The sequence below is a fragment of the Clostridium tetani genome (assembly GCF_900167265.1).
GTDB classification, from domain to species: Bacteria; Bacillota; Clostridia; order Clostridiales; family Clostridiaceae; genus Clostridium_G; species Clostridium_G tetani.
Genome location: NZ_FUWT01000004.1, coordinates 1 through 230,686, shown reverse-complemented (window position 1 = coordinate 230,686; position 230,686 = coordinate 1). Strand labels below are relative to the sequence as shown.

The window sequence follows — 230,686 nt, the reverse complement described above, 5'->3', positions numbered from 1 at the left end:
GTATTTCTACCTCTACAAAAGCTGCTTTTAAAAGTACATCACTTGTTTCTATGCCCTTTGATATACTATTAAATTCTAATAATCCTAAAGCTTTTTTCATAATTTTACTCTCCATATATTACTTTATTTTTCAAATTCTAATGAGTCTATAATTCCTACTATGGTTGCATCAATTGGAGCTTTATTTTCTCTAGTTGCATATCTTGCTGAACTTCCAGAAACTACTAAAACTTGATCTCCTATTCCAGCCCCTACTGAATCTACTGCAACTAACATCTCATCAGTAAGCTCACCTTTATAATCCAATTTTCTTACAAGTAAGAATTTAAATCCGCTGAGGTTTTCATCTTTTTTAGTTGACCATAGATTTCCTGTTACTTGTCCAATAATCATATTTAGCTCTCCTCTTCTCCTATAAAATTTTCTTAACTTTCTATTTTAATATTAATGTTATTTACTTTAGCAAAATCTTTTGCCAGTGGAGTAACTATAGATTTTTTAGATATTGTAATTTCCTTTATTCCTTCTTTTTCTATGTTTTTTATATCAATTTCTGAAATCAATTTTTTATCTATTGTTTTTTTTATACATTTATTATTCTGTGATTTATCTTCTAATTTATCCTCTAATTTTTCTATAGGGCAAGTTCCTTTTAAATCTTTATTGCCTTTAATATTTGTTATAAGAGCTCTTAATGAAGTAAATGTTATTCCAAAGGATGTTAAATTATTTTTATAACTCTTAAAAACTTCTAATAATGCTCTTGGTGATGTATTTTCATAGTTTTTATATTCTAGTCCTTTTTCTAAGGCATATATATTTTTACCCTTTAAAAGAATATTTATAATTATTTTCTCTTTATCATAGTTTGCATATCCTTTTGATATATTGATAAGTTCATTATTTGAAAGATTTTGTATTAATATAAATTCATAAGTTTCTATGTCCTTCATATCGTCTATAGAATCTACGGATATTTCATTTTCACTTAAATTCTTTTTAACTATTGGACATAAATCCTTACTATTTTCCAATATTAATATGGTTTTATTACTTTTACTGTTTTCTTCTTTTCTATTGCTTTGTTCCATTGTAAGCTTTATTCTTTTCATAACTTCTTTAGTTATAAGCTCAATTAGTTTGTCCTTATCCACCATTTCAACTCCTTTCATTATCAACACAATTCATTGAAATTCCTAAAGGTGTAACCAAGAATGGATTTAATGGTTTAATGGTTTCTATTCCTGTTTCTTTTTGTATTACATCTTCAAATTCTTTTAGACAACAAGTACCACCAACTAAATATATTTTTTCTACATCAAATCCTTTTATATGTGTTTTGATAATAGAGGCTATCTTTTGAATTACAGGTTTTACAACATGAAAGATTTCTTCTTGATTCTTACTATGCTTTTTTTTCTCCTCTGCTTCTTCAAAGGGAATTTTGTATGCTCCTGCCACTACTAGGGATAGTTGAGTTCCCCCTGTGGCTTCATCTGCTGTGTATATAACCTTTCCATTTTTAAATATAGAAAGACCAGTAGTTCCTCCACCTACATCAACAACTACTCCATTTTCAATTTGTAATACGGCGTTGGCAGCTGTTGGTTCATCTTCAACAGATACAACTTCTATACCAGCACCTTCCACTACATAAACATGAGTTTTTATATCTCTTTCTCCAGTTCCTGGTGGTACTGCTATAGAAGCTTTTGTAAGTTCTACTCCAAGTTTATCCTCTATTTTTCTTTTAAGTTCTTTTACTATATTAGTAGCTCCTAGAAAATCTACAACTAAACCATCTCTAACTACTTGTGCAAATTGCATTTCACAGGCTACAGGTCTTTTTTCACTATCTAAAACCACTACTACTATGTAGGCTGTACCTAAATCTACACCTACATAAAGCTTTTCATCTTTAGATACTTTTCTAGGATTTTTTATTGAGTTTTCAACCCCTTTTATCAACTTATCAACTCTGCTTAAATTTGTCATAATTAACCTCTTTATTTTAATATTTCTCCTCGGGTATTTTTAACAAATCCACATGCGTTTGCTTCATCGTAGTCTATGTGAACTACTGTATTAAACTTGTCACTTACTCTAACTATAACTTCATCAAAAATTAAGCTTCTTTCTCCCTTTACTTTAACTTTCACCTTTTCTTTATCAGTTACTCCATATTTTAAAGCATCCTCTGGAGTCATATGGATATGCCTTTTAGCAACTATTCCACCTTCTTCTAATCTAACTACGGAAGTTTTACTAGCTAAAATTATAGGAGAGGTTCCCTTTATATCTCCAGACATTCTAATTGGAGCATTAATCCCTAGTGAAACTGCATCACTTTTAGATACTTCCACCTGTGTATTTCCTCTTGTAGGTCCTAGTACAGATACGTTTTGCATAACTCCCTTTGGGCCTATAAGCATAACTTTTTCTTCACAAAGATATTGTCCTGGTTGGGACAGGTCTCTTTTTTTTGTAAGTTCATATCCCTCTCCAAATAATTTTTCAACGTGTTCTTTTGAAAGGTGAACATGTTTTCCTGATGCCTCTATTAATATTCCTAAATCTTCTTTTTTCTCTTTTAATCTTTTTGTTACTTCATCTACTATATAATTAATTTCTTCATTAGATATCTTCATTTTCTTCACCTCTTATTTGTACTTTCCTGAAACATACTTACACATCATTACATAAAAGCAACTACTTAATCTATTCATAGCTTGTGCTATATCATTTCTTGAAAGCTCACCATCTTCACTTTTAAAAGCAGTAAAGGCCACTATTTCCACTTCTCTTGTATTTGCTCTTAAAGAATTTAATTCTACAACTATATCTCCCATTTCATAGCTTGGAAATATTATATGTTCAGTGTTCAAATACTTTTTAGGATTATGAGAATATGCCCTTAATTCCTTTTCATTTAGTCCCAAAAGATTAATCTCTGCCAAGGGTTCTTCTGTTACCTCGCAGGCTAAAATTTTTCTTACATAGGCTAGAATTTCTTCTAAATCCGTTAAAACTTTTTCTTCTTTTAAATTCTTACATAGAATTTCTGCTTTTAATATTTTAGCTTGAAGTAAATCCAGCTTTCCTCTTAAGATTATTCTTTTATGATCTTTAGTTACTAATTTATTTCCATTAAGTTGAGTCATATGCTCTGGTTTATTTTCAAAAAATCCACCATTTATATGCTCATACCTTGGAATAAATCTTTTTTCTTTACTTTCTATATTTTTTACATCTTTTTTATTATCAATAGCTTTTATATTTTCTTCATAAATGAGTTTTATCTTCTTATCCTGTAAATATTGCTTTGCTGAAGGCGTTACTATTACTCCCTTTTCAACAACATATTCACTAATATTCTGATTTTTAAGTGCACTTCTTAGTGTACTTTCTGTTAAAACAGCCATATTTTCACATCCTTTATAAGATGTATTTTTATTTACCTTAATCATGCCCATGAGCAATTATGTAAGTGTTCATGAGCATGATAGGTAAAATTTATTTTAGACTATAGTATTTCTTTTGGAAGTATTACTTCAACTTCACTATGTGGTCTTGGAATTACGTGAACGGATATTAATTCTCCAACTCTTTCAGCAGCAGCAGCTCCTGCATCTGTAGCAGCTTTAACAGCTCCAACATCTCCTCTTACCATTACAGTTACAAGTCCTGCACCTATTTGTTCTTTACCTATTAAAGTTACATTTGCAGCTTTAACCATTGCGTCTGCAGCTTCTATTGCTCCTACTAATCCTTTTGTTTCTATCATTCCTAATGCATTCATACTTGCCATTTTGAAATCCTCCTTAAATTTAATCTTTATTATAGTTTGTTTTTAATTTATATTTTTAAGAAAGTATTGATAATTGTTCAACAACTTTCTTTATTACCAACTCTAATTGTTCTTTAGACATTGTATTTAAAGTTTCGTTGCTTGCTGTATTTTCATTGCCTCTAAGATCTTCTAATTCTTTAACTCCAAGGGCAACTCTTCTAATGTTTAATAAATTCATAGGTCCTATATTATCAGAGGTTGAACTTCCACCAACGGCTCCACAACCTAATGTAAGTGCTGGAGTAAGGTTAGTTGCAGCTCCTAATCCTCCAAGGGCTCCTGGAACATTAACAAGAAGTCTGGATACTGGAATTCTTAGCCCAAAGTTTTTTATAACTTCATTATCTTCTGAGTGAAGCACTAAAGTATGTCCTTTTCCTTCATTCATTAATATTTCTGTGCAAAGTTTAATTCCCTCTTCTACATCATTTACTGTATAGAAAGCTAGTATAGGTGTAAGTTTTTCTCTTGAATAAGGATTGTTCTTACCAACTGTTGTCTGTTCAGAGATTAATACTTTACTACCTTTTTTAACATTCAAGCCAGACATTTCTGATAGCTTTTCTACACTTTTTCCAACTATCATAGGGTTCATAGTTCCATTAGATCTTAATATGAATTTTCCAAGCTTTTCTGATTCTTCTTCATTTAAGAAATAAGCACCTTGCTTTATTAGCTCTTCTTTAACAATTTCTTTCATACTATTTTCTACAACTATTGATTGCTCTGATGCACAAATTACTCCGTTGTCAAAGGTCTTACTATCTAAAATTCTTTTAACTGCTAACTTTACATTTGCTGATTTATCTATAAATGCTGGTCCATTTCCAGGTCCAACTCCTATAGCTGGTGTTCCTGAGCTGTATGCAGCTTTTACCATAGCTTCTCCGCCTGTTGCTAATATAAGAGCAGTATCTTTATGCTTCATAAGCTCACTTGTTCCTTGAATGGATGGAACTGTAATGCATCCAATTAATCCTTCTGGTGCTCCAGCTTTAATTGCTGCCTCATTTAATATTTTGCTTGTTTCAACAATACATTTTACAGCATTTGGATGAGGAGAAATTACTATAGCATTTCCTGATTTTAATGAAATAAGTGTTTTATATATAGTTGTTGATGTTGGATTAGTTGAAGGTATTAAACCTGCTACAACTCCTACTGGTACTCCAACTTCAAAGTATTTTTTTTCTTTATTTTCATTGATTATGCCAACAGTTTTTAAGTCTTTTATACTTTCATAAACCCCTCTGCTTGCAAAGGTATTTTTTATTATTTTGTCTTCCCATTTTCCAAATCCCGTTTCTTCATGAGCCATTTTAGCAAGTTTTACAGCTTCCTTTTCTATGGCTTCAGTTATAGCTTTAACTATTGAGTTAACTTTTTCTTGAGAAAATGTTTTATATATTTCTTGAGCCTTTTTAGCTTTAGCTATAAGGTTTCTAGTTTCTTGTAATGATCTTAAATCTTTATCTAAAAGTTCCATATGTCACTCTCCTTTTATAATGAATTAAGTATAGCTTCTATAAGTTGTTCTTTTTTACTAAACTTAATCTGTTTCGATGTTAGAGAAATTTTATGTTGTTCTTTTAAAGCTCTAGCCATAGTCCTAAGTTCCTGAACTTTTAATGATTTTAATTCTTCTTCTGATATACTCTCATTCTTTTCAACTTCTAGACTATTATCTAGATTTTCTTTCTCTAAATCTTTTTTCACTTGTTTAACTTCTTCTACTTTTGAATCTATATTATCTATTACAGTTTTTTTCTGAAATATTTTCCAAACTTCATCATAAGCTCTGGATATTACATGGGCATTTCTTAGGGTTCCTATCCTCTCTATTGCCACACATGCAGCTTCTATGGAAGCTTTTACAGAAGCTACATCTCCTGTAATTACAATTGTAACGATTCCATTTGTTACAAATTCACAGCTAACAAATTTTACATCAGCAGATTTTAAAGCTACGTCAAGCCCTTCTATTGCAGCAATAAATCCATAAGTTTCTAAAAATCCTAAGGTAGATTCTTTCATCTTTTTAAAGACCTTTAATATTCTTTAGGATTTTCTGCTACAAATTTAACTGCTGCTGCAAAGGCTTCACAAGCTGCCTTACAAGCTGATTGGCTTCCTGTTAATAATCCTCCACCAAAATTTGTTTCTGATGGTGGTCCAAAGAAGGCCTTTAGTTCAACTGAAGCGGCTTTCATAGCTGCATCTAATGCATACATTGCCTCTAGCGGTGGTGCTATTAAGTAAGCTAATGCTTCCCCTTCTTTTATTCCTGCTGTTTTAGAAAGGTATGACCCTGTTCTTGATATACATTGTGCATAGTATGGAATGGAGTCATCATCATTAGCACTGTAGAATGTTGCCACTCCACTTTCTATAAAGTCAACCATTACATTCAGTCCACTTTTAACTTCTGCAGGGCTTGGTCCTGCAATTATTCCTATAACTTCCCCTGCAAGTTTAGTGCTAGCATTAGCCGCTCCACCATAAAATGATTTTGCATAGACTACTTCAACGTCTACAGCTTTAGTAGCTTCATCTAAAGCTGTATAAGTAACATCATCACAATCTGCGGTTATTATTCCTATACTTTTATGCTCCGGTTTTAAGTTGAATTCTTTAGCCATATCCTCATTGACATTGGCTATTAATTTAACACTTAATACCGATGGACGAAGTGCATCGTTTTTCATAAAACATCCTCCCTAAATTATAATTTAAGATCTAATCCACTTGCTTTCTTCTCTAGCATTAGCTTTATAATATCTGCTATATAAGCTCCTGCTTCAACTGCTGGAGTTCCACCTTTATGGATATTAGATACAACAGTTCTTCTTGATTCAGGCATTCCAACTGTTCCTTTATAAGCTATATAAGCACTCATACTTTCAGCTGTTACAAGTCCTGGTCTTTCTCCTATTAAAACACAAGTTACATCTGCTCCAAACTCTTCAGATATAACATCCATAGCTCCAACTCTTCCAAGTTTTACGAAGAATGGTTTTCCAACGGATATTCCATATCCTTCAAGTCCTTGTATTAATGCTGGTAATATATTTTTTACGTTTGCTTCTACTGCCTTTGAGCTTAGCCCGTCTGATACATATATTTGAACTTGTGCATTTTTCTTATATGAACTCAATTTAGATAATTCTTCTTTAGAAATTTTTCTTCCAAGGTCTGGTCTAGTTATAAATTCATCCTTAGATGAACACATAGTTTGAATTGTTTCTAAGTTCATCTCTTCTAATATTTTTTCATCTACATCTGTAAATACTGCATCCTGTGCTGCTGCATGATCCGCTCTAAATCTAAGTATTGTTTCTGTTTTATATCTTGTACCTGCTTTTCCTACACCAATTCTTGCAGGAGTATGCTTTTTCATTTTTAGATACTCCTCTGCATTTTCTGGGTTATCTACTAAAAGATTTGTTCTAATATCAACCTCAGTAATGTCAGGAATTATTCCATCTTCATCTACAACTGTAGGAGTAGGTTGAGATACAGGTGTATCTTTAATGTTTGCTCCTTCTTTTGTAGTCATTTCCACCAATACTTCTTCTACTAATCTTTTTAAATCACTTTCTGAAAACATGGTTTTTACCTCCTCTACTTTTTAAGAAACACAGAAGCATCTCCTGCTTTTGATGTTAATTTTCCATCTTTCATGAATCCCCACTTTTCTAACCAACCTTCAAATTCAACTATTGGTCTTTTATTTAATAACTCTCTTAAACTTGCTGTTTCATGATATCCTGTAGTTTGATAGTTAAGCATTACGTCATCTCCATGAGGTATTCCCATAAAGTAATTGCATCCTGCTGTTGAAAGTAATACTGCTAAATTTTCTGCATCATTTTGGTCTGCTTTCATATGATTTGTATAGCAAACATCGCATCCCATTGATATACCAGTTAATTTACCCATAAAGTGATCTTCAAGTCCTGCTCTTATAACTTCTTTGCTATCATATAGGTACTCAGGTCCTATAAATCCAACTACTGTATTAACTACAAAAGGTTCATATTTTTTAGCAAATCCATAACATCTAGCTTCCATTGTTACCTGGTCAGCACCAAAATGTGCCTCTGCTGATAGCTCTGAACCTTGTCCTGTTTCAAAGTACATAACATTTGGACCAGCTGCTGTACCTTCGGTTAATGCTAATTGTCTAGCTTCCTCAATTAAATCTGCTGTAATTCCAAAAGCTGCATTTCCTTTTTCTGAACCCGCTATGCTTTGGAATATTAAATCTGTGGGAGCTCCCTTTTTTATAGCTTCCATTTGAGTTGTTACATGAGCTAATACACAGTTTTGTGTTGGTATTTCATATTTTTGTTTTATCTCTTCAAATTTCTTTAATACTCTTACTACACTTCCAGTAGTATCATCAACTGGATTTAATCCTATAAGTGCATCCCCTATACCAAAGCTTAATCCTTCTAATAAAGATGCTACTATTCCATCAACATCATCTGTTGGATGGTTAGGTTGTAATCTTGCAGATAACCTTCCATTTTCTCCTATAGTAGTATTACAATGAGCTGTTATTTTTATTTTGTTCGCTCCATATATTAAGTCTAGGTTGGACATAAGTTTTGCAACACCTGCAATAACTTCACTTGTTAATCCTCTAGATATTCTTTTTATTTGAGCTCCTGTTGTATTTTCATTTAGTATCCATTCTCTTAGCTCTGAAATAGTCCAATTTTTAACTTCTCCATATATCTTTTCATTTACAGAGTCTTGTATAATTCTTGTAATTTCATCAGTTTCATAGGGAACAACTGGATTGTTTCTTAAATCTGCAACAGTTAGATTACTTAATACAACCTTTGCTGCAATTCTTTCTTGAGCTGAATTAGCAGCTACCCCCGCTAGTTTGTCTCCTGACTTTTCTTCATTGGCTTTTGCTAATACTTCTTTAACATCTTTAAACTGATATATCTTTCCAAATAACTTAGTTTTAAGTATCACTTTTCTCAACCTCCTAGATAAATTTATAAATTAAACACTTATGAATTAAATACTAATGTTTTTATTACTACTGGTACGACCTTACCATTTACAAGTGGTTTTCCAATGTCTATATAATCTCCATTTTCAACCTTTATACTGTCAATACATATTACATTAACTTTTTTACCTAATTTAGAGTAAATAGTTTGTCCTAATACCTTTGCTATATCATTTTCAACAATTACAAATAGTGGATAATTACTTCTTATTAAGGATTCCATTCCATTTATAATTGAAGTTGCTAAATTTTGTATATCTATAAAAGAAGGATTTTTACGTCCCTTTAGGGCTACTGCCACTATTTGACTTTCATTTTCTATATCAAACCAATTTATTTTCTCTTTTATTGTCCTTTCTATGGAGTCAAATCCTTGTTCCTCATCAATATCTGATAATTTTAAAATTGGAAGATTTTTAATGGGGAAGACATCTTTTGTATAGGTAATTGTGCTTCCACTAATATCTGTTGTATGGGATCCTGCTCCAACTACTGTTGCCCTTATTGTTTCAATGGCTGATTTTAATTTTAGTTTTAATAGTAAATTAGATTTTTTTATTTCCTCTGCTAAAATTATTCCCATGTCTCCAAATTTAAAGTAATCACTAAAATCTTCATTGTATATATAGTCAGCTACTCCACCAGAAAAAGTTACATATTCTATGCTGTAACCATCTTTTATTCCTTTGTTAGTTTGAAGATATTGATATATTTCGCTTCTATCTTTTATGCATACAGATTCCTCTAAAATTTCTGTCATTTTCTTTGCTATTTTTCTAATTTTATTTATATCTGCAATATCTCCAACATTTATTTCTACGTCTATGGATTCTGCTAATTCCTTGATTTTAGGGTATATATAATATATTTTCTTAGTATCTACATCTATTTTTATAAGTCGTCCACCTATATCCATACATCCTGTATCTACAAGCTCTCCATTTTTAAATAAGGCTATATTAGATGTACCTCCACCTATGTCAATGTTGGCAACATATGCATTTTCATCGTAGGATACCTTGTCTGCTCCAGCACCTCGTCCTGCAATTATTGATTCTAAATCAGGTCCTGCTGTAGCAACTACAAAGTCTCCTGCAAAACCACTTAAGGTTTGTAAAACATCATTTGCATTTTCTTTTCTTGCAGTTTCCCCTGTTATTATTACTGCACCGGTTTTCACATCACTTATACTTACTCCAGCTTTTTCATATTCATCCTTTATTATTTCTTTTACTTTTTCTTTGTCTATTTTGTTTTGAGTACTAAGGGGTGTAAAATAAATTGAACTTCTGTATATAATTTTTTTATTTACAATGTTTACTCTTGGTACAGAAAAATTTCCTGCTGTATTCTCAATTGTAATCTTACTAAATACAAGTTGAGTAGTAGAGGTTCCTATATCAATACCTACACTTAAAATTTCTTCTCTCATATATTTTCCTATTATCCCCCTTCCCTATTTGATAAAATAAAGCCCAGAATATTTATTAATGCACTTAAAAATATTTTTAAATGCTATCTAATAAATTTTCTGGGCTTCGTTGCCTTTTCTAGCCAAAAACTTCTTTGTTTTTGGCTCTAATCTATTTAATTTTCAAAATCAAAGTTAACAGTTGTTCCATTTGATGTAGACTGTATTTCCAAATTTCCCTTTAATTTATCTGAAACTAAACTATTAATTATCATAAGACCTAAACTACTTTGTGATGCAGAGTTTACATCAAATCCTATTCCATCATCTATAACTGATATTTCTGAATAGGCATTTCCTTTTTCCACCTTTATGGTTATTTTCCCTTTTTCTCTACCTTTAAAGGCATGCTTTAGGCAATTTTGTATAGCTTCATTTACAACTAATGCTATGGCTGTAGATTTGTCTGAACTAATAGCTAAATCATCACCTATAATTTCAATTGTTAAATCTAATTTTTCATTTTTTTCAAAACTAACTATATAGGATTTAATTTTATTTATAACCTCTTTTATGTTAACATCATCAATGCCTTCTTTGGCAAGCATCTCGTGAGTAATTGCTATACTTAAAATTCTATTTATGCTTTCATTTATAGCAACTCTAAACTCTTTTCCCTTTATCCTTCTTGATTGAAGTCTTAAAAGACTTGCTATAGTTTGAAGATTATTTTTTACTCTATGATGTATTTCTTTTATAGCTACTGATTTTAAAATTAACTCTTTTTCTTTTTCTTTCATATCTGTAATATCTCTTATAAGCATTGCTAGTTTTAAAACTTTATTACTTTGTACTATATATTTTATTTGAAAATACATTTCTCCAATGTTTATTTCTTCTACTTCTATAGATTCACCTTTAATTAGTTCTTCTATGGAAACATTGGACAAAGCTAAATTTGAAAAACTCATACCTACTAGTTCTTGATCATATCCTAGCTTTTCATATAATTCTTCAGCTACTGGATTTTTAAATCTTAAAATTCCACTTTCATCGAATATAAGTATGGCATCGTCAATATGATAGGTTATGTTTCTATCTTCATATTTAATTTTTTTACCTTCTAACTGGCACATCAATTCTTCATTAGTTTCTGCTAATATTTTTAATTTTTTGCTTTCTCTTAAGTCTTCAGTAATATCTTGTTCTGAAATGATAACTGCAATAACTTCGTCCTTTTCATTTTTTATTGGTTCAACATTTTGTTTAACTATAATATTTTCTTGTGTTATAGCTTTTATATCTCTAGAGGGTATACCTGTTTGTAGTGTCCTTAAAACAGCAGGTTCATTTTTCCTTATAGCAAGTTTACCTACTACATCTTCCTTATAAAAGGATTTTGCATCTCTAGTTTTTGCACTTGCCACTACTACTGCTGCACATTTTTGATTTTTTGTCATACAATCTATAAAAACATCAGCTTTTGAGGAATCCGCTACAAATTGAAGTGTTTTAGATATATTTTGTATAATTTTAATATCACTTTCACTTAAAGAAGTATTCTTTAAACATATATCTCTTATTTTTTCCATATATTCTTCACTCTTTTCAAATTTCTCCTTCACTCATTATTATTATTTGAGCTACTGCTTCCATGGATACTCTTTTTTTCATGCTAATATTTCGTATATGTGTGTAAGCATCCTCTTCAGAGATATTTAATTTTTGCATGATTTTCCCTTTAGCTTTTTCTATAATTTTTCGGGATTCTAATTTTTTTTCTAAAACTTTAACATTTTTTTTAACTTCTTTAAACTCTTTGCACCTAGACAAAGAAACTTCTATAGTTGTAATTAAGGATTTATTGTCTATAGGTTTTACTAAATATCCTATAACTCCAGCCTCCTTAGCCTTTTCTATAAAAGTTTTATCATTATAAGCACTTAAAAGTATTACTTCCCCTGCAAGTTCTTCTTTTAAAATTATTTTTGCTGCACTTAGTCCATCTAAAAGGGGCATTTTTATGTCCATTATTATTAAGTCCGGAGAATGTTTTTTAGCAAGCTCTATTGCATCAAAGCCATCTGAGGCTTCAGCTACTACGTTGTAACCTTCTTCCTCTAACATTTCTCTCATATCCATTCTTGTAATAGGTTCATCGTCGGCTATTACAATCTTTTTTATCATAATCTTCCACCTCTTTTGGATAACAATATTAATACATAGATTATTTATTTAAAACTATTTTATCATAAAAAACTTAATTTAACTCTAAATATTCTTTTAATTCCTCAATTCCTATATTATTTGCAGCACTTATACAAAATATGTTATGGGCTCCTGCTGAGGATAAATATTCTTTGCTTATTTTTAAGTTTTCTTCTTTTTGGCATAAATCAGTTTTAGTACAAATACCTATAACTTCTTTGTTAAACATGTTTCCAAATCCCGGTGGGAAACTATTATTCTCCTTAGTAGAATCATGAACTAATGCAATTACATCTGCGTCTACTGCTGTTGATATTAGCGCATTATAATATACTTTATTTTCAATATACTCTCCTGGAGTATCTATTATATAATCGTCAAATTCTATTGACTGTGTTTTTTTATATTCTATAAGCTCATTTTTTAGAGCTTGAGCTAATGTGGTTTTCCCTGCTCCAATAGTTCCTATCAACATTATTTTTTTCATGCTTTTTCTCCTAGGATCTTGTTATCTCTGTAATAGAGAAAAGTAGAACATTTTTAAGTACATTGCAAACTTCTTTTAGAGAAGCTTCCACACTTGAAACATCTCCTATTACTACTAGAGAACCACTAAATCTATCTATAAAACCTATTTCAACTCCTGCAGCTTTTGTAGCAACATCTGCCGCTATTATAGCCGCTTCACTTGGAGTTATTGTCAGTATTCCTATTGCTTCTGAATTTTCTTCATTAAGTCCTAATTTTTTATATAATGATTTATTAGGATGTGCAATTAAGTGAGCTAGTGTAACCTGTTTTCCAGGTACATATTCTTGTATAACCCTTTGTTTTTCTTCCAAAACTGCCACCTCACTTCTATTTTAAAACATAAAAGCCCCTCAAATTACACTTAGTGTATTTTAAGGAGCTCCATTGCTCTTACCGATAATTATACGCCTTTGTATAATTATTAATATTTATTTTATAGTAAAATTATATATCTTTATTCTTTAATTGTCAAAGGATTTTTAAAACCTTTTAGTTTCATTTTCTTAATTATTTTCCTTCATATACAATTCTAAACAATGTCTTTAATTCTTCTACATTAGGCTCTTTTGGATTAGTTTTTGTACAACTATCCTTTAATGCAATCTCTGAAAGGTCATCTATATTACATTCAAAGTCTTCCTTACTTATATTCATATCCTTAATATTACAAGGTATTCCTAAAGTTTTTCTTAGAGAATTTATAGCTCTTATTAAAGATTTAACTCCTTCTCTAACATTATTACTACTTGTAAGATTTAAAATTTGAGCAATTTGAGCATATCTTCTGGCAGTATCACTATATTCCAATCTATTATTAAAACTTAAATCTGCATTATATTCTATAACATAGGGTAATAATATTGCATTTGCTTTTCCATGAGGAATATGGAATTTACCGCCTAGTATATGTGCCATACTATGATTTATTCCAAGTGAAGCATTTGTAAATGCCATTCCTGCTATACAAGAAGCATTGTGCATCTTTTCTCTTGCTGTCAAATCATCACCATTTTTATAGGCTTTTTCTAAATAATCAAAGACTAATTTTATAGCTTTTTCTGCTAGAGCATCACTAAAATCAGAATGATCAGTGGATACATATGCCTCTATTGCATGAGTTAAAACATCCATACCAGTATCTGCTGTTATAAAATTTGGCACTGTTTTTACAAGGATTGGATCTAATATTGCTATATCTGGTACCATAATTTCTTCTACTAATGGATATTTAACATTATATTTTTTATCTGTTATAACGGAAAATGATGTAACTTCAGAACCTGTACCACTAGTTGTTGGTATAGCAATAAATAAAACTTTTTCATTTTCCATGTCTGGATTTAGTCCTTTATTTATAAGAGATCTAAAATAACTTATAGCCTTTGCTGCATCAATTGCTGATCCTCCTCCCAATGCAATTAATGCCTCTGGCTTAAATTCATCCATAGCCTTAATTCCTTTTGAGATTATTTCTAGAGGTGGATCTGGCACTATATCTGAAAAAATAGCATATTCAATATTGGATTTATCCAAATGTTCTGTAACTTTGCTTATTGTTCCAGAGGTTACCATAAATGGATCTGTAACAATAAATACTTTTTTACAATTAATTTCTTTAAGTTTTTCTAGACTTAAAGCTCCATGATAAACTTTAGGCCCTACTTTAAAATTATTCATCTCTTCACTTCCTTATAAAAAATTTTAACAAAAAAACGAAAAAAGCCCCTAAAAATCTTTAGGAGCTTCATTACTCTCTACTATTGCACATCATTGTGCAATTTCATTTTATAACTTTATAATATTCCTTGTCAAGGTGTTTTTATTTAATATGTAAGATACATCTTACTACAATTTTACCCAACAAATTCTTTTATTAAATTATTGAATTTTTCTGCCTCATCCCAAAATAACATATGACTACAATTTTCAAAAAACTCTGTTCTAGCTCCCTTTATTTTTTCTCCTACATAAGCGCTTCCTTGCCATGGGAATACCTGGCTTTTCCTTCCAACACATACTAAAGTAGGCATATTTATGTACGGTAAAAAATCTCTCCAATCAAGATTAGTATGATCTCTCATTATCTCTATTTTAACATTTGCAGGGCATTTCATAATTTCTTCTACTAAGAAATTTAATTCATCTTCTTTTGGCTCATGATTTAAGCAAGCTCTTACAGTACCTTCTGCTGCTTGTCTTTCAGCATAAGTTAAATCTCCACATAATCTTACAAAAGCTTCTACATCATAACAACCAGTTTGTCCCCATTTCCAATCTGGTCCTATATATTGAGCTGGTGATTGATCTACAGAAACTAATTTTGAAATTCTCTTGTTTCCAAACAGTTCAATATAGCTCCATAATATGGAGGCACCCATTGACCATCCTATAGCAGTTACATCCTCTACATCTAGGTATTCTAAAAGTTCTTCTATATCCTTGGCAAATCTTGAAATTCTATATCCATGATCAGGTTTTTCTGAATTACCATGACCTCTTAAATCCATAGCAACAACTTTATAGTCTTTACTTAATTCATTTATATTTCTATCAAAAAAATGTGTACTGCATGACCATCCTGAAATAAATAAAATAGGTTTTCCTTGCCCTTTAATCTCATAGTATATATTTACATTATCATTTGTTTTAAAAAAACTCATAACATCTCCTCCTATAAATTTTTACTCTTTTGGAAATATTATATCATGAAAAGTATTTTCACGCTTATTAAATTTTAGCTATACAGCTAAAATTGGTTCGAAATATAGGTAACTCCTACACGCCTTTTGGGGCGGTAGGACTAAGCGCCTCACGAAATTTTAGCTATACAGCTAAAATTGGTTCGCTGCTTATGTTATAATTATGTAGCGTTGAAGAAAATAATTTTAGAAGGAGCAACTTATAATGACAAATTTTAAAGAATTAGGACTTAGCAATGATTTAATACAAAATCTTAAAACTCAAGGGATAAATAGCCCTACTCCAATTCAAAGAGAAAGTATACTCCTTATAAAGGAGGGTAATGATGTTATAGCTGAGGCACAAACTGGTACTGGAAAAACTTTGGCATTTCTTTTACCCATGTTTGAAAATATGTCTCCTAATATAAATACAATTCAAGGTTTAATAGTAACTCCAACACGGGAACTTGCTATTCAAATAACTGAGGAAGCTATGAAATTAAATGAATCTAAGGACTTAAATATTTTATCTGCATATGGTGGTAAGGATATAGGAAGTCAGCTAAATAAATTAAAAGGCAATATTCATTTAGTTATTGCAACTCCAGGTAGGCTTTTAGATCATTTAGATAGAAATACAATAGATCTTAAAAATTTGAAAACATTAGTTTTAGATGAGGCAGATCAAATGCTTCTCATGGGATTTAAAAATGAAGTTGAGACCATTATAAAACATACATCTAAAAACCGTCAGACTTTATGTTTTTCAGCAACAATGAACTCTTCTGTTAAGAAACTTGCCTATAAATACATGGATGATCCCAAATTAATAACAATACAAAAAGAAGAAATAACTCTTAAAAATATTAAACAAGTTTTAATAGAAACAACGGATAGGAATAAGCTTGATGATTTATGTAAAGTTTTAAATGAAACTAATCCATTTATGGCAATCATCTTTTGTAGAACTAAAAGAAGAGTTGATAAACTTGAAATGGATCTTTATCAAAGGGGTTATAATTGTAAAAAGTTACATGGAGATTTAACTCAATCCAAACGTGAAAAAGTGATGAAAGACTTCAAAAATACAAAAATTCAATATTTAATAGCCACTGATGTAGCTGCTAGAGGACTCGATATAACAGGTGTTACTCATATATATAACTACGATATACCTGAAAATACTGAGAATTACATACATCGTATAGGTCGAACCGGAAGAGCTGGCGAAAAAGGATATGCTTACCTTTTTATAGATCTAAAAGATAAAGAAACTTTGAATATAATTGAAAAAGGAATAAAGACTAAAATTGAGAGAATAAAAAATCATAAATAATAATTCAAGTAATATTATCATTAATTCTTATACTCTTTAATTAATTTTGGATATTAAAAACCCCTCCAGTAGATTGGAGGGGTTTTCTATATAGATCTATCTCTCATTTCAATTTCAGTACCTTCTGGTGCTTTAATTTTAAATAGAAATCCATCTTCTACTTTATATATTTCCTGTCCATTTTTATTCTTAAAATTGGTATATCCTAATTTTTTTATTCTTTCAAACTCTTCTTGAACATTATCTACTAAAAAACACATATGAACTATCCCTTCATTTAATGAACTCCAGCTCTTTAATTTTTCCCTCTTCTTACTAGTTTGCAGTTCAATCATAAGTGTGTCCATTTCTAACCATGTATTAAAATCTCGATTATGAAAATTTGGTGTTTCTTTAATCAATTTAAATCCTAAAATTTTAGTATAAAATTCGAGGGACTCTTTATATTTTTCTGTTTGAATACACACATGATGCATCATTTTTATCGCCATAATATATCCTCCTTGAATGCTAAAATATTTTATCTAATTTCCCAATTTTGCTCGCAATAAATTTAATCCTAAGAAAATAAATATTCCTCCTGTTATTTTATTTAATGAATTAGCTAGTCCAAATTTTTTGCTTAGATTTCCTGTTATATATGATGAGAATATAGCTAATGTCATAGACCACATAGTTCCCATTATAACAAATGTAAATCCAAGTACTAAAAATGGGATTGCTCCATATGTATTATTAGGATTAATAAATTGAGGTAAAAATGCTAAGAAAAATAGGGCTACCTTAGGGTTTAATACATTAGTTATAATTCCTTGGAAATATATTTTTTTAAGACTATCTTTTTTATCGTTATCCTTTTTCATAAGCATAGAGGATTTTGATATTAATGAACGAATACCAAGATAAATTAAGTAACTTGCACCTAGGTATTTAATAATGTTAAAAGCATAGGCTGATTTTGCAAGTATTGCTGATAGACCTAATGCCGCTAGAATTGTATGTATGATACATCCAGTATTAATGCCTAAAGCTGACATTACCCCTACTTTCTTTCCTCTTGACATGCTGTTTCCCAATATGTACATAGTGTCTGCCCCTGGCGTTAAATTTAATGCCAGAACTGAAATTATGAAAACACCATAGTTTATGATTCCAAACATAATAATATTCCTCCTTTTTATTAAATTATAAATACACAAACTGCCAGAATATAAGTTAGTACAAGATTTTTCTTACATAATAAAAATCCTATTCCTACAATTAATGACGATATTATTGCAAAAGCACCTGTACTTATGTCTTGAATTAAAATATGCACTAGTCCCCAAGATAAACATAGCACAATACTACCATATGGAATTCTTATATTTTTAAATTTTAATTCCCCCCATCTTTGACCAAATACAATAATGAGAGTAATCAACATAGCTTCTAGTAGATAATAAATATTTTGCACAATATATATATGCACTCCATACTCTTTATATTTATATTTTAATTTAGTAAATTCTGATATAAACTGTGGTAAATTTCCACTTTTTATTATAAGATTTGTAGTTATTAATAAAAGAAAAATAACTGTAAACCATGCCATGATTTTTTTATTTAAATTTAGAGTAACAATATTTTTTATATTGTTACTACGAATATATTTATATGTAAGCACAATGGCTATAATCCATATAACTATTGTTGTAGAATTAGCGATTATTTTTTTATACCATATATTTAAGGGTATTAATTTATTAATACCTATTGACACAACTACATCTAATCCTAATGCTAAAAATACAAGCATTGCATTTGAAAAATAATCATTTATACTAATATTATTTTTTTCTTTATTATTCATCATTTCACCCACCATCATTAACTCTTAATTCATCATGTTCTACTATTTTGATGCAATCACCATATATGTTCTTTTATTAATCATGTTCCAATTAATATCTTTAAAATTAGCCCTTTGCAATAAATTACAAATTTCCTTTTGTGAGTATATTCTAACATCTCCATCCTTACTAAATGGAATAAATAAATTCATAAATTGCCTTTTAGGAAAGTATGTCCAATAGTCACATATAATCAATACACCCCTTTCTTTTAATGTTCTATGTATTTCTTTTAATACATTTAAAGGATTTGGATAATGATGAAAAGAATCAGTACATATAACTACATCAAAAAATTCATCTTTATAGGGCATATTTTCTGAATCACCTAGAGTTAGAATTGCCTTATCTTTAAGCTTTTCTTTAGCTACATTTAACATTTCTTCTGAGATATCTAACCCATATGCTTTTATATTTTCTTTTTCATATAGTAATAAAAATAAAATACTTCCTGTTCCACATCCAACATCTAATATTGTGTTGAAATTAAGGTTTTTTAATTTTTTTATTAATGGTTTATATAAGTTTCGTGCGTGTGCACCATTGGAGTCTACATCATAGTTCTTCGCTTGACTATTAAAACTACTAATTGATTTATCTTTATAATTTCTCATATCACACCTCACTTGCTATAAAATACAAATTAAACATTAGTTAAATTATAACAAAAAATTCTTTCAATAAACAGTAACAATTTATATATGTAATTAATACAATTATAATAGTGAGTAATTATATTAAAAGAGGTTAATTATGTTATCAAGAACTAACTTTATACGTCAATCCTTGGAATTGCATCTTTTTTTTGCACGTATTATGAAAGAACATTCCTTCTTTCTAGAATTAGGTTTTACACCTAAGAATAGAGATTTTACACTTAAGGCAGATGCCCTTAGAATGGAATTTGATAAACTTTTAGCAGAGACCATTTCTCTTTCTAATTGTGTTGTTAGACCTGATGTATTAGAATCTGGTGAAGTAGTAACACCTTTTACATTAAAAGCTGAGATAGCTTCCTCATATTTTACAGGAGTAAATATTCCAACTTCTTTAACAAAAGCTGAGGAAAGATTAAGGGGTAGTTGTTCACCTATATGCAATCCTATACTTGAACAAAGAGTATGTATGCTAAATGAAAAAGCCATAAAACTAATTAAAGATTTAATAAGATTTAAAACAACTATATTATCAGAAGTTTTATGTTGTAGAATGTTTACAGTTAATTATCCCTTACTTATAGATCATATTTTAAGGGAAGCAAAGCTTTATTTAATGTTAGTTCAAATGCTACAAAGTCGTAAAGTAATGAATTTACAAAGATATGCTTATGAGCAAGAGACTTTCTGGAATAGAATTATGGCTGAACACGCAAAATTTATCCGTGGACTTCTTGATCCTACTGAAGATGCACTTATAGATACAGCAAATAACTTTGGAAAAGAATTTGATGAATTGACAAGAGAAGCAAAGAGAGCTATGTATAAGACAATGCCAATTTCAAAGGTTACCAACCGAAGTCTTAGAGCAACTAGAAGAATAAGGAACTTTAAAAAACAAGGTACAGAAGGCATACTAGATTGTAAAATCAGATCCATAATAATACCATTATTAGCAGATCATACTTTACGTGAAGCAAATCATTTCTTACGTTTATTAAAAATTTTTAAAAAAAGTGAATGTGTTAGATCAGATGATTAAATAAAAAAGGACATTTGTCCTTTTTTATTTATTATCAATTTTGGAAGTCAATACTTATAATCATTCTATCCTTTCCAATCTGTGCCTTAGGAAAAATGTCTTTTGCAAAGTGTATAAACTCCTCTGGATCTTCAATAGCTGGACTAAAGTGAGTTAATATAAGTTCTTTCACCTCTCCACTTTTAGCTATTTGTGCAGCTTGCGAAAAAGTCATATGTTTATTTTTTATTGCTTTATCCACATCTGAATCCTGACCATAATTGCTTTCACATATTAAAAGGTCACTTTTTTTTACAAAGGGTATTAATTCAGGAATTGGCAATGTATCTGTTACAAATGAAAATTTTATACCCTTACGCTCTTCTCCTAAAACCATACTAGATTCATATAAATTCCCTTCAAACTCTACATTTCCTCCCCTTTGAAGAAGGTTCCAAATAACCTTAGGTACTTTGTTATCTAAAGCTTTTTCTAAATTAAATTTTGGTTTTCGTTTTACATCAAACCTATAGGCTATACAAGGACTGGAATGTTCAACTTCCAAAGTATTTATTATTATTTCCCCCTTAGAAGATAGTAAAAGATTTTCCTTATTAATAGTAAAACATAGGCTTTCTTTAGTCGCCTCAATTACATTTAACTCATAGGGAATATAAGGCACAATTACAGTAAGCCCTTTTATTATTTCCCCTATTCCTACTGGTCCTATTATGGTTAATGGCTCTTTTCTGCCGCTATTACCCATAGTTGCTAAAAGCCCTGGTAGTCCTACTATGTGATCTCCATGCCAATGAGTTATACATATAATATCTATATTTTTAAAGCCTGTTTTTGAAATTTTCATAGAAACCTGTGTACCTTCTCCGCAGTCTATTAAAATTTTACGACCTTTATAATTTAAAATAGCTGCTGATAAATTTCTTTCTGGTGTAGGCATACCCCCACCTGTTCCAAGTAATGTTATATCAATCATGTAAAAACCTCTTTTATTCTTATTCTTTATTAATATTAATTCCAATTATAATTAAAATATACTTGTTTATCATTTATTATATCATTCAAATAAATTTTCACAAAAATAAGAGAGGCATCTAACTCTAGATAGCTCTCTTATTTTTATCACTAATTAATTTATGTACCTTTTTTCTTGTTTATGTATATTATTACTTTTTATGTTTTTTGTAAACGTATCGTAAAATTTTAAAAACCCATGTTTTTTAACTCCATAGTTGTATTCTTCTAATAGAAAATCTTCAGTTTCTTCTAGTTCCATAAGTTCATCTAAATTCTCCATGTTTAAACTAGCCAAATATTTGTCTATTAATTCATTTACTTCTTCTTGTGTCATATCTTCTATGTCATATCCATCTTTTTTTATTAGGAATAAAATTTCTTCAGCAAGTTTTATTATCTCTTCTTTAAATTCTCCCATTAAATCTCCCCCATTCTTATGTAAATATATTCTACCTTTTAATAACAATTCCTCCTTATTTATAAATATATTCAAATAACTCATAAAAGTTCATGCTTTTTTTATAAAATTAATTTATTATTAATAATTCATTTTTTGTTTTGTCTGTGATATAATATAAGGAAAATTTAAATTAGAGAATAGGAGAAATTCACATGAAGAAAAGTACTAGAGACGCATTTGTTATCGGATTAGCACTATTTGCTATGTTTTTCGGTTCTGGAAATTTAATATTCCCCCCCTATCTTGGCAAGCTTGTAGGAAATAATTATCCTATAGCTATATTAGGTTTTCTTATAACTGGAGTTGGACTACCTCTACTTGGTATTCTTTCCTGTGCTAAAGTAAATGGCACATTTAGGGATATTGCAACTCCTGTTGGAAAAATTTTTGCAGTAGCTGTAACCACATCAATTATTTTAGCCATAGGCCCTATGATTGCTATTCCAAGGACAGCAGCTACAACTTATGAATTAAGTATACAACCTTTTTTTCCAAATATAAATATAACTACCGCTATTATAGTCTATTTTTTAATTAATTTAGCATTTGTACTCAGACCATCATCAATAATAGATACTATAGGTAAATTCTTGACACCAGCACTTCTTATTTTATTATTAACTATAATAATAAAGGGAATTTTAGTTCCAATTGCCCCTATTGAAAATATTTCTTTTACAAATGTATTTTCAAGTTCTCTTTTAGAAGGCTATCAAACAATGGATGCTACTGCTTCAGTAATTTTTGCATCCATAATAATAGCTGCTGTTAGACAAAAAGGATACAATGATGTTTCAGATATAATAAAAATAACTTCTTTATCTGGTATTATTGCAGTTATAGGACTTGGAACAATTTATGGTGGATTAATGTATCTTGGAAGTCAAACTGTAAATATATTCCCTGCAGATATAACTAAAACTGCCCTACTTACTCAAATAACCCAAATAATATTGGGTAGAACAGGTTCTCTATTCCTTGCTTTAGCTGTTGCATTAGCATGTATGACTACCTCCATAGGACTTACCTCTTCAGCGGCTAAGTATTTTGAAGATATAACCAATGGAAAATTAAAATATAAAGTGAATGCTATAGTGATTTCAATTATGAGTATATTAATTGCCTCTTTAGGCGTAGATGACATTGTAGCTTTTGCAGTTCCTGTACTACAAATATTATATCCTATAGTAATAGTTTTGGTTATATTAACTTTCTTAGGATTTAATCATAAGACTATTTTAACTATAACAGCTTATACTACATTATTTGTAGGTATTTTAGATAATCTAAAATCTGTAGGATTAAATATTGGATTTGTAAATAAATTCATTTCACTTATTCCTTTATCTAATATAGGTTTTAGTTGGTTAATACCTGCTGTAATAGCATTTTTATTTTCTCTAGTTTATGTAAAATTAAAAAGAAATACAGCAGTTAATGAATTTTAAACAAAGAATCAATATAAAAAATAGCCTGCTCCATTAAGGTACAGGCTATTTTTTTATTCAATTATTTACTTCTTTATTTTTATACCTAATTCATCTAATTGTACTTCATCTACTACATTGGGAGCTTCTGTCATTGGGCAGAATGCATTTTGATTCTTAGGAAAAGCTATTACATCTTTTATGTTTTCAGTTCCACTTAAGAACATTATCATTCTATCAAATCCAAAAGCTAATCCTCCATGTGGTGGTGGTCCAAATTTAAAGGCTTCTAGTAAAAATCCAAATCTTTCCCAAGCTTTTTCTTCAGTAAATCCTAAAACCTCAAACATTTTTTCTTGAAGCTTAGTATCGTGTATTCTAATACTTCCTCCACCTAGTTCTTCTCCATTTAATACTATGTCATAAGCTTTTGCTCTAACCTTCCCTGGATCTGTATCAAGATACTGTATATCTTCATCCATAGGTGCTGTAAATGGATGGTGTTCGGCTTCCCATCTATCTTCTTCTTCATTGTAGGATACCAATGGGAATTCTGTAACCCATACAAATCTTAGTTCATCATTATCTTTAAGTAGTCCTAGTTCTTTAGCTAAGTGAAGCCTTAATTGACCTAAGCTTTGTTGTACTACTTTTTCTTTAGCATCTGATACTATAAGTATTAAATCTCCTACTTTTGCATCCATTTTATCAATGATTGACTTTAATTCTTCCTCTGTTAAGAATTTAGCTATAGGTGATTTTATTTCATCTTCCTTGTAAGCTATCCATGCTAATCCTTTAGCTTTAAAAGTTTTTACAAAATCTCCTAATTTGTCTATTTGTTTTCTTCCCATACCTGCACAATTTTCAGCTTTTATAGCACTAACAGTTCCCCCATTGTCTATAACTTCCTTAAATACTTTAAAGCTAGTTTCTTTTAATACATCATCTAAGTTTTCTATTTCCATTCCAAATCTTAAATCTGGTTTATCTGATCCATACTTACTCATAGCTATTTTATATGGCATTCTTTCTATAGGTAATTTAATATCTTTACCCACTACATTTTTAAATACATATTGTATTAATCTTTCATTTAAATCTATTACATCATCCATTTCCACAAAAGACATTTCTAAGTCTATTTGTGTGAATTCTGGTTGTCTATTAGCTCTTAAATCTTCATCTCTAAAACATTTTACTATTTGGAAATACTTATCAAAGCCTGACACCATTAATAATTGTTTAAATAGCTGTGGTGATTGCGGTAATGCATAGAACATCCCTGGGTAATTTCTACTTGGAACAAGATAATCTCTTGCACCTTCTGGTGTACTTTTAGTAAGCATAGGAGTTTCTACTTCTAAAAATTCTTCCTTGTCTAAAAAGTCTCTAACAGCCTTTGCTGTCTTATGTCTTATTTTTAATATTTTTTGCATATCTGGTCTTCTTAAATCCAAGTATCTGTATTTAAGTCTTATATTTTCTGCTGCATCTAAATCTTCTTTTATGTATATAGGAGGCGTTTCTGATTCTGATAAAATCTTTATACTTTCCCCCTGTAATTCAACTATTCCCGTTGGTAAATTTTCATTTACTGCTTGCCTTTTTATTATTTTTCCTGTAACAGCTAAACAATATTCTGATCTAACTGTATCTGCTTTTTCAAAAGCTTCTTTATTTATTTCCTCTCCAAATACCACTTGAAGAATTCCATCTCTATCTCTTAAATCTATAAAAATTAATCCTCCAAGATTTCTTTTTCTTTGAACCCATCCCATTACTGTGTGTTGTTCATTTATATTTTCTTCTCTTAATTGTCCACACATAATGGTTCTTTTTAGTCCTTTTAATGCTTCTCCCATTTTTCTTCCTCCTCATATCAATAATGCTATTGGCTAAATAAAAATTATTATTTAATAAAGTTCTTCTAGTGCATGAACTTTTCTTTTAACCATTTCTTCTACTCTTTTATTATACTCTATTACATCCTTTACATTAGGCACTCTTTTGATTCTATTTTCATCTCTAAATACAATTTTCGATACTCCATCAGCTCCTAATGCAATTATTGTCTGTCTTTCCTCTATCATTTGTATATTATATATGCATTCCTTACCTTTTATGGAGTAACCTACATTTTCCGCATTTCCTAACATATTCTTTTGTCTGTACATATAATAGGGCTTCATATTTAATTCCTTTGCTAAATCAGAAGTTCTTTCAAATATTTCATTTAATTCATTTTGATCTGAATTTAGTACTTTTTCTAACCTGTGGTAGAGTGTAGATCCCCTTTTTATTGACATACCATGAACTGTTAAACTATCTGGTTTTAATTTTAATATCTTTTTATAGGTATTTTCAATATGAGATAACCCCTCTCCTGGAAGTCCTACAATTATATCCATATTTATATTATAAAAACCTAGTTCTCGTGCCTCATTAAAGCTTCTAATTACATCCTCCACTGTATGACTTCTTCCTATTACCTTTAAGGTATCATTATTCATACTTTGAGGATTTATACTTATCCTGGTAGTATCATACTTTTTCATAGTTTTAAACTTTTCTTTGTTTATACTATCTGGTCTACCACATTCCACTGTAAACTCTTTTACATTTCTATTGCATATAAAGTTATTATATATTTTTTCCATTATATATTCAAATTCATGATTATCAACAGAAGTAGGCGTACCACCACCAAAATAAACAGTTTCTATTGTTAAATCTTTTTTATCTATATATTTTTTAATTTCTTCTATTTCAAAACTTAGACACTTTATATATTCTTCTACTAATTTTTTATTTTTCCCAATAGGATTTGATGTAAATGAACAATATAAACATCTTGTAGGACAAAAGGGCATACCAATATATATACTTATAAATTTATCTGACTTATTCACAAAGGTTTCTTCTCTTCTAGCAACATCTATACACAGTTGAGCCTTTTTTTTAGATGTAAGATAATTTTTATAGTAATAATCTAATATATCTTCAAAAGATTTATTTTCGCTCAACAAAGAAAGAGCTATTTTACTAGGTCTTATTCCAATTAAGGTTCCCCAAGGAAAGCTCTTTCTAGTTTCATCTTTTAAATATAAATAAATTGACTTTTTTACATTATCTTTTTTAGGTATACTTTCATCTATTAGATATTTTTTATTATTGTTTATTCCCTTTATATTAATATAACTATCTTCTACAGATATAATATAATTAGCTTCTTCTCCATCTACAAAATTAATTTCTGTATTGGGAAAAAATATATTAAATAATTGATATATTCCGTATCTATATTTTGCATGATTTAATTTTATATCTAGTTTTATATTTATAATCATTATATCTCCTTATTTCTATAAAGTTTATAGGAAAGGATTAGATATTTTTTCTTTACCTACAGTAGTTTCCATTCCATGACCTGGTAATACTAAAGTATCTTCTGGAATAGTCAGTATTTTTTCTTTTATATTCTTTATTAATATTTCAAAATTCCCTCCATAGAAGTCTGTTCTTCCTATAGATCCTTCAAAAAGAGTATCTCCTGTAAATATTATATTTTCTATTAAAAAGCACATTCCACCTAGGGAATGGCCAGGTGTTTCTATACATTTTATTTCTTTATCTCCAATTTTAAAGGTATCTCCTTCTTTTATTTTGATATCAGCTGCTCCACAGGTTTGAGAATTGCCAAACAAATCCATACCTTTTAAAATTGATTCTTCATCTTTTTCATTTATACCTACTGGAGCTTTTAGTGAATCTTTTACTTCCTTAACTGCACTTACATGATCTACATGACCATGAGTTAATAATATATATTTTACCTTACAATCCATCTTATTTACTGTTTGTAAGATTAAATTAGCTTCATCACCTGGATCTACAATTATACCTTCCTTACTCTTTTTATCCATTAATATATAACAATTAGCTTGATACATCCCCACAGGGATTCTCTTTAATTCCACTTTATCACTCCTAAAAAACTTTTTTACTATCTATCATCAGGGTAACTGGACCATCATTCTCTATGGAAACTAACATATCTGCTCCAAATTCACCCATTTGTACTTCTCCTAAGACTTCTTTACACTTCTTTATAAATTCCTCATAGAGTTTTTTCGCTTCTTCCCCTCCAAGAGCTTCTATAAAGCTAGGTCTTTTCCCTTTTCTACAATCTCCATAAAGAGTAAATTGTGATATTACAAGTAATTCTCCTTTTACATCTAATAGAGATTTATTCATTTTACCACATTCATCTTCAAATATTCTAAGTCCTAATATTTTATCTACTAAATATTCTATATCTTTTTGAGTATCACCTTTACATATTCCTAATAAAACATTTAATCCACCTTTTATACTTCCTATAATTTTTCCATCAACTTCTACTTTTGAAGATTTGACCCTTTGTACTACCACTCTCACTTATATCACCTCTAATTTTTTGTCCTATATACATCAGTTATACCATTTAATTTTCTTATTTTCTTCATAAGATTTTCTAGTTGTTCTATATTTGATATTTTTAATTTTATATTTATTAATGCTTTCTTTTCTCTAGTAGTTTTAGCATTTATTGCGTATAAATTAGCTCTTTCAATATTAATTATATCCATAACTTGAGTTAATAAGCCATCTTTATCCTCGGATTCAACTTCTATCTCTGCTATATATTCTCCTGAGCTATATCCTATCCAATTTACTTCAATTATTTTGCTTATGTCCTCATCTATTAGGTTTTGCAGGTTTTTGCAATCCCTTCTATGAATAGATACTCCTCTACCTTTAGTAATATACCCTACTATTTCATCTCCTGGCACTGGATTACAACATTTTGAAAATCTAACTAATATATTATTCTGTCCTTTTACTTCTACCCCTAGTCCGTTTCCTTTTTTTCTTTTTGATTTTTTATTATTGATCTTATTGGCTTTAGTATTTTTATTAAAATCTTCTATTACCTCTTCATTTGAAATATTAGCCTTATGATTATGCTCATGTTGTTCCTTAAATTTTAAAACGATATTAGATGCTATTAATTCACCTATTCCAACTGCTGCATATAAATCCTCTATGGAGTTGAAACTGTATTTTTTTAATATTGTATTTAAAAATTCTCCCTTTGAAATTTCTCCAAAATTATACCCTTGTTTTTTAGCTTCTTTTTCTAAATATTCCTTACCCTTACTTGTATTCTCTTCTCTTTTAGCTTTTTTAAACCAAGATTTTATTTTACTTTTAGCTTGATTGCTTTTTACAATATTTAGCCAATCTATACTTGGTCCTTTAGAATTAGATGATGTTATTATTTCCACAATTTCACCAGTTTTTAAATTATAATCTAAGGGTACCATCCTATTATTTACTTTTGCCCCTACACATTTATTTCCTATATCTGTGTGTATTTTATATGCAAAATCTATAGGAGTAGATTTGCTTGGTAGATTAATAACTGAACCTTTTGGTGTAAATACAAAAACTTCATCAGAAAATAGATCTATTTTGAATCCTTCCATGAATTCAGTAGCATCTGATGTTTCTCTTTGCCACTCTAATATTTCTCTTAACCAAGTAAGTTTTAGCTCCATATTGTTTTCTTCAGTTATTCCTTCTTTATATTTCCAATGGGCTGCTATTCCATATTCTGCTGTTTTGTGCATTTCAAAAGTTCTTATTTGTATTTCAAAAGGTTTTCCCTGTGGCCCTATAACAGTTGAATGTAAGGATTGATACATATTAGGTTTAGGCATTGCAATATAATCTTTAAATCGTCCTGGAATAGGTTTATACATAGTGTGTACTATACCTAGTGCGGCATAGCAATCTTTAACTGTATCTACTAATATTCTTATGGCTGTTAAATCAAAAATTTGATCTAAAGTCTTATTTTTATTAATCATCTTTCTGTATATGCTATAAAAATGTTTAGGTCTTCCTTCTATATCGGATTTTATACCTGATCCTTCAAGACTTTTTGTTAATTCATTTACTATTAATTCTATATATGCTATTCTTTCAACTCTTCTTTCTGCTATTTCTTTGACAAAACTGTAGTATTCATTAGGATTTATATATCTAAAAGCTAAATCTTCTAATTCCCATTTTATTTTAGATATGCCCAATCTGTGAGCTAAAGGAGCATATATATCAAAAGTTTCTTTTGCCTTTTCTTTTTGTTTTTCTACAGGCATATATTTTAATGTTCTCATATTATGCAATCTATCTGCTAACTTTATGAGTATTACTCTAACATCTTGTGCCATAGCCAAAAGCATTTTTCTTACATTATCTGCTTGCTGCTCTTCTTTGCTTTTATACTTTATTTTGCCTAATTTAGTTACTCCTTCTACTAAATCAGCCACTTGTTTATTAAACTCTCTTTCTACATCTTCATAGGTATATTCAGTGTCTTCTATTACATCATGAAGAAGACCAGCTACTATTGTATCTGCGTCCATACCCATATCTGCTAAAATGCAAGCTACTTCTACAGGATGAACTATATATGGTTCTCCTGATTCTCTTTTTTGTTGTTTATGAGCTCCATTAGCAATTTCATATGCTTTTTTCACTAATTCTATTTCTTCATTGGAACAATTTTTTTCTATTTTTTTTATTAAATTTTCAAGCATACTTTACTCTCCTAAAATCAATGGCTGGTTAATAAAACCAGCCATTATTTTTTACTAATATTATATAATATTCTGTAGAAACTTGCAATTTAAAAGTGTAACCTAACTTTTTTATATATCATATTGCACAAGTGAAGATATATCATATTTTCCTAACTTTTCTCTACCCTTTAAATCTGTTAATTCAATTAAAAAATTAATAGATACTATTTCTCCACCTAAGGACTCTATCATTTCAATTACAGAGCATATAGTTCCTCCAGTTGCTAGTAAATCATCTGCTATAACTACTCTTTGTCCTGGCTTTATAGAATCCTTGTGCATTTCTAATTCATCACTACCATATTCTAATTCATATTTAGAGCTAATAGTAGTACTTGGAAGTTTTCCTTTTTTTCTAACTGGTACAAAACCTGCACCTAATGCATAGGCTAAAGGTGCACCAAATAAAAAACCTCTAGCTTCAGGTCCTACTACAACATCAACATTTTTATCTTTAAGTTCTTCAACCAAAGTGTCTATTGTATATTTAAAAGCTTCTTTTTCCTGTAATATAGTGGTTACATCTTTGAAGCTAATGCCTTCTTTAGGAAATCCTTGTATTACTCGAATTTTGTCCTTTAAATCCATTTATTATTCCTCCCACTCCTTAATTTTAAAAAACTGTGTTGCAGTTTTTTTATTTAATGCAAAGCTTGATTAACTTTTTTTCCTTCTTTAAATATTTAACTATTTGTTCTGCTCTATCTATATTTGATGTAGTAAATAATTCTACAGTTATTCTAGAATTATCTAATACTCTTGGACTATTAGAGCTTGGCATTAGATCTTCTAAAATCATATTTATATTTTTAAAAGTTATCTTTTTTTCTTTATTAACCTTAGCTAAAGCTTTCAATCCATAGTTATTAGTAAAATTTATATGATAAAGACCCTGTTCTACTATAAATTTATTTTCTCCAACATAAGGAGGTTTAGTAGAGGATACCCCAAGCATAATTAAATCTAAATATTTATGTACACATTTCATTTGATAATAACATGAAATAGCTTGCACTAATTTATATACAACTCCTGAACTTGTTAATTCTTTGAAAGGATATGTACAATCTTTTTGATTTGGATTTATCATTAAAGTATTTGGTACTTCATCTCTGCATTTATGATAATCAGTAATTATTACATCTATACCCAATTTTTTGCATAGTTCTATTTGGTCATAAGAATTACTCCCACATCCTGCAGTTATCATTAAATTTGTGCCCAAAAATTTTACATGGTTTTTTACTATATCCGAATTTATTTCAAAATTATCTTTACATCCATCAGATATAAAATATTCTACATCTGCATTTAAATATTTTAAAACGAGAAATAATACGGATACAGCCGCTATACCATCTAGGTCATAACAACCATATACAACGATTTTTTCTCTTTTATTTACTGCCTTTATTATTCTTTTTAAAGCTTCATCCATTCCTTTCATTAAAAAAGGATCATGCAGAGTATACTCATTAACCAATTGTACTACCTTCCTTTTGTATTATATTTATATATTGAAAAGCATATTATATTATAATTTAAAATGTTAGTTTTGACAAATTATTTTACTATTTTCTTTAAAATTAAAAAAACAGAGTTGAAAAAACTCTGTTTTTTTAGATTTATCTCAAAGCTTTACCTTTTTTTCTAAATATTGTCCATAAAGGACTTGCTATAAATATAGAAGAATATGCTCCACAAATAACTCCTATTAATAAAGGTAGGGCAAATTCCCTTACTGAAGGTACAAATATGTAAACTGCTGCTATAGTAAATAACGTTGTTAAACTTGTATTTATAGATCTTGTCATAGTTTGAGCTATACTTATATTTGCAATTTCAACTTCATTTGCTTTTCTATTTCTCTTACTATTTTCTCTTATTCTATCAAATACTACTATGGTATCATTTATTGAATATCCTACTATAGTAAGTACCGCAGCTATAAAGCTTGAATTTATAGGTATTTGGAATATAGCATATATGGATATAGTTATTAATATATCATGTACAAGAGCTAATATAGCTGATAAACCAAACTTAAATTCAAATCTAAATCCTACATATATGAGCATAGCAATATTTGCAATAACTAAAGATAATATAGCCTTTTGTCTTAATTCTTTACCTATTGAAGCTCCAATACTTTCTTGGGATAATAAATCTTCATCTTTTAACTTATATTTATTTTTTATTTCATTAAACATAGGTTTTATTTGTTCATCTTTTAAAGAGTTACTTCTTATTTCTAATTGTATATTATTATCTTTGTCACGAGCCTCATTAGTTGTGTAATCATTTGTGTATTTTTTTAATATTTTTTCTACTTCAATCTTATCAAATTCTTTGTTCATTTTTATTTGAACTAAAGTACCACCTTTAAAGTCTATACCGTAGTTCAATCCATCTTTTATAGCAAAAACTAATCCCAATAACATAATAGCTAAGGATATTCCAAACCATATTTTGGTTTTTTCTATAATCTTTAATGTTTTCATTTATTCTACCCTCCTCTTTGCACCAAAAGCTGCTAAGCTATTTAACAATCCAGCATTTACAGCCAATTTAAGTAATTGTCTTGTAACTATTACTGCTGTTAACATACTTAGCACAATACCTATCATAAGAGTTAGGGCAAATCCTTTTACTGCTCCTGTTCCTAAATTATATAGAACAATTGCAGCAATTATTGTAGTTATATTTGAATCCATTATGGAAGTTAATGCTCTATTAAATCCTGCATCCACAGAGGATCTTATGGATTTTCCTGTGCTTAATTCTTCTTTTATTCTTTCAAATATAAGTATATTAGCATCTACTGCCATACCTATTGTTAGTAAAAGTCCAGCTATTCCTGATAGAGTAATAATAGCATCTATGGAAACAAAAGTTCCAAGTACCATTACTATATATAACACTAATGCTATATTTGCAATAAGACCTGGTACTCTATAAAATAATATCATAAATAAAAATACAAGTCCTATACCTATTCCTCCTGCCTTTATACTTAAAGGTAGTGCATTAGATCCTAGGGTTGCTCCTACAGTTTTTACTTCTACAGGCTTTACAACTACTGGAAGTGCTCCTGATTTAATTATGTCAGCTTGTCTTTTAGCTTCTTCTAAGCTTTTACTTCCTTCAATTATTCCTTTACCATCTGGTATAACACTGTTAACTACAGGATTTGTTAATAATTCTTCGTCCATGTATATAGCAATTTGTTGACCTTTAAATTTATTTGTAGCCTCTGCAAATTTTTTTGTTCCTTCATTTGTTAATTCAAAGCTTATAATAGGTTGTTTTGTTTCTTGATGCTGCTGAGGTGATGCATCTTTTACATCTTTACCTGTTAATATAACTTTTTTATCTGGTCCTACAAATTTTAATTCTCCAGTTTTTCCTACAGTCTCTATAACTTCTTTAGTATCATATATTCCTGGTATTTCTATTCTTATTCTTTTTTGTCCTTCTTTAGTTACAGAAGTTTCACTTACACCTAATTTATTAACTCTCATAGATAAAAGTTCTATGGTTCTATCTATTGTAGCTGCATCTACTTTATCACTTTGTATTTCTTCTACTAAGGACACTCCCCCTTGAAGGTCCAATCCTTTTTTAATGGTTTCTCCAAAAGATTTTACTTTATAACCAAATATATTATTTATTCCAAAAGCACCCACATAAGCTAAAGATAATATTACTACAACACTTAGTGTTAATAGAAAAGCACTCTTGCCCTTGCTGGATTTCTTGTTTCTCATGTTTCTCCTCCTCACTTAAGTTAATATGGTAAACAGTTACTTAATTAACTATTATTCCATAACATTGTATTTTAGTGCTATTGCACATTCAATTCTTTTCTTTTGCATTTCACATCCTAATTTATATGGTTTTTTAATATCTTTATTAAAATTATAGTTGTTGGATTGACATCCTCCACTACAATAAAATCTAGCCCAACATTCTCTACATTCTGGTTTGAAATATATGTTACCTTCTTTGAAATACTTTTGTAGTTTTTCGTCTAGTACATTTTCTTCTACATTTCCCATTTTAAATTCTTCAATACCTACAAATTGATGACATGGATATATGTCTCCAGATGGAGTTATAGCCACATATTCATGCCCAGCTCCACATCCAGATATCCTTTTATATACACAAGGTCCTCCTTGTAGATCTATATTAAAGTGATAAAACTTAAAATTCTTTCCTTCTTTTTTAGCTTTAATCATTTCACTACATAATTTATCATATTCTTTAAATATCTTAGGTAAGTCCTCTTCTCTTAATGAAAGAGGATGTTCTTCTGGAAGGACTACAGGTTCTATGGATACTTCATCAAATCCTTCATTTACTAAGTGCATAATATCGTTAAAAAAATCTAAATTTTCTCTTGTAAAAGTCCCTCTCACATAGTACTGTTTATCCTTATCTCTCATTTTTACCATGGATTTTATTTTAGGAAGTATCTTATCGTAACTTCCTTTGTTATCTCTTGTAATTCTTACTCTATCATTAACTTCTTTTCTACCATCTATACTTAGTACAATATTCCCCATATTTTCATCTATATATTTCATTATTTCATCATTTAATAATGTACCATTGGTAGTCATAGTAAATCTTATTACTTTATTATGCTTTTTTTCTTCTTTTTTTGCATATTCTACTATTTCTTTTACAGTATCAAAAGCAATTAAAGGTTCCCCACCAAATAGGTCTACTTCTATGTGATTTCTTGGTCCTGAATTTTTTATAACAAAGTCTATTGCTTTTTTTCCTATATCCGCTGTCATAAGTTCTCTTTTTCCTTTATATTCTCCTTCGTCAGCAAAGCAATATTTACATCTTAAATTGCAGTCATGAGCTATATTTAAGCATAAAGCCTTTATATAGGATTCACCCTCTCCTGCTTTTAAACCTATATCTTCGTAAAGATCCTTTGAATATAAAAGTTCTTCTTTTATTAGTTCATTTACTTCTTCATATACTTCATTTATTTCTTCTTCTGTATATTTTTCCCTATATTTATCTAATATATACTTTTTGCTCATTAAAGAGTCTTGTCCTACAATATCATAAACTAATTCATCCACTACATGGATAGCACCTGAGTTCACATCTAAAATATAATAATCATTTTCTTGTTTAAATTTATGTATAGTGCTCAAAATTTTTTCCTCCTAAATTAATTAAAGTACTAATTTTTATAAAATTTAAAGCAGTAACTTGTTAAGTTACTGCCTCTTCACTCATTAGTTTTCACAAGCTAAATTCGCAACTGTACAGGAAGTTTTACATGCTGATTGACATGAGTTTGCACATTCCTTACATCCTGGCTTACTTAAGCTATTTTTTATATTTGATTTATTAATAGTTTTTATATGTTTCATTAAAATTCCTCCTACTTTATTGATAATATATCAATAAAATTATAACATGAAAATATTATAAAATAAAGTAATTTGATTCGTAAAATAAAAAACTACGAAATAGTTTTTTACTTTATGAATAATTAATAACTAATAATGAATAATGAACAATTATAGATTAACTATCTGTATTATCTTATAAAATTAGAGATTTTCTGACGCAAGGAAGAAAATCCTCCTAAATTATTCATTATTCATTGCTAGTTGTTCATTAAATATTAACTCCTATCATACCAGAAAGTATCCCTACCAATATTGCCATTACAAAACGTATAATTCTTACATAGTATATTCCTGGAGTATTTCCTGCTATTAGTGATAGTATATATATGATGATCATATATATAGCTGCTACTATTACTCCCACTAACCATCCTCTTTTTTCTATCTTTTTAACAGCATAAATAGTTCCATACATTATACTAAGTATAGAAACTATGGTATAAAAAATAGAATTAAATTTGTCACTTAAATCTGTAAAACTCATAATTATTGCATAAATAACCATTAGTGCCACTGTCAATATACTACTTCTTAATATCCCTTCCCCTATAGGTGCAAAGCTACTTTTTTCCAATTTAAAACACCCCCATCTACTATTATTTATGTAGAAAAGGAGTGTTTTATTCTAAGTTTTTTAGTTTTCTTTGTATCCTACTTCTTTATTTTCTTCATCTTTTTTATTCTCTTTTTCTATATTGTCCTCTTCTTTTGAAGTAGATTGTAATACTGATAATATTCCATTTTTATCTAATTTTATTCTAGCTCTATTAGGACCAGTTTCTAGTATTATAAATGTATCTTGTATGTTTACAACTTTTCCTAATATACCACCTTTAGTTATTATTTCATCATTTAAACTAAGTGAACTTAGCATATCACCATATTTTTTCTTTCTCTTTTTTTCTGGTATATACATCATAATGTAAAATAGAACTATCATTAATAGAAATGGCATAAAAACACCTAACATACCACCCTGTGGTGTAGCTGTAGCTAAAAATAAGTTTTCCATAAATTTCACCTCCCTATAATATTTAACTATACTATATAGTTTATAAATTCTTTATCCTTATGTAAAGCATAGATTTAAGTTTTTCTAAGCTTTTCCACTCCAATTGTGTAGTTTTTCTTCCTTAAATTCTTTAAAATAGTCACCTTCAATAGCTTTTCTTATATCTTCCATTAATTTATTATAAAAATACAAATTGTGTAGAACGCATAACCTCATTGCTAACATTTCCTTTGCTTTGAATAAATGTCTTATGTAAGCCCTTGAATAATGTTTACAAGCTGGACATTCACAACCTTCATCTATAGGATTTCCATCTAATTCAAATTTAGCATTCATTAGGTTTATTTTACCATACTTTGTAAATACATGCCCATGCCTACCATTTCTTGCTGGTAATACACAATCAAAAAAGTCTACTCCTCTATCAACAGCTTCTAATATATTGCTTGGAAGTCCCACTCCCATAAGATATAAAGGTTTATTATCTGGAAAAATTGGAGCTACTTCGTCTATAACTCTATACATTTCTTCATGGGTTTCTCCTACTGCTAAGCCTCCAATGGCATATCCATCTAAATCCATATCTACAATGGTTTTAGCATGAGCTTTTCTTATATCTTCATAGGTTCCACCTTGATTAATTCCAAATAACATTTGTTTTTTATTTATGGTATCTGGCAAGGAGTTTAATCTATCCATTTCTTTTTTACATCTTTCTAACCATCTAGTAGTTCTTGCTACAGAGTTTTCTACATATTCTCTAGTAGAAGGATTAGGAATACATTCATCAAAAGCCATAGCTATGGTAGAGGCTATATTACTTTGTATTCTCATACTTTCCTCAGGTCCCATAAAAATTCTTCTTCCGTCTATATGAGAATTAAAATAAACTCCTTCTTCCTGTATTTTTCTTATTTTAGCTAATGAGAATACTTGGAATCCACCAGAGTCTGTTAATATAGGTCTATCCCAATTCATAAATTTATGAAGTCCACCCATCTTTTTTATTACTTCATCTCCTGGTCTTAAATGAAGATGATATGTATTTGATAGTTCCACTTGACAACCTATTTCCTTTAAATCCATACTTGAAACTGCTCCCTTTATTACCCCTAGAGTTCCAACATTCATAAATACAGGCGTTTCTATAGTACCATGAGGTGTTTCAAACCTACCTCTCTTTGCATTTCCACATTTTTTTATTAAAGTATACATAAGTTCACTCCCTATTGTAATTTTTACTTTATATAATAACTAAGTTTTACTTTACAAACATAGCATCTCCAAAACTAAAGAACCTATATTTTTCCCTAACTGCTATTTCATAGGCATTTAAAACTCTTTCTCTTTCACTTAACGCACTTACAAGCATTATTAAAGTGGACTGTGGAAGGTGAAAATTAGTTATTAGCGCATCTGTAACTTTAAATTCATAGCCTGGATACATAAAAATATTAGTCCATCCTGAATCCTCTATAATTTTACCATGTTTACTTCCTAATGTTTCTAATGTTCTACAAGAAGTAGTTCCAACTGCTATAACTCTTCCCCCTGCTTCCTTTGTAGTATTAATTATATCCGCTGTTTCTTTACTTATACAGTAATATTCTGAGTGCATTATATGATTTTCTATTTCTCCTTCTTTTACTGGTCTAAAAGTTCCAAGTCCTACATGTAATGTTAAAAATACTATTTTAATTCCTTTTTCCTTTATCTTATTTAACAATTCTTCAGTAAAATGTAATCCAGCTGTAGGTGCCGCTGCTGATCCACTTTCCTTTGAATAAACAGTTTGATATTTTTCTTTATCCTCTAGCTTTTCTGTTATATATGGAGGTAGAGGCATTTGTCCAAGCCTATCTAAAACTTCTTCAAAAATCCCATCATATTCAAATTTAACTATTCTACTTCCTTCTTCTGCCATACCTATAACTTCAGCTTTTAATTCTCCCTGTCCAAAGATAAATCTACTGCCTATTTTAGCTCTCTTTCCTGGTTTTACTAAAGTCTCCCAAGTATCTTTATCTGTTCTTTTTAATAGCAAAAACTCCATCTTGCCTTTAGTTTCTTCTTTTTCTCCGATTAATCTTGCGGGCATTACTCTTGTGTCATTTAGTACAAGACAATCTCCTTTATTTAAATAATCTAATATATCTTTAAAAACTTTATGCTCTACATGTCCTGTCTCTTTATCTAATACCATTAATCTGCATTCATCTCTTTTTTCCAAAGGATGCTGTGCTATTAATTCTTCTGGTAAATAATAATCAAAATCTTTTGCTTTCATTATTTCCACTCCTTAGCTTTAAAAATTGCTATCTTTATATTTTAAATTTGTATTGATTTATATTTTCTTTTTTTATTTCTCTTTTAAAGTGTTTATAGGTTTTTTCTGTTGCCACTCTTCCCCTAGGAGTTCTCATAATAAATCCCTTTTGAAGTAAATAAGGTTCATATACATCTTCTATGGTGTCTAATTCTTCTCCAATAAAATAAGCAAGAGTTTCTAATCCCACAGGTCCTCCATTAAAATTATCCAATATTGCCTTTAATATTTTGGTATCTATACTATCAAAACCTTCTTTATCTATTTCCAAAAGATTTAATGCTTTGTTAGTCATATTTAAGTCTATTATTCCATCTCCCATAACTTCTGAATAGTCCCTTACCCTTTTTAATATCCTATTTGCAATTCTTGGTGTTCCACGAGATCGTCTTGCTAGTTCATAGGCTGCCTCTTCTTCTGTTTTTACATTTAAAATTTTAGAAGACCTTACTATAATATCCTTTAATTCTTCTTCATTATAAAATTCCATAGGACATAAAACGCCAAATCTATCCCTTAGAGGTGCTGTTAAAAGTCCTACTCTAGTAGTAGCTCCTATAAGAGTAAAATGTGGTAAGTCTAATCTTATAGATTTAGCCGCTGCGCCTTTTCCAATAACTATATCTAGAGCATAATCCTCCATAGCAGGATATAATATTTCTTCTACTGCCCTATTCAATCTGTGAATTTCATCTATAAAAAGCACATCATGTTCATTTAAAGTTGTTAAAATAGCTGCTAAATCTCCAGCTCTTTCTATGGCAGGACCAGAAGTTATCTTTAAATTCCCCTTCATTTCTTTAGCTATTATATTTGCCAAAGTAGTCTTTCCTAATCCTGGAGGACCATATAATAGTACATGATCTAAAGATTCACCTCTATTTTTAGCAGCTTTTATAAATATTCTAAGTTTTTCTCTTACCTTACTCTGACCTATATATTCTTCTAATTGGGTAGGTCTTAGGTTGTATTCTATATCTATATCTTCTTCAATACTTAAGGGGGTTACAAATCTATTATCCAATATAATCATCCTTTCATCCCATTAAATATTTTAAGCATGCCTTTATTATGTCTTCTAGGCTATTTTCTTTATCCACATTTTTTAATGCCTTCTCTGATTCTTTTTGAGAATATCCAAGAGACATTAAAGCTTCTAAAGCTTCCGCAGAATGCAATTGAAAGTTACTTATACTATCCAAATCATCAATATCTGAAATTATATCATCATTTTTAAATTTATCTTTTAATTCTAATATTATTCTCTCCGCCGTCTTCCTTCCAATTCCTGGTGCCCTTGTTAAAAGAGTTGTATCTTCTGTTACAATTGAATATTTTAATTTATTAATACTGGTTACAGAAAGTAAAGATAAAGATGACTTAGCACCCACTCCGCTTATAGTCATTAATAAATTAAACATGTCCCTTTCTTCTTCTGTAAAAAATCCATATAAATTTATGGAATCATCTCTTGGTATTTGTTGAATATACAATTTTATTTCTTCATCCTTTTCAGGAGTTTCATATAAAGTGTTGCCTGAAGTAAATATTTTATATCCTATGCCATTATTTTCTACTGTTATGTAATCTTTATGCATCCCTTTATATATTCCTTTTATGTAGTCATACACGCCTTTCCACTCCTTATACAGTATACTAAAATTTATCCATTATAACTTTACCACTATAATATGGGTAATTCAAGAATAAAGATGTATATAACATTATTTAACTGTCAATAATATCCTATAGGAGAGTGATTAAATGGATATCTTTAAAAAAAGAAAATTGTATTTTGTAATAGGAATTATGCTGTGCATTTCTATATTTAGTTTAACCTATTATATATCCGCAGTTAGAATAAAAAATAATTCTAATGATAATGGCAAATTACAAGTAAGTAATGTAGATAAAAATAATAATTTAAATGTACAGGGAGAGAAAAAAAAGAAATTAAATGATGACGGCTCTATCGTACTAAAAACTAAATATACTAAAAGTGGAGATCTATTAATTGATAAAACTGAAAAGTTAAAAGATATTTCTGATCTTAAAGAAAAAACAAAAGAAGAAATAGAATCAAAATTTAATAAAGATGGATATTCTATTGAGAGTTTTGATTCTGATAAAGCAGTTTTAATAAGGGAAATTGACAAATATTCTCCAAATAAATATGTACTTGGAATAAAGGGAGAATATTTAGCTATCTATAAAACAGATAAATTTGGAAACATGTTTATAGAAAATGAAGAAACAGATATAACAAAGAGAAAAATAGACCATCTAAAGGAACAAGACATACAACTTTTAACAAAAGGCGACAAGTACTTTCAATGTGAAACAAAGGAAGAAGCCTTAGCACGTCTAGAAGACTATGAGTAAAATCTTTATTATTATAAATTAAAACCACTTTCAATAGGGATACTATATATCCATATTGAAAGTGGTTTGATTATTTTAATTCTAACCTTCCCATTCCTCTGGGAATTCAGCATTGTGGTAAACATTTTGAACGTCATCATCATCTTCAAGTTTATCTATAAGTTTTTGGAGACCTGCTGCACGTTCCATAGAAATTTCAATGGTGGTATCTGGAATCATTGTAACTTCTGCTGATATGAATTCAAAACCTTCAGCTTCTAGTTTTTCTCTAACTTCTCCAAAACTTTCTGGAGTTGTGATTATTTCAAAAACTTCTTCTGAAGATTCAAAATCCTCAGCTCCTGCATCTAATGCAACCATCATTATTTCATCTTCATCCATGTCTTCATTTCTTTCTATAATCATTTGACCCTTAGATTGGAACATCCAACCTACACATCCAGTTTCACCCAAGTTACCGCCATGCTTTGAAAAAGCTGCTCTTACATTTCCAGCTGTTCTATTTTTATTGTCTGTTAAAGTTGATACTACAAAAGCTACACCATTAGGACCATAGCCTTCATAAGTCATTTCTTCATAGTTAACCCCTTCTAGTTCTCCTGCTCCTTTTTTTATAGCTCTTGAAATAGTATCTTGAGGCATATTATTTGCTCTAGCTTTAGCTATAACATCTCTCAATTTACTATTAGTATCTGGATTAGATCCACCTTCTTTTGATGCTATTATCAATTCTCTTCCTATTTTAGTAAAAATCTTTCCCCTTTTAGCATCCATTTTTCCTTTTTTAGCTTGTATATTATGCCATTTAGAATGTCCTGACATTCTATCTCCTCCTTTTTATATACTAGAATAAAGGTTAATTCATCTATATTCTAAGAAAAAACACTAAATAATTATATCATATATAATATATTTTTCTCAAATACAATCTAAATAGTTATTAGTTATTCATTAAATAACCTATTATTTACTTTAAAGTAGTATCCCTCATTATCAATTTTAAAATCACATTTTCCTGAAGTTGCTTGTACAACTTCTTTATTTATATTATTTTTCATATCCTCTGTACAATATATTATTATTTCAACTTTTTCTGTATAGATGCTATCCTCTATATGCCAATTATTTTGTTCACAAATATATTGTATTTTTCCTAAAATATCATATTCTATAATTATATGATAGGAAAAACCTTCAACCCTTTGTACTATTTCTCCTTCATTGATAGCTTTAGCTGCCCCTTTACTATAAGCTCTTACTAATCCACCTTTCCCTAATAGTATGCCTCCAAAGTATCTAGTTACCACAATTGCTACATTTGTTAGTTCATTTTTCTTAATAACATCTAAAATTGGAACACCTGCTGTGCCCTGCGGTTCACCATCATCAGTATATCTTTGTATTCCCATATTTTCTCCGATAATATATGCATATACATTATGGGCGGCACTACTGTGTTCTTTTTTTATTTCATCTATAAATTCCTTTGCCTCATCCTCGGTATAAACTCTCTTTGCATGACCTATAAATGTAGATTTTCTTTCTTCAAATTCCGTACTAACTCTATTTTTTATAGTATAATAAGCCATTTTTTCACTCCTTTAAATTAGGATTTTCCTCTTTTAAACTTTCTATATAATTTTCACAAGCATTTTTTATATAACTTTTATCCCACTTTTCTTCTAATATTTTTATTTTGTTTATTGCCTTTTTACTGTCTATTTTTCCTAAAGCCTTTATTGCATATAAAACCACTTGCGGATTACTATCATCTAATGCTCTCATTAAAGGAACTTCAAAGTCTTTATTAGCTATTTTACCCATAGCTGATATTGCCATTCGTCTTATATTTATAAATTTGTGAACTGAACCTTTTAAAAGTATATCCCTACAATTTATTGCCCTTAATTCCCCCACAATCCATATAGCTGTTTCCTTGTCCTTTGGTGGCATATCAGCATAATTATTTTTTACATAATTTAATAAATTTTTCTTTATATCCTCTCCTAAGGATTGTAATAAACTTAATTTATCTAATTTCCCTGCTTTACCTATATTTTTTAGCAATTCTTTTTCATCTTGGCTTTTTACAAAAAAGCTATATTTTATTTTTCCATGAATTATATGATTTTGCACTTCTTCTTTACTTATATTTCTTATTTTACATAACGTATCTATATTTTTACCTTCTAGAAATAAAAAATAAGTTATTTCTTCATCAGAATACTTTTCTATATTATTCCAATCCACTTTTAATAAACCTTTCCTCATTTTTATTTCACCTATTCCATTCCTTTAATATCTTTTCTATAGTTCTAAAACCTTTTTCTATATCTTCTACATCTGTTTGTGAAAAACTTATTCTAAAATATCTCATACCTTCTTCAGGTTTTTTATAAAATATGACTCCTGGTGTTATTAGTATACCTTGTTCTTTTAACATTTTAAAAAGTTCTAGACAATTTATATTAGAATTTTTAATTTTAGCATATATATGCAGTCCACCAGTTGGTATGTATATATCTAAATATTTTTCTAAATATTTTATATTATCCCTTATGAATAAATATCTATTTTTATACATGCTATTTAGTTTTTCTATATATCCTTTCCAGACATCTTTTCTTATATATATGTCTAAAACTCTTTGCATCAAACTAGAAGTTGCTATATCCGTATTTATTTTTGAACTCTGTATTACTTCCCTAAACTTATTTGGAGTAATCATGTATCCAAGTCTTATTCCTGGTAAAAATATTTTAGAAAAACTTTTAATATATATAACTCTATCATTTCTATCCATACTTTTAAAACTTACATATTCATCATTATTATATATTAGTTCTGAAAGATAATCATCTTCTATTATATAGAAATCATAAATCTTTGCCATATTTAAAAGTCTTTGTTTCTTTTGTAAGCTATAGGTGATTCCTGTAGGGTTTTGGAAATAACTCATTACATAAACAACTTTAACTTTATTTTTCTTCACTAAAGACTCTAAATAATCTAAGTCCATACCGTCTTTTTCCATAGGCACTTCGAATATATTTGCTCTTCTCCATTTAAATACAGCTATAGCTCCACCATAGGTAGGTCTTTCTATGATTATATTGTCATTAACATTAATAATAGATTTAGATACTATATCTATACCCTGTTGAGCTCCTGAAACTATTAAAATATTGTCAACATCTATTTTATTATTCCAAAAATATTTATTTATTGAATTTCTAAGTCCTTCGTACCCTAAAGCCTCTTGATACACTAAAGCTTTAGTACCATCTCTATCTAATACTTCATTTATAACTTTTTTAAAGGAATCTATGGGAAAAGCATCACTACAAGCAGCTTCCCCAGAAAAATCTATATAGTTTTCTACTCCTTTAAGATTTATCTTACTTACTATCTTCCCATATTTTTTATTTATATTTATACTCATTTCTTTTCTTTTAGCATAAGTACCACTACCTACCTTTTGACTAGCATATCCTTCTTCTTCTAACTTTTTATATGAATTAACTATAGTGGTGTTATTTACTTTAAGAAAATTAGCTAATTTCCTAATGGAAGGTAATTTCTCTCCATCTTTTACTATATTCTTGTCTACTAACTCCTTTATATGTTGGGCTATATTTTCATATTTTGAAGTTTTTATATCTTCAAAATCTATTTTGTATTTATCCATAATATAAAATCCCCTTATTTTAATATTAGAAAAAACGAACTTAAATTAATTTAAGTTCGTAAATTTTCATTATAAATAATAGACATTTTCTTTAAATAACGTTTTACCTTCTTCAGTTTTATAGTCTCTAGTTTCTCTTTTTATTATTTCACTTTCATGAAGTTTTTCTAATATATCCTCTAATGAAATATCAAAGTTCTCAAATAAAGGATCTTGCATAATATCCTCTGCACTTAGAAACTCATCCTTTTCTCTCATGTATTCTAGCAATATAGCTGTTATCTTCTTAATATTTATATTTATATTTTCTTCCATAAACTTTATAATATTTTTAATATTGCTTAAAACTTCTCCCCTTTTAAAAAACAACTCATCTACTTGTTTTTTAAAATCATTGTTTAAGCTTACTGCCATAGTTATTGCATCTTTACTTATCATATATCCAGATAAGTTTACATATAGTTTTGAAAACTCTTCTATTGCCTTAATCACAGATATATATGCAGTGTAAGTCCCATCATTTACTAAATACTTTTTACAGACACCTATGCTTTTTAAAGAATTACTTAAATAAACCATATTCCATCTTTCTCTATCTATATCTGGATAATATCTTCCTCTATCATATAAATTAGTTATATCATTATCTTTTGAAAAAACTAATTTACAAGAGGTAAATATTCTATGCACATATCCACCTTTTAAATTCTTTTTAACCAATGTTACAAAGGTATTTTTATTCATCAATTTTACATGAACGGATATATTATCTTCTTCTATATATATATTTCTTATGCCCCTCATATTTTCATTGGTAATTACAAATAAATCTATGTCAGATTCATCCCATAAATCCCCAGTTACCATACTTCCAAATACCATAACCGCTAAAATTTCATCTTTATTTTTTAATTTATTAACTAGCCTATTAAATACATCTTGATATTGCATTATAGTCTTCTGCAAAATACCACCCCTCTAAAGTGCAATACGAATTTTAAATTATCTTATATTATATAATAATCCATTATAAAAGTACAATATAAAAAAATTACGATGTAATTTTTTTAGTGAATAGTGAATAGTGAATAGCGATTGATATTTTTCTCCGCTTTGCTACGAAAAATTTTAATTTTATTTGTATAGGCTCATTAAGCTTTGCTTAACATCGTTTTGTTGATTTCTAGTTATATGTGTTGTAATGTCATTTATTCTCAATTTTCAACTTTCCATTTTCAATTATAACTAATAAGATTTAAGATTTTCTGACGTAGGGAAGAAAATCATCCTTAGTTATTCACTATTGGCTACTCACTGTTCACTAAAAAGTGCGTCGCAGTTTTTTTATTATACGCCTAATTTACTTATATGTTTTCTATAAAACTTTTTACAATCATTACATTCAAATATATGTATACAATAATCCCTACTATCACTTATGGGCATTTGATTACTATAAGGATCCATATATTCATCCGCTCTCCCTTTATCCTCCATAATACCATTGCAATTATCACATTTATCCTTTATTGTATAAAGACTATTACATACTGGACATACCTTTTCCATAATATCTACTCCTCTCATAATGTTAATTTTTGCACTATGTCTTTTTTATATTCAAAAAAATAGAATGATGTTAAATTTCACATCATTCTATATGATTATTTATTCCTCTATTTTTATTATTAATTGTCCTACCTTCACTTGCTCATTTTCTTTTACAAATATCTTTTTAACCTTACCAGTTACAGTAGATACTATATTTGTTTCCATTTTCATAGCTTCTATTACAGCTATTCTATCTCCTTTGTTTACAGTATCCCCTTCTTTAATTAGTATTTTGCTTATATTTCCAGGTATACTTGCTCCTATTTGAGATTTATCTTCCTTATCTGCCATAGCTATATGATCTTCTTCTTGTAAATTCTTTAAATTGTTAGCCTTATCTAATATTTGAATTTCTCGTCTATTTCCATTTACTTCAAACACTAAACTTCTCTTGCCATTGTGAAGTTTACCTATTTCAAGAAGTTTAACTATAAGTGTCTTTCCCTCTTCTATTTCAATTTCACTAGTTTCCCCTTCTCTTAAACCATGGAAAAATACGTCACTACCCATATTAGCTAAGTTTCCATACTCCTGTATATATTTTAAATAGTCTTCAAATACATCTGGATATAGTGCATAACTTATTACCTCTTCATCTGTAAATTGTTTTTTATATTTTTCTTCTAAATATTTTTTCATATCATGAAAATCTACAGGTTCTAAAAGTTCTCCTGGTCTTACATTTATAGCTTCATCTTCTTTTAAAACTATTCTTTGAATATCCTTTGGGAATCCTCCTTTAGGCTGTCCCATCATGCCTTTAAAGTATGAAACTACTGAATCAGGGAAAGCCATACTTTCACCTTTTTCTAATACATTCTCAGGCGATAAATTATTTTTAACCATAAATATTGCAAGGTCTCCTACCATTTTAGAGGATGGAGTAACTTTTACAATATCCCCCAACATATCATTTACTTCTTTGTACATTTCTTTTATTTCATTAAATTTATGTCCTAATCCAAAGCTCTCTACTTGGGGTTTTAAGTTAGAATATTGTCCTCCCGGTATTTCATATTTATATATTTCTGTTGTTCCAGATTTTAAGTCAGATTCAAATTGTGCATATACTGGTCTTACCGCTGTCCAATAATCTGATATTTGTTGTAAATTATCTAAATCCAATTTACTATCTCTATCTGTATTCTTAAGGGCAGCCACCACTGCGTTCATAGCTGGCTGACTAGTTAGTCCAGACATACTACTAAAGGCTGTATCAACTATATCTACCCCTGCTTCTGCTGCCATAAGTATTGTAGCTACACCATTTCCTGTAGTGTCATGGGTATGCAGATGTATTGGAATACTTATTTCATTTTTTAATGCCTTTATTAATTTTGAAGCTGCATAAGGTTTTAAAAGAGCAGACATATCTTTTATTCCAAGTATATGTGCACCCATTTTTTCCATTTCTTTAGCAGTATCAACATAATACTGTAATGTATATTTATCTCTTGTTTCATCTAAAATATCTCCAGTGTAGCATATGCATGCCTCTGCAACTTTTCCGCTATTTAAAACTTCATCCATAGCTACTTCAATACCCTTTACCCAGTTTAAAGAGTCAAATATTCTAAATACATCTATTCCATTTTGTGCAGCTTTTTTTATAAATTCTCTTATAACATTGTCTGGATAATTTTTATATCCAACACCATTTGCTCCTCTTACAAGCATTTGAAATAAAATATTTGGTATTCTCTTTCTAAGTTCTTGTAGCCTTTTCCATGGATCTTCTTTCAAGAACCTATAAGATACATCAAAAGTGGCCCCTCCCCACATTTCCATAGAGAAAAGATCAGATGCTAAATTAGATTGAGCTCCTGCAATTTTTATCATATCTTTACTTCTAAGCCTAGTAGCCATTAAAGATTGATGAGCATCTCTCATTGTGGTATCTGTTATTAACAACTTTTCTTGATTCTTTATCCAGTCTACAAGCCCATTTGCCCCTTCTTTATCTAATATTTGTTTCGTTCCATACTTTTCTTTGCTGCTATAAATTTTAGGCACTACTGGTACATCGAAATTAGGTTTATCTCCATGAGTTTCATTAACTACTTTTTCTCCTATGTATTTTAAAAGTCTTAATTCTTTATCCGCTTTTGCATTTATATCAAATAATTCTGGATTATCATTTATAAAATTAGTAGTACACTCACCCTTTAAAAATGTAGGATGATTCAATACATTTATTAAAAATCCTACATTTGTTTTTACTCCAGAAACCTTTAATTCTCTTATAGATCTTCTTGCCTTTCTTGAGGCATCTTTAAAACTTCTAGACCATGCTGTAGTTTTAACTAGTAAGCTATCATAATATGGACTTATTATAGCTCCTGTAAATCCATTTCCCCCATCTAGTCTTATACCAAAGCCTGATCCACTTCTATAAACATCTATCTTTCCTGTATCTGGCGCAAAATTATTCATAGGATCTTCTGTAGTTACTCTACATTGTATTGCATATCCTCTTGTACTTATATCCTCTTGAGATTTTATATTTATTTCTGGTGAATTCAAACTATAACCTTGTGCTACTAATATTTGACTTTGAACTATATCAATTCCTGTAACCATTTCAGTAATTGTATGTTCTACTTGAACTCTTGGATTAACTTCTATAAAGTAGTGATTTCCATATTTGTCTACAAGAAACTCCACAGTACCTGCATTTACATAACCTACAGCCCTAGCTATTTTTAAAGCATCATTACAAATTTCTTGTCTTTTTTCTTCTGTTATAGATAAAGCTGGTGCAAATTCTACAACTTTTTGATGTCTTCTTTGTATAGAGCAATCTCTTTCATACATATGAACTATATTACCATGTTTGTCACCTAAAATTTGAACCTCTATATGTTTTGGCCCTTCTAAATATTTTTCTATAAATAAACTATCTATCCCAAAAGCCTTTCTAGCTTCTTCTTTAGCATTATTAAAAGTTGAAATTAAATCTTTTTCTTCCTTTACAATTCTCATGCCTCTTCCACCGCCACCAGCAGCTGCTTTCACCATTACAGGATATCCGCACTCCCTTGCTATTTCGAAAGCTTCTTCTTCAGATGTTATGGCTCTTTCTACTCCTGGAATAGTTTCTACTCCAGCTTCTTTAGCTACTATTTTAGATTGAATTTTATCTCCTAATTTTTCTATTATATCTCCTGTAGGCCCTATAAATTCAATTCCAGCATCTCTACATTTGTTAGCAAACTCACTATTTTCAGATAAAAAACCATAACCTGGGTGTATTGCATCTACCCCTTTTTTAATAGCTAGACTTATTATTTCATCAATATTTAAATAAGCTTCAACAGGACCTTTATTTTTACCTATAAGATAAGATTCATCTGCTTTTGTTCTAAATAAAGAAAATTTGTCTTCATTAGAATATATAGCAACTGTTCTTATCCCCAACTCTTCACAGGCTCTAAAAATTCTTATGGCTATTTCCCCTCTGTTTGCAACCAACACTCTTTTAAATTTTTTAATCAATGCTAATTCAGTCCTTTCTAACAGTTTAATTCTATTTATAATTCAACTTATATTGAAAGTTATTTTTTTTTATAATTCAATTTTTTGTTGTTTTTCAAAGTTTCATTACATCAAAGCCCTTACAAAACTATACTTTATTACTTTTTTTAACTTTTCACTAAATTGTATATGCAATTATAATACTCTTTATCCTTCATATTGTCAATGTAAAATTAAATTATAAATCAAATTAAATCTCTTATAAAAAGGAACCTTTTAAATACAAAAAGTGATTAGGTAAACCTAATCACTTTTTATTACTTGAATTTATTATTTACTATTCTGTTTTTTCAAAGTCGTCTTTTCCTACTCCACATAGAGGACACACCCAAGTATCTGGAATATCTTCAAATGCAGTACCCGCTGCTACTCCATTATCAGGATCTCCAACTGCTGGATCATAGATATATCCGCATACATTACAAACATATTTATCCATTCAAATTCCTCCTTAGTCTTAGAAAAACTATTAATTTAATGTAATTATATTATAATTTATGTCTTTTTTCAATATAAGTTATTGTTTAAAAATAATTATTTATATTAGTTATTAAATATATCCTTACACATCTCCTTAAAATTATACAATACTTTTTCTTCATCTATATGTTTAAATTCACCTTTTTCCATTACAACACTGCCATTTACTATCACATAATCTATTTCGCTGCCATTAGCTGAAAATACTATATTAGAATGGATATCATTTACTGGAAGCATGTTAGGTTTATTTAAATCTAACAAAGCAATATCTGCTAAATAGTCTTTTTTTATTTTTCCTAGTTTTTTATTATTTATTAAAGCTTTGGCTCCATTATATGTAGCCATTTCTAGCGCCTTTTTAGCACTTAGTTTTGTAGCATCTTTATAATAAAGTTTTTGAAGTATTGTACCCGTTTCCATCTCTTCTATCATATTTAAATTATTATTACTTGAAGTACCATCTGTACCTAAGCATACATTTATATCCATATCAATCATTTCAGCTATCTTTGCGATACCGCTAGCTAATTTCATATTACTTTGAGGATTATAAATAACACTTGTTCCATTTTGTTTTAATATATTCATATCTTCATCTGTTAGATATACGCAGTGAGCCGCTGCCACTTTTGAATTAAATATACCCACACTTTGTAAAAATTCACAAGGGGTTTTATTATATTTTTCCTTTATAATATTAACTTCGTCTTGCGTTTCAGATATATGTATGTGAATATTTTTATTTTGTAATTTTGCTTCCTTTCCAATGGATTCTAGTGCCTCTTTAGATAGGGTATATGGCGAATGAGGAGCTATCATGGAATCCAGCAATCCACTTTTATCCTCTTTTATTTTTTTATCTATGTCTATTGCTTCTTTTAACTGATGTTCCCAACTGTCTCCCATTATAGACACACCAATTATTCCTCTTATATTAAATTCTTTTGCAACTTTTACAACTTGTTCTTCATAAAAATACATATCATTAAAACAAGTTGTTCCACTTCTTAGCATTTCTAATGCTGCTAGTTCTGTGGCTATTTTAACATGTTCACCTTTTAATTTACTTTCTATAGGCCATATTTTTTCATTTAACCATCTCATTAAAGGAAGCCCTTCCCCATAACCTCTGAATATGGTCATTCCGGCATGAGTATGTGCATTTACTAATCCCGGAATAGCACAACGTCCCTCACCATTTATTATATATAAATTTTCCTTATTTCCTAAATACGCTCCTAAGTTTACTTCCTTTATTTTATCCTCTTTAATTAATATATATCCTTCCTTTATCACATCTTGTTCTTCATCCATGGTAACTATCATAACATTTTCAATCAAAATACTCATAAAAACCCCCATAAAACTTTATTTAATCATATATTCATTACATACATTATATACCAAATCATCTACTTCTGCACGTACATATGTACCGTTATCTTTATAGTTTTCTTCATGAACTTTAGCATTTCTATGAAGGTATGCTACTACATCTTGTTTATTATATGGAATTAAATATTCTGCCTTTTTAAGCTTATTAGGTAATTTATTAATTATTTCTTTTAATAACACATCTATATTTATTCCCTCTTTTGCAGATATGCATACATATTTATAATTTTTAAGATTTTCTAATTTAGTTTCTAATTCATCCTCATTTATTTTATCTATTTTATTTATCAAAATTATACTTGGCTTATTTAAGGCATTTAATTCTCTTAATACATTGTTAACAGCTTCTATTTGTTCCAAATAGTGAATAGATGATATATCTACTACATGAAGCAATAAATCAGCATCCATAACCTCCTCTAGGGTAGATTTAAAAGATTCTACCAAATCATGAGGTAGTTTTCTTATAAAACCAACTGTATCTGTAAGGGTTATATCTCTATTATCTGGCAAATATATAGCCCTTGTGGTGGTATCCAAAGTTGCAAATAACATATCCGCTTCTAAAACATTATCTTTTTTACTTAATTCTTTTGATTGAAATAAATTATACATATAGTTTCTAAGCGTAGATTTTCCTGAATTAGTATACCCTACTAAGGAAACTTTAGGAACTTCATTTCTTGAAGCTCTTTGAGTCTTTCTTATCTTTTTTATTTTTTCTAATTCCTTTGATAAATCATATATTCTATTTTTAATATGACGTCTATCTGTTTCTAGTTTTTGCTCTCCTGGTCCTCTTGTTCCAATTCCTCCACCTGTTCTAGATAATACTGCACCCATTCCTATTAATCTTGGTAGTCTATATTTTAATTGGGCTAATTCTACTTGTATTTTACCTTCCCTACTTTTAGCTCTTTTTGAGAATATCTCTAATATGAGGGTGGTTCTATCTATAACCTTTATTCCTAAATATTTTTCTAAATTTCTAAGTTGAGATCCAGAAAGTTCATCATCAAATATTATTACATTTGCTCTAGTCTTTTGTGCCAAATATCCTACTTCTGAAACTTTACCACTACCTATATAAAGAGCTGGATCCATTTTACTTCTTTTTTGAAAAATTCTTCCCAATACAGATACCTCACAAGCTCTTGCAAGTTCTGCTAGTTCCTCTAAACTCTCTTCATTTTCTATTCCAACTATTATTGCCTTTTCTCCATAATCTTCTTCTACTTTACTACCTTTTATAATATCTTCTATATAATCTAATTTTTCTAAAATATTCATACTTAAAAATTCATCCACACTAAGTTTTTTAGTACTATCCCACTTTAAAAGATCATTTTCTATATCACAAAAACCTACAGTTATTTCCTTTGCTTCGCCCTCTAATACACCAATAGCTACTATGCAATCTAATTTTAATTTAAGTAATGCTGATAAATCTAATGAAGATAGGGTAGAATTACCACTAGGATGTGTATGGACTATTCTTATACCCGAAAGTTTTTTTTGTTTAATTTCTAAAATAGGTAGCTCCACTGTACTACTATCTCCTAATGTAACACTTTCTACAGTTCCCCTTCTATTTATCGCAACACTTATTTCTCTACCAATTAATTCTGTAAAATATGCTAAAACACTTATTAACTCTCTACTACATATTTCATCTTTAGCTATCTTCATTATATATATTTCCTCTAATTTTTCTAAAACAGTATCTCTTACCCCATTTGTGTTTCCATATATCAAAATAAATCCACTCCTTAATCTATATAACTAATTCTTGACAACTGTTTTCTTTATAGCCACTATAGCTCTTATTTATATGAAATAACTTTTCCCATAATTGTCTAATCAGTTTCTATTCCATAATTATAACATAAAGCTTTAAGTCCACCCTTAAACCCACTTCCTATACAATTAATTTTCCATTCACCTTTATATCTATATATTTCAGCAACTACAATAGCAGTTTCCTCTGATAACTGGTCATCAAATTTATAATTTAAAATTTCCTTTTTTGTATATGTATCTATTAATCTAAAATATGCATTTGAAATATTTTCAAATGTTTCGCCTCTATCCTCAGCTTCATATATTGTAACTGTAAAAGCTAACTTTTCAATATTCAAAGGAATTTTAGTTAAGTCTAATTGTACAACTTCATCGTATCCATCTTTTAGATTAGAATTATGATCTGACTTTAAAACTATTCCTCCTTGTGCACTTTTTAAGTTACTATAAAATATGAAATCTTCTTCCTGTGTAGTATTATTTTTATCCACCATAAATATAGATGTATCTAATTCCAATTTTTTATTAGAAGTATTCTTTATCTCCCATTCTAAAGCTACCATAAGTTTTGATATATTTGGTGATTTTTGATTCAAGCTTATTTTTTGTCCTTTTAAAATTTTCATACTTGCATTTGTATTAACCAATGATTTTATTTTTATATTCTTAGTCTTTTCTTTCACTATATTATTATCCTGATTAAAAGGCTTTATATTAGTGCTATTTGAACTTATAGTATTTTTAATATCTAATAAACTAATAACTGGACTACTGTTTTTTACACTCCTATCTATAGTTAAATTTCCATATCGATTTTTTTGTGAAGAATTTATATTCCTATTTCCTCTATCTATAATTAATTTCACTTTTTTATCCCCTTTATAAAATAAAAGTTTAGTTTTTAATCAATAGCAATATCTAATCCAGATATTCTTTCGGATGGTTGAACTATAACAACTTCACCTGGCTTATTAAATTCTAGGCAATAGGATTCTCCTGAAGTTTGTCCAAAAAAACTTTTCCAATTTACATCTACTTTAAAATTAGGATCTGCCCCTGTCCAACAAATTACGGCATCAGGGTCAACTACACATGGAGTTTCTATAATGATAGGATTTCCATCTGTAGTTATAGTCACATATCCATTATTCCCTAAGCCTGTTATTTTTGAAGTAAACAATCCCTTTTGTGATATAACTCCAGAACCTATAAACCTAACTCCGTATTTACAATCCTCTGTAAAAGCTAATAGATTTTCTCCTTCCACACCTATGCTCTGTCCTTGTTCAAGTTTAATAACACTCACATGCTTAGATGCATTTGCCATATAATAGCTTCCAGTTCCTTTAACTTTCATTAATGGTATGTTTTCACCTGTAATTTTTCTTGATGCAAAATTTATTACAGAACCTAAAAGACTTTTATTTGTATTTGTATCTAATAAAACTTTTTCCGAAGTAAATTCTCCTTTATAACAAACCATAGCCCCTACTCTAGCAAAAAAATGACCGCTTCCTTCTGCTAAACAAGTTAATTCTTCATGCACTCTAAAATTAAACATAAATTTTTATCTCCTTTGTTTGTAAAAATATCGATAATTCATTATAATCATAGTATATCATAATTATTTTTATACTTTAATGTCATAATTTATCATATTATTAAAAATAATTTTTATATAATTTCAAGTTTTTTAAATTACTTATATTTTATAAACTATCATTTAAAAAGGATGTATGTTCTATGGTTAATACTAATAAAATTATAAACTCAAAAATCATCAAAACAAATAATGTTTTTGATGATATATTACTGCCATTAAACAAAAGAAATGGTTTTGCAAAATCTAACCCTCCTATTGTACCTATCTATTTTTATAGATATATAGGTATTACTAAAAATCAAGATGAATATTATAATAATTTATACAAATTAGATAAAAACTTATCTGATTTAAACAATCTATATTTAAAATTTATTTCAAATATCCCTTTTAATACGGATTATGAACTCATAAAAAAAACAGCAAATTTATGGGATAATTTAAATCCTTTTAATGATAAAAAGAAAATATTTTTATTTTCTTCTATAAAATTAGTAAAAGCTTTACCTTTATTCCCTAATGAATTAACACAAACTTCTATAAATGAAGGATTTAACTATATATTTAATTTATATATTAAAAACACCAAAAACATTAATGCTACTAAAATCAAAAATTTCACATTAAAAATACTTACTTGGATAAATAAATTTATCCCTAATTTATTTGAAAATGTCGATTATAACAAAAATGAAACTAATGGTATATTTAATCCAAAAGTTATTTATTATGGTAACATTAAAAATCATGAAATTTATTTTTTAATTTTTTTATCTAAAATTGGATGTGATGTTTTATACATAAATTCCTATTCAGATGGAGCTTTTTTAGAAATTGATAAAGAAAATACATATTCAAATATTATTGAGCTTAACGCCAAAAGTCCTTTGAAAGATTTTCCAAAACGAGAGGTTATTTCAAGAACTGAAACTATAGCTTTTAAAGCTTCAAATGAAATAGAAGAAATAATTTATGATGAAGAAAGTGGACTTTATAAACCTTGGCAATTTGAAAATTATAATGTTGAACCAGTAACTTTAAAAACCACTTATGATGAATTAAAAATTTTATGGAATGAAGAAGCAAGAATGAGAACTGGTTTCAAAATAGAAAATGGTACTATATATATACCAAATATTTTCGCAAAAATAAGTGGAGTAACTGAAGATATAAATATATATTGGAAGGATTTATCTTATTTTAAATTAACAGGTGCAAATCTTTTTATATCCAATTTACCTTTTACAGAAATTAATTATTCTAAACATGATTTATATAGATTATCTTATTTAATTAATAATGATGGATATTTAAATGAAGATTCTTTAATTAAAAGTGAATTTTATAAGTTTTCTTATTTGAAAACTTCATTACAAAAAACTATAATTAAAAAAATAAATGATATATTTGAATTGCCCTTATTTAAAAAAGAAGTTAATAAAGAATTTAAATTAAAAATATTAATGACAATATTAAATATAGATAAAAATTTAATAGAATTACTCCAAAGCTTTGATTATCCATTTAAAATACCTAAATTGATTATTTATTCCAAAAATGAAAATAGTTTTAGTGATGAGGATTCTATAATTATTACTTTTTTAAATCTGATAGGCTTTGATATATTGATAATTACTCCAACAGGTTATAACAACATAGAAAATCAAATTCCTAGAAAATATTATGATATTCATAAATTCGAAAAGATTAATTTAAATTTAGAACTTGTGGATTTAGATAATATTAATAAAAAGAAATTTTCATTTTTGTCAAAATTCTTTAAAATTTAACTAATAAATTATTCCTAAAAAATAAGGAGGACTTTTTCATGGTAAACAATGAAATTAATACTATTAATGATGTTCCAGATTTCAATTTAGAAAAAACAACTAATGAGGTTACATTTAAACTACAGAATTCACCAGAAATTTTATCTTTATCAAAAGAAATTGATTTAAAAAACGTTGATACGATAATGAATTTTGGTCAAAGTGCATCTCAGGAAATCTCAACTTTTGCAGATAAAATACTTCACTCAATAGAAACAACTTCTGTGGAGGATTCTGGAGAGCTTTTAACTCAACTTAATAAAATAATGAATAAATTTGATGTACAAGATTTTAAAGATAAAAAGCCTGGCTTCTTTGAAAAATTATTTAAAAAGACAAAAGATTCTATAGATGCTCTACTTAAAAAATATCATACAATGGGTGGAGAAGTAGATAAAGTTTATATTCAATTAAAAAAATATGAAGAAGAAATAAATACTTCAAACAATACTTTAAATGAAATGTTTAATAAAAATATGGACTACTATGAACAATTAGAAAAATATATTTTAGCAGGTAATTTGGTAGTTGATAATTTTAAAAATAAAGTGCTTCCTGAATTACAACAAAAAGCACAAAATTCTATGGAACAAATAGATCAAATAAATTTATCTAATGGTCAACAATTACTTGAAATGCTAGAACAAAGGGTTTATGATTTGGAACTTGCAAAAAATGTTTCATTACAAACAATGCCACAAATTAAATTAATACAAAGGGGAAATTATAACTTAGTTAGAAAAATTAACTCTGCTTTCATAATTACAATACCTATATTTAAACAATCTTTAACTCAAGCCATAACTTTAAAAAGACAAGCAGTTCAAGCTGAAGCCATGTCTGCTTTAGATGAAAAAACTAATGAATTGTTACTTAGAAATGCACAAAATACTGCTATGCAATCTAAAATTACAGCTAAACTTGCCTCTGATAGTTCTATAAAAATAGAAACTCTGGAAAAAACTTGGGAAACTATTATTCGAGGTATTGATGAAACAAAACAAATTCAAGATGATGTAAAACAAAAACGTATTGAAGGAACACAAAAATTGCATCAAATACAAAATCAGTTTAAAAGTAGAATAGAAAAATAAAAGAAAATGTAGTGCTCAAGATTACTTTTGCACTACATTTTCTTTTATAATGTTTAAAATTATTACTACATATATTTCTGTATCATATCATTTATTCCTGTAGCCATACTTCCTTCTCCAACAGCTGCAAACTTCCATTCACTTCCGTGTCTATATATTTCACCTACAAATAATCCTGTTTTATTTGAATATTCATCTGTTAAATTAAAACGAAGCATTTCTTTATTATCAGTCATATTTACTATTCTGATAAAAGCATTTTTTATCATACCAAAATGTTGATTACGTTTTACACAATTATATATGTTTACTATAAAAACTAATTTATGAATATTAGAAGGCACTCTAGTAAGATCAACCATTATTTGCTCATCATCACCATCGCCATCTCCTGTAAGGTTATCACCCATATGTCTAATGCTTCCATCTTTACTATTTAAATTACCAAAATAAATTATACTTTTTTTATCGCTAACTTTATCATTTTCATCTAACATAATTACAGAGGCATCACAATCTATATCAATTTGGTTTCCTTTACCGAACAAACTTCCTAATAATCCTTTACCATTTGATTGTTCTACGGCATCCCAACCTAATCCAACCATTACTTTAGACAATTTATTGTTTTCTTTTGTCAAACTTATCCTTTGTCCTTTTTTTAAACTAATAGACATTTTACCAGCTCCTATATCTTTATACTTACACTTGTAAACTGTAATTCTTACAAAGTGCTTCAAGACCTCCTGAAAATCCACTTCCTATTGCACTAAATTTCCAATCTCCATTGTTACGATATAATTCACAAAATACTAATGCTGTTTCAATTGAAAAATCTTCTGATAAATCATATCTTAAAATTTCTACATCAGTTTCTTCATTTACTATTCTCACAAAAGCATTTGAAACTTGCCCAAAATTTTGCCCTCTTTCTTCTGCTTCATGAATAGTTACTGTAATAGCTATTTTATCAATATCTGATGGAACTTTACTAAAATCTATGATGATTTGTTCATCATCACCATCTCCATCACCAGTTCTATTATCCCCTGTATGCACTACTGCTCCACTTGGATCTTGTAAATTGTTGTAAAAAACAAAATTTAAATCATCATTTACTTTTCCATTATTGCCAACAAGAAATGCTGATGCATCTAAGTCAAACTCATATCCTCCAGAATACTTATTTGTATCCCAACCAAGTCCTATAATAGCTTTATTTAATCCTGGATTATCTTTAGTTAGGTTAATTTTTTGACCTTTTTTTAAATTAATAGACATTTTAAATTCTCCTTTACTCCACTTTGCTACTAAATTATAACTTATCCTACATTTATTCCAAAATTATTACAAAGTGCAGCTAGTCCACCTTCAAATCCACTACCTATTGCATTAAACTTCCATTCTGCTCCATGACGATATAATTCTCCAACAACTACTGCCGTTTCAATACTATAATCTTCTGATAAATCATATTTTATTAATTCTTCATTTGTTTCTTCATTAAATATTCTAATAAATGCATTTGAAACCTGTCCAAAATTTTGAGCTCTTTCTTGTGCTTCATGAATAGTTACTGTAAAATCAATTTTATGTATGCTTTGTGGTATATTTTGTAAATCTATGCTAATTTGCTCATCATCGCCGTCGCCTTCACCAGTTTTATTATCTCCTAAGTGTACTATTGAACCTGAATCATCTTTTAAATTATTATAAAAAATAAAATCATTGTCTGACATCACTTTACCATTTTCTCCTAGTAAAAAAGCTGCTGCATCTAAATCAAAATCATTTCCACCATCATATTTATTAGTATCCCATCCAAGTCCTACTATAACTTTTTTCAATCCTGGATTTGTTTTAGTTAAATCTACCTTTTGACCTTTTTTTAAAGATATCGCCATAAAAATACCCTCTCTCTTTTTAAATAATCTTTGAAATACTTGTAACTTAACCAAATTTTAATTAAAATTTACAAGAAATTTCATATTTTATGTAGTTATATATTATTATATATATTGAATTGTCAAAAATCAATATATCTGATACTACATGCTACAATTAACAATAGCATTAACAAAATCCAATATTTCCTCTGAAACCTCAATTCCACTTTTCTTGCTCATAACAATATGTTTTTGTTGTATTTTATTTTTATATATTAAATCTTTTAATTCTCCATGTAAGGCTGCAATTGAATAATTTGCATTAATTAATATTGGATAATCTAAATAAGAATCCCCTGCTGAAATGACTCTTTGTTTCTTTTCTATATCTTTTATATAAGATATTGCATTCCATTTATTAACCTCGTTGGGAACAATGTATAATTTTTTTCCCTGCAGTGATATATGCCATTTATTTCGTATTATCCAATTTTCAAAGTTTTTTAATTCCTCTTTAGAATTATTGTTTATTTCATCAAAGTGAACACTAAAAAACAAATCATCTCTAAAAACCATTTTATTAATCCATGATAAATCTGAAAAACTTTTTAAGAACTGTTTTTCTACTATACTAGCTTTTGTACTATTTACAAGATTTGTTTTTATAACTTTACTCCATTCTATACTAATTTTTCCATTCTCTAATATGACTCCCCCATTACTAGTAACAGCATATTTAGGATTTATTTCTTCTTTTATCCCAAAAATGCGATTATATTGTTCTGTAGTTCTAGTAGTTACTGGAACAAATAATATTTTATTATTTATTAACTTTAATTTTTCAATAGTATTTTTAGTCATAAAACTAAGTTCTTTTCCCAAATATTTTTCCACTAAAACAATAGATTTAACGTAGGCATCATCAATTAATTTTTTAGTATAAATTAATGTTCTATCTAAATCTGATGCAAAAATCATTAAATATTCTCCTTCGTTTTTGATTTAATAACTCCACAGCAAGAATAACTCATATCTTTATAAACCTCTATAGGTATACATTTATCTTTAGCTAAAAGCTTAATATGCTTTAAATTAGGATTGTCTAAGTTATTTATTAATATTTTCCATGGAACTCGTCTAAGTAATACCCTGGTAGTTTCTCCTACACCTGGCTTAATCAAATTAATATCCGAAATTTTATACATATTTTTTATTTCATTAACTTCCTTAATTCCTGAATCATAAATTTTGAAATCATGTTCTTTTAATTCTTTTTCACTAATTGAAATTTTAGAAAAATTCTTAGTTATAGTATCAATAAAAAGATTAGATACATCTTTATCTTTCCATTCACTGTAAAACTTTCCACCATGAAAATCATTTTTTCCTATAATATCATCCCTTAAAACAGTTCTACTTATAAGCCCAGATACAGTTGAGTTAAGACAAGCTGATGGTATCAAAAAATCTTCTCTTGTACCATACAATGAAACACACTTTGATGGATCTGATAAAACTGCCAATTCACTATCTAACCTTATATTGTATTTTTCATAAAAATCTTCAACTGCTTTTTTTAGTACCCTATTGATAGCACCTTTACCTGTCCATCCATCCACAAATTGTATATATTCCTCATTGTGATTATTTAATATATATTTTATAGCATTCTCATCAATTCCTCTTCCCCTTATAATTGATATACTATAATGTTTAAATGTTTTTTTATATTTTTCTTCTAGGTATCTTTTTATTAAAATACCTATTGGTGTTCCCGCTCTTGCTAAAGAAACAATTACTATATTTTCACCTTTTTTTCTATATATAAGTTCTGAAACAATTGCTACAGCCCTGGCTACTTTTTCTTTTGTTTCCTCTAATGTTTTATAAAATACATCCATATACTCTTCTGTTGGAAAATATTCAATAGGTAACATTTCTGAATAATGTCCGCCATTTTGCATTATATATTCTCTCTCTTCATTGGATTTCTCTTCAATCATATTAGAAATATCTTTTAAAACAAATGTTACATCCTTTTGAGAATAACTTCCGATAATCCTTGGTTCCTTAATTTTTTCAAATCTCATATACTCACTTCCTTTATATATCTTATAATAATTTTGTATCACAACTATCTATTCTAAAAATATATAAATCTAACTTTATTCACCTCTAATTTTTGAAATAATTGAATTATTTCCTCTCTACTTTCTTTATCTATTTCTCTTTCTGTAACAAATAGTATTTCTTTATAAATGCCTTTCTCTACATTATATAAATAATTTATAATAGATTTATCAAAAGGATTTTTAAAAGTTTCTGCACATTTTATTCCATAATCTATTTCTTTTTTGGGATACACTGGACTTCTTGTTGTTGATTGATATTTAGCATTAGGAATTTTGGAAGCTAAAATCATTGGTAAATACATGAATTCTCCTGTACCTAAAACAAGTATATCCTTTTCAAATTCCCCCATATTCTTTACTTCTTTTTCTATGATTTTTTCAATAGTTTTAACATCTTCAGAATTTATTCCAAACCTTCCAGTATCCATTAAATACTGATACTGTTTTTCATCTCCACAATTTAATATTCTAGTAAATTTTTTATACCTATTGTCTAACCTAATATGAAAATCTAATACTTCTATTTCTTTAGAAAATTCATGAACTTTATTAGAATTTTGATATATATTTTTTTCTTCAAGTAAATAATTATTTTCACAACTAACTTGCCCCTGTATAAGAGAGATTGTTTCAATTTTTATATTTAATTGTTTCTTTAACTGTTCAAATTTGTTAATACACTCTTTACTTCTCCAATCTAAGATTGATATTACTACATATTCTTTTCCTGGATATTTTGAGTTAATAGATTTTATTAAATTTAATACTGTATTTCCTGTAGTAATTTCGTCATCTACCAAAACAATTCGTTCAAATTCATTTATAAAATTCTCATAGCCAATAGGGTAACAAAAATGCTCTACTGCATGTGAATGCTCCTCATCAAAAGAAAAAACAGATCTACATTCCTTTAACATATCTCTTGTTGTATGTATATATTTAATATTTTCACCTAAAAAGGTAGCAAATACGCTATTACCAAGAGCCGTAGCTGTTTCAGCAAATCCAATAAAAAGTGTTGATTTATTACACATAATAGGATTATCCTTTATATATTCCCATGCTTTTTGTATATATTTATCATCTTTTAACGCTTGGACAATTAATTTAGTATCTAAATTTCCATTGTCTATATTATTAACCATCTTATTTGCTAATAATGCACCTATTAATATAGATTTTTTAGGATTAACAGGTATATGTTTACCCAAAACTGTACTTACAAATAGAAAAACCCTTTTAGGATTTTTTCTTGCAGCCATTAAAAACAATTTGTTTAATAAAAAATCATATTCATTATGTATAACTTCCACAGTAACATTTATTTTATCTAAGATTTTAAATTTATTTTTCATTTTTCTCCTCAACTTTAACAATATTTATCCGATGACTACCCGCTCTAATACTTCTATCCTTTTGAAAATAGAAGTAAAGAGCGGCTACGTCCCTGGATAACGAGTTCTAACCTTTAGCGGGAGTAGAAACTCCCTATGAAGCCAAGAACTCTGTTTATAATAACTTTAAATAAGTAAATTCTTCTTTAATAACCCCATAGACGTATGCTCTTTTCATAATTTTATTTGCCCAATTAAAATGTGGTTTTGATTCATTCATTTTATTATTATATTTACTTTTATTTACCCCACCTTTATCGTTAATCTGCAAAATTTCCAAAGCATCTTCATATTCTTCCTGTGTAACAGTATATAATGCATTTACAAGCTTTATATGTGTAGGATGAATAACTGTTTTGCCAACTAATCCATTAGCTTTATCTAAAATAACTTCTCTTATAAGTCCATCCACATATTTTTCTAAATAATGCTTTCTTTTAATAATACCCTCTTGTCCTTCATTTTCTACAAAAGGAGTTTTTCTTAACATTGGTTTTAATACTCTATTTTGATCATTTGAATTAAAATATTCCCATACAGGTCCTGATATAACATACTCATTATCAGCTCTTGAAAATATATTTATAATATCATAAATACAATCACTAACTACACCTATATCATATATACTATTATCAATCCCTCTGCGTAAAGAATATAACCCTTGATAATCTGTAGCACCAATCCTAACATTTAAAATATATTTTTTATATTTATCCAGTATGGATTTTATTTTCAACAATTCATCTATTCTTGATTCCTTATAAATCACTCTTTTAGATTCTAAAATGGGCATTCCATATAATATATTAGTTCTCTTATCATTAAATTTATCCAATATATTTAAATATTCTTCTCCATTTGTAGAATCAAACTTAGGGAATACGAAACCTGTTATTGGAATAAAAAAACCTTTTTTATTTAATATTTTTTTAAATTGTTCTACGCTTCTTACCCTTAAAAAAATTAAAGGTAAATTATTAGGATTAATTTTTTTAGTTTCTATACAATATGTTATTTTTTTACATATATCTATAACATTAGTCTCTGCCTTCTCTACGTCTTTTTCCGAAATAGCATCTTCTAAACATATCACCATAGATTGCATACTATTATATTTATTCTTATAAATAATTTCAAAAATATCATCTCTTACACCTGGCATGTACAATGTAGCTCCTAATGCATACTGCATATATGTCTTATCTGTTTTAGATGTAATATTCTGTGGTCTTTTGTAAAAAATATCTTTTATTTCTTCTTCATTTAAGTTACTAAAAGCTCTCATATAATTCCTCCATTGCTACAAATTTATACTAGAATAGTCAATTTAACTTTCAAAAAAATCATAAATATAAAATTCTATATTTATGATTTAATGAAGGAAATCTCTTATATCCACTTTTTAACTGTAATCGTAAAAACTTATAAAAAAATATTTAATGCAACACCTATAATATATATAATAAACACTATATAAACTGCCAACATTACAAATGCATCTTTTTTAGTAACTCCCTTTTTCTTCAATAATAACAAAGCAGTAGTTAACATAGATACAATAAGAAATATTAAAACTCCCACATTTTCACTAAAATTTGCTGGTAAAGTTTTTCCTGCTATAATTATAGGAACACCTAAACATATACAAATATCAAATATATTTGAACCTACAGCATTAGCTACTGCCCCTTCTACATCTCCATCTTGTGATGATTTTATTGATAAGAGAGTATCTGGTATTGAAGTACATGCAGCTATTATTACTACCGATACAATATATTGTGGAATATTAAAAAATGTAGAAATAACAGTTGTAGACTGAATAATTCCATCAATACTTACCCAAATTAAAGCAATTGTTATTGCCATAATAATAAATATTTTCAAATAAGACATATCTTCTTCTGTATCTAATTCTGCAGCTATTTCTTCATAGGCTTTATTTTCTTCTGATATATTTTTTCTGTAATTTTTAGTTTCACCATAAAGAACAAAAATATATCCTATATAAATCAAAACTAGTACTATACCTGCAAACACAGTATATGATCCCAAATATGTAAAAAACACCAAAGCTCCTATAGCCATTGTATAAAAAATCATATCTCTATAAACAACCTTTTTATCAACTTTTATTAATAAATCTTTTCCCCTATAAGCAAAAATTGTCGCCATAGGAATAATAAGAATATTAAAAACACCTGAACCAGCTATAGTTGGAACACCTACATCTGTGAATCTTTTATAAACTATAACTGCAATCATCGCTGTAGAAAATTCCGGGAATGATGAACTAATTGCATCAAAAGTTGCACCTCTAACTGATGTTGGTATTTTTAATTTAACACCTAATATATGTAGAGCATCTCCAAGCTTATCTGAAGCCTTGCTTATAATCCACGACATAACTATTAACATAACTATTGAAATCCATAAACTATTAATCCAATTAAACAAATAATACACTCCTTTAAATTTAAATCTAGCTAATTAACCATTAAATCTTTTGTGAAATTTCGCAATTTGTATTTTTTATATTTATTATATTACTTTTTTATTATACCATAAATTAAAATAAATACTGCATTTTACTACAAGTTTAGCTACAATATAACCGTCTTTTTTTTAAAGTTATTATTAATAATCATATTTTACAATCAACATTAAATGAATTGAAAAAATATAAAAATATTGTTAACATTAATAATAGAATTTTTAATTTCAAAAATACAGATTCCGTAAGTATATGTTTAAATGCTTTATTTTAAAAGGAGGGATACAATATAACTATTCATAAGTTAAGATATACATATACTACTAAATTAATATCACATGGATTAGATTTTAAAACAGCTGCTGGATTACTTGGTCATACAGTAGAACAAACTATTTTAATGAAGATTATATATGGAGGTCGCTATGGAAGAAAAAGCAAGAAATATATTAATTACCAAAGAAGAAATACAACAAAAAGTTGAAGCTATGGGTAAAAAAATATCTAAAGATTATGAAGGAAAAAATTTATATGTACTCTCTTTATTAAGGGGAAGTTTCATGTTTACATCAGATTTAGTAAGATATATTACAGTACCTACAAGAATAGGATTTATGACAACTTCTAGTTATGGACATGGAGAAGTTTCTACTGGAAAAGTTAAAGTAGTTAATGATATACCTGACGATATAAAAGGTATGGATGTATTAATTGTAGATGATATAGTGGATACTGGAATAACAATGGATTTTGTTAAAAATCATGTTAAAAGTTTAGGTGCTAACTCAGTTAAATCCTGTGTACTTTTAGATAAACCTGAAAGAAGAAAGCTTGATTTAGTTCCTGAGTATTGTTGCTTTTCAATCCCAGATGTTTTTGTAGTTGGATACGGATTAAACTATGGGGATTTTTATAGAAATATACCTTATATTTTTAATTGGGAAGAATAGTTTAATTTAAGTCAAGGAAATAGGAATATAAATGGCTGTATCAAAATAAAATTTTGATACAGCCATTTATATTATTTATTTTAGCTTCGACTTTAACTTAAAATTGCTTGGGAAATATCTAGTTTTAAAAGTGGTTTGTCCTATTTCCATATTTATAGAGCTTTCTGGTACCTTTCCTACTATTATAGTTTCAGAAATAGGCACCTGTTTTTTCACTTCTATATCTTTACTGTTTAATGGTATTATTATTCTAATATTAGTGGTTACCTCCATTGAAATTTTATGATTTGTTTGATTTATCCCTGCACTGGTAAAATCAGAAATGTACTTTGTTTCTGTATATCCTATAGGTTGCATCTTAACTTTTATACTTGGTCCAAAGAAGGATATTATATTGTTTTTAAATATATAGCTTGCCGGTAGCTTAACTCCATTCACTCCAAACTCTTTTAATTTATTTTGAGATTCCAGTGCTACATCACAGGCTAATTTGTTTAATTTTATTGTATCTGCCTTAATCATATTTATATTTCCAGATTCATCTTTATCTATATTTATTATGTCCTCATATACAAAATTCTTCTCACAATTCTCTAATACAGTTGTATTTATTATTTCTGTAGTTCTATTTTTCATTTCCATATCTGCTGCATTTAATATTATAGGAGCTACTATCTTATCTAATTTATATAAAAACATTATTGAGGAAAACACTAATATAGTTCCGACTAATATTATTTTACTTTTTGTTTTTATATTCTCACATCCTAAATAACTTTATTACTTAAGATATATTTAATATTTAAAAAAATATTCTAAAACTTTTTAGTAATTCATCAATATTTAAACATTTTATAAAAACTATATTGTATGATATAATTAGTTAAAAATTAAATGATAGTATTTTCAGGAGGAAAATTATGGCTAATGTTAGAAAGCGAAGAAAGAAAAAAAATGAACATAAAGCCCTGAGATTAACCTTTATTACTTTGCTTATGGTCTTTTTATTTTCTTGTGTTGCAGCAGCTGGAGTAGGTCTGGCTATGATAAAAGCAGCCCCCCCTTTAGACGTAGATAAGGTTCTAAATCCAAGCGAACCTTCTGTTATATATGACGATAAGAACAAATTGGTTGACACAGTTATATCTGACACTTATAGAACAATAGTTTCTTATGAAGACGTTCCTGACAATTTAAAAAATGCCTTTATTAGTATAGAAGATGAGCGTTTTTTCAATCATAGGGGGATAGATTATAAAAGAGTATTTGGAGCTTTCTTTAGAAATATTTCTAATAAATTAAAGGGTAAGTCTGCACTTCAAGGTGCCTCTACTATAACCCAACAACTTGTAAGAAATACATTACTTTCTCAAGAGGTTAGAATTAAAAGAAAAGTTCAAGAAATGTATTTATCTATTCAATTAGAAAAGAAAGTTAGCAAAGAGCAAATCTTAGAAGCTTATATGAATACTATACCTTTGGGAGGAAGTGCTTATGGTATAGAAGCAGCATCTAAACAATATTTTGGTAAAAGTGTTAAAGATTTAAATTTAATTGAAAGTGCATTTATCGCAGGTCTGCCTCAAAGTCCATCTACTTTTTATAATGCGGCAATGAGTCAAAAAAATACAGAAAGATATATTAATAGAACTAAATTAGTATTAGGTAAAATGCGTGAACATAATTATATATCAAAAGAAGATTTCGATAAATCAATGGCGTATATAGACAAAAACAAAATACCTCTTAAGACCTCTAATATAAATATAAGCAGATTAAACTATGAGTGGTTTTCTAGAGAAATTATTAAACAAGTAAAAAAGGATCTAATGAATGAATATAAAATAAGTCCCACAGAAGCAGATAAGACAATAATGTATGGTGGTTTAAAAATATATGGTACTATGGATAAATCCCTACAAGACTTTTCCCAAAATACTTTAGATAATTTAGATGGTATTTTGGGAATTAATTCAAAGGATTATAGTGGTATAATTCAACCTGAAGCATCTGTATCTATAGTGGATTACAAAACTGGTAATGTAAAAGTCCTTATCGGTGGAAGAGGTAAACAACCTCCTTTATCCTTTAATAGGGCTACAGAATTTTATAGAGCTCCAGGTTCTACTATAAAACCATTAACTGTTTATGGCCCTGCTATTGATACCAAAACATCCACTGCCGCTAGCTCTTACAATGATGCTCCAGTTCCCGAGGAAATAGGTAAACTTTATGATAAAGAACCTTATAATCCTAAAAACAGTCCAAATATATATGAAGGCAAAATGACATTAAGAGAGGCTTTAATGAAATCTAAAAATGTTATTTCCGTAAGAATTGAGCATGAATTAGGATTAAAAACTGGTGCTGAGTATGGTAAAAAATTTGGATTAACTATTGATGACTCAATGGATGGAACCAGTATGGCTGCTCTTTCCCTAGGTCAGCTAAGTGCTAAGACAGGTGTAAGTGGTACTAATACTTTAGGTATGGCAGCAGCTTACGGTGTCTTTGGTAATAAAGGTGCTCTATCTAAACCTGTAGTATACAAAAAGGTAGTAGATAGAACTGGAAAAGTACTATTAGAAAATAAATATGCATCTTCTAAGGTTATGTCTCCGGAAGCTGCCTATATACTTTATGACTTACTAAAAGGACCTGTAAGTTATACTCCAGGTGCTACTGGAATGAAAGCTAATTTTGGTCCAATGGCTAGAGGTAAAACTGGTACAAGTAATCAGTCTAGTGATTTATGGTTTGCTGGTCTTTCACCTTATTACTCAGCAGCTGTGTGGATAGGGAAAGATGACTATTCTCCATTTACAAATGAATTTGGTAGATATATAGGAAGTAGCGATGCCGCCTTAATTTGGAAACTTATAATGGGTGAGGCTCATAAAAATTTAGAGTATAAAACCATAGAAAAACCTGCTGGTGTAACAGAAGCATATGTGTGTAGTAAATCAGGTAAAATTCCTTCCTCTTCTTGTCCAAGGGATAGTATTAAATTAGAATACTTTATAGAAGGAACTATACCTGGAGAGATATGTGATTATCATACTGGCATATTTAACAATAATAAAGATAAAGATGATGATGATGATGATAAAGACAAGGACAAAGAAGATGAAGAAGAAAACAAAGATGAAAAGAACGAGGATAAGAAAGAAGCTAAAGATAATACCAAAAATAAAGATAAGGATAAAAAGAAAGATAACGATAGAAAGATAGATATGGATAAAAAACCAGATAGCAGTAAGAGAAAAAGAAAAATGATAAAACCACAAATATAATTTAATATATTTAAAAGAGTAAATTCCACTGGGAATTTACTCTTTTGTTTTTGCATTAAATATTACTGCCATTAAATATCCAAAAACTATTGCAGCAGTTATACCTCCTGCTGAACCTGTTACACCACCAGTAAAAATTCCTATAAATCCTTTTTGATCTACTTCCTTTATAGTAGATTTTGCTAAATTAAATCCAAAGCCAGGTAAAGGTACTGTAGCTCCTGCCTTCCCAACCTTTACCACTACATCATATATATTAAGAGCTCCTAAAATTACTCCCACAGTAACAAAAGTAACTAATATTCTTGCTGGTGTAAACTTAGTTTTATTTATAATAATTTGTGCTACTACACATATTGCTCCTCCTACTAAAAATGCCATAATATAATCATTCATCATATATTATTCTCCTCCAGTACCATATTCTATTGAAATAGCGTGAGCTATTCCTGGAATACTTTCTCCCTGCAAAGAAGAAGTTGTGCTTAAAAGTGCTCCTGTTGACACAAGAAGTACCCTTTTAAACTTTCCTTCCATAAGCTTTTTATAAAGATATCCACAAAACACCACTGCTGAAGCTCCACATCCACTTCCACCAGATGCAGTTCCTTGTTCTTCATGATTAAAAATTTCATCACCACAATCTATATAATTTGATGTTAGATCATAACCTTGATCTTTTAATAATTCTATGGTTATTCTTTTACCAACCTTACCTAAGTCACCTGTAGCTATTACATCATAATCCTTTGGTGTCCTACCTGTGTCTTTAAAATGATTATATATGGTAGAAACAGCTGCCGGTGCCATAGATGCGCCCATATTATTTGCATCAGTTATTCCATAATCCTTTACCTTACCTATAGTAACATAGGTTACATAAGGAAAATTTCCTTCTCTACTTAATACCACCGCTCCAGATCCTGTCACTGTCCATTGAGCTGTAGGAGCTCTTTGTGATCCAAATTCTAATGGATATCTAAATTGTCTTTCTGCAGCTGAAAAATGAGATGAAGTTGCTGCAACAACATTATTAGCAAAATCTCCATCTATAGTCATAGAAGCCATAGCCAGAGATTCTGACATAGTTGAACAAGCTCCATAAAGTCCTATGAAGGGTATATTCATATCTCTTGCTGCAAAACTTGATGATGACAATTGATTAAGTAAATCTCCTGCAAATAAAATATCTATATCATCTTCCTGTAAATTTGCATTTTTTATACTTTCAGTTACTGCTGTATATAAAAAATTACTTTCTGCCTTTTCAAAACTATCCTTTCCAGCTAAATCATCTTGTATTATTTTATCAAAATACATATTCAATGGTCCTTCTCCTTCTTTAGGACCAACTATACTGTATGTGGATATTAGTTTGGGTTTTGTTTCTAATTTTAATGTTTGTTTTCCTATCTTCTTACTCAACTATTAACACCATCCTTACTAAATCTTAATATCTATGACAGTAATTTAATAAAATAATAAATTAATCCTACTATCCAAGAAGAACCTATTCCATATACTAAAACAGGTCCAGCTATGGTAAACATGTTTGCAGCTACACCAAATACATATCCTTCTTTTTTAAATTCCATAGCTGGTGATACTATAGAATTAGAAAAACCTGTTATAGGTACAACAGTTCCTGCTCCTGCAAAGTTTGCAATTTTATCGTATACACCAATACCTGTAAGCAATGCTCCTATAAAAATCATAATTATGGATACATATGTGCCTACATCATCTGCTGAAATTCCTCTACTTAACAGATAATTATTAAAAAATTGTCCTATGACACATATTAATCCACCTACCCAAAAAGCATTTATACAATCTTTTAATAAACTCTTTTTAGGCTGTACCTGATCTACTAAGGTGTCAAACTTTTGTTTCATTTTATTTTCTTTTACACTCATGTAACCACCTCTAAATTAATAAAATACTTTTTAACTTTATAGATATTATGTTTATTTTATGTATTAATCTTTTTTTTAACCAAAAAAGTAGGATAATTTATTACCCTACTTTTTCACCAGTTACCTAACTTTTCCTTCATGGTTTTTAATACTCTTTTTTCTATCCTAGATACTTGTACTTGACTTATACCTAACATTTTTGCTACCTCTATTTGAGTTTTATCTTTAAAATATCTTAGCATTATTATTTGTCTTGATTTGGCATCTAATTTTCCTAATGCCTCTTTTAAAGCTAATTTGTTTATTATATCACTATCCTCTGAATAATTTTCACTTATCTTATCTATAAGCATTATAGGTGCTCCATCATCTTGATGAATTACATCATGTAGATATTGAAGGTTACTAGAAGATTCCATAGCATAAACAATTTCCTCTATTTCTAATCCTGTATACTCAGATAACTCCTCTATACTTGGTTCCCGACCTAATTTTTTACACAGTGTTTCTCTATGATAATAAAGTTTTCTAGCCATTATCTTTAGACTTCTACTTACCTTTATTATTCCATCATCTCTTATAAATCTTTTAATTTCTCCCATTATCATAGGTACAGCATAGGTGGAAAATTTCACATTATAGCTTGAATCAAAATTATTAATAGCTTTTACAAGACCCATGCATCCTATTTGATATATATCCTCATAGTCATATCCTCTATTGAGAAATTTTTTACTTATAGCAGATACCAATGGTAAATTTAATTCTACTAGTTTATCTGTGGCTTTCTTGTCCCCATTTTTAGCTTTTTCTAATAATAAAATATTATCATCATAGTCATAACTGCTCTTTTTTACTACTCCCTCACTCATAAATTTCACCTAACTTAATTATTAAAAATTTTTTTCATAATAATTTTTGTACCCTTATTTTTCTCTGATTTAACTTCTAATTCATCCATAAATGATTGCATAACTGTAAATCCCATTCCTGATCTTTCTAAATCTGGTCTTGATGTGTATAGAGGTTGCATTGCTAAATTTACATTTTCTATTCCTATACCCTCGTCCCATATTATTACTGTCAATTCTTTATCTTTTATGTAAGCTTCAATTTTTACGGTTTTATCGCCTTTATTTTCATATCCATGAATAATGGAGTTAGTAACTGCTTCTGAAACAGCTGTTTTTATATCAGTTAACTCATTTAAAGTAGGGTCTAGTTGAGATGCAAATGCTGCCACTGTTGCCCTAGCAAAGCTTTCATTTTCTGATTTACTTAAAATCTCCAATTTCATCATATTATCAAACATATTTATTTCCCCCCATTAAATATTTTCTAAAGCTTCTTCTAAGGTATTAAATATATTTATTATTTTAAACATACCTGATAATTCAAAAACCCTTTTAATATTTTCGTTTACATTTATAAGGCACACAACTCCATCTTCATAGGATAATTTTTTAAACCTTCCAATTACAACTCCTATACCTGAGCTGTCCATAAAAGTTACTCCAGAAAAATCCATTATTAATTTATTTATATTATCTCTAGAAAGTCTATCATCAATTTTGCTTCTTACTTCTTCTGCACTATGATGATCTAATTCGCCAGTTATTTGAGTTATTAGCTTGTCATCAATCTTTTTAAAGTTTATATCCAAAATTAATCCCCCCATTTTGCATTATGTTTTTACTAAGTCCTTCTCTTTTACTATTCTACATATTACATTTTTTTCCTCTTTTTATTTTTATCTGTTTTATTATTATTTCCATTTATATCAAACTTTATACACACCACTTATAAAATAACTAACAAATAACAGTGAACAATAGATAATTATAGATATTTTTTCAATATTGCATACAATGGTAAAGCCTGTTATAATAGTCATATTAAAAATATAATAACTTGCTAGGAGGCTGATTTTATTGGATTTATGGCTAAAAGAAGGTCAAATTTCAGATGCTGTTATGACCTATAAAATAAAAGAAACCCTTGTTAGGAAAAAGACTGAATATCAAGACTTGGCTATAGTAGATACTTATGCCCTTGGAAGAATGCTTGTTTTAGATGGCATAGTTCAAACTTCTATTAAGGATGAATATGTATACCATGAAATGATAACACATATACCTCTTTACACTCACCCAAATCCTAAAAAAGTTTTAGTTGTTGGTGGTGGAGACGGTGGTACTATAAGAGAAATACTAAAGCACCCATCTGTAGAAAAAGCTGTGCTTTGTGAAATAGATGAAGAAGTAGTTAAAGAATGCAAAAAACATCTTCCTGAAATAAGCAATAATGCTTTAGAAGATAGCCGTTGTGAAGTTTTCATAGGAGATGGAATAAAGTATGTAAATGAACATAAAAATGAATTTGATGTAGTAATAATAGACTCTACTGACCCCTTCGGAGCAGCTGAAGGACTTTTTGGTGGAAGCTTTTATGGTAAAATATCAGAATGTCTAACAGAAGATGGTATATTTGTAGCTCAAACAGAAACTCCTTTCTATTTACCTGAAATAGTAAAAAGAGTTTATGATGATTCTAAAGCAGTATTTCCAGTTACAAAACTGTTTATGGCTGCTATTCCTACTTATCCATCAGGGTATTGGAGCTTCACTATTGGATCTAAGAAACACGATCCTGAAAAGGCACCAGTTCCAGAAGTTTTACCTTTTGAAACCAAATATTACACTCCAAGACTACATTCAGCATCATTTGTTTTACCTAAATTTGTAGAAAACCTTATATTCGCTAATATTAGCGAATAATTAATAATGAACAATTAATGAAGCTCTTCTTCCTTACGTCGGAAGAGCTTTAATTTTATTTGGTTTATTAAGTATATTTGTCTCATATGAAGCTAGTTAAAATTTAATTAATATCGAAGGTATTTTAGATTTATCTATTTTATAAAAATCTAACTAAGCGTAAAGATTTTATACAATTAAATTTTTTTGTAATGATAATGGAGAAAAATATCCATAATTATTCATTCTTTATTGTTCATTATTCATTAACAATTATCTCTTTTTCTTCTTTGGTTAAATTAAAATAATCATATAATTCTTCTTCTGAAAATCCCTTTTTAAAATATTTAGGTATTTTCATTTCCATAACGGTGTTGGGGTAGTATTCATATAAGTTTTCACCTAATTTTTTACCGAAACATTGAAAGTAGAATTGATATATTTTGCTATTTAATATCCGTATCAAAAATTCATAATCATAGTTCGTATCTTCTTTTATAAACATACAATATACATCTGCACTAAAATAATTTCCCCTATCCAATACAAATATATTATCTTTACTCTTATATGGAAATATTATTTTCTCACCTTCAAAAATTTCTTTTTTTCTTCCCCATTGAAGTTCATACCATTTTCTTATTTCTTTTCTACATTCTCTTCTATTTTTTAATTTATCAACATATTTATATAAATGCTTTATTATATTAGGATACTTTTTTTCATCATCTATTTCGTTAGAGTATATCAAAAACATATCTTTACTTTCTATACCACTTCTTTTTATATGACTACTTTTTATCCAAGGTTTTATTATATTCTTTTCTAATCCTTTATTTTGTATATCTTCTCTATTTACTATAAAAGCCTTATCACATCCAGAAATTATACCCTGATAACTATTACATATTTCTTTTAAAGATATTTTGCATTTATTTTCTATCTTTTTTAATATATTTAATTCTTTATTATCAATTAAAAGCCATCTATCTTTTTTAAACTCTTCTGCTTCTTTCAAAAATCCTCTGTGTTTAACTTCTTTGTCATAAATTATACTTTTAATAAATTCCTCTTTTTTATAATTACTTCTACTGGGTTTTAAAATTTCAACTTTTCTATTATTATATATATTATTTTTGTCTTTTTTAGTAAGAAAAATAATACATGGATCAATTCCTACATTTTTAAAAGGTCGTATACCGTAAAAATCCACAATTCTATTTATATAAAAATTATTTGCAATGTATTTTCTTAAATTCTTTCCACTTTCTGATTCTAGAAAATATCTGGACGTAATAAAAGTTATTTTACAATTATCCTTTCCCTTGTCAAAACTTCCTTTAAAAAAACAATAGGATAAATCACTTTTATTTATATATATTTCTCCATAATTCTCTTTTATATTTTTAAAATATTCTTTTTCTATATCTTTATGACCTATATAAGGCGGATTACCAATAAATATATTAAATTTTCCTTCTATATCATCTGTTAAAAAATCTTTATTTTGTATATTAGAAAATATTATATTATTTTTATAAAAAAAATCTATAACTAGTATCTTTAATGCGAAGTTATCAATATCTATGACATGCAAATTATTTTTAACTATATGATTTTTTATATTCTCCATAGATAGTTCCAAATTATTTTTTTTATTTATTTCATCTAAACTTTTTACATATATGTTAATTAAATAATCAAATATAGCAAATATAATATTTCCACACCCACTAGAAGGATCTATTATTTTTATATAAGGATTATTTATTATATCTTCTTTTTTTATTGTGTTCTTTACTAGATAATTTGATATCTCCTCTGTAGTATATACAACACCATTCTTTTTTTCTATATTTAATATGTAGAAATCTCTTATTAATTCGTTCTTTTTCAAATTATATTTCTTTCTACAGCTTTCCAAAGCAGTATTCTTGTAAATATTATCTATTGGTTGTACAATTACATTATATAAATCTTCTATGTCTTTTAAAAAGTTTATCATACTCATATATATCTCTCCAAGTATATTATTTTTGGTATAGCACAAAATAAAGTATAACATAATTATGGTAGGTGATTTAAGTGAAAAAAGCTATAAGTCTCTTAATTATTTTCTCTTTTATATCTTTATCTACAACTTCTTGTTCTCCTAAATATTCAAATAATGATAAAATCAAAGTGGAGACACCTATAAATAAAAAATATAATGAAGATATTAAAAAGAAAGATGAAACAAAGAGCTTAAATGATAATGAAAAAATTGATGATGAATCTAAAAAAGATAATAGTAAAAATACTTCTAGTAAATCTTCTTTAGAGACTAAAGAAAGAGATTGGTTTTTTGAGCCTAAAAAAGATGGTTCTCCTTCCACAGTTCCTAATGATGTAGAAAATGTAATTAAAAATCATTCTACTTACTTTTTAGGAGATACCAGTGAAAAAGTAATATACTTAACTTTCGATGAAGGATACGAAAACGGCTATACAAGTAAAATTTTAGATGTACTTAAAGCAAATGATGTAAAAGCTGCTTTCTTTGTAGTTACTCCCTATATAAAAACTAATAAAGATTTAATTAAACGTATGGTTGATGAAGGTCATTTAGTTTGTAATCACTCCGTTCATCATCCTTCAATGGCACAAGTTGCTTTAAAAGGTAAAGAAAAATTCAAAGAAGAATTCACGGGAGTTGAAGAAATTTTCAAAGAAGTAACTGGAAAAGAAATGCCTAAATTCTTCAGACCTCCTATGGGTAAATATAGTGAACTTTCTTTAGCTTATACTAAAGAATTAGGATATAAAACCATATTTTGGAGTTTTGCTTATAATGATTGGAATGTTGATAAACAACCGAACCCCGAAGCTGCAAAAAAACGTATAGTAGATAAAGCTCACAATGGTGCTATTTATTTGCTACATGCTGTATCCAAAACTAATACAGAAGTATTAGATTCTGTTATAAAAGAATTAAAAGATAAAGGATTTAGATTTGCTTCTTTAGAAGAATTAAAATAGAATCTAAAAGAGAACCTAAACTTTTATAAGTTAGGTTCTCTTTTTTCTTTAATTACTTTCACTAAAAACTTTGGTATAGAGGATAGTCTTTTTGCCCTAAAAGGCTCTTTTATTACTCTATAAAGCCATTCTAATCCTAAGTTAATCATCCATTTAGGTGCTCTATTTACCTCCCCTGAAATCACATCAAAACTTCCTCCTACACCCATAAATACATTTACATTTAATCTGTCCATATATTTAATTATAAAAGATTCCTGCCTAGGAGATCCCATAGCTACAAATATAGCATGAGGTCTTAATATATTTATGTTCCTTATTAATTCTTCACAATCATCTATATTAAAATATCCATCTCTTTTTCCAACTATATTTAGTTTAGGATATTTTTTATTTATTGTTTGCACAAACTTCTCCAAAGTAGACTTTTTAGCTCCCAATAAATAAACACTTTTATTTTCTTTTTCAAATTTTTCAAAAAGACTTTCTACAAATTCTACTCCTGCTATTTTTTCTTTAACAGGGTTTTTTACTATTTTTGAAGCTAGCACTGTTCCTACACCATCTGGAATAATTATAGAATTTTCTTTTATAAAATTTTCATATAAAATACTGCTATTTAAGCCATTATACAAAACTTCAGGATTACCAGATATAATATGAACTTTTTCAAAATTATCCATGTATTTTAATAGTTCTTCTTTGCTATCTTTAAATACATCATAACTCAATATTTTACTAAACATAATTTTCTCCACTATTAAAAAGCTCCTTCACTTCTGAATACTGAAAATACAGTTTTAAAAAGTATTTTCACATCTAACCATAATGAAAAATTCTTAATATAGGTTAAATCATAATATATAGTTTTTTTAAGTTCAATCTCTCCCCTACCGCTTACTTGAGCTAATCCCGTTATTCCAGGTGTAACTAAAAGCCTTTGAGCATATTCTTTTGGATAGTATTTTGTTACATCTGGTATTTCTGGTCTTGGTCCTACTAAACTCATATTTCCTATAAAAACGTTAAAAAGTTGTGGTATTTCATCTAAGCTACTCTTTCTTAAAAACTTTCCAACTTTAGTTATTCTATTGTCCTCTTTACTTTGAAACACAAAATTAGCTATATCTTCTGGATTTATATCTAAACTTCTCTTCTTCTCAGCATTTACAACCATAGTTCTAAATTTATATATAACAAATTCTTTTTCGTCTTTCCCAACTCTAACTTGCTTGAATATAGCAGGTCCTTTAGAATCTATTTTTATAGCTACTATTAAAATTAAATATATAGGCGATAATATTACTATTCCTATAAAAGAAAGTATGATATCCATAAGTCTTTTTAAAGTAAATTGAATTTTTCTATTCTTTATGTGTTTTTCTACATCTATAATAGGCATATTATTTTCCATAAAATCCTCCTGTATTAAGCAAATGATTTTTCTCTTAAAAAACCTTTTCCGTAATTAACCATAATCATTATTTCTTTTCTATTTATAAATAATATAGCTAAAGACATTATTATATTTATAAATGTATTATGATATAAACCATCTAATGATGCAAATATAATCATAAATAAAGTATTTAATATATAAAAACTTAGATTAAATTTAAACCATAATTTTCTAGATATTAGTGTTCTAACCCAGAAAAATACCATATAAGATATCCCTGTAGCAACTGACGCACCTATAGCACCATATTTAGGAACAAACATATAATTTAAAATATAATTTATGCCTGTAGCTATTATGGAAACTAAAATATTATAATAAGTTTTTTTTGAAAAACTTATTCCAAGTGTTGTAGCTTCCGATACAGTATACATTATAGGATAAAATAATAAAAATGGCACTATAGCTGATGCATTAGCATAATTAGGTGATAATATTTTTATTATTAAATCTCTAAATAATACTATAAATATAAATATAAAGACCATAAAACACATAAGCATATTACTTATACTTATATATTTTTCATTTTCCACATTTTCTTCATACCATCTAAATGCTGTAGGAGTCCAGAAAGTACAAAAAGCTTGCTGTACTATAGCAACTACTGCTACTATCTTAAAAGCAGCCTCATACAATCCTATTTCATGTAAAGTAGACCAATATCTCATAGCCATTTTATCCATAGAATTTAGAAGCCAAGAAACTATAGTAGCTGGTACTAATGGAAAACCATAACAAAGCATCTTATGTATTAAATCTTTGTTAACTTTAAATTTACTTAACCAAAAATCCTTAACAAAAAAACATTCTATAATGCACATTACTATTAAACTAAAGAAATTAGCATTTATTATTCCTTTAAAACTTTTATCTATATAAAGTACATAAGGGACTAATACTATTACATTAGCTAGTTTACTTACTACATTTAATATAGAATATATCCTAGCTCTTTCTTGCATTCTTATCAAAAGTAAATTAAATCTATCTATTATTGAGAAAGGTAGAGAAACCGCCAACATAATCATTACATGTTTTTCCAGCGATTCAAACATCCATATAGATATAGTCTTGTAAAACATCACATATATAGCTCCTATAAAAAAAGAAAATATTAATGGAACTATCAATGAATTCCAAAATAAAGACTTTTTATCATCTTGGGTATTATATTCTCTAGTAAAAGCTTGATCCATACCTAAAAATATAAATAAAGAACTTATACTTAAAGCCATGGTATACATGGCAGCTTTTCCAAACTCTTCTGGTACTACAAAATGCGTAGTTATAGGTACTGTTATAAAGCTAATACAAGCTGATATTATAGGTCCTAAAGAAAATGCGATAAACCTTTTTATAAATTGTTTGGGACTTTCGCTCATATTAATATTCCTCCTAGAATAAAAACTGCACCTATTTTTATAATTACACAAATTTTTCCACTAAAATACCATATACAATATATCAAAAACAAAGTTCTTTTACAATGAAACTATTTTTTATTAACTTTTAGTTTGTCTAAGACACTATTAATTATATACTCCACCTCTGGTATTTTTAATAAATACACACTAATTAAATAAACTACTCCTCCTAAAATAGCTGAAATTAATACTGCTATTAAACTCCCCTTAGTAAAGTTTCCAAATTTATATAAACACATTTTATTTATAAGTATAACTACTAATCCCATAATAATTGATGCTAAAGTTATCTTTATAAAAGATATAAATATGTTAGTTAGATTTATTCCTTTTAACTTCTTATTTAGTTTTACCAGCATAAGTAGGGTTATTATAATAGCTGAAATGGTTGTTGCTAAAGTTAATCCACTTACTTGCATAGTTTTTATTAAAATTATATTTATAACTATATTAATTATAATTCCTATAAAACTATTAATCATAGGAGTTTTAGTATCTTTTATAGCATAAAAAGCTTTGTTTAATATATCTCTTACTCCATATGCTATCATAGCTGGTGTATATAAAAGCAGTGCCTGTGAAGTTAGCTTGGCTGCCTCATCTGTAAAGGCTCCTCTTTTAAAAATTATATTTATAAGAGGCTCCCTTAAAATAGCTATACCAAAAGCCGCTGGAACCATTATTAAAAGTATCATATTTATAGATTTATTAAGTGCAATTTTATACTCTTTTTTATTTTCTTTATTCCCTAACTTAGATAAAGTAGGATATACAATCATTGCAATTCCAATGGCGAATACTTCATAAGCTAAAGTATTTATTTTATTTGCGCAATCCAAAACTGTAACTGCACCAAAATATATATTAGTAGCAAAGGATCTATTTACAAAAGAATTTAGTTGAATAACTGAGGTGCTTATTATAACTGGTATCATAAGCTTAAATAGACTTACAAGTTTATTATCCTTTAACTCTACATAAATACTATAATTATACCCAAGCTTTTTATATTTAGGTATATTTATTATAAACTGAGCAAAGAATGCTACCACTGTTGCAACTGCAAATCCTATTATTCCATATTTATTTGTTAAAAATACTAGATAAATAATATAAACTATATTAGAAACCATAGCCATAGCTGCCGGTTCTAAAAATTCATTATGAGATTGTAAAACTCCTGTAATTACACTTTGAAGACTTACAAATACTAAAGATAATAACATTATCCTCGTAACCTTAACAGCCATATCAAAAACTTGTGGATCTTTTTGAAATCCATGAGCAAAAATATGTATTATATCCTTAGAAAGAATAATCATAACTATAGTTATGATTATAGTAACTATGGTTGAAACATTTAAAACGTTGTTGACAAATTTATCTCTATCATTTTTATTTTGTGCTATATTTTCCGTGTGTAGTGGTATAAAAGTGGTTGTTAAACCGTAACTTATAGTGGTTAATAAATAAACTACACCTAATGCAAAATTGTAAATATCAGTTATATAGGTAGCACCAAATTTAGCAGCTATTAAAGAATCTCTAAAAAGTGCAAATACTTTTCCTAATATAATTAATACCATTACAAATAAAGAACTTTTTATTACTTTTTTATCTGCCATTAGACTTCACTCCAAAGCTTACTATTCTTCAATATATTCTTGTAATGTTTATAATAGCTTTCATGAAATTTATCCATAGAGTATCTATTTAATATGTTTTCATAAAGTCTAATACCTAAATCTTTAAGCTTATCTTTATTTAAGTAACTTTCTTTCATTTTATTATAAATATCATCTACTGAATTAGGATCTACTAAATATCCATTACTATCATTTATAATATCTGGTATATCAGAAACTCTTGATGCTATTATGGGAACTTTTAATGCACCACTTTCCAATATGGCAATTGGAGGCGCTCCCCCTTCACTAAAAGATGTTAGTATTGTTATATTACTTATCTTTATATAATCTTTAACATTACTTTTAAAACCTAATATTATAACCTTATCTTGTAAACTTAATTCTTCTATTCTATTTTTAATGTATCCTCTTTCTTCTCCATCACCTAATAATATTAATTTAATATTATGAAATTCCTTAGATAATTTATAAAAAGCTTCTATAGTATTTCTATGGTTCTTAATAGGATGCATTCTAGCCACCATAGTAAATACGAAATCCTGTTCTTCTACATTTAGACTATGCTTATTAATAGAAGTAAATTTTTCACTACAAAATTTATTAAAATCTATTCCATTATTCACTATAAACTTATTTCCTTTAAAACCATCTTTGTCCGTTAAATCTTTTAAATATTTAGATACACATATATAATTATTAAAGCTTTTTAAGCCTAATATACTAAGGGGTGTAAATAAATAATATTTTAATTTATTATTTAGAAAATCTTGTTTATAATTACTGTGAATAGTCACCACTGTTGGCATATTTATATTCTTTTTAATTATCCAATATAAAAAATTCCCTTTAGCTCCATGAAAATTAACTAAATCTATGTTATTTTTATTTATATACTCTACTAACTTTCCTTTTATTATTTCCTTTGGAGAAAATGCTATGGTATTTGCACCTAATTTTTTACTTTTATAATAAAGCTCTCCTTTACCTATGCAAGCTAGTTGACAGTTCATATCTTTTATATTATTGGTACATATATTTAAAACGTGATTCCCGCCACCACCATTATCATTTCCTGATATAACTTGCAATATATTAATATAAACCACCTACTTTTTCTTTATATCTTATTCCCTCTAAAATAGCAACTAATATCCAGAAAAAGGATATAACCTTAGGTGCTGAAAAAAAGTTATCAATAAAATTCATACATAAAAAAGCAACAAAGGAAGCTAAAAAACCTTTATAAAAATCACCATAAAATCCTTTTTCCCTTCTTACAAAGTAAATTATGTTTTTAAATATACAAATCATCATTGCCAAAAAAGATATTAATCCAAAAACACCTATTTCCGATTGTATTTTTAAAAATATATTATGAGGATGGAAATTTTCCGAAGGGTAATATTCTATCTTTTTATTTAGTTTTAGCTTATAGGTATCATATAAAACTCTATAGTTTCCATTGCCTACACCTTTTATTGGGTGATCTTTTATCATAAGTAAGGCTATATCCCATAGTTTAACTCTAGACATGTTTTGAGATATATCTGTGAATTCTTTTAGTCGATTAAAAATTGAAGGTATGAATATAGATACAGTTCCTATACCTAAAATTCCTAATATAATTTTCCAACTATATATTAGTGTAAGTACCATAAGTCCTATTAAAAATCCTAACCATGCATTTCTTGAATAACTTAATATTATATTGGTAAGAGCAATTAGAGATAATGTTCCATATATGTACTTATCCCTTCTATTCTTTTCATTTAGAAATAGCATAATTAAAGGAAAAACTATTAATATCATAAACATTCCTAAGTTATTTGAGTTCTCCATAGTAGAAAATACTCTGGTTCTAATTCCTGTCTCACTTTTTTGAATAAATCCTATACCTAAAAAATATTCAACTATACCTATTACACCTATTACCCCTGTTGTTAAAAAATAAGTTCTTAAAATATTTTTTATTATCTTTCTTTCATTTAATTCATATTTTACAATAAAAAATAACACTGCATAAGTTGCAAATCTTATTGTTTCACTGATTGCTATTTTTTTATCCGTTGCATAGGTTACAGATATGCCCATAATGCATATTATTGCAAATATAAATAAACTCAGAGGACTTGTAAAGAAATCTTTAAACCCTTTCACAAATCTTTTTCTAGAATCCTTATGAAGAATTATACTTATTAAATAAATTAATATAATTAATGCTAAAATTATATCTCCATTAAAGGGAATACCTTTAAAACTATATTTTCCAGGAAATATAGGCAATACCATTATATAAAGTAAAATTAACACACTTAGTATCTTTCTACTGTTATTCATTTTTGAATCCTTTCTTCTATTTAAATTTTAGATTTTTATATTCTAAAGAAAATTAACACACAGCTATTGATATTTCAATATTGTGTGTTTTAAATAGCTTATCTGGACATCTTTGTATTTTTTTCTATGGCCTTTTTGGATTTAAATATGTAAAAGTTAAATAGGCCTTTTACAAATCCTATTCCATAGCTCATATGTAATATGGGAAATATAAAAAATATATGCTTTTTTATATTTTTATTTTTCTTTATAAGTTTAAATGAAAAAATTATATCACAAAATACATATAATGCTAACTCTAACATCCAAAGATAGAATATATATTTATTAAATAAACTTAATATTCCACCTAATATATTTGTAATTACAAAAGTTGCAGGTACTAAATGTCTTAAAGATGCAGGTTTACCGTGCTTTTGCATAACTCTTACTTTCCAGAATCCGTATTGATAATACTGTTTCCATAATTTTTTTAATGAAGATCTACTATAATAGTAAGACTTTATTTTAGGAGATAATAATATTTTATATCCATTTTTTATAACTCTAAAATTAAGTTCATCATCTTGATTTCTAACTAGCTCTTCATCAAAATATCCTATTTCATTTAAAACTTCTTTTCTGTAACAACCAAAAGCTACAGTATCTACAAAGGTTTCTTCTTGTGCATATCTAAATAACGCATTTCCAACTCCAAATGGAGAACTCATTGCCATAGATATTGAAGCACCTTTATTGTTTTCATTTATAGTTTCAATAGGTCCTCCTACACAACCAACTTCATTAGAAGTTAGAGCTTTTATATTTTCTAAAATAAAATCTTTATCTGCATAGGCATGAGCTCCAAAAATGATTATAGCATCTTTTTTGCTATATCTTATACCTTCATTCATACCTTTAGGTGCGGATAGTCCTCTATTGTCTATTAGCTTTACATTATTATGTTTATCTTCATATTCTCTTATTATATCTCTAGTACCATCATCAGACATTCCATCACATATTAAAATCTCATATAAATCTTTAGGATAACTTTGATTTAAAAAAGAATCTATACATTTTCTAATATAATTTTTTTCATTCCTACAGGGAATAACTACAGAAACTGTCAAATCATTTTTTGAATTCATGCTTTACTCTCCTTAATCTTTATATCTCCTCTTTTATAAGATAATTCTATAATTCCAAATACTATAAATATAACCAAAGTACCTGTTATTACCCCCTTGTGGTTAAATTCATTTCCAGTAACTAAGGAAAATATACTATATATTATAACAGAATTTAAAGCTCCTCTATTATATTGAAAATTGGATTTTGCAAACTTTAATCTGTTTATTATGATAAAAATAAACACTATCGCAGCTATTAAACCAAATTCTACTCCTATTTGTAATAATAAATTATGTGCATGTTCTAAAGGATAGTGGGCAGCTGTTGAATTAAATCTAATATTTTCTGGCATTAATAAGTATCCTTGAAAAGAAAACTTTTTATATGCTTCTGAAAAATTACCTCCTCCTATGCCAAAGGGATAATTCTTCATAATAATTAAATCAGTAAAAATTGATTGCATTCTGGCTACTGCTGATTCATTATTTAAAAAAGATGTTGTAGTTCCTCTATTTATTATATATGAAAAAGCTGGCTTAGCTAAAATTACTCCAGGTATTAGCATAGCAAATATTATTTTCTTATATTTTTTACTTATTAAAGATATAAATAAAACTATAAGATAACACAACCACGCACCCCTACTAAAGGATATAAGTATTGCTAAAGAATAATTTAAAAAGGATAGATATAAAAATAGCTTTTCTTTTTTACTATTTTTCTTGTAAAGTATCATTTCTAAAAGTAATGGAAGTATGGATATTAATATTCCTGCAAATATATTTACATTATGAAATCCAAAGGTTAAAAACATTCTATTCTTCTTTATTAAACTTAAAGTTACACCCTTGCTAAGCAATTGAAAATATCCGTACACACAGCTAAAATTTAGTGCTACAATTAAAAAATAATATACCTTATATTTATCTTCTTTATTAAAATAAGTAATAAAACAAAGCATTAACATTATTGGTGCTAACAGTCCTATATATACTTCTCTTAAACTTCCCAATATTTCTACTCCATAAAAACTACTGTTTATACAAAATATAATAAAGGCTAACATTAAGAATATAAATTTATATGATAAAATATTCTTTGATTTATATAAACCTTTTAAAGTCTTTAATACATCCTTAACACTTGATAGAAATAATATTGTAATATATGTAGTTTCAAAGGTAATTTTCATAAATAATAAGTCAAAGTAAAATAGCCTTCTAACTGTAGTAAATATGGGTAACAAAAGTAAGAATAATAAAATAGACTTTCTTTTGTCTTCATATATTAAATATATATCTAATATTAAAAAGAACAAAGCCACCAAAAGCATCGCTGAATTTTTAATCCCAATCCTCTTAAATGAGATCAAAGTACATATTAACGATATTATGGCTGATATGCCTATTATTTTATAATGTTGTTTTAAATATTTATGTATATCTTCATACATTACCAACACTTCTCCATTCTAATATCCTAAATTTATTTTTTGTAGTATTTAAAATCAAAATTCTCTTTTTCCTCTGCAAACTTAAAGTATTTATTATATTGTTCATTTAATCCTTTTACAGATTCATCTACAGTTTTTTGTCCTTTTATTGCATCTAATATTAAGTTTATTTCTAAAGAGGAGTTCCTACTTAAAAATATAGTTGGATCATAATCTTCATTTTTATATTTATCCACTTTATTATATTCTTCATATATATCCTTAGTAACTTTTGTATCCTTTAAATTCACTGGTAGGGCACTTCTAGTACTTAAAATTTCTTTATTTGTTCCTTCGTTTATAAGGTATTCATAAACTTTTTTTATAGCAAATTTTTTCTTCTCATCTTTAACAGATTCACTATTTATTACTAAGAAATTCATATTTTGAACATAATAATAAATATTATTTTTATTATTATTTACCTGAATTAAATCCTTAACTCCCAAATTAAAGTTTAAAGGAAGTATATTTGAAAAATATCCTTTGTCCTCAAAAGTACTTATCATCATAGCTATATTGTTTTGATAGAACTCTGATCTAAGTTGATTTCTACTTTTTTTATCAAAGTCTTTGTTAATATAATTTAACTTATACATTTTATTATAGGTATTCAAAATTTCTTTAGAATAATTAAAATTATATTTCCCATTTTTATAATCCCAGAAACTAGTATATATGTTACCTGCATTTACACTTGGCTCACCTATAGATACTTTTACATCTTCATACTCTTTTAGAGGAAATGCAAAAGGCGTAACTTCTGGAAACTTTTCTTTTATAATTTTACTATAAGCTATAACTTCTTCCCAATTTTGAGGCGGTTTATTGGGATCCAATCCTGCTTTTTTAAATAAGTCTTTATTCCATATAAATTTCACATTAGTTTCCATTAATTTTATACCTATTGGCATATCTTTAAATCTTACTATATTTGACTTATCTATATTAGTCATATCTATATTTATTTTATCTAAGCTAGTCACTTGTTCATTTTTCATAAGAGTAGAAAATCCATATTCAAATAAATCTGGTCCATGACCGGATGCCAATGTAGTTCTTATAGCATTATAATAATCTTCCTTGTATTCAGTAAAAATTATATGTATGTTATCTTTATTTTCTTTATTAAACTTCTCAATTTGATATGATCTAGTAGGAGATATTACACTTTTTTTCATCCATAATCTAACTATAGTTTTATCTTTTAACTCTGGAGGTAAATTCTCTTTTGCCCCTCCATAGCTTTTATAAGATTTAAATCTATATATGCCTGATGCAAATAATAAAATTATTATTAAAGTGCAATACATTATAGTTCTAATTTTTCTATTATCCATTTAACTCTCTCCTAATCACTTCTTAGACTTTAATTTAATTAAATCCTGTAATTCTTCAGTCTTTAATATTATTAACATTCCTACATATACTAATGCACCTACTGCTGTGGATATAATTAAATTTATAAGTAAATATAAATTACTTTTTGGCATAAGATCGTATATTCCTTTATAACTTAATCCTACTACTACTGCCATTATAACACCTGATAAGGACATTTTAAGAAAAGCTACAAATATCTTTTTATAGTTTACTCCTTTCAGACGAATCTTTATTTCAATAAATAAAATTAAAGATAAAATAGTTACAGATAGTGTAGTTGCCAAAGCTATACCATTTATTTTCATTAATGGACCTAATATTAAAACTAAAGCCACATTAACAATTACTAATATAAATCCGTTTAACATAGGTGTTACTGTGTTCTTCATGGCAAAGAAAACTTTTCCTAGTATGTCCATTAAGGAGTATCCAAAAGCAGAAAAAGCTAAATACTTTAAACACATAGAAGTAGCCTTTGTTGCTTCACTATCAAAAGTTCCATGTTCCAAAACTAATTTTATAACAGGTTCGCTTAAAGTAGCTAATCCAAAAATTAATGGAATAGCAACTATCATAACTAAATTTACAGACTTTATGAATAACTGTTTAAAGCCTTCCATATCATTCATAGCAAATTTTTCTGTTAGTTTAGGATAAAATACTGTAGTTATAGATACTATAAAAACTTGATTTATTATAGTACTAAATTTACTAGCATAATCCACTACAGAAATGCTGCCTTCTACCAAATTAGAAGCAAAGTCCCTCGCCACCATAAGGTTTATTTGAGATACTGCACTACTGATAAGTATTGGAACAGCTAAAATTAGCATTCTTCTAACATTTTTATCCTTAAAATCTATAATAAATTTATATTTATAATTATTTTTTAAAAATGGTCTCTGAGTAAGTGCTTGAGCTACCGCCCCTAGAAAAACTGATATTATTGCTGCTGTTAATCCATATTTTTTATAAAATATTATAAGGCCTATTATTATAACAACATTTGCAGCAATTCCTGTTAAAGCTGGTTGTAGAAATTTTCCATAGGATTGAAGATACCCCGTATATAGTCCACTTATAGCTAAAAATATTATAGATGGCATTAAAATTCTAGTTAACTCTACAGTAATATTAAAACTTTCTCCCTGAAATCCACTGGCAAATAAATTTACTAATTGTGGTGATAATACTACTGCGATTATTGATAATAATATGCATAAAATTGTTATTATATTAAGTACATTATTAAAAAATCTATTAGCTTTTTCCTTATCGTTTTTTATACTAGCAAATATAGGTATAAATGTAGTTACTAAAGCTGCTGCCACAGCACTAAAAAACACCTGTGGCATTGCACTAGCTGTTTTAAATATATCCGATTCCCTAGTAGCTCCTAGTTGTATTGCTACTATAAATTCTCTTAAAAAACCTGTAAACTTACTTATTACAAGCATCATAGTTATAATCATACTATATTTTGCTGCATTCTTAACATCTTTTTTTAATTCAGACATAGCTCCTCCAAAACCGCTTAACTTAGTTTTTCATATGCATTTAATAATCTTTTTTCACATACAGACCAATTATAAAGTTCTTTTACCTTTAAATATCCCTTTTCACCCATAAGTTTTGTTTTTTCTAAATCATTAGATAATTTTTCAATAGCTTCAGCTATACTCTCAGGTGATGTAGCTTCTACTAAAAGTCCACTTTCTGCCTCTTCCACTATATTTCTTACCATAGGAAAATCACTTCCTATAATCGCTGTTTTACTACTCATATACTCAAATAATTTTATAGGTTCAGCATTTACATATCTCCAGTTATCTGGTTGCAATATAACAAAACCTGCATGAGCTTTTCTTAAATAATCAAAAACCTCCATATGTGGAATTTTGCCTGTAAAAACTATATCTTTATCCTTTAAATCATCTTCTATAAATTTATAGCATTTTGATTCAAATTCTTTAGTTTCAAAGGGACCTACAAAAATATATTTACAATCCTCTTTTTTTACTAATTTAATAGCTTCTAATATTTTAAATATACCTCTATCTTCTCTTAATCCACCTACATATATAAAAGTTGGATTATCTATTTCCTCTTTTATAAATTCTTCATCTTTCAAAACAGGATAATTAGGAACTAATTCTACATTTGAATTATATTTTTTAAATTTATTTACTAATAATTCATTAACAGTAACAATATAATCTGCCTTTTTACCTAAACTCTTCTCATATAAATATATTAGCTTTTCCATTGGTGCTTTTATAGCACCAAAATGCTCTGAAAAAGATTCCGGATGATATTCATGTGAATCATATATTATTTTACATCCTAAAGCTTTTTTAAGTTTTGTAGCTACCTGAAAAGAATCTGGTTCATGGGCATGATATACATCCACTCCTAAATCTTTTGCTATATTAAACATATCTTTCATAGGTCTTATTCTATCTCTCCAGCTTTTTCTAGGAGGAAAACATTTTACAATAATTCCATCATCTGTAGTAAAATCTTTATATCCTGGAGCTATTATATATATATCTTTATATTTCTTTTTTAAAGATAGTATTTCCTTATAATAAATTCTATTATCAAATACATCATGTCCTGATGTAAGCATACATATTTTCACGTATTTCCCCCCTGAAAATGGTTATTTACTAAATTATTATTGATTTTTTAGTAATTGATCTTCTGGCACATCTTTATAGTATTTTGATGGGTTTCCAACTACTATAGTTTTAGCTTTAACATCTCTTGTAACTACAGTTCCCGCTGCTACAAATCCATCTTCATTGATAATTTTACCTGGCAATATTGTGGCTCCTGCACCTATTCTTCCACCTTTTTTAACAGTTACACCTTTAAACTTTCCAAATCTTTCTTTGGATCTTGCTGCATAGTTATCATTAGATGTTACTGCACAAGGCCCTATAAATACAGAGTCTTCTACCTCTGAATAGGCTGTTAAGTATACATTAGTTTGTATTTTGCAGCTTGATCCTACCTTGCAAAAATTTTCTATAGTAGCACCTTTTCCTATTATAGTTTTTTCTCCAATAGATACATCTTCTCTAATTACTGCTAAATCTGCTATAAGAGCTTTTTCTCCTATTTCACATCCTACATATATAATAGCTCCAGCCCCTATTAAACATTCATCTCCAACTTTAGTGGGTGAATATTTTTTTTCATCCTTAAAAATACTATTTACAGACCTCATTGGCTCTTTTCCTATTACTGTATTGTCATCTATTCTTACATTATCTCCTATTTTACTTCCTTTATGAATTATAACATTATGACCTATAATACAATTTTGTCCAATAACTACATCTTCTTCTACTACAGTAAACTTTCCAAAGGAAACATTTTCTCCTATGTTAGCTTTCTCAGATATATAATTCATAATAAACTCTCCTTATTTTAAACTTTTAATACTACTGCTTAAATGTATTTAAGCAGTAGTACTGTATTATCTTTCTTTACTACTTAGTTTTACCATATCCATAGTTGAAAAATCTTCTAATGGGAATTTAACAGCTTCTCCTGTAAGTCTTGATTTATATGCTGCTAAAATAATAGCCATACCCTTTTTACCAGCTTCTCCATTTATTAATGGCTCTTTATCACTCTTTATAGCCTCTATAACATCTTTATATAGTGCTGTATGACCAAAACCATAAACTGAATCTGGATCTCCTTCTTGTTTCTTTAAAATATCTTCTTCATTATCCAATCCATCTGCAAATTTCCAAGTTTCTATTTTATTTACTGCAAGTCCTCCTATTACAGCCGTTCCTTGTTCTCCAAAAATACTTAAGGTTTCTTCTAAGTTTTTAGGATATACACATGCTGTTCCTTCTATCATACCTATAGCACCATTCTTAAATCTTATTATTATTGCACCAAAATCTTCTGCCTCTATATCTCTTAAAAATGTTCCACATTGTGCATAAACTGTATCTATTTCTCCACCCATCATCCATTGAAGTAGATCTATATTATGTATACATTGGTTCATTAATGTACCACCATCTAATTTCCAAGTTCCTCTCCATGGTGCTTGTTCATAGTATCCCATATTTCTGTTCCACAATATTCTTGCAGTTCCATTTACAAGTTTTCCAAATCTATTTTCTTCTATAGCTTTTCTTAATTTTTGTATTGGTTCGTTAAATCTATTTTGATGACAAACTGCTAATTTTACATTGTTTTTTCTTGAACATTCTATCATATCATCTGCATCTTTTATTGAAAGAGCCATAGGCTTTTCAACAATTACATGTTTTCCTTTGCTCATACAATACATTGCTATTTCTGGATGATATCCACTTTCAGTTGAAATAGCTACTACATCTATTTCTTCTTTTTCTAACATTTCTTTATAATTTTCATATATATTAACTTCTACTGAATCTTTCATTCCATCTATGTATTTATCTTTTTCAATTTCTGCTTTTTTTATATCTATATCACAAAGAGCTACTAATTCTATCTCTTCTTTATTATTTATTAATGCTTCAACATGTTTATAGGATATTCTACCACAACCTACAATAGCACCCTTTAACTTTTCCATAAAATCACCTCATAATTTTAGTATAAGGATAAGTCTTAAGACTTATCCTTTTTCATTTTAAAGTTTATATATCTTTTCTTCGTTACCCTTAACATCTTTAGTAGCATTTCTTGTATCATAAATTAAGTCTGCTTTATCTGCTAAGGCTTGGTAATCTACATCACTATGAGCTGTAGTTATTACAACAACATCAGAGTCTGAAACTACTTCTTTCCAATTTACTGAATGATAAGTTTTACCTTTATGTTGAAACTCTGGTATATTTGCATCATGGTAAACAATTTCCGCACCATGTGCTTCTAGTTGCTCTATTACCTTTAATGCTGGGGACTCTCTCATATCATCAATGTCATTTTTATAAGCTACACCCATTAATAATACTTTTGAACCATTTAAAGATTTTTTCTTTCCATTTAAAAGTTTCATTACATTCTTTAGTACAAATTCAGGCATAGAATCATTTATTCTTCCAGAAGTTTGTATCAAACTTGTATGGAAATCATATTCCTTTGCCTTCCATTCCAAATAAAATGGATCCAGTGGTATACAGTGTCCTCCTAATCCTGGTCCAGGATAGAATGCCATAAATCCATAAGGTTTTGTTTTAGCTGCATCTATTACTTCCCAAACATCTATATTCATTTTATTACACAGCATAGCAATTTCATTTGCTAGGGCTATATTTATATTTCTAAAGGTATTTTCAAATATTTTTTCCATTTCTGCAATAGCTGGTGATGATACTGTAAACACTTCACCTTCAAGTACATTTCTGTATAGTACTGCAGCAACTTCTGTACACTCTTCTGTACATCCACCTACTACTTTTGGTGTGTTTTTAGTTTTAAATTGTTTATTTCCAGGGTCTACCCTCTCTGGTGAAAAGGCTAAGAAAAAGTCTTCTCCACATTTTAGTCCTGTGGATTCTAAAATTGGTTTTAATACTTCTTCTGTAGTTCCTGGATATGTTGTACTTTCTAATACTACTAACATACCTTTTTTAAGATATGTAGCAACACTTTTAGTTGAATTTTCTACATAAGATAAATCCGGTTGTTTATATAAATCAAGTGGTGTTGGTACACATATAGCAACTACATCTACTTCACCTACAAAACTAAAGTCTGTAGTAGCTCTTAGTTTACCCTTCTTAACTATTTCTTCTAAATCTGAATTAACTACATCACCTATGTAATTATGTCCTTCATTTACCATTTTTACTTTCTCATCTTGAACGTCAAAACCTATTACTTCGTAACCAGCTTTTGCTTTTTCAACTGCTAATGGTAATCCTACATATCCTAATCCTACTACTCCAAGTTTTGCTGTTTTGTTTTCCAATTTTTTTATTAATTCATCTCTTATTTGTGACATCATTTTACCCTCCCAGGTTTCATAAGATTTACAAGTAAATTATATACTTTGTTAATATTATGGTCAAACTTTTTTGTATTATATAGTTTTTAATTATTTTAAAATTACTTTATTATAAATAGAAATAATTTTATCAGCATTTACATTCCAAGTAAATTTATCCGAAACAGTTTTAATTGCACATTTTCCTATGTTCATTCTCTTTTTAGGATTCTTTATTAGAAAATCTATAGTTTTTACTAATTCATCTACATTTTTTCTTTCCACTAAAAATCCATTTATACCATTTTCTATAGCATCTTCTATACCTTCACCTTTTACTCCGATAACAGGTAATCCCTTAGACATAGCTTCTATATAGACCATTCCAAAGCCTTCTTTATAGCTTGGAAGAGAAAATATATCATACTGTTTCATAACATTAATAACTTCTTTATGCTCTAACTTGCCCAGAAAAGATACGTTATCCTCTAAACATAGTTCTTTTACTAATTCTTCAAGCTTACTTTTATATTCTCCATCACCTATTATATCATAGGAAATATCAGGATATATTTCTTTTAATTTAGATACAGCCTTTAAATTTATATGTATTCCCTTAGTTTCTTTTAAATTAGACACACTTAAAATCTTTATTAAATTTTTATTAACTCTATTTTGTCCGCTACAATTTTCATGTATTTTATTCAAATCTATATAATCTTTATCAATACCATTGTTAACAATTTCTATTTTATTATAGAATTTTTCATTCTTTACTACATTTTTAAGCTTATTACTTACAGTTATTATTTTATCTACATGGTTTAATACGTTAAAAAGAGCTTTTTTACACTTAATATTTTTATTTATTGTATTTTGAAAATCTTGCCCATGTATTGTAACTACATGGGCAACTTTGAATTCTTTGTTTAAAATCATCCCTGCATATCCATCTGGAACTGCAACATGTGAATGAATTACATCAAATTTAAAGTCTTTATAAACTTTCTTCATTAAGCTTTTAATTCCCATAGACATAAAAATACCTGATTTATGAAACATTATACCTTTGGGAAACTCTAAATATCTTGGATAATATACTTCTACCCCCTGAATATTTGTTTTATAAGGTATCTTTTTGTATCTTGCCCATTTTTCACTAATTAAGTTTAATGGAAAAGGTGCTAAAGGTACTGGGCTTATTACTTTTACATCTAATCCCCTTTCCTTTAGAGTTTTCACTTGTTGGTGAACAAATATTCCTGCCATACTATTAAATGTTGAAGGGTACATATGAGATATAATTAAAACTTTCATATAATTCACCTTTAATATTCTAATTTGTTTTTCTTTTGTAGGTTGGTACTTTTATTTCCATTAGCTTAAAAATACTTTCCCTGTCCTTATGGACTACATATCTAAATTCATTAATAGATTCTTCTACAAACTTCATACTATTTTCTGTAGGCTTTTCCACATATATTTTATCATGTTCTGTATTAGTTAATGCAATTTCATCCATTAGAAGTTCTTCATATAATTTTTCTCCAGGCCTTAATCCAGTGTATTTTATTCTTATATCTATATCTGGTTCATATCCTGAAAGTCTTATTAAATCTCTTGCTAAATCATTTATTTTTACTGGTTCCCCCATATCTAGTACAAATATTTCCCCACCTTTTGCCATACCTCCTGCTTGAATTACCAATTGAGATGCTTCTGGTATAGTCATAAAATATCTATTTATTTCAGGATGGGTTACTGTTACTGGTCCACCGTGAGCTATTTGTTTTTTAAATAGCGGTATAACAGATCCATTACTTCCCAAAACATTTCCAAATCTAACTGCCACATATTCTGTTTCGCTTACTGTATCAAAAGCTTGTATCATAATTTCACAGAACCTTTTAGTCGCTCCCATTATATTCGTAGGATTTACAGCCTTATCTGTACTTATTTGCACAAATTTTTTCACTTTATATTCATGACAGCATTTAACCAAATTATATGTACCTATTATATTATTTTTCACAGCTTCTGCTGGATTATTTTCCATTAATGGCACATGCTTGTGAGCAGCTGCATGAAAAACAACTTCCGGCTTGTATTTTTCAAATATTTCTCTTAATCTCTCCTCTTCACGAATAGAGGCTATTATTACTTCTTTGTCTAAGTTTGGATTACTATAATTTAATTCCATTTGGAGGTCATAAGCATTATTTTCATATATGTCCAGAATTAAAAGCTTTCTTGGTTTAAACTTTGTAATTTGTCTACATAATTCTGAACCAATAGAACCTCCTCCTCCAGTAACTAATACTACTTTATCTTTTATGTATTTATTTATATCATCATTATTTAATTTAACTTCTTCTCTACCAAGCAAATCTTCAATGCTTACATCCCTTATTTTGCTAATACTTACTTTTCCATCTATTATTTCATATATTCCTGGAAGAGTTTTTAACTTAGCTTTAGTATTTTTACAAATGTTGATTATTTCTCTTTTAGTTCCTGCATCTACAGATGGAATAGCTAGTATTATTTCTTCTATCTTTTTTTCTTCAGAAATATTTATAATATCTCTTCTACTTCCTATTACTTTTATTCCATTTATAGTCTTTCCAATTTTCTCTTCATTATCATCTATAAGCCCTATTATTTCATAATTTAAATTTGTATTCTTTTTTATCTCTTTTATCAATAGTGCCGCAGCATCACCTGCACCTATTATAAGTAATTTATTTTTCTTTTTATTACAAATTTTATCTGACTGTATTTCACCAACCACTCTATATAAGAATCTTGTTCCTCCTAAAAATGCTACAGATAATATCCAAAATATAATATGAGCAGCATAAGGAAATCTCATATACTTAGTTTCTAATAATTTATATGTAACAAAATAATTATATAATATAATTACCACATTAGATAAAGATAGTGAGTAAATTATAGAAATAAGCTCTTCAATGGAGGCATATTTCCAAATACTATCATACAATTTGAACATTTTATTAAAAAATAAAGTTATTAGAATCACTGGAACAACAGCATATTTAAAAAATTCCATATACTCATTGGATATTATAAAATCTAATCTTAACAATAAAGATAAGTATAGAGCCAAAACTAATAATATAATATCATAAATTATAAGCTTCTTACTTTTATTCAATACATCACTTCCCGAATAAAATATTTTAACTACCTTAATAATTTTACCTCATTTTAAAAATTATTCAACTAAAAACATTATATTTAAGTATAAAACAATAAAAACCCTTTTTAAAGGGTTTTTATTGTTATTCTTCAGATTGTATTTGTTCTGCTATACCTAAAATATACTTTTCAAAATCATTTTTTATTTCATCTTTTCTTAAGGCAAACTCTATAGTTGCTTCTAAAAAGCCTAATTTATCTCCAACATCATATCTTCTGCCTTCAAAATCATATGCATATATAGCTTCCTGTAAAGATAACTTTTTTAAAGCATCTGTTAGTTGAATTTCTCCACCTTTTCCTGGCTCTATAGTGGATAATATTTCAAATATTTTTGGAGTTATTATGTATCTACCTAATATAGCTATATTAGATGGCGCCTCATCTACATCTGGTTTTTCTATTAAATCTTTTACCTTATATACATTATTCTCTATGTGTTTGCCTTCTACTATACCATATTTATATACATCTTCCCTCACTACCTGTTGTACTCCTAATATAGTTGTTTTATATTCATTATAACATTCTATAAGTTGTTTTAGACAGGGTTTATCACCATAAACCACATCATCTCCTAACATAACTGCAAAGGGTTCATTTCCTACAAATGTCCTAGCACAATTAATGGCATGACCTAGTCCCTTAGGTTCTTTTTGCCTAATGTAATATATCTCTGCCATATTAGATATATCCTCCACCATTTCAAGCATATCCTTTTTTCCTGTATCTTTTAATTGTTGTTCTAGTTCCACAGATTTATCAAAATGATCTTCTATAGCTCTTTTATTTCTGCCAGTTATAATTAGTATTTCTTCTATTCCGGAAGCCACCGCTTCTTCGATTATGTGCTGAATAGTAGGTTTATCTACTATGGGAAGCATTTCTTTAGGTTGTGCCTTTGTAGCAGGCAAAAACCTTGTTCCTAGGCCTGCTGCTGGTATTACTGCCTTTTTTACCTTCATAATGATATCCCCTTTCATCATATAGTAAAATCTAATAATTCCCCAATCAATAATATATAATTTACATAAAATTAATTATTATACTATTTTAATTATATATTTTTTAAAATCTCATCTAATTCTATTACTATTTCATCATCTGGTTTAATTTTTTTAGCTATTTCTAAATGTGCCTTAGCTTCCTTTATTTTTCCCATATTTAAATAACACATAATTAAATTAGTACATACCTCTATAGCTTTGGTAACCTCAAATACTTTTCTAAGATATCCAACAGCTTTTTCATATTCACCTAAGGCTGCATAGTTTATACCTAATTCATTGATTACCTCTGGTATAGCACTATCTATATTAATAGATTTATTTAAATAATATATAGCTTTCTCATAGTTTTCCAATATTCTATAGCCTATTGAAACATAATAATATATTAAAGGATCGTCCTCAAATTCATCTACTAAAGGAATTAAAATTTCTAATGCCTCTTTTGGAGAGTCATATAAGATTTCTTTAGCTTGATCATAATCCACTACATTCTTAAGGGCTACTCTTAAATCCGTTATTTCTTTAGTCTCTTTTCCTCCCTTAGATAAATAATTATTTAATAAAAATAAAGCCCTATTATAATCTCCTTTTTCTTTATTTATAATACATTCGTATAAGTATGGTAAAGGATAATCCTCAAAAGTTTCCTTAGTTTTATCTATAGCCCATAACTCTTCATCTATATAGCTTTTATCTAAACTTCTTAATCCATCTACCAATAATAGTAGTTTTTCAAAATTTTCCTTATTAATATCTACTTGGATAAGTCCCTTTAAGGTTATGTAAGCATCCTCATAGTTTTTTTCCTCTATTAATTTAGCTATTCTACCTTTTATAAATTTTATACTTTCCTTTGTACTTTTTAACATGCTTATATAATAATCATTATATTTAAAATTCTTATCTGATCCTATTACAAAAAACATTGCCTCTATAAAATTACCTACAGATATTCTTTCCATGTTATTTCCTTTTTTAACTTCCTCAACTATTTCATCACCTTTAATTGGCAAGTATATTTTTTCTTTAATTTTCACTTTAAAAATATCTTTTAATTTATTTTCATCTACTTCTAGAAACAAAACTTTTTCTAGTTTTTCTGAAAAAGATTTTCCATTATTCAAGTTCAATTCATCTCCCTTATATTAAATATAAATTTTAAAACACTATTTATTATACTATGTATATCTTTCGTAAATCTACTATATTGCAATTGCCAATTAATTAAACTATAATTAAAATTGCTTTGCATACATAGACTATAAGTATAAGGCATTGTATTTAAAAACTTTTAACTGATATTTGAAAGAAGGTGTTATTAATTGTACAGATTAAATCAATCAGAAACTCCATTATTTGATGCGTTAATGGAATATGTGAATAGACAAACTATACCTTTTCACGTTCCTGGTCATAAAAAAGGAGTAGGAATAGATGAGGAATTTAAAAATTTTATAGGTGAGAATCCTTTTAAAATCGATGTTACTGTTTTTAAACTAGTGGATAGCTTACATCATCCTACAGGTCCTATAAAAAAAGCTCAAGCATTAGCTTCTGATGCATATGGCTCTGATGCTTCATTTTTTTGTATTCATGGTACCTCTGGTGCTATACAGGCAATGATAATGTCTGTGGTGAAATCTGGTGATAAAATAATTATCCCAAGAAATGTCCATAAATCAGTAACTTCTGGCATTATATTAAGTGGGGCTACCCCCATTTATATGCAACCAGAATTAGATAAAAGAGTTGGTATCGCTCATGGCGTTACTCCTGAAACTGTAGAAAAAACATTAAAAGAAAATCCTGACGCTAAAGCAGTTTTAATAATTAATCCAACTTATTATGGCGTTGCTACTGATATTAAGAAAATAGCAGATATAGTTCATAATTATGATATTCCTTTAATTGTAGATGAAGCTCATGGTCCTCATTTAGCTTTTAACGATACACTTCCAATATCAGCTATTGAAGCTGGTGCTGATATTTGTTGCCAAAGTACACATAAAATAATAGGTGCTCTAACTCAATGTTCATTACTTCACGTTCGTTCTAAAAGTATAGATGTAAATAGAGTTCAGCAAATGTTAAGTTTACTTCAAACTACATCTCCTTCATATATATTAATGGCTTCACTTGACTGTGCTAGAAGACAAATAGCTTTAAATGGTAAGGAATTATTAGATAAATCCATAGCTTTATCTAACTATGCCCGTGAAGAAATAAATAAAATTCCTGGCTTCTATTGTTTCGGTAAAGAAATTGTTGGAAGACCTGGTGTTTTTGCTATAGATCCTACTAAAATAACTATAACCTGTAGAGATTTAGGTATTACTGGTTTTGAATTAGATATGATTTTATCTAACCAATATCACATTCAACTAGAATTATCAGATTTATATAATGGTCTTGCTGTAGGCTCCTTTGGAGATACAAAGGAAAATATAGATGCACTAATTAATGCACTAAAAGAAATAAGTAAAGAGTATGTAAATAATGAGAATAAAAAATCTGACTTTATAGATATACCAGCTATACCAAAGCAAGTTCAAATTCCTAGAGATGCTTTTAATAGTGAAAAAGTAGTTCTTCCTTTAAAAGATAGTGAAGGAAGAGTTAGTGGGGAATTTTTAATGGCTTATCCTCCTGGAATACCTGTACTTTGCCCTGGGGAAATAATTACTCAAGAAATAATTGATTATATACAAAAATTAAAAGATACTGGTCTTTATGTACAAGGTACAGAAGATTTAGAAGTGAATTTTATAAAAGTTGTAAAATAAAGCCCTCACATTAAGGGCTTTACTTTTTTCTATATCTACTTATCTAAAATTTTTTCAATATATTCTTCATTATATATTTTAATATTTTCTCTTTTAAGTAATTCTGCTGTAATTCCATTTCCCTTTATTTTCTTATTAGAAAAGCTTCCATCATAAACAGTTCCAAAACCACAGGAAGGACTATTAGACTTTAATATAGCTTCTGTTGCCCCTAAATCTTTAGCTATTCTTAAAGTTTCGTAGGCTCCCTTTATAAATTTATCTGTTGAATCTTTGTAAGTTTTGCTTAGAACTTTTCCTTTACCTCGTAATACTTCTAATGCGGTACTGTCTACTATTTCATGTGGTTCTCTAGGAGTCTCCATACCTCCTAATTGTTCTGGACATACTGGTATTAACTTTCCTTCCTTTAGAAGCTTTTCTACTCCCTTTTTTAAATTATTTTTTCCATTGTACTTACAATTTACACCACATAGGCATGCACTTATGATTATCAAACTCTTTACCTCCATGCACTCTATTTTAATTCTACAACAGTAACTCCTGTTCCACCTTCTCCGTATTCACCTAGTCTATAATTTTTTACTTGCGGATGTCTTTTTAACATATCATTTATGGACTTTCTTAAAATCCCTGTTCCCTTTCCATGAATTACAGTAACTTCTTTAAGTCCTGCTACATACGCCTCATCTAAATACTTATCTGTATTATAAACAGCTTCCATAGAATCCATACCTCTTAAATCTATTTCTGACTCTACCGTTCTCATTCTTAATTTAGCCTCTCTTTTTCTCCCCTTTTTATTCTCTTCTTTAGGTTTATCTACAAGTCTTAAATCATCTAATTTTACATTTATTTTCATAATACCTGCCTGTACTTGAACTTCTCCCCTATTATCTGGTTTTGAAAGTATTATTACTTTTTGATCCAATTTAGGAAGATAAACTTCTTCACCTAAATTTATTTCTTTTATTTTTTTTCCTTTTTCTTTATTTAAGTTTTCTTCTTTCTCTTCAAGTTTGTGTATTTTACTATTTAGTTTTTTTCTTTCTTCTTCAAGCTTTTGTCTAGCAGTAGATGAATATCCCATTTTTTCTAATTCTCTTATGTTTTTTAATATTTCATCTGCTTCTTCTTTAGCTTCCTTTATAAGCTTTTTAGCTTCTTCTTGAGCACCCTTTAGTAACTTTTCCCTAGTTTCCTCTACAATTTTTAATTTATCTTCATATTTATCCTTTAATCTATCTGCTTCTAGTTTATACATTTCTGCTCTTCTAGCATCATCTGAAGCCTTTATACTTTTAGATTGTAGTTTTTCAATAAGAGCCTCAAATTTCAAACTGTCACTCTCTATATTGTTTTTAGCCTCTTCTATAATATCTTCACCTAAACCCAACCTTTTAGATATTTCAAAGGCATTAGATTTTCCTGGTATACCTATTAATAATCTATATGTAGGTCTTAAGGTTTCAACATCAAATTCTACAGAAGCATTTTCTACATCTTCCGTTTTTAAGGCATATCCTTTTAATTCGCTATAGTGAGTAGTAGCAACTATTTTACATTTTCTTCTTCTTAGGTTTTCTAAAATTGATATTGCTAAAGCCGCTCCCTCCGTAGGATCTGTTCCTGCACCTAATTCATCAAATAATACTAAAGATTTATGATCTGCTTTTGATATTATATCTACTATATTTACCATATGAGATGAGAAAGTTGATAGACTTTGTTCTATACTTTGCTCATCTCCTATATCCGCAAATATCTCTTCAAAAAATGCTATGGTAGAATTTTCCTTAGCTGGTATTAGTAATCCACTTAATCCCATTATATGAATTAATCCTAAAGTTTTAAGTGTTACAGTTTTTCCACCTGTATTAGGTCCTGTTATAATTAAGGATGTAAAATCCTTACCTAAGTATATGTCTGTTGGAACTACCTTTTCTGTATCTATTAAAGGATGTTTACCCTCTATTATGTCTACTATTCCATCTTCACTAACTTTAGGTAAAGTACAGTTATTATGGCTTGCAAACTTAGCTTTTGCAAATATAAAATCCAATTCCCATATTACCTTGGCATTAACATTTACTACATCTAAATTATTATATACCTTTAAGGAAAGTTCTTCTAATATTCTCTCTATTTCTTCTCTTTCTTTTAGCAATAATTCTTTTATTTCGTTATTTAGATTTACTAAGCTCATTGGCTCAATAAATAGAGTTGCTCCAGAAGAACTTTGATCGTGAACAAGCCCTGGTACAGAGCCTTTATGTTCTGCTCTTACTGGTAAAACATATCTATCTCCTCTTATTGTGTATATGCTTTCTTGTAAGTAAGGAGAGTACTTTCTAACTAAGGAATTTACTCTATCCCTTAGAGAATCATTTTTATCTCTTAATGATCTTCTTATACCATAAAGCTTTAAACTTGCTCTATCGGCTATTTCATCGTCACTTATAACTATATTAAATATAGATTCTTCTAGTCCTTTAAGAAGTTCTATACCCTCACATATGTCCTCTATATTTTTATGAGGAGTTTCTTCATGTTTTCTGCCTACATAGTCTTTAAACCTTCTTGATGATTTTAAAATAGATGCTACTTTTAATAGTTGCCCTGGTAATAAAACCATAGCTTTTTCTACTCTAATTAAAATATCCCTTATATCATATACTCCTTCAAAAGGTGGTTCCCCCTTTGTTTGAAGCAAATCTAAAGCTTCCATTGTTTCTTCTAAATGCATTTCTACTTCATAAAGATTTGTATAGGGTTTTAAATTATCTACTATGTCCTTTGCTGCATTAGTTTTTACAAAGCCTTTTAGTTTTTCTTTTATCTTATAAAATTCTAATACTTTTAATGCTCTTTCATTCAATTGTTAAACACCTCGTTATTTTATTCTACACCTCTTTTATAATGTCCCCTTGTATAGTTTTTAAAATCTTCTTTCCATTTTTTATTTTTAAATGCTTTTAATATTTTATCTACATCTTTGTAATCTTCATCTGTAAAATCTATTCTAAAAGAGTATACACCTAACTCTTCTAATTCTTTTATATATTGAATTAAGTTTAGAGGAACTGTATTTAAAATATGACTTCTACAAAACTTATCGGTTGTAATTGGAAATTCTTCTCCCTTTCTATCTATTAAGCTAAAATTACCTTTTTCGCAAATGTTATTACATCCATTTAATTTGTTTTTTTCTGAGAAGGCACTTCCTATTGGACAATATTCACTTACCATAAGTTCAATTCTTCCATAAGCTAATAACTGAACAGGTATCCTACTTTTTTTCAAAATATCTTTTATTTCCATCTTATTTAACTCTGTGCTTAAACATCCCATGGATATAAAATCTTTAAAAAATTCTAAGGAGTAATTATTAAACATATTTAATTTATAATCTCCTATAATAGTTTTTTTATCTTTAAAGTCATTTATGATTCCAAGATTAGCAGTTATTATACCTTTTATATTATCTAAATTATTATTTATATATTCATAAATATAATTATATTCCTTTTTTATTATATTGGGTATTTTCAAGTATATATTAATATCCTCTTTAATTAAATCTGAAATATCTAGTTGATTATATTTAATAAAAGGATTTATACATATATTTTTTATGCCATTTTCTATAGTTGCTTTTAATTGTTCTTTTGTTTTTATTGTTACAATATGTTCAGGTAGTCTTTCATTGTATTCATACTGTTCATTAACTTTATTTAAATTTACTTCCACATTTGAAACATTTCTTCTATATTTTTTTAATAAAAAATCTTCTATTTTACATAAGAAATCTCTTCTAACTTCGTTTATTTTTGAAATAGGTAAGAATCCTTCTTCATAAACTTCAAAATTTATACTTTCAAATTTAAAAGGAGTATCACCTGTTTTCTCTATGTTTTCTTTTATCTTTTCTCTACTTAAAGGTTTTTTTAATGCTTTTTGTATAATTTCACCTTCAACTAAAATAAGTTCATCCTCTATATGAGTATATATAGTTATAGGCATTTCTTTTTTAAATACTATATTTACATTTATATTTATTTTTTTACCATAGGGATCTTCAAAATATATACTACTTTCTTTTAATAATTTTATATCTGATGTCTTATATATTTTATCTCCTTTTTTATAAAGGTCAGGATATATTTTAACCAAATCTCCTGGATATGCAGTATCTACCTCTTTATTATTCTTTATTATTTTAGATACAGTAAAACCTTTTTCCTTAATTCTAATACCATCACCTAAGGTTAAATCTTCTTTTAATTTAATATTAGATTGGTAATCTACATCTCCTATATATATTCCTGTATTTTTAGGAAAGTTTTTTGCTATCATATCTATTCCTTCATTACCATAAAGATATGCTTTTGAAAAACCTTCTCTATTAAATAGCTTTAATAGTTTTTTAGTTTTCAGTTTATAATCTATTTCTTTAATATTTTTCTTATAAAAACTATTGATAACTTCTCTATAGATTGTAACTACACCTGCTACATATTCTGGTCTCTTCATCCTACCTTCTATTTTAAAAGATTGGGCCCCAGATAAAATTAAATCTTCTACATTTTCTATGGTACACACATCTTTAGGACTTAATAAATAAGCTTTTTGTTTTTGATTGTTTTCATTATTTATTATAGTGTAAGGCAACCTACAAGGTTGAGCACATCTTCCTCGATTACCACTTCTTCCTCCTATTAAACTACTCATTAAACACTGTCCTGAATAACATATGCACAATGCACCATGTACAAATACTTCAGTTTCAACTTTCAAATTATTAGATATATCTTTTATTTCCTCCATGAATAATTCCCTTGATAAAACTATTCTTTCAAATCCAACATCTTGTAATAACTTTGCCCCTTGAATATTGTGTACTGTCATTTGGGTAGATGCATGAAGTTCAAAATCAGGGAAATGCTTTTTAATTAAGTAAAATAAACCTGTATCTTGAATTATAAGAGCATCTACTCCTATATTATAAAGATATCTTATATATTCTAAAGCCTCTTTTAACTCTTTTTCCTTTAACAAAATATTTACTGTTACATATACCTTAACACCATATATATGGCAATAGTCTACCGCTTTTCTCATAGTTTCTTCATCAAAATTTGATGCATAAGCCCTTGCTGAAAATTTACTTCCTCCTAAATAAACAGCATCTGTCCCACTTTGTACCGCTGCATATAGGCTCTCAATACTTCCTGCTGGTGCTAATAACTCTACTTTTTTCATAATCCACCTCTCTAATTAAATCTAATGACTATTATACTACAAAAAAGGCTGTTGAAAAATCAACAGCCTAACTTTTTACCTTTTTTTTAATCCTATTATTTATTAAGGGATTGTTTTGGTTTTTCTCTTTAGCAAGTTCTACTTGAGTTTCTATCAATCTGTTTTGTAAATCTATTATCTTATACTTTGCAGATTGAATTTGAAATTTATGTTCCTTACGTTCAACTTTTAAAGATTCATTTTCTTCTTTAGTTTCATTGTATTTATTATACAAATCTTCTTTTTCTATTTTTAGAGATTTTATTTCTAAATCTTTTTCTTTTAAATTCTCATCATTTGTATCATTAGAATTAGAATTCTTTAATAGTTCTTTTTTTTCATCTCTAATTTTTTCTTTTTCTTCTTTTACTTGTTGATTTTCTTCATATAAGGCTTGTAATTTATCTGTAAGTTCTTCAATTTCTTTTTCCAATCTTTTGTTGTATTCTTTTACAAGATTAATTTCTTCTAAAAGTTTTTCCACCTCTTCATTGCTTTTAATTAATTCGTCAACAGTATTTAGTGCAGTTAGTATTGCAGCAGAGGATGTACTCAATTTAGTATTATTTGATAAAATAGTTTTTATTGTTTTATCAACATAGTTAGCAATCTTATGTAAGTATTCTTCTTTTTCATTTCCTTTTAAGTTATACTCAACTCCATTTATTCTTACAACAACTATATTCACTGTACACACCCTCTCAGATAAATTCATATATATCTACATTCTAACATAAAATTCACATAGTTAAAATAGAATTTACACCATATATACTATCATCTGAGTCTGTAATCTTATTTATCTTAATTCAGCACCTAAGTTGTTTTCTAAAGTTCTAACTATTTTATCATGAACTTTATTTACTTCTGCATCTGTTAGTGTTCTATTTGGCATTCTGTATACTATTGAATATGCAACACTCTTCTTACCTTCAGGTATTTGAGCCCCTTTATATACATCAAATAGTTTAACATCTTCTAGTATTTTTCCACCTTTATTTCTTATTATACTTTCTATATCTTGTACAAGTACCTCATCATCTACAAGTAACGCCATATCCCTATCCACTGCTGGGAATTTAGGTAGTGCTTTATATTTTTTCTCAATGTTAGCATTCTTAAATAACACATCTAAATTTAATTCTGCTATATAACATTTTTCATCTATATCATAATTATCTAATACATCTGGGTGTATTTCTCCTAATAATCCAGCAAATTCTTTATTAACATATAGTTTTGCTGTTTTTCCAGGATGGAATGTTGGATGCTCTGATTCCCTTTTATAAGAACTCTTTTCTATATTTAATTCTTCAATTAAATTTTCCAATATACCTTTTAAATTTAAATAATCTACCTCTCCATACATCCCTATTACAAGAGTATTTCTTTCTTCTGGTAATACTTTTTCATCTTGGCTTGGAATATATACTTTTCCCATTTCAAATAATCTAGCATAAGAATTATTTCTAGAATAGTTTCTAGATAAAGCTTCCATCATTGATGCAAGAGTGGTAGTTCTCATTAAGCTATAATCCTCTCCTAGAGGATTCTTAATTTTTACAGTGTTTCTTAAATCGTTATCTTTTGGTATAAGTATTTTATCAAAAATCTTAGGACTTACAAAAGAATAGCTTATAGATTGATTCAATCCACTTCCTATTAATATTTCTACCACTTTATCTTCTAGATGTTGCTTTAATGTCTTACCAGCTCTTTTACTTACACTATTAAACATAGTAGTTGGTATATTATTATATCCATAAATTCTTGCTATTTCTTCTGCTACATCTTGTTTTAATACTATATCACTTCTAAATGTAGGAACAGTTATATTTAAAGTATCTCCTTCTACATCTGTTTTTAATTCTAATCTATCAAGATATTCTTTCATGTCTTCTTTTGAAATGTCTGTACCTAAAAACTTATTCATCCAATTAGAATCTACTTTAAGATTTCTTTCTTTTATTGGGTTTTTGTATATATCTATAGTACCTTCCATTACTTCTCCTGCATCTAATTCTTCTATTAGATGACAAACTCTATCCATAGCTATTTCTACCAAATTTGGATCTAAATCTTTTTCAAATTTTGAAGAAGATTCTGTTCTTAATCCTAATTTTTTTGAAGAAACTCTTATATTTGTTCCATCAAAATTTGCACACTCTAGTATTATTTCTTTTGTATCTTCTTTTACTTCAGAGTTTAGACCTCCCATTATACCTGCTAAAGCTACTGCTCTATCTCCATCCTTTATGCATAAAACACTTTCATCTATAGTTCTTTCCACTTTGTCTAAGGTAGCAAATTTTTCTCCTACTTTTCCTTTTTCTATTACTATTTTATTAGAAGTTATTTGTCGTCCATCAAAAGCATGAAGTGGTTGACCAAGCTCTAGCATAACGAAGTTAGTTATATCAACTATATTATTTATTGCTCTTACACCAGCTTCTTCTAATCTTTCTTGCATCCATTCAGGAGACTCTTGTATCTTAACATTTTTTACTCCTCTTGCCATGTATCTTCTACATAAATCATCTCTTATTTCTACTTCTAAGGAATCCTTTATATTAGCTTTATTTTTAGGTGTATAATCTAACTTAGGCATAGTATATTTTATTCCCAATGTAGCAGCTGTTTCCCTTGCTATTCCTACTACACTTAAACAATCTGGTCTATTAGAAGTTATTTCAAATTCTATTACTGCATTATCTAAATCTAAAACTTCCTTTATATCCTTTCCAATTGCTGTATCAGAAGGTAATATCATTAATCCATCTACACCGCTCTCTGGCATACCTAATTCTTTTTCAGAGCACATCATACCATTTGACATTATACCTCTTAACTTACCTTTTTTTATCTTTACGTCATTTGGCAATACCGCACCATGAACAGCTACTGGTACTATATCTTCTTCTTTCATATTATTTGCCCCTGTAACTATTTGGATAGGTTCTTCTTTACCAATATTTACACTGCAAACTACTAATTTATCTGCATCTGGATGTCTTTCTATTTTTTCTATTTTTCCAGTTACTACATTTTGTATTTCATCTCCAGAAGATATGATTTCTTCTACTTTTGAGCCTGATAAAGTAAGCCTATCCCCTAATTCATTAGCAGAAATATTTATATTAACATAATCTTTTAACCATTTAAATGGAACCTTCATCCTTATACTCCTCCTTTGTCATATTAAAATTGATTTAAAAATCTCATATCACTTTCATAAAGTAATCTTATATCATCTATACCATACTTTTGCATTACCATTCTATCTACTCCAAATCCAAATGCAAATCCACTATATACTTCCGGATCTATTCCACAATTTTTTAAAACTTGTGGGTGAACCATTCCTCCTCCTAAAATTTCTATCCATCCTTCACCCTTACATACTTTACATCCTTCTCCATGGCATACAAAGCAAGTAGCATCCATTTCTGCTGATGGTTCTGTAAAAGGGAAATGATGTGGTCTAAACTTAGTTTTTAAATCCTCTCCAAACATCTTTTTAGCAAACATATCTAAAGTACCTTTTAAATCTGCAAAAGTTACCCCTTTATCTACCACTAGTCCTTCCATTTGATAGAATATAGGTGAATGTGTAGCATCTACTGAGTCAGAACGATATACCTTACCTGGTGCTATCATTTTTATTGGAAGTTTTTGACTTTCCATAGTTCTAATTTGAATAGGTGATGTTTGAGTTCTTAGAACCACATTGTCATTTATATAAAAAGTATCCTGTTCCCCTCTAGCTGGGTGATTTTTAGGTATATTTAAAGCTTCAAAGTTATAATAATCTAGCTCTATTTCTGGCCCTTCCTCTACCGTAAATCCCATATTGATAAAAATCTCTTTCATTTTATCTAGTGTTTGTTCTAAAGGATGTCTTTTACCTAAATATTGTCTTTTACCTGGTAATGTTATATCTATAGTTTCCTCAGAAAGTTTAATATTCTTTTCTTTTTCTTTAATTTCTTTTAAAGTTGTTTCTATTATTTCTTCAATATTTTTTCTTATCTCATTAGCTAACTTTCCTACTATAGGTCTTTCCTCTGCACTTAGTCCTCCCATACCTCTAAGTATTTTAGTTAACTCACCTTTTTTACCTAAGTATTTTACTCTTATGCTTTCTATTGTTTCCTTATCTACCACATTATTTAATTCTTCAATGGCATTTTTCTTAATCTTTTCTAGTATCTCTTTCATATGTAAGCTCCTTTCATTTTATTTAAATTAAAAAAAGCTCCTCCCTAAATAGGGACGAACTTTACTCCGCGATGCCACCCTTGTTGATACAAAAGTATCCAGCTCTATGAATATCGGTTCATGTCCGCTAATTGCTACTAAATTTCACAATTAGAACTCAGAAGCGAACTTCAATATAAAAATTAATAAAAAAGCTTTCAGTCCTTGACCTTTTCTCCCTAGAAAAATTTTTACATTTACTCTCTTCGTCATAGTTTACTATATTAAATTAAAATCATCTTTAATTTACAATTTTACATATTAAATGTGTAATTGTCAATATTATTTTAGATTTTGCCTTACTATTTCAAAAATTATAATGGATGTAGCTACTCCTGCATTAAGAGATTCAGCATTGCCAGGCATAGGTATTATAAAAGTTTCATCACTTATATTGTAAACTTCTTCACTTACTCCACTGCCCTCATTTCCCACAGCTAATATTAAGTTTTTTTTACATAAATCTAGGTCATATAAACTTTTGTTTGTATCTAAACTACTGGCTAATACCTTAAATCCTTTTAATTTTAGATCTTTAATTTTATCTAACTTGAAATCTTCAATAACTGGTATATAAAATATGGATCCCATGGAAGATCTTAAAGTTTTTTCATTATATACATCTACTGTACCCTCAGTTATTAATATACCTGAAGCATTAGCTGCGTGAGCAGTTCTTATTATTGTTCCCATATTACCAGGGTCTTGAACTCTATCAGCTAATATATATAATCCATCTTCTTTTAGTTTTAAAACTTCCTTCATGTTCACAATTGCCAATATGCCCTGTGAATTTTCAGTTCCACTTATACTATTAAATGAACTTTCATTTAATATGTATACTTTATTTTCTATAACTTCTATATTTATATTAAACTCTTGTACCTTATTCAAAGACTTTTCATTTATCAGTATATATTCTATACAATAATCTGATTTTAATGCCTCTTCTACAAATCTAAAACCTTCTACTATAAACTTTTTTTCTTTTTTTCTATGTTTTTTATCTCTTAATTTTCTAACGAATTTAACTAAATTATTATCTTTACTGGTTATAGTATTCAATTTTAATTCACCCTTTATTTAGAAACTAAGGTTTCTAATCTATTTAATTCATCTGTTCCACCTATGGCAACTATAATATCCCCTTCTTCAATTACATCTTCTGCTGTAGGAGACACATTTATTTCTTCTTTTTTCTTTATTGCCACTATATTTATACCATAATTTGCTCTTATACTTAAATCTTCTAAATTTTTACCATACCATTCTTTTGGGCTTATTACTTCTGCTATACTAAAATCTGGAGATAATTCTATATAGTCTAATATATTTGTAGAAACCAAATTATGAGCAACTCTTACCCCCATATCTCTCTCTGGTAATACAACTTTATCAGCACCTATTTTATATAAAACTTTTGCATGCAGTTCACTATTAGCCTTTGCAATTGTATATCCAACCCCTAATTCCTTTACTAAAAGAGTTGCCATTACACTTGCTTGTAGGTCAGAACCTATGGTAACTACCGCTACATCAAAATTTCTAACTCCAATGGATCTTAAGCTATTTTCATCAGTAGCATCTGCTTGAATTGCATGAGTTACATTTTCCGATATACTTTGCACTCTATCTTCATCTGAATCAATTGCTAAAACATCATTTCCTAGAGAATATAATGTTTGAGCTACAGATGTTCCAAACCTTCCCAAACCTATAACTACAAATTGTTTATTTGCCAATTTAAAATTCCCCCTTATCCTACTAAAACTTTTCCCTCTGGGTATTTTATATTTCTAGAAGACTTTTTATTTGATAAAGCCAATGCCAATGTTAAAGGACCAACTCTTCCTGCATACATAGTTAGTGCTATTATAATTTTTCCTGCAAAACTCAATTTTGTGGTTATACCTAAAGTCAATCCAACAGTTCCAAAGGCAGATGTAGCTTCATAAAGTAAATTTTCAAAAGAATGAGCACTGTCTGTAATAGATAATAGCATAGTTACAATGGTAACTATCAAAAATCCAATTACCACAATTGCTAAAGCTTTATATATATTATCTTTAGGAACCCTTCTTTGAAAAATTTCAGTATCTTCTCTTCCTTTTATCACACATAATATAGTCATAAACATCAATCCAGCAGTAGTGGTTTTTATTCCCCCAGCTGTAGAACCTGGTGAGCCTCCAATAAACATAAATATAATAGTTAAAAATTTACCAGCTGTAGTCATATCAGAAGTTGATATAGAATTAAATCCAGCTGTTCTTGGGGATACTGAAGCAAAAAAAGAAGATAACATCTTTCCTTTAAGTCCCATATTCTTCATAGTACCTGGATTATTAAATTCAAATAAAAACATTAAAATAGCACCTACAACTATTAATATACTAGTTGTGGATATACATATTTTTGAATGAAGAGATAATCTCTTAAAACCTCTGAAATTATATATCTCTTGCCATACATAAAATCCTAATCCTCCTATGATTATAAGAAGAGATATAGTTAATATAATTACTGAATTATTATAATATCCTGTAATACTACTATAATTTCCTATAAGGTCAAATCCTGCATTACAAAACGCAGATACTGAGTGAAATATACTATAATATATACCTTTGCCTATACCGAACTCTGGTATGAATTGTGTGGATAAAATCAAAGCTCCTCCTAGTTGTGCTGAAAAGGTAAATATTAAAATATATTTAACCATTTTTACAACACCTTGAGTGGAGAAAAAATTATATGCTTCTTGCATAACCAATCTTTCTTTTAAGGTAATTTTCTTACCTAAAATTAAAGCTACTAATGTACCAAAAGACATAAAGCCTAAGCCACCTATTTCAATCAATAACATTATAACGGTTTTACCAAAATAATTCCAATGAGTCCCTGTGTCTACAGTAACCAATCCAGTAACACAGGTAGCAGATGTAGATATAAAAAAGCAATCTATTAAAGGAGTCTTCTCTCCACTATTAGTAGCTATAGATAGATTTAATAGTATAGTACCTGTAAGAATAACTATTGCAAAACCCAATGCTAAAATTCTAAATGGAGTAGCTCTTCTCATTTTAAATTTTTGTAAATTCATACATGTCTCCTCTCTTACTAAAGTGATACCTAATTGTTGTTTCTCAATATATTTAATGAAATTATATCACTGTAAACACAAATGTCAATTATATGCTATATTCATATAATTGACATTTTAAGTTAAAAAAATGCAGCAAATTGCTGCATTTTTTATGCGTTAAGTTGTTTCTTAGCTGCTTCAACTAATTCAGAAAAAGCTTTTGGATCATTTATAGCTATTTCTGATAACATTTTTCTATTCATATCTATTCCTGCAAGTTTAAGTCCATTCATAAATCTTGAATAGGAAAGACCATTTGCTCTTGTAGCTGCGTTAATTCTTGCTATCCATAACTTTCTATAATCTCTTTTCTTTAACTTTCTTCCAGTATAAGCATTTCTTAAAGCTCTTATAACACTTTCATTAGCTGTTTTAAATAATCTACTTTTCCCACCAAAGTATCCTTTTGATAGCTTTAATATTTTCTTATGTTTTTTACGTGCATTCATTGCTCTTTTTACTCTTGCCATTTAAACAAACCTCCTTTAACCGAAAACTATAAGTATGGTAATAGCTTCTTCATTGCTTTTTCTTGTGTTTCTGAAACGTATCCTATTTTTCTTAAATTTCTTTTTGTTTTAGTACTTTTCTTTGTTAATATATGGCTTTTATATGCCTTTGCTCTTTTTAATCTTCCTGTTCCTGTCTTTTTAAATCTCTTAGCTGCTCCTCTATGAGTCTTCATTTTTGGCATATTATGTTCCTCCTCTCAACAATACGGATTAAAGTATTTTATTTCCTTGGAGCTAAAACCATGGTCATATTTTTACCTTCTAACCTAGCTGGTTTCTCCACAACACAAACATCCTCTACTTTAGATAAAAAGGTCTTTAATATCTTGTTACCTACTACATTAGAATGTTCCATTTCTCTTCCTCTAAATCTAACAGTTACTTTAACTTTGTCCTCTGCTTTTAAGAACTTTCTTGCATTGTTAGCTTTAATTCCTATATCATGTTCTTCTATTGTTGCACTTAATCTTATTTCTTTTACATTAATAACCTTTTGTTTCTTTTTTGCCTCTTTGTCTTTCTTGGTCTGTTCATATATAAACTTTCCATAATTCATTATTTTACAAACAGGCGGTTTTCCTGTTGGAGCTATCATTACTAAGTCTAATTCCTTTTCTTCCGCTCTTTTTAAAGCTTCAGATGTGGGTATTACTCCTAGCTGCTCTCCATCCTCAGCAATAACCCTAACTTCCTTTTCTCTAATTTCTTCATTCATAAGGAAACCTTTTTTAATAATATTCACCTCCTAGGTGGATTTAAAATAAAAAAAGACGGCAAATGCCGTCCTCTAATCAAAATAATAAACTGATTTCATAACCTTACTAGCTATGCTGTAAGGTGAGAAACGGCTAGTTTCTTCTTAACGTTTTAAATTATACTACTGTACCTTTATATTGTCAAGCTATTTTTTATTCCACATCTACCTATTTAGAGTTTTCTACTATTCTATTATCTATTTCATAGTTTAATTTTGCTACAAACTCTTTTAAAGAAATAGCTCCTAAGTCTCCTTCTTTTCTGCTTCTTACTGCAACTTTATTTTCACTTACTTCTTTATCTCCTAATATAATCATATAAGGTACCTTTTGAAGTTGAGCTTCTCTTATTTTATATCCTATTTTTTCATTTCTATCGTCAAACTCTACTCTTATTCCTTTTTCTTTTAGATCATTAACTACTTTATTAGCATAATCTTTTTGTGAATCTGTAATAGTCATAACTTTTACTTGTACTGGAGCTAACCATGTCGGGAAAGCTCCTGCAAAATGTTCTATAAGTATTCCTATAAATCTTTCTATACTTCCAAATACTACTCTATGAACCATAACTGGTCTATGTTTTTCTCCATCTTGACCTACATATGTTAAATCAAATCTTTCTGGCATTTGGAAATCCAACTGAATAGTTCCACATTGCCATGTTCTACCTATGCAGTCCTTTAAATGGAAGTCTATCTTAGGACCATAAAAAGCCCCATCCCCTTCATTTATTTTATATTCTAATCCTGCACCCTCAAGAGCATTTTTTAATCCATTAGTTGCAACTTCCCAGTCTTCATCGCTACCCATAGAATCTTCTGGTCTAGTGGATAATTCAACAAAGTACTCAAATCCAAAAACTTTGTAGAAACTATCAATTAATTTTATTACATTTAGTATTTCATCCTTTATTTGTTCCTTTGTCATAAATATATGAGCATCATCTTGAGTAAAGCATCTAACTCTCATAAGCCCATGTAATGCTCCAGATAATTCGTGCCTATGAACCAATCCAAGCTCTCCTAGTCTCATTGGAAACTCCTTATAAGAATGTAAATGGCTCTTGTAAACCAAGATTGAACCTGGACAATTCATTGGTTTTATAGCAAAATTTTCATTATCTATTTTAGTAAAATACATATTTTCTTTATAGTGATCCCAGTGACCTGATCTATGCCATAATTCTTCGTTCAATATAACTGGAGTTCTTATTTCATCATAGCCAGCTTTAGTATGTTTTTCTCTCCAGAAATTTTCTAAAATATTTCTTACTACCATTCCCTTCGGGTGGAAAAATGGAAATCCTGGGCCTTCTTCATTTATAGTAAATAAGTCTAGTTCTTTCCCTAACTTTCTGTGATCTCTTCTTTTAGCTTCTTCTAACATTTTTAAATATGCTTCTAATTCACTTTTCTTTAAAAATGCCGTTCCATATATTCTTTGAAGCATTTTATTTTTTTCATCGCCTCTCCAGTAAGCACCTGCCACTGAAAGAAGTTTAATTGCCTTTATTTTTCCTGTGGAAGGTAAATGAGGTCCTGCACATAAATCTACAAAATCACCTTGTTTATAAAAAGAAATAACCTCTCCTTCTGGTAGATCTTCTATTAATTCAACTTTATAAGGTTCACTTGCATCCTTAACAAGTTTAATTGCTTCTTCCCTTGGAAGTTCAAATCTTTCTATTTCTAAGTTTTCTTTTACTATTTTCGCCATTTCTTTTTCTATTTTTTCTAACATTTCTGGTGTAAAAGTAAAGTCTATATCAAAATCATAATAAAATCCATTATCTATAGCTGGTCCTATTGCTAATTTAGCTTCTGGATAAAGCCTTTTTACTGCTTGTGCTAGTATATGTGATGATGTGTGCCTTACTGTTTTTCTTCCTTCCTCATCATCAAAAGTTAGTATTTCTAGTTCACTATCTTCTTTTATTTCTGTCATAAGCTCAGCTATTTCTCCATTTATCTTAGCTCCTACAGCTTTTTTATATAAAGCTGGACTTATTTTCATAACTATATCACTTACTTTTACTCCTTTTTCTACTTCTATTACTTTTCCGTCTTTTAATGTTATATTTATCATTATATACTCCCTCCTTAATATAGTGCTTATTTATATTCAAAAAATAAAAAAAACGCCCCTCTAATGGGACGAGTATCTCGTGGTTCCACCCAAATTTGATAATAGATTTTTGCTTTTATTATCCTTTGAGATCCTTTAACGCAGGTAACGGAAATACTTACTTAATTTCAGTATTCAGCTCTAAGGTGGTTTTCAATAAATACTATTAAGAAAATTTTTCAGCCTGAGAATTTTCCTCTCTTATAATAGTGGTCTTATTTACTCTTCCTTTTCTTAGCCTTTAACATCTTGTTATATAATTATATTCACTTAGATAATTATTGTCAATAACTTTATTTTCTATATTGCTTATTTATCTCTCTACAGGTTTCACAACTATTACAATAAGCTACCTTTTTTAAAAATACATTATTTATTGTATTTATAAGCTCTTTATTTAAACAGTTTTCAACACAATGTATAATAATTTTCTCTGGACAGTAAGTTATTAAACCACTTATTAATATATCATCCAAGTTTATTTCTAGAGATACATTATTAGAAATAAAGTCTTTAAATAACTCTTCAGTTATATCTATCCCATTTTTGTCTTTTATTATATAATTACCCTCTTTATATATTATTATATTGACCTCATCAATTCTACTTTCTTGTATATTAACAAAATATTTTAATAGCTTTATAAATTCATCGTATTCTTTTTCTATAACATATTCCTCTACTATTTTTTCTATTATAAGTTTTAATTCTTTTTCTAAAGTTTTTGTTCTAAAAGTTAAAAACCCCTCTATATTTATTTCATTTCTTTCTTTAATACATTCTAATATTTCATCCATAATTTCATTTTTTTTATTCATGTAATATATATTTGAACTATCTATCATTTTTTCATTATTTGTAAGGATATCCCTAATCTTTTCTTCTATTTCTTTTATATCTTTTGAATTTAAGAAAAAATAACTTTCCTCTATAAATTCAATCATATTCTCTTTTAAAAATTTATCTATATAAATATTATATATTATATTAGCTATATGCAAATGGAATATATTTTTACTTTTCTTTGTTAACTTTTCTTCTGGAATGTATATTCTCATAAAGTGAATGTTATTATCAATACTTTCACATACACCTATTTCAAGTTCAAAATAAACTTTTAAAGCATTTATTCCTTCAATAATTTCCTTAAAATCATCTTCATATATTATTTTAAATATTGCCATATATTTCACTCCCTTCTGTCATAGTATGTGTTTTATTTTTATGTATATTCATATTGAAATTATTAAAAATTTGATATAGAATTTATTGCTAGGTGATGTAGTTATGAAATATTTATTTGTAGATGGAAGAATATCTATAGAAGAAGAATACAATTTAATGTCATTAGAGTACAATATTATAAAATGCCCTATATTCTCTTTATTATACTATGCTATTTCTGGTCATCCTGACATCCTTATCCATGTGTTAGACGAAAAGAATTTAATCTTGCACAAAGATATAGATAAAGAGTTTATAAAAAAATTAAAAAATTTAAATTTTAATATAAAACTATCTAAAAACTCACTATCTTCTAATTACCCCATGAACATAGGGTTAAATGCAGTAAACTTAAGTAATGTTTTTATACATAATTTAAAATACACCGATCCTGTTTTAATAGAAAATGTTAAAGACAAGAATTTAATAAATGTAAAACAAGGCTATACTAAATGTTCTGTAGCAGTAGTTAGCGATAATGCAATAATAACTTCGGATAAAATTATTGCACAGAAAGCTAAAGAAGTTTCTATTGATGTTCTATTAATTCCTCCTGGGGACATAATTTTACCTGGATTAGACTATGGATTTATAGGGGGGTGCTGTGGACTTATAGAAAAGGATTTGATGGCATTTTTCGGTGATTTGAATTATTTTAATTATGGCAATGAAATAAAAGAATTTTTATATAAACATAATGTAACACCTATTTACTTAAAAAAAGGAAAGCTCATAGACAGAGGAAGCATTTTGTGTAATGAATAATTATGGATAGCTTTTCTCCATTGTCATTTCGAAAAGTTTTTAATTTTATAAAATCTTTTCGTTTAGTTAATGCTAAACTTTTCTAATCTCCATACAGCTAAATGAATTTTTCATAATAGAACTCTTTAAATTAAAATTTCTCTGAGCTAAACGAAGAAAAATATCCTTCATTATTAATTATTAATTGTTCATTAAATAAAAAAATCATCTTAAAACAATTCTGTTTTAAGATGATTTTTTTATTTGGAGGCACCACCCAGATTTGAACTGGGGAATAGAGGTTTTGCAGACCTCTGCCTTACCACTTGGCTATAGTGCCATATATTGGAGCGGAAGATGGGATTCGAACCCACGACGTTCACCTTGGCAAGGTGACGCTCTACCACTGAGCCACTCCCGCAATACTGGTGGCTCGACCAGGAATCGAACCAGGGACACGAGGATTTTCAGTCCTCTGCTCTACCGACTGAGCTATCGAGCCAAATTGCTTATATATTAAAATATATAAGCAATTTCAATTTAATTATATACACCGTAATCTATTTTGTCAATATGTATTAATGCTTTTATTTAGAATTTTCAATCATCTATTATTTTTCTCTAATATCAACTAGGAATTCACTATCTACAATACTAGCCTCTGCTAAGGTAGCCATATTATTCATAAGACAAAGAGCAGATTCAATCATAAAAAATTGTAGTGGGCATCCTGATCCTTCTCCTAATCTCATCTCCATATGAAGGCATGGCTTAAGCCCTATTGCTCCTGTAACATATTCAATACCTGGTTCTGCTGAAAGATGAGATGATATTAAGAAGTCTTTTACATTGGCATTCATTTTATATGCACATAGTGCTGCTGATGCTGATATTATGCCATCTATTACTATAGGCACTCTATTTTTTGCTGCACCTAAAAAGCATCCACATATTCCTGCAATATCAAATCCTCCTATTTTAGCGATTACATCTATCACATCTTCTTTGTTAGGCTTATTTATTTCTATAGCTTGCTTTACAGCTCTTTTCTTATTTAAAAAACCTTCATCTGTAAGCCCAGATCCTTTTCCTACTATTTTATCAGAATCTATTTGGGACAGAACACTTATTACTGCTGCACTAGTAGCTGTATTTCCTATTCCTGCTTCACCAGTTCCAAATAAATCGTATCCTTCCTTTACAAATTTATCTACTAATTCTATTCCTGTTTCTATGGCTTTAACTGCTTCTTCTCTTGTCATGGCAGGTTCTTTTGCCATGTTTTTTGTTCCATAGGCTACTTTTTTATTAAGTATTCTAGAATCTTTTACATCTGATTTTATCCCTATGTCTACTACACACATATCTGCATTTACATGTTTAGATAAAACTCCTATACCTGTTATTTCTTTGACATAATTTTCAGCTAAAAGAGCAGTTAATTCTTGTGGGCAAGCACTTACTCCTTCTTCGCAAATTCCATTATCTGAACACATTATTACAGTCATTTTTTTATTTATTTCATTCTTTACCTTTCCTGTAATACCAGATATTTGAACTGCAATTTCTTCTAGTTTACCAAGACTTCCTATAGGTTTACTTAAACTATCCATTCTACTCCATGCTTTTTTTATAACTTCCTCATCTGCTGGCTTGATTCTTCTTAGGGTTTCTTCTAATAATTTCATAATAATTACCAACCTTTCTTAAATTTTAAAGCCTCTTCGTTTGAAGAGGCTTTAACAACGACTAAAACTCCCTGCCTTTGAGCAAGGAGAATTTATCCCATGACTACCAGCTCTAATACTCCCATTTTCTTTAAAATGGGAGTAAAGAGCAGGTACGTCCTTGGTTAACGATTTCTAAGCTTTAAGTGGAATACACACTTCTCCTAAAGCTAAGAACTCTGTTTATCATAGCAATTCTTCCCTCCGAAGTAATATATTTTAGGCAGTTCTCCTGACTTTAGTTTCTTCCTTATCCTTCCTTCCCAGTTAACTGGTGGATAATAGGAATCGTCCACTATTACAGTAGCGGGGGCTGTAGTGGATTTTCACCACTTTCTCTTTTAAGTAATTATAAGATCACACCTAAAATCTAATATTAAATTTACAATTAATTAACATTATAAATATTAATTTTAATTTTTTCAATAAGTTTTATTTTACCAGTAATTATTCACTATTAGTTATTCATTATTCGTAATAGTTCTCCTATTTTTTCATGGTCATAAAAATATTTTTCATTGCAAAATTGACATACTAATTCTTCAGTTTTACCTTCATCATAAATTTCTTTTAAATCTTTATATCCTATACTAATAAGTGCCCTATCAATTTTTTCTCTAGAACAATCACAAGTATACTCTGGAACAATACCTTCTAGAATTTTTAGATCCATTCCTTCAAAAATAAATTCTAATATCTCCTCTATACTCATACCTTTAGATATTAATTCAGTTATTGATGGAATTTCTTCTAGTCTATAAGTAATAAAATCTGCTAATAATTCATCTGCACCTGGCATCATTTGTATAATAAATCCTCCTGAAGCCTTAATGGATAAATCTTTATCGACTAAAACTCCTAGCCCAACAGCAGAAGGTGTTTGTTCTGAAACAGTAAAATAATATGCTAAGTCATCTCCTATTTCTCCTGAATATATAGGAACTTGTCCTATGTAGGGATCTTTAAGCCCTAAATCCTTTATAACAGTTATATTACCATTTTTACCTATAGCACCACCTACATCTAACTTACCATTTTGATTTAAAGGTAAATGTACTAGAGGATTTCCTATATATCCCTTTACTTTGCCTTCAGGATATGCAGTTACTAGCACTCCTTTAGCTTCTCCACCACCATCAATTTTTATAGTTATAGTATCTTTTTCTGATTTTAGCATACTCCCCATAAGGCTTCCTGCTGTTAACATTCTTCCTAGTGCAGCCGCTCCTGTGGGACTGCATTTATGTACTTCAATTCCTTTATTAACTAATTCCGTTGTTATGGCTCCTATTATTCTTACTTGCCCATCTTTTGCAGTAGCTTTTATCAATTTATCTGCCATTTTATTTCCCTCCATATATTATTTCTTTAAAACATAAACTATTCTTTCACTTTTTTCTTCTACAGCTTTAAATTCATATCCATTAAATTTATCTATTATTTTAAAGTTATTTTTCTTTATTAATTTTTCTAACCATTCCATTTTATATGCTCTTTCTCTATGTACTTCATCAAATCTCTCATAATAGCTATTAGCTTTCTTAATAAAAAAAGTTAAGTACATTTCTACTATATCCTTATTCAAATAATTTTCCCAAGTGTAAAAAACTTCTTCACTATCGTAAGTGTAGATATTATTTCCAAGTACTTCTGTTATTTTATAATAGGAGTTTATATCAAATATAAATATTCCTTCATCTTTTAAATGATTGTATACTCTAAGAAAATAAGACTCTACCTCTTCTATGCTTGTTAAATAATTTATTGAATCAAGACAACAAGTTATTAAATTAAACTCCTTACCTAATTCTAACTTACTTATATCTTGTTTTATAAAATTGCCCCTAGTTCCATTATATCTTAGCTTCATTTCCGCCTCTGCTAGCATATCACTTGATAAATCTACAGCCCAGGTAGTTTTAAAATGCTTAGATATTATTTCTGTAATATTACCAGTCCCACAAGCTAAATCTAAATAATTATCTTTTTTTACATTATGAGTATTTACTATATCCATAATAAAATTACTCCAACTATGGTAATCTACATCTTCTTTTATTAAATTATCATATATTTGTGCAAAATCTTTATAGCACTCCATCCTTATACCCCTTTAACACTTTTATACTTACATATATTATATATTTTTCTTCTGTAAGTCAACATTTTTGGGTATATTCAACTCCCTTTTCCTTCTTGTCATTATACCTCCTATTCTTCCAGTTTCTTCAGAAGTTAATGAGCTCCATCCTTGTTCCTTAACTTTATCTATTAATCCTAATTCCTCTGCTATTTCATATTTCATCTTTTCTCTAAGTTTTTCCATAGGTGTTAGTTCTTTATTTGCTTTCAGTTTAGCCTTTATAACTTTTTTAAGGGGTGTTTTAGACATAAAAATCCCTCCTAAATAAAATTAAATAACTTTACTGAATATTATTTACACTAAATAATTATTTATACTAAGGTTGTTCATTAAATAAATAACTCCATTTTTTAGTAAAATTCTATTTAAGCTATAATTTATAATATTTCGAATAATTATTTTTGTGTATTTAGTATATAATTTTTCATATATCAGTTATATAATATATAATATAGATAGTTTAGGAGGGATTTGTGTATGAAGTATAATGTTGCTCTAGTTGGCTGTACAGGAATGGTAGGCCAAAAATTTTTAGAAATATTAGAAGAGAGAAAGTTTCCTGTTGACAATCTTTATCTTTTTGCTTCTGCAAGATCTGCAGGTAAAAAGATTCAGTTTTGTGAAAAAGAATTTACAGTTGAAGAATTAAAAGAAGATAATATAAAAAACAAAAAAATAGACATCGCTTTATTCTCAGCAGGAGGTACTATAAGTACAGAATATGCACCAATTTTTGTAAGATATGGTGCAACAGTTATTGATAATAGTAGTGCTTGGAGAATGGATCCTAGTGTTCCTTTAGTTGTACCTGAAGTTAACCCTGATGATGTTAAATTAAGCAAAGGTATAATTGCAAATCCAAATTGTTCTACTATACAAGCAGTAGTTGCCTTAAAACCTTTATATGATGAGTATGGTATAAAAAGAATAGTTTACTCAACTTATCAAGCTGTTTCTGGTGCAGGTATGGCTGGATATAATGATTTAAAGGATGGCTATAATGGAGTAGCCCCTAAAAAATTCCCTTATGCCATAGCTGGTAATGCATTGCCACATATTGACTCTTTCTTAGATAATGGATATACAAAAGAAGAAATGAAAATGGTAAATGAAACTAGAAAAATATTTCATAATGAAGGCTTAAAAATAACTGCTACCACTGTAAGAATTCCTGTTTTCAATAGCCATAGCGAAAGTATAAATGTTGAATTAGAAAAAGAATTCAACCTAGAAGATGTTTTTGAGTTATATAAAAATGTCCAAGGAATAACTCTTGAAGATGATGTGGAAAATTTAGTTTATCCAATGGCTATAACTGCGTCAGGAAAAGATGATGTTTTTGTAGGAAGAATTAGAAGAGACTTTAGTATAAATAACGGATTGAATCTATGGGTAGTTGCAGATAATATAAGAAAAGGTGCTGCTCTTAATACAATTCAAATTGCTGAATGTCTAATTAAAAACAAATAACAAATAATTTAAAGTGAGGTTTTTATATGAGTATATTTAAAGGTTCTGGAGTAGCTATAGTAACACCCTTTTGTGAAAATGGTGTTAATTTTAAAAAGCTTGAGGAGCTTATTGAATGGCATATAGAAAATAGTACCGATGCTATAGTAATATGTGGAACTACTGGAGAAGCATCTACTATGACTGAAGCTGAAATAAAAGAAACTATTAAGTTTACTGTGGACAAGGTTCAAGGACGAATTCCAGTAATAGCTGGTACTGGCAGTAATAACACTAGAAAAGCTATTGAGTTAAGTAAGTGGGCTAAATCCATAGGAGTAGATGGTTTACTACTCATAACACCTTATTATAATAAAACAACTCAAAAGGGCATTGTTGAGCATTTTAAGGCAATTAACGATGATGTTGATGTGCCTATAATTCTTTATAATGTTCCGGGTAGAACTGGACTTAATATACTACCTAAAACACTAGTTAAAATATGTGATACATGTTCAAATGTAGTAGCTATAAAAGAAGCTAGTGGTGATTTAAGTCAAATTATTGAAATGAAAGCTTTGTTAAAGGATAGAATAGATATTTATTCAGGTAATGATGACCAAATTATCCCTATACTTTCTATAGGTGGTATTGGTGTAATTTCTGTTTTAGCAAATATTATGCCAAAAGAAGTTCATGATATGTGTGAACTTTATTTAAAAGGTAAAACAAAAAAAGCTTTAGAAATTCAATTAAATACCCTTTCTCTTACGAACTCATTATTCATAGAAACTAATCCTATTCCTGTAAAAACAGCAATGAATATTATGGGAATAGATGTAGGTGAACTAAGGCTTCCGCTATGTAATATGGATGAAAGTAATTTAAACCTATTAAAAAAAGAGCTATCAAATCATGCTCTTATTAAGTAATAAACTATATTGATGTGGAGGTATATTTAATGGTTAGAATAATGTTAGTTGGTTGCAATGGTAAAATGGGTAGAATAATAACTCATTGTTCTAAGGATTTTAATGATATTGAAATAGTAGCTGGTGTGGATAAAAGCTCAACTTCTAACTTAGATTTCCCAGTATTTGAAAATATACATTCTTCTAGTGTGGAATGCGATGTGGTTTTAGATTTTTCTAGACCATCTTCTTTAAAAAGTTTAATTAGTTATTGTACAGAAAAAAAATTACCTCTAGTTTTATGTACTACTGGATATTCAAAAGAAGAATTAAATTTAATAGAGGAGACATCTAAAAATATCCCTATATTTAAATCAGCTAATATGTCCATAGGGATAAATGTAATAAACTCTCTTTTAAAAGATATTAGTAAAAAACTTTATAAAGACTTTGATATAGAAATAATAGAAAAACATCATAATCAAAAAGTAGATTCACCTAGTGGTACTGCTTTACTTTTAGCAGATACAATTAAGGATAATGTACCAGAAAAATTAGAATATATCTATGGAAGATCAGGACATTCAAAAAGAACTAAGAACGAAATAGGTATTCATGCTATAAGGGGTGGTTCTATAGTAGGTGATCATGATGTGATTTTTGCAGGTATTGGAGAATGTATAGAAATTAAGCATACCGCTATATCTAGAGAAGTTTTTGCCATAGGAGCATTAAAGGCTTCCGCTTTTATGAAAGGTAAACCTTCAGGTATGTACAATATGGATTGTATGTTGAACTCTTAATAATTATATAAAAGCCCTCAAAATGAGGGCTTTTATTATGTTCATTTTATTCATCTTCATTTTCCTTAACTTCATTTTCTACTTTTTCCATTTTTGATATAGATACTTCATAGGCTATCTTTTTTATAACTTCATCTTCTGATATTCTTTTTTGATATTCTCTGCTTTGAAGCCTTCCCCAAACTCTTATATTATCTCCCACTTTTAACCCTTTACAAAATCTAGAATTTCTTCCCCATGCAATAGTTGGTATATAATCAGATTTATTATATGCCCTATTTACAGCTAATAGTACATCTGCTATTTCTCTTCCAAAGGGAGTTGTCCTATATATTGGTTCCTTACATATAAATCCATTTAAAAATATTTGATTTGGATTTTTGCTTTTTTCTATACAAAAATCTATATTTCTAGCAAAAACAGTTAGTATTAACCTATTAACTCCATTTATAAATTTATTATAAGATCTTAGTTGTCCTTCTATTACAACTTCTGATCCCATTTTTAAATCCATATTTATAATAAGTCTTTCTGATACAGTTACATATAAAATATCTTTTGCTTCACTTAATCTTGACACTTCCAAAGAAAAAGTATAAAATCCCTCTCCATACATCTCATGGCTAAATTCCAATTCAGAACATATACTTCCCTCAAGATAAATTCTATTATTTTGTGATAAGTTTTCCATTATAACCCCTCTTTCCCTTAAGTTTATTAAATTATTTGGCTCAACATATAAATATTCAAGGTTTCTTAAAATTATACTTAAAACTTACTTTTCTAATATTTCTTTTAATTTTCTACTCTCTATATTTTCTAATAAACCTATAGTAAATACACACATAAAGATGTATAATTCCAACCTATTTTTGAATTGCTTATTTATAGGTATCTCTTGGGGTTGTATTTCTTCGTTTTTATTATTGACAATTTTTCTTTGAAGGCAATAAAGAAAACCTTCATTATTCTCTTCTACACTGGATAGTGTCACTGTATTTTTATTGCCAAATCCTAAGGTTATTAAATCTCCGCATATATTTAAAGAGTTGCTTTGAAATTCATCCATATTTATTAAGCAGTAGTCGCAATGAAATTCACTAAATTTTACTTTTTCAATTTTATCAATAATCAAATATGATATTTTTTCACCAGAGTAATTTTCAAAATCTATGTAGTCTAAATATATATTTAGTTTTGAGAGTATTTCTGATAAATAATTTTCTAAAATTTCATTTTCGCTTAGTACCAATACTTTTTTCATAAAAATCAACTCCTATTTAGCTATTATTTAATATTTTTAGCAGGAGTTGATTTTTTATACTTATATACTTATTTCTTAATTTGTCTTCCATTTGCATCTAAATTATAATCTTCTTTGTATATTAATTCCCCAACCTTAACAAATTCATATCCCTTTTCCTTAAGATCTTTAATTATTCTAGAAAGGGTTTTAGGAGTGTATTTACTATCACTATGAAATAGAATTATAGATCCTGGTTTTGTTTTCTTCATTACTCTACTGTATTCCTCTTCTTCTCCTTCTTCTTTCCAGTCTATACTATCTACATCCCATTGTATGCAGTAATATCCCATTTCCTCAACAGCCTTTACTGCATTGTCATTATAACTACCACTTGGAAATCTAAAGAGTTTTGAATTACTTCCAATTAAATTAAATATTTTCCCATCTGCAATGTTTATATCCTTTTTTATTTTTTCTATTGGTATTTTAGCCATATCAGGATGTGCGTTTGAATGATTACCTATTTCATGTCCTCTTTTATATATCTCTTTAGCTTGTTCTGGATAATCATCTATCCAGTTTCCTATTAAAAAAAATGTAGCTTTTATTTCATACTCATCTAAAGTTTCCAATATAGATTTAGTATTATCGTTCCCCCAATTTACATCAAAAGTTATAGCCGCCTTTTTTTCTTTAGTGTCCACAGAATATATGGGCAATTTTTTCTCTGAAATAAAAAACACACTCTTATTTGCAAAGTAAATAGAAAATACAGCACTAATCACTAGTAATAACATAGATGTAATTACTTTTTTCCATACTTTACGTCTCAACATATTACCTCCGAAATTATTGTTCACTAATTTCTATATGCTACACAATATACAATTTATTCCTCATAAATATAAAAAGTGACTTTCTTCATTTAAAATATTTATGCTATAATAAGATATAATATTATCAGAATAATTTTTAATTTGGAGAGGATGCACATGTTTGAAGACACTTTAGAATTAGCAGAAAATAAACTTCTTCTGCTTTATATAATTGATAAAATAAATCTTCCAATATCTAATAGTCAAGTGACAGATATTGTACTTGAGAATAATTTCATTAATTATTTTACACTACAACAATATTTATTTGAGCTTATATCTTCTAACTTTTTAAAAACCATAGAAGATGGAAATAAGCATAAACTACAAATAACTTCTAAAGGTAAAAAGGTTCTTTCTCTATTTATAAATAGAGTTTCTTCTGAAAAAATAGTTACAGTTGATAATTATTTGGAAAAACAAATAAATAATATAAAAAAGGACATAAGTGTAATTTCCGATTATACTATTGATTATAAAGATAAGTTTGTTGTAACCTTAAAACTCAATAAAGATGAAATTAATTTAATAGATATAAAATTTACTATGGATTCAAAGGATGAAGCTAAAGAACTTTGTGAAAAGTGGAAGAAAAACTCTTCTAAAATGTATATGGAAATTTTTAAAACCCTATTAGATTAAAACCATGCCTGTAGGTTCCCCACCTATTGGTATGGTACTTTTTATGTTTTCTTTTATATTATATTCTATTAATAAATTATTATAATTATCTCCCACATATATTTTTTTATTTAATTTTACTATTCCTCTTGGCATTCCACCTACAATCAATCTTTCTACTTCCTCATAATAACTCATATCAACTATGCTTATAGTTCCATCTCCAAAATTTGATACATAACAATATCTTCCATCATAATACATGTCTATAGGTGCATTACCAACTTTTATTCTATGCAAGATTCTTAAGGTTTTTAGTGATATAATTGCTATACTTCCTTTTGCATCGCAACCTAAATTACTTTCACAAGCAAAAATATAATTACCATCAAAACTAAACATAGATTTTGTCGGATAGGCTCCAACTCTTATGTTTTCACTGTTTTTATTATTTAAATCTATTAGAGTTAAACTATCATTTTCCATATTGCTTATTAAAAGTAGTTCTTTTTCTTTATTTATAACTATACTATGAGGTAAATTCCCACAGGGTATTTCTTCTAATAATTCGTTTTTTATTAAGTCGAACATAACTACATTATTAGATTCTCCACAAATTATATAGGCATTATCTTTATGAGTTATTACATCATTACAATGCATACCTATAAAATAATCATTAACTTCTCTATTCTCTTTTATATCTACAATCGAAATACCATTTCCATAACTATTTGCTGTTATCAATTTGTCTCTATATTTACATATGCCATGAGGACCTATTCTTCTGTAATTTGAACTATTTAGATCTATTTTCCTTTCTTCCTTAAACTTTTCTAAATTCACTTTTGAAATATAATCTGATGAAGTATTGCATATAAATAGATGTTTCATAGTAAATCCCTCCTCAGAAATATAATATGTCAATGATTTTAAAAATGAGATTATATAAATAATTTATTGTGAAAATTTTAAATTTGCTATATAATCATCTATATAAAATTTAAGGAGGGGAGATATGTGTACACTTATGAAACTAAAGGAGTCTGTTCAAGAAAAATTACTTTTGATATAAAAAATAATGCTATACAAAATGTAAATTTTTTAGGAGGATGTGACGGAAATTTAAAAGGACTTTCTAAATTAATAGAGGGCATGGAACCTAATGATGCTATTAAAAGACTTAGTGGAATTAAATGTGGTGGTAAAGAAACTTCCTGTCCAGATCAATTAGCTAAAGCTATAAGACAAGCTCTTTCTTAAAGATAAAGGGTTGTCTCAAAATTTTATTTTGAGACAACCCTTTTTAATACATTACCTATTTCTTATAATTTTCCTCATATCTCCTATCATATATAAAGAACCACATATTAAAATCATATCATCTTCATCACAATAAGCTAAAGCTTTAACATAAGCTTCTTTATAATCTTCTAAAGCTTCACAATTTTTATTATAATTTTCTATTGTTTTTATTAACTCTTGGGATGTTTTCCCTCTATAACTATTAGGTGTAACTGCAATAACTTTATTTGCTATAGGCGTAATAGTTCTCACCATCTTTTGAATATCTTTATCTGTTAATATTCCAATAATTAAAATTAATTTATTATATCTGAAATACTGCTTTATACTTTCTTTAAGCTTTGTTATGCCATCTAAATTATGTGCACCATCTATCACCACTAATGGATTTGTTTTTAATATTTCAAGTCTTCCTGGCCATTGCACATTACTTAGCCCCCTTAAAATATCTTCTTTTTTTATTTTTATTCCTATTTGCATCAGTTGTTCTATTGCATAGATAGCTACTGCACAATTCATCCTTTGATGGCTTCCAAGTAAAGATAACTGCACTTTATATTCATCTTTATTTGTTTTTATTTGTAAGAACTGATAAGACTTATTAAAATCCTCATTAGGAATATGATAAATTGAATTTTCATCTATATATATTAATTTACTATCCTTTTCCATACAAGTTTTTTCTATAACTTTATAAGCTCCTTCTTCTTGAGGATATAATATAACTGGTACATTTTCTTTTATTATTCCAGCTTTTTCACTAGCTATCTCTTCTATAGTATTTCCTAAAATGCTCACATGATCATAACTTATTGACGTTATAATGCTAACTAAAGGTTTTATAACATTTGTAGAGTCAGATTTACCACCTAATCCTACTTCAATTATAGCATAGTCTATTTCTTTTTTACTATAATATAAAAACATAATACAAGTTATTATTTCAAATTCTGTTGGATATCCCCACCCCATTGAAACTACTTTTTCTATAGCTTCAGATACTATGGTAGTATAATATGCTAAATCACTTTTGGGAATATTCTCTCTATTTATTTGAATTCTTTCTTCAAATTCCTCTATATATGGTGATGTATACATGCCTATCTTAAATCCTGATTCTATTAATATAGATGTAATCATAGATGTTATGGAGCCTTTACCATTGGTTCCAGCTATATGTATACATTTTAAATTCTTATGTGGGTTACCTAAAATATCTAATATTTTTTCAACTCTCTTAGTACCAGTATTGTTACCATATTTACTTGTGTTTTGTATATATTCCATAGCTTCATTATAATTCAAAATACCACCTACTTTTTAAAAACTTTTAGAATATGCTACAGTTTATTGCTGTAGCATATTCTAAATTTTACTTTAAAGATTTAATTCTTTCTAATACAGCTTCTAACATTTCTTTGTATTTTTCACCTTTAGCTTTTTCTTCATTAACAACAGCTTCAGGAGCTTTTTTTACAAAGTTTTCGTTAGATAATTTTTTATCTACTCTTTCTATTTCTTTTTCTAACTTTTCTCTTTCTTTATTTAATCTTTCCATTTCTTTTTCTAAATCAACTAAATCAAATAATGGTATATATATTTCTGCTCCTTTTGTCACGGCAGATACTGCATTTTCTGGTGCTTCTTCTTTTGAGTTTAAGAACTCTACTTCACTAGCTGATGCCAATTTTTCAAAATAAATTTTTCCATCTTTAAAAGCATCAATTCCATCTAATGCATATATCATTATTTTTGCTTTTCTTGATGGTGGTACATCCATTTCTATTCTTACATTTCTTATAGCCTTTATAGCCTCTATTACATGACTCATTTTCTTTTCTACTTCTTCATTTTTTAATTCTTCTTTGAACTCTGGCCACTTAGAAGTAGTTATAGTCTTTTCTTCTTCTTGAATGTTAATAAATATTTCTTCTGTTATAAATGGCATTATAGGATGTAAAAGTTTAAGACCTGAAGTTAAAACATTAAATAAAACATTAAATGTAACTCCCTTAGCTTTTTCATCTTCCCCATATAATACAGGTTTTGATAACTCTATATACCAATCACAGAATTCGTTCCACATAAAATCATAAACCTTTTGAGAGGCCATTCCTAACTCAAACTTCTCTATGTTGTCAGTTACTTCTTTAATTACTTCATTTAATCTTGATAGTATCCATGTATCTGCAATATTATAATCTTTACAATCCTTATATTTTTCCATTAAATTTTTATCCAAATTCATCATAACGTATCTTGAAGCATTCCAAATCTTATTTGCAAAGTTTCTAGCTGACTCTACTCTTTCTTCATAGAATCTAATATCATTTCCTGGAGCATTTCCTGTAATTAACATAAATCTTAAAGCATCCGCTCCATATTTATCTATAACCTCAAGTGGGTCTACTCCATTTCCTAAGGACTTTGACATCTTTTTACCTTCTGAATCTCTTACTATTCCATGTATTAGTACTGTTTTAAATGGAATTTCTTTCATATTATGAAGTCCTGAAAAAATCATTCTTGCTACCCAGAAAAATATTATATCGTATCCTGTAGCTAAAACATCTGTAGGATAAAAATATTCTAAATCCTCTGTTTTATCTGGCCATCCAAGAGTTGAGAAAGGCCATAGCGCTGAACTGAACCAAGTATCTAATACATCTTCATCTTGAATTAAATTTTCACTAGAACATTTACTACATTTTTTTGCCTCTTCTAAGGAAACTATAGTTTCACCACAATCTTTACAGTACCATACAGGTATTCTATGTCCCCACCATAGTTGTCTTGATATACACCAATCTTGAATATTTTCCATCCAGTTAAAGTATGTTTTATCAAATCTTTCAGGAACAAATTTTATTTCTCCACTTTTTACAACTTCTATAGCAGGTTTTGCTAGTTCCTTCATTTTTACATACCATTGTTTTGATATCATAGGCTCTATAATAGTATTACATCTATCATGACAGCTTACATTGTGGATGTGCTCTTTTACTTTTACTAAGAATCCTTCTTTCTTTAGGTCTTCTACTATGGCTTTTCTAGCTTCATATCTATCCATACCACTATATTTTCCACCTAATTCATTGATTGTTCCATTCTCATTCATTATAATTATTTCTTCAAGGTCATGTCTTTTTCCAACTTCATAATCATTGGGATCGTGGGCTGGAGTTATTTTAACCGCTCCTGTTCCAAATTCCACATCTACATAGTCATCTGCTACTATAGGTATTTCTCTATTAACAAGAGGTAACATTAATTTTTTACCTATTAAATGTTTATATCTTTCATCATTTGGATTTACAGCTACTGCAGTATCTCCAAGCATAGTTTCAGGTCTTGTAGTTGCTATTTCTAAATATTCTTCTGAATCTACTAATGGATATTTTACATGCCAGAAATTACCATAATTTTCTTCATATTCTATTTCTGCATCTGATAGTGCAGTCATACATTTAGGACACCAGTTAACTATTCTATTACCCTTATATATTAATCCTTCTTCATATAATTTTACAAAAACCGCTCTTACTGCCTTATCTAAATTATCATCCATAGTAAAACTTTCACGAGTAAAGTCTGCTGATGAACCTAATTTTTTAAGCTGGTCTCTTATTCTACCTCTGTATTCTTCTGACCATTCCCATACTCTTTCAAGGAAAGCTTCTCTTCCCATTTCCTTTTTCTTAAGTCCAGTTTTTAATAATTCATTTTCAACTTTTACTTCTGTTGCAATGCTGGCATGGTCTTGCCCTGGAAGCCAAAGAGTGCTGTATCCTTGCATTCTTTTAACCCTAATTAAAAAATCCTGCATACTATTATCCAATGCATGACCTAAGTGTAATTTTCCTGTTATATTTGGAGGTGGCATAACTATAGTATAAGGCTTTTTATCCTTATCAACTTTCGGAGTAAAGTATTCTCCCTCTTCCCACATTTTATATATTCTTTCTTCAAACTCTTTTGGATCATAAGTTTTAGCAATGTTTATATTGTCATTCATTTGTATCTCCTCCTATATATTCTTTTATACTATTAACAATTCATAGTAATTTTTTATATAAAAAAAGCACCGTTGTCCTTTAAATTTAAAGGACGACAGTGCGCGTTACCACCTTTTTTCCTGTATTTTTACAATACAGACTCTTAATAAATTTAACGATGTTATCCACCGTCCTTACCTACTAAAATTTCAGTAAGGAAGCTCCAAAGCTACCTTTAAGAATCTTTTCACAGAAAGTCTTTCAGCCTATGAACTTTCCTCTCTTAGTAATAGTTATTCTCTAATCCTCTTCTTCACAGCTTTTATTATTTAATGATAACATTTATTATAACTTAATTTTCAAAACTGTCAATAGTATAAAGTATATATAATTAAAGCTCTACTTTGTTTAAAATTTCTTCTTCTATTTTATTAACATTTGATTCTAGTTTTTCTATTTCCTTTTTAGTTTCATTTACAAATTCCTCATCTTTTATAGATCCTAAATTAATCTTTACATTATATAAAGCTGAGTGAACTGCTGTTCTTGCTGACATTGCTGCAACTGCACCATCTGTAACAGCATTTTGATTTCCTTTTGCTATAACTTTTTCTGCTAAATCAAGTAATTCAAAAGCATCTTTAGCTACATTTAAAGGTACTGTAGCAGCTCCCTTAAACCCTTCTTGGATTACCTTTGTTCTAGCTTTCTTTTCTTCTTCAGTATTTTTAGGCATTTTAAATGCATCCATTATTTTATTAAAAGAATCTGAGTCCTCATCAATGTAGTTTACAAATTTTTCTTTGTACTCTGAAGCCATACCTTTAAGCTTTTTCATTTCTTCTTCTACATCTTCGTATCCCTTTTTCCCTATAGTCAAATTAGCCACCATTTCGATTAAAGCTGCTGATGATGCTGCACTTAGAGCTGCTATACTTCCACCACCTGGTGCTGGTGAATCTGATGCTGTTTCATATATAAAATCTTTAATAGATAAATCTTTAAGCATTACATTACCTCCAAATATTAATTTATATTTTTAGAATAATCCTGATATATTTCCGTTTTCATCAACATCCATTTTTTCTGCTGCTGGAACTTTTGGAAGTCCTGGCATTACCATTATGTTTCCTGTTTCGCATACTATAAATCCTGCACCTGCTGAAACTCTAACATTTTTAATAGTAATGTTAAATCCTTTAGGAGCTCCCATCAATGTTGCATCATCTGAGAATGAGAACTGAGTTTTAGCCATACAAATTGGTAATTTATCTAATCCTATTTCTTCTAACTTTTTAATTTGTTTCATTGCAGATGATTCTATTACTACGCCTTCTCCACCGTATAATTCTTTTACTATTTTATTTAATTTTTCAGGTATTGAATCTTCAACGTCATATAGTGGTTTATAGTTTGGCTTTTCTGTTTCTAGTATTTTAACTAGCTTTTCAGCCATTTCTATTCCGCCTTCTCCACCTTTTGCCCAAACTTCATTTAAGGATACTTCAACACCGATTTCTTTACATTTTTTAATTAATAAATCTATTTCAGCTTCTGAATCAGTTATAAATCTATTAACTGCTACCATTACTGGTAAACCAAAATTCTTCATATTTGTTATATGTTTTTGTAAATTAGCAAATCCCTTATCTAAAGCTTCAAGATTTTCCCCACTTAATTCAGTTTTCTTAACTCCACCATGCATTTTTAATGCTCTAATTGTAGCAACTATAACTACTGCATCTGGCTTTAAACCACCATATCTACATTTAATGTCTAAGAATTTTTCTGCTCCAAGGTCAGCTCCGAATCCTGCTTCTGTTACTAATATATCTCCTAGTTTTAATCCAAGTCTAGTAGCTATTAATGAGTTACATCCATGAGCTATGTTTGCAAATGGTCCACCATGAATAAGAGCTGGTGTATTTTCAAGAGTTTGGACTATATTTGGTTTTATAGCATCTTTTAAAAGCATAGCCATAGCACCATTTACCTTTAAATCTCCAGCTGTTACTGGTTTTCCTTCTAAACTGTAAGCAACTATTATATTTCCTAATCTTTCTTTTAAGTCCATAAGATCTTTAGCTAAGCAAAGTATGGCCATAACTTCTGATGCAACTGTTATCATGAATCCATCTTGTCTTGTAAATCCACAAGCTTTTCCACCCATTCCCACAACTACATTTCTTAATGCCCTATCATTCATGTCTACAACTCTTTTCCAAACAATTTCTCTGGAATCTATTTTAAGAGCATTTCCTTGGTGAATGTGATTATCTATAGCAGCTGATAATAAGTTATTAGTTATACCTATAGCATGCATATCACCAGTAAAGTGTAAGTTTATATCTTCCATTGGAACAACTTGGGCATATCCTCCTCCTGCTGCTCCTCCTTTAACTCCAAAAACTGGTCCTAGGGATGGTTCTCTTAAAGCTATAAAAGTTTTCTTTCCTATTTTATTTAAAGCTTGACCTAATCCTATTGAAGTAGTTGACTTTCCTTCTCCAGCAGGTGTCGGAGATATTGCTGTAACTAAAACTAACTTTCCGTCCTTTTCATCCTTTAATCTATCAAATATATCTAAAGATAATTTAGCCTTATATTTACCATATAACTCTAATTCATCTTCTAATATGCCATACTTTTCAGCTATTTCTCCTATAGGTTTCATTTGTGCCTTTTGTGCTATTTCTATATCTGTTAATACTTTTTCCATATATATTCCTCCTCATATTTTAATTAATGCTTAGTATATAATTTATAATTAATCAAGAAGCCTTTTTTCTAATATTTGGCTTATGTCAAAGTTTTCAATTTGTAAATAGTATTCTGCACAATCTAATAATGCTTTCATTGGAACTGTTCCTATTACTTCACTTCCTACTACAGGCACTCCATATCTTTTAGCTTCCATTTTTATCATTTCAAAAGCTCTATAAACTGATGTTTTTTCGTAGTTTACTAAGTTCATTGATACTTGAACTATATTTCTTTCTTCTAATTTTAATCCTATAGCCTTTGCAAATCTTAATCCTCCGCCTATAAATCTCACCTTTTTAGCTATAGCATCAGCTACTTCTAAATTATCTGTTCCTAAGTTTACATTAAATGCTACTAGTGCAACTCTTGCTCCTACAGCTGTGCATCCACTTTTTGCATTCATTTCTTGTGGACCATAGTCTGGTTTCCATTCTGATTCTTTTATTTTTTCAAAGAATCCTTCATATTGTCCCTTTCTAACTTTTGCTAAATTCTGTCTTTCAGGTGTTGTAGCCGCATCTTCATATAAATAAACCGGCACTCCCAAACTTCCTATTTCTTTTCCAACTTCATTTGCAAGTTCTACGCATTCCTCCATAGTAACATCTGATACTGGAGTGAAAGGTATAACATCTACTGCTCCCATTCTTGGGTGTCCACCATGATGCTTAGTCATATCTATTAATTCAATTGATTTTTTTGCTAATCCTAATACAGCCTTTTTTACATCTTCAGGATCTCCTATCATAGTCACTACTGATCTATTATGATCTTCATCTGATGAATAGTCTAAAAGTTTTACATTTTCTATTTTTCTCACTTCGTCCACTATTGTTTCAATTATTTTTTTATCTTTTCCCTCACTAAAATTTGGTACACATTCAACTAATCTTGCCATAATATATTTCCTCCTTATAAGTTTATATTAACTTTATATTTTACTCAAGTATGATTATAACTAGAGTTTTTCTTCTTCTTTAATAACATTATACTTTATGCTCCATCAACAAATCGTCTAATTTTTGTAACAATTCAAAAACATTTATATATTTTTTGAATTCATTATTTAAAAACATTGATAAAGTAAATAATATTTGGTATTCCTATTAAGTCTATTAAAAAGGCACCCACTAAAGGTACTATTAAAAATGCTTTTGTGGATGGTCCATACTTTTCAGAAACAGTACTCATATTTGCTATAGCATTTGGTGTAGCTCCAAGACCATGTCCCAACATCCCAGCACACATTATAGCTGCATCAAAATCTTTACCTAATAATCTAAAGGTTACAAATACTGTATATAAAGCTATGAATACAACTTGTGTAATTAAAACTACAAACATAGGACCTGCTAAATTAGCTAACTCCCATAACTTTAATGTCATAAGGGCCATAGATAAGAAAATACTTAAAGCTATATCTCCCATTAAATCTATTGTATAAAAATCCAATTTTATAAAGTTAAATTTATCATTTAAATTTCTAAATATAACTGCTATAAACATAGCTCCTACATATCCAGGTAAAACTGTTCCACCTGCTCTTACCCATCCGCCTGCAATAGATCCTAATGTCATACATACAGTTATTATTCCTAAATGCATTAAAAATCCATATGCTGTTATGTTTCCCTTATCTGTTATTCCTGCAACTTCTTTATAAGAAACATCTTCTTTTTGTTCTTCTTCAGAAGGTTTTAAATTGTACTTATCTATAAGTGTTTTAGTTATTGGTCCTCCAATTAACCCTCCTGCTATTAAACCAAAAGTTGCCGCTGCTAATGCTACAGTGGTAGCTCCTGTTATTCCTAATTTTTCCACATCATTACCAAAGGCTGCTGCTGCACCATGTCCCCCTTCCATAGATGCTGCTCCCATAAGTACTCCTAATAGAGGATGTAAATTAACAACTTTCGCCATATATACCCCTATTAAATTTTGTGATACTGCTAATATACCACATAATGCCCAATAAATAATTAAAGGTTTTCCACCTTTTTTAAGTAAAGAAAAGCTTCCTCCAAGTCCTATAGTAGTAAAAAACACTAACATAAAGGGCGATTGGAATGTAGCATCCATAGTTATAGTAATTACATTAGCTTGTTTTAATATTAAAGTAAATATAGAAAATAAAAGTCCTCCTATAACAGGAGAAGGAATACAAAATCTTTCAAAGAAATTTACTCTCTTTTTTAATAAATCTCCTAAAAAGAACATAAGAATAGCTAGTGTTAAAGTAGTTACCATGTCAATTTTTAAAGTTAATATACCTTCTATAATTTCCCTTTTCATAAAAACCCTCCTTAGCACCTTACTTAGATTTATATAATAATAATAAACTCTCATTTATTATGTATAGCATTTTTTATGCCAATAAAAAAACTCTGTTTTTAGCTATTTTCTCATTATATTGCCCTGCAAATTTTGCCGCCATGCATAATTTGCAGTATATTTTATTTATTCTGAATAATAAATGCATACAAAAAGATAGATGACAAAATCTCATCTATCTTTTCTTATATCTTTTTAATCTGTTAAATCATTTTCTATATTTATATTGTGTTTTTCAACTATTCCATTAATCATTAATGCAATAGCTCCATCTCCTGCTATATTACACGCTGTACCAAAACTATCTTGTAGGGCAAATATAGTTAATACTAAAGCTATTGCTGAATCACTAAATCCTAATACTCCTGTAATTAAACCTAATGACGCCATAACTGTTCCCCCTGGTACTCCAGGTGCTCCTATTGCAAATATTCCAAGTAAAACTATAAATTGAATGATACTTCCTACAGGAGGTAATTGCCCATACACTAATTGTGAAACTGTCATTACGAAAAATGTTTCAGTTAAAACAGAGCCACAAAGATGTATAGTTGAACATAGAGGAATGGCAAAATCCACTATCTCCTTTTTTAAAATCTTTGATTTATGAGCACTTTTTAATGCTATTGGTAATGTGGCTGCACTGGACATAGTTCCAACAGCAGTTAAATATGCTGGTCCATAATGTTTTGCAACCTCCATAGGGTTTTTCTTTGATATAGCTCCTCCAATACCATAAAGAAGTGTTAACCATATAAAATGTCCAACTAAAACTAATACTATAACTATTAAAAACACTGGTAACTGCGTTGTTATACTACCTTCATATGCAAGTCCTGCAAAGGTAGACGCAATAAAGAAAGGTAATATTGGTATTACAACTTTTGTAACTATAGCTAACATTATATTTTGAAACTGATCTAATAGTTTTTCTACTAGATCGGATTTAGTCCAGGCTGTAGCTAATCCTATTAGCACAGCTGTAGCTAATGCCGTCATAACCGTCATAATAGGTGGTATATCCAATTTAAAAACTATTTTAGGAATTTCTTTTAAATTCCCAGTAGCACTAGATATTGATAGTTTAGGGATAATTGCATATCCTGCCATAGCTGAAAATGCAGCTGCTCCTAATGAAGATAGATAAGCAATTAGAACTGTTATCCCCAACATTTTACTAGCATTTGATCTCATTTTAACTATAGATGGTGCTATAAATCCTATTATAACCAAAGGTATGCAGTAAAATATTACTTGTCCCAATATATGCTTTATTGTAGCTATTATTCTTATAAGTCCTTCTGGTGCAAATAATCCTATTATAATTCCAAGTGCAACACCAGCTAAAAGTTTTACAACCAAGTTGTCCTTTAATTTACTCATAACTCTTCCCCCTTATAATTTTTATAAATATATAAATAATTTAATTACATCTATCTAACATAACTTCTAATATGACTTCATCTGTACAGCTCATGCCATCAGTAGAAACTTTCCCCAAGTTTTGTATAGATTTTTCAGCTGTTTCATCTAAAATTCCATCATTTGAAGGTACAAATATATTTTTAAGTGCCATTCTTGCTGCATCAATACTAGATGAAACAGATATGCATAATTTATAAGCACATCCAAGTTTTGCTCCATCACAAATCATTCCTGAAATTCCTGCTATCATATTTTTTATAGCTCCATATATTTGCTCTAAGGTTCCATCCATTAAGTAACATAAACCTGCACTCGCTCCTACTCCCGCTGCAACACCACATCCACACACAGGTGATAAGGCTCCTGTATAACTTTTTATATATATTGTAACTAAGTGACTTAAAGCCACACTTCTTATAACTTTTTCTTCATTTTTTTCTAGTTTTTCACCTATAGATGCTATTGGTAATATGGCAACTAGTCCATGATTACCACTACCAGCACTACTCATGACTGGCAAAGGATATCCTGACATTCTAGCTTCACATGCACCTGAAGTAACTGCTTTAGCATACTCTATAACATTATTCTCTTCTGATTTTAACAAATCTCCTAAACCCAAACCTAGCTTATTATCCAATCCTTCTTTTGCAATTCTTTTGTTCATTGCTATACCTTCATTAATAAAATATATGTCCTCTATATCTATATTATCCACAAAGTCTTTTAGATCTTTTATTGTAAAATTTCTAATTTCATCTCTTAAATTCACACTAACGGATGATTTTTCTTCACTTTTCTCTTCTATACACATACCATTTTTCTCAAGTAAAACTATATTCAAATGATTATTCTTTATTACTACCCTAGATTTGTTTTTATTTCCTGATGCTATAATTTCTATATATAGTCCTTTTACCCCTTCTTTTAGATTTAGTTTCACTACATTATTTTGTATTAATTCTAATGCCTTAGGAATGTCCTCGTTAGTCAAATCCTTTAATACTTGTAGGGAATACTCAGATTTTCCAACTATTATGGATAGAGCTGCTGCTATAAGTATACCCTTTTTATCCGTTCCTGGTATGCCAACTTCTTTTCCATTCTTAAATATACTTCTATCTACATTAACTTCCATATGCTCTACTTCTTCACCTAATATTTCTTTCGCTTTTGATACACCATAAGCTACAGCTATTGGTTCCGTACATCCTAATGCTGGTACAACTTGATTTTTTAATATTTCTATCAATAATCCTTCTCTATTCATAATATTACCCCTCCTAAAATTTAGTGTCAATATATTAATTAAGCAATATTTATGCCAATGGCGACAACTCTTTGACATCAGTCTTTGTAGCGTTTTTTAGTCTTAGTTTTATCATATTTGATAAAACTAATTTATAAATATAATATATTCTCTATAAAAAGTATTTATCTTCATGACTTTTACTGTTTTATCATATTTGATAATGAATTATTATTTATGATAATTTATTCTTAACTTTCTAATAATTAAAATTATAAAAATAGTTTGTAACTCATTCTAAGAATTACAAACCATTTTCAACCAATCTATTCCATTTATAACATTAATGATCCTATTACAGCAAATATAAATAAAGGTATAACATAAGCTAAAAAGTTTGGTACACAAGTATCCCATATATGATCGTGTTGTCCATCTATATTAAGACCAGATGTTGGTCCCAATGTACTGTCTGATGCTGGTGATCCCGCATCCCCTAATGCTGAAGCTATACCTATTAATAATATAATAGCTTGAACGCTAAATCCTAATTGTAATCCTAGAGGACAGTATATTGCTGATAAAATAGGTATTGTACCAAATGATGTTCCTATTCCCATTGTTACTAATAATCCTATTAATAACATAACAATTGCCCCTGTAATTTTACTACTTATTATTGAAGCTGCTGAATTTACTAGCACATCAATTGCACCTGTTTGCCTTAAAACATTTGCATATCCAGCTGCTACTAGCATTATCATAGCTACTAATGCCATCATTTTAAGTCCACCATCAATCATTTCATCTATTTCCTTCCACTTTACTGAACCAGTAGCTACCATTGCAATTAAACCTGATAAAGCTCCCAGTGGCAATGATTTTGTTTTAAGCTGAACAATAAATGCTACTGCTGCTGCTAAAAGTGCTAACCATTGTTTTCCTGTCATTTCAACATCTTCATCTAAATTAAAACCCTCTATTTGTATATCTTCATATTCTCTTGGTTTTCTAAATACTATAAATACAACAAATATTAATCCTGTTAGCATTGCAAGTCCACCGATCCACATAGACCTCCACGTCATGTCAATAGTAACTTGAATACCATTTTGTGTCATTTGATCTTTTATAATATTATGATATATAAGTCCAAAGCCTACAGGCAATGTTACATAAGGTGCTTTAAGACCAAAGGTAAGAGCACAAGCTACGGCTCTTCTATCTAATTTCATTTTATTCATTAAAGGAATTAGTGGTGGTATTAATATAGGTATGAATGCTATATGAATAGGTATAAGATTTTGGGAAAAACAAGCTACGAAAGCTATAATTAATGTAAGTGCAATTTTATTCCCCTTTACTGTTTTTGAAATCTTCCTTGCAAGTATTGTAGCTAACCCTGTTTTACTTACAGCTATAGCAAAGGCTCCAAGTAATATATAACTTAGTGCAGTTTCTGAGTTTCCTCCCATTCCGTCTATAAGAATTTTCATAGTTTCTTGAATTGGTATGTCTGCAGCTATTCCCGCAGTTATAGCAGCCAATAAAATTGATAATAAAACATTTAACTTAAGTAAACACAAACTTGCCATTACAATTACAGAAATTACAACTGGATTCAATAGTATCATATTCATCTCCCCTTAAAATTTAATAAAATCTTTTCTTCATATTTCTAAATCAATATTATTACTTTTCACTCAATTCAACTATATCACAATTTCGTCAAATAATAGTCTATTTAGACTTTTATAAATATTATAATTACCTTTATTATATCGTCTTTTTATTTTCTTATAAGTTCCAATTTAACTGTTAGGAAAATGAATTTAGCACACTACTTTTCAAGAGAAAAAACGCCTAAGGTTAAGATAGGGACTTAACTCCATCTAAACCTTAGGCATAAAATATTTTTTTAAAAAAACGTCAACAAAATATCTAAAATCTAATTTCCTGTAAATTGTTTATTATTCAAGTTATTTAAATCTTGGATAATATTTTTATATATTTTTTATATATCAGTATCATATTCTATAACATCAATGAGCCTATTACACCGAACACCATTAAAGGTATATCGTAGAAAATAAAGGTTGGTACACAAGTATCCCAGATATGGTCATGTTGTCCATCTATATTAAGCCCTGATGTTGGTCCAAGTGTACTATCTGATGCTGGTGATCCTGCGTCTCCTAATGCTGCCGCTATACCTATTAATAGTATAATAGCTGGAATACTAAATCCTAATTGCAATCCTAATGGGCAATATATAGCTGCTAAGATAGGTATTGTTCCAAAGGATGTTCCTATTCCCATTGTTACTAATAATCCAACTAATAACATAACAACTGCTCCTGTAGCCTTAGTACTTATCACCGCAGTTGCTGAAGTTACTAGTGCTTCAACTGCTCCTGTTTCTCTTAAAACATTTCCATACCCTGCTGCTACTAGCATTACAATTGCTACTAATGCCATCATTTTAAGTCCGCCCTCAATCATCTCATCTATTTCATTCCATTTTACTGAACCAGTAACTATTAATGCAATTAAACCCGATAAAGCTCCTAATGGTAATGATTTTGTTTTAAGTTGAACTACAAATGCTACTGCTGCACCTAAAAGCGCTAACCATTGTTTACTTGTCATTTCAACTTCTTCGTCTAAGTCAAAGCCTTCAACTTTTATATCTTCATATTCTCTTGGCCTTCTATAAGCTATAAGTACAGCTAATAATAATCCCACTAGCATAGAAAGTCCTGCAATCCACATAGATCTCCAAATCATATCTGTAGTAACTTCAATACCATTTTGAATCATTTGGTCTCTTATAATGTTATGAAATATAAGTCCAAAACCTACGGGTAATGTTACATAAGGTGCTTTAAGACCAAAAGTAAGTGCACAAGCAACACCTCTTCTATCTAATTTCATTTTATTCATTAAAGAAATTAGTGGTGGTATTAATATAGGTATAAATGCTATATGAATGGGCACTAAATTTTGAGAAAAACAAGCTACAAAAGCTATAATTAATGTAAATGCAATTTTATTTCCCTTTACTGCCTTAGAAATCTTTTTTGCAAGTAGTGTAGCTAATCCTGTTTTACTTATAGCTATAGCAAAAGTTCCAAGCAATACATAACTTAAAGCAGTTTCTGAATTCCCCCCCATTCCATCTATAAGAGTCTTCATAGTTTCTGTAATAGGCATGCCTGCTGCTACTCCAGCGGTTATAGCTGCCAATAGAATTGATAAAAGAACATTTAACTTCATTAAACATAAAGCCGACATTACAATTACAGATATTACAACTGGATTTAATAATATCATTTTATCTCCCCCTAAAATTTAATAAGACAATTTATAGATTTACATTAACTATGCCTTCTGCTACAATCTCCACCGTTCCTTTTATTGTTATTTTGTCTATTTTGCTTTCAACATAATTAGCTGTGGCCTCTAACTCTCCCCCAGGTTGTCTTATACCTATGCAAATGTTTTCTTTATTTTCATAAGCTAATGCTGATACTACAGCAGAAGTGCCTGAAGCGCAACTTTCTTCCCAAAATAAGCTGTCTGTTGCTTTAACATATACTAATGGTTTTAAGTAATTTTTATTAAAATTATAAAACATAATACCAAAAGCGTCATATTCAGGATATCTCTCCTCCATAGTATTTTTTACAAGATTGAAAAACTTTTCATTGTTTTCAACTTTGTTAATATCCACTACAAAATGAAATATTCCTGAAAAATCCACTTTATAAATTTCATAGTCTTCTAGTTTTTCTAATTTTATCTTACTTGGAATAGGCATGTCTATTTTTGAATAAAATAGGTTTGATACTTCTGTAGGTGTAACTTCACAATTTAATACATCTTCATAGCCAGAACATTGTAATTTAACTTCATAAAGTTCTTCTTTGTTTTTTATATAAGGATAATTGTTATAAAGTAAAAGTGCTCCTAGTGACCTTGAAGCATTGCCACAAAATTCACCTCCCATCATGTTTAACTTTATGATTTTTTCCTCTTCATTAGAACTTGTTAAAAAACCTACTTGTTCTCCATGTATATTGGTGTATTGCATTAATTTTTTTGAAATGTCTTTGTATAGTTCCTTAGGAACGGGGTCTGTCACAAATATAGTCATATTCCCCACTGGATTTACTTTTACAAATCTTAATCTAATATGTATCTCCCCCTCTCATTTTTATACAATTCAATTATATCACAATTTCGTCAACTAATAGTCTACTTTGAATTTTTAAAAAATTTCAAATTTTTTGCAATGAAAACATTTTCTTTTTTTGATTTTTAGATTTATTACTAATAATAATATAAAATCTAGCATTAATCTACTATTTTTCATAAAAATCTATTCCAAAACGTCAATAAAACGTCAATAATTTTCTTATAATGAATCTAAAATTAACTCAAATGATTTCATTATCTTATGAAAATTAAGCCTATTTTAAAAATAATAGCAACTTAAGTCTACATTCTATACATTTTTCTGCAAAATTATGTTATAATACTTCATAAATGTATATTTTTTTAGAATAGAAGGTAAAATTATGAACATTGACAAAATTCTTCATTTAGTAACCTATGCAGGCCAGATAATGCTTGAAAATGGAGCAGAAACATATCGTGTAGAAGAAACTATGAAGCTAATCTGCAATTCTTATAAAATATTTAATACAGATATTTTTGTTATACCCACTACCATAATCATATCTGTATCATTCGATTCTGGACAAACCTTAACTAAAGTAAAAAGAATAGAAAATAGAACAGTAAACTTAGATAAAGTTTCAAAAGTTAATGATCTATCACGAAAAATATGTACTAATCATTTACCCTTAAATACTATAGAAGAAACATTAGATAGTATAAATTCTAACGATAAATATAGTAACATTATGCAAATCTTTGCTTTTTCTATGGTGGCAGGTTTTTTTACATTATTTTTCGGTGGAACCATTAAGGATTTCTTTGTATCTCTTTTTATTGGGGCTCTATTACAAATTATATCCTTAAGATTATCCCAAATTGAAACTAATGCTTTTTTTATTAATATATTATGTGGCTCATCAACCACCTTTATCGCATATTTCAGCACCACTATGGGATTTGGCAATAGTATGAACAAAATAATAATAGGTTCTTTAATGCCTTTAGTTCCTGGTCTCTCTATAACAAATGCTATACGGGACATCATAGCTGGTGAATTGGTAGCAGGTCTTTCTAAACTTACTGAAGCCTTTTTAATAGCTGCTGCTATAGCTATAGGTGCTGGAATTACACTATCACTGGGAATTAATTTTTTAGAGAGGTGATTTACATATGTTTATTTATTGTTTATACGCTTTTTTAACTTCTCTTGGTTTTGGTATTATTTTTAATGTTAAAGGAAAAAATTTATTTCTCACAGCTTTAGGCGGAGGACTAGGATGGGGTGTATATCTTGTATCTAAGAAATATAATTGTTCAGAGATACTTAGTTATTTTAATGCTACAATATTTATATCAACCTATTCAGAAATTGTAGCAAGAAAATTTAAAGCTCCTGTTACTGTTTTTTTAGCTTCTTCCTTAATACCTTTAGTGCCTGGAAGTGGCATGTATTACACTATGTTTGAATGTATAACTGGTAATGTTAACGCCTCCTTATCTATAGGACTTAATACACTATCAATTGCAGGAGCTTTAGCTACTGGAATGATATTAGTATCATCTTTTACTAAACTTATTTCATCTAAGAAGAAAGTTTATTATACAAAGGAACTTACATTAATAAAAGAGAGTGCTAAAAGATAATCTAGATTATCTTTTAGCACTCTCTTTTATTAATACTTTATGGGATTAGGTATCTTACAGCTCCACCTGGTCCTAACGGAATATTAAATATAATAAAGAATATAAGTAATATCGTCCACAAAACCCCAAAGGCTATGGAATAAGGTAACATATTAGAGATTAAAGTTCCCATACCAGCTTTTTTATCATATTTACGCATTAATACTATCATTAATGGGAAGAATTCAAATAAAGGAGATATAGGGTTGGTTATAGAATCCCCAATACGAAAAGCCATTTGAGTTACAGCAGGACTATATCCCATTAACATTAACATAGGTACAAATATTGGAGCCATTATAGCCCATTTTGCTGAAGCACTTCCTATAAATATATTTATAAATGATTCTAATATTATAAAACCCACTATAATTCCAACTCCATTAATACCTGAGTTTTTAAGAAACTCTGTACCTTTTACTGCTAAAACTATTCCTAAATTACTCCAAGAAAACAGTGCTATAAATATGGCAGCTACACAAGATAATACTATAAATCCTCCCATGTCTTTCATGGACTCCGCCATCATATTTACAACATCTTTATCATTTTTTATACTTCCTGTCATTTTACCATATATTACTCCTGGTATTAAAAATGCAATTGTCATTATAGGAATAAGCCCTTGCATAAGTGGAGATTTCCATGCTAAAAGTGATGCTGTTTCTGGATCTTTTAATAATGCATTTTCCCCTAAACATAATGCCACTACTATTAAAATTATTATTATAATTGAAATTCCAGCCCATTTTAAAGCTTTCTTTTCTTTTTCTCCTATTTCCACATGTTGATTACCATGATCTTCATCAATTTTTTTACCTTCAAATCTAGGTGCTATAATTTTTTCAGTTACATATACACCTGCTACTACCAATATAACTGTTGAACACATCATAAAAATTATATTCATAGCTGGCGTAGAATTGAAATTTGGATCTACTAATTTTGCTGCTGGAATAGTGAAACCTGCTATTAAAACATCTGTCATATTTACTATTAAATTAGCTCCGAATCCACCTGTTACACCGGCATAAGCTACAAACATACCCACTAGTGGATTTCTACCTATAGTCCAAAACATAGTTGCTGCTAATGGTGGTAATAATACAAAACCTGCATCCCCAGCTCCATCTGATAATACAGATATTAAAATAACCGTTGCTGTTACTAATTGCTTAGGTACTTTCCTTATGGTATTTTCCATAGCTGCTGACATTAAACCCGATTTTTCTGCTACTCCTGCCCCTAACATAACTACAAGTACCATCCCTAATGGTGGAAACTTTTGAAACTCACTTACTGATTCCATAAGAAGTTTTCTAATACCATCCTTTGTCATAAGGTTAACTACATGAGCTGTTTCTTTTGTTGATGGATTTATAACAGATACATCTGATGCTAGCCATGATATTATAATAACCATGAGAGATAATCCTACAAACAAAGTTACTGGGTCTGGCATTTTATTGCCAATTACCTCAACTTTGTCTAGGAACTTATCAAAGCCGCTTTTCTTTGAAACTTTTATTTTTTCACCTGTTTTTAAAGAACCTTTCAATATAACTTCCCCCTTATAAAATAAATTTATTTCCCCAACATTTCAAATTATTTCTAAATATATTTTATCATTACACTCGTCTATCTTGTGTCAATTTTCAGTTAATTATATCTTTTTTAAAGATAATGACTTTTCTCACACTATTAATTATTAAATATGAAAAGTATTGGCTTTTTATACATTATTATCACTTTCCTATGATTTTCGTCTATAAAACGTCTAATTATGTGCACAATATCAAATTTCATCTAAAATTATAAAAATTTTGTTCCTAAATATATATTTACTATAACTATTAAATATTCTACTTTAATAATTTTTAATATTAGCTAGTATTTCTAATAAAAAATCCCAAGTTCTTAGTGTAGAAGAAATACTTACATGTTCGCTAGGATTGTGAACCTCATACATATCAGGTCCTATTGAAATAGCATCAAGTCCTGGTATTTTATCAATAAGAATACTTGATTCTATACCAGCATGGCAAGCTATTATTTCTGGTTCTTTACCATATCTTTCCTTATATGTTTTTATACACAATTCTCTAATTCTAGAATCAGGGTTATATACCCATTCAGGATATTCTATATAAGTATTGAACTCACAATCCAATAATTTTGCAATAGTTTTCATTTGATTAAGTATACTTGATCTTAGACTTTTAACAGCACTTCTTATTTCACTTTGAAAAAATATATTTTTATCATCATTATAAACTAAACCTAAATTATTAGAACTTTCCACTAACCCTTCTATGTCCATACTCATAGTATTTACACCATTAGGAATCAATATAAGAGTGTCTATTAATTTATCTGTAGTTTCTTTAGAAAATCCTTTATTGGAAAAATCCTTTACCTTTTCTATGTATATGCGTAAATCTGGATCCGCTATTCTAAATTCACTTTTAAATACCTTTTCCCATGTATTTATTTCAACTATAAAATCATTTTCCATATTAGGGCTTATTAAAAGTTTTACTTCTGATTCCCTTGGAATTGCATTTACCTTTGATCCACCATTTATTTCAGTTACAAAATAACTAAATTTATTATTTAGTCCTGCTAAAAGTCTTCCCATAATTTTATTAGAATTACCTCTACCTTTATCTATTGCCATGCCCGAATGTCCACCTTTTAATCCCTTAATATGTATGTTTAAACATGTATATTCCTCATATATTTCTTTCCATTTTATTGGCAACACTTGTTCAACATCTATTCCACCAGCACTACTAACTAATAACTTTCCTTCTTCTTCTGAATCAAGATTAATTAATATTTTTCCTTCAAATAAACTTCCATCTAAAGAAGCTGCACCATTCATTGTACTTTCTTCTTCTGTAGTTAATAAGATCTCCAAATTTGGATGAGGTATATTCTTTGAATCCATCAAAGCTAGAGCATATGCCAAAGCAATTCCATTATCTGCCCCCAAGGTGGTATCTGTAGCATAAATCATATCATCTATAATTCTAAGTTTTAAAGGATCTTTTTCAAAATCATGTTCAATGCCCTTATTTTTTTCACACACCATATCTACATGACCTTGTAAAATTACTGTTGGAACATCTTCAAATCCTAATGTAGCTGGTTTTTTTATAATTACATTAAGTGTTTCATCTTGTATTACTTCTAAATCTCTTTTTTTTGCAAAAGCCACAAAATAATCACTGATTTCTTTTTCGTTTCCTGAACCTCTTGGAATATTTGATATCTCTTTAAAATAATTTAATACAGGATTTTTGCTTAAACTTTCAACACTATTATACATTTTATACCTCCTCATATATAACAATACACACTACTTCAAGACATTTAAGAATTCTTAGAGTAGTGTGTAATAAATTAATAAAAATCAATATATAATATTAAAAATTAATGTTCTAATTCAACTGCTTTTTCAACAGCTTCTAGTAATTTTCCATTAGTTATTAGTTCTGTAGCTTTATCTAATTCTTTATACATTTGTATATCAGTATCATATTCTATAAAGTCTATAGCTTCTCTTATTACTTTATATGCTTCTTTAGTTCCCTTTCCTAATTCGAAACCTTTGTCAGCTCTAAAATCTATTGCTTGGCATGCTGCCATTAATTCTGTTGCCAATACTCTTTTTGCATTGTCAACTATATCTCTTGCTTTTCTTGCTGCTATTGTTCCCATACTTACCAAGTCTTCTTGGTTTGCTGAAGATGGGATAGAATCTACTGACGCTGGGTGAGCAAGAACTTTATTTTCTGATACTAAAGCTGCCGCTGCATATTGAGTAATCATAAATCCTGAGTTCAATCCACCATGTTTTGCTAAGAAAGCTGGTAAATCATTTAATTGATGATTTATTAATCTTTCTAGTCTTCTTTCTGATACATTGGCAATTTCTGCTGCTCCAATTCCTAAGAAGTCAAATGGTTGTGCCATTGGCTCTCCGTGGAAGTTACCTCCAGAGATTACATCTCCTTCTCTTGTTACTATTGGATTATCTGTAACCGAGTTTATTTCTATTTCAACTTTTTCTTTTACAAAATCAATAGTGTCTTTACTAGCACCATGGATTTGTGGTACACATCTTAATGAATAAGCATCTTGTACTCTTAATTCTCCTTGTCTAGTTACATAAGTACTTCCTTCAATTAATTTTAATATATTTCTTGCTGTAGCCATTTGTCCTTCGTGTGCTCTTATTACGTGAAGTCTAGGATCAAATGCATCTTTTATTCCTCTTAATGCTTCTATAGTTAATGCTGCTGCAATATCTCCAACCTTTAATAATTCTATAGCATCATATACAGCTAGTGCTCCTGTTGCTGTTAATACTTGAGTTCCATTTATTAATGCTAAACCTTCTTTAGCATCTAACTCTATTATAGGAATTCCTGCTTTATCCATAGCTTCTTTACCAGACATTATTTCGCCTTTGTATTCAGCTTCCCCAAGTCCAAGCATTGGTAGAACCATGTGAGCAAGTGGTGCTAAGTCTCCTGATGCTCCTAATGATCCCTTTTCATGTATTTGTGGATGCACCCCTGCATTTAACATTTCTATTAATGTATTTAAAGTTCCTATTCTTATTCCTGAATATCCCTTTGATAATGCATTTGCTCTTGTAAGCATTATAGCTCTTACTATATCTGTAGAGAATTTTGGTCCATATCCACAAGCATGTGAACGGATAAGATTTTCTTGTAATGTTTTACAATCTTCTTTTGATATACTTACATTACAAAATTCACCAAATCCTGTAGTTACTCCATATACCACCTTTTCATTTTCAACTATATCATCAATAATCTTTCTTGATTCTAATACGCTATCCTTAGCTTCTTCACTTAAAGCTACTTTATATCCTTCTCTTGCTACTAACACTAATTCCTCAAGAGTTAAGTCATTTCCTGTTAATATAACTTCTTTTATATTTTTCATGTTACTACCTCCAATACAAATATTTTTATATCTATAATAATATTATCACAACTTCGTCAACTAATAGTCTATTTTGAATTTTGTAAATTTTTTTTAATTTATTCTTTTCAAAATATTTTCAAAGTATAATATTATTTATCTTCTTTGGCAACATCCTATCTTATATATAATCAATACAAGCATAGATAACACTTTCTACGTTTTATGTAGTATTTTGAACTATATATAGCTTAAAATACTATTTATATTATCGTCAATAAAACGTCTATGAACTTATCTTTGTTAAAATACAAAGAGTATAACTGAATTCGGTTACACTCTTTGTATTTTGATAATTTTATAGATTTTTTATACTTTCTATTTCGTAGTCGATTTTTGATTCCTTTAAAAATTTAATAGCCTCATTATAATAGTAATCAAAATCTTCCTGAAGATTATTATTAAATACTTTTTCTATTTCAGCATTTTTTTCCATATATCTTTTTACTGTAGCTTTAGTCTTATAAACTGTGCCGATTTCATGAGGGTTTTTCATTCTATTTGAATTAATGTCTGCACTTTTTAGTGATTCTAGAGCCTTATTATAATTCCCTTCCTCTATATATATTAAGGTCATAAATGATTCTAATATGGATTTTTTCCAAACTGAATCAAATTTTTCATATAAATCATAAGCCTTTTTAAAATATTCTTTAGCTTTAGTATATTCTAACATATCAAAGGCTGCTTGTCCTGCATTTATATTAAACACAACTAAACTACTTAAAGCATTTTTATCTTCACAAATTTTTATTGCCTTATCATAGTACTCTAATGCTTTAGAAAACTTTTTATTAAATCTTCTAATTTCTCCAATATAATTATAGGCTGCAGCTATATTAAGAGAATATTTATTTGCTACTTGTTCAGTAACATTAAAAATAGATATTGATTCATTTAAGAAACGTTCTGCTTCTTCATACTCTCCGCACATAGTTTTATATAGTCCCTTTAATCTTAAAAGAATGCCTATTTCTTTATGATAATTACATTCTACAGCTAAATCTAAGGCTAAATCAATATATTTTAACATTAAATCTGTATTATTGGTCTGTATACAAAAATAAATCATCTGTTTATATCCTTCTAGGGCATAGTCCTTATCTTTTATAGCTAAAGCTTTTTTTATCATCTCTGCTATACAACTTGTGCCAATGTCATATTCTCCACCTCTAATTAAGTATCTTCCTTTAATATGAAGATAGGACATTTCTAATTTTTCTATTTCCTGTTCTCCTTTAGATTCCTTTTTTATATCCTTTAATAACTTTTCTATTTCTTTTAAACTTTTTGTAGTTTGCTGTGTACTAAAATAAGCATATTTATAAGCTTCTTTATCTGTATTTGTTAATATAGGAAATAGTTCATGGCTAAAACTTAAATAATAATTTAAACTCTTTATTTTATAAAATAATACTTTTGTTTTATTTTCACCATTAGAATAATGATATATAAGTTTATGGTATAAATCTATATCTGCTTTTTCATTTTTTATTTCTTTTTCTATTATGTTGCCAACTTTATTATGTAAGACTTTCCTTCTTATTTCGGACTGTTTCACATATATGTACTCTCTTAATTTTTGATGTGTAAATTTAAAACCTATATTACCTAACCCTTTTACTTCCGATAGTATAAATTTATTTTGAAGCTTTTCTATTATATCTATAATTTCTAATTCATCTTTTCCTAATAACTCTTTTAATATATGTATAGGTGCCTCATCGAAAAATAGGGATATTACATTTAATAGCTCTATAGCTTCTTCTGAAATATATATAAATCTACTTCTTAACACATCTTTCATTTTAGAAGACATTATATTAATATTTTTATTGTCTTTTATTGAATTTAAATATTCTACTAAGAAAAAAGTATTCCCCTCTGTTTCCTCATAAATTTTTTTTATAACTTCGTTAGAAAAATCCTTTTTAGGTAATGCTTTTCCAATGAAATTCTTTACATCTTTATTATTAAATCTTTCTAAGTTAATATATTTTAATTTATTATATTTTCCTAAAGTAGATAAAACCTTTTCAACGTCTTCATTATGCTCATTTCTATAAGTAGCTAAAAACATTATATTATTTTTTTCTTCATGAAGAATTAAACTACTTAATAATGACAAACTCATATTATCCATCCATTGTATATCTTCAAATATAAAAATAACTTTTTTATTGACAGATATCTTTTTTAAAATGTCTAGCAATATATCCTCTAAAATATCATATTTAAATGAGTCTATATTCTCTAACAACTTAACATTTAAAATATTTTCTCCTCTTATTAATTCTGGGAATAATTTTTCTAATATATTCTGCCATATAGATGGGATACTCACTTTGTTGTCTAGTATAGTGTCATAAATTTTTGATATAATTACATTCCAAGGCTTTAATATGTACTGTTTTTCTACTTGATAGCAATTAGCTTCAAATATATAAAACTCATCTTTATTTATATTATCTAAAAACTTTTCCTTTAACCTACTCTTTCCTATACCAGCTTCCCCCGTTATTACTATTGACTTTCCATTACTTTCATTTATAAATTTATTATGATTATTTTGGAGAAGACCTAATTCTTCACATCTTCCATAGAAAAACCCATTTAAACTTTCTGAATCACTTTTACTACTACTAATAGAACTCATAGCATCATCAAATATTTCCTTAGATTTTCCACTAGGTAGTATTCCCAATTCCTTTTTTAAAAGTTGAGATAGCCCATTATATGTCTCTATCACTTTATTTAAACTTCCTGTTTCTTTATAGTATTTCATGAGTATTCTATAGGGTTCTTCATTAAATTCATCTGTAAGCGTTAACAATTTTGCATACTTTTCTATTTTGCTGTCTTTGCTATCTAAATTATTTATTTTATTTTGTATCTTTTCCTTATAGGCAGTTTTATAATTTTCCCTGGTTTTAAAGGTCCACTCTTCAAATCCTTCAGCATTTTTTACATAAAATCCTTTTAAAAAATCTCCCTTATATACATCTATACACTTTTCTTCATCTTTTAAAAACAAATCTATATCTATGTGAATATCTAACTTATTATTTAACATAACAACAGAGTTGCCTGGTGAAAGAATAACTTCTCTTTTAAAGGATTTCTTTATTTGATATATAGCATTTCTCAAATTTTTCTTTGCAACACTATCATTTTCCTCTGTCCATAATAATGTTGCCAATTCATCTCTCGTAGCTTTTTTATTAACAGCAATGTAATAAAAAAGTGCCTTTACTTTACCATAGGGAAAGTGTACTTCTTTTTCATCTTCTGTCACTACAGGAGTTCCAAATAATTTAACATAAACTTTTGACATTCTTCCCCTCCTATTCTATTATAAATACCTCTGTATAAATTATAATACATTTTCACTAAAATTAAAATATTTTTATAAATATGATTTTTCAATATTATAAAAATATAAAAGAGGTTATCCCACCGCTATGAGATAACCTCTTTTTTCATATAAAATTAATATGATTTTTTATATACTATATTTCCATCTTTTATAACCGTTTCCACTATATTAACTCCAGTATTATATGGTAAGAATTTATAGGATGGATATTCTAATATTACTAAATCGCCTTTTTTACCTTTATCTATACTTCCAATAGTTTCTGCCCTTCCTATTGCAGCAGCCCCATTTATAGTCATAGCACTAATAGCTTCTTCTATACTCATATCCATATAGATTGTAGCTAAAGCAAACATAAGAGGTATGGAATTAGTAAATCCACTACCAGGATTAAAATCTGTACCTAATGCAACAGCTCCTCCTTTATCTATCATCATTCTTGCTCTTGCAAAAGGCTCTTTTAAACAAAAAGCAGTAGTAGGTAATAAAGTGGCTATAACTTTTTTATCTGCCATAGCTTTTATCCCTTCATCTGATGCATGAAGTAAATGATCTGCTGATGTAGCTCCTAATTCTGCTGCTAACTCTGCTCCACCTAATTGAACTATTTCATCTGCATGAAGCTTAATTTTCATTCCTAGTTCTTTAGCTTTTAATAGTATCTTTCTTGATTCTTCTACAGAAAATACTCCCTCTTCACAAAAAACATCACAAAACTCTGCTAATTTTTCTTCTGCAACCTTTGGTAAAACATCTTCTATTATAAAATTAATGTATTCTTCATTTCTACCTCTATATTCTTCAGGAGTTGCGTGAGCACCCATGAAAGTTTTACAAATATCTATTGAATGATCTTTTTGCAGTCTATCCATTACTCTTAATTGTTTTAATTCAGTTTCATAATCTAAACCATATCCACTTTTACCTTCTACTGTGGTAACTCCAAAGTGAATCATAGAATCTAGTCTTTTTTTAGCACTTTCATATAATTCATCTTCGGTAGCTTCTCTAGTTCCCCTTACTGAATTTACGATTCCTCCGCCTTTGTTCATAATGTCCATATAACTTTCTCCATTTAGTCTCCAGGAAAATTCTTCTGCTCTAAAGCCACCAAATACAAAATGTGTATGAGAATCTACAAATCCAGGAAGTACTGCTTTATTTGAAGCATCTACTATTTCAAAGTGTTTTTCATTATATTTTTTTAGAATATCTTCTAAACTTCCTATTTCTTTTATAATACCATCTTCAACTACTACAGATGCATTTTCTATTACATTAATATTATTCATATCCTTACCAAATTTACCTTCAAAACCACTACAAGTTATAACTTGAGAAGCATTTTTTATTATAACATTTCCTTTTTTCATAATATCACCTTCTTTAATTTATTTTTGTAGATAATTTTAAACTTTGCAGTAAGAATTTTTCTTACTGCAAAGTTTTATTTAATTATATACCAATTATTTAAATACTTTTTCTACGGCTTCCTTTACAAGATCTTCATCTGCTATATATGGTATAGTTATATGGTCAGTTCCTACGTTATTTTTATTGTATTCTAATACTGTTTCTATGGAATTTTCATTTCTAGCCCAAGAACGTCTAGCAACTCCACCCATAACGTCCCAAGCCATAGCTGATTTAATTATTTCATCTACTCTTTTACTTCCATCTAACACTAAACCAAATCCACCATTTATGGATTTACCTATTCCAACTCCTCCACCATTATGAAGAGCAATTAAACTCATTCCTCTAGCTGCATTTCCTGCATAACATTGAACAGCCATATCTGCCATAACATTACTTCCATCTTTTATATTAGATGTTTCTCTGAAAGGTGAATCTGTTCCTGAAACGTCATGGTGATCTCTTCCTAACATTATAGGTCCTACTTCTCCCTTTCTAACCATATCATTAAATTTAAGTGCTATATTAACTCTTCCCATAGCATCTTGATACAATATTCTAGCTTCTGTACCAACAACCATTCCATTTTCTTCAGCGTCTCTTATCCAATTATAGTTATCTCTATCCTGATATCTTCTGTTTGGATCTATGCATGACATAGCTGCATGGTCTGTCTTTATTAAATCTTCTCTCTTTCCACTTAAACAAACCCATCTAAATGGTCCATATCCATAGTCAAATAATAATGGTCCCATTATATCTTCAACATAAGATGGCCAAATAAATCCATCTTTTTCATCTATTCCATTTTTGGATATTTCTTTTACTCCAGCGTCGTACATAGCTTTCATAAATGAATTTCCATAGTCAAAGAAATAGACTCCTCTGTCAGTTAATTTTTTAATAACTTCAAAATGATGTACTAAAGTTTTATCTACTAATTCTCTAAACTTATCAGGGTCTTCTGCTAGTAGTCTTGTTCTTTCTTCAAAAGTAATTCCTTCTGGACAATATCCCCCTTCATATACATTATGACATGAAGTTTGATCTGATAAAAGATCTATGTGGATATTATTGTCAACCATATATTGAAGTAAATCTACTATATTTCCGTGATAAGCAATGGACATAGCCTCTTTTTTCTCTAAGGATTTTTGAGCTAATTCAACTACTTCTTTTACATCAGCAGACCACTTTCTTATCCAACCTTGTTCTAATCTTGTATCAATTCTTGATTTGTCTACTTCTGCAACAATAGCTACTGCATTTGCTATTTCAGCAGCTTTACCTTGAGCTCCGCTCATTCCGCCTAATCCAGATGTTACAAATAGTCTTCCACCTAAATCTCCATCATTAGGTATTCCTAATTTTGATCTTCCAGCATTTAATACTGTGTTATACGTTCCGTGGACAATTCCTTGAGGTCCTATGTACATCCATCCTCCAGCTGTCATTTGACCATAGTTTGCAACTCCCATTTCTTCTGCAACTTCCCAATCCTTTAAGTTGTCAAACATACCTATCATTAAAGCATTAGTTATAATTACTCTTGGAGCATCTGGTTTAGATTTAAATAATCCTAGTGGATGTCCTGATTCAATTACTAAAGTTTGATCTTGAGTTATTTCTTCTAAATATTTTTTTATTAATCTGTATTGCATCCAGTTTTGACATACACTTCCCGTTTCACCATAGGTAACTAGTTCATATGGATATAATGCAACATCAAAATCTAAGTTATTATCTATCATAACTTGGAATGCTTTTCCTTCTATACACTTTCCTTTATATTCATCTATTGGCTTTCCATATATTTTTCCTTCTGGTCTAAATCTATAACCATATATTCTTCCTTTAGTTGTTAACTCTTCTAAGAATTCTGGTATTAATTCTTCATGGTATTTTTCTGGTATGTATCTTAATGCATTTTTCAAAGCTACTTCTGTTTGAGACTTAGTTAAGTGAAAACCTCTATTTGGTGCTCTTCTTATGCCTTTTTCAAACTTAGGCATTGGTGGTAAATAATCATCTAATTTTATTATCATTCCTTCTGAAATATCAAAATTTGTAATCATTTAAAGCCCTCCTTAATTTATATACAATTATATTTATTTTTAATAATCTAAATTTATATCACCACGATTGTGATGTCATTGATTACTTTAAATTATATACTAGCTTCGTCTTTAAAACGTCTACATTTCAAATATATTCTGAAATTTTTATATTTTTTCATTTTTATTTTTATAGACGCAACAACTCCTTCGCTTTAGTTTATATTGTAGCCCTTTATTTTATACCTTAAAGTTCTTTCACCTATCTTCAGAATTTCAGCTGTTTTTCTCCTATTTCCATGGAAATGTTTTAGATTATATTCTATAACCTTTTTTTCTATGGTTTTAAAGTCTTCTCCTATATATATAGGAATTAAATCATCTTTTTCTCTATCAATATTTCTGTTTTGAAATATCTCCTCAGGTAAATCTTCTTTTTTTATATAATTGTCTTCTGTAAGCACTATTGCCCTTTCTATAATATTTTGTAGTTCTCTAACATTTCCATGATATTTATATTTCTCAAGGCTATCTAAAGCATCCCCAGTTATTCCTTTTATATCTTTTTCTAATTTTAATTTATACTTTTTTATAAAGTATTCTATTAATTTAGCAATATCGTCTTTTCTCTGCCTTAATGGTGGCAATTCTATATTTATAACATTTATTCTATAAAACAAATCTTGTCTAAAATTATTTTTTTCTATTTCTTCTATTAAATTTTTATTAGTAGCTGCTATAAATCTAAAGTCTACATTTATTGATGAACTAGACCCTATAGGTCTTATCTCCTTATCCTGTAAAACTCTTAAAAGTTTAGTTTGTAAATTTATGTCCATATCCCCTATTTCATCTAAAAACAATGTTCCCTTTTGAGATAGTTCAATTATACCTTTTTTATCTTCTACTGCTCCAGTAAAAGCTCCCTTTTTATGACCAAATAATTCACTTTCTAACAAATTACTTGGAATTGCTGAACAATTTATAGCATTAAAAGGACCTTCTTTTCTATTTCCATTAAAATGTATAGCCTTAGCAACTAATTCCTTTCCCGTACCACTTTCTCCAGTTATAAGTACATTAACATCTATATCCTTCACTCTATCTATAAGTTCAAATATCTTGTTCATTTCCTTTGAATTTCCTATAATATCATATCTAGAATTAGAAACCTCTATTTGGCTGCTTAAATATTTTATTTGAGAATTTAGATTTATATATTCATTTACTTTGCTTAGAAATAAACTAAGTTCTTCTATATTAATTGGTTTAGTTACATAATAAAAAGCACCTAATTTCATAGCTTGTACAGAAGATTCTATAGTTCCATAAGCTGTCATAATAATCACTATAGTTTCTTTTTTTATTTTCTTTATTTCCTTTAGTATTTCCAAACCATCTTCTGTACCTAATCTTAAATCCAATAAAATTATATCTATATTTTCCTTTATTAATAAATGTAATACATCATTTTTGTTGTCACAAGAAAATATATTATAGTTATCTTCTAGAGCAAATTCTAAGGATCTTCTTATGGTAGCTTCATCGTCCACTATCATTAATTTATACAATTATCATCACTCCTAATCCCCCCAAATTCTAATATAAATGTACTTCCTAATTCTTTTTTGCTCCTCATATTTATTTTAACGTTATTTTCTGTTAAAAGTTGATAGCTTACAAATAACCCCAGTCCTGTACCTTCTGACTTATTAGTGTAAAATGGATTAAATAATTTACTCATCTCTTCCTCTTCTATTCCACAACCATTATCTTTAATGTATAAAAATATTTTTTCATCCTTTAATATAGAATATATATTTATTTGCCCCACTTCTTTATCTATACTCTCTATTGCATTTATAAGTAAATTTATTATAACCTGCTTAAAATGATTCTTATCCATATACACATATATATTGCTTTCTATATTTATATACATATTAACTCTATTTTTTTTTAATTTATCCAGCAAAAATATGGTTATTCTATTTAATTCATCTAATAAATTAATATCTTCTTTGAAAGGTTTTCTTGGCTTAGAATATTCTAAAAGATCCTTTATAATTTCATTTAATCTATCTATTTCCAAAGGTATATCCTTAGAAATTCTTTCCCTGAATTTAGCACTATCATATTTTATAGGAATAAGTTCTGTATACATCTTTATAGAGGTTAAAGGATTTCTTATTTCATGAGCTATACCAGATACCAAAGTTCCTAAGGAATGCATCTTATCCCTAGTTCTTATGTTTTCTTCCATAGCTTTTTCTTCTGTTATATCCCTAAAGCTTATTATTTTTTCTTTTATATTGTTTTCTTTCTCATTTATAAATTTCACTCTATATTTTATATAAATATTATTTATTCTATTATCTTTTATTGCTAGTTTTCTTTCTACAGTTTCTGTAAACTCATTATCTATATTAAACACATGTTGTAAATAAGTACCTTCTAAATATTCACCACATAAGTCCTTGTCCAATTTTAGAATTTCCTTAGCAGCTTTATTTATGAATATAATTTTGTTTTTCTCATTAAGAGTTATAATACCATTAAATATGTTATTTAGAATCTGTTCTCTAAAATCTTTCTCTTCTTGTATTTGACTATTCTTAGATATTAAACTTTTATTAAATATCTCAAGCTCTTTTGTTTTCTTTTGTACTTCTTTATGTAAAATATCATTCCATGTAAAAAATATTAACAATAAAATTATGGATACAATAGTGACAATTAAAGTAAAGGTAAAAACCTTTCTTACATACCATCTTGGATAGGTCATATCATATCCAAACCACTTTCTATATATGGTTTCATAAGTTCCATTTTCTTTTATTTCTTCTAATCCTCTATTTATTATATCTAATAATTCAACATTACCTTTTTTCACTGCAATAGAATATTCCGTAGAATTTATGGGTACATCTACAATTTTTATATTATCTCTTATTTCCAATTTATTAATATAGTTAACTCCAGTTAGAGTGTTACCAATATAAGCATCTACTTTCTTATTTAATAACCTTTTTAAGGCATCTTCCTGATCTTTTGTAAAAACTATATTTACATCCCCCAACGCTTTTAGATTATTTATAGCCACATCGCCTTTTTGTAATGCCACCTTTTTCCCCTTTAAATCTTCATATTTATATAGACCTAAATTTTCGTTTAGTATAAAAATAGATTGATTGTTTTGAAAATAAGGTTTAGAAAAATCGTATTCCTTTTCTCTTTCTTGAATTTTCTTCATACCCTGTATTAAATCTATTTCTCCATTTTTTAGTTTTTCACAAGCTTTCTCCCAATTCATGGGGTAAAATTGAACTTCAAATCCACAAGTTAAGGATAATGCCCTTACTATATCTACATCAAATCCTGTATAGTTTTTATTATCTCCCATATATTCAAAAGGTGGAAAATTGTCGTCTCCTGCTACTTTTATAACAGCATACTCATATTTTTTATTATGATTTTGCCTACTTTGAAATACTCCATAAAAAATAACTATTATAATGAAAAAAAATAAGATCATAAGAATGTTTCTCTTATTTTTATACAATTCTCCACCTCCCTTCATTTTATTTTAATAAAAGTCTATCAGTTTTTGTCACATTACTCAAGTATCATGTCTATTAACTTCTTTTAAATTATATACTATTTTTCTTTGTTGAACCCTGTACTTTTTTGTCAAAAAAATACACTTATTTTGCAATTTTATTTTAATTACCTTTCATTCTTTTATTTACAACTTATTCATACAATATATTTTATCATTACTGTATAGTTGTAAGTTTCTCTCTTATGCTTTTAATCCTAAAATTAATATTATTTTCATATTATTTTTTAACCACACTTAATATTGTGCAATAAATGAAAGTTATTATATTAATATTTCATTTATTAAAATTTTCTCATTGATTTTTATCCCATCTTTATTTATAATGAAGTTGTAATGAAAATCTTTTCATTCATTATTATAGAAAGGTGGTATTATTTATGGAAATTAAATTGGACATGATGCAAACAGCAGCTTTGGCAGTAGTAATATACTACTTTGGAGCCTGGGTTAAAACAAAAGTACAAGTTTTAGAAAGATTTTGTATACCTGCTCCTGTTGTTGGAGGACTTATTTTCGCTTTTTTAAACCTTTTCTTGAGACAGAGTGGAGCCTTAACTTTGGAACTTGATACTACACTACAAAAGCCTTTTATGATGGTGTTCTTTACTACCATAGGTATGGGTGCTAGTATTGAGCTTATCAAAAAAGGTGGACTTCAAGTTGTTATTTTCTGGCTTATTGCAACCTTACTGTGTATATTCCAAAATGCAATTGGTGTAGGTCTTGCCAAAGTATTTGACCAAAGCCCATTCTTTGGACTACTTTGTGGTTCAGTAACCATGACAGGTGGACATGGTACTGGTGGTGCCTTTGGACCAGATTTTGAGAAAAAATATGGTATAGTTGGAGCCACTGCTACTGCTATGGCATCAGCAACCTTTGGACTAGTTATGGGCTCATTAATTGGAGGACCTATTGGTAAAAGACTTATTGAATCTAAAAATCTAAAATCAAATACATCAGCCCATGAATCTTATGAATCTAAAAATACAGAAATAGCTGCTAGTGTTAAAGATGAAGTGGTAAATTATGAGGAATTATTTAGAACTCTAACTATAATACTTGTTTCCATAGGTATTGGTGCTATTTTAGAAAAATTCTTTGTAAGTATTAATGTTACTCTTCCATCCTATGTTAATGCTATGATTATAGCAGCAATTATATTAAATGTTGGTGAATCCACTGGTAAGTGGAGTGTTAATCAAAAGTGTACAGACATTCTTGGCAATATAGGTCTTAATGTATTCTTATCTATGGCTTTAGTTGGATTAAAGTTATGGGAACTTGCAGCTGTTGCAGGGCCAATGCTTATTATATTAATAACCCAAACTATATTCATGGCTCTATTTGCTTACTTTGTAACATTCAATCTTCTTGGTAGGGACTTTGATGCTGCCGTTATGTCTGCAGGACACTGTGGATTTGGTATGGGAGCTACCCCTAATGGAATTGCAAATATGACCGCAGTTGTTGAAAGATACGGACCTGCTCCTAGAGCTTTCTTTGTACTACCTATAGTTGGTGCATTCCTCATAGATGTTTCCAACTCACTTATAATAGCTGCTTTCGTAAACTTCTTTCACTAAAGTAAATATATAAAACTTAATAAAAATTAAAAATAGGAGGTTGTCTCAAAGTGAGACAACCTCCTATTTTTTTCTTCATATTAATTAATAAAACTACTACTTTAGATATATATTGACATTTTGAAATTTTGAAAATACTCTTGAATTTATATTATGCATATGTTATTCTTATTTATGTCAACTAATCGATTAGTCCATTTTGTGTTATAGACTAGTTGATTAGTCCATTAACACATATTTTAAAATGCATAGAAAGGCGGTTTTTTATGTTATGGAAATTAAATTAGACATGATGCAAACAGCAGCATTAGCAGTGGTTGTATACTATTTTGGAGCCTGGATTAAAACTAAAGCTCAAATTTTAGAAAAATTCTGTATACCTGCTCCTGTTGTTGGCGGACTTATTTTTGCTTTTGTAAACCTTATCTTAAAACAATCTGGGGCTCTTTCCCTAGAACTCGACACTACATTACAAAAACCATTCATGATGGTATTCTTTACTTCCATAGGTATGGGTGCTAGTATCAAACTTATCAAAAAAGGTGGAATTCAGGTTCTTATTTTCTGGCTTGTTGCATCTTTACTATGTGTATTCCAAAATGCTATTGGTATAGGTCTTGCTAAAGTGCTTAATCAAAGCCCATTACTTGGAATGATTTGTGGTTCAGTAACCATGACAGGTGGACATGGTACAGGCGGTGCCTTTGGACCTTCCTTTGAAAAGGACTACGGTGTGGTTGGTGCTACTGCTACTGCTATGGCATCAGCAACTTTTGGACTAGTTATGGGTTCATTAATCGGAGGACCTATTGGTAAAAAACTTATTGAGTCTAGAAATTTAAAACCTAATGTAGACGCATATGAATCAGCTGATACAGAAGCAGCTATAACTGCTAAAGAAGAAGCTATAAGCTATGATGAAGTATTTAAAGCCTTAGCTTTAATACTTATTTCCATAGGTATTGGTGCCGTTTTAGAAAAATTCTTTGTAAGTATTGGAGTTACTCTTCCATCCTATGTTAACTCTATGATTATAGCAGCAATCATACTTAATGTTGGGGAATCAACTGGTAAATGGCATGTTAATAGCAAATGTATGGACATCCTTGGTAATATAGGACTTAATGTATTTTTATCCATGGCTTTAGTTGGATTAAAATTATGGGAACTTGCAGCTGTTGCAGGACCAATGTTAATCATATTAGTAGCTCAAACTATATTTATGGCTCTATTTGCTTATTTTGTAACATTCAATCTTCTTGGTAGAGACTTTGATGCAGCTGTACTTGCTGCAGGTAACTGTGGATTTGGTATGGGAGCCACTCCTAACGGAATTGCAAATATGACCGCAGTTGTTGAAAGATATGGACCTGCTCCTAGGGCTTTCTTCGTATTGCCTATAGTTGGTGCATTCCTCATAGACTTCTCCAACTCCATAATAATAGCTGGATTTTTAAACTTTGTAACTAAATATTTATTATAAAATAGAAATGCTAGCATTTTTGCTAGCATTTCTATTTTATATATTTGTCCCAATAGTTCCTTTATAATCTTTTATTATCCTTTCCTCTTTATACATATACTCCGAGTCAAAGTTTAAATTTTCAAAAGCAACAGAAAACATTAACTTTATTCTATTTAATTGGTTTACTTCACTAGCTCCTGGGTCATAATCAATAGCTACAATGTTTGCCCCTGGATAAGTTCTTTTTAATTCTTTTATCATACCCTTACCAGTTACATGATTTGGTAGACAAGCAAAAGGTTGCATGCATACTATATTTTTAACTCCAGATTCTATTAATTCTACCATTTCTCCAGTTAAAAACCATCCTTCACCTGTTTGATGTCCTAAGTCTAAAATATTAGAAGCTCCTTTAGCTATTTTATCAATTTTCTTAGGTGCTGAGAATCTTGTACTATTATCTAATGCCTGTTTTAACTCTTTTCGATAAAATTCCATTATATTTATAGCTATTTTGCCTAAGATTGCATTTAGTTTTTTCCCTGATAATTTTTCATATTTATACTTCATATTATAGGAACAATACATAAAAAAGTCTATTAAGTCTGGAATTACAGCTTCTCCACCTTCTTTTTCTATAATATCCACTATATTATTGTTTGCTGTGGGGTGAAATTTCACAAGTATTTCTCCTACTAAACCTATCTTAGGTTTTATAATATTTTTTACTTCTAGTTGGTCAAAATCCATTACTATTTTATGAATATTATCTTTAAATTCTTTTCTATTGCCATTTGATATATTCTCTTTACATTTTTTCATCCATTCTTCATGCAATCTATTAGTTGTTCCTTTAATTTTTTCATAAGGTCTTACCTTATGAATAACTCTCATTAAAAGATCACCATAAACTAGAGCCATCAATCCTTTATTAGCAAGTGGTAGGCTTATTTTAAATCCTGGATTACTTTCTAATCCCGCAACATTTGCTGAGATAACTGGTACTTGAGTAAAATCTGCATCTTTTAGAGCTTTTCTTATAAATCCTATATAATTTGTAGCCCTGCACCCCCCACCAGTTTGTGAAATTATAATTGCGGTTTTATCAATATCATACTTGCCGGATTTTAATGCCTCCATTATTTGTCCTATAACTATAACAGATGGATAACAAGCATCATTATTTACATACTTTAACCCCTCATCTATAGCTTTTTTATCTACAGAAGGTAATACTTCTAAGTTGTAACCTTCAGATTTAAATGCCTCTTGTACCAATTCAAAATGTATTGGAGCCATTTGAGGGCATAGTATTGTATGAGTTTTTCTCATTTCTCTAGTAAATAACTTTCTTGGTTTATCTTCTACTAATTTTTTAGGCTTAAACCCTCTTTTTTCCCTTTCATTTAAAGCAGCTATTAAAGATCTAATTCTTATTCTAACAGCTCCTAAATTACTACCCTCGTCTATTTTCAAAAGAGTATACATTTTGCCATGAGAGTTAAGTATATCCTCAACTTGATCTGTAGTAACTGCATCTAAACCACATCCAAAAGAATTTAATTGTATAAGTTCTATATTTTCTTCTTTTGATACAAAACTAGCTGCTTCATATAATCTTGAATGGTAAACCCATTGATCAACTGCCCTTAGTGGTCTTTTTACTTCTCCTAAATGAAATACAGAATCCTCTGTCAAAACTGCTATATCATAAGATGTTATAACTTCTGGAATTCCATGGTTTATCTCTGGATCAATATGGTATGGTCTCCCAGCTAAGACTATGCCTTTTTTATTATTTTCTTTTAAATATTTTAAAACCTCTTCTCCTTTATTTCTTAAGTCTTCTTTTACCTTTTTATCTTCTTCATATGCCTTATTTACCGCATTTATTATTTCATTTCTATCTATATTAAACTCCTTAAATTCTTCATATAATCTTTTTATTAATTTGTTCTTATTATTTAAGGATAAGAAAGGTTTCATAAATTTAATATTTCTTTCTCTTAATTTATCCATATTATTTTTTATAACTTCCGGATATGAAGTTACTATTGGACAATTAAAATGGTTTGTCGCCTCTTTTATTTCTTTTTGTTCATGGGATATACATGGATAGAAAATAAAATCTATACCTTTATTTATCAAACTAGCAATATGACCATGAACTAATTTAGCTGGATAACATACAGATTCTGAAGGAATGGTTTCCATTCCTAATTTGTATATGTCCTTAGAGGTTCTAGGTGATAACTCAACTCTAAATTTTAATTCAGTAAAAAACCTATACCAAAAAGGATAGTTTTCATATATATTTAATACTCTTGGTATACCAACAATTCCTCTGTAAGCTTCCTCTTTTTTTAAAGATTTATAGCTAAATATTCTATTATATTTATACTCGTATAAATTTGGTGCTTTACTTTTATTTATTTCTCTTCCTGCACCTTTTTCACATCTATTACCAGATATAAATTTTTTTCCATCTGGAAATTTATTTATAGTAAGTAGACAATTATTAGCACATCTACCGCATCTTTGTAAGGATAAATTGATAGTGAATTCTTTTAGTTTATCCATTTTAATTAAGGTAGACTTATATCCTTTAGTATAACTTTCTTTAGCTATTAATGCCGCTCCAAAAGCTCCCATGAGTCCAGCTATATCAGGTCTTACAACTTCCCTTTCTGAAACTATTTCAAAAGCTCTTAAAACAGAATCGTTATAAAAAGTTCCTCCTTGTACTATTATGTTTTTACCTATTTCGTCTTTATTTCTTATTTTAATTACTTTAAACAGTGCATTCTTTATTACTGAATAGGATAAACCTGCTGAGATATCTCCAATACTAGCTCCTTCCTTTTGAGCTTGTTTAACTTTTGAATTCATAAACACCGTACATCTTGATCCTAAGTCTACTGGATGTTCTCCTAGTAAAGCTTCCTTTGCAAAATTTTCAACATCTATATTTAATGAATGAGCAAAAGTTTCTATAAAAGAACCACACCCTGATGAACAAGCCTCATTTAGCATTATACTATCTATAACTCCATCTTTTATTATTAAGCACTTCATATCCTGTCCACCTATATCTAGAATAAAATCTACTTCTGGTAAAAAAAATTGAGCTCCCTTATAATGTGATACTGTTTCTACTTCTCCTACATCTACACAAAGGGCGGCCTTTATTAATGCTTCTCCATATCCTGTTACTGCTGAACTGGCTATTTTTGCATTTGAAGGTATAATCTCATATACTTCTTTTAAGAATTCAATAGTAGATTTTAAAGGATTTCCTTTATTATTTCCATATTTATAATATAGTAAATTTCCTTCTTCATCTATTAATACTATTTTAGTAGTAGTTGAACCTGAGTCTATTCCTAAAAAACAATTTCCAATAAATCCATCTAAGGATTTTCTTTTTATCTTGCTCTTATTATGTCTACTTCTAAATTCCTCCAATTCCTTTTTATTTCTAAATAACGGCTCTAAATTTCGAACTTCTTTATTAGTTAAGTTTTTTATATTATTTGTTTTATTAATAAATTCTTTAAAATTTACTACATCTTTATCTAATGATGATATTGCTGCTCCTAAAGCTACAAATAATTCTGAGTTTTTAGGTGCAATGACTTCTTCATCTTTTAGATTTAATGTACTTATAAATCTATTTTTAAGCTCTGATAAAAAGTGCAAAGGACCACCTAAAAATGCAACATTCCCTTTTATTACCTTTCCACAAGCAAGTCCACTAATTGTTTGATTTACAACAGCCTGAAATATAGATACTGCTATATCTTCTTTAGCTGCACCTTGATTTAATAATGGTTGAACGTCCGTTTTTGCAAAAACTCCACATCTAGCTGCAATTGGATATATTATTTTATGTTTTTTTGCTAATTCATTTAATCCCATAGCATCAGTTTCCAAAAGTGATGCCATTTGATCAATAAAAGCTCCTGTTCCTCCTGCACATGTCCCATTCATTCTCTGATCTATTCCACCTGTAAAGAAAGTTATTTTTGCATCCTCCCCTCCAAGTTCTATGGCTACATCAGTTTCCTTTGCTAATTTTTCTATAGCTTTTGTAGACGCAATAACTTCTTGTATAAATGGTATGTTAAGCCATTCCGATACAGCAAGTCCTCCAGATCCTGTTACCATTATGGTGGCATCTTCTATTGTAAATTTAGTATTCACATTTTTTAATATTTTTATAACGATATTTTTTATATCAGAAAAATGTCTTTCATACATACTATATATTATATTTTTATCTTGATCTAATACAACAATTTTTGCTGTAGTTGAACCAATATCCAGCCCTAAATGAAATATCTTTTCCATATATTATCACCTTTTACCCTTAATAAATTTAGACTGAAATTTCCTCTTTATAAATATATGAAGTATTTTCTTATTTTATATTTATATTTGATAAGTAGGCATAAATGTGGACACATTCATACCTACTTTTATAATTAATTTTGCTTTGAAAATTGTTATATTTACTATTTTTCTTTTACTATATTTTTTTATAAATATAAAAAATAACCATATATTTATATATGGTTATTATATATCTTAAAGCTCCTTAAATCAAGTGTTGTAAAAGATTAATTATCTAATTATTTACGTATTAATGCTTCTTTTTCTTCACCACTTTAAGTCTAAAGAAATCTTCTCTTTCTTTTTCTTCTAAAACGCTACTAATATCTTTAATAGTGGCTTTAAACTTAGGTATTTGAATATTTTCTAGAGCATTTGCTCTCTTTTGAGTCTTTTTAACTTCTATAGCTAATTTGTATACTGCATTTTCTACCTGGGCTAATGTATAAATTAAATACTTTATTTCATTAAATTTAACATAAGCAATATCCATAGCTGAATTAGTTTTATAAAAACTATATCTTGGAACTATATCTTTTTCTTCAAATTTTATTACAGGTACTTCTACTCCCATAACAGACTTAAAAATAACTTCATAATCTGTAGCTTCTGGTATAGTAGATGCTATATCTTCTACTTCTCTAATACCCATAGTTATATTTGCATTTTTTAATGCCTCATAGGCTTCTTTGAAAGTAACATTAATTTTTTCTTGAAGCTCTTTAGATAAATCTACATAAGACATAAGTTCTCTAATTAGTACATTTCTTTTTTTGTCTAATAGTTCAAAACCTTTTTGCGAAAATTCTAATGAGTTTTGTGCACTTATCAGATTGGCTTTAGTTGGAGCAATGTTTTCCATTACTTATCACCTCTATAGTGCTTTTCTAATGCCTCCGGACTTACTCTGTCTAGTTGAGATTTAGGTAATATGGACAATATCTCCCAGGCTAAGTCTAAAGTCTCATCTATACTTCTATTATCTTCAAATCCCTGATTTAAAAATTTACTTTCAAATTCTCTTCCAAACTCCATATATATTTTATCTACTGGCGACAGTTCATCTTCTCCAATTACTTGAGAAAGTGATATTACATCTTGAACATAGGAATAACTTGCAAACAATTGGTTAGAAACTTCTGCATGGTCTTCTCTTGTATAGCCTTCTCCTATACCATCTTTCATTAATCTTGATAATGATGGCAATATATTTACTGGAGGATATATATTTTTACCTGATAAGTCCCTGCTTAAAACAATCTGTCCCTCTGTTATATATCCAGTTAAATCTGGTATTGGATGAGTTATATCATCATTAGGCATAGTCAATATAGGAAGCTGAGTTATAGATCCATCTTTTCCCTCCATCATACCTGCTCTTTCATATAAAGAGGCTAAATCCGAGTAAAGATATCCTGGATATCCTTTTCTACTTGGGACTTCTTCTCTTGATGAGGATAGTTCTCTTAATGCTTCACAATAATTTGTTATATCAGTCATTATTACTAATATATGCATACCTTCTTCAAAAGCTAGGTATTCCGCTGTGGTTAGGGCAGCTCTTGGAGTAGTTATTCTCTCAACAATAGGGTCATCTGCTAAGTTAGTAAACATAACTAATCTATCTATTACACCTGCTTCTTCGAATTTTTTTCTAAAGAATTCTTTATCATCGTGTTTTATTCCCATAGCTGCAAAAACTACTGCGAATTTTTCTTCACCGTCGCCTCCACCAATTTTAGCTTGCCTTATTATTTGAGCCGCTAACTCATTGTGAGGCATACCATTTCCTGAAAATATAGGAAGCTTTTGTCCTCTTATTAGTGTAGTTAAACAGTCTATAGATGATATTCCTGTTTGAATAAAGTTTCTTGGATATTTACGTGCAACAGGATTAATAGGTCTTCCATTAACATTATATTTCTTTAGACTATATATTTCTCCTCTACCATCTATTGCTTCGCCAATACCATTAAATTCTCTACCTAAAACTTCTCTAGAAAGACTTATTTCAAGAGGTTTTCCTGTAAAAGATATGGTTGTATTTTGTAGTGACATACCTGTAGTGGATTCAAAAACTTGAATTACAGCTTTATCTCCTTGTAATTGAACTACTCTCCCCTTTTTTGTTTCTCCATTGGCTATTTTTATTTCTACTATTTCATCATAGGCAACCCCTTCTACCTCTGATAAAACTACCAAGGGACCTTGTACTCTATCTAATAGTAAATATTCTTTTCTCACTATACTCCCTCCCTTGTTATTTTCTATATTGTTCTATAAGTTCTTCATAATATGAAGATATTTTTTCTTCTATTACCTTAATTCCTGAAATGTCTTCATTAGGTATATTGTATTTCATCTTAATTAGGTCTCCAAATATTTCTTCATTTCTAATTTTGGAAATAGGAATTCCCATTTTAACACATTTATATGCATTATCATAAAATAACTCTATAGCTTTAAGCATTTTATATTGTTTTTCTTTTGGTACATAAGTATCCTCATCATGATATGCATTTTGTTGTAAAAATCCTACTTTTAATATTCTAGCCACTTCTAAAATAAGTCTTTGATCATCTGGTAAAACATCTTCTCCTACTAACTTTACAATCTCTTGGAGTTTATTTTCTTCAAATAATATTTTAAGCATTTTATTTCTAAGCTCTATTATATCTTCTGATATATTTTCAAGGTACCAATCTGTTAACATTACATTATATTGACTATAACTTGTCAACCAATTTATTGCAGGATAGTGTCTTGCATAAGCAAGTTTTCTATCTAATCCTAAAAACGCTCCTACGAATCTTTTCGTATTTTGGGTTACTGGTTCAGAGAAATCTGCCCCCGCTGGTGAAACTGCACCTATAACAGTTACAGATCCTTCTGTATCATTTAAATTTTCTACATATCCTGCCCTTTCATAAAACTCTGCTATTCTTGAAGGTAGGTATGCTGGATATCCTTCTTCTGCTGGCATTTCTTCAAGCCTTCCAGATATTTCCCTTAATGCTTCTGCCCATCTTGATGTTGAATCTGCCATGATTGCTACATCATATCCCATATCTCTATAATATTCTGCTATAGTTATACCAGTATAAATAGATGCTTCCCTAGCCGCAACTGGCATATTAGATGTATTTGCTATTAAAACTGTTCTATTCATAAGAGATGTATTTGTTTTAGGGTCTATAAGTTTAGGGAAATCCTCTAAAACTTCCGTCATTTCATTTCCTCTTTCACCGCATCCAATATAGACTATTATGTCTGCATCAGACCATTTGGCTAATTGATGTTGTGTCATAGTTTTACCAGTTCCAAATCCACCTGGGATTGCAACAGTACCTCCTTTAGCAATTGGAAAAAACATATCTAATATTCTTTGACCTGTTATCAATGGCTTACCTAAAGACAATCTATTTTTTATAGGTCTTGGTGTTCTAACTGGCCATCTTTGATATAAATTTAATTCATATATGTTTCCTCCATCCTTTACAGTAACAATTTTTTCTTCTATATTGTATTTCCCACTTTCTTTTACTTTTGTAACTTCTCCATTTACATCTTGAGGAACCATAATTCTATGCTTTATAATATTAGTTTCTTGAACTTCAGCATATACATCTCCTGGTTTTAATTTATCCCCAACTTTAACTACTATATTTACATCCCATTCTTTCTCCTCATCTATAGATATTAATCCAATCCCTTCATCTATAAATCCATAGGATATTTCATTTATTTTTTTAAGAGGTCTTTGTATACCATCAAACATATTTCCTATTATTCCTGGTCCTAGTTTTAATGAAAGTGGCATCCCAGTAGAACTTATATTTTCTCCTATTTTCAATCCTGAAGTTTCTTCATAAACTTGTATTGTTGCCAAATCATTTTCTAGTATGATTATTTCCCCTATAAGTTTTTTCTTTCCTACCATTACCATTTCTCTCATTTTAAATTTTGACATACCCTCTGCTTTTATAACAGGACCATTTATTCCCACTATAGTTCCTACTAGACTATCCAATAGAACCACTCCTTTATCTACATGAATAACTCTGTTATACTTATTCCTATTTTTTCTTTACATTCTTCAATACTTATCTCTAAGCTACAATCTACTCTAAATTTATTATTTTTATCTTGAATAATGTATCCACCAATTATATCTTTAGACTCATTACTAACTTCTACATTATCCTTATTAATAACTTTTTTAAACTTTTCTAAATCCTTTTTATTAAAATAAATAATAATACCTTCTTTATTTTCTATATCTTTTAAAGTATTATCCAAGTGGCTTTTTATATAATTTATATATTCATCTGATTTAGTAAAATCTATTATTCTTTCTTTTAAGCTTTCCAAAGTTTCATTTATCATATTTTCTTTTAGATTTAATAATTGCTGTTGCTCTTCAAGTTTGAGTTTAAATACTTCCTTTTCAAACTTAGACTTAATCTTTTTTTCTACACTTTGCATATTTTTATTCCTATATTTTTTAACTTCTCTTTCTTCTTTTTCTATAGTGTCTTTTTCCACATTTTCTAGTTCATCTAATTCAGAATTTATTTTATCATCCACTTCGCCATATATTATTTTTGAAAAAAGATTTATTTTATCTTCTATTGTAACCATACAATATCACCTCAAATCTTAAGCCCTATTGCTTCTTTTATATATCTTAAAATCCAATCGTCCCCTCTACTACTTCCATGTCTATCTGGTATTTCAACTATAAGTGGTAAATACTTAGAGGTTTTGATTTCGTTTATTTTTTCAGGTACTAGTTTTGAAATTACTTCAGTTATAATTATTATTCCTATATCTTTTCTATTGCTTATTTTTTCTATGCATTCTAAAACTTCTTCTTCTCTATGGAGAACCTCTCCATTAATACCTGCGATTTTTAATCCTACTAATGTATCTATATTGTCACTTATTAAGTACATTTTCATATTATCTACCCCTTGGTGACTATCTAAGCTTTAATATTAAAGCTTAGATAGTATCATAATAGAAATTATAAGTCCATATATAGCGATACCTTCTGCTAATCCAACATATATTAAAGTTTTTCCTAGTATATCTGGATCTTCTGATACCGCTCCTAATGCTGATGAACCAACAGCACCAACTGCATATCCGGCACCAATTGTTGCAAGTCCTGTACATATAGCTGCTGCTAAATAACCCAATCCTATAGCAGTTCCTGCACCAGCATCTCCTGCAGCATGAACAATATTTGGTATCATAAATATTAAAGCTGCACTTATTGTTGGTGCAAAAACTGATAAATTAATTTTCAATGCTTTCTTCAGTTTACCTTTACCTTCTATATCTTCCTTTGCTTTTTGTACAAATCCATAAGTTATTGTTGACACCGCAATTATAAATGTAAAAATTAAAACATATATCATATTTATTACCTCCTAAATTTAGAAATTATTCCACACTATCTATTGTTATAGGTTTAAATTGTAATCCTGAACCATCATAATATTTGCTAAATAACTCATAGTATTCTAGTCTTAATCCTTGAATAAAAACTATAAGCCCTTCTAGAACTATTATTATGACGTTACCAAGCACATACATTAATATGCTACCTGCACTATTTTTCATCATTTGTGCCATAGATGCAAAGGCGATGAAAAGACCTACATGGTTTAAAGCAAAAGCCCCAACCCTTATAAAGGACACTGTATTTGAAAACATACTTAAAAGTGTTTCTATAACTCCGAATCCACTTTCAACAAAATAATCTGATGTTTTTTCTGTAATTACAAAGCCTTTTTTTGATATTGCATTTGCCAAGGGGTGTTTTAAAACCATTAATGCTAGTAATGCTACAAATATAAGGATCCAAATTGTTGTGCTCATAGTATCTCTTGAAGTTATTTTTGTAAACGCAAAAACAAGAAGTAGTATATAAAACACCATACCCGTTATTCCATTTCTTCCGAAGATACCCTCCTCTAAGTTTTCATTCTTTATATTGTTAACAATACCGTATAAGAAACCGATTATTAAAATAAAGCATCCAAATGCTATTGATCCAACAAGCATTGTTTGTATATTTTCCATTGGACTTATTAGTATAGGCTTTATTAAATCTTCAAATCCAAATACACTTCCATATAAAAAACCAAAAATCATAGAAATAGATCCTAATCTTACTAATATATTGCCTGGGGCATAATTCTCTTTTTTCTTTTTCATGTATAACCCTGCTAATAACAGTACTAACCCTTGTCCTACATCACCAAACATAGTACCAAACATAATCATATATGTTATAGCTAAAAATGTAGTAGGATCAATTTCTCCATAACTTGGAGTTCCATACATATTTACCATAATTTCAAAGGGCTTTACTAGAATATTATTTCTTAACTTTGTAGGTGGAGAAACACCATTTTCTATTTCATCTATCTTTTTTTCAAGTACGATTATTTTTTTATTTAGTTTTTTAATATTATTCTTAAATCCGCCTATCATACTACTTGGAACCCATCCTGATAAATAAAAGAAGTTTTTACTGTATGCAATGTACTCTCTTAACTTACTTGCTCTTTTTTCTAGTTCAAAACTTTTTAATATAGCCTCTATGGATAAATTATTATTATCATAGAACTCATTTATTCTATTTTTAACAGCTTGTATTTTTTCTTCGATTTCTATTAACTCTTTTTCTATTAAATTTATTACTTCTTTAGGGTTTCCTTTATAATCTAATGGTAGATCTAGTCTTTCACAATTTAATGAATTTAATATTCTTTCTGTATCTATTTTTAAAGCCTTTGTAGATACCACAATTATTATGTCAAATCCATTACCTTTATATACTTTATCTACTATAGCTGGTATATTTTCATAGTTTTCTTTCATAATATTAAACTTTTTGTCTTCTATTTTATATGCTTCTAACTCAAAATTTTTCAAGCTAGTAAATTTTTCAATATTAGTATCAATAGATAAAAAATACTTTAAATTTTCTTTATAAATTTCTAATTCCTTCTCTTTATTCTTATACTTGTTAAGATTTTCATTTAGCTTTTTAATCCTATCTACTATATTAAATATATTTTCCTCTAATTCATTATAGTTTAATATTAAATTTTCATTTTTTATTTCTATATTTTCCCTTTCACCAAGCATTCCCTTTAAACTATTTATTTTTTCATTGACCTTAGAATAATCTCTTTTTTCAAAATAAGGTTTAACATAGTTTACATCTATTAAAGTATCTAAATTTTCTTCAGTTGTAGATATATTAAAATTACCACTGCTTATCTTGTCAAATGCGTTTACAGGATGAAGTGCCTTAGATAATACAACTTCCTTAGTTACAGAATCAATAAGTTCTATAGGAGATGCTATATTAACCATAACCATTTTCTCTATTGACATAAAATCACCTCTCAATCAATACTGAAACTTAAATATTTATACAAATCTTCATCATTTATACTATATCTTTTCATTTCAATTAGTGATGTTATATTTTTTATTTCAATTAATGCTAATTCTAGATATGCAACTACTGTACTTATATCACTTTTATGCTCTTTTTTATTTTTCAAATGCATACCACTTATATAAGCTAAAATATCTCTTTCAACCAAATAATCTTCACTCACAGAATACTTTACAAACTTTCCGTACTTAGTATCTAACAGCACTTTTTGAAATTTACTAATATCATTTGAGTAACATAGTTTTTTCAGTTTATCTATTTTTATATTAAGTCCACCTGGTAATGTATAGTTAAGTATTTCTTCTGGACTTAATTTATAATATTTTTTACCCCTATATATAAATTGTAAATTTAACAAATCTATATAGGTACCAACTATTTCATTCATTATATCTTTATCTTTCTTATTAAGCTTATCTATAGACTTTTGTAAATAGCTATAATACATAAAATCCAATGTTACCTCTATACGGAATAATGTTTCTTCATCTGATTTATCTATTATACTTTTTAAATATTTATAGTAATTAGTCCCTTCTAAGGCATGTATAGCCTCATTTATATTATTTGTAGCTAGCATTTTTTGAAAGTTCAAATCATTTAATGGACTATCATAGGTTACTAATGAATTTAAATCATTATTTTGTCTTCCTGTATATTTTCCTCTTAGTATATATCTAACATCTTCTAATTGAAATCTCATAAACATAGTTTTAAAAAACTTTTTATACTCTCCATTAAAAAAATGAATAACTTTCTGAAAATTTTGCATATAATTCTTCATTAATATATATTCTAATTGTCCTCTATGAATTTCTTGCAAGTCATATCCCTTTAAAAGCTTTCCATATTCTGTTTCATTATTTAAGAAATTTAATACTTCTTTATAATTTTCACATTCTATGATTTTTTTATATTGTTCTTTAGTTAAAAATTTTCTTTGCATAGCTTTTACTTTTGAATTAATTGCAGCATACATAGTTATATCACTCATGATCACTCCCCCTTAAAGGGATTCAAAATTGTTTTAATTGCATCCTCTACTATAGTTTCTTTTTTATCTTCATATTTATTTTTAACATTTGTAATTTTTTCTATCTTTTCTTTTTCTATTTTTTCTTTGTTTGCTTTAATATTTTTTTCATAATCCTCTTGGACTTTATTTTTAAAAGTTTTTAATTCTTCCTCTACATCTATCCACATTAATTCTATCTTTTTGTTTAACCCCTCTTTTCTTTCTTTTATTTCCATCTGTTTTAATACTTTATATTCTTCCACATCCTTATCTAGTTTTATAACTTTTTTTATTGCATCTTCCAAGTACACCACCTCTTTTTCTTTTATATTTTGAAAAACAACTAAACCTCATGCTTCTAAACATAAGATTTAAATATATCAACAAATTTACTTAATTAGATGGCAATTTTTTATTATATATATAATTAAATTTTATACAGCTAAATTTATTTTAAATATCATGTTAAATATCCATTTGAACCATGAAACATAGTTACATAAATATTTAAAAGCTATTCCATTAAATTTTCTTATCCACTTTTTTATATGATCTTTTAAAGTGTATATTATTTTTAAACTCTTACAAAGTTTTATATTTTCTTCAAGTTTTAATGACCTTTTTATAGCTTTTAACTTCTCAAAGGTTGCTGATGAAAAACCTTTAATTATATTATTACTATTTTTACATATTAAACACTTTTCAGAATTTCCTTGGCATCTAAATAGTTCATCAGAAAAATAATCATTAAATTTAGATGAATATCTTAGCCCTATTTTTTTAAAATCAATTATACTACTCTCTTGATTTTTAATATTGCTCTCATATTCAAAAAAATCTTTTACAGAGTTTAAAATTTTATGTCTCCAATAAAAGGCTGTAGATAAACTTATACCAACTAATTTTGAGGATTTCCTTAAAGAATATCCTGCAAGCATACATTTAGTATATTCTATCCATTTGCTTATATTTTTTTTGCTATATGATATTGGTGAATTTGTATAATTTGTAAAGGTCTTATGGCAATCTTTGCAGATATATCTTTGTTTTTCTTTGTACTTTCCATTTTTAACTATATTTTCACTTTTACAATGAACACATATAGTATCTGTATATAAATCCTCTTTATCATTATTTTTATTATGATGTTCTGGATTTAAGCTAACTATTTTTTTTAAATGGTTATATAATCTGCTTTTTTCTTCTTTCTTACATTCTTTTATTCTCTTCATTAACACTGCAAAGTAAGTGTTTGCCATCACTGAAACCTCCAAACATAATTTCCATTATTTGAAATTATATCACACATCAACATTTATTGCAAACATAAAATATGACCTATTAAAAAAGCAATAATGAATATTATTACTTTTTTGGGATAGAATTTAAATAACATATATATGTTATCAGATAAATATAAATAAAAAAAGACATTATTGTTAAGTGGAGGTTAACAAATGAATTATTTTCAAAAAGCAAATGATTATTATAATTCAAAAGATTACCATAAGGCAATAGCTTTATATAAAAAATCAATAACATTAAAAACAAATGAGGCTGCTTCTTTATATAATACTGCTGTATGTTTTATAAAGCTAAAAAATTATAAAGATGCTATACCTTTATTAGAAAAATCTCTTTTATTAAAAAAAGATAGTAAATACTTTTTTAATTTAGGGTACTGTTACATAATGTTAGATAATAATAAAAAAGCTTTAATTAATTTTAAAACTGCCTGGACATTAAATCCTGAGGATAAAGATTGTAAAAAAGCTATATCTCTAATAGAAAATAAGTATAAAAAAGATAATCTGTGAACATATCTCACAGATTATCTTTTTTTATATTACCATTCCCCTACAATATTGCCATCCTTATGATCTAAATTAAATCTTTTACTATCAAAATAATTACCACCTTTATAAAAAGTAGTATCTACATTAACCCATGCATCTTCTTCAGGTAGATATACTTCATTCCAGGCATGACTCACCCAATTTAAACCATTAAATCCCATGCCTGTTACCAATCGTACATGTATTCCATTAGCTCTACACATGGCAACGTATAAACATGAATAATCAAAGCAAATTCCTTTTTTTGTATTAAATGTAGGGATAGATCCCGAGGATACATTAAAATCATCCTTTAATACTTTATTTGCCTTATCATAATCATAGGATATATTACTTCCTATCCAATTGTATAGTATCTTAGCTTTTTTTCTAGTTTCTGTTTCATCTTTTACTAAAAATCTAGCAAAATCATTTATTTCCTTATTTGATTTTACTCCTTCACTTAAAGTTACTCCGTTATAATATACTATAGTCCTAGATCTATTTATACTGTTTTTAGGTCTATTATTACTTTCTACATCTTTAGATACTATTTTAAAAGAATTATCTATTATTTTAGGTAATTTTTTAGCTAATTTAGAATTAGTTATTGGTATTATAAACTCTTTGCATACATATTTATATGGTAATGATTCATTTAAATATTTATTTAAAGAACTATTTGCATAAAACATAGATCCTATATTTAAACTAAAAACTACTATTAGTATAAAAGCTATAGCTTTTGGAATTTGAGATATTGCCCCCATAATTCTTTTAAAAATATTGCTTTTACTCCTTAAGTATCTTTCTATCCTATCTAATACTGGATAAAATGTTATGCTATTAAGTAAATGTAATAGTATAAATGTAATTTTATATATTATAAAAATAAATAAGGGTATTAAAACTAAATATATTATAATTGGTTTATTTTCCATGTAATTAATTATATTTTTGGGTATGGAATAATATATAGATTTATATATTCCTTCATCATGTTGTAAAAATATTTTCTTCCCACCTATGGTTCCTATTAAAAGTGATACTATAAATGATATGCTTCTATTAGTTTCTTCTATATCTAATTTCAAATCTTGGGACGAAAATTTGAATAAAAACCCCTTTAATATTGGGTACAAAAATACCAAAGCCATTACCAACGTTATGGGATTTATATTATTCATTCATAACTCCCCCTTAAATAATAAATTAGTATTTCTAGCCATCACTATATAAGAGTTTATTTAATACAGACTTTACATCTTCCCACAAATATCCTTTACTCATTAAAAATCTTCCCAATTTGTTATATATTTTTGTCTTATCCTCTTCATTTTTTAGTATAGATTTATATTTCTTTTCTGCTATTTTATTTAAAGCATCTTTTTCCTTATCTCTGTCTACACAATTTAATTTTTCATCTATAATACTTTCACTTATACCCTTTTGCATAAGTGAATATTTTATTTTATTTCTCCCCTCCCTTTTTAATCTTTCTTCTATATAGAGTTCTCCAAATCTCCAGTCATCTATAAATTTGTATTCAGTTAAAAAATCAATAACTCTTTCTATAGTTTTATTATCATATCCTTTAGAAAGTAGTTTGTCATATACTTGTCTCTCTGTTTTATAACTTTTTTCTATAAATTTTAAAGCATCTCCCTTACATTTAATATAATTATCTTCTTCTGCAATAACTTTTAACTCTTTATAGTCTACTTCTTGTCCTATTTTTAAGTTGTGTTTAAATGCTAGCTCTGTACTAAAAGCCATAGCATACTCATCATTTATATATAGGTTTACTCTTTTTTTGTTTCTCTTCTGAACTTCTATTTTAGTTATTTTATTTATCTTTGAAGTATTATCCAAGCATATTTCCTCCTTGACAATCTTACTTTATTGCTTATTCTTTAAAATATGTATAGTAGGATGATTAAATACTTTATTTGCCATCCTTACTATGTCCTCTTCTTTTATTTCATCTAATTTTTTAATGTCTTCTGTAAATTCATATATATTCCTATCTTCTATGATTTGGTGAACTATATAATTGCTTAAATCACTACTATCATCTAAAATAAAAGCAATGGCGGTTTTTAAGTTTTTTTTCATGAGTCTAATAGTATTTATATGAAACTTAATTGTACCATCTTTTATATCATTAATACATTTATCTATAGTATTAATGGTTTCATTTACGCTATTTTGAGAAACCGCAGTATAAATGTATATAGAGTTAAAGGAATTTATACTATCTAATAAAGTATATACATCATAAGCAAGTCCCTTTTCTTCTCTAAGTTTTCTAAACAATAAAGAGTTATTACTTTCTCCTAATCTATGATTTAATACCTTCAGCACCATTTCTTCTTTCTTATCTAAATTATTGCAAGTATAAAGATATAATATACAACTTTGTTCTATGTCTCTTTTATTATAAATATATTTACCTGGTATATTTTGTTCAAAAGCTAAATTTTTCCTTTCAAATTCTTTTTTAGTCCAACTCTTAAAATATTTGTGCAATATTTTCTCTATATGGTCATAATCATAAGATGAAACTATGGATATATAAGAATTATTAGGAACATAATATCTACTATAGAAATCTTCTAACTGTTTTTTGGTAAATTTTTCTATATTTTCTTTTGTTCCTATTGTATCATATTTTAAAGGACTATTTCTATATGCTAACTCTTTTATTTTTACAAAACTAAAATCTTCTATATCATCTCTGCTTCCACTTAATTCTGAAAGTATTACTTTTCTTTCTTTTTCTACTTCTTCCTTTTGAAAATTTGAATTTATAACCATATCACTTATAAGTTCTATAGCTTTTTCAAACTCATCATTTAATGCTGTAATAGAATAAATAGTACAATTATAGTCTGTATATGCATTATATTCTCCGGCTAATTCCTCTAAATCTTCATTTAGCTTTTCATTAGTTCTATTTTTAGTCCCTTTAAAAATCATGTGCTCTATGAAATGGGAAATACCCTTTTCTTTTTCACTTTCAAAAATAGATCCTATTCCTACTCCTAAGTTAATTGAAAAAATAGGTGTATCTTTCTTAACCAAAACCGCTTTAAAACCATTAGGTAAATTTAATTCCTTTGATTCAAACATTATTAAACTCCTTCTACCTTTTAAATTTTTCTCTTTCTTGACAAACATAATATATTATAATATCATATTTTAGAATATAAAAAAATAATATGGACAGTTCGTAACCATCCTGTCCCTAAATAAAACTATGGAGGTATATTATGATTAAAAACACTAAGCAATTAGTAACTAGTGCTATTATTGCAACTATTTATGCGGTAGTTACTATATTTTTAACTTATCCTATGAGCTTCCAAGCTTCTCAATTTAGAGTAGCAGAAGCTTTAACTATTTTACCACTTTTTACACCTGTGGCAATACCAGGACTTTTTATAGGTTGCCTAATATCTAATCTTTTAAGTCCAGTAGGTCCATTAGACGTAATATTTGGTTCATTAACCACTTTAATTGCTGCTATAACTACTTGGCAAATAGGAAAAAGTAATTTAAAACATAAAAAACTTTTAGCTCCCTTGCCACCAGTTATATTAAATGCAATTATAATTGGATTACTACTTAATTATACTCTAAAATGGCCTTTAGTTTTAACTATGTTACAAGTAGGCTTTGGAGAACTTTTATGCTGTTATGGTTTAGGATTACCTTTAATAACTGTAATTGAAAAAAATAATTACTTAAAACAACTTTTAAGTTTACAATTTATAAAAGGAAAGGATAGAGCTTAATTAAATAAGTTCTATCCTTTTAATATTATTTTCCTTTAGGTATCCAACTATTAACTAATTCTTCATTCTTAGCCATCCACTCTTTAGCTACTTCTTCTGGGTCTTTTTTACTATCTGCTATATCTCCCATAAGAGTTCCCAATTGCTCATCATTTAGCTTAAAGTTTTTCAAGAATTCTGCCACTTCTGGCATATCTTCTTTAAATCCTTTTCTTGAATAAGTATGAATATTTTCTGCTTCTCCATAGGATTTTTTAGGGTCTTCCAAGAATTTCAAATCCCAGCGAGCAAATTTCCAATGAGGTTTCCAACCAGTCACTACAATATCTTGTTTTTTATCAATTGCTTCTTTAAGCATTACAGTCATAGTTGGGCCACTTCCTTCTAATATTTCATATTCTAGATTATAATCCTTCTTAGCTCTTTCAGTGGCACTCATTATACCTGCCCCAGCATCTATTCCTATAATTTTTCCACCCAATTTTCCTTTGACTTTATTTAAATCTTCTATGCTATTTATATCAGAATTTTTTGGTACAACTAATCCTATTCTTGCATTTTCATAATTATATCCCAAATCTTCTATTTTGTCTTTGTATTTTGTTACATAATCGTGATGAGTTACCGGAAGCCATGCATCTAAGAAAGCATCTATATTTCCATCTGATAAAGATGTAAATATCATACCTGCCTCTCCCATGGTTAACTCCACATCATAGCCCATCTTTTCTTCTAATGCAACTTTGGCAAGGTTTGTCATAGCAACTCCTTCTGCCCAGTTTACATACCCCAATTTAACATTCCCTTTTCCCTTATTAGCTGCTCCTTTTCCACATCCTGCTAATACCGAAGTAGTTAATATTATTGAACAAAGTATTACAGCTAATTTTTTAAAATTGAACTTCATTAATATCCTCCTCATTCTTTATTATTTGCAAGTGATTGAGTCATTCTATCTAGTATCATAGCTAATATAACTACTGCAAGCCCGCTTTCAAAACCTTGCCCTATTTTTAATTGAGTTATACCTTGATAAACTTCCCTACCTAATCCTCCTGCTCCTATCATAGCTGAGACAACAACCATTGATAGTGCAAGCATTATAGTCTGATTTACTCCTGCTAATATAGTAGGTAGAGCTATTGGTAACTGTACTTTATATAACATTTGTTTAGGAGTAGATCCAAAAGATTTTGCAGCTTCCACTACCTCATCTGGAACTTGCCTTATTCCTAAATTAGTTAATCTTACAGCAGGTGGCATTGAAAATATAACAGTTGCTATTGCTCCTGGTACTTTTCCCATTCCAAAAAACAGTACTGCTGGTATTAAATATACAAAGGCTGGCATTGTCTGCATAAAATCTAAAATAGGTCTTAATATTTTATTAGCTTTTTCATTTCTTGCAGACATAATACCAAAAGGCACACCTATTAATAACGCTATTAAAGCTGAAACTAAAACTAAAGCTAATGTCTGCATTGTCTGATTCCATAATTGCATAGAATCTATAAAAAACAGTCCTACAAAGGTAAAAATAGCTACCCTTTTATCTGCTAATTTATATGCCAATAGTGCAAATAATATAATTACCACTATGCTAGGTGGAAACATTAATATATCTTCTAATCCATTAATAAGTGCTTCATGAATAACTTTTATAAGATTAAAAAATGGTTCTATATTAGTTTTTAGCCATTCTACAATAAATTCAAAAAAAGGTCCTACATGAAATTTAAAAAACATATAACTAATTCTCCTTTCCTAATATTCCTCCAATTATAGTGGATCTTTTTATTATTCCTAAAAGCTTATCACTTTCATCTACTACAGCTAAAGGATATCTAGAATCTTTAGCCATAGATAATAAATCCGCTATAGGAGTTTCTGGAGAAACAATAGGTATATTTATATCTATTATTTCATCTACTTGTCTTATATTTTTCTGTGCTAGTTCTAATGCATCCTCTATTTTTATTATTCCTCTAAGTTTTCTATCTTTGTCTATCACATATAAGCTAGATATTTCTTCTTCTTGCATAAATCTAACTGCAACTTTAGGTCCATCCTTATGAGTTAGTATAGGATTTGGATTTTTCATTATTGAAGATGCTGTAAGTACTTTAGTTCTATCCACACCCTCTACGAAATTTCTAACATAGTCACTAGCTGGATTAGTTAAGATATCTTCTGATGTTCCAATTTGTTCAATTACTCCATCTTTCATAATAGCTATTCTATCTCCTAATTTTAGGGCTTCATCTAAATCATGAGTAATAAAAATAATTGTCTTTTGCATTTTAGATTGAAGTTGAAGTAATTCATCTTGCATTCCCTTACGAATTAGTGGATCTAATGCACTAAAAGCTTCATCCATTAATAATATATCTGGATCTGTAGCTAAAGCTCTTGCAAGTCCTACCCTTTGTTGCATTCCTCCACTTAATTCTTTAGGTTTACTATTAGCATAGTTTCCTAAACCAACTAATTTTAAAGCTTCTAATGCTTTTTCTTTTCTAATATTTTCTCCTATCCCTTGCACCTCTAGTCCATATTCTACATTAGTTAATATAGATCTATGCGGAAATAAAGCAAAATTCTGGAATACCATAGCTATTTTCTTTCTTCTTATTTCTCTAAGAGCTTTATCATCAGATTTTGCAATATCTTCTCCATCAATATAAATTGATCCTGCTGTAGGTTCTATTAATCTATTTAAACATCTTATCAATGTAGATTTTCCACTTCCAGAAAGCCCCATAATAACAAAAAACTCTCCATCTTCTACTTCAAAATTTACATTATTTACACCTATACTGCAGCCTGTCTTTTTAAGTACCTCTTCTTTACCATATCCTTTTTCTATTAACTCAAATGCCTTTTGAGTATTATTTCCAAATACTTTATATACATTTTCAACTTTAATTTTTGTCATATTAACCTCCTAATTTTGGATAACTGATATAAAAAAACAAACAACTCTATTATTTTTTATGAGTTGTTTGTTTTGCGACATTCTCATTGTAACATAGAGGTTGTTACCATGTCAAATTACTTCTAAAGCCTATATATTAGTGCATTAATCAATTTATCCATATTTTTTTAATATTTTATTAATAAAAATTTAATTATACTTTCTATCTAAAGTAAAATAACTACAAGGGAAATTTCCCTTGTAGTTATTTTACTCATCTTTAGGATAAATTATATATATTTTTTTATTATTATTTGGTGGCACAAATATTGCTTTTTTATCCTTTGAAATTTCTTTATTTAAATTTTCATAGCTTCTTGCCATTCTTAGTTCTGCTATTCCTGTAACTCCCACATATACATCTGAAATTTTATACCATGTAGCATAATCTACATTTCCTGTTTGCGGCAATGAAAATACACCTTGAAAAATTTTAACTGAATTTTGTGTACTAGCTCCATATACACTATCTACAGCAACTTTAGGTATAGCTGGATAATTATCAGCTATTCTATTCAAGTAAATCTGTATAGTCCTAACATCTCTTCCTCTATTGCCTATAGTTAATGTATAACCTGGCCAAGACTTGGGTATTCCACTTATCTCTTTTGCTGTGACTAAGTTTAAGTTACTACCATAAAAAGATGTTAGTATTTCATATGGAGTTTTTCCCTCATCACCTAAGTACTTACTTCCCCATTGAGTCATCCATCCTGGACATTTAACTTTTACCCCATCACAATATTGGGATAATAATGGCTGTTTCACATCTGGCCTTTTCATATATGTTGAAAATATATCATCTACTATTCTACTTATATTATCATATATATTTCTTCCATAATTGAAGGCATGATCATATGCAGTAGAACTAGTTATATCAAAAGGTTTTCCTTTTGCTCTATACCATTCTGTATATATTCTATTTAAAGTAAAGGATATTATTGCATATACATTTGATCTAATTGTATTTCCCGTCCAAGTAGAAAATATTTCACAACAAGCTACATTTTTAATATAATCTTTATATCTAACAGTATAATTAGGTGCAGTATTATCATCCGGTACTCCCTGATGTACTACTATATATTCTGGAATTACAGGTTCTTGTAATACTACAAATCCACTACTTGGAGATGGTAATACCTTCTCTGGATTTTCTGGAATTTTAGGTGGATAATTTCCTACGATAGTGTTAGGTTCTACACTTATTATTTCTTCAGCTTGTCTTGTAGGTGTGCCAGTTTCTAATCTACATTCTTGATATGCCACCCTTTCTGGATATATTTGACACCCCTTTATTATAATCGGTGTAAATCCACTTGCTTCAACTTTTAAATCCACCAGACTATAAGGTAAATTTGGGTTTGGTGATTGTGAATATTCCATAGGCGGTGCATTTAATTCTACCTCTTTAGTTAATCCCGATGAATCTGTAGCCTCATTTATTTCTATTTTACTTTGATTTGTCTCCCCTGATTGTACTATAGTTACTTTTGTATTTTCCACAGGAATATAACTATCTTCCTTCCAAACTTGTACTTTTAAAGCTCCCTTTGCCATTTAATTTTGACTCCTAAACATTATTATCATTTTATACTATGAAATATATGCGAGTTTCGTAACTATTATTTTATAATAAATTTAGGTATTCTAATAAATATATTTCTTTTATTATTAGTTTTGCTTCTTACATTTTCAAATACTCCTCTTAAGTTTAGAATTCCATAACCCCATTCAGGATTAGGATATGAATCACTCTCTCTTCTAGTTGCTCCTCTTATGAAATAAGTTTTTAGCTTTACAGCATATAAAGTAGGATCATTTCCCTCTACTATTCCCCATTGAAACATCAATGCACATGCTCCTGCATATATTGCTGAAGCTGCACTACTTCCACTTACCATAACCACTCTCCCACTATTGTCTATGGTTTTTATATTTAAACCACCAGTAGTTATATCTGGTACTATTCTTCCATCCCTTGTATATCCTCTAGATGATTCTCCTAAGATTGAATTATTGTTTTGGTTATAAAAAGAAGTAGATAAAATACTTTTACTGGATGAAGGCATTTGTATTGTAGTATATGGGGTTGAATTTAAAAACTGTGTTTCTTTATCTATTATAGGCTCTTGAGGTAGCCATGCATCATATCTTCCATTTACAATTAAATCTCCTATAAGATTAAATCTCCATATACCCTCTCTTATATTTTCTATTTTTACAAGTATTAATTCATCACCTGTTAGCTCTTCTGGAAGATAGTATTCGATAAATACTTTACTACCTTCAAAAACTAAATCTATTTCTTCTTTTTCCTTAATTTTTGCAGATACTTTTTCTATATTTTCTCCTGCTGGAGAGGTTATTCCAATAGATACCTTGTCCGGTTTTTTACACCAAATTCCAAAAGTTAAATCCTTTTCAAAAGGACCAACTTTTAATTCTATTGTCTTTATATCTCCACTTTTCTGTAAAGTTCCTGAGGTATGGGTAGAACTTTCGCCTTGATTGCCAGTTCCTGTTACCACTGCAAGACCTCTTATATTAGAAATATTATCAATATATTTTTCCAATATTGTATTTCCATCATGGGGTCCTCCATTACTTCCTAATGGTATATATATGACCATAGGTTTATTAAGATCTTTTCCCACATTATATAAATATTTTATTGCCGTTACAATAGAAACTGTATCGTATAACGGTTCCTTTACAAAATTATGTCCTAGTTGTTCTACCATCTCCTCTTCATTCATAGGCCTTAATTTTACTACTGCAAATTCGCAGTCTGGAGCCGCTCCTTTAACTTCTGGATTTTTTCCTTTTGCACCTATTACTCCAGCCATTTTAGTTCCATGACTAATATCGTCTTTTAATGGTACTATATCATAAGGATTTTTATTCTCTAATTTTGCCTTTATTGCTTTATTTATATCATCTCTAAAATATTCTGTTCCATAGGGAATACTTTTAGGGTTTGGTCCCTTATTATCTGTTTGATCCCACATTCTTTCAATTCTTGTAGTATTGTCCTCATTTATAAATTCAGTATTTAAATAATCTATTCCAGTATCTAATATTCCTACCAAAACTCCTCTACCAGTTAAATTTAGATAAGGATATTCATGAAATTCATTTATGTGTGATGTTTCTTTCGGATCTATATCTGTTAAACTAAATATATAATTTCTTTCAACATAAACTATTTCCTTTAAATCTTTTTCTAATTGTTCCTCTTTCCCTTCTTCCACTATTAGCACTGCATAATCCTCGTCTAGTATAAATACATCTGCATAGTCTATTGTCTTCATTTTACTTACTATATCCCCATCATATTCAATTAGATACCTATTATATTCAATGTTTTTATCTTGCCTTATTTTTACCATAACCTCCCTACTCTCTCCCTCTGCTCTTAATATGTTAAAAGAATCTCCTGCACAAATCTCTCCATATCCCCAGGTTTCATTTGGATAATTTAGATTAGGTCTATTTCTTCTTGCTCCTTTAAGTAGATAATATTTTAATCTATCTCCATATAAAAAAGGATCTCTCCCTTGAAGAACCCCCCATTGCATAAAAAGAGCACATATACCTGCAACTTGAGGTGCTGCCATAGATGTACCAGATTTTGTGTCGAATCTTCCTCTTGGGACTGAAGATAATATTTCTTCTCCTGGTGCAACTATATCTGGCTTTAGATATGCTTTTTCATATAAACTGCCTCTTCCTGAAAAACTTGATATAGTATTAGTTAAATAATTATAACTCCCAACAGATATTACATTTTCAACGGTAGCAGGAATACCTAAAGTATTGTATACATTAGGTTCTAAAAACTTAGTATTTGGATTTAAAGATTCACTTATTGGCATCCATATATCATATTTTCCTTTATACTCATCTTTGCAAGTTATATTTAGTTTCCATATTCCCGATAAAATAAAATCATTGTTAGGAAGTATTGTAATTATTATTTCACCATTCATATTATAGGGTTTAGGTCCTGTATTATATATATATAATTTATCTCTGCCAATATTCACTTCCTTATATCCCTCATCTAAAATTATTTTACCTGATGAGTTAGAAGATGGGTTTATTATTTCTATTGTAAAATTATTAATTATATCCTTATATATCTGTAGTATTAATCCCCTTTCTCCTTGAGAAACATTTATAGGAATACTCTGTTCTTCTTTTACAATATCTCCTACATGATGTGCTCTATCTCCTTCATTACCAGCAGCTACTACAAAGGAGATAGGCTCAAGTCTACATACAGTGTTTATATATTGTTCAAATAAGCTACTCCCTTTATGAGAACCATCATTTGTACTAAAACTTAGATTTATAACTAAGGGTTTATTCAATTCCTTAGTTTTTTCTATTAAGAATTTTATTCCCCTCATTATTAAGGTATCTTTTGCGTAATTTATATTTCCCCTGGGGGTTATTTTTACCATAGCTATACTGCTTTTATATGCAACGCCATATAGATTTTTATTTATGTTTCCTCCTGCACAAGCTATACCTGCCACATGGGTTCCATGCCCCACTGTATCTACTTGTGGTACAATGCTTAAAGGATTTTCTGATTTTAAAGCTCTATTAATATCTTCTTTATTCCAAACCTTCCCTTCTTCTGAATAGTCCTTTATATATTCTATTCTGGTATTTTCATTTTCATCTATAAATGCTGGATGGGTGTAATCAATACCTGAATCTATAAATCCTAATAAAACTCCTTCTCCAGTTAATTTATATATCTCTTGTAATGGGATTACACAAGAGGCCCTATTACTTCCTAAATCGCTGGTATATACAGCTTTTGGTAATTCAACATATTGAACTCCAGGTACTTTTGATATTTTTTCTATGTCCTTTATATCCAGGGTTATTATTCCAAAATTATATCCTAGATTTTCAAAGCTTCCTCCTAAATTTTCTACGGCAATCCTTATATTTTCAGGTGCTAAATTATATATAACCGTTAACTCAACCTTCCCTCTTAAAACCTCCTCATTCTGTGATAATTCAGCTAGCTTATTTAAGATTGTAGAAGGAACATTTCCTAAAAGGTTTAATAATCCATTTGCTTCTATCTTAATCTCTCCTTAAAGTATGCTCTCATAACTATAATATGTTTCAATATAAATACATTGACTAAAAATTCTTTTATAATAAAAAATACCCTCACATAAAATATGGAAGGTATTTTAACTATACAGTTTTTCTAATTATAAGATCTGTATCAAAAAATATTTGTCTTTTTACTTCTTTATCACCATTTATTATAGATATAAGCATTCTACAAGCTTCTTTTCCCATAGAATATATGGGTTGAGCAATAGTGGTAAGTTCTGGTTCTATGTATTTAGAAATATTTATATTATCAAATCCCATAATTGCTATATCTTCTGGTATTTTGTATCCATTTCTTAAAAGAACCTTAATTCCTCCAAAAGCCATCATATCATTACTACAAAATATAGCTTCCACATCTGGAATTTCTCTAATTATTTTCTCTGTAACTTCTATACCACTTTCTATAGTAAAATCCCCTTCATAAACATAGAATTCATTGTATAAATTATATGATTCCATTACTTCTTTATATCCATTAAATCTTTCTTTTGTATTCTCTAGCCTTTTAGGACCTTTTACAAAGGCAATTTTCTTTATATTTTTACTTAATAAGTAATTCATACCTTTAATTACACCTTTTTTATTTAAAGAATATATTCCATAACTATTTTTATCTGTTTTTATTGGTCTGTCTACCATTACAAATTTCACATTATTTTTTTTTAGCATATCTATGCTCTTGGCACTTTCTCCACCAGAAATAAATATAATACCATCTACTGCCTTACTTAATAGCAATCTTGTATATTTTTCTTCCTTTTTTTCTTCATTATCTGTGTTACAAAATATAACGTTATGTCCTAAAGAGTTAGCCACATCTTCTATAGCCCTTGCCATTTCTGAAAAATATGGATTTGTAATGTCTGGAAGGATTATTCCTATGGTTCCTGATTTTCTAGTGCTTAAACTTCTAGCTAGCGAATTTGGTATATAATTTAATTCTTCTGCTATAGATAATATCTTTTTTCTTGTTTCTTCACTTATCCCACTATCTCTATTATTTATAACCATTGATACGGTAGTTTTTGAAACCTTTGCTATTTTGGCTATATCCATCATTGTAACTTTTTTCATTGCTATACCTCTAACAAATATAAATTTTATAAAATCCAGGATTAATTAATCCTGGATTTTATTATATCACTAAGTTTATACTTTATATATTTATTTTTTTATAAGTTTTAATTCTACTGGTATTTCCTTTTCTACTGATTCATTTTTAGCAATTTTAACTGCATTTTCTACTGAAATGCTTCCCATTAAATCTGGTTGTTGTGCAACTGTAGCAGTTAATTCTCCACTTTCAACAGCTTTTACTGCATCTTCATTTCCATCAAAACCAACAATAGTAACTTTTTTACCACTTAATGCCTTAACCGCTCCCAATGCCATTTCATCATTATGACAGAATACAGCCTTAAAATCAGGATTGGCTTGGATTATGTTTTCCATTACACTTAAACCCTTTTGTCTATCAAAATCTGCTGGTTGACTAGCAACTACCTTTACACCATCTTTTCCTTTTATTCCCTCATGAAATCCTTTTCCTCTATCTCTTGCTGCAGATGTACCTGGTAGTCCTTGTATTTCAACTATATTTCCCTTTTCTCCTAGTTTTTCTAATATAAATTCTGCTGCCATCTTACCTCCAGCTGCATTATCCGAAGCAATATGAGAAGCTACTTGTCCTTTATTTGAATTTCTATCCACTGTAACCACAGGAATTTTATTATCATTGGCTACTTGTATAGCATTACCAACAGCATCGCTATCAGTAGGATTTATAATTATAACTTCTGCCCCCTTTTGTACTAAATCTTCTACATTTGATCTTTCTGTAGCTCCATCATCTCTAGAATCTAATACTAAAAGTTCATACCCTAGTTCTTTTGCTTTCTTTTCTGCTCCCTTTTTCATGGATACAAAGAATGGATTGTTCAATGTGGAAATTACCATTCCTATTTTTTTACCTTCTCCACTTTTATCCTTATCTTTTTCACCACTATTTCCACATCCTGCAAAACCTGCTGTCATCATAACTCCTGTAAGAATCAATGATAATAATTTAACCTTTCTTTTTTTCATTTTTATTCTCCTCCCCTTTTATTAAATTATTTATATTAAAATTTATTTTTTACTCTTTTTATCTATTAAAACAGCTAGAAGTATTACTAACCCCTTTACAATAGATTGATAATATGCCGATACTCCTGCTAAGTTTAATCCATTATTCAAAACACCTATTATCATAGCTCCTATTATAGTTCCAACAACTGTTCCTTCCCCACCAGCTAAACTAGTTCCACCAAGTACTACTGCTGCTATAGCATCCAGTTCAAAACCAAGTCCAGCATTTGGAGAAGCTGTTCCCACCCTGCTAGTTGTAATTACACCACTTAAAGCAGCTGTCATGCCACATATTACATACACAAGCATTTTAACTTTATCTGTATTTATTCCTGAAAGCCTAGCTGAATCTTCATTACCTCCAAGAGCGTAAACATATCTTCCATATCTAGTTTGACTTAAAACATACCATGCCATAATAAGTATTATTATAGTTATTATAGCTGGAACTGGTATATATCCTAATATCTTTTTATTACCTATTACCATAAACTTCTCAGATAGTCCTGATATTGGCGTACCATTTGTATATACCATAGTAACCCCTCTAAATACAGTCATAGTTGCTAAAGTTACTATAAAAGCTTGTATCTTTCCTTTAGCTACTGTTACTCCATTCATCAGTCCAATTGCTGCTCCAATTATTAAAGCTACAACCAAGGATAAAAAGATACTATTAGTAAGTCTTATTATACTAGCAGAAAGGGCACCTGTTATAGCAAGTGTTGATCCCACAGATAAATCAATTCCTCCAGTTAAAATTACAAAAGACATTCCTATAGCTAATATTGCATTAACAGATACTTGAGTAAATACATTCATTATGTTAGATACATTTAAAAATCTTGGTGTTAATATAGAAATTATTATACATAGTAATATCAATCCAAATAACGATTTAAACTTCAAAAGGAATTCTTTTATATTGTTGTTCATTTTATTTCCTTTCATCCCCTTACATTTTTAATTAGAAAAAGCTACTGCATATTTCATAATCTTTTCCTGTGTAGCTTCTTCTCTTGATAATTCTCCTGACAAATTTCCTTCACTCATAACTAATATTCTATCACTTATTCCCAATACTTCAGGCATATCAGAAGATATCATAATTATGGCTTTACCTAAACTTTTGATTTCATTTAAAACTTCATATATTTCTTTTTTAGCACCTACATCTATTCCTCTTGTAGGTTCGTCTATTATTAAAATATTTGGGGAAATCATAATCCATTTTGCTATAATAGCCTTTTGTTGATTACCTCCACTTAAGTTTTTAATTATCTGATTAGCCGAAGGTGTTTTTACGGATAATTTTTTTATGTAATCATCTATTTCTTTTGATTCTTTTTCTTTATTTATCTTTTTTATACTATTTTCATATTTCTTTAAGTTACAAAGACTTATATTATTACCTACAGACATATTTAAAATAAGCCCTTCTTTTTTTCTATCTTCTGATAAATAAGCTATGCCATTCTCTATAGCTTCTTTAGGGGAAGTTATATTAATTTTTTTATCATTTATATATATATCACCACTACTTTTTTTATACTCTCCAAATATAGTCTTAGCTAATTCTGTTCTTCCAGATCCCATAAGTCCCGCCAATCCTAATATTTCTCCTGCCCTTACTTCAAAAGAAATATTTTTCACCTTATTTTTGTAGGATAAATTATTTACTGCTAATAATGCATCTCCCTTTTTAACCTTTTTATATGGAAATTGTTCTTCTAGCTTTCTTCCAACCATCATAGTTATTAAATCATCTTTTGTTGTATCTTTTACTTTAACCTCTCCTACATATTTACCATCTCTTAATACGTTTACTCTATCACATATTTGAAAGATTTCATCTAATCTATGGGATATATATATTATACAAATTCCTTCTGACTTTAATTTATTTATAACTTTAAATAACCTTTCTGTTTCTACTTCAGTTAAAGCAGTAGTAGGTTCATCCATTATTATCAATTTAGATTTCTTAGAAATAGCCTTAATAATTTCTATCATTTGCATTTCACCTATATTTATATCCTTAGCTAAAATATCTACATCTGCTGTAAATCCTATAGTTGATAGCAGTTTTTCACTCTCTGACCTCATGTAATCCTTATCAAGTTTATTAAAAATTCCTTTATATTTTTCGCTACCTAAAAATATATTTTCATATATTTTTAAATTTGAAAGCAGACTTAATTCTTGATGTATTATAGATATTCCCAATTCTTCTGCTTCTTTTATCCCCTTTATATCTACTTTCTTTTCATCTATAAAAATATCTCCTTCATCTTTTGTATATACACCGCTTAATATTTTCATCAATGTAGATTTACCTGCTCCATTCTCTCCTAATAGAGCTAGTACTTCTCCTCTATATACTTTAAGTTCTACATTGTCTAGAGCTTGTACACCAGAAAAAAACTTGGAAATTCCTTTCATTTGTAAAAAGGGCTTCTCTTCTAAATTTTCTTTTTTCATTAGAAAACCACTCCCGATTTTAATATTATATTTGCATAAGGTGTCTGCTCTCCTGTTCTTATAACAGCTTTACAATGCTTCAAATTATTTTTTAATTCCTCATGGGATATAAAAGTTATTTTTGCATGTCCTAGCTGTTTTTTTATTTCTTTAAAAAGTTCTGAACTTAAATCTTGAGTTTCATTAGCTATTTGCACTTCTTCTACCTGAAGTTCCATCATTACACTTTTTAAAGTATCCATAAAGGTTGGAATATTTTTTATTAAAGCTAAATCTATTCGTTTAGTTTCTTCTGGTATAGGTAATCCACAATCTCCTATAGCTAAAGAATCTGTATGTCCCATTTTAGATATTACATGGGATATCTCATTATTTAAAATTCCTATCTTCTTCATAATTAATTCTCCTTAAAAACTTCTTTAACTTCACTTAAATATGGTATAGAAGATTGAGCACCTTCTTTTTGTACTACTATAGAAGATACTTTATTTCCATAAAGCACTCCCTCTTTTATATTTTCAAAACTTAATTCTTTTTCTCCTAATTTATGTGCTAAAGCACCTATAAAACTATCTCCTGCTGCTGTAGTATCTATAGCATTTACTTTATAAGCAGGAATTATTTCAAACTTATATTTAGATATAATTGCCGCTCCCTTTTCTCCAAGAGTAATAATTACAAATTTTATTCCTCTTTCTAGAAAAACTTGTGCAGATTTTTTAATATCATTTTCATTTTTTATTTTTATTTTTGTAATTTCAAAAGCTTCCATTTCATTGGGTATAATAATATCTGTATTTTTCAAAAGATTTTCAGTTATTTCTTTTGCAGGAGCTGGATTTAATATAGTAGTTACTCCAAAACTTTTAGCTAGTTTAAAAGCATCCTCTGCCACATCTATAGGAGTCTCAAACTGCGTTATAAGAATATTGGAATCTTTAATAGCCTCTTTAAACTGATATATGTCTTCTTTTTTTAAAGACATATTGGCACCGGATACAACTACTATAGAATTATTCCCGTCTTTATCTACAGTAACTATTGCCATACCTGTTGGTTCTTTATCATCTTTTAGTATATATTCAACATTTATGTTATCGTTTTCAATGTTCCTATATAAAATATCACCATTATCATCTTTTCCTAATTTACCTATCATATAAACTTTAGATCCTAATCTAGCTGCTGCAACTCCTTGATTAGCTCCTTTTCCACCAGCTACTTTATCTAAAGATCTTGTTAATAAAGTTTCTCCAACTTTAGCCATTCTATCTACTTTCAAAACTATATCCATATTTATACTTCCCAGGATAGAAATTTTCGCCAATATATATCCCCCCTCTTTTACTTAACCGGTTCACTAATTCGGTTAATTAACATTATATAGACTTTTATTATAGCTGTCAATAACTGAATAGGCCATTATACGTATATTCAGAAATTTCTTTTAACATAATCTCCCTATAAATTAACTTATAGGAATAATATACATATTAAACACATTATCTCATTATTTGATTATTGTTCGTAAAAAAAATTTATGCCATACTTAATATCGAGGTGATTTTATGTTAAAAAAATTAATTGTTCCATTAAGTTTAAGCTTAGCGCTAACATTTCCAGTAGCAGCAAAGGCCCAAGGTACATATACTGTTCAAAAAGGTGACAGCCTTTGGAAAATAGCAGTGAAAAATCAGGTTGGATTGGACGAGCTAATAAGTTCTAATCCACAGCTAAAAAATCCTAGCTTAATCTATCCTGGTGCAAAAATATCCATTCCAAGTTCAAACGAAACTAAATCTATGGAAACAGAAGTTGTAAGACTAGTTAATATTGAAAGAGCCAATAATGGTTTGGCTCCATTAAAGGAAAATTGGGAGCTTTCTAGAGTAGCAAGATTTAAATCTAACGACATGATAGCTAAAAACTATTTTTCTCATACTTCACCTACTTACGGATCTCCATTTAAAATGATGAATTCATTTGGATTAAAATACTCATCTGCTGGTGAAAATATTGCCATGGGTCAAAGAACTCCAAAAGAAGTTGTACAAGGTTGGATGAATTCTCCAGGACATAGACGTAATATTTTAAATAAAAACTTTACAGAAATTGGAGTGGGTGTATCTAAAGATTCTAAAGGAAATCCTTATTGGACACAAATGTTTATAAGACCATAATATAGATTGTAACTAAAAGAGAGTTAAAATATAATTTTAGCTCTCTTCTTTATTTTATGTTTTTAAACTATTTTTTTTTAAACAATACCATTTTAGCTTCAATTTTCTTTTTATCTAATTCTAGTAAAACATAAGAATACCATCTCTCTTTTAATTTTCTCGTAGGGGATCCTGGGTTTATCATTAAAATCTTATTTCTAGTTTTTATAATTGGTTGATGGCTATGTCCAAAAATAATAATATCTACTTTTTCATCTTTAAACTCATCATAAGCTCTATCTAAAGTATTTTTACTACCTCCATGACCATGAAATAATCCAATTTTATATCCTTCTATTTTTATTATGTCTTTCATAGGTAAAACGCCTTTTATATCTTTGCTATCATTATTTCCATAGACTCCTATAAACTTTTTTTTGTTTTTTATTCTTTTTATAACTTCTAAAGAATTAAAATCCCCTACATGAACAATTGTATCTACATCATAAAAATAATCTTTCAGTAATTTATCTATATTTTCAACTTTTTTTGTTACATGAGTATCCGATATGATTCCTATTTTCATTAGCACCCCTTCTTTATTTTAGTAATAATGAGCAATTTAATATTTATAAATTATGTTTATATTATTATATTTAAACTTCCTAAATCAGTTAATTTATAGATCAAATAATTTTGATAAATTAAAATTATTATGAGTGCAACAAAGAAAAATATCCTCAATTATTCATTAAAAGAAAGCCCTAAAGCAGAATTTTCTTTTATATTATTCCTAAGTTTTCTATTCTTATTATATTATCTACTTTTAAAACATCGCTAAGTCCACTTATCTTTTCAATGGCTTTTTGTACATCACCTTCATTTGTTCTATGAGTTACGAACACTAAAGAGGCGTGTTCTTGTCTCTTACCTTTTTGTATTACAGAAAGTAAGCTTACATTATTTTCTCCTAATATAGTTGTAATTTCTCCTAAAACTCCTGGCTTATCTCCTACTGTGATTCTTATATAATATTCACTTTTAACTCCGCTCATATTTTTTATATTCTTTGAAGTTTTATCACATTGAACAAAATGATTTTCTTCTCTTTCTTTATTTCTTATTACTGAAATTATATCTCCAACTACTGCACTACCTGTTGGTAATTCTCCAGCACCTCTTCCATAAAGCATAAGATCTCCAACTGCATTTCCCTTTATAAAAATAGCATTGAAAGAATCATTTACATTGGCAAGAGGGTGCACTGCTGGAACCATAGTAGGATGTACTCTTAATTCAAGTTCTCCAAATTCTTCTTTTATTATAGCTAATAGTTTTATTACATATCCAAATTCTTCTGCATATTTAATGTCTATAGGATCTATATTTGTTATACCTTCTCTATACACTGATTCTACATCTACAAAAGAATCAAAGCCTAGAGAAGTCAAAATACATAGTTTATATACTGCATCAAAGGCCTCTATATCGGAGGTAGGGTCTGCTTCTGCATAACCCTTTTGTTGTGCTTCTTTTAGAGCCTCCTCAAAGCTTAATCCATCTAAGGTCATTTTTGTTAGTATATAATTTGTTGTACCATTAATTATTCCTATTACTTCATTTATTTTATTAGCAGTTAAACTTTCTGTTAAACCGTGAATAACAGGTATTCCACCGCCTACGCTGGCTTCATAGTAAAATAGTACTCCATTTTGTTTTGCTATTTGAGATAACTCTCTTCCCTTCATAGCTAATACCATTTTATTTGCAGTAACTACATGCTTGCCACTTTTCATAGCCTTTACCATATAGTCAAAAGATGGCTCTACTCCTCCAATTACCTCAACCACTATATCTATGCTAGGATCTTCTAAGATTTCATCTACATCTGTAGTTATTAAATCTTCAGGAATCTTTAAATCTCTTTTTTTATTAATGTCTTTTACTAATACTTTTTTGATTTCTATATTATAGCCAGATCTTCTCTTTATAATGTCTTTATTTATTTGAAGTATATTCCATACTCCTTTACCTACATTACCTAATCCTAATAGTCCGATTTTTATAACCTTCATAATTAAGCCCCTTTTCTCCTAGATTATTTTGCAAATTCATCATATATAGATTTTAAAGCCTTTTCAAAATCTTCATTTTCTACACCTACAATTATATTTATCTCACTTGAGCCTTGAATTATCATTCTAATATTAACTTTTTCTCTAGCCAATGCGTCAAATATTTTTGCTGACATACCTACAGTTCTAAGCATACCCCTTCCAACTATAGCAACTAAAGCCATATTAGGATAAACTTCTATAGAATCTGGCTTGCATTTCATTTCTATTTCCTCTAATATACCATCTAGCTTTCCGTTTAGTTGATTTTTAGATATTACCAGTGACACAGCATCTACACCTGAAGGCATATGTTCAAAAGATACATAATTTTCTTCTAAAACTGAAAGTACTTTTCTGCAATACCCCTGTTCTATATTCATCATATTTTTTTCTATGGCAATAACAACAAAATCTTTTTTCCCTGCTATACCTGTTATACTTCCTGCATAACTAGCTGGCTTTAAGTCATCAATTATAAGAGTTCCCTTATCTTCTGGTCTATTAGTATTTTTAATATTTATTGGAATCCCTGCACTTCTTACAGGAAAGACCGCTTCTTCATGTAATACAGTTGCTCCCATATACGCTAATTCTCTAAGTTCTCTATAAGTTATTTTTTCTATATTTTTAGGATTTTCTACAATATTAGGATCCACCATTAAAAATCCAGATACATCTGTCCAATTTTCATATAAATCCGCAGCCACTCCTCTAGCAATAATAGCACCTGTTACATCAGATCCACCTCTGGAGAAAGTTTTTATATCTCCATTAGGTAAGGATCCATAAAAACCGGGAATAACAGCTTTTTGTATATTACATAATCTTTTACTTACTGCTTCTTGAGTTTTATCACTATCAAAAACTCCATTTCTCCTAAAGAATATAATCTCTGCTGGATCTACAAATTCATATCCTAAATAATTAGAAAGAATTAATCCATTTAAGTATTCTCCCCTACTAGCTGTATAATCTGCTGTAGCTCCATTTTTTATATTTTTCTTTATATTTTCTAACTCTGTATCTATATCTATATTTACCCCTAATTCCTTAGCAAGATCTTTAAATCTTTTTTCTATAATGGTAAATATATAATCTATTTCAACATTTTGTTCTACATTTGCATGACATAAGTAAAGTAAATCAGTAATTTTTTGATCTTCTTTATGCCTTTTTCCGGGAGCAGAAGGAACTACATATTTCCTTCTTTGGTCTCCTAAAACTATATTCTTAACTTTTTTAAATTGATTCACATCTGCTAAAGAACTTCCTCCAAATTTTGTCACTATAATATTATTCATAGTTAAATTCCCCCATTCAATTTAGATATTACTGTTGCCCCTTTATGATCTACAACTAATTTTTTTATATTCCATTTATGATTTAATATTCTTAATTCTTCATTCATATTTTTTAAAAAATCTTCTCTATGTTTTTCTGTTATTGCCATAATTGTGGGACCTGCCCCACTTAAAAAAACTCCTAATGCCCCATTTTTTTTACATTTCACTATTAAATCATCATAGTTTCCTATTAATTCTTTCCTGTAAGGTTGATGAAGTTTATCTTCAAAAGCTACTTCTAAATTCTCATACTTTCCACTTATTAAACTAGAAATCATAAGAGCAACTCTTCCTACATTAAAAACTGCATCTTTATAATCTACAGTTTTAGGAAGAACTTCTCTAGATTTCTTTGTGGATAGTATAAAATTTGGAATTAAAGCATGAAAATTTATATTTTTATCTATATCTATTTTATCATGATATATTCTATCTTTATCTTTAACTACAGCCGTCATACCACCAAAAATGGCTGGTGCCACATTATCAGGATGTCCTTCTATTTCCGTGGAAATTTCTAACATTTCTTCCTTAGATAATTTGTTTCCTATAAAATCATTGGCTGCCATAACCCCTCCAACTATACAAGAAGCACTACTACCTAAGCCTCTAGATTCTGGAATATCCCCTTCTATTTTAATTCTTAATCCTTTAAGCTTATATCCAAATTTATCAAATACTTTTTTCATAGAAACATAAAATAAATTCTTATCATTTCTATACTTTTCTTCACATCCTTCAATATAAATACCTGATTCTATTTCTTCTACATAAAATTTATTATAAATACTTAAAGCCACTCCCAAGGAGTCAAATCCAGGTCCAAAATTAGCACTAGTTCCAGGTACTTTAATCTCTAACATAATTATCACCTATACTTTTAAAATTTCTTTTATAACATTTTTTATATCTTCTTTTTCACATTTTCTATTATGTATTATTTCTTCTTTATAAAGTTTTTCTATAGTTTTAGGTACCATAACTCCCGTATATTCAGATATTTTATAAATTAATTGAAAATCATCTAGTTTTTCATCATTTATCTTTAGCGCCTTAGCTACATCCCTAGTGAATTTAAATGGACTTGCTGTAGAAGCTATTATAGATTTTCTCTTATCCCCTGTATCCTTCTTATAATCCTCATAAACTTTATATGCTACTGCAGTGTGAGTATCCATAAGATATGAGTATTTATCATATACTTCTTTAAGTTTTTCATAGGTTTCTTCATCTGTTGCAAAACTTGAATAAAAACTATTTAATTTCTCCAACTCCTCTTTATCTAGTTCATATGTTCCACCATATTTTAGTTTATCCATATATGTTTTTACTTTATCCTCATTTCCATCACATATTTCATAAATTAATCTTTCTAAGTTACTAGATATTAATATATCCATTGATGGAGAAGAAGTTATTTTAAATTCTTTATTTTTATCATAGATTCCTTTATTAAAAAATTCACAAAGCACATTATTTTCATTTGATGCACATATAAACTTATTTACTGGTATCCCCATTTTTTTACTATAGTATGCCGCTAATATATTACCAAAATTACCTGTAGGTACTACTATGTTGATTTCTTCTCCTTCCTCTATTTCTCCTTTTTTCAAAAGCCACATATATGAATAAACATAATAAACTATTTGAGGAATTAATCTTCCTATATTTATGGAGTTGGCAGAAGAAAATATGTATCCTTTTTTCTCTATACTCTCTTCTAATACTTCATCATTAAATATTTCTTTTATACTATTTTGTGCCTCATCAAAATTTCCATTGACACCTATAACATAAGTATTTTCCCCTTTTTGAGTACTCATCTGTTTTTTTTGTATTGGACTTACACCATGTTCTGGGTAAAACACTATAATTTTTGTATCATCTACATCAGCAAAACCTTCTAGTGCTGCTTTGCCTGTATCACCAGAAGTAGCTGTTAATATAACAACCTCTTTTTCTATTTTATTCTTTTTTAAAGAGGCTTTTAATAAATATGGTAATATGGATAATGCCATATCTTTAAATGCTAAGGTTGGCCCATGATATAGCTCTAAAAAGTATACATCTTCTTTTTTTACTATAGGAACTATAGACTTATTTTCAAATTTTTGATCATATGCTTTTTCCACATATCCATTTAATTCTTCTTCTGAAAAATCAGTTAGAAATTTTTTTAATATATAAATAGCTAATCTTTTATAATCAAAATCTTTTAATTGAGAAAAAGGTATATCTATTTTAGGAAAGGATGTTGGCACAAATAATCCACCCTTATCTGCTATACCTTGTACTATTGCTTCACTTGAATTTATATTTGTTTCTGATCTAGTACTTTTATAGGATAACTTCAACTGTATCACCTCTTATAATCTTTTATAATATGCTACAATGTTTGTTTGATAAAGTCAAGTGTATTTTATAAGAAAACAAATTTCAATTTTATAGAAACCTATTCAATATGCTATAATGTTAATATACCAATTTAAAGGGGGACTAAAATGTTTAACTGGAAAGAAGATTTTTCTTGTAATATTGCAAGTATAGATGCTCAGCATAAGAAATTATTTGAATTAGCTAATGAACTCTATAATTTACTTTCTCTAAAAGATGAGTATGACAGATATGATGATATTTTAAATACTCTATCTGAACTTCAAAAATATACAGTGTATCATTTTGGCTATGAAGAGGATTTAATGAAGAGCGTAAATTATCCTAATTTTGAATGTCATAAAAAACAACATGATAACTTTGTAAAAAAAGTAACCAATATAGATAAAGCTTATATAGATGAAAATCAAAAGGAAGTTTTAAGGGATTTATTACTTTTTATTGTGGATTGGATAGAAGGACATATACTAAAAATAGATATGCAGTACAAAGAGCTTTTTAAGGAAAAGTGTATAAAATAGGATAGTAAATTAGGCATGTACAATTGCGTACATGCCTAATTTACTATCCTATTGTCAAAGGAATAAAATCATCGTATCTTTCTAACATATGAGAATTATATATTTTTCCACCCATTAATTTAAAAATTATATCTTCTCTTTTGTATCCTTCTTTATAAATTTTATTCCCTTTAAACATTCGCTTTAATTTATTTTTATTTATATGAAGTAATTTTTCTAGTTCGCATACATTATAATAATCTTTTATCAAAATTTCTTTTAATCTATTCTGCAATTCTAGCCTATACCTTATATCAACTTCACAGTTTTTATGTGGTCCATCTTTACCTCTATGATGTTCTGAACATAAATATTTGTAGTTTATAGGATAGCTTATTCCACCTTCGCATTTATTAACTATATGATGTACTTCGGCTCCTGCACCGCATACTTCACATCTAGCCAATAAGTTCACTCCTTTTAAATTTTATAATTTCTATATTTTTATTATACTATTTTTTTTTAATTACTCAAACCCTTTATTTAATATATAATATGTGGATAAAATTATAAAGTTACTTTTTTATCCATGACTACCAACTCTAATACTCTCATCTTCTTTAAAGTGGGAGTAAAGAGCAGCTAACTCCCTGGATAACGATTTATAATTTTATCCATATACTTCTACTTTAAACTATTATAAACTTCTTCAATACTTTCTTTCATAATTTCCAAATATTTTTTGCCTTCTTTTTTATATTCTATTGTATCTATTATTTTGACTTTAGCTCCTACTTCTTTTGCTAAGGTTTCAGATACTTTAGGACTGACATTTTCCTCTAAAAATATAGTTTTTATATTATTGTCTTTGCAATAATCTATTAACTCTTTCATTTTTTTACTACTTGGTTCTCCTTCTGCAAATACTCCTTCTACACTACGTTGCTCTAATCCAAAGTCTCTACAAAAGTATGCAAAAGCTGAGTGACCTGTTACAAAACTTTTATTTTTTATATTCTTAAATTTATCTTTATAATCATTAAGTAAAATATCTATTTCTTTCTCGAATTCTTTATAATTTTCTTCATAAAAGTCTTCATTAGTTTTATCTACTTTAATTAATGCCTCTTTTATATTCCACCCTTGCTTTTTTGCTGTACTCAATCCCAACCATATATGGGGATCATACAGGGAATGGTTATGATTGTGATCATTTTCATCAATTTTTATAGGCTCACAACTTTGTGATGAGTCTACTATTAAAGTTTTTTCATTTTCTACAGATTTTAAAGTTTTATCAACCCATCCTTCCATTCCAAATCCATTATATATAAAAATATCTCCTTGGTTTAATTTTATAATATCTTTAGCTTTAGGTTCAAAGTCATGGGGCTCTGTTCCCTCTGGTATTATTACCTCTACATCGACTTTGTCTTTACCTATATAATCTACAAATTCTCTTAGAGGATTAAAGGTCACTACAACTTTTATCTTGTCCTTGTCTTTAGTAATTTCAACTTCATCTTTCTTACCACAACCTGAAATTATAATCATAGTTAATAATATTATAGAAAGGATTTTAAAGCTTTTTTTCATTATTATATTACACCACCCTTTTGCAAATCGTTTGCATTTATATGATACAATTTAATCCATTCTTTGTCAAATAGATTTGTTTATATTGCAAACTATTTGCAAGTATGTATATAATATTAATTGTGTAGTTTTTATATTTTTGGGAGGTTTTTTATGATCAATATACAAGATATGTACTTTTCTTATTCTAAGGATAATAGATACGTATTAAAGAATATAAATTTAAACATTATTAAAGGTGGATACTATTCTATTATAGGTGAAAATGGTAGTGGAAAAAGTACTTTAGTAAAACTTATTTTAAAATTATTAAATCCATCTAAAGGTACTATTTCTACAAATACAAATAAAATAGGATATGTACCTCAAAAATTGGATTATTTTAATTCTAAATTTCCTATAACTGTTAATGAAATATTTAAATGTCATTTTAAAGCTTTAGGATTAAAAAATTATACTTTATTAAAACAATTATTAAAAGAATTAGATATAAATCATCTTAAAAGTAATCTAATTGGTAATTTATCCGGTGGACAACAACAGAGAGTTTTTATTGCGAGAGCTCTTATTGGTAATCCTGATTTATTGATATTAGATGAACCTTCAACAGGTGTAGACATACTTAGTCAAAAAAATATATATGATTTTTTAAAAAACTTAAATATTAATAAACAAATGACCATTATTTCTATAGAACATAATTTAAAAGCAGCCTTTGAAAATTCATCACATATTATTAAAGTTGAAAATTCCACTGCTAAAATATATTCTACTACGAATATTGGTTCTTTAAATGATTTAAATAATATATAGTACGATAGGAGGACATAATGTTTTCATACAAATTTATACAAAATGCATTTTTAGCTTCTTTGCTTATATCTATTTTATGTCCCGCAGTGGGAACTTTTTTAGTGTTAAAAAGACATTCTATGATGGGAGATGCTTTATCACATTCTTCCTTTGCAGGTATTGCCATTGGATTATTATTAGGATTTAATCCAATAGTAACTTCCTTTATTTTTACATCTATATGTGCACTATTTATAGAGTACTTAAGAAATTACTATAAAAAATACTCAGAAATAATTTTAGTTATTGTAATGACTTTAAGTATTGGAATAGGTATTACATTAGTTAGTATGGGAAAAACTAATGCAAACATAAACACATATTTATTCGGTAGCATACTTACAGTATCTACTAAGGATTTATATATTATGTCTATTTTAGGAGTAATCTCTCTATTAATTCTTTATAATCTTTTTAATAAATTATTATATATAAGTTTTGATGAAGAAGGTGCTCAAATTACTGGGATCAATACAAAATTAATTAATTATATTTTTTCATTGCTTGTTGGTTCTACTATATCACTGTCCATACGTATAATGGGTATATTGGTCATATCCTCCATGATAGCACTGCCTACGGCTACAGCATTGCAACTTAATTATGGTTTTAAAAAGACTTTTATTTACTCTATTATTTTTGGTTTTCTAGATATAATTATAGGTCTATTATTATCTTTTTACATAGATTGTGCTCCAGGAGGAACTATCGCAATATGTTCTGTGATAATTTTATTATTTGTTATCATTCTAAAAAGGTTGAGGTAACTGTTTTATAATATTGAATAGCATTTGAAAATAATTGACAAAAGATAATTTTTATTATATAATAATAGAAATTGTATTTAATTAAAAGGATGATGTATAATGAATAATATTACTGCTATTTTCAAAGAAAAAAAATTGAAACTTACACCTCAACGTATTGCAGTATATAAATATTTAAAATCTACTAATGAACATCCCTCTGCAGAAACTATATATAAATCTTTGCAACCAGAATATCCTACTATGAGTTTAGCTACGGTATATAAAACATTAAAAACTTTAGTAGAAGTAGATTTAATTCAAGAAATCAATGTAGGAGAAGGTAATTTCAGATATGATGCAAAAATGAATCCTCATTCTCATATTCAATGCCTTAGTTGTGGAAAAGTAGATGATATAAACAATATAAACTTTGAAAGTTTAAATGATAAGATTAAATCTTATACAGATTATGATGTTTTAAGCAATCAAGTATATTTTTATGGCATATGTAGTTGTTGTAAGAAAAGTAATTCCCATTAAAAAACAGTAGAAATATTTCTACTGTTTTTTAATTCACTTATTTAATTTCTTCTAATATTTCATCGTACTCTTTTCCTGTATAATTACCTGATAATATTTTTTCTATTTTTGATACTATAGACATTCTTAAATTTTCTGGCATAACTTGTGATATAATTATATCCTCTATTGAACTTTCTTCTATATGCTTATTAATTTTTTCTTGAATATGTCCTTCCTTTTTTGAAATTTTCTTGTTTGCTGTTATTCCAGTTTTACTGTATAGCTTTTCTTGAAATTTATCGCCATATACATATGAAATAAATTTATGTATATTTTCATTATTTTCACTATTTATAGGTATACATATTACATTATCTATTATAATTGGTAAATTAATTTTTAAATTCTTATCCCACTGTAAACTATCTATTATTTCTATGTTGTCTTTATCTTTAAATTCATTATTATAATAAGATATAGAAATTATTGCAGGTATGTTAGAGTTAACAAGTTTTTTAATCGAACCTTCATTGCCCAACTTGAAAGTGTTATTATTTATAACTCCTTGCTTTTGTAGATCATTTATTTTTTTAAATATTTCCTGGAATTCTTTTTTTCTTGTTGCTATATAAGATAAATTTAAATTATATAAATTTAGATTTTTTTTCATAGCCATGGATAAAATCACATCATTTACATCTATATCTTCTGTTAATACAGTGGGTATAGATATATTTTTATTATTTAATTCTTTTAAAAGTTTTCTTAGTTTATCCCCATCTTTAGGTTCCTCTAATTTTAATTCTTTTAATTTATCCTTATTATATAAAAATTCTACTGTATAAGGAACTAACCCAATACCATAATACTTATCGTTATGTCTCCCAACAGAGTATATAATTTTATGAAAATTTTCATCTATTTTATTCTTTTTCAAATATATATCTACATCCTTTAACAATCCTTCATTTTGCAATGCTATCATATTACTCTCATTTGTAAATATTAAATCCATTTTCTTTTCTGATATATCTTTTTTACTACTATCTCCTATAGAGTTAATTGTATTAATTTTTACTTTTGAGTTCTCTTTTGTGTATTCATCTATAGCTAATTTTATTAATTCTAATGAATGTTTATCTTTAATATCCAGATATATATTTAATTTATTTTCTTTTTCTTCTAAATCTTTTTTTTCTAAGGTTCTACAACCTACAGGAAGAAATAAAAGAATAATTGATATAAATATTATTATTCTTTTGATTTTCAAGGTTTTTATCATATGTATTACCTCCAAGATAAATTTTTACCACATTTATTCTATAATTAAGTATTATCTATTATTTATATTTTTACCAACTTCTAAAAAACTAGTCATTTTCAAAAACAAAAAAAGGGACCGACTACCGGTCCCAAGGGGGATGGGGGGTTCTAGCACTAAATTAAGTTTCTTACTTTATTTAGTACTAAGGAGATTATATCTCCTTTTACATTTATTATGATACCCATTTTATAATCTTTTATTCACTTTTTATTAAATATTTATATATAAAAAGAGAAAGACAAAAGTCTTCCTTTTTTTATTTTTTGCTTATCAATCTACTTAAAAAATATACTTGTAATAATTTTTCTATAGATTCTCTATTATTTTCTACAATAGGCTTTAATATGTTTATTAATTGAATAGTGGGATCATTAAATTGATTCTGATTGGATGTGTTCATATACCCTAGATTCTTAACTAAATTAGCAAGATCCATTTGTGTGTTTCCTTCATCATCGTAATCATCATTTATATTATTTGTATTTTGTCCAGATAATAATGACATAACCTCTTCTAAATCTACATTGTTTATTAATTCCATCAAACTATCATTCATATTATTTTTATTTTTTTTATTTCTTTTATGCTTTTTGCTTTTAGACATTAATTCTCCCCCTTTCTAATATATATATAATGAGGAGGGATTCCCCTCCCCCTATATTTAACAACACAAGCAATCGCATAAATCAAAATCTTTACAGCAGCTTAAAAAATGCAATGCTAATATAAATAATATACTATTATCTATACAACCATGTTGCCTATTTCCGCAGCCGAATTGTAGAACTATTAATATTAATATTAATAGACCATTGTTATTTGAACATTTTCTCTTCCTTCTTTTTCCCATGTTAGATCCCCCTTCCTTATGGGTAATGGTCTTATTTAGGAATTTAGTTTTCTTCTATTGTTCTTAGTTGTTCAGAACTTACATCTCTAAAGTTATTGCATCCTCCATGATGATGATGGCAACAATTGTCATGGTGATGATGACATTTATCATCCTTACCAGAACATAATATCAAAGCAAGTATTACTATTATGAAGACAAAGTTGTCATCACAACATCCAAACCCGCCTCTGTCATGTCTTCTCCTATGACATTTGCATCTTCTTCTATGACGTCTGCATTTTCTTCTCCTATGACAGTCACAGTCACAGTCGCAGTCAAATCCACATCCTCCAAAATCATTTCCAAAACCGCAGAATATCAAGAGTAGTATTATCCATATACATGAACTTCCAAACCCAAAACCTCCAAAATTCGGTCTACAAGGGTTACAATTGGATCCCTTTTCATTGGACATCAATCCATTTACTAAGCTGTTGAAATCCACTTTATTTCCTCCTTTCAATATTTATTGTTTTCTTTTGTGTTTATAATATATACTATTCGTTAGAGTGATTTTTGACACATTGCAATTTTAAAATTCCAAATAATAAGGTCTTCTTTTATACTTAAGTATAAAAGAAGACCTTATTTATATATAATTTAATTTTTGAATTAGTATTGTAATCGTTGATACTGAGTTGAAAAATGAATGATTAAAAACTGCGTACCAATATCCTTTTTTGTGTATTAAAAAGCAATTAAAAATACCTATCCACAAAATTGCCGGAAAAGACTTCACATTAAAATGTATTAGTGCAAATATTATGCTGCTTAATAAAGTAGATATAAAAATTCCCATTGTTCCTTTTAATACTTTTTCAAATATAATCCATCTAAATATATATTCTTCTACTACTGGAGCAAATATCATAGTTATTGGCATCATAAAAATGAATTCCCTTAGAGGTACTCCAGACATTATTTTTACTATTTCTTGATCTTTTATAGGTATTTGATATGAAGAAAATATATTTAATGCTATAATTGCCACAAATATTGTAATAATGAATGAAAATACAGAAAATCCAATGGCTTTGAATAAATTAAAATCCTTAAAATTAAATTTATAAAGCCTATAGTCATAATCATCTTCCCATTTCATATATATTATATTCATAATGGTAAATATAAATGGTAATAAATTTTGTGTATATAAACTTCCTACTAAATAAATAACGCTTATGAATAATAATATAAATTTACTTTTTTCTTTTCTTATACAGACCTTCCAAAACATTATCAGTGGTGGTAGATATATAAAAGTATATATTACTATATTCTTTAAAAAATTTGCCAAATAATCACCTCCATAATCTGGTAAAACATTTTAACATAAAATATTATGGCATGTATTATACTCTTATTCTAATACATGCCTTTTTTATTACTAGTCAATATTGCAAGTTTTAAATATATCCTCTAAAAGTTCTTCTCTTCCACTTTTGTTTAAAGTAGAGTGAAAAATTATTTTAATTTCTTCTGATAAATCTAAAGTATCCCTTATGATTTTTTCATTCTTTTTAAGTTCGCTTCTTTTTAATTTATCACTTTTAGTTGCAACTACAGATATATCATATCCATAGTACTTAATCCAATTGCACATTAACACATCATCATTTGTAGGTTTATGCCTAGAATCTACAAGTAATATAATTTTTTTAAGTTGTTCTCTATCTGTAAGGTATGTTTCTATAGTTTTTCCCCAATTTTTCTTTTCTTCCTTTGATACTCTAGCATAACCATATCCAGGTAAGTCTACAAAATAAAAATCATTATTTATTAAAAAAAAGTTTATTAATCTAGTTTTTCCTGGTTTACCACTTACCTTTACAAGCTTTCTTCTATTAGTTAAGCTATTAATCAAAGAAGACTTTCCTACATTTGATCTTCCTACAAAAGCTACTTCTATTCTGTTATCCTCTGGATATTGAGAGGGAACTTTAGCAGAAGTTATAAATTCCGATTGTTTTATCTCCATATGAAACCTCCCAATTCTTATAATATAAGAGCATTTTCTAATACTATATCTATATTATCAGCTATGATAAACTTAATTTTTCTCTTTACAGAGTTAGGTATTTTTATTAAATCCTTCTCATTATCTTTAGGTATTATAACAGTATCTATACCTGCCCTATATGCTGCCAATGTTTTTTCTTTTAATCCTCCAATAGCTAATACCTCTCCTGTCAATGTAATTTCACCTGTCATAGCTACATTGTGTTTAACTTTCTTAGAACTTAAAGCAGAAACCATGGCTGTAATCATAGTTACACCAGCTGATGGTCCATCCTTTGGTACCGCTCCCTCTGGAACATGGATATGGATATCCTTGTCCTTATAAAAATTAGGATCTATCTTATATTTTTCTGCATTAGCTCTTATATAAGTATAAGCCGCTTTTGCAGATTCTTTCATTACATCTCCTAATTTACCTGTTAGTTCTAATCTTCCTGTTCCTGGCATTACCATAACTTCTACTGGTAAGGTATCTCCTCCATAACTAGTCCATGCCATTCCCATAACTACTCCAACTCTATCTACTTTATCAGCTTTTTCATATGTATATTGTTCTGGTCCTAAATACTTCTTTACATGATTAACAGTTATACTTATTGTTTGTCTTTCTTTCTCAACCATTTCTGCAATGGCTTTTCTTATAACTGTTGCAATTTTTCTTTCTAAATTTCTAACTCCAGATTCCCTTGTATAATTTTCTATTATATAAAATATACTGTTATCAGAAAAGTCCATTACATCTTTATTCATATTATGTTCTTTCAGTTTTTTAGGTATTAAATGTCTCTTTGCTATATTGAATTTTTCTTCTCCTGTATATCCTGATACTTCTATTATTTCCATTCTGTCCATAAGGGGTCTTGGTATAGTCCCTAAAGTATTTGCTGTAGTTATAAATAACACCTTTGATAGATCACATTCTAATTCTAAATAATGATCTCTAAATGCATTATTTTGTTCACTATCCAATACCTCTAGAAGAGCATCTCCTGGATTTCCTCTAAAATCACTACTCATTTTATCTATTTCATCTAATAGAAATAGTGGATTTTTTGATTTTGCCTGTTTCATTCCGTATATGATTCTACCTGGTATTGCACCTATATACGTCTTTCTATGCCCTCTTATTTCTGCTTCATCTCTTACTCCACCTAAAGACATTCTAACAAAGTTTCTATTTAGTGCATGAGCAATTGATTTAGCTATAGAAGTCTTACCTACACCTGGTGGTCCAACTAAACAAAGTATTGGCCCTTTTAATGATTTACTCATCTTTTTAACTGCTAAATATTCTATTATTCTATTTTTTACATCTTCTAATCCATAGTGTTCTTCTTCAAAGATTTCTCTAGCTCTTTTTATATCTAAATTATCTTTAGTCTCTGTATTCCAAGGCAAGTCTAATATCCAATCTAAATAAGTTCTTATTATGCCTCCCTCTGTAGAATATGTACCACTATTTTTTAATCTATCCAATTCATATAAAGCTTTCTCTTTTACTAATTTAGGAAGTTTGGCTTTATTTATTTTATTTTTATACTTATTTATTTCTTTTTTATCTTCATCATCTTCACCTAATTCCTCTTGAATTGCTTTTAGTTGCTCTTTTAAATAGTATTCTTTTTGTACTTTATCTATTTTATTTTTTACTTTAATTCCTATCTTTTTTTCTATTTTTAATATATCAATTTCATTACTTAAAATACTTAAAATCTCTTGCAACCTTTCATTTACATCATAAGCTTCTAGTAATTTTTGCTTTTTATCTTGACTTAACAAAAGATAAGAAGCTATGACATCTACATATCTTCCTGGACTATCTATATCTTCCACTGACATTAAAGTTTCCATAGATATAGTTCCTACAAACTTTGAATATTCCTTAAAAGAATTTTGCACTAATCGGAATAATGCCTCACATTTATTGTCTTCTACACATTCTTTATCTTTTATTTCTTCTATTTCTACTCTTAATAGCTCTTCATCTTCAATAAATTCAATTATTTTTCCTCTGTATTCCCCTTCTACTAAAACCCTAACTGTATTCCCTGGTAGCTTTAATATTTGTTTAATACTACAAACAGTTCCTATTTTAAATATATCTTCCTCTTTAGGATCTTCAACTTTAGCTTCTTTTTGAGTAGCCAAAAATATTTTTTGATCTTTAATCATAGCTTCTTCTAAAGCTCCTATAGATTTTTCCCTACCAACATCAAAATGAATTACCATATACGGAAATATAGTTATACCTCTCAAAGGAATTATAGGAAGAGCTTCTATTTTATTTTCCATAATTCTCTCCTCACTTTATAATAAAATTAACAATATAAATATCAAACTTGAAATAAGTATATTTAGACTAATATATTATACATATAAAAGGATTTTTTTTCAATTGGAAAATGAGACATATGTAATTCATAAAATATAAAAGTGTGTAATGCCTTTTATATTTTATGAATAATGAACAGATAACAATGAACAATGAATAAAAATTTTTATTTAATTTAACTATTTATAGAGTTAGCAGATAACGTTTCGTTAGATTTAAATATATTACTAGATAGTTTTTCTTCTGATTTTTTCACATGTTTTTCTATTAAAGCTACCTCTATAGCCTCCATTATATTATTTATTGGAATCACCTGTATACTTTCTATACTTTCATAAGACTCTTGCCAATTTTCTTTAGGAATTAAAACTTTTTTAGCTCCCGCTTTTTTTGCTGCTTCTATCTTACTGTTTACTCCACCTACAGCTTTTACGTCACCATATAGTGAAATTTCTCCTGTCATGGCTACCATATTATCTATAGGTACTAGATTTATAGCACTATATATTCCAATAGCTATACTAATACCAGCTGAAGGCCCATCTATAGGTATTCCTCCTAAGAAATTTATATGTACATCGTAATTTTCTAATTGAATATTAAATACACTTTTTAATACTGCACATACATTTTCCACTGAACATCTTGCACTACTCTTTCTTTGAACACTTCTTCCATTTCCACCCATTTGTTCTTGCTCTATAATACCCGCAACATTAACTTTTCCCCTTCCCAAACTATTTTTTATCGCAGTTATTTCTATTGGCATAACAGCTCCTATATTACTTCCATAAACACCCAATCCATTTACAAGTCCTATCTTAGGCTCTTTAGCAACTTTAATTTCAACTTTTGGGTGATAGTTACCATTCTCTACTACCCATTCTATGTCAGATTTTATTATTTTTTTTCTATCTTCATTTAGTGCTATTCCAGAAGCTAATTGCAATAAATTTATAGCTTCTCTTCCATTTGATGCATATAAACCTATCATATCACAAGCACTCTTTTCTAAAGTAAACCCTATTTTTTCTACGGATTTTTTGCATATTTCTTGAATTTCTTCTGATAACAATCCCCTAAAGAAAATCTCTACACATCTAGATCTAAGAGCTGGTGTAATTTCTTCTGGATTTCTAGTAGTTGCTCCAACTAATCTAAAATCTGCTGGAAATCCATTATCAAATATATCTCTTATGTATGAAGGTACATTAGGATCAGAGGAATTATAGTATGCACTATCTAAAAATACTTTTCTGTCCTCCAATACCTTTAATAACTTATTCATTATAGTTGGATGGAGTTCTCCTATTTCATCTATAAACAAAACACCTCCATGAGCTTTAGTTACTGCTCCTGCTTTAGGTTGTGGAATGCCAGCTACCCCAAGAGGCCCTGCTCCTTGATATATAGGATCATGAACAGAACCTATCAGAGGATCTGCAATACCTCTATCATCAAACCTTATAGTGGTTGCATCTATTTCTATAAATTTAGCTTCTTCTTTGAAAGGAGAAGAGGTATTTTTTTTAGCATATTCAAGTACTAATCTAGCTGCAGCTGTTTTACCAATACCTGGTGGTCCATATATTATTACATGCTGAGGATTGGGACCACACAAAGCTGCCTTCAAAGCCATTATACCTTTATCTTGCCCTATTATTTCTGCAAAAGAATTAGGTCTACTCTTTTCTGTTAAAGGTTGAGTTAATTTTATACTTCTTAGCTTATTTAAAGTATCTATTTCCTTCTTACTTTCTTTATCTATGGTAATTTTATTAGTTTTTTGACCTTTTAATGCATTGAAAAAATATAGTCCCATTATTATAGTAATAATAAATTGTACAAACATAAATACTTCAGTCATGTTAATTACCTCCTATTTACATATTTACATACTATTATTATGGTCAAATTATCCTCTCTATATTCTATATACTACATCTTTTTTTAAAAGCAATTAATAAATAAAAATGGTAGATAACTTGAAAGTTATCTACCATTTTTTAAGCTGTTTCATTTCCTTTTTTAGCTCTTGGTTTTTTTATTTTAATAGGCGGTCTCTTTCCACCTTCTGCTTCTATTAATTCTGGATTTTTGTTACTAACTGTTTCCTCGTTTATTATAACCTTAGAAATACTTTCATCAGATGGTATTTCAAACATTATATCTTTCATAATTTCTTCTATTATGGATCTCAATCCTCTTGCTCCAGTACTACGTCTTATTGCTTCTTCTGCTATAGCTTTTAGGGCTTCTTCTTTAAATTCAAGGTGAACATTATCCATCTCAAATAATTTTTTGTATTGTTTCACGAGAGCATTTTTAGGTTCAGTTAGTATTTCCACTAAGGCATCTCTATCTAAAGCAGATAATGTAACTGTTATTGGCAATCTTCCAATAAACTCAGGAATTAAACCAAATTTTAATAAGTCTTCTGGCATTATCTTTTTTAATAGCTCTCCAACATTTTCATCTCTTTTGGATTTTATATCTGCTCCAAATCCTAATGAACTATTTCTAGTTCTTCTTTCTATTAACTTATCTACTCCATCAAAAGCTCCTCCACATATGAATAATATATTAGTGGTGTTTAATTGAATAAACTCTTGATGAGGATGTTTCCTTCCACCTTGTGGTGGAACTGAAGCTATAGTACCTTCTAAAATTTTTAGAAGTGATTGCTGAACTCCTTCTCCTGATACATCCCTAGTTATAGAAGGATTCTCTGACTTTCTAGCTATCTTATCTATCTCATCTATATAGATTATGCCTCTTTCTGCTTTTTCTATATCATAGTCCGCATTTTGAATTAATTTTAATAATATATTTTCTACATCTTCGCCTACATATCCAGCTTCAGTTAAAGTAGTTGCATCAGCAATAGCAAAAGGTACATTCAAAAATTTTGCCATTGTTTGAGCTAATAAAGTTTTTCCTGAACCAGTAGGACCCAATAGTAGTATATTACTTTTTTGAAGTTCTACGTCATCATTTACATTATTTAAATTTATTCTTTTGTAATGATTATAAACTGCTACAGATAAAGCTTTTTTTGCATCATCCTGACCTATTACATAGTCATCTAAATAACTTTTTATTTCTGATGGCTTTGGTAATGAACTCATATCTGTATTTATATCTTCTTCTAATTCATCTGTAATGATTTCTGAACATAATTCTATACACTCATCACAAATGTATACTCCTGGGCCTGCTACAAGTCTTTTAACTTGATCTTGTTTTTTGCCACAGAAAGAACATTTCAGTTGCTTTTTATCATCATTTTTGGCCATATCCACACCTCACATTAACTAAAGGTTTATTTCTTTTTTACCATTACTTCGTCAATTAATCCATAATCTTTAGCTTGATTTGCATCCATAAAGTTATCTCTTTCTGTATCTCTTTGGATTACTTCTAGGGGCTGACCTGTCTTTTCACTTAATATACTATTTAAATTCTGTTTTATTTTTAATATTCTATCTGCATGTATACCAATATCTGTAGCCTGACCTTGAAATCCTCCTAAAGGTTGATGGATCATTATTTCACTATTTGGTAATGCAAATCTTTTACCCTTTGCACCAGCTGCCAATAAAAAAGCCCCCATAGAAGCAGCCATACCTATACAAATAGTTGAAACATCTGGCTTAATATATTGCATAGTATCATATATAGCCATACCTGATGTTATGGATCCTCCTGGACTATTTATATATAAAAATATATCCTTATCTGGATCTTCAGCTTCAAGGAATAATAATTGCGCAACAATAAGACTTGCTGTTACATCATTTACCTGATCACTTAACATTATTATTCTATCCTTTAATAGTCTAGAATAAATATCATAAGATCTTTCTCCTCTGTTGGTTTGTTCTACTACAACAGGTACCAAACTCATAAACTTCTCCTCCTTATAATTCATTATTAAAATTGATTGCCATAAAAATTATGGCAATCAATTTTAATATTTTATTCTATCTCTTTACTATTATCTACTATTAATTTAACAACTTTTTCATTTATAACATCTGCTTTTAATAGAGCATTTTGAGAATCTGCTAATAATTTAGCTGTTTTTTCTAATTCTCCACTACCATATTGTTTAGCCATTTCTTTTGCTCTATCCATTATTTCTTCATCTGTTGCTTCTAATTTTTCTGCTTTAGCTACTTCAGCTAATACTAAATCAGTTTTTACTCTTTTAGTAGCAGCTTCTTTCATGTATTCTCTAACTTTTTCTTCTGTACTATTAGTATATTGATAATATGTTTCTAAATCTATTCCTTGGTATCTTAACTTCATTTCTAAATCTTTTAACATATTATTTATTTCATTTTCTACCATAACTTCTGGTATGTCAACTTTTGCATTTTCGCATGCTAAATTTATTACTGTTTCTTCATATTCCGCTTTAGCTCTTTTATCATTACCTTCTTTTATCTTTGCCTTTATATCTTCTTTTAATTCATCTAAAGTATCAAATTCTGATACTTCTTTTACAAATTCATCATCTATTGCTGGTAATTCTTTCACTTTTATTTCTTTTATAGTTACTTGGAATTTAGCTTCTTTTCCATTTAATTCTTCTGAACCATATTCTTCTGGGAATTTTACTTTAACTTCTTTTTCTTCTCCCTTTTTAGCTCCTATTAATTGATCTTCAAAATTATCTATAAAAGTTCCTGATCCTATTTCCAATGAATAGTCATATCCTTCTCCACCTTCGAATGGAACTTCATCAACATATCCTTTAAAGTCTATTACTGCAATGTTTCCTTTTTCTATTGCTTCTTCATCTTCTTTTGTTTGAATTCTTGCATTTCTTTGTTGCATTTCTTTTAATGTATTTTCTACATCTTCATCTTTTACATCATATGAAACTTTTTTAGCTTCTAGTCCCTTATATTCTCCAAGTTCTACTTCTGGCATAACAGTTACTTGTGCTGTATATACGAAGTCTTTACCTTCTCCAATTTCAACTATGTCTATTTGTGGATAGTCTACAGGTTTTATTTCCTTTTCTTCTAATGCCTTTGGATATGTATCATCACAACAAATATTTATTGCATCTTCATAAAATACTGTTTCTCCATAATATCTTTTAATTATACTCATCGGTGCCTTTCCTTTTCTAAATCCAGGCACATTAAATTTTTTCACATTTTTAGCATAAGACTTTTTCATAGCCTCATTAAACTTCTTAGCTTCAACAGTTACTTCTAACTTAACAACATTATTTTCTATTTTCTCCATACTAACCTTCATTACAATATTCCTCCTAATCACCGAAATGCTTAATATTAACCATAATATTATAACATAGTTTAATCATTATTTATACAGACTAAACCCGCATTTTCAAATTTTTATATAGTTGTTCCTAATAATTATATAAAAATGATATAGATTTTACAAATCATTTTTCATAAACATTTAGTATTTTATTTAAGTGAACCTTACTTTTTCTTAATTTAATTCTTGATTTATTCAGTTAATGCTCCACTAGCATTTAAGTACATATTCTTTCCATCTATTACTACTAAAAGTCCTTTATCTGTTATTTTATTTATCTTTATATCTTCACTTTCTATTGAAGCTATATAAAAGTGTGTATTTTCATTTAAATTAGTAATCCATATATATTTACCAGTCCTGCCCAGCCAAGGAAGCTGGCTTACATAGGCAATATTATTATCATCTATAAATTTAGGCTCTTTACACCATATATAATCTGGGTTTGCTTTTAAATGATTTTCTCTTTGAATAACAACAGAACCGTTTGTTGAAACATATTTTTCATTTGTTGCATTATTTTCTTTTCCAGTAATATCATAACAAATTATCTTCTGAGTTTTATCATCATATATTAATATATTTTTACCATTAGGGCTTATATCGTAACTAACTTTACTTTCTAGAGGTAATATGTATTTAAACTTTTTCTCTCCATCTTCTTCATACATTAATTTTACTTTTTCTCCATTAGATAAAGTTACTTCATAACCTTTTTCACTTTTTTTCTTCTCATCTTTATTTTTATTTTCTTTATTTTTTATATCTTCACTAGCTATATTCTCATCTTTTTCTTTATTTTTATCTGTTATTTTGTTAATTTCTTTTTTCATAGATTGCAACTTTTTTTTGCCTAATAACCAAGCGCCAGAACATATGACTATGCCAGCTAAAATTAATGCTATTATTCTTCTACGCCTTTTTCTCATTTTTTTTTCGTAGTCACTGCTAAAAATACTTGGCTTCCTCACTTAAATTCCTCCTATTTAATTAATTATGCCTATAGTATATTATAACTCAAAGCAATATTCATTAATAATAATTTTTTTATAAATTACCCCTCTAATTTCTGTTGAAATATAATTAAACCTTAGCATATTACTTTCATATTACTAAGGTTTAATTATATTTTAAATCATTATTAATATCTTTTCAAATTACTTAATATTCCTGCTACCTGGTTTTATATATTCTAGTCCTTCTTTACATAAAGGACAATCCTTTTCCTCGTAAGATTTTACATCTATCTTCACTGAACTATATAAATTATATGGCAATTCTATATTGTCATCCCTTCTATCAACTATGGAACATATAGCTACTACTTCTCCACCTAATTTCTCTATAAGCTTTGCTACTTCTAAGGAAGATTTACCTGTCGTTACAACATCTTCAGTTATTATAACTTTTTTCCCTTTTTGTATCTCAAATCCTCTTCTTAATGTCATAACCCCCTCTTGTCTTTCTGTAAATATATTTGGTTTCTTTAGTTGTCTTCCCAATTCATAAGCTACTATTATTCCACCCATAGCTGGTCCAACAACCATATCAAAATCCAAATCTTTTATTTTATCTACTACTACCTTTAAAACTTTTTCTGCCTTATCTGGATATTGTAATAACTTCGCACACTGACAATATTTATCACTATGTCTTCCTGAGGATAATAGGAAATGTCCTTCTAAAAGAGCAGAACACTCCTTTAATATATCTATAATAAATTCATTTTTATTCTCCATATTAAAACAGTCCTTTCTTTTTTATATTATTCCTTTTATTTCTGATAAATCTTTAATTCCCTCTTTTTTCATATAACTTTCTATTCCATGTACTATTTTAATTGAACTATAAGGATTTATAAAATTTGCCGTCCCCACTTGAATAGCTGTTGCACCTACCATTATAAACTCTATAGCATCTTGCCAATTATTTATTCCTCCTAAGCCTATTACTGGCACATTTACATTTTTACATACTTCATACACCATTCTTAATGCAATGGGCTTTATTGCTACTCCTGATAATCCAGCAGTTATATTGTTAAAAACTGATTTTCTGCTTTTTATATCTACTGCCATAGCTTTAAACGTATTAACTAAGGATATAGCTTCTGCTCCACCTTCACAGCATTTTACTGCCATATCTACTATATCTTCAGCATTAGGAGATAATTTTACAATTAAAGGCTTTTTGCATATTTTTTTCACTCTAGATACCACATCATAAGCTACTTTTGACTTTATTCCAAAAGCCATGCCCCCTTCTTTTACGTTAGGACAGGATATATTAAGCTCTATAAGATCTATATCTGTTTTGTTTAATTTATCTATTGCCCCTAAATAATCCTCTATACTTCCTCCCCCTACGTTTGCTATTATGTTAGTATCTATTTTATTCATCTTTTTAAGTTCACGATTTATAAAATAATCTATACCTGGATTTTGTAATCCTATGCTATTTATTATGCCTCCTCTTGTCTCATAAATTCTTATACCCTCATTACCTTCCTTTGGATTTATTGTCAATCCCTTTGTACATATTCCACCTAGTTTTGATACATCATAAAACGCCCCATATTCTTCACCAAATCCAAAGGTTCCCGAAGCTGCAATAACTGGATTTTTAAACTCCACTCCACAAATGTTCACCTTCATTTTATTCCTCCAATTCATCACCTAAAAATACTGGCCCTTCTTTGCAGGTTCTCTTATTTCCACTTTTAGTTTTACATATACATCCCAAACATGCTCCAACTCCACAAGCCATATGCTTTTCCATGGATACATATATAGGTATCTCTTCTTCTTTACAGATTTTTATGACTTTTTTCATCATCATTTCAGGTCCGCAACATAAAACCATATCATATTTATTTACCTGTAAAATCTCAGTTATATACCCCTTTTGTCCTTTTTCTCCAGTTTCTGTAGCTACATAAATATTTTTTACATACTTTTTAAAGTTCTCCATAGAATAAGACCTTTTCCTAAAGCCTGCATATAAATCTATTTCACATTCTTTTAAATTTTTAACTACTTCATAAAAAGGTGCAATTCCAATACCACCAGAAACTACTGCCACTTTGCCTTTTATATCTTCTATTGGAAATCCATTGCCTAAGGGACCTAATAAATCTATGCTATCTTCTTTTTTTAATTCACTTAATAGCTTTGTTCCCTCTCCAACTACTGCATATAAAAATTCTAAATTATTATCGTCTATAGAATATATACTAATTGACCTACTTAAAAGTGGCTCTTTTTCCCAAGATCTTAACATATAAAACTGTCCTGGTTTTCCTTTAAAATCTCCTTTTATGGATAGCTTAAATATGTTTTCACATATCTCTTTATTTCCTATAACATAAGCCTTTTTATATTCCATTTTTTCTCTCCTATCTATTTAGAATTTATTGCTTGCAGTATATCATCTCTCATTCTAATAACTTCATTTCTTGAACACTTAGCAAAATTCTTCTCATCATTTTGTTTTTTGTATGCTAGTAATATACCTCTTGAAGAGTTAACAACTCCTCCATTCCCGTTTTTTAAATATAAAGCTACATCCTCTGCCTTACCACCTTGTGCACCATATCCTGGTATTAAGAAAAACATGCCTCCCAAATCTTTTCTCAATTTTACAGCTTCATCTATATGAGTACACCCAACCACTCCTCCTATAGAACTGTAACCGCAATTTCCTAGGAAATCTTGTCCCATATTTTTTAGCTTTTTCCCAATTATCTCATATACCTTATTCCCATCTTTTGATTCTATAAATTCTATATCCTTTGCCCCTTCATTTGAAGTTCTCACTAATACAAAAACTCCCTTTCCCTTTTGTTTCATATATTCAAAATAAGGTTCTATACTATCTAATCCCATATAAGGACTAAGTGTTATAAAGTCCGTTTCAAAATCACCTTCAAAATGTGCCCTAGCATACATTTTAGCTGTACTTGATATATCTCCCCTTTTTATATCTGATATAACAATTCCATCTGATTCTTTTATATAATCAAGAGTTCTTTTATAAGCTCTAAGCCCTTTTAATCCCAAGGCTTCATAATAAGCTATTTGTATTTTAAAACATGCTACCTTATCATAAGTTGCATCTATTATTTCTTTATTAAAATTAAATATTATATCTTCTTCATTAAAATATTTAGTTTTAAAGTATTCTGGTATATAATCTAGAGACGTATCTAATCCTGCACATACATGACCATTTTTTTCTACCCTTTTATACAACTTATCAATCATCATAATTAAAATCCCCCTCTTTATAAATATAAATCATAAATAATTTTTCCACTCTTTATTGTTTTCTCCACTTGTCCATATAACTTTTTACCTTCAAAGGGAGTATTTTTACCCTTTGACAAAAACGAATCACTATTTACTTTATAACTTTTCTCTAAATTAACTAATACTAAATCCCCCATAAATCCTATTTTTATTTGTCCTTTATTTAAATTCATTATTTCTGATGGATTTTTAGACATTATTTCTGAAAGTTTACTTAAACTTATTTCCTTCTTTTTTACTAAGTATGAATAACAAACTGAAAAAACTGTTTCAATTCCTGATATACCTGGTGACCCTTTTGTTTTATCCTCATAGCTATGTGGTGCATGGTCCGTTCCTATAGCATCTACTAACCCTTCTCTGATTGTCTTTATTAAAAAATCCCTATCTTCTTTTTTTCTTAAAGGTGGATTTACTCTATAATTTATATCATCTTCTAAAGCTATATGATGTGGTGTAACTTCACAGGTTACATTTTGTCCTTTTCTTTTAGCATCTATTATATAGTTCATTGATTTTTTTGTACTTACATGGGATATATGCACTGGACATCCTGTATATTGAGCTAAAGTTATATTTCTCCAAGTCATGGTATCTTCTGCTAATCTCATATCCATAGCTGAAATATCATGATTTTCGCAATGACACATAACAAGTATATTTTTTTCTTTAGCTTTTTCCATAGCTTTTATCATAGTTTTACTATTCATAACATCTTTTCCATCTTCCGATATTACTTTTACCTTTTCATCTAATTCATCTATATGATTAATTGTTTGTCCATCAAAATCCCTGGTTATAGACACTGCTTGGTGTACATCTATAAGTCCTATTTCATCTGCTTTATTAATTACATAATTTACAATATCCATACTACTACAAACCGGATTTGTATTTGGCATTAAGTTTACATAAGTATATCCTCCCTTAGCTGCTGCCCTACTACCAGATTCTATATCTTCTTTATAAGTGTAACCAGGTTCCCTAAAGTGAGCATGTAAATCTATAAAAGAAGGCATAAGGACTTTACCTATGCCATCTATGGTTTTGCAATTCTTTTCTAAATCTCTTCCTATTTCGTGTATTATTCCATCTTTTATATAAACATCGCCTATAAAATCTTGTAAAAAATCCACTACTCTAGAATTTTTTATTAACAATTCCATTACTATTCCTCCACAACCTTATATATTTCATCACAATATTTACATTTATATTCTACCTTTTCTTTATCTATCAAATAAAATACATGAGGTATATATTTTTCTATGGAAGTTATACATCTAGGATTCTTACACCTTATTACATCTTCTACTTTTTTGGGTAGCTCCAAATTTAGTTTTTCTTTTATTTTTTCATCTTCTATTATATTTATAGTTATTGTTGGATCTATCAATCCCAATACTGTAAAGTCTATATCTATTTCTTTATTAGCTATTTTTATTATATCTTTTTTACCTAATTTGCTACTAAATACATTCATTATAAGAGCAACAGAATATTCTACATTCTTCAAGTTTAAATAGTTGAATATTTTTATTCCATAACCAGACTTTATATGATCGATAACTATACCATCTTTTATACTAGTTATTGTCAACATATTACTTCACCCCCAAAAGTTTTAATATTAAAGCCATTCTTACATACATGCCATACTTAGCTTGTTGAAAATAGCATGCTCTTGAGTCTTCGTCAACTTCGTAGGCTATTTCATTAACTCTTGGAAGTGGATGTAAAATTATCATATCTTCTAATGCATTTTCAAGCTTATCTTTTGTTAATATATAACTGTCTTTTAATCTTACATAATCTTCTTCATTGAAAAATCTTTCCTTTTGAACTCTAGTCATATATAAAATATCTAGTTCCTTGATTGTCTCTTCTATATTTTCTACTTCTTTAAATTCTATATTGTTTTTTTCTAATATTTCTCTTCTTATATACTCTGGGATTTTTAATTCTGTGGGTGAGATTAATATAAATTTATTATTCTCATATCTTGATAGAGCTTTGATAAGAGAATGTACAGTTCTTCCAAATTTTAAATCACCACAAAAGCCTACGGTTAATCCAGATAATTTTCCTTTTTTAGCTCTTATGGTCATTAAATCTGTAAGTGTTTGAGTAGGATGGTGATGCCCACCATCTCCTGCATTTACAACGGGTATGTTTGAATAGGTTGATGCCACTTTGGGCGCTCCTTCTTTTGAATGTCTCATAACTGCTATATCCGCATAGCAGCCAACTGTTCGAATTGTATCAGAAATACTTTCACCCTTTGCAACAGAGCTTGAATTAGGTTCTGAAAAACCTATTATTTGACCACCTAATCTAAGCATTGCTGCTTCAAAGCTAAACCTAGTCCTTGTACTTGGTTCATAAAATAATGTAGCCAAAATTTTGTTATGGCATAGATTTGAGTATTTTGTAGGATCTTTTGAAATGTTTTCCCCTAAATTTAAAATTTCACTTATTTCCTCTATAGTAAAATCCATTGGGTCAATTAAACTTCTTCCTTTTAACATGTTATTATTCCTCCTTTTTAGTATCTCTGTACTAAGTTTAAAGGTATTAAAAAATGCCTTCCCTAAAGGAAGGCATAGAAGTCCTAATGTACAGTATTCCTATAACACTTCCTTTAAAGTCTCTCTGGACTTTTTTAAAGGCTTTATTTTCTCTTATACGATACTATCACTATATATATTATAAGTCAATAGCTTTATTACTATATTTTTACTTAAAAACAACTTTATTGTCCTCAAATCCTTTTATAATTGCTAAGGATTCTAACTGTATTCCCTTATTTAATATTATTTTCCTACCTTTTTGAAATTCTTTTTCAATAACTATTCCAACACCTTCTACAATAGCTCCTGATTTCTCTGCTATATCTATAAGACCAGACATGGCACTTCCACTAGCTAGGAAATCATCTATTATCAATATATTATCTTCTTTATCTATGTAATCTTTAGAAACTTTTATAGTATATTCTATATCTTTAGTAAAAGAATATACTTTTGATTCATATACGTTCTCTCCCATATTGCTACCAGCATGTTTTTTTGCAAAAACTACAGGTACATTGTTAAAGTACTGAGCAACTACACAAGCTATTCCTATTCCTGAAGTTTCTACCGTTAATATTTTATTGATTTCCTTATCCTTAAATCTATTTTTAAATTCTTTTCCTATTTCATTTAATAACTCTATATCTAATTGATGATTTAAGAACATATCCACTCTTAGTATTCTATTATCAATAACTATACCTTCTTTGTTTATTTTATCTTTTAAAATATTCATTTTTTTCTTCCTTTCTATATTCATTTTTATAAAAAATTAAGACCTTGCAAGAAATCTTTAGATTCTTACAAAGTCTTGGTATATCAACCTTACGTAATGCTTCAAATTTACTTTTGGTGCGCCCAACAGGAGTCGAACCTGTGACCTCCGGATTCGAAGTCCGTAACTCTATCCAGCTGAGCTATGGGCGCTTAAATGCCCTCAAATTAAAATGGAGCGGGTGAAGAGAATCGAACTCTCACAGCCAGCTTGGAAGGCTGGAACTCTACCATTGAGCTACACCCGCATAGTATATATTGGAGCGGAA

208 protein-coding genes, 5 tRNA genes, 1 pseudogene, 1 riboswitch and 4 other annotated features (1 of these 219 cut by a window edge) are annotated in these 230,686 nt (G+C 28.6%); of the genes and pseudogenes, 28 read left to right on the top strand and 186 right to left on the bottom strand.

From position 1 onward, the window contains the following. The 19 genes from B5D21_RS04585 to B5D21_RS04495 form a co-directional block, all read right to left on the bottom strand. Window positions 1-100, bottom strand: partial view of an ethanolamine utilization microcompartment shell protein gene (locus B5D21_RS04585; RefSeq protein ID WP_035109069.1) — the start only. The gene continues 443 nt to the left of window position 1, outside the view; the window shows 100 of its 543 coding nt (coding positions 1-100); the start codon lies at window positions 98-100; its stop codon lies off the left edge, out of view. Between the two features lie 23 nt (window positions 101-123). After that, on the bottom strand, window positions 124-393 hold the full coding sequence (locus tag B5D21_RS04580; protein ID WP_035109067.1) for a EutN/CcmL family microcompartment protein: 270 nt from the start codon (window positions 391-393) through the stop codon (window positions 124-126). 32 nt (window positions 394-425) lie between these two features. Continuing rightward, complete coding sequence (locus B5D21_RS04575) at window positions 426-1,172, bottom strand: TIGR02536 family ethanolamine utilization protein (RefSeq protein WP_080744111.1); 747 nt, start codon at window positions 1,170-1,172, stop codon at window positions 426-428. Further along, a complete protein-coding gene (gene eutJ, locus B5D21_RS04570; RefSeq protein ID WP_011100317.1) occupies window positions 1,159-1,995 on the bottom strand; it encodes an ethanolamine utilization protein EutJ in 837 nt (278 codons plus the stop codon). Before eutJ ends, B5D21_RS04575 begins: the two co-directional genes overlap by 14 nt. Window positions 1,996-2,006: 11 nt before the next feature. Next, entirely contained in the window at window positions 2,007-2,648 is a 642-nt protein-coding gene (eutD, locus tag B5D21_RS04565) for an ethanolamine utilization phosphate acetyltransferase EutD (RefSeq protein ID WP_115605767.1), read from the bottom strand. Window positions 2,649-2,660: 12 nt separating this feature from the next. Continuing rightward, window positions 2,661-3,467 carry a cobalamin adenosyltransferase gene (locus B5D21_RS04560; protein WP_242844273.1) on the bottom strand — a complete coding sequence of 269 codons (807 nt, stop codon included), beginning with the start codon at window positions 3,465-3,467 and terminating at the stop codon, window positions 2,661-2,663. 56 nt (window positions 3,468-3,523) lie between these two features. Further along, window positions 3,524-3,808: an ethanolamine utilization microcompartment protein EutM gene (gene eutM, locus B5D21_RS04555; protein WP_023439145.1), complete on the bottom strand. Its 285-nt coding sequence runs from the start codon at window positions 3,806-3,808 to the stop codon at window positions 3,524-3,526. A gap of 55 nt (window positions 3,809-3,863) precedes the next feature. Further along, complete coding sequence (locus B5D21_RS04550) at window positions 3,864-5,336, bottom strand: acetaldehyde dehydrogenase (acetylating) (protein WP_011100320.1); 1,473 nt, start codon at window positions 5,334-5,336, stop codon at window positions 3,864-3,866. Between the two features lie 14 nt (window positions 5,337-5,350). Continuing rightward, on the bottom strand, window positions 5,351-5,884 hold the full coding sequence (locus tag B5D21_RS04545; RefSeq protein WP_011100321.1) for a BMC domain-containing protein: 534 nt from the start codon (window positions 5,882-5,884) through the stop codon (window positions 5,351-5,353). A gap of 14 nt (window positions 5,885-5,898) precedes the next feature. Next, window positions 5,899-6,555, bottom strand: coding sequence for an ethanolamine utilization microcompartment protein EutL (gene eutL, locus B5D21_RS04540; RefSeq protein ID WP_011100322.1), 657 nt, complete (start codon window positions 6,553-6,555; stop codon window positions 5,899-5,901). Between the two features lie 17 nt (window positions 6,556-6,572). Further along, complete coding sequence (eutC, locus tag B5D21_RS04535) at window positions 6,573-7,457, bottom strand: ethanolamine ammonia-lyase subunit EutC (protein ID WP_011100323.1); 885 nt, start codon at window positions 7,455-7,457, stop codon at window positions 6,573-6,575. A gap of 14 nt (window positions 7,458-7,471) precedes the next feature. Next, a complete protein-coding gene (locus tag B5D21_RS04530; RefSeq protein ID WP_035109061.1) occupies window positions 7,472-8,839 on the bottom strand; it encodes an ethanolamine ammonia-lyase subunit EutB in 1,368 nt (455 codons plus the stop codon). Between the two features lie 38 nt (window positions 8,840-8,877). Further along, on the bottom strand, window positions 8,878-10,311 hold the full coding sequence (eutA, locus tag B5D21_RS04525; RefSeq protein ID WP_011100325.1) for an ethanolamine ammonia-lyase reactivating factor EutA: 1,434 nt from the start codon (window positions 10,309-10,311) through the stop codon (window positions 8,878-8,880). Window positions 10,312-10,466: 155 nt separating this feature from the next. Continuing rightward, the gene (locus B5D21_RS04520) at window positions 10,467-11,915 is read right to left on the bottom strand and encodes a histidine kinase N-terminal domain-containing protein (RefSeq protein ID WP_011100326.1); all 1,449 of its coding nucleotides are present in this window, start codon (window positions 11,913-11,915) and stop codon (window positions 10,467-10,469) included. After that, complete coding sequence (locus B5D21_RS04515) at window positions 11,899-12,477, bottom strand: ANTAR domain-containing response regulator (RefSeq protein ID WP_011100327.1); 579 nt, start codon at window positions 12,475-12,477, stop codon at window positions 11,899-11,901. Before B5D21_RS04515 ends, B5D21_RS04520 begins: the two co-directional genes overlap by 17 nt. A 73-nt stretch (window positions 12,478-12,550) precedes the next feature. Then, window positions 12,551-12,985 carry a EutP/PduV family microcompartment system protein gene (locus B5D21_RS04510; RefSeq protein ID WP_011100328.1) on the bottom strand — a complete coding sequence of 145 codons (435 nt, stop codon included), beginning with the start codon at window positions 12,983-12,985 and terminating at the stop codon, window positions 12,551-12,553. A 10-nt stretch (window positions 12,986-12,995) separates the two neighbouring features. Continuing rightward, window positions 12,996-13,340: an ethanolamine utilization microcompartment protein EutS gene (gene eutS / locus B5D21_RS04505; protein ID WP_035109058.1), complete on the bottom strand. Its 345-nt coding sequence runs from the start codon at window positions 13,338-13,340 to the stop codon at window positions 12,996-12,998. Window positions 13,341-13,536: 196 nt separating this feature from the next. Next, the gene (locus tag B5D21_RS04500; RefSeq protein ID WP_011100330.1) at window positions 13,537-14,706 is read right to left on the bottom strand and encodes a 1-propanol dehydrogenase PduQ; all 1,170 of its coding nucleotides are present in this window, start codon (window positions 14,704-14,706) and stop codon (window positions 13,537-13,539) included. A gap of 176 nt (window positions 14,707-14,882) precedes the next feature. Then, complete coding sequence (locus B5D21_RS04495; RefSeq protein WP_011100331.1) at window positions 14,883-15,689, bottom strand: alpha/beta fold hydrolase; 807 nt, start codon at window positions 15,687-15,689, stop codon at window positions 14,883-14,885. Between the two features lie 244 nt (window positions 15,690-15,933). Between B5D21_RS04495 and B5D21_RS04490 the strand changes: the two genes are divergently transcribed. Beyond that, a complete protein-coding gene (locus B5D21_RS04490) occupies window positions 15,934-17,046 on the top strand; it encodes a DEAD/DEAH box helicase (protein WP_011100332.1) in 1,113 nt (370 codons plus the stop codon). 86 nt (window positions 17,047-17,132) lie between these two features. On the opposite strand, the gene B5D21_RS04485 is transcribed toward B5D21_RS04490, so the two are convergent. From B5D21_RS04485 to B5D21_RS04470, 4 genes are read right to left on the bottom strand one after another with little or no spacing between them, the layout of a single operon-like run. Then, the gene (locus tag B5D21_RS04485; protein ID WP_011100333.1) at window positions 17,133-17,537 is read right to left on the bottom strand and encodes a VOC family protein; all 405 of its coding nucleotides are present in this window, start codon (window positions 17,535-17,537) and stop codon (window positions 17,133-17,135) included. A gap of 33 nt (window positions 17,538-17,570) precedes the next feature. Further along, window positions 17,571-18,206, bottom strand: coding sequence for a LysE family translocator (locus B5D21_RS04480; protein ID WP_035109054.1), 636 nt, complete (start codon window positions 18,204-18,206; stop codon window positions 17,571-17,573). 20 nt (window positions 18,207-18,226) lie between these two features. Beyond that, complete coding sequence (locus tag B5D21_RS04475) at window positions 18,227-18,898, bottom strand: hypothetical protein (protein ID WP_035124374.1); 672 nt, start codon at window positions 18,896-18,898, stop codon at window positions 18,227-18,229. 42 nt (window positions 18,899-18,940) lie between these two features. Further along, window positions 18,941-19,552 (bottom strand): class I SAM-dependent methyltransferase, encoded by a 612-nt coding sequence (locus B5D21_RS04470; RefSeq protein WP_035124376.1) that lies wholly within the window; start codon window positions 19,550-19,552, stop codon window positions 18,941-18,943. 139 nt (window positions 19,553-19,691) lie between these two features. Between B5D21_RS04470 and B5D21_RS04465 the strand changes: the two genes are divergently transcribed. Beyond that, complete coding sequence (locus tag B5D21_RS04465) at window positions 19,692-20,636, top strand: DUF2935 domain-containing protein (RefSeq protein WP_011100337.1); 945 nt, start codon at window positions 19,692-19,694, stop codon at window positions 20,634-20,636. A gap of 34 nt (window positions 20,637-20,670) precedes the next feature. Here B5D21_RS04465 and B5D21_RS04460 read toward each other — a convergent pair whose 3' ends face one another. Together B5D21_RS04460 and B5D21_RS04455 are read right to left on the bottom strand one after the other, a co-directional pair. Further along, entirely contained in the window at window positions 20,671-21,609 is a 939-nt protein-coding gene (locus tag B5D21_RS04460; RefSeq protein ID WP_035124379.1) for a ribonuclease Z, read from the bottom strand. A gap of 153 nt (window positions 21,610-21,762) precedes the next feature. After that, window positions 21,763-22,068, bottom strand: a complete 306-nt coding sequence (locus B5D21_RS04455; RefSeq protein WP_128993095.1) for a hypothetical protein — start codon at window positions 22,066-22,068, stop codon at window positions 21,763-21,765. Window positions 22,069-22,262: 194 nt separating this feature from the next. Between B5D21_RS04455 and brnQ the strand changes: the two genes are divergently transcribed. Further along, window positions 22,263-23,558 (top strand): branched-chain amino acid transport system II carrier protein, encoded by a 1,296-nt coding sequence (brnQ, locus tag B5D21_RS04450; RefSeq protein ID WP_011100340.1) that lies wholly within the window; start codon window positions 22,263-22,265, stop codon window positions 23,556-23,558. Window positions 23,559-23,623: 65 nt separating this feature from the next. On the opposite strand, the gene aspS is transcribed toward brnQ, so the two are convergent. From aspS to ruvA, 17 genes are all read right to left on the bottom strand, one after another. Next, complete coding sequence (gene aspS / locus B5D21_RS04445) at window positions 23,624-25,402, bottom strand: aspartate--tRNA ligase (protein ID WP_011100341.1); 1,779 nt, start codon at window positions 25,400-25,402, stop codon at window positions 23,624-23,626. Window positions 25,403-25,453: 51 nt separating this feature from the next. Then, window positions 25,454-26,875, bottom strand: a complete 1,422-nt coding sequence (locus B5D21_RS04440) for a coproporphyrinogen III oxidase (RefSeq protein ID WP_035124405.1) — start codon at window positions 26,873-26,875, stop codon at window positions 25,454-25,456. A 36-nt stretch (window positions 26,876-26,911) separates the two neighbouring features. Beyond that, a complete protein-coding gene (locus B5D21_RS04435; RefSeq protein ID WP_011100346.1) occupies window positions 26,912-27,517 on the bottom strand; it encodes an MBL fold metallo-hydrolase in 606 nt (201 codons plus the stop codon). Window positions 27,518-27,527: 10 nt separating this feature from the next. Next, on the bottom strand, window positions 27,528-27,977 hold the full coding sequence (gene dtd / locus B5D21_RS04430) for a D-aminoacyl-tRNA deacylase (RefSeq protein ID WP_011100347.1): 450 nt from the start codon (window positions 27,975-27,977) through the stop codon (window positions 27,528-27,530). Window positions 27,978-27,988: 11 nt separating this feature from the next. Beyond that, window positions 27,989-30,184, bottom strand: a complete 2,196-nt coding sequence (locus B5D21_RS04425) for a RelA/SpoT family protein (RefSeq protein WP_035109045.1) — start codon at window positions 30,182-30,184, stop codon at window positions 27,989-27,991. A 111-nt stretch (window positions 30,185-30,295) separates the two neighbouring features. Continuing rightward, window positions 30,296-30,814 (bottom strand): adenine phosphoribosyltransferase, encoded by a 519-nt coding sequence (locus B5D21_RS04420; RefSeq protein WP_011100349.1) that lies wholly within the window; start codon window positions 30,812-30,814, stop codon window positions 30,296-30,298. 49 nt (window positions 30,815-30,863) lie between these two features. Then, a complete protein-coding gene (locus B5D21_RS04415) occupies window positions 30,864-31,673 on the bottom strand; it encodes a DHH family phosphoesterase (protein ID WP_078688076.1) in 810 nt (269 codons plus the stop codon). 178 nt (window positions 31,674-31,851) lie between these two features. Beyond that, window positions 31,852-32,727 (bottom strand): protein translocase subunit SecF, encoded by an 876-nt coding sequence (gene secF, locus B5D21_RS04410; protein WP_011100351.1) that lies wholly within the window; start codon window positions 32,725-32,727, stop codon window positions 31,852-31,854. Further along, window positions 32,728-33,993 carry a protein translocase subunit SecD gene (gene secD, locus B5D21_RS04405; protein WP_035109040.1) on the bottom strand — a complete coding sequence of 422 codons (1,266 nt, stop codon included), beginning with the start codon at window positions 33,991-33,993 and terminating at the stop codon, window positions 32,728-32,730. It abuts the gene before it with no gap. Between the two features lie 51 nt (window positions 33,994-34,044). Beyond that, complete coding sequence (gene scfB, locus B5D21_RS04400) at window positions 34,045-35,406, bottom strand: thioether cross-link-forming SCIFF peptide maturase (protein ID WP_011100353.1); 1,362 nt, start codon at window positions 35,404-35,406, stop codon at window positions 34,045-34,047. An 84-nt stretch (window positions 35,407-35,490) separates the two neighbouring features. Beyond that, window positions 35,491-35,628 carry a six-cysteine ranthipeptide SCIFF gene (gene scfA / locus B5D21_RS04395; protein WP_023439179.1) on the bottom strand — a complete coding sequence of 46 codons (138 nt, stop codon included), beginning with the start codon at window positions 35,626-35,628 and terminating at the stop codon, window positions 35,491-35,493. A gap of 250 nt (window positions 35,629-35,878) precedes the next feature. After that, window positions 35,879-36,244, bottom strand: a complete 366-nt coding sequence (locus tag B5D21_RS04390) for a TIGR04086 family membrane protein (RefSeq protein WP_011100354.1) — start codon at window positions 36,242-36,244, stop codon at window positions 35,879-35,881. Between the two features lie 60 nt (window positions 36,245-36,304). Then, window positions 36,305-36,682: a preprotein translocase subunit YajC gene (gene yajC, locus B5D21_RS04385; RefSeq protein WP_162827862.1), complete on the bottom strand. Its 378-nt coding sequence runs from the start codon at window positions 36,680-36,682 to the stop codon at window positions 36,305-36,307. An 84-nt stretch (window positions 36,683-36,766) separates the two neighbouring features. Next, entirely contained in the window at window positions 36,767-37,897 is a 1,131-nt protein-coding gene (tgt, locus tag B5D21_RS04380; protein WP_011100356.1) for a tRNA guanosine(34) transglycosylase Tgt, read from the bottom strand. A gap of 46 nt (window positions 37,898-37,943) precedes the next feature. Next, complete coding sequence (gene queA, locus B5D21_RS04375; protein WP_035109039.1) at window positions 37,944-38,969, bottom strand: tRNA preQ1(34) S-adenosylmethionine ribosyltransferase-isomerase QueA; 1,026 nt, start codon at window positions 38,967-38,969, stop codon at window positions 37,944-37,946. Window positions 38,970-39,003: 34 nt separating this feature from the next. Further along, window positions 39,004-40,041 carry a Holliday junction branch migration DNA helicase RuvB gene (ruvB, locus tag B5D21_RS04370; RefSeq protein ID WP_011100358.1) on the bottom strand — a complete coding sequence of 346 codons (1,038 nt, stop codon included), beginning with the start codon at window positions 40,039-40,041 and terminating at the stop codon, window positions 39,004-39,006. A gap of 4 nt (window positions 40,042-40,045) precedes the next feature. After that, the gene (gene ruvA, locus B5D21_RS04365; RefSeq protein ID WP_011100359.1) at window positions 40,046-40,639 is read right to left on the bottom strand and encodes a Holliday junction branch migration protein RuvA; all 594 of its coding nucleotides are present in this window, start codon (window positions 40,637-40,639) and stop codon (window positions 40,046-40,048) included. A 133-nt stretch (window positions 40,640-40,772) separates the two neighbouring features. Here ruvA and B5D21_RS04360 point away from each other — a divergent pair, with 133 nt between their 5' ends. Then, a complete protein-coding gene (locus tag B5D21_RS04360) occupies window positions 40,773-41,390 on the top strand; it encodes a hypothetical protein (RefSeq protein WP_011100360.1) in 618 nt (205 codons plus the stop codon). 81 nt (window positions 41,391-41,471) lie between these two features. Here B5D21_RS04360 and B5D21_RS04355 read toward each other — a convergent pair whose 3' ends face one another. The 12 genes from B5D21_RS04355 to B5D21_RS04300 all read right to left on the bottom strand — a co-directional run bounded on the left by B5D21_RS04355 (window position 41,472) and on the right by B5D21_RS04300 (window position 55,462). Then, complete coding sequence (locus B5D21_RS04355; protein ID WP_011100361.1) at window positions 41,472-42,212, bottom strand: YebC/PmpR family DNA-binding transcriptional regulator; 741 nt, start codon at window positions 42,210-42,212, stop codon at window positions 41,472-41,474. 122 nt (window positions 42,213-42,334) lie between these two features. Beyond that, on the bottom strand, window positions 42,335-42,979 hold the full coding sequence (locus tag B5D21_RS04350; protein ID WP_011100362.1) for a YigZ family protein: 645 nt from the start codon (window positions 42,977-42,979) through the stop codon (window positions 42,335-42,337). 4 nt (window positions 42,980-42,983) lie between these two features. Continuing rightward, on the bottom strand, window positions 42,984-43,661 hold the full coding sequence (locus B5D21_RS04345; RefSeq protein ID WP_035109035.1) for a HEAT repeat domain-containing protein: 678 nt from the start codon (window positions 43,659-43,661) through the stop codon (window positions 42,984-42,986). Between the two features lie 7 nt (window positions 43,662-43,668). Continuing rightward, window positions 43,669-45,078, bottom strand: a complete 1,410-nt coding sequence (gene pdxR / locus B5D21_RS04340) for a MocR-like pyridoxine biosynthesis transcription factor PdxR (RefSeq protein WP_035127589.1) — start codon at window positions 45,076-45,078, stop codon at window positions 43,669-43,671. 69 nt (window positions 45,079-45,147) lie between these two features. Next, a complete protein-coding gene (locus B5D21_RS04335) occupies window positions 45,148-46,044 on the bottom strand; it encodes a nucleotidyltransferase domain-containing protein (RefSeq protein WP_011100367.1) in 897 nt (298 codons plus the stop codon). A gap of 381 nt (window positions 46,045-46,425) precedes the next feature. Then, a complete protein-coding gene (locus tag B5D21_RS04330) occupies window positions 46,426-46,647 on the bottom strand; it encodes a hypothetical protein (protein WP_035109032.1) in 222 nt (73 codons plus the stop codon). A gap of 99 nt (window positions 46,648-46,746) precedes the next feature. After that, a complete protein-coding gene (locus B5D21_RS04325) occupies window positions 46,747-50,184 on the bottom strand; it encodes a pyruvate carboxylase (protein ID WP_011100368.1) in 3,438 nt (1,145 codons plus the stop codon). Between the two features lie 316 nt (window positions 50,185-50,500). Then, window positions 50,501-50,662 carry a rubredoxin gene (rd, locus tag B5D21_RS04320; protein ID WP_023439212.1) on the bottom strand — a complete coding sequence of 54 codons (162 nt, stop codon included), beginning with the start codon at window positions 50,660-50,662 and terminating at the stop codon, window positions 50,501-50,503. A gap of 104 nt (window positions 50,663-50,766) precedes the next feature. Continuing rightward, a complete protein-coding gene (locus tag B5D21_RS04315) occupies window positions 50,767-52,056 on the bottom strand; it encodes an amidohydrolase (protein WP_035109029.1) in 1,290 nt (429 codons plus the stop codon). Between the two features lie 18 nt (window positions 52,057-52,074). Then, window positions 52,075-53,856, bottom strand: coding sequence for a GTPase HflX (gene hflX, locus B5D21_RS04310; protein WP_011100370.1), 1,782 nt, complete (start codon window positions 53,854-53,856; stop codon window positions 52,075-52,077). A 101-nt stretch (window positions 53,857-53,957) separates the two neighbouring features. Then, the gene (locus tag B5D21_RS04305) at window positions 53,958-54,767 is read right to left on the bottom strand and encodes a TerD family protein (RefSeq protein WP_011100371.1); all 810 of its coding nucleotides are present in this window, start codon (window positions 54,765-54,767) and stop codon (window positions 53,958-53,960) included. Window positions 54,768-54,802: 35 nt separating this feature from the next. After that, entirely contained in the window at window positions 54,803-55,462 is a 660-nt protein-coding gene (locus tag B5D21_RS04300) for an AIM24 family protein (RefSeq protein ID WP_011100372.1), read from the bottom strand. Between the two features lie 182 nt (window positions 55,463-55,644). Between B5D21_RS04300 and B5D21_RS04295 the strand changes: the two genes are divergently transcribed. Together B5D21_RS04295 and B5D21_RS04290 are read left to right on the top strand one after the other, a co-directional pair. After that, window positions 55,645-57,294, top strand: coding sequence for a YceG family protein (locus B5D21_RS04295; protein WP_011100373.1), 1,650 nt, complete (start codon window positions 55,645-55,647; stop codon window positions 57,292-57,294). Window positions 57,295-57,332: 38 nt separating this feature from the next. Beyond that, on the top strand, window positions 57,333-58,427 hold the full coding sequence (locus B5D21_RS04290) for a toxic anion resistance protein (RefSeq protein WP_011100374.1): 1,095 nt from the start codon (window positions 57,333-57,335) through the stop codon (window positions 58,425-58,427). Window positions 58,428-58,492: 65 nt separating this feature from the next. On the opposite strand, the gene B5D21_RS04285 is transcribed toward B5D21_RS04290, so the two are convergent. The 8 genes from B5D21_RS04285 to B5D21_RS04250 all read right to left on the bottom strand — a co-directional run bounded on the left by B5D21_RS04285 (window position 58,493) and on the right by B5D21_RS04250 (window position 66,308). Beyond that, window positions 58,493-59,104: a TerD family protein gene (locus tag B5D21_RS04285; RefSeq protein ID WP_035110326.1), complete on the bottom strand. Its 612-nt coding sequence runs from the start codon at window positions 59,102-59,104 to the stop codon at window positions 58,493-58,495. Window positions 59,105-59,129: 25 nt separating this feature from the next. Continuing rightward, a complete protein-coding gene (locus B5D21_RS04280; protein ID WP_011100376.1) occupies window positions 59,130-59,708 on the bottom strand; it encodes a TerD family protein in 579 nt (192 codons plus the stop codon). Window positions 59,709-59,749: 41 nt separating this feature from the next. Beyond that, window positions 59,750-60,331, bottom strand: a complete 582-nt coding sequence (locus B5D21_RS04275) for a TerD family protein (RefSeq protein ID WP_035109019.1) — start codon at window positions 60,329-60,331, stop codon at window positions 59,750-59,752. Window positions 60,332-60,475: 144 nt separating this feature from the next. Next, on the bottom strand, window positions 60,476-61,291 hold the full coding sequence (locus tag B5D21_RS04270) for an HAD hydrolase family protein (RefSeq protein ID WP_011100378.1): 816 nt from the start codon (window positions 61,289-61,291) through the stop codon (window positions 60,476-60,478). Next, window positions 61,291-62,403: a cysteine protease StiP family protein gene (locus tag B5D21_RS04265; protein ID WP_035124381.1), complete on the bottom strand. Its 1,113-nt coding sequence runs from the start codon at window positions 62,401-62,403 to the stop codon at window positions 61,291-61,293. The genes B5D21_RS04270 and B5D21_RS04265 overlap by 1 nt, the downstream gene beginning before the upstream one ends. A 53-nt stretch (window positions 62,404-62,456) precedes the next feature. Beyond that, window positions 62,457-63,800 (bottom strand): phosphoribosyltransferase family protein, encoded by a 1,344-nt coding sequence (locus tag B5D21_RS04260; protein ID WP_035109014.1) that lies wholly within the window; start codon window positions 63,798-63,800, stop codon window positions 62,457-62,459. A 154-nt stretch (window positions 63,801-63,954) separates the two neighbouring features. Next, the gene (locus B5D21_RS04255) at window positions 63,955-65,127 is read right to left on the bottom strand and encodes an HpcH/HpaI aldolase/citrate lyase family protein (RefSeq protein WP_011100381.1); all 1,173 of its coding nucleotides are present in this window, start codon (window positions 65,125-65,127) and stop codon (window positions 63,955-63,957) included. 137 nt (window positions 65,128-65,264) lie between these two features. Beyond that, on the bottom strand, window positions 65,265-66,308 hold the full coding sequence (locus tag B5D21_RS04250; RefSeq protein ID WP_011100382.1) for a sodium:calcium antiporter: 1,044 nt from the start codon (window positions 66,306-66,308) through the stop codon (window positions 65,265-65,267). A gap of 453 nt (window positions 66,309-66,761) precedes the next feature. Between B5D21_RS04250 and hpt the strand changes: the two genes are divergently transcribed. Next, on the top strand, window positions 66,762-67,286 hold the full coding sequence (gene hpt / locus B5D21_RS04240) for a hypoxanthine phosphoribosyltransferase (protein ID WP_035109009.1): 525 nt from the start codon (window positions 66,762-66,764) through the stop codon (window positions 67,284-67,286). Window positions 67,287-67,361: 75 nt separating this feature from the next. Here hpt and yunB read toward each other — a convergent pair whose 3' ends face one another. Beyond that, window positions 67,362-68,042 carry a sporulation protein YunB gene (gene yunB, locus B5D21_RS04235; protein ID WP_046655664.1) on the bottom strand — a complete coding sequence of 227 codons (681 nt, stop codon included), beginning with the start codon at window positions 68,040-68,042 and terminating at the stop codon, window positions 67,362-67,364. Between the two features lie 164 nt (window positions 68,043-68,206). Here yunB and B5D21_RS04230 point away from each other — a divergent pair, with 164 nt between their 5' ends. Further along, on the top strand, window positions 68,207-70,579 hold the full coding sequence (locus tag B5D21_RS04230; protein ID WP_011100385.1) for a transglycosylase domain-containing protein: 2,373 nt from the start codon (window positions 68,207-68,209) through the stop codon (window positions 70,577-70,579). A gap of 36 nt (window positions 70,580-70,615) precedes the next feature. Here B5D21_RS04230 and spoVAE read toward each other — a convergent pair whose 3' ends face one another. The 6 genes from spoVAE to spoIIAA all read right to left on the bottom strand — a co-directional run bounded on the left by spoVAE (window position 70,616) and on the right by spoIIAA (window position 74,158). Then, a complete protein-coding gene (spoVAE, locus tag B5D21_RS04225) occupies window positions 70,616-70,975 on the bottom strand; it encodes a stage V sporulation protein AE (RefSeq protein WP_035110324.1) in 360 nt (119 codons plus the stop codon). Window positions 70,976-70,981: 6 nt separating this feature from the next. Continuing rightward, the gene (spoVAD, locus tag B5D21_RS04220) at window positions 70,982-72,004 is read right to left on the bottom strand and encodes a stage V sporulation protein AD (RefSeq protein ID WP_011100387.1); all 1,023 of its coding nucleotides are present in this window, start codon (window positions 72,002-72,004) and stop codon (window positions 70,982-70,984) included. A gap of 32 nt (window positions 72,005-72,036) precedes the next feature. Beyond that, window positions 72,037-72,495 (bottom strand): stage V sporulation protein AC, encoded by a 459-nt coding sequence (gene spoVAC, locus B5D21_RS04215; RefSeq protein WP_011100388.1) that lies wholly within the window; start codon window positions 72,493-72,495, stop codon window positions 72,037-72,039. A gap of 113 nt (window positions 72,496-72,608) precedes the next feature. Beyond that, the gene (gene sigF, locus B5D21_RS04210; protein ID WP_035109006.1) at window positions 72,609-73,367 is read right to left on the bottom strand and encodes an RNA polymerase sporulation sigma factor SigF; all 759 of its coding nucleotides are present in this window, start codon (window positions 73,365-73,367) and stop codon (window positions 72,609-72,611) included. Window positions 73,368-73,381: 14 nt separating this feature from the next. Beyond that, a complete protein-coding gene (spoIIAB, locus tag B5D21_RS04205; protein WP_011100390.1) occupies window positions 73,382-73,807 on the bottom strand; it encodes an anti-sigma F factor in 426 nt (141 codons plus the stop codon). A gap of 15 nt (window positions 73,808-73,822) precedes the next feature. Further along, a complete protein-coding gene (spoIIAA, locus tag B5D21_RS04200) occupies window positions 73,823-74,158 on the bottom strand; it encodes an anti-sigma F factor antagonist (RefSeq protein ID WP_023439235.1) in 336 nt (111 codons plus the stop codon). Between the two features lie 268 nt (window positions 74,159-74,426). Here spoIIAA and speE point away from each other — a divergent pair, with 268 nt between their 5' ends. Next, a complete protein-coding gene (gene speE / locus B5D21_RS04195; RefSeq protein WP_011100392.1) occupies window positions 74,427-75,272 on the top strand; it encodes a polyamine aminopropyltransferase in 846 nt (281 codons plus the stop codon). Between the two features lie 238 nt (window positions 75,273-75,510). Here speE and B5D21_RS04190 read toward each other — a convergent pair whose 3' ends face one another. Then, the gene (locus tag B5D21_RS04190; protein WP_414646524.1) at window positions 75,511-77,256 is read right to left on the bottom strand and encodes an Eco57I restriction-modification methylase domain-containing protein; all 1,746 of its coding nucleotides are present in this window, start codon (window positions 77,254-77,256) and stop codon (window positions 75,511-75,513) included. Between the two features lie 80 nt (window positions 77,257-77,336). Between B5D21_RS04190 and pdaA the strand changes: the two genes are divergently transcribed. Continuing rightward, entirely contained in the window at window positions 77,337-78,269 is a 933-nt protein-coding gene (pdaA, locus tag B5D21_RS04185; protein WP_011100394.1) for a delta-lactam-biosynthetic de-N-acetylase, read from the top strand. 23 nt (window positions 78,270-78,292) lie between these two features. Here pdaA and B5D21_RS04180 read toward each other — a convergent pair whose 3' ends face one another. The 18 genes from B5D21_RS04180 to B5D21_RS04095 all read right to left on the bottom strand — a co-directional run bounded on the left by B5D21_RS04180 (window position 78,293) and on the right by B5D21_RS04095 (window position 100,438). Beyond that, on the bottom strand, window positions 78,293-79,015 hold the full coding sequence (locus tag B5D21_RS04180; RefSeq protein ID WP_035110322.1) for a WecB/TagA/CpsF family glycosyltransferase: 723 nt from the start codon (window positions 79,013-79,015) through the stop codon (window positions 78,293-78,295). Window positions 79,016-79,029: 14 nt separating this feature from the next. Continuing rightward, window positions 79,030-79,683, bottom strand: coding sequence for a sugar transferase (locus tag B5D21_RS04175; RefSeq protein WP_011100396.1), 654 nt, complete (start codon window positions 79,681-79,683; stop codon window positions 79,030-79,032). 14 nt (window positions 79,684-79,697) lie between these two features. Then, complete coding sequence (locus tag B5D21_RS04170; protein WP_035124382.1) at window positions 79,698-81,113, bottom strand: oligosaccharide flippase family protein; 1,416 nt, start codon at window positions 81,111-81,113, stop codon at window positions 79,698-79,700. 110 nt (window positions 81,114-81,223) lie between these two features. Further along, window positions 81,224-82,780, bottom strand: coding sequence for a murein biosynthesis integral membrane protein MurJ (gene murJ / locus B5D21_RS04165; RefSeq protein ID WP_011100398.1), 1,557 nt, complete (start codon window positions 82,778-82,780; stop codon window positions 81,224-81,226). Continuing rightward, window positions 82,780-83,910 carry a glycosyltransferase family 4 protein gene (locus B5D21_RS04160; protein ID WP_011100399.1) on the bottom strand — a complete coding sequence of 377 codons (1,131 nt, stop codon included), beginning with the start codon at window positions 83,908-83,910 and terminating at the stop codon, window positions 82,780-82,782. The genes murJ (B5D21_RS04165) and B5D21_RS04160 overlap by 1 nt, the downstream gene beginning before the upstream one ends. After that, a complete protein-coding gene (locus B5D21_RS04155) occupies window positions 83,897-85,141 on the bottom strand; it encodes an O-antigen ligase family protein (RefSeq protein WP_011100400.1) in 1,245 nt (414 codons plus the stop codon). The genes B5D21_RS04160 and B5D21_RS04155 overlap by 14 nt, the downstream gene beginning before the upstream one ends. A 98-nt stretch (window positions 85,142-85,239) precedes the next feature. Beyond that, window positions 85,240-86,271, bottom strand: a complete 1,032-nt coding sequence (locus B5D21_RS04150; RefSeq protein WP_011100401.1) for a glycosyltransferase family 2 protein — start codon at window positions 86,269-86,271, stop codon at window positions 85,240-85,242. Beyond that, on the bottom strand, window positions 86,268-87,707 hold the full coding sequence (locus tag B5D21_RS04145; protein ID WP_128993707.1) for an O-antigen ligase family protein: 1,440 nt from the start codon (window positions 87,705-87,707) through the stop codon (window positions 86,268-86,270). Before B5D21_RS04145 ends, B5D21_RS04150 begins: the two co-directional genes overlap by 4 nt. 32 nt (window positions 87,708-87,739) lie before the next feature. Further along, complete coding sequence (locus tag B5D21_RS04140; RefSeq protein WP_011100403.1) at window positions 87,740-89,086, bottom strand: ABC transporter substrate-binding protein; 1,347 nt, start codon at window positions 89,084-89,086, stop codon at window positions 87,740-87,742. A 15-nt stretch (window positions 89,087-89,101) separates the two neighbouring features. Beyond that, the gene (gene murJ / locus B5D21_RS04135; protein ID WP_011100404.1) at window positions 89,102-90,646 is read right to left on the bottom strand and encodes a murein biosynthesis integral membrane protein MurJ; all 1,545 of its coding nucleotides are present in this window, start codon (window positions 90,644-90,646) and stop codon (window positions 89,102-89,104) included. Between the two features lie 17 nt (window positions 90,647-90,663). Further along, window positions 90,664-91,770 (bottom strand): glycosyltransferase family 4 protein, encoded by a 1,107-nt coding sequence (locus B5D21_RS04130; RefSeq protein ID WP_011100405.1) that lies wholly within the window; start codon window positions 91,768-91,770, stop codon window positions 90,664-90,666. 36 nt (window positions 91,771-91,806) lie between these two features. Beyond that, on the bottom strand, window positions 91,807-92,547 hold the full coding sequence (locus B5D21_RS04125; RefSeq protein ID WP_011100406.1) for an acyltransferase: 741 nt from the start codon (window positions 92,545-92,547) through the stop codon (window positions 91,807-91,809). 66 nt (window positions 92,548-92,613) lie between these two features. Further along, on the bottom strand, window positions 92,614-93,720 hold the full coding sequence (locus B5D21_RS04120; RefSeq protein ID WP_011100407.1) for a Gfo/Idh/MocA family protein: 1,107 nt from the start codon (window positions 93,718-93,720) through the stop codon (window positions 92,614-92,616). A gap of 57 nt (window positions 93,721-93,777) precedes the next feature. After that, on the bottom strand, window positions 93,778-95,094 hold the full coding sequence (locus tag B5D21_RS04115) for a nucleotide sugar dehydrogenase (protein WP_035108981.1): 1,317 nt from the start codon (window positions 95,092-95,094) through the stop codon (window positions 93,778-93,780). Window positions 95,095-95,187: 93 nt separating this feature from the next. Beyond that, window positions 95,188-96,393: a glycosyltransferase gene (locus B5D21_RS04110; protein ID WP_035108979.1), complete on the bottom strand. Its 1,206-nt coding sequence runs from the start codon at window positions 96,391-96,393 to the stop codon at window positions 95,188-95,190. Window positions 96,394-96,412: 19 nt separating this feature from the next. Beyond that, window positions 96,413-98,254, bottom strand: coding sequence for a polysaccharide biosynthesis protein (locus B5D21_RS04105; protein ID WP_011100410.1), 1,842 nt, complete (start codon window positions 98,252-98,254; stop codon window positions 96,413-96,415). A 127-nt stretch (window positions 98,255-98,381) separates the two neighbouring features. Next, the gene (galU, locus tag B5D21_RS04100) at window positions 98,382-99,263 is read right to left on the bottom strand and encodes a UTP--glucose-1-phosphate uridylyltransferase GalU (RefSeq protein ID WP_035124383.1); all 882 of its coding nucleotides are present in this window, start codon (window positions 99,261-99,263) and stop codon (window positions 98,382-98,384) included. A 92-nt stretch (window positions 99,264-99,355) separates the two neighbouring features. Next, window positions 99,356-100,438 carry a tetratricopeptide repeat protein gene (locus B5D21_RS04095; protein ID WP_011100412.1) on the bottom strand — a complete coding sequence of 361 codons (1,083 nt, stop codon included), beginning with the start codon at window positions 100,436-100,438 and terminating at the stop codon, window positions 99,356-99,358. A gap of 192 nt (window positions 100,439-100,630) precedes the next feature. Between B5D21_RS04095 and B5D21_RS04090 the strand changes: the two genes are divergently transcribed. Further along, a complete protein-coding gene (locus tag B5D21_RS04090) occupies window positions 100,631-102,091 on the top strand; it encodes an aminotransferase class I/II-fold pyridoxal phosphate-dependent enzyme (RefSeq protein ID WP_011100413.1) in 1,461 nt (486 codons plus the stop codon). Between the two features lie 35 nt (window positions 102,092-102,126). Here the strand turns inward: B5D21_RS04090 and B5D21_RS04085 are convergent, their stop codons facing one another. From B5D21_RS04085 to ytxC, 14 genes are all read right to left on the bottom strand, one after another. After that, window positions 102,127-102,588 carry a 2-thiouracil desulfurase family protein gene (locus B5D21_RS04085; RefSeq protein WP_035108975.1) on the bottom strand — a complete coding sequence of 154 codons (462 nt, stop codon included), beginning with the start codon at window positions 102,586-102,588 and terminating at the stop codon, window positions 102,127-102,129. Between the two features lie 20 nt (window positions 102,589-102,608). Then, the gene (locus B5D21_RS04080) at window positions 102,609-104,969 is read right to left on the bottom strand and encodes an endonuclease MutS2 (RefSeq protein WP_011100415.1); all 2,361 of its coding nucleotides are present in this window, start codon (window positions 104,967-104,969) and stop codon (window positions 102,609-102,611) included. 20 nt (window positions 104,970-104,989) lie between these two features. Next, complete coding sequence (locus tag B5D21_RS04075) at window positions 104,990-107,353, bottom strand: U32 family peptidase (RefSeq protein WP_011100416.1); 2,364 nt, start codon at window positions 107,351-107,353, stop codon at window positions 104,990-104,992. Window positions 107,354-107,420: 67 nt separating this feature from the next. After that, window positions 107,421-108,080: a cell division protein ZapA gene (locus B5D21_RS04070; protein WP_035124385.1), complete on the bottom strand. Its 660-nt coding sequence runs from the start codon at window positions 108,078-108,080 to the stop codon at window positions 107,421-107,423. Between the two features lie 111 nt (window positions 108,081-108,191). Next, window positions 108,192-110,567: a phenylalanine--tRNA ligase subunit beta gene (gene pheT, locus B5D21_RS04065; protein ID WP_011100418.1), complete on the bottom strand. Its 2,376-nt coding sequence runs from the start codon at window positions 110,565-110,567 to the stop codon at window positions 108,192-108,194. A 23-nt stretch (window positions 110,568-110,590) separates the two neighbouring features. Next, a complete protein-coding gene (gene pheS / locus B5D21_RS04060; protein WP_011100419.1) occupies window positions 110,591-111,610 on the bottom strand; it encodes a phenylalanine--tRNA ligase subunit alpha in 1,020 nt (339 codons plus the stop codon). Window positions 111,611-111,657: 47 nt separating this feature from the next. Continuing rightward, window positions 111,658-111,871: a binding site (T-box leader), on the bottom strand. A gap of 60 nt (window positions 111,872-111,931) precedes the next feature. Further along, window positions 111,932-112,714 carry a TrmH family RNA methyltransferase gene (locus tag B5D21_RS04055; RefSeq protein ID WP_011100420.1) on the bottom strand — a complete coding sequence of 261 codons (783 nt, stop codon included), beginning with the start codon at window positions 112,712-112,714 and terminating at the stop codon, window positions 111,932-111,934. Window positions 112,715-112,728: 14 nt separating this feature from the next. Next, complete coding sequence (locus B5D21_RS04050) at window positions 112,729-113,391, bottom strand: potassium channel family protein (RefSeq protein ID WP_011100421.1); 663 nt, start codon at window positions 113,389-113,391, stop codon at window positions 112,729-112,731. A gap of 14 nt (window positions 113,392-113,405) precedes the next feature. Next, on the bottom strand, window positions 113,406-114,752 hold the full coding sequence (locus tag B5D21_RS04045; protein WP_035108967.1) for a TrkH family potassium uptake protein: 1,347 nt from the start codon (window positions 114,750-114,752) through the stop codon (window positions 113,406-113,408). A gap of 152 nt (window positions 114,753-114,904) precedes the next feature. Then, complete coding sequence (rplT, locus tag B5D21_RS04040; RefSeq protein WP_011100424.1) at window positions 114,905-115,264, bottom strand: 50S ribosomal protein L20; 360 nt, start codon at window positions 115,262-115,264, stop codon at window positions 114,905-114,907. Between the two features lie 26 nt (window positions 115,265-115,290). Beyond that, entirely contained in the window at window positions 115,291-115,488 is a 198-nt protein-coding gene (gene rpmI, locus B5D21_RS04035) for a 50S ribosomal protein L35 (RefSeq protein WP_023439268.1), read from the bottom strand. A 38-nt stretch (window positions 115,489-115,526) separates the two neighbouring features. Continuing rightward, entirely contained in the window at window positions 115,527-116,048 is a 522-nt protein-coding gene (gene infC / locus B5D21_RS04030; RefSeq protein ID WP_011100425.1) for a translation initiation factor IF-3, read from the bottom strand. 14 nt (window positions 116,049-116,062) lie between these two features. Beyond that, window positions 116,063-116,173: a sequence feature (ribosomal protein L20 leader region), on the bottom strand. Between the two features lie 56 nt (window positions 116,174-116,229). Continuing rightward, window positions 116,230-118,149, bottom strand: a complete 1,920-nt coding sequence (thrS, locus tag B5D21_RS04025; RefSeq protein ID WP_011100426.1) for a threonine--tRNA ligase — start codon at window positions 118,147-118,149, stop codon at window positions 116,230-116,232. Window positions 118,150-118,210: 61 nt separating this feature from the next. Continuing rightward, window positions 118,211-118,433: a binding site (T-box leader), on the bottom strand. Between the two features lie 48 nt (window positions 118,434-118,481). After that, on the bottom strand, window positions 118,482-119,372 hold the full coding sequence (gene ytxC / locus B5D21_RS04020; protein WP_035124386.1) for a putative sporulation protein YtxC: 891 nt from the start codon (window positions 119,370-119,372) through the stop codon (window positions 118,482-118,484). A 103-nt stretch (window positions 119,373-119,475) separates the two neighbouring features. Between ytxC and B5D21_RS04015 the strand changes: the two genes are divergently transcribed. Then, window positions 119,476-120,177 (top strand): DUF6873 family GME fold protein, encoded by a 702-nt coding sequence (locus B5D21_RS04015; protein WP_035124387.1) that lies wholly within the window; start codon window positions 119,476-119,478, stop codon window positions 120,175-120,177. Between the two features lie 244 nt (window positions 120,178-120,421). On the opposite strand, the gene B5D21_RS04010 is transcribed toward B5D21_RS04015, so the two are convergent. The 7 genes from B5D21_RS04010 to B5D21_RS03980 all read right to left on the bottom strand — a co-directional run bounded on the left by B5D21_RS04010 (window position 120,422) and on the right by B5D21_RS03980 (window position 124,275). Further along, window positions 120,422-120,496: transfer RNA gene (locus B5D21_RS04010), tRNA-Cys, on the bottom strand. Between the two features lie 6 nt (window positions 120,497-120,502). Beyond that, window positions 120,503-120,577 (bottom strand) — tRNA-Gly (locus tag B5D21_RS04005). Between the two features lie 5 nt (window positions 120,578-120,582). Next, window positions 120,583-120,658 (bottom strand) — tRNA-Phe (locus B5D21_RS04000). Window positions 120,659-120,767: 109 nt separating this feature from the next. Then, complete coding sequence (gene cobT, locus B5D21_RS03995; RefSeq protein WP_035108959.1) at window positions 120,768-121,844, bottom strand: nicotinate-nucleotide--dimethylbenzimidazole phosphoribosyltransferase; 1,077 nt, start codon at window positions 121,842-121,844, stop codon at window positions 120,768-120,770. 244 nt (window positions 121,845-122,088) lie between these two features. Then, a riboswitch (cobalamin riboswitch) is annotated at window positions 122,089-122,265 on the bottom strand. 75 nt (window positions 122,266-122,340) lie between these two features. After that, complete coding sequence (gene hslO, locus B5D21_RS03990) at window positions 122,341-123,225, bottom strand: Hsp33 family molecular chaperone HslO (RefSeq protein WP_035108957.1); 885 nt, start codon at window positions 123,223-123,225, stop codon at window positions 122,341-122,343. 18 nt (window positions 123,226-123,243) lie between these two features. Then, window positions 123,244-123,984: a class I SAM-dependent DNA methyltransferase gene (locus B5D21_RS03985; RefSeq protein WP_011100431.1), complete on the bottom strand. Its 741-nt coding sequence runs from the start codon at window positions 123,982-123,984 to the stop codon at window positions 123,244-123,246. Between the two features lie 36 nt (window positions 123,985-124,020). Further along, window positions 124,021-124,275 carry an alpha/beta-type small acid-soluble spore protein gene (locus tag B5D21_RS03980; protein ID WP_023439281.1) on the bottom strand — a complete coding sequence of 85 codons (255 nt, stop codon included), beginning with the start codon at window positions 124,273-124,275 and terminating at the stop codon, window positions 124,021-124,023. Window positions 124,276-124,503: 228 nt separating this feature from the next. Here B5D21_RS03980 and B5D21_RS03975 point away from each other — a divergent pair, with 228 nt between their 5' ends. From B5D21_RS03975 to dapB, 3 genes are read left to right on the top strand one after another with little or no spacing between them, the layout of a single operon-like run. Further along, window positions 124,504-125,496 carry an aspartate-semialdehyde dehydrogenase gene (locus B5D21_RS03975; RefSeq protein ID WP_035108955.1) on the top strand — a complete coding sequence of 331 codons (993 nt, stop codon included), beginning with the start codon at window positions 124,504-124,506 and terminating at the stop codon, window positions 125,494-125,496. 26 nt (window positions 125,497-125,522) lie between these two features. Continuing rightward, the gene (gene dapA / locus B5D21_RS03970) at window positions 125,523-126,407 is read left to right on the top strand and encodes a 4-hydroxy-tetrahydrodipicolinate synthase (protein WP_011100433.1); all 885 of its coding nucleotides are present in this window, start codon (window positions 125,523-125,525) and stop codon (window positions 126,405-126,407) included. A 29-nt stretch (window positions 126,408-126,436) separates the two neighbouring features. Next, the gene (gene dapB, locus B5D21_RS03965; RefSeq protein ID WP_035108953.1) at window positions 126,437-127,189 is read left to right on the top strand and encodes a 4-hydroxy-tetrahydrodipicolinate reductase; all 753 of its coding nucleotides are present in this window, start codon (window positions 126,437-126,439) and stop codon (window positions 127,187-127,189) included. Between the two features lie 46 nt (window positions 127,190-127,235). On the opposite strand, the gene B5D21_RS03960 is transcribed toward dapB, so the two are convergent. The 3 genes from B5D21_RS03960 to pdaB form a co-directional block, all read right to left on the bottom strand. Beyond that, on the bottom strand, window positions 127,236-127,880 hold the full coding sequence (locus tag B5D21_RS03960; RefSeq protein WP_011100435.1) for a single-stranded DNA-binding protein: 645 nt from the start codon (window positions 127,878-127,880) through the stop codon (window positions 127,236-127,238). An 84-nt stretch (window positions 127,881-127,964) separates the two neighbouring features. Next, window positions 127,965-128,453, bottom strand: coding sequence for a hypothetical protein (locus B5D21_RS03955; protein WP_052040964.1), 489 nt, complete (start codon window positions 128,451-128,453; stop codon window positions 127,965-127,967). A gap of 68 nt (window positions 128,454-128,521) precedes the next feature. Next, complete coding sequence (gene pdaB, locus B5D21_RS03950; RefSeq protein ID WP_035108949.1) at window positions 128,522-129,268, bottom strand: polysaccharide deacetylase family sporulation protein PdaB; 747 nt, start codon at window positions 129,266-129,268, stop codon at window positions 128,522-128,524. A 159-nt stretch (window positions 129,269-129,427) separates the two neighbouring features. Between pdaB and B5D21_RS03945 the strand changes: the two genes are divergently transcribed. Further along, window positions 129,428-129,952: a DUF4364 family protein gene (locus B5D21_RS03945; protein WP_035108948.1), complete on the top strand. Its 525-nt coding sequence runs from the start codon at window positions 129,428-129,430 to the stop codon at window positions 129,950-129,952. On the opposite strand, the gene B5D21_RS03940 is transcribed toward B5D21_RS03945, so the two are convergent. Beyond that, entirely contained in the window at window positions 129,944-130,825 is an 882-nt protein-coding gene (locus tag B5D21_RS03940) for a YncE family protein (RefSeq protein ID WP_035108946.1), read from the bottom strand. The two genes, B5D21_RS03945 and B5D21_RS03940, sit on opposite strands and share 9 nt — an antisense overlap. A 126-nt stretch (window positions 130,826-130,951) precedes the next feature. Between B5D21_RS03940 and B5D21_RS03935 the strand changes: the two genes are divergently transcribed. Then, window positions 130,952-131,194, top strand: coding sequence for a TIGR03905 family TSCPD domain-containing protein (locus B5D21_RS03935; protein ID WP_023439290.1), 243 nt, complete (start codon window positions 130,952-130,954; stop codon window positions 131,192-131,194). Between the two features lie 51 nt (window positions 131,195-131,245). Here the strand turns inward: B5D21_RS03935 and B5D21_RS03930 are convergent, their stop codons facing one another. From B5D21_RS03930 to B5D21_RS03880, 11 genes are all read right to left on the bottom strand, one after another. Continuing rightward, on the bottom strand, window positions 131,246-132,541 hold the full coding sequence (locus tag B5D21_RS03930; protein ID WP_011100440.1) for a bifunctional folylpolyglutamate synthase/dihydrofolate synthase: 1,296 nt from the start codon (window positions 132,539-132,541) through the stop codon (window positions 131,246-131,248). A gap of 67 nt (window positions 132,542-132,608) precedes the next feature. Beyond that, window positions 132,609-135,251, bottom strand: a complete 2,643-nt coding sequence (locus B5D21_RS03925) for a valine--tRNA ligase (protein ID WP_011100441.1) — start codon at window positions 135,249-135,251, stop codon at window positions 132,609-132,611. A gap of 85 nt (window positions 135,252-135,336) precedes the next feature. Beyond that, window positions 135,337-135,557, bottom strand: a binding site (T-box leader). A 65-nt stretch (window positions 135,558-135,622) separates the two neighbouring features. Then, window positions 135,623-136,240 (bottom strand): cyclodeaminase/cyclohydrolase family protein, encoded by a 618-nt coding sequence (locus B5D21_RS03920; RefSeq protein WP_011100442.1) that lies wholly within the window; start codon window positions 136,238-136,240, stop codon window positions 135,623-135,625. Between the two features lie 30 nt (window positions 136,241-136,270). Next, a complete protein-coding gene (locus B5D21_RS03915) occupies window positions 136,271-137,950 on the bottom strand; it encodes a formate--tetrahydrofolate ligase (protein WP_011100443.1) in 1,680 nt (559 codons plus the stop codon). A 48-nt stretch (window positions 137,951-137,998) separates the two neighbouring features. Beyond that, window positions 137,999-138,892 (bottom strand): glutamate formimidoyltransferase, encoded by an 894-nt coding sequence (gene ftcD / locus B5D21_RS03910; protein ID WP_011100444.1) that lies wholly within the window; start codon window positions 138,890-138,892, stop codon window positions 137,999-138,001. A 164-nt stretch (window positions 138,893-139,056) separates the two neighbouring features. Next, window positions 139,057-140,286, bottom strand: coding sequence for a sodium/glutamate symporter (gene gltS / locus B5D21_RS03905; protein ID WP_035108939.1), 1,230 nt, complete (start codon window positions 140,284-140,286; stop codon window positions 139,057-139,059). 234 nt (window positions 140,287-140,520) lie between these two features. Next, window positions 140,521-141,708 carry a dicarboxylate/amino acid:cation symporter gene (locus tag B5D21_RS03900; protein WP_011100446.1) on the bottom strand — a complete coding sequence of 396 codons (1,188 nt, stop codon included), beginning with the start codon at window positions 141,706-141,708 and terminating at the stop codon, window positions 140,521-140,523. 40 nt (window positions 141,709-141,748) lie between these two features. Next, window positions 141,749-143,020, bottom strand: coding sequence for an L-cysteine desulfidase family protein (locus B5D21_RS03895; protein ID WP_035108936.1), 1,272 nt, complete (start codon window positions 143,018-143,020; stop codon window positions 141,749-141,751). 314 nt (window positions 143,021-143,334) lie between these two features. Further along, window positions 143,335-144,633: a Na+/H+ antiporter family protein gene (locus tag B5D21_RS03890; RefSeq protein ID WP_035124388.1), complete on the bottom strand. Its 1,299-nt coding sequence runs from the start codon at window positions 144,631-144,633 to the stop codon at window positions 143,335-143,337. Between the two features lie 400 nt (window positions 144,634-145,033). Further along, the gene (locus B5D21_RS03885) at window positions 145,034-146,332 is read right to left on the bottom strand and encodes a Na+/H+ antiporter family protein (RefSeq protein WP_011100449.1); all 1,299 of its coding nucleotides are present in this window, start codon (window positions 146,330-146,332) and stop codon (window positions 145,034-145,036) included. Between the two features lie 31 nt (window positions 146,333-146,363). After that, complete coding sequence (locus B5D21_RS03880; protein ID WP_035108930.1) at window positions 146,364-147,194, bottom strand: histidine racemase CntK family protein; 831 nt, start codon at window positions 147,192-147,194, stop codon at window positions 146,364-146,366. Between the two features lie 385 nt (window positions 147,195-147,579). Between B5D21_RS03880 and B5D21_RS03875 the strand changes: the two genes are divergently transcribed. Together B5D21_RS03875 and B5D21_RS03870 are read left to right on the top strand one after the other, a co-directional pair. Then, a complete protein-coding gene (locus B5D21_RS03875; RefSeq protein WP_011100451.1) occupies window positions 147,580-148,344 on the top strand; it encodes a threonine/serine exporter family protein in 765 nt (254 codons plus the stop codon). 7 nt (window positions 148,345-148,351) lie between these two features. Then, window positions 148,352-148,825, top strand: coding sequence for a threonine/serine exporter family protein (locus tag B5D21_RS03870; RefSeq protein ID WP_011100452.1), 474 nt, complete (start codon window positions 148,352-148,354; stop codon window positions 148,823-148,825). Window positions 148,826-148,862: 37 nt separating this feature from the next. Here the strand turns inward: B5D21_RS03870 and B5D21_RS03865 are convergent, their stop codons facing one another. The 8 genes from B5D21_RS03865 to B5D21_RS03830 form a co-directional block, all read right to left on the bottom strand. Beyond that, window positions 148,863-150,422, bottom strand: coding sequence for an AbgT family transporter (locus B5D21_RS03865; RefSeq protein WP_011100453.1), 1,560 nt, complete (start codon window positions 150,420-150,422; stop codon window positions 148,863-148,865). 309 nt (window positions 150,423-150,731) lie between these two features. After that, window positions 150,732-152,195, bottom strand: a complete 1,464-nt coding sequence (locus B5D21_RS03860; RefSeq protein WP_035124389.1) for an aminoacyl-histidine dipeptidase — start codon at window positions 152,193-152,195, stop codon at window positions 150,732-150,734. A 104-nt stretch (window positions 152,196-152,299) separates the two neighbouring features. Next, on the bottom strand, window positions 152,300-153,844 hold the full coding sequence (gene hutH / locus B5D21_RS03855; RefSeq protein ID WP_011100455.1) for a histidine ammonia-lyase: 1,545 nt from the start codon (window positions 153,842-153,844) through the stop codon (window positions 152,300-152,302). Window positions 153,845-154,181: 337 nt separating this feature from the next. Next, a complete protein-coding gene (locus B5D21_RS03850; protein ID WP_011100456.1) occupies window positions 154,182-157,217 on the bottom strand; it encodes an ATP-binding protein in 3,036 nt (1,011 codons plus the stop codon). 155 nt (window positions 157,218-157,372) lie between these two features. Beyond that, window positions 157,373-158,632 (bottom strand): imidazolonepropionase, encoded by a 1,260-nt coding sequence (hutI, locus tag B5D21_RS03845; RefSeq protein WP_011100457.1) that lies wholly within the window; start codon window positions 158,630-158,632, stop codon window positions 157,373-157,375. Between the two features lie 93 nt (window positions 158,633-158,725). Further along, complete coding sequence (locus B5D21_RS03840; RefSeq protein WP_011100458.1) at window positions 158,726-160,750, bottom strand: urocanate hydratase; 2,025 nt, start codon at window positions 160,748-160,750, stop codon at window positions 158,726-158,728. 194 nt (window positions 160,751-160,944) lie between these two features. Further along, window positions 160,945-162,300 (bottom strand): sigma-54-dependent transcriptional regulator, encoded by a 1,356-nt coding sequence (locus B5D21_RS03835; protein ID WP_011100459.1) that lies wholly within the window; start codon window positions 162,298-162,300, stop codon window positions 160,945-160,947. Next, a complete protein-coding gene (locus B5D21_RS03830) occupies window positions 162,288-164,291 on the bottom strand; it encodes a transporter substrate-binding domain-containing protein (protein ID WP_035108923.1) in 2,004 nt (667 codons plus the stop codon). The genes B5D21_RS03835 and B5D21_RS03830 overlap by 13 nt, the downstream gene beginning before the upstream one ends. Before the next feature lie 437 nt (window positions 164,292-164,728). Here B5D21_RS03830 and gltS (B5D21_RS03825) point away from each other — a divergent pair, with 437 nt between their 5' ends. Next, the gene (gene gltS / locus B5D21_RS03825; protein ID WP_035108922.1) at window positions 164,729-165,937 is read left to right on the top strand and encodes a sodium/glutamate symporter; all 1,209 of its coding nucleotides are present in this window, start codon (window positions 164,729-164,731) and stop codon (window positions 165,935-165,937) included. 271 nt (window positions 165,938-166,208) lie between these two features. Further along, window positions 166,209-167,420 carry a sodium/glutamate symporter gene (gltS, locus tag B5D21_RS03820; RefSeq protein WP_035108921.1) on the top strand — a complete coding sequence of 404 codons (1,212 nt, stop codon included), beginning with the start codon at window positions 166,209-166,211 and terminating at the stop codon, window positions 167,418-167,420. Window positions 167,421-167,456: 36 nt separating this feature from the next. Here gltS (B5D21_RS03820) and B5D21_RS03815 read toward each other — a convergent pair whose 3' ends face one another. The 11 genes and pseudogenes from B5D21_RS03815 to B5D21_RS14485 form a co-directional block, all read right to left on the bottom strand. Then, window positions 167,457-171,752, bottom strand: coding sequence for a 2-hydroxyacyl-CoA dehydratase (locus tag B5D21_RS03815; RefSeq protein ID WP_011100462.1), 4,296 nt, complete (start codon window positions 171,750-171,752; stop codon window positions 167,457-167,459). Window positions 171,753-172,044: 292 nt separating this feature from the next. After that, on the bottom strand, window positions 172,045-172,656 hold the full coding sequence (locus tag B5D21_RS03810) for a V-type ATP synthase subunit D (RefSeq protein WP_011100463.1): 612 nt from the start codon (window positions 172,654-172,656) through the stop codon (window positions 172,045-172,047). After that, on the bottom strand, window positions 172,656-174,038 hold the full coding sequence (locus B5D21_RS03805) for a V-type ATP synthase subunit B (RefSeq protein ID WP_011100464.1): 1,383 nt from the start codon (window positions 174,036-174,038) through the stop codon (window positions 172,656-172,658). The genes B5D21_RS03810 and B5D21_RS03805 overlap by 1 nt, the downstream gene beginning before the upstream one ends. A gap of 16 nt (window positions 174,039-174,054) precedes the next feature. Next, window positions 174,055-175,833, bottom strand: a complete 1,779-nt coding sequence (locus tag B5D21_RS03800) for a V-type ATP synthase subunit A (RefSeq protein ID WP_011100465.1) — start codon at window positions 175,831-175,833, stop codon at window positions 174,055-174,057. A gap of 8 nt (window positions 175,834-175,841) precedes the next feature. Then, window positions 175,842-176,435 (bottom strand): V-type ATP synthase subunit E, encoded by a 594-nt coding sequence (locus tag B5D21_RS03795; protein ID WP_011100466.1) that lies wholly within the window; start codon window positions 176,433-176,435, stop codon window positions 175,842-175,844. Window positions 176,436-176,446: 11 nt separating this feature from the next. Next, on the bottom strand, window positions 176,447-176,755 hold the full coding sequence (locus tag B5D21_RS03790; RefSeq protein ID WP_035108919.1) for a V-type ATP synthase subunit F: 309 nt from the start codon (window positions 176,753-176,755) through the stop codon (window positions 176,447-176,449). Between the two features lie 36 nt (window positions 176,756-176,791). Next, complete coding sequence (locus tag B5D21_RS03785; protein ID WP_011100467.1) at window positions 176,792-177,217, bottom strand: ATP synthase subunit C; 426 nt, start codon at window positions 177,215-177,217, stop codon at window positions 176,792-176,794. Between the two features lie 25 nt (window positions 177,218-177,242). Continuing rightward, the gene (locus tag B5D21_RS03780) at window positions 177,243-179,210 is read right to left on the bottom strand and encodes a V-type ATP synthase subunit I (RefSeq protein ID WP_052040313.1); all 1,968 of its coding nucleotides are present in this window, start codon (window positions 179,208-179,210) and stop codon (window positions 177,243-177,245) included. 11 nt (window positions 179,211-179,221) lie between these two features. Continuing rightward, window positions 179,222-180,271 carry a V-type ATPase subunit gene (locus B5D21_RS03775; protein WP_035108917.1) on the bottom strand — a complete coding sequence of 350 codons (1,050 nt, stop codon included), beginning with the start codon at window positions 180,269-180,271 and terminating at the stop codon, window positions 179,222-179,224. A gap of 2 nt (window positions 180,272-180,273) precedes the next feature. Further along, window positions 180,274-180,597 (bottom strand): hypothetical protein, encoded by a 324-nt coding sequence (locus B5D21_RS03770; RefSeq protein ID WP_035108915.1) that lies wholly within the window; start codon window positions 180,595-180,597, stop codon window positions 180,274-180,276. A gap of 542 nt (window positions 180,598-181,139) precedes the next feature. Further along, window positions 181,140-181,551 (bottom strand): annotated as a pseudogene (locus B5D21_RS14485) (transposase); the annotation flags it as partial. Window positions 181,552-181,749: 198 nt separating this feature from the next. Between B5D21_RS14485 and B5D21_RS03760 the strand changes: the two are divergent. Then, the gene (locus B5D21_RS03760; RefSeq protein WP_011100472.1) at window positions 181,750-182,109 is read left to right on the top strand and encodes a tetratricopeptide repeat protein; all 360 of its coding nucleotides are present in this window, start codon (window positions 181,750-181,752) and stop codon (window positions 182,107-182,109) included. 29 nt (window positions 182,110-182,138) lie between these two features. Here B5D21_RS03760 and B5D21_RS03755 read toward each other — a convergent pair whose 3' ends face one another. From B5D21_RS03755 to B5D21_RS03745, 3 genes are read right to left on the bottom strand one after another with little or no spacing between them, the layout of a single operon-like run. Beyond that, the gene (locus B5D21_RS03755) at window positions 182,139-183,314 is read right to left on the bottom strand and encodes a transglutaminase-like domain-containing protein (protein WP_011100473.1); all 1,176 of its coding nucleotides are present in this window, start codon (window positions 183,312-183,314) and stop codon (window positions 182,139-182,141) included. A gap of 34 nt (window positions 183,315-183,348) precedes the next feature. Continuing rightward, window positions 183,349-183,999 carry a recombination regulator RecX gene (recX, locus tag B5D21_RS03750; protein WP_011100474.1) on the bottom strand — a complete coding sequence of 217 codons (651 nt, stop codon included), beginning with the start codon at window positions 183,997-183,999 and terminating at the stop codon, window positions 183,349-183,351. Between the two features lie 27 nt (window positions 184,000-184,026). Continuing rightward, a complete protein-coding gene (locus B5D21_RS03745) occupies window positions 184,027-185,259 on the bottom strand; it encodes a M16 family metallopeptidase (RefSeq protein ID WP_035108912.1) in 1,233 nt (410 codons plus the stop codon). A 140-nt stretch (window positions 185,260-185,399) separates the two neighbouring features. On the opposite strand from B5D21_RS03745, the gene B5D21_RS03740 reads away from it, so the two are divergent. Continuing rightward, entirely contained in the window at window positions 185,400-185,924 is a 525-nt protein-coding gene (locus tag B5D21_RS03740) for a QueT transporter family protein (RefSeq protein WP_011100476.1), read from the top strand. A 25-nt stretch (window positions 185,925-185,949) separates the two neighbouring features. Here the strand turns inward: B5D21_RS03740 and B5D21_RS03735 are convergent, their stop codons facing one another. From B5D21_RS03735 to rbsK, 11 genes are all read right to left on the bottom strand, one after another. Beyond that, window positions 185,950-186,831, bottom strand: a complete 882-nt coding sequence (locus tag B5D21_RS03735; RefSeq protein ID WP_035108910.1) for a glycine betaine ABC transporter substrate-binding protein — start codon at window positions 186,829-186,831, stop codon at window positions 185,950-185,952. Between the two features lie 11 nt (window positions 186,832-186,842). Next, window positions 186,843-187,670, bottom strand: coding sequence for an ABC transporter permease (locus tag B5D21_RS03730; protein WP_011100478.1), 828 nt, complete (start codon window positions 187,668-187,670; stop codon window positions 186,843-186,845). 4 nt (window positions 187,671-187,674) lie between these two features. Beyond that, the gene (proV, locus tag B5D21_RS03725) at window positions 187,675-188,859 is read right to left on the bottom strand and encodes a glycine betaine/L-proline ABC transporter ATP-binding protein ProV (protein ID WP_011100479.1); all 1,185 of its coding nucleotides are present in this window, start codon (window positions 188,857-188,859) and stop codon (window positions 187,675-187,677) included. Between the two features lie 249 nt (window positions 188,860-189,108). Continuing rightward, window positions 189,109-190,461, bottom strand: coding sequence for a peptidoglycan-binding domain-containing protein (locus tag B5D21_RS03720; RefSeq protein WP_011100480.1), 1,353 nt, complete (start codon window positions 190,459-190,461; stop codon window positions 189,109-189,111). Window positions 190,462-190,526: 65 nt separating this feature from the next. Then, window positions 190,527-194,009 (bottom strand): S8 family peptidase, encoded by a 3,483-nt coding sequence (locus tag B5D21_RS03715; protein WP_158001430.1) that lies wholly within the window; start codon window positions 194,007-194,009, stop codon window positions 190,527-190,529. A 118-nt stretch (window positions 194,010-194,127) separates the two neighbouring features. After that, window positions 194,128-195,126 carry a LacI family DNA-binding transcriptional regulator gene (locus B5D21_RS03710; RefSeq protein WP_011100482.1) on the bottom strand — a complete coding sequence of 333 codons (999 nt, stop codon included), beginning with the start codon at window positions 195,124-195,126 and terminating at the stop codon, window positions 194,128-194,130. 90 nt (window positions 195,127-195,216) lie between these two features. Then, entirely contained in the window at window positions 195,217-196,137 is a 921-nt protein-coding gene (gene rbsB / locus B5D21_RS03705) for a ribose ABC transporter substrate-binding protein RbsB (RefSeq protein WP_035108905.1), read from the bottom strand. A 42-nt stretch (window positions 196,138-196,179) separates the two neighbouring features. Beyond that, on the bottom strand, window positions 196,180-197,115 hold the full coding sequence (locus tag B5D21_RS03700; protein WP_035110313.1) for an ABC transporter permease subunit: 936 nt from the start codon (window positions 197,113-197,115) through the stop codon (window positions 196,180-196,182). A 27-nt stretch (window positions 197,116-197,142) separates the two neighbouring features. Next, window positions 197,143-198,660, bottom strand: a complete 1,518-nt coding sequence (locus B5D21_RS03695; protein ID WP_011100485.1) for a sugar ABC transporter ATP-binding protein — start codon at window positions 198,658-198,660, stop codon at window positions 197,143-197,145. Then, window positions 198,660-199,055, bottom strand: coding sequence for a D-ribose pyranase (gene rbsD, locus B5D21_RS03690; RefSeq protein WP_011100486.1), 396 nt, complete (start codon window positions 199,053-199,055; stop codon window positions 198,660-198,662). The genes B5D21_RS03695 and rbsD overlap by 1 nt, the downstream gene beginning before the upstream one ends. Before the next feature lie 2 nt (window positions 199,056-199,057). Then, window positions 199,058-199,987: a ribokinase gene (rbsK, locus tag B5D21_RS03685; RefSeq protein WP_011100487.1), complete on the bottom strand. Its 930-nt coding sequence runs from the start codon at window positions 199,985-199,987 to the stop codon at window positions 199,058-199,060. Between the two features lie 241 nt (window positions 199,988-200,228). Here rbsK and safA point away from each other — a divergent pair, with 241 nt between their 5' ends. Then, window positions 200,229-200,840: a SafA/ExsA family spore coat assembly protein gene (safA, locus tag B5D21_RS03680; RefSeq protein WP_011100488.1), complete on the top strand. Its 612-nt coding sequence runs from the start codon at window positions 200,229-200,231 to the stop codon at window positions 200,838-200,840. Between the two features lie 67 nt (window positions 200,841-200,907). Here safA and B5D21_RS03675 read toward each other — a convergent pair whose 3' ends face one another. The 5 genes from B5D21_RS03675 to thrC form a co-directional block, all read right to left on the bottom strand. Next, window positions 200,908-201,405 (bottom strand): metallophosphoesterase family protein, encoded by a 498-nt coding sequence (locus tag B5D21_RS03675; RefSeq protein ID WP_035108902.1) that lies wholly within the window; start codon window positions 201,403-201,405, stop codon window positions 200,908-200,910. A gap of 196 nt (window positions 201,406-201,601) precedes the next feature. Beyond that, a complete protein-coding gene (locus B5D21_RS03670; protein WP_011100490.1) occupies window positions 201,602-202,894 on the bottom strand; it encodes a homoserine dehydrogenase in 1,293 nt (430 codons plus the stop codon). A 23-nt stretch (window positions 202,895-202,917) separates the two neighbouring features. Further along, window positions 202,918-204,237 carry an aspartate kinase gene (locus tag B5D21_RS03665; protein WP_011100491.1) on the bottom strand — a complete coding sequence of 440 codons (1,320 nt, stop codon included), beginning with the start codon at window positions 204,235-204,237 and terminating at the stop codon, window positions 202,918-202,920. A gap of 2 nt (window positions 204,238-204,239) precedes the next feature. Further along, entirely contained in the window at window positions 204,240-205,142 is a 903-nt protein-coding gene (thrB, locus tag B5D21_RS03660) for a homoserine kinase (RefSeq protein WP_035124390.1), read from the bottom strand. 9 nt (window positions 205,143-205,151) lie between these two features. Continuing rightward, complete coding sequence (gene thrC / locus B5D21_RS03655; RefSeq protein ID WP_011100493.1) at window positions 205,152-206,645, bottom strand: threonine synthase; 1,494 nt, start codon at window positions 206,643-206,645, stop codon at window positions 205,152-205,154. 138 nt (window positions 206,646-206,783) lie between these two features. Between thrC and B5D21_RS03650 the strand changes: the two genes are divergently transcribed. Continuing rightward, window positions 206,784-207,197: a bacteriohemerythrin gene (locus B5D21_RS03650; protein ID WP_011100494.1), complete on the top strand. Its 414-nt coding sequence runs from the start codon at window positions 206,784-206,786 to the stop codon at window positions 207,195-207,197. A gap of 43 nt (window positions 207,198-207,240) precedes the next feature. On the opposite strand, the gene B5D21_RS03645 is transcribed toward B5D21_RS03650, so the two are convergent. Continuing rightward, on the bottom strand, window positions 207,241-207,642 hold the full coding sequence (locus B5D21_RS03645) for an HNH endonuclease signature motif containing protein (protein ID WP_035108895.1): 402 nt from the start codon (window positions 207,640-207,642) through the stop codon (window positions 207,241-207,243). Between the two features lie 218 nt (window positions 207,643-207,860). After that, on the bottom strand, window positions 207,861-208,772 hold the full coding sequence (locus tag B5D21_RS03640) for a metal ABC transporter solute-binding protein, Zn/Mn family (RefSeq protein WP_011100495.1): 912 nt from the start codon (window positions 208,770-208,772) through the stop codon (window positions 207,861-207,863). Window positions 208,773-208,925: 153 nt separating this feature from the next. Between B5D21_RS03640 and B5D21_RS03635 the strand changes: the two genes are divergently transcribed. From B5D21_RS03635 to perR, 3 genes are all read left to right on the top strand, one after another. Next, entirely contained in the window at window positions 208,926-209,585 is a 660-nt protein-coding gene (locus B5D21_RS03635) for a metal ABC transporter ATP-binding protein (protein WP_035108893.1), read from the top strand. A 17-nt stretch (window positions 209,586-209,602) separates the two neighbouring features. Next, the gene (locus tag B5D21_RS03630) at window positions 209,603-210,391 is read left to right on the top strand and encodes a metal ABC transporter permease (protein WP_011100497.1); all 789 of its coding nucleotides are present in this window, start codon (window positions 209,603-209,605) and stop codon (window positions 210,389-210,391) included. Window positions 210,392-210,490: 99 nt separating this feature from the next. Continuing rightward, window positions 210,491-210,913, top strand: a complete 423-nt coding sequence (gene perR / locus B5D21_RS03625) for a transcriptional regulator PerR (protein WP_011100498.1) — start codon at window positions 210,491-210,493, stop codon at window positions 210,911-210,913. A 37-nt stretch (window positions 210,914-210,950) separates the two neighbouring features. On the opposite strand, the gene B5D21_RS03620 is transcribed toward perR, so the two are convergent. From B5D21_RS03620 to B5D21_RS03520, 22 genes are all read right to left on the bottom strand, one after another. Beyond that, a complete protein-coding gene (locus B5D21_RS03620) occupies window positions 210,951-212,177 on the bottom strand; it encodes an ABC transporter substrate-binding protein (protein ID WP_035108890.1) in 1,227 nt (408 codons plus the stop codon). Window positions 212,178-212,475: 298 nt separating this feature from the next. Beyond that, a complete protein-coding gene (locus B5D21_RS03615; RefSeq protein ID WP_011100501.1) occupies window positions 212,476-212,823 on the bottom strand; it encodes a hypothetical protein in 348 nt (115 codons plus the stop codon). Window positions 212,824-212,880: 57 nt separating this feature from the next. Beyond that, window positions 212,881-213,069: a hypothetical protein gene (locus tag B5D21_RS03610; protein WP_023439356.1), complete on the bottom strand. Its 189-nt coding sequence runs from the start codon at window positions 213,067-213,069 to the stop codon at window positions 212,881-212,883. Window positions 213,070-213,112: 43 nt separating this feature from the next. Further along, entirely contained in the window at window positions 213,113-213,556 is a 444-nt protein-coding gene (locus B5D21_RS13890) for a hypothetical protein (protein ID WP_128993705.1), read from the bottom strand. 144 nt (window positions 213,557-213,700) lie between these two features. Further along, window positions 213,701-214,408, bottom strand: a complete 708-nt coding sequence (locus tag B5D21_RS03605) for a CPBP family intramembrane glutamic endopeptidase (protein WP_011100503.1) — start codon at window positions 214,406-214,408, stop codon at window positions 213,701-213,703. 90 nt (window positions 214,409-214,498) lie between these two features. Further along, the gene (gene yihA / locus B5D21_RS03600) at window positions 214,499-215,089 is read right to left on the bottom strand and encodes a ribosome biogenesis GTP-binding protein YihA/YsxC (RefSeq protein WP_035108888.1); all 591 of its coding nucleotides are present in this window, start codon (window positions 215,087-215,089) and stop codon (window positions 214,499-214,501) included. Window positions 215,090-215,106: 17 nt separating this feature from the next. Next, window positions 215,107-217,422: an endopeptidase La gene (lon, locus tag B5D21_RS03595; RefSeq protein ID WP_011100506.1), complete on the bottom strand. Its 2,316-nt coding sequence runs from the start codon at window positions 217,420-217,422 to the stop codon at window positions 215,107-215,109. 215 nt (window positions 217,423-217,637) lie between these two features. After that, window positions 217,638-219,329, bottom strand: a complete 1,692-nt coding sequence (gene lonB, locus B5D21_RS03590; RefSeq protein ID WP_011100507.1) for an ATP-dependent protease LonB — start codon at window positions 219,327-219,329, stop codon at window positions 217,638-217,640. 139 nt (window positions 219,330-219,468) lie between these two features. Continuing rightward, the gene (gene clpX, locus B5D21_RS03585; protein WP_035108885.1) at window positions 219,469-220,758 is read right to left on the bottom strand and encodes an ATP-dependent Clp protease ATP-binding subunit ClpX; all 1,290 of its coding nucleotides are present in this window, start codon (window positions 220,756-220,758) and stop codon (window positions 219,469-219,471) included. A 26-nt stretch (window positions 220,759-220,784) separates the two neighbouring features. Beyond that, window positions 220,785-221,369, bottom strand: a complete 585-nt coding sequence (gene clpP, locus B5D21_RS03580; RefSeq protein WP_023439363.1) for an ATP-dependent Clp endopeptidase proteolytic subunit ClpP — start codon at window positions 221,367-221,369, stop codon at window positions 220,785-220,787. Window positions 221,370-221,440: 71 nt separating this feature from the next. After that, window positions 221,441-222,736, bottom strand: coding sequence for a trigger factor (gene tig, locus B5D21_RS03575; protein ID WP_035108880.1), 1,296 nt, complete (start codon window positions 222,734-222,736; stop codon window positions 221,441-221,443). A gap of 218 nt (window positions 222,737-222,954) precedes the next feature. Then, window positions 222,955-223,734, bottom strand: a complete 780-nt coding sequence (locus B5D21_RS03570; RefSeq protein WP_011100511.1) for a hypothetical protein — start codon at window positions 223,732-223,734, stop codon at window positions 222,955-222,957. Between the two features lie 186 nt (window positions 223,735-223,920). After that, the gene (pyrE, locus tag B5D21_RS03565; RefSeq protein WP_011100512.1) at window positions 223,921-224,502 is read right to left on the bottom strand and encodes an orotate phosphoribosyltransferase; all 582 of its coding nucleotides are present in this window, start codon (window positions 224,500-224,502) and stop codon (window positions 223,921-223,923) included. Window positions 224,503-224,523: 21 nt separating this feature from the next. Next, the gene (locus tag B5D21_RS03560) at window positions 224,524-225,417 is read right to left on the bottom strand and encodes a dihydroorotate dehydrogenase (RefSeq protein ID WP_035124392.1); all 894 of its coding nucleotides are present in this window, start codon (window positions 225,415-225,417) and stop codon (window positions 224,524-224,526) included. A 1-nt stretch (window position 225,418) separates the two neighbouring features. Beyond that, window positions 225,419-226,147, bottom strand: coding sequence for a dihydroorotate dehydrogenase electron transfer subunit (locus B5D21_RS03555; RefSeq protein ID WP_011100514.1), 729 nt, complete (start codon window positions 226,145-226,147; stop codon window positions 225,419-225,421). 14 nt (window positions 226,148-226,161) lie between these two features. Next, the gene (gene pyrF, locus B5D21_RS03550) at window positions 226,162-227,028 is read right to left on the bottom strand and encodes an orotidine-5'-phosphate decarboxylase (RefSeq protein WP_011100515.1); all 867 of its coding nucleotides are present in this window, start codon (window positions 227,026-227,028) and stop codon (window positions 226,162-226,164) included. Window positions 227,029-227,045: 17 nt separating this feature from the next. After that, window positions 227,046-228,236 carry a dihydroorotase gene (locus B5D21_RS03545; protein WP_011100516.1) on the bottom strand — a complete coding sequence of 397 codons (1,191 nt, stop codon included), beginning with the start codon at window positions 228,234-228,236 and terminating at the stop codon, window positions 227,046-227,048. A 2-nt stretch (window positions 228,237-228,238) separates the two neighbouring features. Further along, the gene (locus B5D21_RS03540) at window positions 228,239-228,673 is read right to left on the bottom strand and encodes an aspartate carbamoyltransferase regulatory subunit (RefSeq protein ID WP_011100517.1); all 435 of its coding nucleotides are present in this window, start codon (window positions 228,671-228,673) and stop codon (window positions 228,239-228,241) included. Between the two features lies 1 nt (window position 228,674). After that, window positions 228,675-229,598, bottom strand: a complete 924-nt coding sequence (gene pyrB, locus B5D21_RS03535) for an aspartate carbamoyltransferase (protein WP_011100518.1) — start codon at window positions 229,596-229,598, stop codon at window positions 228,675-228,677. 208 nt (window positions 229,599-229,806) lie between these two features. Beyond that, window positions 229,807-230,379 (bottom strand): xanthine phosphoribosyltransferase, encoded by a 573-nt coding sequence (locus B5D21_RS03530; protein WP_035108871.1) that lies wholly within the window; start codon window positions 230,377-230,379, stop codon window positions 229,807-229,809. Between the two features lie 114 nt (window positions 230,380-230,493). Further along, window positions 230,494-230,570 (bottom strand) — tRNA-Arg (locus B5D21_RS03525). 21 nt (window positions 230,571-230,591) lie between these two features. Further along, window positions 230,592-230,665: transfer RNA gene (locus B5D21_RS03520), tRNA-Gly, on the bottom strand. Window positions 230,666-230,686 lie beyond the last annotated feature (21 nt).

What these genes read in the sequence shown, in the direction of transcription:
- B5D21_RS04330 (WP_035109032.1), bottom strand. Translation starts at nt 46,647, where the DNA reads ATGGAAAAGGTATGTCCAGTATGTAATAGTCTTTATACAATAAAGGAT.
- B5D21_RS04255 (WP_011100381.1), bottom strand. Translation starts at nt 65,127, where the DNA reads ATGAGAGCTTTTAGTAACTTAAATGAAGAAGAAATAAAAGATATTTTT.
- B5D21_RS04300 (WP_011100372.1), bottom strand. Translation starts at nt 55,462, where the DNA reads ATGTTTAATTTTAGAGTGCATGAAGAATTAACTTGTTTAGCAGAAGGA.
- B5D21_RS04550 (WP_011100320.1), bottom strand. Translation starts at nt 5,336, where the DNA reads ATGGAACTTTTAGATAAAGATTTAAGATCATTACAAGAAACTAGAAAC.
- B5D21_RS03615 (WP_011100501.1), bottom strand. Translation starts at nt 212,823, where the DNA reads ATGTCTAAAAGCAAAAAGCATAAAAGAAATAAAAAAAATAAAAATAAT.
- B5D21_RS03675 (WP_035108902.1), bottom strand. Translation starts at nt 201,405, where the DNA reads ATGAAAATAGGAATCATATCGGATACTCATGTAACAAAAAAAGTTGAA.
- perR (WP_011100498.1), top strand. Translation starts at nt 210,491, where the DNA reads ATGAATAATATTACTGCTATTTTCAAAGAAAAAAAATTGAAACTTACA.
- murJ (WP_011100404.1), bottom strand. Translation starts at nt 90,646, where the DNA reads ATGTCTGAATTAAAAAAAGATGTTAAGAATGCAGCAAAATATAGTATG.
- B5D21_RS03755 (WP_011100473.1), bottom strand. Translation starts at nt 183,314, where the DNA reads ATGAATAATATAAATCCCATAACGTTGGTAATGGCTTTGGTATTTTTG.
- pyrB (WP_011100518.1), bottom strand. Translation starts at nt 229,598, where the DNA reads ATGTTAAAAGGAAGAAGTTTAATTGACCCAATGGATTTTACTATAGAG.
- eutA (WP_011100325.1), bottom strand. Translation starts at nt 10,311, where the DNA reads ATGAGAGAAGAAATTTTAAGTGTAGGTATTGATATAGGAACCTCTACT.
- B5D21_RS04120 (WP_011100407.1), bottom strand. Translation starts at nt 93,720, where the DNA reads ATGGAAAAGTTAAAGGGTGCTATTGTAGGTTGTGGTAGAATATCCTAT.
- eutL (WP_011100322.1), bottom strand. Translation starts at nt 6,555, where the DNA reads ATGAAAAACGATGCACTTCGTCCATCGGTATTAAGTGTTAAATTAATA.
- B5D21_RS04580 (WP_035109067.1), bottom strand. Translation starts at nt 393, where the DNA reads ATGATTATTGGACAAGTAACAGGAAATCTATGGTCAACTAAAAAAGAT.
- clpP (WP_023439363.1), bottom strand. Translation starts at nt 221,369, where the DNA reads ATGAGTTTGGTACCTGTTGTAGTAGAACAAACCAACAGAGGAGAAAGA.
- B5D21_RS03730 (WP_011100478.1), bottom strand. Translation starts at nt 187,670, where the DNA reads ATGTTTTTTAAATTTCATGTAGGACCTTTTTTTGAATTTATTGTAGAA.
- B5D21_RS04485 (WP_011100333.1), bottom strand. Translation starts at nt 17,537, where the DNA reads ATGGCGATAAAAATGATGCATCATGTGTGTATTCAAACAGAAAAATAT.
- B5D21_RS04045 (WP_035108967.1), bottom strand. Translation starts at nt 114,752, where the DNA reads ATGAATTTACAAAAATTTAAAATGAGAAGAGCTACTCCATTTAGAATT.
- B5D21_RS03975 (WP_035108955.1), top strand. Translation starts at nt 124,504, where the DNA reads ATGAAGTATAATGTTGCTCTAGTTGGCTGTACAGGAATGGTAGGCCAA.
- yajC (WP_162827862.1), bottom strand. Translation starts at nt 36,682, where the DNA reads ATGGAAAACTTATTTTTAGCTACAGCTACACCACAGGGTGGTATGTTA.
- B5D21_RS03945 (WP_035108948.1), top strand. Translation starts at nt 129,428, where the DNA reads ATGTTTGAAGACACTTTAGAATTAGCAGAAAATAAACTTCTTCTGCTT.
- murJ (WP_011100398.1), bottom strand. Translation starts at nt 82,780, where the DNA reads ATGGCAGATAAAAAAGTAATAAAAAGTTCTTTATTTGTAATGGTATTA.
- B5D21_RS03860 (WP_035124389.1), bottom strand. Translation starts at nt 152,195, where the DNA reads ATGTATAATAGTGTTGAAAGTTTAAGCAAAAATCCTGTATTAAATTAT.
- ftcD (WP_011100444.1), bottom strand. Translation starts at nt 138,892, where the DNA reads ATGGCAAGATTAGTTGAATGTGTACCAAATTTTAGTGAGGGAAAAGAT.
- pyrE (WP_011100512.1), bottom strand. Translation starts at nt 224,502, where the DNA reads ATGGAGAATAAAAATGAATTTATTATAGATATATTAAAGGAGTGTTCT.
- B5D21_RS04190 (WP_414646524.1), bottom strand. Translation starts at nt 77,256, where the DNA reads ATGATAAACTTTTTAAAAGACATAGAAGATTTATATAATGTAATTGTA.
- secD (WP_035109040.1), bottom strand. Translation starts at nt 33,993, where the DNA reads ATGAGAAACAAGAAATCCAGCAAGGGCAAGAGTGCTTTTCTATTAACA.
- B5D21_RS04260 (WP_035109014.1), bottom strand. Translation starts at nt 63,800, where the DNA reads ATGAAAAATAAATTTAAAATCTTAGATAAAATAAATGTTACTGTGGAA.
- pyrF (WP_011100515.1), bottom strand. Translation starts at nt 227,028, where the DNA reads ATGATGATTGATAAGTTGTATAAAAGGGTAGAAAAAAATGGTCATGTA.
- B5D21_RS03810 (WP_011100463.1), bottom strand. Translation starts at nt 172,656, where the DNA reads ATGGAAAACATTGCTCCAACTAAAGCCAATCTGATAAGTGCACAAAAC.
- hutH (WP_011100455.1), bottom strand. Translation starts at nt 153,844, where the DNA reads ATGAAAAATATAAAAGAAGTTATATTAACAGGAAATGACTTAACTCTT.
- B5D21_RS04495 (WP_011100331.1), bottom strand. Translation starts at nt 15,689, where the DNA reads ATGAGTTTTTTTAAAACAAATGATAATGTAAATATATACTATGAGATT.
- cobT (WP_035108959.1), bottom strand. Translation starts at nt 121,844, where the DNA reads ATGAAATTATTAGAAGAAACCCTAAGAAGAATCAAGCCAGCAGATGAG.
- B5D21_RS03635 (WP_035108893.1), top strand. Translation starts at nt 208,926, where the DNA reads ATGATCAATATACAAGATATGTACTTTTCTTATTCTAAGGATAATAGA.
- B5D21_RS04290 (WP_011100374.1), top strand. Translation starts at nt 57,333, where the DNA reads ATGGTAAACAATGAAATTAATACTATTAATGATGTTCCAGATTTCAAT.
- rbsB (WP_035108905.1), bottom strand. Translation starts at nt 196,137, where the DNA reads ATGAAAAAAAGAAAGGTTAAATTATTATCATTGATTCTTACAGGAGTT.
- B5D21_RS03775 (WP_035108917.1), bottom strand. Translation starts at nt 180,271, where the DNA reads ATGAGTGATATAACTATGTATGCTGCAATTAATTCAAAAGTAAAAGCT.
- yihA (WP_035108888.1), bottom strand. Translation starts at nt 215,089, where the DNA reads ATGGAGATAAAACAATCGGAATTTATAACTTCTGCTAAAGTTCCCTCT.
- spoIIAB (WP_011100390.1), bottom strand. Translation starts at nt 73,807, where the DNA reads ATGTTTGATAATATGATGAAATTGGAGATTTTAAGTAAATCAGAAAAT.
- B5D21_RS03710 (WP_011100482.1), bottom strand. Translation starts at nt 195,126, where the DNA reads ATGAAAAAAGTTACAATGATGGATATAGCCAAAATAGCAAAGGTTTCA.
- scfA (WP_023439179.1), bottom strand. Translation starts at nt 35,628, where the DNA reads ATGAAACATATAAAAACTATTAATAAATCAAATATAAAAAATAGCTTA.
- B5D21_RS03985 (WP_011100431.1), bottom strand. Translation starts at nt 123,984, where the DNA reads ATGGAGTGCTATAAAGATTTTGCACAAATATATGATAATTTAATAAAA.
- thrB (WP_035124390.1), bottom strand. Translation starts at nt 205,142, where the DNA reads ATGTTAGAGATTAAAGTACCTGGAACTAGTGCTAATTTTGGACCTGGA.
- B5D21_RS04480 (WP_035109054.1), bottom strand. Translation starts at nt 18,206, where the DNA reads ATGTTTGGAATCATAAACTATGGTGTTTTCATAATTTCAGTTCTGGCA.
- B5D21_RS04275 (WP_035109019.1), bottom strand. Translation starts at nt 60,331, where the DNA reads ATGGCGATATCTTTAAAAAAAGGTCAAAAGGTAGATTTAACTAAAACA.
- B5D21_RS03620 (WP_035108890.1), bottom strand. Translation starts at nt 212,177, where the DNA reads ATGATAAAAACCTTGAAAATCAAAAGAATAATAATATTTATATCAATT.
- B5D21_RS03640 (WP_011100495.1), bottom strand. Translation starts at nt 208,772, where the DNA reads ATGAAAAAAAGCTTTAAAATCCTTTCTATAATATTATTAACTATGATT.
- B5D21_RS04455 (WP_128993095.1), bottom strand. Translation starts at nt 22,068, where the DNA reads ATGGGAGAATTTAAAGAAGAGATAATAAAACTTGCTGAAGAAATTTTA.
- queA (WP_035109039.1), bottom strand. Translation starts at nt 38,969, where the DNA reads ATGAAAGCAAAAGATTTTGATTATTATTTACCAGAAGAATTAATAGCA.
- eutJ (WP_011100317.1), bottom strand. Translation starts at nt 1,995, where the DNA reads ATGACAAATTTAAGCAGAGTTGATAAGTTGATAAAAGGGGTTGAAAAC.
- B5D21_RS04560 (WP_242844273.1), bottom strand. Translation starts at nt 3,467, where the DNA reads ATGATTAAGGTAAATAAAAATACATCTTATAAAGGATGTGAAAATATG.
- B5D21_RS04280 (WP_011100376.1), bottom strand. Translation starts at nt 59,708, where the DNA reads ATGTCTATTAATTTAAAAAAAGGTCAAAAAATTAACCTAACTAAAGAT.
- aspS (WP_011100341.1), bottom strand. Translation starts at nt 25,402, where the DNA reads ATGGGAGAAGCATTAAAAGGACTAAAAAGAACCATTATGTGTGGACAA.
- pdxR (WP_035127589.1), bottom strand. Translation starts at nt 45,078, where the DNA reads ATGGATAAATACAAAATAGATTTTGAAGATATAAAAACTTCAAAATAT.
- gltS (WP_035108922.1), top strand. Translation starts at nt 164,729, where the DNA reads ATGGAAATTAAATTGGACATGATGCAAACAGCAGCTTTGGCAGTAGTA.
- tgt (WP_011100356.1), bottom strand. Translation starts at nt 37,897, where the DNA reads ATGTATACTTTAATAAAAAAATGTGGAAATGCAAAGAGAGGTAGGTTT.
- B5D21_RS04460 (WP_035124379.1), bottom strand. Translation starts at nt 21,609, where the DNA reads ATGATTGATATAACATTACTTGGAACAGGTGGGGGTATGCCTACACCA.
- lonB (WP_011100507.1), bottom strand. Translation starts at nt 219,329, where the DNA reads ATGACTGAAGTATTTATGTTTGTACAATTTATTATTACTATAATAATG.
- dapB (WP_035108953.1), top strand. Translation starts at nt 126,437, where the DNA reads ATGGTTAGAATAATGTTAGTTGGTTGCAATGGTAAAATGGGTAGAATA.
- B5D21_RS04230 (WP_011100385.1), top strand. Translation starts at nt 68,207, where the DNA reads ATGGCTAATGTTAGAAAGCGAAGAAAGAAAAAAAATGAACATAAAGCC.
- B5D21_RS04180 (WP_035110322.1), bottom strand. Translation starts at nt 79,015, where the DNA reads ATGTTTAGTAAAATATTGAGTTATGATGTATTTAAAGATAGCAAAGAA.
- eutC (WP_011100323.1), bottom strand. Translation starts at nt 7,457, where the DNA reads ATGTTTTCAGAAAGTGATTTAAAAAGATTAGTAGAAGAAGTATTGGTG.
- B5D21_RS03875 (WP_011100451.1), top strand. Translation starts at nt 147,580, where the DNA reads ATGAACATTGACAAAATTCTTCATTTAGTAACCTATGCAGGCCAGATA.
- rbsD (WP_011100486.1), bottom strand. Translation starts at nt 199,055, where the DNA reads ATGAAGAAGATAGGAATTTTAAATAATGAGATATCCCATGTAATATCT.
- B5D21_RS03630 (WP_011100497.1), top strand. Translation starts at nt 209,603, where the DNA reads ATGTTTTCATACAAATTTATACAAAATGCATTTTTAGCTTCTTTGCTT.
- B5D21_RS03890 (WP_035124388.1), bottom strand. Translation starts at nt 144,633, where the DNA reads ATGATACTATTGAATCCAGTTGTAATTTCTGTAATTGTAATGGCAAGT.
- B5D21_RS03785 (WP_011100467.1), bottom strand. Translation starts at nt 177,217, where the DNA reads ATGATATATGTTTTAATTTTTACATTTATAATTGCGGTGTCAACAATA.
- proV (WP_011100479.1), bottom strand. Translation starts at nt 188,859, where the DNA reads ATGACAAAAATTAAAGTTGAAAATGTATATAAAGTATTTGGAAATAAT.
- B5D21_RS04285 (WP_035110326.1), bottom strand. Translation starts at nt 59,104, where the DNA reads ATGTCTATTAGTTTAAAAAAAGGACAAAGGATAAGTTTGACAAAAGAA.
- B5D21_RS04265 (WP_035124381.1), bottom strand. Translation starts at nt 62,403, where the DNA reads ATGAGATTTGAAAAAATTAAGGAACCAAGGATTATCGGAAGTTATTCT.
- B5D21_RS03980 (WP_023439281.1), bottom strand. Translation starts at nt 124,275, where the DNA reads ATGTCTAAAACACCCCTTAAAAAAGTTATAAAGGCTAAACTGAAAGCA.
- B5D21_RS04315 (WP_035109029.1), bottom strand. Translation starts at nt 52,056, where the DNA reads ATGAGTATTTTGATTGAAAATGTTATGATAGTTACCATGGATGAAGAA.
- B5D21_RS03885 (WP_011100449.1), bottom strand. Translation starts at nt 146,332, where the DNA reads ATGATATTATTAAATCCAGTTGTAATATCTGTAATTGTAATGTCGGCT.
- spoVAC (WP_011100388.1), bottom strand. Translation starts at nt 72,495, where the DNA reads ATGAGTGTAAAAGAAAATAAAATGAAACAAAAGTTTGACACCTTAGTA.
- rpmI (WP_023439268.1), bottom strand. Translation starts at nt 115,488, where the DNA reads ATGCCAAAAATGAAGACTCATAGAGGAGCAGCTAAGAGATTTAAAAAG.
- B5D21_RS03870 (WP_011100452.1), top strand. Translation starts at nt 148,352, where the DNA reads ATGTTTATTTATTGTTTATACGCTTTTTTAACTTCTCTTGGTTTTGGT.
- hpt (WP_035109009.1), top strand. Translation starts at nt 66,762, where the DNA reads ATGGAAGAAAAAGCAAGAAATATATTAATTACCAAAGAAGAAATACAA.
- B5D21_RS04110 (WP_035108979.1), bottom strand. Translation starts at nt 96,393, where the DNA reads ATGAAAGTTTTAATTATATCTCATATGTACCCTTCAACATTTAATAGT.
- hutI (WP_011100457.1), bottom strand. Translation starts at nt 158,632, where the DNA reads ATGAAAAAAGGAAATGTTATAATAAAAAATGCTTCTCAAGTTATAACT.
- B5D21_RS04420 (WP_011100349.1), bottom strand. Translation starts at nt 30,814, where the DNA reads ATGGATTTAAAGGACAAAATTCGAGTAATACAAGGATTTCCTAAAGAA.
- B5D21_RS03895 (WP_035108936.1), bottom strand. Translation starts at nt 143,020, where the DNA reads ATGAATAGAGAAGGATTATTGATAGAAATATTAAAAAATCAAGTTGTA.
- spoVAE (WP_035110324.1), bottom strand. Translation starts at nt 70,975, where the DNA reads ATGAATGATTATATTATGGCATTTTTAGTAGGAGGAGCAATATGTGTA.
- B5D21_RS04575 (WP_080744111.1), bottom strand. Translation starts at nt 1,172, where the DNA reads ATGAAAGGAGTTGAAATGGTGGATAAGGACAAACTAATTGAGCTTATA.
- pheS (WP_011100419.1), bottom strand. Translation starts at nt 111,610, where the DNA reads ATGAAAGAGATACTAGAAAAGATTAAGAAAAATGCCATTGAAGAATTA.
- B5D21_RS04355 (WP_011100361.1), bottom strand. Translation starts at nt 42,212, where the DNA reads ATGTCAGGACATTCTAAATGGCATAATATACAAGCTAAAAAAGGAAAA.
- B5D21_RS04075 (WP_011100416.1), bottom strand. Translation starts at nt 107,353, where the DNA reads ATGAAAAAAGTAGAGTTATTAGCACCAGCAGGAAGTATTGAGAGCCTA.
- B5D21_RS04015 (WP_035124387.1), top strand. Translation starts at nt 119,476, where the DNA reads ATGAAATATTTATTTGTAGATGGAAGAATATCTATAGAAGAAGAATAC.
- ruvB (WP_011100358.1), bottom strand. Translation starts at nt 40,041, where the DNA reads ATGATTATATTGGATAATAGATTTGTAACCCCCTTAAGTATTGAAGAA.
- B5D21_RS04500 (WP_011100330.1), bottom strand. Translation starts at nt 14,706, where the DNA reads ATGAATAATTTTAAAGTAGGGCCTAAAGTTTATCATGGAGCTTTAAGT.
- B5D21_RS04270 (WP_011100378.1), bottom strand. Translation starts at nt 61,291, where the DNA reads ATGATTTTTGCATCAGATTTAGATAGAACATTAATTTATACTAAAAAA.
- B5D21_RS03650 (WP_011100494.1), top strand. Translation starts at nt 206,784, where the DNA reads ATGTTTAACTGGAAAGAAGATTTTTCTTGTAATATTGCAAGTATAGAT.
- clpX (WP_035108885.1), bottom strand. Translation starts at nt 220,758, where the DNA reads ATGGCCAAAAATGATGATAAAAAGCAACTGAAATGTTCTTTCTGTGGC.
- B5D21_RS03700 (WP_035110313.1), bottom strand. Translation starts at nt 197,115, where the DNA reads ATGAACAACAATATAAAAGAATTCCTTTTGAAGTTTAAATCGTTATTT.
- lon (WP_011100506.1), bottom strand. Translation starts at nt 217,422, where the DNA reads ATGGAAAATAAAATAGAAGCTCTTCCTATAATTCCTTTGAGAGGTATA.
- B5D21_RS04470 (WP_035124376.1), bottom strand. Translation starts at nt 19,552, where the DNA reads ATGAGAAATTATAAAGATAAATCAATTAGTAGTTTTAATAGTCAAGCG.
- safA (WP_011100488.1), top strand. Translation starts at nt 200,229, where the DNA reads ATGTTAAAAAAATTAATTGTTCCATTAAGTTTAAGCTTAGCGCTAACA.
- B5D21_RS03695 (WP_011100485.1), bottom strand. Translation starts at nt 198,660, where the DNA reads ATGAAAAAAGAAAATTTAGAAGAGAAGCCCTTTTTACAAATGAAAGGA.
- eutM (WP_023439145.1), bottom strand. Translation starts at nt 3,808, where the DNA reads ATGGCAAGTATGAATGCATTAGGAATGATAGAAACAAAAGGATTAGTA.
- pheT (WP_011100418.1), bottom strand. Translation starts at nt 110,567, where the DNA reads ATGAAGGTTCCATTTAAATGGTTAAAAGATTATGTTAATATAAATATT.
- B5D21_RS04295 (WP_011100373.1), top strand. Translation starts at nt 55,645, where the DNA reads ATGGTTAATACTAATAAAATTATAAACTCAAAAATCATCAAAACAAAT.
- B5D21_RS03955 (WP_052040964.1), bottom strand. Translation starts at nt 128,453, where the DNA reads ATGAAAAAAGTATTGGTACTAAGCGAAAATGAAATTTTAGAAAATTAT.
- B5D21_RS03960 (WP_011100435.1), bottom strand. Translation starts at nt 127,880, where the DNA reads ATGGAAAACTTATCACAAAATAATAGAATTTATCTTGAGGGAAGTATA.
- B5D21_RS03545 (WP_011100516.1), bottom strand. Translation starts at nt 228,236, where the DNA reads ATGGAATTGTTAATAAAAAATTCTAGAGTAGTGGATTTTTTACAAGAT.
- B5D21_RS04425 (WP_035109045.1), bottom strand. Translation starts at nt 30,184, where the DNA reads ATGCTTGAAAATTTAATAAAAAAAATAGAAAAAAATTGTTCCAATGAA.
- B5D21_RS03790 (WP_035108919.1), bottom strand. Translation starts at nt 176,755, where the DNA reads ATGAAAATGTACTTAATAAGTGACAATATAGATACATTAGTAGGATTA.
- B5D21_RS03670 (WP_011100490.1), bottom strand. Translation starts at nt 202,894, where the DNA reads ATGAAGGTTATAAAAATCGGACTATTAGGATTAGGTAATGTAGGTAAA.
- B5D21_RS03900 (WP_011100446.1), bottom strand. Translation starts at nt 141,708, where the DNA reads ATGAGTAAATTAAAGGACAACTTGGTTGTAAAACTTTTAGCTGGTGTT.
- B5D21_RS03850 (WP_011100456.1), bottom strand. Translation starts at nt 157,217, where the DNA reads ATGTCAAAAGTTTATGTTAAATTATTTGGAACTCCTGTAGTGACAGAA.
- B5D21_RS04415 (WP_078688076.1), bottom strand. Translation starts at nt 31,673, where the DNA reads ATGAAAGGAATGGATGAAGCTTTAAAAAGAATAATAAAGGCAGTAAAT.
- B5D21_RS04115 (WP_035108981.1), bottom strand. Translation starts at nt 95,094, where the DNA reads ATGTCACAAATAAGAGATGAATTAATAAAAAAATTGGAAAACAAAACA.
- B5D21_RS03780 (WP_052040313.1), bottom strand. Translation starts at nt 179,210, where the DNA reads ATGTCAATAGAGAAAATGGTTATGGTTAATATAGCATCTCCTATAGAA.
- B5D21_RS03760 (WP_011100472.1), top strand. Translation starts at nt 181,750, where the DNA reads ATGAATTATTTTCAAAAAGCAAATGATTATTATAATTCAAAAGATTAC.
- B5D21_RS04465 (WP_011100337.1), top strand. Translation starts at nt 19,692, where the DNA reads ATGTTATCAAGAACTAACTTTATACGTCAATCCTTGGAATTGCATCTT.
- B5D21_RS04545 (WP_011100321.1), bottom strand. Translation starts at nt 5,884, where the DNA reads ATGAAAGAATCTACCTTAGGATTTTTAGAAACTTATGGATTTATTGCT.
- galU (WP_035124383.1), bottom strand. Translation starts at nt 99,263, where the DNA reads ATGAAGGTAAAAAAGGCAGTAATACCAGCAGCAGGCCTAGGAACAAGG.
- B5D21_RS03665 (WP_011100491.1), bottom strand. Translation starts at nt 204,237, where the DNA reads ATGAATAATATTATAGTGACAAAATTTGGAGGAAGTTCTTTAGCAGAT.
- B5D21_RS04170 (WP_035124382.1), bottom strand. Translation starts at nt 81,113, where the DNA reads ATGAGCGAAAGTCCCAAACAATTTATAAAAAGGTTTATCGCATTTTCT.
- B5D21_RS03940 (WP_035108946.1), bottom strand. Translation starts at nt 130,825, where the DNA reads ATGAAACATCTATTTATATGCAATACTTCATCAGATTATATTTCAAAA.
- B5D21_RS03840 (WP_011100458.1), bottom strand. Translation starts at nt 160,750, where the DNA reads ATGATTACAAATTTTGATATTTCAGAAGGAATGATAATAAAATTAGAT.
- sigF (WP_035109006.1), bottom strand. Translation starts at nt 73,367, where the DNA reads ATGAGTGAGGGAGTAGTAAAAAAGAGCAGTTATGACTATGATGATAAT.
- B5D21_RS04475 (WP_035124374.1), bottom strand. Translation starts at nt 18,898, where the DNA reads ATGAATAATAAAGAAAAAAATAATATTAGTATAAATGATTATTTTTCA.
- hslO (WP_035108957.1), bottom strand. Translation starts at nt 123,225, where the DNA reads ATGGCAGATAAATTGATAAAAGCTACTGCAAAAGATGGGCAAGTAAGA.
- B5D21_RS04140 (WP_011100403.1), bottom strand. Translation starts at nt 89,086, where the DNA reads ATGGATAATAGAAAAATTAGAACTATAATGTATTGCACTTTAATAATA.
- B5D21_RS03795 (WP_011100466.1), bottom strand. Translation starts at nt 176,435, where the DNA reads ATGGTTACAATAGAAGATAAAATAAATCTTTTTTCAAAAATAATATAT.
- B5D21_RS04515 (WP_011100327.1), bottom strand. Translation starts at nt 12,477, where the DNA reads ATGATAAAAAAGATTGTAATAGCCGACGATGAACCTATTACAAGAATG.
- B5D21_RS03735 (WP_035108910.1), bottom strand. Translation starts at nt 186,831, where the DNA reads ATGAAGTTCAATTTTAAAAAATTAGCTGTAATACTTTGTTCAATAATA.
- eutD (WP_115605767.1), bottom strand. Translation starts at nt 2,648, where the DNA reads ATGAAGATATCTAATGAAGAAATTAATTATATAGTAGATGAAGTAACA.
- B5D21_RS03530 (WP_035108871.1), bottom strand. Translation starts at nt 230,379, where the DNA reads ATGAATATTTTAAAAGATAAAATAAACAAAGAAGGTATAGTTATTGAT.
- B5D21_RS03915 (WP_011100443.1), bottom strand. Translation starts at nt 137,950, where the DNA reads ATGGAAAAAGTATTAACAGATATAGAAATAGCACAAAAGGCACAAATG.
- B5D21_RS03560 (WP_035124392.1), bottom strand. Translation starts at nt 225,417, where the DNA reads ATGAAGGTGAACATTTGTGGAGTGGAGTTTAAAAATCCAGTTATTGCA.
- B5D21_RS03745 (WP_035108912.1), bottom strand. Translation starts at nt 185,259, where the DNA reads ATGTTTGAATCAAAGGAATTAAATTTACCTAATGGTTTTAAAGCGGTT.
- B5D21_RS03540 (WP_011100517.1), bottom strand. Translation starts at nt 228,673, where the DNA reads ATGTTGACAATAACTAGTATAAAAGATGGTATAGTTATCGATCATATA.
- rd (WP_023439212.1), bottom strand. Translation starts at nt 50,662, where the DNA reads ATGGATAAATATGTTTGTAATGTATGCGGATATATCTATGATCCAGCA.
- thrS (WP_011100426.1), bottom strand. Translation starts at nt 118,149, where the DNA reads ATGATAAATATAACATTAAAAGACGGAAAAGTAATAGAAGTAGAAAAA.
- dapA (WP_011100433.1), top strand. Translation starts at nt 125,523, where the DNA reads ATGAGTATATTTAAAGGTTCTGGAGTAGCTATAGTAACACCCTTTTGT.
- B5D21_RS04345 (WP_035109035.1), bottom strand. Translation starts at nt 43,661, where the DNA reads ATGAGGAAAGGTTTATTAAAAGTGGATTGGAATAATATAGAAAAGTAT.
- B5D21_RS03925 (WP_011100441.1), bottom strand. Translation starts at nt 135,251, where the DNA reads ATGAATGACAATATAAACATTGCTAAAACTTATGATCCAAAAGAGTTT.
- ytxC (WP_035124386.1), bottom strand. Translation starts at nt 119,372, where the DNA reads ATGGCAATATTTAAAATAATATATGAAGATGATTTTAAGGAAATTATT.
- B5D21_RS03555 (WP_011100514.1), bottom strand. Translation starts at nt 226,147, where the DNA reads ATGGAATATAAAAAGGCTTATGTTATAGGAAATAAAGAGATATGTGAA.
- B5D21_RS04510 (WP_011100328.1), bottom strand. Translation starts at nt 12,985, where the DNA reads ATGAAAAAAATAATGTTGATAGGAACTATTGGAGCAGGGAAAACCACA.
- tig (WP_035108880.1), bottom strand. Translation starts at nt 222,736, where the DNA reads ATGAAGGTTAGTATGGAGAAAATAGAAAATAATGTTGTTAAGTTAGAA.
- B5D21_RS03920 (WP_011100442.1), bottom strand. Translation starts at nt 136,240, where the DNA reads ATGCTTAAAGATTTATCTATTAAAGATTTTATATATGAAACAGCATCA.
- B5D21_RS04125 (WP_011100406.1), bottom strand. Translation starts at nt 92,547, where the DNA reads ATGAATTATATATCTGAGAAAGCTAACATAGGAGAAAATGTTTCCTTT.
- secF (WP_011100351.1), bottom strand. Translation starts at nt 32,727, where the DNA reads ATGAAAACATTAAAGATTATAGAAAAAACCAAAATATGGTTTGGAATA.
- B5D21_RS03740 (WP_011100476.1), top strand. Translation starts at nt 185,400, where the DNA reads ATGATTAAAAACACTAAGCAATTAGTAACTAGTGCTATTATTGCAACT.
- B5D21_RS04155 (WP_011100400.1), bottom strand. Translation starts at nt 85,141, where the DNA reads ATGAATAACAGTAGAAAGATACTAAGTGTGTTAATTTTACTTTATATA.
- B5D21_RS03610 (WP_023439356.1), bottom strand. Translation starts at nt 213,069, where the DNA reads ATGGGAAAAAGAAGGAAGAGAAAATGTTCAAATAACAATGGTCTATTA.
- B5D21_RS03815 (WP_011100462.1), bottom strand. Translation starts at nt 171,752, where the DNA reads ATGGAAAAGATATTTCATTTAGGGCTGGATATTGGTTCAACTACAGCA.
- gltS (WP_035108921.1), top strand. Translation starts at nt 166,209, where the DNA reads ATGGAAATTAAATTAGACATGATGCAAACAGCAGCATTAGCAGTGGTT.
- B5D21_RS04175 (WP_011100396.1), bottom strand. Translation starts at nt 79,683, where the DNA reads ATGGAAAATAATATGCCTATTATAGATGTAGAAAAACACATAAAGAAT.
- brnQ (WP_011100340.1), top strand. Translation starts at nt 22,263, where the DNA reads ATGAAGAAAAGTACTAGAGACGCATTTGTTATCGGATTAGCACTATTT.
- B5D21_RS04145 (WP_128993707.1), bottom strand. Translation starts at nt 87,707, where the DNA reads ATGTATGAAGATATACATAAATATTTAAAACAACATTATAAAATAATA.
- B5D21_RS04350 (WP_011100362.1), bottom strand. Translation starts at nt 42,979, where the DNA reads ATGGCTTATTATACTATAAAAAATAGAGTTAGTACGGAATTTGAAGAA.
- B5D21_RS04360 (WP_011100360.1), top strand. Translation starts at nt 40,773, where the DNA reads ATGGATATCTTTAAAAAAAGAAAATTGTATTTTGTAATAGGAATTATG.
- rplT (WP_011100424.1), bottom strand. Translation starts at nt 115,264, where the DNA reads ATGGCAAGAGTAAAAAGAGCAATGAATGCACGTAAAAAACATAAGAAA.
- B5D21_RS04490 (WP_011100332.1), top strand. Translation starts at nt 15,934, where the DNA reads ATGACAAATTTTAAAGAATTAGGACTTAGCAATGATTTAATACAAAAT.
- B5D21_RS03720 (WP_011100480.1), bottom strand. Translation starts at nt 190,461, where the DNA reads ATGGCAAAGGGAGCTTTAAAAGTACAAGTTTGGAAGGAAGATAGTTAT.
- B5D21_RS04150 (WP_011100401.1), bottom strand. Translation starts at nt 86,271, where the DNA reads ATGAATTCAAAAAATGATTTGACAGTTTCTGTAGTTATTCCCTGTAGG.
- gltS (WP_035108939.1), bottom strand. Translation starts at nt 140,286, where the DNA reads ATGAAAAGGGAAATTATAGAAGGTATATTAACTTTAAAAATTGACATG.